The following is a 230,686-nucleotide window of genomic DNA, read 5'->3' as shown; positions in this document are numbered from 1 at the left end:
ATTACCAGCTAGCCTTACGAAGACCCGGAATCTCGCCTTTCATGCAAGCTTCACGAACCTTAATACGGCTTAGACCGAACTTACGTAGGTAACCGTGTGGACGACCAGTTTGGTTGCAACGGTTGCGCTGACGTGATGCACTTGAATCACGTGGAAGAGATTGCAGTGTAAGAACCGCGTTCCAACGATCTTCTTCAGATGCGTTTACATCGCTGATGATAGCTTTTAGCGCTGCACGCTTTTCAGCGAACTTAGCTACTAGCTTCGCACGTTTTGCTTCACGTGCTTTCATTGAATTTTTAGCCATAACAGTAACCCTTCACCTTACTTACGGAATGGGAAGTTAAAGGCAGCCAGCAGAGCACGGCCTTCCTCATCAGTACCAGCAGACGTCGTAATAGTGATGTCTAGACCGCGTACTCGATCAACTTTATCAAAGTCGATTTCCGGGAAGATGATTTGCTCGCGAACGCCCATGCTGTAGTTACCGCGACCGTCAAAAGACTTAGCGCTAACACCACGGAAGTCACGTACACGTGGAAGAGCGATGTTAATTAAACGCTCAAGAAAATCCCACATACGTTCGCCACGCAAGGTTACTTTACAACCGATAGGGTAGCCTTCACGGATTTTGAAACCTGCAACAGATTTGCGCGCTTTTGTGATAAGTGGCTTTTGACCAGAGATCGTTGCCATATCAGACGCTGCATTTTCTAGCAGTTTCTTATCGTTGATTGCTTCACCAACACCCATGTTTAGGGTGATTTTCTCGATTCTAGGGACTTGCATGACGCTTGTGTAACCGAACTGTTTGGTCAGTTCAGCGACTACAGACGACTTGTAGTAATCATGCAGTTTCGCCATAGTAGAACTCCAAATTACTTCTATTAGTTAGAAACGGTTTCGCCGTTAGACTTGAAGAAACGAACTTTTTTGCCGTCTTCAAAACGGAAACCGATACGGTCAGCTTTACCAGTAGCTGCGTTAAAGATAGCCACGTTAGAAACGTCGATAGCTGCTTCTTGCTCTACGATACCGCCTTGGATACCCATAGCTGGAACAGGTTTCTGATGTTTCTTAACTAGGTTGATACCTTCAACGATAACTTTACCAGTTGCTAGAACCTTAGTTACTTTACCTTTCTTGCCTTTGTCTTTACCAGCAAGAACGATTACTTCGTCATTACGACGGATTTTAGCTGCCATTTCTACGTGCTCCTTACAGAACTTCTGGAGCCAGTGAAACGATCTTCATGAACTTATCGCCACGAAGTTCGCGTGTCACAGGACCAAAGATACGTGTACCGATTGGTTGCTCAGTATTGTCGTTTAGCAATACGCAAGCATTTCGGTCGAAGCGAATGACAGAACCGTCAGGACGACGTACGCCTTTACGGGTGCGCACTACCACCGCCTTCAGAACATCACCTTTTTTAACTTTACCGCGAGGGATTGCTTCCTTCACAGTAACTTTGATGACGTCACCGATATGTGCATAACGGCGGTGAGAGCCACCCAGAACCTTAATACACATTACGCTGCGTGCGCCTGAGTTATCAGCTGCGTCCAGCATACTTTGCATTTGGATCATGTTAGTGCTCCGCTAAATATTAATAACTAGACCCATCACGGGTCGGGCTGCCTCTTTAAAAGGGACGCGAATTGTACCACCCTTTTTTGTGATTGGGTAGTCAAAAAATAAACGGCTCCAAAAATATTTTGGAGCCGCTTTAGTTTCATAGAATTAACGAGATTAAATCTTCGCCTTTTCTAGAACTTTTACCAAAGTCCAAGACTTAGTCTTAGACAGTGGACGACACTCTGCGATTTCAACTGTGTCGCCTAGGCCACACTCGTTGTTCTCGTCATGTGCGTGTACTTTAGTCGTACGTTTTACGTATTTACCGTAGATTGGGTGTTTTACGAAACGTTCGATAGCAACAGTGATAGACTTGTCCATCTTGTCGCTAACAACACGACCTTGTTGAGTACGTTTTACTTCGCTCATTATGCGCCTGCCTTCTCAGTCAAAACAGTTTTCACACGTGCGATATCACGGCGTACAGCTTTCAGAGTATGAGTTTGCTGTAGTTGACCAGTCGCAGCTTGCATGCGCAAGTTGAACTGTTCGCGTAGCAAATTCATTAGCTCAGCGTTAAGCTCTTCAACGCTTTTCTCGCGTAGATCTTGTGCTTTCATCACATCACCTGCTTAGTTACAAATGTAGTTTTGAAAGGCAGTTTACGTGCCGCAAGACGGAACGCTTCACGTGCCAATTCTTCAGGTACACCACCCATTTCGTACATAACCTTACCAGGTTGGATTTGGGCTACCCAGTACTCAACGTTACCTTTACCCTTACCTTGACGAACTTCAAGTGGTTTTTCTGTGATTGGTTTGTCTGGGAACACACGGATCCAGATTTTACCTTGACGCTTAACGTGACGTGTCATTGCACGACGTGCCGCTTCGATTTGACGAGCAGTTAGACGACCACGGCCAACAGCTTTAAGACCGAATTCGCCGAAGCTTACATCAGTACCTTTAGCTAGACCACGGTTACGACCAGTCTGAACCTTACGGAACTTAGTACGTTTAGGTTGTAGCATCTGTCGACTCCTTACTTACGGCCTTTACGCTGCTTCTTAGGCTTGTCGCCTTTAGGCTCTACAGCGTTAGCTGCTGGCATACCACCTAGGATTTCACCTTTGAAGATCCAAGTTTTAATGCCGATCACACCGTATTGAGTGTGAGCCGAAGAAGTTGCGTAATCAATGTCAGCACGTAGAGTGTGTAGAGGCACACGGCCTTCACGGTACCACTCTGAACGTGCGATTTCAGCGCCGCCTAGACGACCGCTTACTTCCACTTTGATACCTTTAGCGCCTAGGCGCATTGCGTTTTGTACTGCGCGCTTCATAGCACGACGGAACATAACACGACGCTCTAGCTGAGACGCGATGCTGTCACCAACAAGTTGCGCATCTAGTTCAGGCTTACGTACTTCAGCGATGTTAATTTGCGCTGGTACACCTGCAATTTTAGCTACAGCTGCGCGTAGCTTCTCAACGTCTTCACCTTTCTTACCGATAACAACGCCTGGACGAGCAGTGTGAATAGTCACACGGATGCTCTTAGCAGGACGCTCGATAACGATACGTGATAGAGACGCTTTTTTCAGTTCACTTGTAAGGAACTGACGTACCTTGAAGTCGCCGTCTAGGTTGTCAGCGAAATCTTTGGTGTTAGCAAACCATGTAGCATTCCAAGGCTTAACGATGCCTAGACGAATACCATTTGGATGTACTTTTTGACCCATTGCTTACTCTCCTAGTCTCTAGCGATCTGCTACAACAACAGTGATGTGGCTTGAACGCTTCAAGATACGATCCGCACGACCTTTAGCACGAGGCATAATACGCTTCATGGTTGGGCCTTCATCTACAAAGATTTTTGCGACATTCAGATCGTCAATATCTGCACCTTCGTTGTGCTCCGCGTTAGCGATAGCAGACTCTAGAACTTTCTTAACTAGTGCAGCAGCTTTTTTGTTGCTGAACGTTAGGATTTCTAGAGCTTGGTCAACAGATTTACCACGGATTAGATCCGCAACTAAGCGAGCTTTCTGAGGCGAAATGCGAGCAAAGTTATGTTTAGCAATTGCTTCCATTATCTACTCCTTAGCGCTTCTTAGCTTTCTTATCCGCAGCGTGACCGCGGTAAGTACGTGTTGGTGCGAATTCACCCAGTTTGTGACCGATCATTTCATCAGTTACAAATACTGGTACGTGCTGACGACCATTATGGACAGCGATGGTCAAACCGATCATCGTAGGGATGATCATTGAACGACGGGACCAAGTCTTAATAGGCTTTTTGTCTCCGCTTTCCACCGCTTTCTCTACCTTCTTCAGCAAGTGTAGGTCAATAAAAGGACCTTTCTTGAGAGAACGTGGCATGGCGATTCCTCTTTATATAGATTACTTGTTACGACGACGTACGATGTACTTGTCAGTGCGTTTGTTCTTACGAGTCTTGAAGCCTTTAGTAGGCATACCCCAAGGAGATACTGGGTGACGACCACCAGAAGTACGGCCTTCACCACCACCATGTGGGTGGTCAATCGGGTTCATTACAACACCACGAACCGTTGGACGGATACCGCGATGACGTGATGCACCTGCTTTACCAAGTTCACGTAGCATGTGCTCAGAGTTACCAACTTCACCGATTGTTGCACGGCCTTCAGAAAGAACTTTGCGCATCTCGCCAGAACGTAGACGGATAGTTACGTACGCACCGTCGCGAGCAACGATTTGAGCGTAAGCACCAGCCGAACGAGCTAGCTGACCACCTTTACCAGGCTTAAGTTCAACGTTATGTACTGTTGAACCTACTGGGATATTACGCATTGGTAGAGTGTTACCAGCTTTGATTGGTGCATCAACACCAGACTGAATAACATCACCAGCTACAACACCTTTAGGTGCTAGGATGTAGCGACGCTCACCGTCTTTGTAAAGAACTAGAGCAATGTTTGCGCTACGGTTTGGATCGTATTCAAGACGCTCAACTGTCGCTGGAATACCATCTTTAGTACGTTTGAAGTCAACTACACGGTAGTGATGCTTGTGACCACCGCCGATGTGACGTACTGTGATACGACCCTTGTTGTTACGACCACCGTTCTTAGAGTTTTTCTCTAGAAGAGGTGCGTATGGCTTGCCCTTGTGTAGGTCAGCGTTAACAACTTTAACAACGTGACGACGACCAGGGGAAGTCGGCTTACATTTAACAATAGCCATTTTTAACTACTCCTGTTATTCCGCGCCGCCAACGAAGTCAAGATCTTGACCTTCTTTCAAAGTAACGTACGCTTTCTTAACGTCGCTGCGGCGACCTTGGCGTAGACCTTGACGTTTGGTCTTACCCTTAGTGATAAGAGTATTTACAGACTTAACTTCAACTTCAAATAGCTTTTCTACAGCTGCTTTGATCTCTTTTTTAGTCGCATCTTTAGCTACTTTGAAAACGATAGTGTTCGCTTTCTCAGCTGCCATAGTTGCTTTTTCAGAGATGTGCGGTGCACGTAGAACTTTTAGGATACGCTCTTCAGTGATCATGCTAGCATTTCCTCTACTTGCTTAACTGCTTCTGCAGTCATTACAACTTTGTCAAACGCGATTAGAGATACTGGATCGATACCAGCAACATCACGTGCGTCAACTTTGTATAGGTTACGAGCAGCTAGGAATAGATTCTCATCTACTTCGCTAGTCACGATTAGAGCGTCAGTTAGCTCAAGCTCTTTAAGCTTAGCAACTAGCTCTTTAGTCTTTGGTGCTTCAACTGAGAAGTTATCAACAACGATTAGACGCTCTTGACGAACAAGCTCAGAAAGAATGCTCTTCATAGCACCACGGTACATTTTTTTGTTTACTTTTTGGCTGTGATCTTGTGGTTTCGCAGCAAAAGTAACACCACCTGTACGCCAGATTGGGCTACGGATTGTACCAGCACGCGCACGGCCAGTACCTTTTTGACGCCATGGCTTAGCGCCACCGCCAGAAACTTCTGAACGTGTTTTTTGAGCACGAGTACCTTGACGAGCACCTGCTGCGTACGCAACAACTACTTGGTGTACAAGAGCTTCGTTAAACTCACGTCCGAAAGTAGTTTCGGAAACAGTTAGTGCATCGGCACCTTTAACCATTAGTTCCATTACTTACTCCTGAGACGTTATGCTTTAACAGCTGGTTTAACGATCACGTTGCCGCCAGTTGCGCCTGGGACTGCACCTTTAATAAGAAGCAGGTTGCGCTCAGCGTCAACACGTACGATCTCTAGGTTTTGAGTCGTTACACGCTCAGCACCCATGTGACCTGCCATTTTCTTGCCTTTAAATACGCGACCTGGAGTCTGACATTGACCGATAGAACCAGGAGCACGGTGAGACAATGAGTTACCGTGAGTCATATCTTGAGTACGGAAGTTCCAACGCTTAACAGCGCCTTGGAAACCTTTACCCTTAGATGTACCAGTAACGTCTACTTTCTTAGTTTCGTTGAATAGTTCAACAGTTAGTTCTGAACCAACTTCGAACTCTTCGCCGTTTTCTAAACGGAATTCCCAAAGACCGCGACCAGCTTCAACGCCAGCTTTAGCAAAGTGACCTGCTTCAGCTTTGTTTACACGGTTAGCTTTCTTAGAACCAGCTGTAACCTGGATTGCTGCGTAGCCGTCAGTTTCAAGAGTTTTCACTTGAGAAACACGGTTAGCTTCAACCTCAACAACTGTTACTGGGATAGAAACGCCTTCTTCAGTAAATACGCGGGTCATGCCCACTTTACGACCGATTAGACCAATCATACTTCTAATCTCCCTTAACCTAGGCTAATTTGAACGTCAACGCCCGCAGCAAGGTCTAGACGCATTAGAGCATCAACAGTCTTGTCTGTTGGCTCAACGATGTCGATTAGACGCTTGTGAGTACGGATTTCGTACTGGTCACGTGCTTTCTTGTTAACGTGTGGAGAGATAAGAACTGTGAAACGCTCTTTACGAGTTGGCAGTGGGATTGGACCACGAACCTGTGCGCCAGTGCGCTTAGCTGTTTCAACGATTTCCGCTGTAGAAGCATCGATTAGTTTGTAATCGAAAGCTTTTAGGCGGATACGGATACGTTGGTTCTGCATGAGACAGAGCTCCAAATTTAATAAATTACACAAACAATATCGCCACTCAAACTCGTCAAGACGAGAGAATGCCGATTGATTTATGTGAAACCGTAGCATCCAAGATTAGGACGCATTGTCAGTTAATTTTCGATTAACTATCCCTATATGCCAAAGTCACCTTTGAGGATAGTTTTTCCGAAGAAAAGATAGCTAATTGTATTAACCGCGAACATAAGCTGAGTATACATTACCTCGCAAATCCTTAGATTTGCTCGCTCCTCACTGCTCATTGGTTCACAACTGGCTTAACCAGTGCGCTGCATTATACAGATCACACTTTAGGTTGCAAGCGCTGAGTGAAAAATAATCGGGAATATTCCAAACCCCATACATCCCTCTTCGCTTGGTAGCCATTAAACAAAAAGGACGCCGAAGCGTCCTTTTCTAAACTGTAATCGTAATAGCGGCTGCTATTATTTCTTACCGCTCGATAGTGCACCGAAACGCTTGTTGAAGCGATCAACACGGCCGCCTGTATCAACGATACGTTGCTTACCAGTGTAGAATGGGTGACACTTGTCACATACGTCTAGGTGGATAGACTCTTTACCTAGAGTAGAGTTGAACTCAAAAGAGTTGCCGCAAGAACAAGTCGCTTTTACTGCTTTGTATTCTGGGTGGATACCAGCTTTCATGGGATAACCTCAATAGTAGGCCGTGTCGCTATACGAATCTAAGCCGCACACCACACGCAATTAATAATAAAATGGGATACCGCATCAACTAATTGCCGAAGCCATATCTCAAGGCGCGATATAGTAAAGAATCACATTGCTCGGATCAACACATTTGGCAACTTTTTCGCCACTTTTTTAGCCAGACTAATCATAGAAGCACGATTCACTCTGAATCATATAGCTTTACTCGAATTTCCATACCGATTTTAATAGACTCTCATTTCCTTTCCCTCTTTTTAATAGCTAAGAATTTATGCGTCCAACCATTGCTAGAGTGGCATTACCCGTTCCGCTCGACAAACAATTTGATTACGCCATTCCGGGGCACCTGTTTCCGATCATTGGTGGACGCGTTTCCGTGCCTTTTGGACGCCAAACCTTAGTCGGCATCGTCACCGCAATGGTGAACCACTCGGACTTTCCCAAAGATCAACTCAAGCCAATCAAAGCAGTTCTTGATTCTCAGCCGGTATGGTCTGAAAAGCTTTATTCGTTGCTGACTTGGTGCAGCCAATTCTACCAGTACCCACTTGGAGATACGCTACACAATGCGATGCCGGCAGCTCTGCGTAAAGGAAAGCCTGCAGATTTTGCGACGACGCTACAAGAGTGGCAAATTACCGAATCCGGTAAAAACAAGCTGATGCAAGGGCTTGATCGTCGAGCGGTCAAACAACAGAAGGTCTTGCAAATGTTGGTTAACGGCGCTTTGCCTCACCAGGAGTTTGTCGACCAAGAGATAGCCTCAACTGTACTAAAGTCTTTAGAAGAGAAAGGCTGGATTGAACGTATCGAGAAGAAGCCTGTAATCACCAAATGGGGGCAGCACGTTGAATGCGACGTCGAGAAGCCAAAGCTCAACCACGAACAAGCACTGGCTATTGCGAGTGTAAATAGCCAAACAGGTTTTGCCTGCTATTTATTAGAAGGCGTCACGGGCTCAGGTAAGACAGAAGTTTACTTAAACCTAATCAAGCCGGTCTTAGAGAAAGGTAAACAAGCCTTGGTTTTAGTACCAGAGATTGGCTTAACACCACAAACCATCAACCGCTTTAAACGCCGTTTTAATGTGCCAGTTGACGTCATCCACTCCGGGTTAAACGAGACGGAGCGTCTGAATGCGTGGCTTTCTGCACGCGACAAAGCGGCCGGAATCATTATCGGCACACGCTCTGCCCTACTCGCGCCTTTTGCTGATCTCGGGATTATCATTGTGGACGAGGAACATGACACCTCTTACAAACAGCAAGATAGCTTGCGTTATCATGCTCGCGATGTTGCTGTAATGCGCGCTCATAAAGAACAAGTTCCGATTGTTCTGGGCTCAGCCACACCTGCACTGGAGACATTACACAATGCCTTGTCAGGCAAGTATCACCATTTAACACTAACCCAACGAGCTGGCTCTGCCGTACCAACCACCAATAAAGTGTTAGATGTAAAAGGTCAGTATTTAGAAAGTGGCTTATCTGCCCAACTGATTGCCGAAATGCGCAAGCATTTAAAAGCGGGCAATCAAGTAATGTTGTTTCTTAACCGTCGAGGCTTTTCGCCCGCTTTGATGTGCCATGAATGCGGTTGGATTGCAGAATGTAAACGCTGTGATGCGTACTATACGTTCCACTATTACAGCAACGAAATACGCTGCCATCACTGCGGCTCACAACAACCGGTGATTCATCAGTGTCAGGGGTGTGGTTCAACTCAATTGGTTACCGTCGGCGTAGGAACGGAACAACTCGAACAACAATTGGCTCAGTTATTTCCAGAATACAACGCCATTCGCATCGACAGAGACAGCACACGTCGCAAAGGTAGTTTGGAAGATGCCCTTGAATCGATTCGTAAAGGTGAACATCAAATTCTGATTGGCACCCAAATGCTGGCTAAGGGGCACCATTTTCCAAATGTAACGCTCGTTGCTCTTTTGGATGTTGATGGCTCTCTCTATAGTAGTGACTTCCGCGCTTCCGAGCGACTAGCGCAGTTGTTTATTCAGGTCGCAGGTCGTGCCGGCCGCGCAAGTAAACCTGGCGAGGTTATCCTACAAACCCACCATCCTGAGCACAGCTTGCTGCAGGCCCTGCTTCAAAAAGACTATCGCCACTTTGCTATGACTGCTCTGGAAGAACGCAAATTGGCTCAGCTTCCGCCTTATAGTTTCTTGACTCTGTTTAAAGCAGAGGCGAACCAAAGTGAGGTAGTTGAAGACTTCCTGCGTCAGGTTCGCTTTACGTTAGAGTCACACCCTCTGTTCGATGATTCCTGCATGGTGTTAGGCCCTACTCCTTCACCTTTGGCCAAGCGGGCTGGTAAATACCGTTGGCAACTATTACTGCAAACTCAGCATCGTTCATTGATGCAAAAGTTATTAACCAGTGCCAAACCTGCTATTGAGTTGTTGCCAAATGCTAAGAAAGTACGCTGGAATTTAGACATAGAACCACAAGATCTCAGCTAGCAAACGTTTAACTATGTAATGAATTACCATTTAATGTGACCAAAATCACACCAAGATTACAATTTTTGTTAAACAGACCGTAACTTTCACTTTAGAAATGAATAGACTATCCAAATTAGAACAGTCTAAAGTGACTTGTTTGCACAGGCTTAGATTAAAACAATGACTATTCCCACAAATTGATATCGCGGTGAAGAATCCATTTTCCCACTCGTTAACACGAACTGAGCGAAGAGCAAATACAGCTCTAACTCGGTTTGATTACTCTGATTTCAAACCGGAATAACGTCATCTTGGCAAAAAATAAATGAGAGGTTAAAAACTATGGCGACAATGAAGGATGTTGCCCAGCTTGCGGGAGTGTCTACGGCTACGGTATCTCGAGCCTTAATGAATCCAGAGAAAGTCTCTTCTTCTACAAGAAAGAGAGTAGAAGATGCCGTACTTGAAGCGGGTTATTCTCCAAACTCATTAGCGCGTAACTTACGTAGAAACGAATCAAAAACCATTGTTACTATCGTTCCCGACATCTGTGATCCTTATTTTTCTGAAATTATTCGCGGTATTGAAGATGCAGCCATGGAACATGGCTATCTAGTCCTGCTGGGCGATAGCGGACAACAGAAGAAACGCGAAAGCTCTTTCGTTAACCTCGTATTTACTAAGCAGGCAGATGGAATGCTACTGCTTGGTACAGATCTACCATTCGATGTCAGTAAGCCAGAGCAAAAGAACTTACCTCCGATGGTAATGGCGTGTGAATTTGCGCCTGAACTCGAGCTTCCGACAGTACATATTGATAACCTGACCTCTGCATTTGAAGCGGTGAATTACCTGACCCAATTAGGTCATAAACGCATTGCTCAAATCTCTGGACCAGATACAGCAATATTGTGTCAGTTCCGCCAGCAAGGCTACCAACAAGCCCTGCGCCGTGCCGGCATCAATAAAGATCCACAATATAGTGTCATTACTGAGTTCTCTTTTGATGGCGGAGCAAAAGCCGTTCGTAAACTGCTCGAATTGCCAGAACCACCAACGGCTATTTTCTGTCACTGTGACACAATGGCCATCGGCGCAATTCAAGAAGCGAAAAAGCTTGGCTTACGAGTACCGCAAGATCTCTCTGTTGTGGGCTTTGATGACATTAACTTCGCTCAGTACTGCGATCCACCGTTGACCACCATCTCTCAACCTCGCTATGAGATTGGTCGACAAGCGATGCTAATGATGCTCGAGATGTTAAAAGGCCACGACGTGCATTCAGGCTCGCGTCTGCTTGAAACTAATCTCGTCATTCGTGGAAGTGCAGCGCCACCACAGCGCCCTTAACCTAAAGATTAGGTATTCATCCCCAAAGCGGTGCTAAGGCGCCGCTTTTTTATTTACCCCTCCTGCTTTTTGTGTATCCCTGAATAAATGTAAGTGAGAACGGAAACACACTCCTACACTCGGGCGTTGTCGCGCTTTAGCTATCAAGATTCTATCAATAGGGTGTTTTCTCAACTCGTTCTGGATTAACATATTTGCAAGAATCCTTGATGACCAGAAATAACCGTGGCAAATAGAGATTATGTAAGACGGGGGCGAGGCGCCCCAAAAAAGTCGACAAAAAAACAGCCGCCGAGAAGAAAAAAACCTTGGCGCAGTGGCCTGCTCGCTATCTTGCTCGTGGGCGGTTTTGGCTATGGTCTTTACCTTTTGAGTAGCGACCCAGAACCTAAACAACCAGTCGTGAAGCAGCCAACAACCACTGTCAGCAAACCAAAGCCGAAAAAAGACTTGCCGCCACCACCAGAAGAAAAATGGGAATATGTTGAGTCACTACCGAAACGTGAAGTTGAAGTTGTGGCTAAAGAAATTGAAGTTTCTAAAATTCCTTACATCATGCAGTGTGGCGCGTACAAAACTCAGGCACAAGCGGAAGAGCGCAAGCTTGCAATCGCGTTCCAAGGGATGTCGAGCAAGATTCGTAAGAAAGAAGGCAGTTCATGGTATCGTGTGGTGCTAGGTCCGTATAAGTTCAAACGTGATGCAGAACGTGACCGTCATAAACTGCAACGCGCGAAAATCGAGCCGTGCGCGATTTGGAAAGAAAATCTTTAAACTCAGGCCCTAGGAGCTAAGATCCTAGGGCCTTTCTTTTTGCCCCCTTGAATCCCCATTTCTCCTCCCCCATATACTGAATTAAATCCAAAGAGAAATAATCAAGAGGTCGACTGTGACTACCATTGTATCTGTACGTCGAAATAATAAAGTCGTCATCGCGGGTGATGGCCAAGTATCTCTAGGCAATACCGTAATGAAAGGTAATGCGCGCAAAGTTCGCCGCCTATACAACAACCAAGTACTAGCGGGCTTTGCCGGCGGTACTGCGGATGCCTTCACCCTTTTTGAGCGCTTCGAAAGCAAACTGCAAATGCACCAAGGTCACCTAACCAAAGCGGCAGTTGAGCTAGCTAAAGACTGGCGTAGCGATCGTGCTTTGCGCAAGCTCGAAGCATTACTTGCCGTTGCCGACGAAACCGCATCGTTAATCATTACCGGTAATGGTGATGTCGTACAGCCAGAACACGACCTGATTGCGATTGGCTCTGGTGGTGCTTACGCACAAGCTGCCGCAACCGCCCTACTAGAAAACACAGATCTAGATGCTCGTGAGATCGCGGAAAAAGCTCTCAATATCGCGGGTGATATTTGTGTCTTCACTAACCATCACCACACGGTAGAAGAGCTAGACTCAACAATAGAGCCTGAAAAACCAACCGCGTAATCGTAACGAAGTAAGGAAAGAATATGTCTGAAATGACGCCTCGCGAAATCGTTCATGAATTGAACCGCCACATTATCGGTCAAGAAAAAGCCAAACGTTCGGTTGCGATTGCACTTCGTAACCGCTGGCGCCGCATGCAGCTTGAAGAAAGCTTGCGTGCCGAAGTGACGCCAAAAAACATCTTGATGATTGGCCCTACTGGTGTTGGTAAGACTGAAATCGCACGACGCCTCGCAAAACTGGCAAATGCCCCTTTCATCAAAGTTGAAGCGACAAAATTCACCGAAGTGGGTTACGTTGGTAAAGAAGTTGAAACCATCATCCGTGACCTAACCGATGTCGCTGTGAAAATGACGCATCAACAAGCGATGGAAAAAGTGAAATTCCGCGCAGAAGAACAAGCGGAAGAACGCATTCTTGATGCGCTACTGCCACCAGCACGTGATAGCTGGGGTCAAGCAGATCAAACGGAAGAGTCTTCTCACACTCGCCAGATCTTCCGTAAGAAACTGCGTGAAGGCCAACTAGACGATAAAGAAATTGAAATCGACGTAGCCGCACCGCAGATGGGCGTAGAGATCATGGCGCCTCCTGGTATGGAAGAGATGACTAACCAGCTGCAAGGCATGTTCCAAAACCTCGCTGGCGACACTAAGAAAAAACGTAAGCTGAAAATCAAAGACGCAATGAAAGCGTTAGCGGAAGAAGAAGCGGCGAAACTGGTTAACCAAGAAGAGCTGAAAGAAGCAGCGATTTTCAACGTTGAAAACAACGGCATCGTATTTATCGATGAGATCGACAAGATCTGTAAACGCGGCGAGAGCTCAGGCCCAGACGTTTCACGCGAAGGTGTTCAGCGCGACCTACTTCCATTGATTGAAGGCAGCACGGTATCAACCAAGCACGGCATGGTAAAAACAGACCACATTCTGTTTGTTGCATCTGGTGCATTCCAAGTGGCAAAACCATCTGACTTGATCCCAGAATTGCAAGGCCGTCTACCAATTCGTGTTGAGCTAGAAGCACTAAGCAGCAACGACTTCAAACGCATTCTGACAGAACCAAAAGCCTCTCTAACAGAGCAGTACGTTGCGTTGATGAAAACGGAAGATGTGGACATCGAATTCACAGAAGACGGCATCACGCAAATCGCGGAAGCGGCATGGACGGTCAACGAAAGCACCGAAAACATCGGTGCTCGTCGCTTACACACCGTAATGGAACGCTTGATGGATGAAATCTCTTACGACGCAGCGGAGCAATCTGGCGCTAAATTCGTTATTGATTCCGCTTACGTGAAAGCGCGCCTAGGCGACACAATTGAAGATGAAGATCTAAGCCGCTTTATTCTTTAAACGCAATCTATTTTACCAAAGCCCAGAACCTTGTTTCTGGGCTTTTTGTTTAGAATGGCGGTGACTTAGACAACATCTAAATCAAAGGATCTCGTCATTCTAGCGAGCTCAAGCGAGACTAAGAATCTAGTAACAGCAGACGCCTATTCTTTCTCTCTCACCGTAACACTTCACAATCGGATGATAGATTCTGAATCACACTCGTTCCTCGCTGTTCAGAATGACGGTGACTTAGACAACATCTAGATCAAAAGCTCTCGTCATTCTAGCGAGCTTAAGCGAGACTAAGAATCTGCTAACAGCAGACGCCTATTCTTTCCAACTCACCTTAACCACGGCACTATTGGGACGATAGATTCTGAATCACCTCGTTCCTCGTTGCTCAGAATGACGGTGACTTTGACAACATCTAAATCAAAAGACCTGGTCATTCTAGCGAGCTCAAGCGAGACTAAGAATCTGGTAACAACAGACGCCTATTTTTCCTCGCTCACCTTAATCACCGCACAATCGGATGATCGATTCTGAATCACCTCGTTCCTGGCTGTTCAGAATGACTTTGACAACACCTAAATCAAAAGATCTCGTCATTCTAGCGAGCTCAAGCGAGACTAAGAATCTGCTAACAGCAGACGCCTTTCTTTCCCACTCACCTTCACCACTGCACAACCGGATGATAGATTCTGAATCACCCTTTGACTTCTAGTTGAGTTGTTTTAGGTCAATAGCGTATCTGCCTCTTTGTGCTTATACTGGGCACATTGGTTACTAGCACGAAATTTCCATGAAACAATCTCTACAGATCTGGCTTGAAGCCGCTCGTCCAAAAACATTACCTCTGGCTTTGGTCTCTATCTTAACAGGTAGCGTGCTCGCCTACTCGGCGGGTCATTTCTCACTGACGATTGCCATCATGGCTTTCGTAACCGCGACATTGCTGCAAATTCTGTCCAACCTGGCAAACGACTATGGCGATGCCGTTCAAGGTACAGATAACGACAAACGCCTCGGCCCATTACGAGCGATGCAGTCAGGCGCGGTAAGTGCTAAACAGATGAAACAAGCGATTATCTTTAACATCGTTCTGACCGCTATTTCAGGCTTGGTGTTAGTTTTCTATTCACTAAGTTCACTGGAAAGCATTGTTACTTTTATCGGGCTGGGAATTTTGGCCATTCTCGCAGCCATTGCTTATACCATGGGTAGCAAACCATACGGTTACGTGGGGCTTGGCGATATATCAGTGTTCTTGTTTTTTGGTTTACTCGGCGTATCAGGTACCTACTTCTTGCATACCGGTCACGTAGACACCACGCTATTCTTACCTGCTTTAGGCTGCGGTTTACTCGCTGTTGCAGTACTCAACATCAACAATATGCGTGATATAGAGAACGACCGAGAGTGTGGTAAACGCACGGTGGCGGTACGCTTAGGTCAACGTAAAGCCAAGCAGTACCACTTTATCTTACTTGGCGGAGCTATCCTTGCCTTTGCGGCTTACTTGTTAATTCAAGACAAACCCGTTTGGATTAGCTTGCCATTTTTACTTAGTATTTATTTCGTGGCCGATCATGGTAAAGCAGTTTGGCATACACAAAAGCCCGCTCAGATAGCACCAATGATGCCAGTCATCGTGAAATGCTCTCTAGTCACCAACGTTTTGTTTGCAACAATTGTGGTAGCTCAAACTCTAGTAAGTTAAAAAAGGATTGTCATTGCATTGACTTAATGCCTAGATATACTCAAAGACAACCAATTTCTGTTTAGAAAGGTACGCTATGGAATACAATACCTCAGCACTCTGTGATATCTACCTCGATCAGGTAGATGTGGTTGAACCAATGTTCAGTAACTTTGGCGGTCGCGCTTCATTTGCCGGGCAAATCACCACCATCAAGTGTTTTGAAGATAATTCGTTGATCCGCGAGACATTAGAGCAAGATGGACTTGGTCGCGTTTTGTTAATTGACGGTGGCGGTTCCCTACGTAAAGCCCTTATCGATGCAGAAATCGCAACCATTGCGGAAGAAAACGAGTGGGAAGGCATTGTCGTTTACGGCTGTGTTCGTGAAGTAGATGAACTTGAAGATATGAACTTAGGCATTCAAGCCCTCGCCTCTATTCCTGTTGGAGCGACCAGCCAGGGTATTGGCGAATTGGATATACCAGTCAACTTTGGCGGCGTTAGCTTCCTTCCAGAAGATTACATTTACGCTGATAGCACCGGAATTATCCTGTCGCCAGAACCATTGAATATTGATTTAGAGTTGGATGAAGAAGCATAACGAGTCTTAGGCGCCTAAGTTATAGGGTCTTCTCTTGGCTCTTAGCTCTTAGCTCTTAGCTCTTAGCGCCTAGCCTTGTCTTAACATTTTCTACTTCCCTAAAACACAAACACCCGCTTAACGCGGGTGTTTTTAATTTGGAATGAAGAAGCCGAATTATTCCACTTCGTCCATTTTGCCAAGTAGTGCACGAATGCGCTCTTGCCATTGTGCGTGCTCTTGCTGTGCTTGTTGTGCTTTTTGCTCTAGCTCTTCACGTTGAGAGCGAAGCTCGTTCGCTTCTTCCGCAAGTTTAGCTTTATCTTCTTTCAGCTCTTCGACTTCCATCTGAAGAAGAGTGATTGTGTCAACTGCAGTTTGAATTTTAGATTCTAGTTGTTCTAGTACTTCAAAAGACATCTTGGCCTACCTATGTTATTCCGTTGGGACGATGTGCGAGATTGATGCACACCTAACCTATATAAGGTTCATTCTACTCAGCGTCGCGATGAGAAACACTCACTATATTCGATATTTTGCATCATTCGGTCAAAAAATCAGCGCAATCTCACTAAACGCTGACTTTTCTTGTCGCCGAAGCATTTTTGAGCAAGGATTTTGCGTCCCGCTACGCTGAAAATCGCCCTAAGTATTGATCAAATTCAAGTTAGATAAAGTAAAAGCCTCGCAAAAAGGCAAACGTTTACTCGACCTTGTGATAGAATCGCCGCGCAAATTCTTCTTCCCTCTTGCTTACTTGGAGACATCATGAAACGCGATTTAGCAATGGCATTTTCCCGTGTGACTGAAGGTGCAGCTCTGGCTGGTTACAAATGGCTTGGCCGTGGCGATAAAAACGCAGCCGATGGCGCAGCTGTTGAAGTTATGCGCACGCTACTGAACAAAACAGATATCAGTGGTGAAATTGTCATTGGTGAGGGTGAAATCGATGATGCGCCAATGCTGTACATTGGTGAGCAAGTGGGTATTGGTGGTGATGAAGTAGATATTGCAGTCGACCCGATTGAAGGAACGCGTATGACGGCAATGGGACAATCGAACGCACTAGCCGTACTTGCCGCAGGTGAGAAAGGCAGCTTTCTTAAAGCGCCAGATATGTACATGGAAAAACTGGTTGTTGGCCCTGGTGCAAAAGGCGTAATTGACTTAGAAAAGCCGTTAAAAGAAAACCTAGAGAACGTAGCAAAAGCCCTGAACAAGCCACTTGATACCCTAGTCGTTATTACCCTTGCGAAACCTCGCCACGATGACGTTATTGCAGAAATGCAAGCAATGGGCGTACGTGTTTTTGCGGTGCCTGATGGTGACGTCGCTGCCTCTATTCTAACTTGTATGCCAGACAGTGAAGTGGACATGATGTACTGTATTGGCGGTGCGCCAGAAGGGGTTGTATCAGCAGCGGTAATTCGAGCGCTAGACGGTGACATGCACGGTCGCTTACTTCCTCGTCACGAAGTAAAAGGCGATAGTGAAGAAAACCACATTTACGGCGCAGATGAACTAAAACGCTGCGATGAAATGGGCGTAAAAGCGAATGTTGTCCTTAAAATGGAAGACATGGCTCGTAGCGACAATGTGGTATTTTCAGCTACAGGCATCACTAAAGGTGACTTGCTGGAAGGTATCTCTCGTCAAGGCAATATAGCGACCACAGAAACGCTGCTCGTGCGCGGTCGATGCCGAACTATTCGCCGCATCAAATCGACTCATTACTTAGATCGTAAAGATCCAGAAGTACGCGATATTATTCTTTAAGCATTTCTCGAGGCTCTCGCTCAGTCTGAGTTTGAGCCTTTCTTTCCGCGTAATCGGACAATAGATTCTGAATCACCTCGTTTCTCACTGTTCAGAGTGTATATATTGGTTCGCATAAACATAGCACCTACAATCCACACTCAAATTAAGTCAACACTTTTCTTTACTAACCCTATCGAGCATAATATCTACTGACGTATAAATGGTGTGTATATGAAGACCGTAGATAGGATATTGCAAATCGTTAAGCGTGATGGTTCCGTCACTGCAAAACAACTCTCCTCTGAGCTAGGTATGACAACCATGGGGGCTCGTCAGCACCTGCAAAGTTTAGAAGATGATGGCATTCTTTCTATCCATGACGTAAAAGTAAAAGTTGGTCGCCCTGCTCGTCATTGGTCTCTCACTCAAAAAGGTCATGAGCAATTTGCTGACCGTCACGGAGAGTTGACCATTCAGTTTATAGAAGCTGTCGAACATATCTTTGGCAAAGATGGACTGGAAAAAGTCACATCAGAAAGGGAAAAACTCACGTTACAAAGTTATCGTCAGCATCTTGAGCAATGCGACTCTCTGCAAAGCAAACTAGAAACACTCGTCACGTTAAGAGAGCAAGAAGGCTATATGGCAGAGCTCGAGAAAGATGAGAACGGATTCATCTTGATCGAAAATCACTGTCCGATTTGTAAAGCCGCAACTCGCTGCCCAAGCTTGTGCCAGTCAGAATTAAGTGTCTTTCAGTCTTTACTTGGACGTGACACCAAAGTAGAGCGTACCGAACACATCATTAGCGGCCAAAGACGCTGCGTTTACCGCATCCAACAACTGCAGTAACCACCACAGCCAAACATCGACATGCCGCACTTATTCAATCTCAGGCTTGAAAGCTTCTCTTATAAGTGAGACGGCTGAAGAATTCATCCTCTCTCCTCTTTCTAGTGGTATAGGCTTTTAGTAACTAAAGGCAATTTCCATAAGGATTTGGAGAGCATCGATGTCTACTCTACGTCATACCTCATCCCAAACTCTTCCTCCATTCGATGAGATGGTTCGAATGGCAGAGCGAGATCCCGAAGCTTTTGAGCAATTTCGTCATGAGATGGCGAAAGAGATGATCGAGAACGCATCAGAAAATATGAAAGAAAGATTGTGGGCTCAACAAAGCCACATTGATAGAGTCATCAGCACGTGTAAAAACCCTCATCACACCAATGTGGTATTGATGAACGAGTTGCAAAAACAGGTCGTGAAGTTCAAAGCAGCACTAGAAGGGGAACCGGCACCGACTCAAAACGCGGATGTGATTAGCTTAAATACGTTTAAAGATAGGGATGATTTTTACTAAAAGGCAGGAATAAGACTCTAGAACCCTAGAGTCTTATTCCAAAACATAGAGCTATACTTATTCCGGCTCAGGGCCATATTGGTTTGGTCCTGATGTCCCCTTTAAGAAACCACATTCAATTAGAATCCATAAACCACAAATTAGAGAAATGGAAGCGACGAACATCTGTGGGGTCGACGGCTCTTGCGCGGCAGGGCTAGTCATTGGAGTGGCAATTCGTCCTATAATCAACGGAATATTCAGTGCTAGCCAATAGATCGATTTGTTGCGGTCATGCCAACGCTTGGTGGTGATCGCCAAATCAGGGATCAACAGGACCACCAAGAAAATAGGAAGAAGCACATAAGAGAGAGTAGGAAGCAGTTGGCTGATACCGGCACCAAAGCCTAGAATGGACACATAGTAAATTACGTTCCAAATCCAGTAGGTTTTACGGTCTATACGTCCTTGAAAAGAAAACAGTAACTCTTTAGTCGACATCAAATTTACCCCAAAGTAGAAAGGTTATAGATTAGCCGAGTCGATATAGTTTGGAAAGGACACCGATAACTTGGGTGCCCACAACGTCCTTATAACAAGCAGAGCCAGGCTGAGAATTCGTAACAATAACCCCTCGTTATTCTCGGGCAATTCAGCGCAACCTAGTTCACTACCTTTTGGAAGCTATCTATATCCATGTCTCGGATATTGACCGTTAAACTGTGTACGTGACTGGCTTGCTCTTGAAGTGTCGCCATCAAGGCTCGTGACAGTTCTCGCTTTTGTTCTTGGGAGCGGCCAGATAACAAATCAAAGTTGATATGGATAAAGTCGAGGCTATCTCCCTCCTCCCCTATTAACCAATTGTGGCACCGGAGCGTTCTAGATTTCACAGACGCGAGTTCAAAAAGGCCACTATCTAACGCAGCTTTATGTAAGTCTTCCAGCAAACCTTGTACATTGACTCGTTCTTCCACCGAGTTTGAATACTCTAAAACGAGATTTGGCATTTTGATTCCTTTCTACAACAATTAATTCCAGCGCGTAGTAATACCAATCTCAGCAGCAATTTCCGAGGAATGAACTATCATTCTGTCTACGCGATCACCAATCGGTTGCTTTTGACAAAAATAACAGGATCGATGCTTGGTCGAATCAACAAAGAAAGCCGGACAAGACATGACGCCAATCATGATCTGTTCACATTATTCTGTTATATTCCTACGTAGATTTTTTACATTAATTGACTATTTACATTAAAGATAAGGGAGATATTCCTATGCGTCGTCCTGTAGTGATGGGTAACTGGAAACTAAACGGCAGCAAAGCAATGGTAACTGAGCTGCTAACTGGTCTTAACGCTGAACTTGAAGGCGTTGAAGGTGTTGACGTAGCAGTCGCTCCACCAGCACTTTACATCGACCTAGCAGAGCGCGTAATCGCTGAAGGCGGTAACAAGATCATCCTAGGTGCTCAAAACACTGACCTAAACAACAGCGGTGCGTTCACTGGCGATATGTCTCCAGAAATGCTGAAAGATTTCGGTGCTACTCACATCATCATCGGTCACTCAGAGCGTCGTGAATACCACAACGAATCTGACGAGTTCATCGCTAAGAAATTCAACTTCCTAAAAGAAAACGGCCTAACACCTGTTTTCTGTATCGGTGAATCTGAAGCGCAAAATGAAGCTGGCGAAACTGAAGCTGTATGTGCACGTCAAATCAACGCAGTTATCGACACTTACGGTGTTGAAGCTCTAAACGGCGCAATCATCGCTTACGAACCAATCTGGGCTATCGGTACTGGTAAAGCAGCAACAGCTGAAGATGCACAACGCATCCACGCTTCTATCCGCGCACTAATCGCAGCGAAAGACGAAGCAGTTGCAGCACAAGTAATCATCCAATACGGCGGTTCTGTTAAGCCAGAAAACGCTGAAGCTTACTTCTCACAACCAGACATCGACGGCGCTCTCGTTGGCGGCGCTTCTCTAGACGCTAAGAGCTTCGCAGCAATCGCTAAAGCAGCGGCTAAAGCAAAAGCGTAATCTCGTTTTTACTGAGAGTAAAAATAACAAAGGGATGCATCATGCATCCCTTTTTGTTTGCTTACGATCTAATGAGTTTTGTCACTCCAAGGAGCTCAACGACATCAGGAATCTACTAACCGCATGTGTCAAACCCAAAGCTAAGTAACGAAAAACACCTTACATCAAAACAAAGAACCTAATCGCACTTCCAGTTATTCCCACTCAATTCCATCCAACCAGCGAACTCTATTCACTTACCCTGCACACTGGATTTATAGTTACTGATACTTGCTCAAGGAGGAGCAATCGACATGACAACACCAATATCAGACATCGCCAATGTGATTCACCATGGTGGGAAACATACGGTCACTGGCTCTTGTCATGAATTGAAACTGCCACACGGTAGCATCTTGATCGATTGCGGACTCTTCCAAGGCAAAGACATCCATTTTGGCAACCCAGGGCATCATTGGATATTGAGTTTCCGGTTAAACACATCAAAGCATTAGTCCTGACTCATGCTCATATCGACCATATTGGGCGCCTACCTTGGTTACTGGCTGCTGGATTTAAAGGTCCCATCTACTGCACCAAAGCAACAGCCGAACTGGTACCACTCATGTTAGAAGATGGATTAAAGCTGCAATTGGGTTTGAACTACCATCAGCGTCAACAAGTCCTCAATGTCATAAAAAAACAGCTAAAACCTCATGACTATCAACAATGGCTGCCACTTGGCAAACAATGTTACCTGCGCTTTCAACCAGCAGGGCACATTCTTGGTTCCGCTTACGTGGAATTCAAACTCCCAAATCATGAAATCATCGTGTTTTCCGGCGATATAGGTCCGTCTAATACCCCGCTCTTACCCGATCCAAAGCCACCAAAGCGTGCCGACTATTTGTTCATCGAGTCCACATACGGCAACAAAGAGCATGAAGACGCAGCCACTCGAACTGAGCGCTTGAACGCCATTATCGATCACGCACTGCGAGACGGTGGTGTAATTCTGATCCCAGCTTTCAGCGTAGGACGTACGCAGGAGCTGTTATTCGATATTGAGCAACTGATTCACCAACGCAACTTGTCGTCTTCTTTGCCAATCATCCTAGACTCACCGCTTGCGAAAGGAGTCACGAAGACCTACCGCCGTTTCAAAAAACTGTGGGGAAAAGAAGCAAAGCAAAAGCTCAACAATCATCGTCATCCCCTCGCTTTTGAACAATGCATTACCGTGGAAAACCATCGAGAACATCAAGCATTAGTAAATCGACTAGCCTCTACCGATGAGCCTGCGATTGTCGTCGCGGCATCCGGTATGTGCGAAGGTGGAAGAATCGTCAATTACTTAAAAGTACTCTTACCGGATGAACGAAATGATGTGTTGTTTGCGGGTTATCAGGCGCCAGGAACCTTAGGTCGAGAAATCCAATCAGGCAGCCACACGGTGGATATCGATAACCAACCGATCGAAGCCAACGCACAGATCCATACCATCTCTGGATATTCCGCACACGCAGACCAAAGCGATTTATTAAAGTTTGTTATTGGTATTCCAGTACAACCAAAAGCCGTGCATTTGATACATGGAGAGAAAGAAGCAAAAAAAGAGTTAGGAGAGGCGTTGGAAGCAGAGGGAATTGAGGTAGTTTATTAAACTAATATCAGCAGACATTAGAACCATACAACCTAGTTCTTACTTATTGTTAATGAGTTAAAACAGCATAAGAATTTGAATATCAACGTGCTTTAACTAAGCTTTGTACGTCAGAAAGCCATGTTAAAGCACGTTTGTAACGAGACGGAACAACTATGCAGGCTCAGCAACCTTTACGGTTGGGGTTTTAGCAAGCTCAGCACTAGACGCTTTTTTGTATAGGTTCTCGTAGCAGTAGTTAGTCGCCTCGATGTAACCTTCTACACTACCGCAGTCAAAACGCTGACCTTTGAATTTGTAAGCAATAACACAACCAGATTGAGCTTGCTGCATCAATGCGTCAGTAATTTGGATTTCTCCACCTTTGCCTGGCTCCGTATTTTCGATAAGATCAAAAATATCTGGCGTTAAGATATAGCGACCAATAATTGCTAAGTTACTTGGTGCAGTGCCTGGTTCTGGCTTTTCTACCATGTGGTCAATTCGGAAGATGTCATCTTTGATCATCTCTCCAGCAATCACACCATACTTATGCGTTTCTGATGCCGGAACTTCTTGTACCGCAACGATAGAGCAACGGAACTGCTTGTACAGCTCGACCATTTGCGCTAATACGCCCTGCTCTTCATTCACACAGAGGTCGTCTGCTAATACAACAGCAAATGGCTCATCACCCACCAACTCACGACCGGTCAAGACAGCATGACCAAGACCTTTCATCTCACGTTGACGGATGTATGTATAACTCGCTGAATCAATCAAAGAACGGATGTCGTCCAACAGTGCTTCTTTGCTTGTTCCTGAAATTTGATGTTCCAACTCATAGTTTTTATCGAAGTGGTCCATCAAAGAGTGTTTACCACGACCAGTGACAATACACATGCCATCCATGCCCGCTTCAATGGCTTCTTCAACACCATATTCAATCAATGGCTTGTTAACTACCGGCATCATTTCTTTCGGCATGGATTTTGTTGCAGGTAGGAAACGAGTACCGTAACCCGCTGCAGGGAAAAGACATTTTTTAATCATTTTAAATTCACCAACTGTAAAAAAGGCCCTCATGCATGAGAGCCATATATTATCGTTATACTAAAAATTTAATCACTACCAAACAAGTCACGCGTGTAAACTTTATCCGCAACGTCAGCTAACTCTTCCACCATGCGGTTGGAAACAATCACATCTGCACTTTGCTTGAATTCACTCAGATCTTTAATCACTCGAGAGTTGAAGAAATCTTCTTCTTTGAGTACAGGTTCATAAACTACGACCTCAACACCTTTCGCCTTGATTCGCTTCATGATGCCCTGAATAGAAGAAGCACGGAAGTTATCAGATCCAGCCTTCATAATGAGGCGGTAGATACCAACCACTTTTGGTTCACGCTTGAGGATTGACTCCGCCACAAAGTCTTTACGGGTGCGGTTTGCATCCACAATCGCGCCGATGATGTTGTTTGGTACATCTTGGTAATTGGCTAAAAGCTGTTTAGTGTCTTTTGGTAAGCAGTAACCACCGTAACCAAATGATGGATTGTTGTAATGATTACCAATGCGAGGATCTAAACCAACACCTTCAATGATCTGACGAGCGTCCAAGCCATGAGCTTCTGCGTAAGAATCTAGCTCATTAAAGTATGCCACACGCATTGCAAGGTAGGTATTTGAAAACAGTTTAACTGCCTCAGCTTCTGTAGAGTCAGTAAATAGAACTTGAATATCTTGTTTTACTGCACCTTCCACCAGCAAGCTAGCAAATACTTCCGCACGTTCACTGCGTTCACCCACAATGATACGGGATGGTTGAAGGTTATCGTAAAGCGCTTTGCCTTCTCGCAAGAACTCTGGGGAGAAGATGACATTCTCACACCCCAATACTTCCTTAATTCGAGCAGTGTAACCAACAGGAACAGTAGACTTAATCACCATTACTGCATCGGGGTTGATAGACATAACATCTTTAATCACCGCTTCAACGGAAGAAGTATTAAAGTAGTTGGTTTGCGGGTCATAATCTGTGGGAGTTGCGATAACAACGTAATCTGCGTTCTGGTAAGCTTTCTGCTTATCCGTTGTTGCAACAAAATTTAGCTCTTTGTGCGCCAAAAAGTGTTCAATCTCGGTATCAACAATCGGCGACTTACGTCGGTTCAGTAAATCAACCTTCTCAGAAATGATATCTAAAGCGACCACCTCGTGATTCTGGGCTAACAGCATAGCGTTAGAAAGCCCAACATAGCCGGTCCCAGCAACTGCGATTTTCATGGATTAATCCTTCATTTATTTTTGGATGAGGATACCAAAAATCAAAAAAATGAGCTAGCGAGGATCGTTAGCTCAAAGCCTCTGTATCAAAAAGGGCAAGAACAAACTAGAAAGTTCAATCTTTGCGAAACTCATTCGCACCAAAACAAAACCAGGCTATTTAGAGAAGACAACTGTCATTCAATTACTCACAAGCTGTATGGAATCCAAATAGTCAATCTCAGATTGGTTATGGTTCCAAACTAAGTCGCCAATACCATCTGTAGGATTAAAGCCTGTTGGAGCACTCAACAGTAATGTACGAATACTTTCGTGATCCATGCTATGGCAGGCAAAATCAAGTTCATTCAACAATAGGTCGTATTCTTCCAGAGGTAAATGTGCCTCATGAGCCGTCATGATTCGCTCGTGAGCAGTTTGTTTGACATTGTCTCCGATGAGCAATTCTTCATAAAGTTTCTCACCAGGTCGAAGTCCTGTGAATTGAATCTCAATATCACCATGTGGATTGCTCTCAGATTTTACCTCAAGGCCCGATAACTGAATAAGATTACTTGCTAAGTCTGTAATTTTTACTGATTCACCCATGTCCAAGACAAACACATCCCCACCTTTTCCCATTGCACCCGCCTGTATGACGAGTTGTGCTGCTTCTGGAATTGTCATGAAGAAACGAGTGATATCTGGGTGAGTGACGGTAACGGGACCACCTGATGCAATTTGCTTTTTAAATACGGGAATAACTGAGCCTGAAGATCCTAAGACATTGCCAAATCGTACCATACAAAATCGAGTGCCATTTGGTTTTGTATTTTCTTGTTCAGCAAGAGCTTGCAAACCTAATTCTGCCATTCGTTTAGTTGTGCCCATTACGTTAGTAGGGCGAACAGCTTTATCAGTAGAGATTAATACAAACGATTCAACACCGGCTTTAATCGCCGCACACGCGGTATAATAAGTCCCATAAATATTGTTGCGAACACCTTCTATTACATTGAACTCAACCAACGGAACGTGCTTATATGCAGCGGCGTGATATACCGTTTGGACTTTAAAAGAAGACATTGTCGTTTCTAGACGATGTTGACGCTGAACAGAACCCAACAAAGGAATAATGTCGCAAGTTAGCCCTTTTTCAACCTTAAGTTGATTTAGTTCACGATCAATCTGATATAGGCAAAATTCAGACAATTCAAATAAAATAATAGACTTAGGAGACTGTTCTACTATCTGGCGACACAATTCAGAGCCAATAGAACCACCAGCACCAGTGACCATAACCACTTTGTCTTTGATGTTAGCTTCCAGCAACACTTGCTGTGGAGCTACTGGGTCACGACCCAGCAAGTCCTCAATCGCGACATCCTTAAGTTCATCAATCTTGGCTTTGCCGGAAACAATATCTGTCATATCTGGGACCGTGAGGACTTCAACAGGTAACTTAGCTAATTCATCAAGAATTACTTTACGACGAGAACGTTTAGCGCTAGGTACAGCTAGTAAGACTTGAGAAACGTCATATTTATTGATGAGAGGCATCGCATCTTCAATAGCAATAACAGGCAACCCTAAGATCATCGTATTACAAAGAGTTGAGTCACCATCAATAAATGCTCTTACGCGATAGTCACCACTACTTCTTAATGCCATCGCCAACTGTCGACCGCCAGATCCTGCACCGTAAATAAGAACCTCTTTACTCTGCGTTGAATAACTCTGGGCAATCAAAGATCGGACAATAACGCGAGGACCACCACAAAAAAGAGCAAGAAATGCACCATAGATGATAGGAACCGTTCTTGGAAACGGATCACTCATGTAGAAACTAAGTGCTGCGACAATTGTTGCTGAAACCACAGCTCCAGCAGTCACTACAAACAAAGCCTGAAAGGTTAAGTATCGAAGAACCGCTCTATATAGACCCAATCGCGCAAAAACGGCGATTGTAACTATCGTCACCCCAATTTGAATCCCCCAAACTGCAGGAGAGCCAAAGTAGTAACTGTTTCCAGAACGGACTAAAATAGCCAAATGAAAAGCGGTGAAAATCAATAAAATATCAATTATAACACTGACAATTCTTTTGTTTGTCCGCGAAAGCTGCCATATAAATTGTAGACGTTGCATAAAAATTCTTGTGTAGTTATATTGTTAGTGACATATCATAGCTTAATATCGTTTCCAAAACTCTTTCTGAAAGAGCTTAGAAGGAAGCCTTTAGTCCATCCCCCTACCATAAAGCTAAAAGTGCGAGTCCTAGACTCGACTACTTTATAGCATCACCAGACCCACTACCTGTTGCTGTCATCATGATGTACTTAAAGTAATCTCTCAGCGTCAACGTATCTATCATTCGCCTGTCTGTTTCAGCCAACAACTCAGGTGTCGACATATCGATATTTTGAACTTGAGCTAGACCAGTAATACCCGGAAGAACTGAGTAAATCCCAAGAGAGTCTCTCGCAGCTATAAGCTCCGTTTGATTAAACAAGTTTGGTCTAGGGCCCACCAAACTCATCTCTCCCCTAAGCACATTAATGAGCTGTGGTAATTCGTCTAATTTTGTTTTACGAAGCACGTGCCCGAGTTTTGTGATAGAAGATGTACTTGCAAGGTGGCTAGCAACTGACTGCGTTTCCACAGACATGGTACGGAACTTAATCAGCTTAAAGGGTTTCTGGTTTTTTCCAACTCGAGTTTGTACAAAAATAGGAGACCCAGTGTCGAAGTAACCAATAATGGTAACAACAACCAATACTGGCCATAACAGCAGCAGCCCGGCAAGAGACGCTAAAAAATCACTTATTCGAATTAAAATACGGGACATAAATATAACTTCTCACTAGTTTATTTTTATACTATTTAGAGCATCTTTTGTTGACTCTAACGGTTGCCATCCAAGCACTTGCTTTGCATGGGTGTTATCAATAACCAAGTCAGACAGCAACTGAGTAGACATTGCCTTACGACCAACCAAGCACAGTATAGTGTGAAGCAGACCAGAAGGCACTGGCAACAACACCACTTTGTTATTACTAAGGTTAACCAGTAACTCTTTTGTTGAGGTTACATCATCATCCGCAACTAAAAACGTCTGATTTTTGGCATCGGAGTGTAGGCAACAAGTGGCGATAAAATCCACGAGGTTTGTGACCGACACATAACTTTTCTTATTGTTGACGGCCCCAAAAGGCAGCGGTAAACCAATTTGAAGAAGCTTCATAAGCTTTCCGAAGTTACCGGGAGCACCTTCACCATAGACCAGAGGAGGCCTAATGATAACCAATTCAAAACCCAACTCCTCAGACAAAGCTTTCAAACCTAGCTCAGCCTCCAGTTTTGACTTCCCGTAGTCAGTTTCTGGTCTTGGTGTTGAAGATTCATTAAAGACATCCCCTTTTTCTGTCTTCGCGCCATTAACACCAATAGAACTAATAAAAACAAAACGTTTCATACCTTGATAAAACATTTGTCTGGCAAGCTCTATCGAAACATCTCTATTAAATCGCAAAAACTCAGCTAAAGGATCGTCACTGGTCTCATTGAGTATGTGTGCTCTCGCAGCTAAGTGGACGACAGTTTCATACTTGCCAGGAATTTCTTTGCTGTCGAGTATATTCTCTAGGTCGAACTGAACCCAATTTACAGATTTGGAGCAAGGTTTCAAGCTTCTTGCCAAACCAGTCACTTTATCTTTAGCGAGACGAGAGATAAGTGCACGTCCAATAAAGCCAGTTGCTCCAGTTACCAAAATTGTCATTGTTAACCTGCCTATGCCTCTGAAGCTCTAAAAAGCCTATTCTTTGTTCGTTTAAATATTGCGCCTAGTAAATGGCTACTTATGTAGTAAAACGACTGGAAGAGAGACAACTTCTCAACACTTCGATAGAGGTCCCATGTATACAGCATAGTGTTAAATTTGGCTGACGAAATACTACCTTTTCTCAAACGATAGTGCGCTAGAGGAACTTGTAAACCATGCCCTGTTACGCCCATTTTAGTTATTTTTAACCAAAGACCAAAATCTTGACGCTTCAAAATATCCGGCATCAACACCTTACCCAATTTTTGAGTGTCGTAAACTGCAGTAAGGCAGGCAATAACGTTCCCCTTAAGCAGCTTAGAGTAAGTGATCTTCTTTGGTGCTTTAACCTCTGTTGTTATCTGCCCTTCCTCTGTAAGAAACCGATAAGAAGAAAAAGAGAAAGCAATATCGTTCGACTTCATAAAGCCAATCTGTGTTTCTAACTTGTTAGGTAGCCAAACATCGTCACTATCTAGAAAAGCAATAAACCGACCTTTTGCTTGGTTGATACCGTCGTTACGGGCTTTAGCTGCACCACCACTTTCAATACGATTGATAATTTTAAACCGACTATCTTTATCAGCGAAACGTTGTGCGATTGCCAAAGACCGATCTGTGGAGCAATCGTTAATAAGTAGCGCTTCCCAATTCTGGTAGCTTTGTTCACTTATCGATGTCAAAGTCTCCTCTAAGAAATCTTCAGCGTTGTATATTGGGGTAATTACTGTGGTTTCTATGTTCATCGGTTTTACATGCCCCTAAACTAATTTTAATTGAATTCGCCCCAAAGCTTACCCATCTCAATATCATGTGACCTATCACTAAATTTACCAAAACCACTGTCAGGAGTTAAAGTAATCTCTCCGAAATAGATTTTATCTTTATGTAGATATAGATCGACTCGCGAATACTTTCTTGAACCGTTAAGTTTAACGGCTACGTGAGCCATATCTTTGACAATCGCGGGGGCAGGCATGTCGAAAATACCATTTGCATAAATAACTCGGAGGTCTAATAAGTTAAGTTCACTGTCGTAGAAATTGCGCTTATGGTCAGTAAAGCGATCAAAGTCTACCTGAAGGACCCAAGTCACTTCACCTTCATTGTTAAAGACATGGAATTTGAAATCAGGTGGAGAATCTCCCTCAAAATCTAACTTTTGCTCGGCAATTATTCGACGCTCAATAGTGTCGTAATGTGTCTCACCAAAAAACCATCCTCTATAAGAATCATTAAGCGCAGATCTAAACTTTTCGACCACATCTGCAAAATTACATCTATCTGATAAGAAGTGAATATGCTTAACACCACTACCATGGGTAGTTTTTAACACCACATCGGAAGGTAACTTTTTTAGGTCATCCAGACTCAATTCATCATAGACACCAAGGAGAGGAATAAGAATATCGGGACCAACCGTTTTTTCTACATATTCCCTAACTTTAAACTTGTCTGCGAATATACCATCATTAGAATTTAAGATAAGCTTTCTACACTGAATCTTTTCACTCCACGTTTTAGGGGTTCTAAAGCTAACTGGATAACCATGTTTATAAAGAAAAAAAAGATAAATACGCGCTTTAAGAGGTAGTACTATAGATATTAATTTCAATAAGTAATTCATAAAAACAACCGTAAAAATAGAACTTTGCAATATGTTATGACTCTTTAATGATCTTCGCGGGTGTGCCCACATAAACACCAGAGAGTTCGAGTGGTTTAGTAACTACAGAGTTAGCGCCAATTAAAGTACTCGGTGGGACAGTGGCTCCGGCAACCAAAGTACAATTAGCTCCTATCCATGAGCCAAAGCCAACTTTAATAGCTTTCCTGGTTAACTGACCAAAGCGATAAGATCCCCGATCTATCGTATGGTTTCCGGAAATTAATACACTTCCAATACCAATCATCACTTCAGAGCTGAGCTTTATGCTACCGCCTGCATTTACAATAACATTAGCGGCAATGTAAACATCATTACCGACTGAGAGATTATCAATACTGTATAACCTTGCCGCACTAGATACTTGGAAGTTTCGTCCGGCCTCTTTCATCACCAAAGAATATAACCAACCTCGTAATCGCATAATCAAAGGCACATCTGGTAGAGCAAACGTAACAAGCCAAACTAACCATGTATAAACCAAACCTAATTTATGACGTAACATGCGCACTAATTACCTTTTTCTTGAGGAGATTGATCCAATATGATTGCAAAGACTTATTCGCCATGCCTCGAGCACCAATGCAAAGCTCTTGATAACAACTATCATCCCGACACGCCATCAAAGCTTGTTTCAACTCAGAGACATTACCTGGTCCTATAATAAGTCCATTCTCGTTGTTTTTTACAAATGCGTTAATTCCACCCACATTGGAAACAATGACTGGCTTATTGAAAGACCATGCCTCCATGATCACACGAGGGAAACCCTCATAATTATTGTTTGAAGGCACCACGACCAGGTCTGTAGAATAGAACAGCTCCGCTAGTGCACTATGCGGTAGTTGACCGGTAAATTGAATCGTATCGTCCAGTTTTTTCTGCGCTACTGTCTGCTTAGCTTTAGAAAAATCGGGGCCGTCACCAACAAAAGTGAGGGTGTAATTTTCTTTGAGTTCATCGAGAGCATCGATAAGGTCAAATATCCCTTTATCCTCGACCATTCTTCCGACAAAAAGAAGCTTTTTCCGATTATCCTTTCTTTTCGTTCGAGAGAAGTTAGAAGTGTCTACACTCTTAATCATTACATCAACGAACTGAAAAGTATTGCTAGAGTATTGTTTGCTAAAGCGCTCCAATACGTCTCCGGTACAAAAATTTATGGTTTTGGCATGACCGCAGATTTTTTTAAGTAAAACACGAAGGAAACGTGATGTGATAAAGGCTAATAGCTTACTCACGCCTTTATACTTGGCATCTTTCCAAGTGTTTGAGGCATCAGCACACATATGGTGTAGTAGGGTTTGCTCGTGCTTTAACACCCGCAAACCAAAAACGATACTGCCTATGGATGGCGTTCGAATCCAAAATAGGTCACCTTGGTGTTTAGCAATAATCTCATCAGATTTTTGGATATACGACTTTAAAAAGCCCTTACTAAGTAAGCTTCTAACTAAGAAACTTTTTGTCGAGTCATAAGAAGGAAAGGCATAAAACTTTTCACCTTGAACTTTAGTGCTATAACTAGTAGGCCTTTCTGATACATTTATTGCAGAGGATGCGGCATAGACATTACCTTCTCCAAAAGTATCTTGTAAAAAAGCAACAGAAGTTGGCTTAGTAAAGCATTGATTTTCATATTGCTGAAATGTTTCACCCACAAAAGCTACAACTTTCATATTAACCCTTTAATTTATATTTATTGCTTATCGAAATAGTAATATCTATTAGAACACAGGTAAAAATGGATAAAACGTGAGTTAGAGTCATTAAGGGGTGAGCCCCACCAGTGCCCAATAAAATAAATGTCAACAAAAATACGGTTGTAAAGAGCATTTTTTGACTTGACGTTATAGCTAATAATACATAACTGTATGCAGCTTTGATTATCAAACCTAAAACGCCAAAACTTCCTACAAACCAGCTCCACCACGGAAAAAGTACATTAGCTAAGTATGGTCTACCCGTCGTTGGACTTGTTCCTAAGTAATGCAAATCGCCAACATACGACGAGTCTATTGGATTCGGAGTACCAAAAAAAACGCGAAGCGGTGCTTCAGAGATATAACCAAAAAATGGATAGAGGTATTTATAAAATGAATTTGCAGTCTCTAAAGAAAGATCAGCTAAAAAGTATGAATATGCACGATATTGGAATGTTGATCTTGCCATATCCCAAACTGCTTCCACGCCATCAGATATTGGCCGATTTTGAAGAAATATAGTTGATAATATAGCTAAACTAACCATGATAGATACTACAATACATACACGAGCAATCTGGTTCTTTGAAGAAGCAAATAGCATTAACATTATATAAAAATTAATTACATATTTGAGTTCTGAGCGTGATGCTGTAATTGCACACACGAAGAGTAACCCCAACACCGACAAAATCTTGACCTTTTTACTTGCGCCAAAATAAAAGACTGCCGGTACTAGCATTTTAAAAAAGCCACTCGATATCATATATATTAAGCCACCACGTTCATACTCCTGTAGCAATTGATGCCTTGCTACACCTGACATGATTAGACCAATAGAAGAGTATGCTTCATATGCTGTAGCCAATACAAGAAATGCAATCAAGATGTAGTGATCGTCGAAGAATTTCGCATACTTAGCCTTGAATACTTCTTCTGAGTGCGAATAAAAACTAGGAAATCTCACGAGGATCAATGCAACAATTAAACAACTAAATAACACGTCTATTGTCGAGTAAACCATGACCTCAGGTGACATATTATTTTTGAAACCTAGCCCTCCACTCATTAACAAAGTAGAAAAATGCATCAACAGTACAAAAGCAAAGACCGAAGCTTTAGATAACATATTAAAATAAACATCTTAAGTATATGTAGAATTTTTTAACTAGTTTTAAAAAAATAATTTTAATAAAACTTATAAACAACCCATTTCCAATTGAATATTTCAAAGCATCAATAATATTACCATGAGCAATCATGGAACGAGTTACGACTAGTGATTTAAAACCCTTTTGCGCATTTTTAGTTAGTAGTTTTCCGTATTTAGTTAACCACTCTAAAGAAAAGGTATAGTCATTTAGTTTAGGCACTTGAATAAACTCATACGTCGGCTCCTCAACCATAAAAAAACGACAACCTTTCGCTTCAAGCCCGAGACAGAACTGATAGTCTTGGTGCCTTTTTAAATCATCAAACATGACTTGTTTTGCCATTTTCGTGGTCAGAAATATTCCACTTGTCTGTATGATCTGTTTGGCGCAGAAGAGGTAGTCGCCAACACGCTCATCGCGCCCAATAGGGCGTGTTGGACGGACGAGTTTGCGCTTACCATCTATAATTAAGCATCGAGAATAGATCACTGTTTTGTCAGCGTCCCCTGACTTATCTTTGCTCAGATGGTAGAGTTCGGATTGTTTCTCGAGCTTGTTAGGGTACCAAATGTCGTCATAATCAAGAAATGCAACGTATTCACCATTTGCATTTTCAATACCAGTATTTCTGGCAATAGCACCATTACTGTTCGTCTTGTGACGAATGATCCGCATTCTTTCATCTTGCAAATCTTTCAATTCGGATTCTGCTGACAACGGGGAACCGTCATCGACTACAATAACTTCAACGGGAACGGATTGATTCAAAACACTCTCAACGGCTTTGACAAGCCGGCCTGAAGTGTTTGAATAAAAGGGAATAACGACACTCACTGGAGAGTTATGCATTGTAATAAGACTCACGACAAAGTTTACGTTTAAGTAAAGGATTCAACAGTCTCCCCTCGGTTTAGATTATGTACCGAAGGTCACTATTTAACTGACAGTTATTGAACTTTTGTTCACAGGTCATTCGTGCTGAACGCCTAATCGACTCAATCTCTCCTTCAGACAATGAAGGTATTGCAGCAAGAGTGTGAGCAAGCGCTTCAATATCATGCTCTGGTACTAAGAAACCGGATACTTCATTTTCTATCAGCTCTGGGATACCCGAGTGCACTGTAGAAACAGCAATTAACCCTTTCGCCATCGCTTCCATTAGTGACACAGGAATACCTTCCATGTCACCACTCTCTGCTCTTACGCTTGGCAGAAGAAATACGTCTGATTCTTCGAGGTATTTCTTTACTTGGGATTGAGACTGCTGGCCAATGAGATGAATGAAACTTTCCGCATCAAGAGAACGGACAAGTTGCTTGGCTTGGTGATAAAGCTCTCCATCACCAATCACTGTAAAATCAATTTTGCTCGATTGTGACGCTAATGCAACAGCCTTGATAGAGTTAAGGATTGCTTTTTTTTCAGTCAATCTGCCAACTTGTAACACCCGAAGTGGGGATGCAAGTGACTTTGATACGTCGCGTAATTCAAAATCATCAACATCAATACCCATCCTATGCACCTTTATCTTGTTTCTATTACACCCCCAACTCTCTAACTTGCTAGCCCATAAATCACTAATAGGGAGCATCATATCCCCAACTTTAAAAAGCTCAAAATACTGGCCTTTAAAATCCCGAGTAACATTGTGATGACTGACTTCATAGCCATGAAACACTGTAGATACTGGTCCTGATATTAATCCTAACTCTCTCAACTTACATACATAGTAACCATTAACACCGAAGTGACAGATTATGTTGTCATACTTTCTTTCACTAGAGTTAATAGTCGTTATTGCAGATATCAGGTTCATCTTCTGAGACATTTTCAAGTGTTTATCAAATACAATTTTAGTCAATGAAGAAAGTTCGCCCTTAACAACCACTTTAATGCAATTGTAGAGTGTATCTTTTATACGACTAGTCTTATTTTTCCTTGTATCCAAACCGATTACAGTTAACTTTTCGTGTAGAGAGTAGTCCTCTACTGCTGAATGCATGACTGTATAGTCAGGGCTTTCATTGGTTATTATATCGACATCGACCCCCTCCTCAAGGAGACCTACTATCTGATTTATTACGAAAGTTTCAGAAATCAGTGGAAATTTACTTGCAAAAACAGCAATTTTCATCATTTACTCTGCTTGAATATTCTTCTTGGAAACTTAATTATTTCACTTTGTAAATAACACCCGCCAATATAATATATTATTATTGATGCAAGTATTGAAATAAAAGTAAAAGTAATACCCATACTAGATGGAAGCAAGTACTTTAAACAGTAGTAGCCAATACCTATAGAAGCAACTGATAAGCCTGTTGAAGACAAAATCGGTCTTATAAAACCTGAAAATTCAAAGCTAATAATTCTTTTATAAAAAACAAAATAAACTAGATTTAACAAAGCTAGTTGTAATATAGCCAACCCCCAGGAAACGTAAAGAGCTCCATAACTAGCAGTGAATAAACATACTGCGGTGAATGCAATTAAAACAAACAGGTTCCAATAGAAATCAACTTTAGTTTTTCCTAACCCTTGAGTAAGAGAACCGGCCAATGCCCCGCCAATTGACCGACAAGCCCAAAAAATTGACAACGGTGCTACATATGTTGCCACCTGCATATTATTCATACCATACATTATGAGGACAATGCTTTCACTCATGATGAAAAGTAATGAATACGGAAGCACCAAAAAAAATGCGACGTAAGCATGAGCCCTACCAAAAAGAGTTTTGAGCTCTTCCTTTTTGCTCTGCGAGGCTGCCAATAATGGTAGTGATATCTTATGAACGATTGGTAATATAAACGCCGCAGGTTTTTGAATTAGCTGCTTTGCCAAGCTATATGCACCAAGTTGATCGCTATTTATATAAAAGCCAAGAATTAGGGTGTCTAAATTTCCCCTAAACTGACTGATCAGTTGTGATCCAATTTGATACACACCATAATTCCAAGCGTTTTTTGCTTCAATTAATGAAAACTTAAAGCATGGAAGCCATGAACGCTCAGCTTTCAGCCAAAGCAGGGCACACTTTGCCATGCTAGAAACTAGGCTACCAATAATTATTGATACGGCTCCATACCCTTTCAGGGCTGTGATTACGGCGATAATCGTACCAGCCAGTTTAGAGAGAACCTCAAACTTAGCAACTAAATCTAACTTAAAATTACAGACATATCTTGCTTGGAGCTGAGAAGACAATGAGATAGGTATAAAACTTAGTGCAGCTATTGATAATAGTCTTTTTATCTCTGGCTCTTCGTAAGCACTCGCCACTTGTGGCGAGATAAGAATTAAACTAATAGCTAATACTAAACCAGATAAACTACATATCCAAAAAACAGTCGAGTTCAAAATTTCAGAAATCTTCTGTCGATATACTAAGTAGTTTGCCATTCCGAGATCTGACAGAACCTGAGTGATATTCACAACTAGCATAACGATGGCTACAAGCCCAAAGTCTGAAAGCTCTAGTAATCTAGATAATATCGCTACCTGTATCAGAGAGAGTGAAAAAGTGACCACACTGGACAGTGTTTGCCACTTTATTAAGTTTTTAATCATTATACATTTCTATACAGCCAAAAGTGATTACATCTTAAGGCTTTCGATTGTCATCCGAGCTGGTGTAGGCGGAATATATTTCGGAAGGCCAACAGCAAGTATCGCTACAGGCTCTATGTGGTCTTCAATTTTTAATTCCTTAGAAAAGTTACTATAAGCAATTTTATTGACTTCTCTAGACTCAATCAAATCTTTACCAAAGTGATTCCAGCAAGTCCCAAGACCCGCTTGATTGGCGCCAACAATCATATTCATAATTGCAGCACCAGCATCGACAAACAATGCTGTTTCATAATCTTTGTTAGATAGAGAGCCGTACACACGTCTATCCATGCCAATAAAAATTAGCAAGGGAGCACTTATACAGTGTTCTTCTTTAAGTTTCTCCAGCAACATTTTATCGTGATACTCGGTAATCACTTTAAACCGCCAAGGCTGCCTATTACCGGAGCATGGAGACCACCTTGCACAATCGATCATAGAATCTGCTACTGATAGCCATTCGGATTTATCTAGTTGTTTATCCGCCCAAACCCTAACACTACGCCTGTCTTTTATTTGACTTACAAACTCAGTTAGTTTCGATTGGTCAAAGCCTTTACTCTTTTTACTATTAGGAGCAATAAAGCTACTTTCTAAATCACTAAAAGCTTCACGAATTTCTTTTGCCCACAGAACAGTTGGCTCAGTTTCGTATAGGGCTCTAGACTCGAAAACATCAAATATGCAATCTAGCCTTTTAGCTTTTTCTAAATAATAACCATGTTTAGATTCAAAGATATCATTGTACATCGACTTTTCAATACGATGGGCTTCATGCCGCATAAGAGATAATAGCTCAGGTTCGCTCAATAACTCTAAAGGAGAGTATGGTGAAAAAGATGAGTATTTATGCGGCTGTTCCGTTGGCATTCGTTTGATTATACCACAATTAACAAGTAATGCCTTTACCTTAGATTTAATTAATCTCATTAACTCTTACTCAATTATAGATGTTTAGTTAGCTGATCAAAGTATTTCTCATTCCAGTTAGGAACATTAAAGTTTGATTCTTTAAGAACTTCTTCAATTGTCTCATTGACTGTTTCTGTTGAATCAGAAAACTTCACAAAGTTCACCTCATCAAACCAATCGAATGCTGATGTTAATTTGTGGTCTACTGTTTTCAATACAACAGTAGGTTTTTTACATAAAATGGAGAAAATCAAACCATGGAAACGATCGGTAACAATGTATTCATACTCTGAGAACATTTTCAGTACGTCATCAAGCTTCTGTTTTCTTACATCATTATTGATATTTTCTGGAATCGTTGTATCAAATACATCGTACTCTAGTTTGCTATTCTGGAGCATTTTTTCACGCTGATCTTTTGAGATATCAGACTCATCATCTTCACGCAGACAGAACAACACTTTGCCGTTTGTCGGTTGGTTTTCTAAATTGAGATGTTGTGTATTGTATGAGAGAACAAAGTCTGGAGCCTTATTCGTCGAACATTTGTCAAAATATTCATTTGCTAAACGGAAACTTTCATTATCGCGAGCCACAACCGTTAGTTGAGAGTGACTATTGTAAATCTTCTTTGAAATCGCTAGCTCTTTTTGACCTTTGTCAGTATTTCGGAAGTTGATAGTCTGAGGCAAGCTTAAGATTCTGTTATTTGGAAAGTTCGATATCATCGCTCTTCTTGATGTTTCTGACCAAAGGCCTCTATCACCTAAGTTACCACCACTATGCAGTACAATCAGGTCGTCTTTTCTTACTTCAGACTTGAAACCCGCAATACAATGAATTACTTCATCTTTATTTACTTCGATGATGCTATGTTCTGGGTAGTTTCTTTGTAGCCAATCATAAATGGCGACTACTTGTGCTTGGTCACCTAAATTACTTAGTTCTGGAGTTGGAGTTATTGCATAAATAATTCTCTGTCCAGTAACATTAAATCTGCTTTTAATTTCAGAAGACTTCTTTGCCCATTCAATATTATTTTTTATTTTTTTTAAAACCTTGTTGATTATTATTTTCATTTCACTCTCTAACAATACAATTAACTATTAAAACACATTGAAATAGTTATCACGACGAATAATTATTTCAAAAAAACCATTGATATAAATCACAAAATATTGAATATATCACCTTAAAAAGAAAATAAACAATTGGAATAATAGCTAGACTCCATAAAGTAACTTAACAAAAATAAATTTCTTCAGTTACTCTGTATTCAATGTCAGCTAACCCTTGTTATTTGCCAAAAACTAGTTAATCGGTTCTTGATTATCCGCATCTTCTTCTTTTTGAAACGCAAACTTTATGAGTACTATTACAAGACCCAACATACCACCTAGCACCGTGCCTAGCACGCAAATCAATGCTCGTTTCGGTCCATCTTTTAATTCGGGGACAACAGCGGGATCGACCACTTTAAAAATAAACTCTTCCTGTACCTCGGCCAGCATTAAACTTTTGGTCTGTTCTTCGATAAGCTTATAGAATGTACTCTGCATGTCAGTAACAGCAGTTTTCTGTAGCTGGGTGTTCAAATAAGCTAAGTTTTGTGAAGTTTCGGCAATAGTGCGCTCACGCATCACGTTGTTGATATCTTCAATCAACCAATTCACCCATTGCTGAGCTACGTATGGGGAGTAGTATTTTACTGAAACGGTGTATAAACCACTCTCTTTATCTTGGCTAATATTGAGCACTTCTTTATTGAATACTTCGAAAGCTTCTTGCGCAGATGGTGTTGAACTACGTAGACCATTGGGTTCACGCAACCACTCACCTGTGTTTGGATTATAAAGCTCTTCATCTAAGATGAGCTTGTTATTTGTTAAATCCCAATCTGTTGCTGCCATCAACGGAACGAGTAAATTATGCTTTTTGATGAACACTTCAATAAATTGACGCGATTTCATTACTTGCACAGCTAAATCCGTTTGAGAAGATTCACTTGTACCAAGGTTAACGCCAGCTAGTGCTGCTAATCCGCCAAGTTGGCCTGCCATTTTTGATAGACCTCCTCCATTTGAACTTTCTGCCGGCGCTAATAAAGCGTCGGCTTTGTAGATGTTTGGTAGACTTAGGGCGTAAAGCACTGCGCTAACTGCGAAGACAAATGTAGTCGCAATAACGATCCACTTTCCTTTCCATAATGCTTTGAAAAGCTCACGCAGATCGATTTCATCATCTGTGGATTGGGGTTGAGGTGGGTATGGAAGATAATTTGGATTGGGTTCTTTTTGTGGTTCCATTGGTTTTTAATCCTAAGCTCTGAGGTTCGTTATATTGGACTCAGAGATTGGTGAAATTTGATAGATTATTCTCCGACTTTCAAAACACAACCACGCTGTGACAAGATTCCTAGTCTCGCTTCGGCTCGCTGGAATGACGGTCTACGGCTTAACAATACCACTATTGGTGTTAAGAGTAGTATTTGCCGTTTTGATCAATAAAATTGAGCTTATGTAACTTCGATCGTTACATAGGCTCTTACTATTATTGTATTTCTAATCTTGTGCAAGCTGATCGGAATAACCTTGTCGTTTCTTACTTCAACGCGTTGATCGCTACACCTGTTTGGTAAAGGATCTGCGTGGCAGCAGTCCAAGTACTTAATGCATCGCGGTAGTCGGTATCAATTGGTACAACAATAGTATCGCCAGCTTTTAGCTCTTCATGATTGTTACCGAACCAGTAGCCTGATGTTGGTTTGTAAACCGACCCGTCTGCGCGTACAACGAAGATACGGTCTTCGTCTGCTTGTTTTTTCGCACCGCCTGCTTTGTTCAGGTAATCGCCCACATCTAGTTTGTTATCTAATAGATATGTGATAGGAACTTGAACTTCACCCATAATCGAAACTGTATTTCGGAAGGTCGGTACAAATAGGAAATCACCGTCTTCTAACATAAAGTCGGCAGAGCGCTCGTCTTTTAGGATGCGATTAAGCTGCACCACCATTCGACCAAGGGCTTTGCTACGGCTTGCTTCTTCGACGAATTTCAATGTTTTATCTGGGTCAGAGATCACTGAGCCCATGTTACTATCAGCACGGAAGGTTTTCTTCGCGGTTTCTGCTCGCATATCTGCGGCATATTGGTTTAATAGCTTTTGCTCTTTAAGGCGTAAAGCCTCACGAGTAAAGATAGCCCCTTGCGGATGTGCAAATTCGGTTAGACCACCAGCACGTTCAAGTAACTCGCCTAAGGTCTCTCCTTGACGGACAGTATAAGTACCAGGGAAACGAACTTCGCCTTGCAACGTTACTGTGCTTTGCAGTTTGACATTTGGCTTCTCAAGAATGTTTAGGCGATCACGACCAGCAATAACGACATCGTCAGCGGAACTACCCTTGATAGCTTGGCGTAAATCAATACGCTCAACATTAATAGAAGCGCGCTCATCTCTACTGTTTATTACTGTACGAGCTAACTCGGCGTTAATGGTGAATGCGTTATAAGTTAGACCACCAGCAGCTTCAATCAAGGTAGAAATCGTCATACGTGGGGTGATTGGATAACGCCCAGGGTGTTTTACCTCACCGAAGACTTCTGCAATCTGCGGAGCCAAACCCAAACGCGATTGCTGTTGAAGCTGTAGCAAAACAGGAGCAAGTAACGTGCGGCGCGTATTTTGTTTTAATGCTTCAAAATCTTCTTTAGTAATTTCTTTACCACGGAATATGATTTTCGGCTGTTCTGATGCTTCAGTTGAAGATTGCCCCTTCGACATATTGTCTGTCGCTGAAGATATTGCAACAGAAGAGCTCATAACTTCTTGCTCTTTTTGTTGATCCAGCTCGGCTTTAAATTGTGCTTGCTCAAGCGTTTTCGCTTTCGTAACCGTATCTTGATCTGCAAGGGTATCTAAATCTTCATTGTTGAAACGGTTAAATACCAGCACTCGGTCACGTGAGTTTAGCTTTAGGTTATCTTTGCTGCTCGGCGAAAGAATCGCGTTAGCAAGATTTACTTGATAAACCTCGATGTCACGTTGTGGGTTAACCTCACGAACAACAACGGCATAGTTTACATCTGCAGTAGAATTAAATGAGGTATCAACGGATTGGAATAAATCTGCGATTCGCAGACCGTTCTTCCACTCAATAAAGCCGGGATGACGAACATCACCTTCAATTTGTACGTAACGAGTCAATTCTTCACTCTTCTTCAGTACATTAACGGCGTCACCATCTTTGACTTTAGTTTGCTGGTCATGTGACTGGCTAAAGTTCAGTGTTAATACATCGCGAGCACCTTTCGCTGCGTAACGTTTGACTTCAATTTGGTCAATGTAAGCATTAGCAGTAAAACCGCCAGCCATTTGAATCGCTTGCTTATAGGTTTCACCTGGTTTGATTTCATAGATTGCGGGGCGGTTTACTTCACCATCAATCGAAATCGTGTTACCCAATGCGCCGATAAAGACCACATCACCTGGTAATAAGCGGATATCATTACGCGCATCACCTTTAAGTAACAGGTCGTACATATCCAGTTTACGAATTACCTGACCATTACGTTTAAGTTGCACGTTACGCAGGGCACCACTCTCATTAAAGCCACCACTGTAGTAAATCGCTTGAGAGATTGTGGTTAGTGCACTAACTGTGTAAGCACCTGGTTTGTATGCATCACCCATAACAAAAACTTGCATGGTACGCATTTCGCCTAACGAAATGTCACTGCGAACCCCGATCATTTGCTCTTTTACTCGCTGGTTTAGAGAATCACGCACATCAGAGAATGTCATGCCGGCCACTTGAACAGGACCAAGGGAAGGGAAGTTGATGATGCCTGCACGATTAACACGAAGACGATGCGTTGTGTTCTCTTTACCAAACAGTTGGATAACGATTTCATCACCAGCTCCTACCGTGTAGTCAGCAGGCACAGGTACATCACTGATTGGTGCAAACGTCGTCGGTGAACCTGCAAATAAATCTAGACCAAAACGCTTTAAACCTTGTTCACCTTTTTCTGAGTCTTCTGAGTCGTTAGCTTTTGCCTCAATAGCACTACTAGCAGCCGGGCGTTGCTCAATCACTTGAGGGTTCTGATAACTACTTGGCTGAGAAGAAGTGCCGGAAGGAATAGAGATACCATACTTACTCGCCAATGCTTGTTGCTGGTCTGCTGGCAAGTTCTGAAACATTTGAATTTGTTCTGGGGTTGGAGTCTGCGCATTAGTAAGCGGCGCAAATAGGCTTGCTAGAATGCAAGCACCTATCGAGAAATATCCTTTGAGCATGATAATTCGCTATTTAAAGTCAGGAGTTAAAAATCCTAGCCACAAAACTAGGCGCTAGGTCTTTAATTAAAATCGGTGTTGAAAGCCAAGAGTAAGTGCGTTCAAGCGTGCCTGGTCCTCAGATGTGCTATTAACAAACTCAAAGACAACTGCATTCTGCTTGTCCAAAGCATAATGCATACCCAAGCCAAAGCTAAAACCTTGATCTTTATTAGGGCCTACATTTTGTTGGTCGATCTGGACACTAGAATAACCGGCAAGTCCGTAAAGTGCTACACGCTCGGAGACAGGCATATTCAACTTAATAAAACCACTCGCAAGACTATCTACTGCCAGTCCGCTATCTCGTTGTACAGAAGTTCCGTAACGTGCTTCAAAAGCGAGGTAATCATTGAAGAAGTAACCAGCTTGCGCTTGAAGAAGGAAAGGGTTTCCCTCGGTTACTGGAGAAGAGGAATGATGAAATTCAGCGTTAGAGTAACTTACTAACGCACCAGCATAAAAATCTGCTGAGGCAGAAAATGAGCACAAGCCTAAGCTGATTGCACTCAACGCCCCTAGCCATGGTCGTTTATTAATCACGTAAGTGTTCCTTGGGTGTCGACTGACCGCTGCACATTATGAACGACGCGCGCAGTGAATGTCTGTTAACTTTTTTCAATTTCGCTTGTGCGTTTACACGCTACCGCCCGGCGGCATTACGCGTTAGCCACTGTTCGCTGATTCCCGATTCATTCGGTTTATTGATATAAATATTCTTTTTAAGCCTCACTTTTGCGACTAACCGTTCAAAAAACAATCTTTTATAAACGCAACACAAAAGCTGGCAAATTATGCATGTATTAGCGCAAAACGGCAAGGGGGCAAAGACGTCTCAGATTTCCGTTTATGGTTCGTAAATTCTCACAAATGAGAAAAACACAGGCTGTCAGCCGCTTAAAACAGAACACCACTACGGATGCATTGAATAGAAAATGTGAACGTTTGCGTAAATTCAGAGGTGACCGGAAATAACACAGTCGAAGACGCATTTTGATTCAGTACAACTATCAAACCTAAGCAGTTCTCAATTCTCAATTCTCAATTCTCAGTTTTGCAACAATTCTTCTTTAACGTTAGGTAAATTCACATAGGAAACTATTTACATGCTGATTGTTTTTTAACTAAAATGACTAGTGGTATGTTCTAAACAGACCAAACATCGATGTTTTAAAATCTGAAATACAAGGATTAATAATGAAGAACACAGCTCTAGCTATTCTTATGGCTTTAAGCGCATCAACTGCATTTGCAGCGACTGAAGCTGGTACTACTGGTACAGCAGCAGCATCTGCAACTGGTACAACTGCAGTAGCAGTAGGTGCAGCAGCAGCAGTAACTGTAGTAGCAGTTGCAGCGTCAGACAGCGATTCAACGTCTACTTCTACTTCTACCTCTACTTCAGTAACTAAATAATTTTTTAGTTTTGTAGATATTGAAACAATCGCCCTGATCTATTCAGGGCGATTTTATTTGTAATGAGGGAATGATGAACACTCTTCTATCGCAAAAATGGATGCGCTTACTTATTGTCCTACCATTACTGAGCTCAATCTTTGGCTGTACACAAAAATTCAATGACGTATCCGCTACCGTCCAAGAAGCCTATGGTAACTACATCGATGTTGAACTAACACCAGAAGAAATTGAAGCAGTTCCTTATGCCAGTGCTTACCTGAAAATAGGCAACCAAAAACAGGTTTTTGTAGTGTTAGCCTTCGCCGAGCCAAATCCATTAACCGGTAATACCCAACTAAAGTGGGTCAGTGCAGACAAAGCAATGGTAGTAACAGAGAACGGACATATTGTTAAAACCATTGGTTTACAAACAACCAATCTAGCGGGTATTTATGGCAACGTTCCTGCCTACTCAGCGCCCTCTGCACAATATTCTCTTTCTTACGATTGGGCTGACAAATACCGTTATGGGTTCCCGGCTAAAGTCCAACGTTCTCGTCAAGGTAAAGAAACCGTCATAACCCCTATTTCATCTACCTCTACTGATGTTTATACCGAGGTTGTAACGTTTACCAGCTTAGAAAAAAGTGTAGAGAACCAATACTGGGTAAACGGTAAAGGTGAAGTAGTGAAAACACGTCAACACTTAGGTCCAAACATGGTGCCTGTTGAATTGACGATTCTGAAAGGGTACAGCAAATCATGAATAAGCGACTGCTATCTTTATTAAGCCTAAGTTTAACGGCAACGATTCTGGCGACACCGACTACCGTTCAAGCTCAAAATCACACCTCACCACCGCTCAATATAGAACTTGTCGGAACGGGCAAAGCATTGCAATTCCAACACGCGGCACGTTTAGAGAGCGTACTTAAGCATGCGCAAAAACAACAAGTCGCCCTGCAATACCCTTTAGCTGTGACTCTATTTGATAACACCGAAACCGCAGTGCAAGAAAGTACTGCCTTAAAGAATTCTGTGTTAAACCAAATGATTCAACATAATTTAGTTGCGCACCCATTTTACAAGTTTATCCAACACAGCCAGTTTGCACCTCGCGTACTGTCGGCCATTGATGTTGATCACATCCGTCTGGATAAATTTGATAACCCTCTTTTACAAGGTCAACTTGCGTTAAGTGCACCAAAACGTGAAGAAAAAGTGTTGTACGTGGGTAACTTGGAAAAAGTCTACGCGGTAGAAAACCAAGCGGGTATCGCTCTGCATGAACAGATCGATAATCTACGTTCAAGCGATATTGATGAGCTTGCCTATCCGCCAATCCTAATTTATCCGGATGGCAAAATCGTTCATCCTCACCATGGCAGTTGGTTAACCACTCAATATTACTTGCCACCACTTACTTTGGTATACATCCCATTTGATGAGTTCGAAACATCACAAATGGATAAAGACATTGTCGCTCTGCTTGCACAGCGTAAACCAACCTCATCGAAGAACTAAACATGAACCTGATCAGAACTAGTTTATCCCTTTCTTTAATGGGTCCAGCGTTGGTGTGGGCTCAAGATATTCCTTTCGAAGTGCCGCCATTGCAACCATCACAAATGGACTTTGGTGGTGTCGGCTTAATGCAGATGCCAACTGGTCGTATGGCGCCTGAAGGCGAGTTTAACTTTGCTATTAACAACAGTAATGAATACACATTTTACAATGTTACTTTGCAAGTGATGCCATGGTTAGAAACTACTATTCGTTATACTACTGCAAAAGATATTCTTTACAGCGAAGACCCCAATTTTTCTGGCGACAACGAATACACTGATAAAGGCATCGATTTTAAAGTTCGACTTTTGCGAGAGTCAGAGTACTTGCCAGAGCTTTCTGTGGGTGTGCGTGACTTTGCAGGCACCGGTCTTTTTGATGGTGAGTTTGTTGCTGCGACAAAACGTTACTCTAACCCAAACCTTGGTACCTTTGATTTCACTTTAGGTATGGGCTGGGGTTACTTAGGCACGCGCGACAACATCAGTAACCCTGCATGTAAGCTATCCGATAGTTTTTGCCAAAGACCAAGCGATAGCGTTTCCACTGGCGGGACAACAAACGCAGACCGTTTCTTCAAAGGTCCTGCTGCACTCTTTGGTGGTGTCGAGTATCAAACTTTGCACGCACCACTGCGATTTAAGCTTGAATACGACAGCAACGATTACAGTGAAGATTTCCCTGTGGTACGTGGTGGTGTAGACATGACACCTCATACGCCATGGAACTTTGGTGTTTTGTATCGCTTAGGACATATGGCAGATTTGCGCTTGAGCTACGAGCGAGGCGATACGTTAGTTGCAGGCGTAAGCCTTTACACAAACTTCAATGATATGCCGTCTTTCTGGCGTGATACACCAACACCAGAAGTTGAAGACAAGCAACCAGAGCAACTGTCTGATGTAGATTGGGAACGTGTTACCGAGGAGCTGGATAAAATTGCTGGCTACCAAAATACCCAACTCTATGTTGAAGATAATACCATTTCGGTTGTCGGCGAGCAGAAAAAGTATCGTGATCGCAATGAAGCTCATGAAAAAGCGGCGGCAGTCCTTTATAACGAAATGCCAGACAACATTGATACCTTTACTATCAATGAACGCAGTCGTGGTCTGATCGGCGATCAAACGGTTATCTCCAAAGAGAAATACCGTGACTTTGCAGAAGTTAACTACATCAATCCAAATATCGAAGATGCAACATCGACCTCGAGCGATAAACCGCAAGGTAAACCTGCTTACGATGGTTTTGAGCGCTTTGATTGGGGCTTTTCACCAAAACTGGCTCAGACCTTAGGCAACCCAGAAGAGTTCTACCTGTTCAGTGTTGGTCTAAGTGGCAGCGCCTCTTACTGGCTGACAGATAACCTAGAAATTGGTGGCTCGCTATACTGGGATTGGTACAACAACTACGACAAGTTTAACTACGTAACCCCACCGGATGGCACTTCGATTCCTCGGGTACGTACCATGTTCCGTGCTTATCAAAATGAACATGCTGTAACCATGTCAAACTTACAATTGACTTGGTTCCAAGAGTATTCAGATACCATGGTTCAGCAATTCTACGCGGGCTATCTGGAGAGCATGTTTGCCGGAGTCGGCACCGAGTTTCTTTACCGACCACAAGGAGCTAACTGGGCGATTGGCGCTGACGTCAACTTAATTTCTCAACGTGATCCACAAAGTTACTTCGGTGTTTACGATGAGAAATGGCAAAATGTGCCAGAATATGGACGTCCGTTCCAAGTTGTAGATAAAGGCTTTACTGGTTTTGTGTCGGGTTATTACTACCCTCAATGGGATTTCCTACAAGATTTGATGATTCAAGTTGATGTTGGTCAGTTCCTAGCGGGTGATATCGGTACACAAGTGAATGTATCTAAACAGTTCAAGAGTGGTGTCATTGCAGGTGCATTCGCATCAATCAGTGATTTGTCGGCTGACGAATTCGGTGAAGGTAGCTTTACTAAAGGCTTCTACATTTCGATTCCATTCGACATCATGACAGTGAAACCAAGCAACAACCGTGCGTTCTTTAGCTGGCAACCATTGACTCGCGATGGCGGTCAGAAGCTAGGTCGTAAGTACAGCTTGATTGAGCTGACGGATGAGCGTAATCCTTGGTATCAACGCCCAAATACGTCAAACGCTAAATAACAGCCTACTTGAGGGGGCTTCGGCTCCCTTTTGTTTATTCCTCTCTCAAGTGCTCTATACCTTTCCTTTTCCTTCCAATAGCGCTAATTTCTGTTTCTTGCTAGAATTCCTGAGAAAATTTTAATCTATGGTGGAAGTTCTATGATCATCGTAACTGGTGGCGCTGGCATGATCGGCAGCAACATTGTTAAAGCACTAAACGAAGCTGGTATTAACGATATCCTGGTTGTCGACAACCTAAAAAATGGCAAAAAGTTTAAGAACTTAGTTGATCTGGACATCACAGATTACATGGATCGTGACGACTTTCTGACCCAAATTATGGCGGGCGATGATTTTGGTCCGATTGAGGCAATTTTCCACGAAGGTGCTTGCTCTGCAACGACTGAGTGGGATGGTAAGTACATGATGCTAAACAACTACGAGTACTCTAAAGAGCTGCTTCATTACTGTTTAGATCGCGAGATTCCATTCCTATACGCTTCTTCAGCAGCCACTTACGGCGATACAGATACTTTCGTTGAAGAACGCGAATACGAAGGTGCACTGAATGTATACGGTTACTCGAAACAGCAGTTTGATAACTACGTTCGTCGCCTATGGCAAGACGCTGAAGAACATGGAGAGACCCTTTCTCAAATCACCGGCTTTCGCTACTTCAACGTATATGGCCCACGTGAAGACCATAAAGGTAGCATGGCATCAGTTGCGTTCCACCTAAACAACCAACTTAACGCAGGTGAAAATCCTAAATTGTTCGCGGGCAGCGAATCATTCAAACGCGACTTCGTTTACGTTGGTGATGTCTGTAAAGTAAACCTGTGGTTCTTAGAAAACGGCGTATCAGGCATTTTTAACTGTGGTACTGGCCGTGCTGAATCTTTTGAAGAGGTAGCAAAAGCAGTTATCAAGCATCATGGCAAAGGCCAAATTGAAACCATCCCATTCCCTGAGCACCTAAAAGGCGCTTACCAAGAATTCACACAAGCGGATCTGACCAAACTGCGCACCGCAGGCTGTGATGTTGAATTCAAGACAGTTGCAGAAGGCGTTGCCGAATACTTGACTATCCAAAACAGTTAAGCACCACAAGGTGGTAGAACCATAACCTGCCACCTTTACTCAAATGCAATAGCCTGTATCATTCCTAACTATCTTTTTTCTCATTTAAACCACTTCGCCCGTACACGAATAGGTAACTAGACACGCCATGACCATAAAACGTGATGACTTCGACCCTAAAGCATATAACCCTGAGTTTAAGCGCCACTTTCTGTCGCCTAAGTACTGGGGCACGTGGTTAGGTGTTATCTTATTTTTACCTTTATCATTAATGCCACTGGGTTTACAAAAGTGGTTGGCGAAAACCATAGCCAAAAAACTGTCTAAATCCCACAAAGGTCCAGCTCATCGAGCGAGGGTTAACTTTGAGCTGTGTTTTCCGGAAAAATCATTCCAAGAACGTGAAGCTTTGATAGAAAAAACACTCTACACAGCAGCCATGTTCTTTTTTCGCTTCGGGTTACTAAGTTTACGCTCACCAAAATGGCTTCAGAACCGTTGCCAAATTCGCGGCCTAGACATTTTACGACAGCACATTGATAACAACGAAAATGTAATTTTAATGGTTCCCCACTCTTGGGCAATTGATGTGCCTGCTATCTTGCTCGCGTCAATGGGAATGCCAGTTTCTGCAATGGCGAAGAAACAAAAGAATGATGTTGCTGACTGGCTAATGCACAAGCAAAGAGTCCAATACGGTGGCCGTGTTTATGAACGCTCAGGTGGCATTAAGCCTTTTCTGAAGTCTATTCGAGATGGCTATGTAGGGTATTATCTACCCGACCAAGATCACGGCCCAGAGCATAGTGTGTTTGTAGATTTTTTTGCAACACGTAAAGCAACGCTACCTGGTTTAGGCAAAATTGCGAAACTATCACGCTCAAAAGTACTGCCTCTATTTGCGTCGATGAACACTGAAGATGGTACGTTTGACATTGAGATTTTACCAGCGTTTGAGCTGGATAAAGGCGAAGAGCAAGACGCTCGTACCTGTAATGAAGCCATTGAATATTTTGTCGGTGATAAACCCGAACAATATATGTGGGTACTACAGTTGCTGCACTCTCAAGAAGACGGCAATAACTATTACAATTTGTTTAAACCAAGATATAACAGCGACTGGAAAGTGCAGTGAAAGTATTTGTCGTAAGCTTGGCTCGATCGCTAGATCGCCGAGAACGTATTGAAGAAAAGTTAAAACAACAAGGCATTACGTTTGAATTTTTTGATGCAATAGATGGCTCTGTTGACCGTTTTCTTCATTCAGAAAAAAGTCGTCCTACCATTACTCTACGCCGCAAAGGGTATCAATTAAAAACCAGTGAAGTCGCCTGTTTTGCAAGCCATTACGAGTTGTGGGTTCGCTGTGTTGAGCTTGATGAACCGATCGTCATCTTAGAAGACAACGTCGACCCCGTCGAAGGGCTGAAGCAAGTACTCGAACATACCCTTCCATTGACTTCTAATTATGACTACATCAAGTTGTCTGCCACTCAGAAGCGTGTATTCACCCCAATCGTACCTATTGATGATAATCATATGCTAGGGGGATACTCAGCAGGCACTTGTGGTACCACCGCTTATATCGTCACACCTAAAGCAGCCTCAAAGTTTGTTATGCATGCTCAAGAGTTTATTGAACCAGTCGATGACTACATGGAAAAACCATGGAGACATGGTGTTCAAGTTTACAGCGTGTCTCCAGATCTCTTTACTAGAGCAGAGATTGCTTCGACGATTGGTGGTAAAAGAAAAGATAAATCCAAAATGACTCTTGCGAATAAAATATACGCTGAACTTTTTAGAACTTATGAGTCAATTTTGAAATTCCTATACTGGAAAAACAAAGCATGAAGATTTTAGTCATTGGCCCTGCATGGGTCGGCGATATGGTAATGTCGCAATCGTTATATATCGTATTAAAGCAACGCCATCCAGATAGCCAAATTGACGTTATCGCTCCAGGATGGTGTAAACCGATTCTTGAGCGTATGCCAGAAATCCATCAAGCGATTGAAATGCCTATCGGTCATGGTGAGTTTAACTTATTAGGCCGCAGGGAAATTGGCAAATCATTACGTGAAAAGCAATATGACCACGCCTATATCTTGCCTAAATCAGCGAAATCAGCACTGATCCCATGGTTTGCCAACATTCCTCTTCGTACTGGCTGGAAGGGAGAAATGCGCTATGGTTTATTGAACGACTTACGCCCTAACATGAAGTCTTTTCAGTACATGGTAGAGCGCTATGTAGCGTTAGCTTATCCAAAAGCAGAAATGGTGGACTCTAACTCTCTTGGCGGGCTTGAAACCTTACCTCGCCCTCGCCTTGCAATCAACGCGGCAGAGCAACAAGCCACGATCAAAAAGTTCAACTTAGCCCAAGACCAACCAATTATCGGACTGTGCCCAGGAGCAGAGTTTGGTCCCGCAAAAAAATGGCCCGAAACACACTACGCTGAAGTTGCGACACAAATGGCTCGATCTGGGCATCAAATCTGGTTGTTTGGTTCTCAAAAAGACTTAGAGACTTGTAACAATATTCGCGCACTTGTTCCGACGCAATTCCATGAGCACATTCATGTTCTGGCAGGCCAAACCAGCTTAATTGAAGCAGTCGACTTACTTGCTGCATGTAAGACTGTTGTCGCAAATGACTCAGGCTTAATGCATGTGGCAGCTGCGGTTGGTTGTAATGTTGTTGCCGTGTATGGCTCAACTTCACCGAAGTACACCCCCCCACTCGCAGAAAAAGTGGAGATTGTTCATACCGATATTGATTGTCGCCCTTGTTTCCAGCGTGAATGTCAATACAAACACCTTAAGTGCTTGACAGAACTTTCGCCTAAGCAAGTGCTAGATAGCATCCAAAAACTTGACGCCATTACGATAAGCTCATGTTAGTTCGTATTGTTTATACCTTACTACTCGCTCTAGCGTCACCGCTGCTTTTATTTGGTTTGTACAAGAGCAAACCAAATAAGCCTAAGTTCGGCTCTCGCTGGAAAGAGCACTTTGGTATCACTCCCAAGCTAAAAAGCAACGACAAACCTATTTGGATACATGCCGTATCTGTTGGTGAAAGCATAGCAGCAACACCTTTAATTAAAGCCCTTAAGGAACAAAACCCCGAACAATCTATTCTAGTTACAACAACAACAAGTACGGGAGCTGAACAGATTGCTAAGTTGGGTGATTTAATTGAACACCGCTATATGCCAATTGACTTTGGGTTCGCTATCAAAGGTTTTCTTAAAGCAGTGCAGCCAAAACAGATGTTGATCATTGAGACTGAGCTGTGGCCAAACACGCTTCACAATGTTCACAAAGCGGGTATCCCTATAACTGTCGTGAATGCGCGCCTATCTGAAAAATCGTGTCAGAACTACGCCAAAATACAGCGGCTTTTTAACCAGCTTCATCCATGCCTAACTCAAGTACTCTGCCAAACGGATTCAGATGCAGAGCGCTTCGAACGCTTAGGCGTTGAGAAAAAGAAACTATCCGTTACTGGCTCGATTAAGTTCGATATTCAAATATCAGAGCAAGTGAAACAGCAAGGACAGCAGCTTCGAGCCCAACTTGGAAACGATCGTCCGATTTGGATTGCAGCTAGCACCCACAAAGGCGAGGACGAACAGGTATTAGATGCACATAGACAAGTTTTAAAATCTCATCCAAATGCTTTACTCGTTTTGGTTCCTCGCCATCCAGAACGATTTGATGATGTATTCACGCTTTGCCAACAGCAAGGATTTAAAACTGTGCGTCGTACTTCAACGCATGCAGTAGAGACGAATACTCAAGTATATCTCGGCGATACAATGGGTGAGATGCTAACGTTGATTGGCGCAGCGGACATCTGCTTTATGGGTGGAAGCCTAATTGGAGATAAGGTTGGTGGGCACAATGTATTGGAGCCTGCTGCTTTGGGCGTCCCTATTATCAATGGTCCAAGCTTCTTTAACTTCAAAGAAATCGTACATGAAATGAAGCAGAACAACCTCATCAAAATTGTGAAAAATGAGGATGAACTGGCAAGAGCTATCGTGGCTCTAATTAAAGACGTCGCAGCTCATGAGCGCATCACGTCAGAGCTTGCTCATTTTATGTTAGCAAACTCAGGCTCCTTACAACGTACCACCACAGCCACCTCTTCTATCTAAAAAAGCCGAGTATTAACTCGGCTTTATTTTAAGCTTTAGTTTTAAACCAACGCTTTATTTTCTTTAGGTAATGTTTTTTCGATTTTTTCAGATATATACCTAAAAAGCATATCCAATACTTATAGCGATAGATCTTGTTCAAACCAAGAATACGGATTTTATATTGCTCAAACTCTCGGTCTTCTGCCGTTGGGTCTTTTGCTTGCTGGAGACTCCAAGAGCCCTCATGCATGCTACGATAAACCGACATTTTTTCAGGGAGGTACCAGGCGCCTTGCTCGATACTATTGATAATCTGCAACACAGAGTGCTCGCCATAAAGCTTGAAAAAGTCTTCATGTTGATAAATTAGGTCAAAAAACGGCCCTTTTCTAATAAACATCGATGCCATAGGCATAGTGTCTCCGCCCTTCTTAATGACATACTGATAAGGTATTTTCTTTTCTAAATCGCCTTGGTATCCGTATTTCTTGTCAACCAACTGGTCTTTTAGCAAAGTCAAAGAAGGATGAAAACAAGCATTAATATCCTTATGGTTTGCCAAAGCTTCAAGCTGTTTTTGAAGCTTGTTGTCATCAACCCAATAGTCATCACCTTCACAAAAAGCGATGAACTCCCCATCAACATGAGGCAACATGTTAAAAAGTACAGCTGATGACCCTTTAGAGTATATATTCTCCTCTGGATAAATTCTCTTTATTTGGCATTTCCCAGAATACTCATTAAAAACTCTATCGATAATTTTTCGACTATTGTCAGGAGAACAATCATCATGTATAAGCAACTCGTATTCAAAGTCTACTGTCTGATTAAGTATAGATAAAAGTGTCTGCTCAATATATTTTTCGTGATTATAGCAAGTACAAATAACCGAGACTTTGGTGGACATTTTATTCCTCTGTCTTCTATTTCTTTAATTAAGAAGAGTTATATCTTTTTAGCAGGATTACCTAGAACGGTGGTATTTGACCTCACTTTGGTAAATACGACAGCTCCCATGCCAACTGTCGCATCATCTGCTACTTTAACTTTAGGGTGGATAGTTGCTCCGGAGCCAATCAATACTCTCTCACCAATTTCTACATGACCATTGATGGTATTGCTTCCTAGTAAAGAGGTATAGCGACCAATTTTGACATCATGTCCAATAGCACAATTACAGTTGATGAGCGAAAAGTCACCAATAGCTGCACCAGGAGAGATGCTGCAGTTTGGGTTAATAATTACACCTTCACCTATTAAAGAGAATGGGCTCAACACAACACTAGGGTGAATAAATGAGATAGCATTACCGCCTTTATCTTTTAGCATTTCGGCAATACTAGCGCGAGCATAACCTTCCCCTCCAAATGCCAAAATAAAATCAAACTGTTCAAGATCATCTAGCATGGAGATTGATTTTACTTCGTGGCCATAAAATGTTGTTCCTGATACAAAATATTCGTCAGTCACACAAAAACACAAGAAACGTTCACGAATATCATTTACATCTTGTATCCAGCTGTACACTTCCGCAGCTAGACCACTAGCTCCAAATATAATAATTGGATTAGACATTATTTACCCCTGCTCAATCTCGATTTTTTCAACGTGTATTTTTAACAAGCCAAACTCATCATTTATCACGATGCTATTTTCGCTACTATTTACAGATTTATCGCTTGGTTCATCAATAAACTGATAAGCACGTACAGAGTATCTATCACCATCATTATCAATTAGAGCCTTAGGAAAAACTTTAAATGGTCCATAATCTAATGCTCTCAATATGCGATAGTTCTCAAGCGTTGATTGTTTTATATCTAGCCAGCCATTTCCGGGAATATCTTTGGACAGGTACAGATAGTCGTATCTCAATGGTTGTTTAGTCAAGCAAGGAGTACTGCCTGTTTGCAACAATTCATCAATTACGTTTGAAAAGGCTTCTAATCCGGCATGCATACATTTATGAGCGACCTGATATGCTTTGTCATGCTTATCAACTAATACGTCGGAAAAAGCAATAGCCTCACCAGTGTCTACACCTTCATCAACATAATGCCAAGTGACACCGGTTTTTTCTAATTGATGAAAAATAGCCCAACTAGGTGCGTTTCTTCCTCGTAAATTTGGTAAAAGTGCATTATGAAAATTGATAATAGTTACATTCTTTAAAGTCAGTAACTTCCCTTTAAAAAGGTAGTTATTATTCGCACTGATGATTAATGTATTACCAGACAGCCACCTGAGTAACGAAGACTCGATATCTTCTTTCGTATGCTTAAATTGATATGCGACGTCGTGTTTTTGAGCAAATGACTCAAGAGTAGAAAAAGGTTGCATCTCTGTCTGTAACAATTTCAGCGTCACATCATATTGAAGAAGCTTGGAAGCAACGTCTTGAGCTATCTTACCAAAACCGATCACGATTACGGTTTCAAACTTTAATTTAGACACTGCGCCCTCCATCAATCACAAGATCTAAACCAGTCACCCAGCGAGACGCTCTGCTACTCAAAAAATAACAGGCCTCTGCAACATCTTCAGGTTTGCCTAAACCTAAAGGATATAGGTTATGTAACTTTTCAAGTGCTGCTTCGCCCAAATCAACCGCTACATCTTTTGTGTGCTTGGTCTCAACCCATCCAGGCGAAACGGTATTTACTCTGATTTTACGCGGAGCTAATTCTCTAGCCATTGATTTACTTGCAGAAATCAAAGCCCCTTTTGCTGCAGAATAAGCAACTAATCCTGGCTCACCAACGAAATGGGCAATGCTAGAAATCAGTGTAATACTTCTATCCTGAGACTTATCTGAATATAAAGCGTTCGAAAAAAGCTGGCAAAGGATCAAGTGACTATTTACGTTCGTTTGCATAGTCAAAAGAAGCTCTTCATCCGATACTAACTTCAACGGCAAGATTTTATGGTAGCCCGCAGCACAGATAAGATCTGTAACTTTACCTTGCTCAGTAACGATCTTTTTCAGCAGCGGTTTTAATGATGAAGGAGACTTCAAATCCCAAACATAAGCGGCTGAGGAATCTTTTCCTAAAGATTCCTCAGCGGTTTTAAGGCTCTCTTCATTACGTCCAAGAAGGATCACAAAGTTTCCCTTTTGAACATGTTTGTGAGCAATACTCAAGCCAATGTCTGAAGTCGCTCCTGTGATAAGAACTTTTCTTTTCATCGAAATTACTGAGGAAGTAGCTCGAGCAATTGACCCACAGTTTTTCGTTCGATTAAATCACCGTGTCCAATTTCTACTTGATATTCATCTGCGAATAAAGTGATAAGAGATAATTGGGCTAAAGAGTCCCACTCTTCCGTTTCTTGATATTCAAAATCAGGAGTTAGCTCTTCTACTTCCAACTCTAGGATCTCAGCTAGCTCTTCCAAAAAAACAGTCATTTATACATCCAACTTAATTAGTTTACATAGTGTAAGTTCATTGACATCAATCAAGGTCGCCCCCCAACTCAGACCTATACCAAAGCCTGATAATAGTGCTTTTTTACCCTCAAAGCCCGAATTCTTCATCCAAGATGATAAAATCGACATTGGGACAGTTGCGGACGAAGAGTTACCATAAATAGTCACTACCTCTGAAGGTAACTGCTCTTCCGTTACCTTCAGTGCTGAACGGAAACGATCCAAGATAAACTTATTTGCTTGATGAAAGAAAAAGTAGTCAATCTCTTCTGGTTTTGTGTTCGTTTCAATAAACTCTTTAATAAAATTGATTACCGTTGTTTGAGTAAACGTAAAAACATCTCTACCTTGCATGACCAAATGCTCAGAACAACGCCAATTTCCTTCTTCGTCCTCAGCAAGAGCGGCAGTATCAGAGGTACAAGGGTTTACCATACCACCTGATGGGATCATTAAAGCTTTTGCTCCTTTACCATCATGTTTGATCTCAAGAGGGGCCTTCACATTTTCCGCTCTTCTTTCTATTAAAGTGATAGTAACTGCATCCCCAATAAGAGGGTATGAGTTACGATCTTTTAAAGAAACCTTACGGCTTAAAACATCACCAGCAATTAGCAACACTTTTTGCGCATCACTATTACGAACTAGGCTCGAAGCTTCAAACAAACCTCGAATATAGCCATTGCAACCATCGTTGATGTCCATGCAATAACAATCGGTTTTAAAGTCAAAAGCGCCATGTACTATCGAAGCCGTTGACGGAATTGGGTAATCAGGAGTTTGAGTTACCACCAAAATTCCATCCACATCCTGATAGTCGCACCCAAGAGTGGTTGACAGGTCCTCAAGCAAAGGAAAAATCATATCAGTGAGCGCCGTTTCTTTTGAAACAACATGATGTTGATTGTATCCCATCAGCTTCTTCAGCTTTTTAGAACTCTGCTCTGTGTGTGAGTAGTTTTTTATCTCATCATCAAAGTAAGAAATATGCTTTGGAACGGCTGCGACTATCCCTTTCAGCGAGATATTGCCAATATCACTTTTCATAAATTAACCTTGAATCGTTTTAAGATACTCACCAATAACATGCGGCGAAACAAAATTCTCAGGAACCAAACCTTCACCAGGAATTGAAATAGCTAGCTGAGCTTCGATCTCACTTACTAGGACTAACAAATCAAAAGAGTCCAACAGACCTGATTCAAAAAGTTCAGTATCTTTAGCAAACTCATGTTCTGGTTTCATTGTGGTTAAGATTGCTATAATTTTTTCACACATACTACTATTTAACCTTTACAAATTCTTGTAGTGCTTTCTCTGAAAAAGCTTTTCTATTTAACTTACCATTTGGCGTAAAAAGCATTTCTTGTACAAAGCCAATCTTGCTTGGAATCATGTACTTTGGTAAACGTTTCGTCAGTGCAACTTTAAGCTCAACTTCACTCATCGAACTACTGCATTGAACAAAAGAATAAAGCACTTTATCTTCTGATAAATAACCAACAACACACTGTTCGACAGCATCTAGCTCCATGATCTGAGACTCAATTTCACCAAGTTCTATACGATAGCCATTGTGCTTAATCTGGAAGTCTTTTCTACCAATATAATAAATTAAACCATCAACAAGTCTAACCAAGTCTCCGGTACGATAGATCATATCAATGTATTTATCTTGAAGTGGGTTTTGACAAAATACCTCTTCTGTTTTTTCTGAGTTAGCCCAATACCCAAGCGCTAAGCTAGAGCCTCGAACGCACAATTCACCTTCATCATTACGCTGGTCGTTTTCATCTAGGATTAGAATTCCTGAGTTATGACAAGGAACCCCTATAGGTAAGCTATCCCCATCCCAGTCTGACGGCACATCATAGTAGGTGCAATCAACGGTAATTTCTGTTGGTCCGTACAAGTTAGAGTAATGAGCATTAGGATGCTTATCTAACCAGTACTTAATCGTCTTCGCTGGCATTACTTCCCCAGCAAACAATACATTCTTCAAGCATGGCAATTGAAACTGATCAAGTAACTTAAGGTTCGCAATATTTACAAGCAATGAAGGAACCCAGAAGATCGTTGTTATTGCTTTTTCTTTCAGGTATTCAAGTGTTTTCTGAGGAAAAATAAACACGCTTTCAGGAATAACATGCAATTCTGCCGCATTAGACAACGCCAAATAGATGTCTAAAGTCGAATTATCAAAGAATAGTGGTGCTTGACTACCAATAATATCAGCCTTGCTCACTTGATAGGTTGAATTAGCCCAATCAATATAATCAATAACACTAGAATGGCAAATAGTGACACCTTTTGGTGTGCCTGTAGAGCCTGAAGTAAAAATTATATAACATGGATCTTTATCAATAACGGTTTGATTAAACTTTTCGATATCAGCCCAAATATCTTGCATAGGTAGCTTAGATGTTGGTATTTCATCGATATTAATAGTTGAAATTGGACTATCTAATTCTAATGAATTTAATAAATTTCGAGACGTTTCATCATAAAGAACAAGACAATCTTGAAGGTTAGATAAGATCTTTAATAGTCGTTCTTTAGGTGAGTTAATGTCTACGGGACAGTAAATCCCTCCAGCCATTGTCGCAGAAAAGATCATGGAGAGTGCATTTACAGATTTTTTCGCAAATACAACAATCGGCTTGTTTAAACTTCCCTGCTGTCTTAGTTGCAATGAGATAGCATATGACTTTGCTGTACTTTCTGCATAAGTCAAAGAGTGGTTCGAATCCGAAACACAAATATTTTCTGGATGTTTCATCGACGATGCTTGTAGATATTTCAGGATGCTGTTTCTCATCTTATACTCTCTTTTTGCAACCAATCATGATTTTTTAAGTATTTGTTTTATCTTGTTTACCATTGATTCACACAAATCAAAATATATAGGCAAGCATAAGATCCTTTTACTAATCGAGCGACTAACTTCACATGGAGTTCCTTCATGACCATAACTATCAACAAGATCTAAACTTGGATAAAAGTACCTTCTTGGAAAAATGTTATTCGCTTCCAAGTTAGCCTTAGCTCTAAGTAATGACTGCTCCGAGTCAAACACGATTGGTACGTACGCACCATTAGGTTTTGAGCTATCCGACCAATATTGCATTTGGAAAACATCAGAAAGGTGAGTTTGATAACTTTTCCATAAACCTCTTCGCTTGGTCATGATACTTTCTATATCATCTAGAACGCAGTGACCCATAGCGGCTTCAAACTCATTCATCTTGGCATTGGTTCCAACGCCTTCTATTGAATCCGGTCCTGTTATTCCAAAGTTAATCATAGAGCGTACTTTAGCTGCTAGCTCATCACATTGTGTAATCACAGCCCCACCCTCTATCGTGTGGAATAACTTTGTGGCATGGAAACTTAATGTACTTATATCACCGTACGTTAATACACTTTTTTTATTTAGGTCCACACCAAAAGCATGAGCGGCATCATAGATAACTTTTAGACCGTGCTTGTTTGCTATAGCTTGAATCTCATTTACTTTACATGGGTTACCAAACACGTGCACCGGTACTATTGCAGACGTTTTTTCTGTAATAAGATCTTCAATTAAATCAGGATTGATATTAAAGGTATCACTTTCAATATCACAAAAAACAGGGGTTAAATTTTCCCAATTAAGCGTGCTTGTGGTCGCGGCGAAAGAGAAAGGTGTTGTGACCACCTCTCCAGCTAGATTAAGTACTTTGTAAGCAACTTGAAGTGCCAATGAGCCATTTGCAACCAATATAACATGCTTAACACCAAGATACTCAGCTAGTCGAGATTCTAAATCCTTAACGAGAGGACCACTATTGGTCAACCAACCGCTCTCGTACACACGATCAACATATTGTTTATACTTATCTTTTGACGGTAGATATGGTTTTGTTACAGGAACAATTTCATTGCTCATCATTTAATATCTCATTGCAACTAACGAGTAGTGCTATTTTTGTTCGGTGACTAACTCGGAAAGGTAACGTCCGTAATCATTTTTTTGCATCGGTTTTGCAATGGATAGTATCTGGTCTCTTGTTAACCACCCATTGCGCCACGCAATCTCTTCTAAACAGGCAACTTTAAGACCTTGAACATTTTCAATGGTTTGAACAAACGAAGAGGCTTCATGCAGGCTTTCATGTGTTCCAGTATCTAACCAAGCAAAGCCGCGCCCTAGTAATTGAACATTCAGGTCACCTTGCTCAAGGTACATTTGGTTTAGCGTCGAAATCTCTAACTCACCACGAGATGAAGGTTTGACTTTTTTTGCCAATTCGACGACTCGGTTATCATAAAAATACAGCCCAGTGACAGCATAATTGGATTTAGGCTTTACTGGTTTTTCTTCAATCGAAATCGCCTGCATATTGGCATCAAATTCTACAACGCCAAATCGCTCTGGATCTTTAACCTGATAACCGAATACCGTCGCACCACGGCTCTTCATCGCAGCTTGCTGAAGAATAGGAGTGAACCCTTGCCCATAAAAGATGTTGTCACCCAGCACTAAACATACTGAATCATCGCCAATGAATTCTTCGCCAATGATGAACGCTTGAGCTAAGCCGTCTGGGCTTGGTTGAATCGCGTATTGCAACTCAATGCCAAACTCTGAGCCATCACCCAATAGGCGCTGAAATCCTTCCTGGTCTTCTGGCGTGGTGATGATCAAGATTTCACGAATACCAGCTAGCATGAGTACCGACAACGGGTAGTAAATCATTGGTTTGTCATAAACCGGCAGTAACTGCTTAGAGACACCGCGTGTAATAGGGTAAAGGCGAGTGCCCGAGCCACCTGCTAAAATAATGCCTTTCATTATTCGCCCGCTCCTAATCGCTCTAAACTGTATGAACCATCAAGCACGCGTTGCCACCATTGCGGATTATTGAGGTACCATTCCACGGTTTTGCGAATACCGCTTTCAAACGTTTCTTCTGGCGTCCAGCCAAGCTCTTGAGCAATCTTGGTGGCATCAATTGCGTAACGCACATCATGACCAGGGCGATCTTTGACATAAGTGATCAAAGATTCATAAGACTCTATCCCGGCAGGTTTGTCTGGTCGCAACTCTTCAAGTAATGCACAAATGGTTTTCACTACTTCGATGTTAGCTTTTTCGTTATGACCACCGATGTTGTAGGTTTCACCGACTTCACCTTCGTTGACCACTTTGTAAAGCGCGCGAGCATGATCTTCCACAAACAGCCAATCTCGGATTTGCATACCATCGCCATACACAGGCAACGGCTTGCCATCGAGGGCATTTAAAATCATCAGAGGGATCAACTTCTCTGGGAAGTGGTACGGGCCATAGTTGTTGGAGCAATTCGTGATAAGTGTTGGTAAACCATAAGTGCGTTGCCAAGCGCGAACCAGGTGATCGCTCGAAGCTTTAGATGCAGAATATGGGCTGCTCGGCGCGTATGAGGTGGTTTCGGTGAACAAATCATCCGTTCCCTCTAGATCGCCATACACTTCATCCGTAGAAATATGATGAAAACGGAATGCCGATTGGCGCGCTTCATCTAAGCCCGACCAATATTGACGAGCCGCTTCAAGCAAATGGTAAGTGCCCATCACGTTAGTCTCAATAAAAGCAGCAGGACCATCAATAGAGCGATCGACATGAGACTCGGCGGCCAAATGCATCACCCTATCGGGTTGATGCTCTGAAAACACGCGATCTAGTTCAGCTCGGTCACAGATATCTACTTGCTCAAAATAGTAACGTTCACTCTCTGAGACATCAACCAGTGATTCTAGATTCCCTGCGTAGGTCAGTTTATCTAAATTGATAACGGTATCTTGGGTGTCACGAATGATATGTCGGACAACAGCTGACCCAATGAAGCCTGCTCCACCGGTTACTAATATTTTCATTACAAATGTTACCTACGTTAATTTTTGTGCCATCAGATACACATGAATACTTTATGATTATTGTAGTTTATAGACTCACTCGAGCATCGTTAGACTCAAGAAGGCTTACTTAGAGCAATCAATATAAAATGATAAAAAACTCAATTAAGATTGAGAAGCATAACCGTCCTGAAAATGTTCAAAATCGGATTCTTGCCAAATAATCTGTCGCTTTAAACGCTCTTTATTAAATGAACGCAGAAGTCTATTTAGATTTTGATGCTTCCAGTCACCAGAAGTTTCAAAACGACACTTATCAAAATCGATAATCCATACCTTATCTTTGTCGTCGATCAAGATATTGTGGATATTCAAATCAGTATGGTTAACGCCAACCTGATGCATCTTGGCAATTTCTTGCCCTATTTTCTGATACATTTCTACCGATAAAGACTGTTCTTGCAAGATACTAACCAGATCTCTGGCGTTTGGGATTCGCTCACTTAATAAATCAGCTTGATAGAAGAGTCCTGACTTTACGGCTCTTGCTGCAATAGGACGAGGAACGTGCACCCCAGCCTCAATTAGCGCCAACAAAAGCTGAAACTCTTGCGCACAACGGGTGTTATCCCAGCCAGAGAACCAATAATGATCGTTAATTAACTTCCCAAACAAACCGCCACGACGGTAATGACGTAGTGCCGCTTGCATGTTCTCTAGTTGGATAAACCATGTCGTGCCTCGCCCCGTCGCACTGCCAACCACCTTGTCGGAGGACTGCCAGTATTCCGCATCAAATATCGGTTGGCTAGGGTCTGTAATGGTCTCGTCATCAAACCAGATCACTTGGTTGTTGTTTTTATACTGTTGAGTCATACGCTCACCCTCTAGCCTAAATACCGGCTGGCTAATATATACAACCAAGTAAATGCAGCAAACGCCAAAGCAACCATAACGGCAGCAGAGCCTATATCTTTAGCTCGACCACTGAGTTCATGCCGTTCAATACCGATACGATCCACTACCGCCTCAATCGCTGAGTTTACAAGCTCTACAATCAAGACTAATACCACGACCCCGATCATTAAGATACGCTCAACCATGCCGACATCCACTAGCCAAGCCAAAATCACAGCAATACTCAAAAGAGCCAACTCTTGTCGAATTGCAGCTTCATGCTTAAAAGCCGCTTTTAATCCTTGGATCGAATAACCCGTCGCTTTAACGATACGCTTTAGCCCGGTGTTACCCGGCTTGCCAGATTCTTGCGATTGATGTGGTGTTGTCTTTGACATTGCAGAACACTTATCAGTACTTAGCTATATTCGAGCCGTGTATTTTACATTTATTGGGGATGTCTGCATAATTTACCTGCCTCTATTCATCGAATCAGACAATAATTATGTTCACTTCTGCCCCATCGTCACTATGCGTCTTGCGTTTGTCCGCTATCGGAGACGTTTGCAATACTATCGCCAGCATTCAAGCTATTCAGAAACACTGGCCTTCGACCCAGATTACTTGGATAACGGGTAAACTTGAAGCCCAGTTATTAGCCGCCATCGATGGTGTAGAAGTGATTGTTTTTGATAAAAAAGCGGGACTTGATGGCTACAAATCACTTTGGCGACAGCTGAAAGGCAGAGAGTTTGATGCGCTATTGCATATGCAGTACGCGATTCGAGCGAGTGTCGCAACGTTGGGCATTAAAGCAAAATACAAACTTGGTTTCTCTTCTGATAGAAGCCAGGACTTTCAAACACTATTTACCAATGTCAAAGTGCCTTCCCCGCAATCTCTGCATGTCGCAGATGGCTTAATGGCCTTTGCCCATCAAATTGGGGTACCAAAGGCAGGACTAGACTGGGTACTTTCTTATTCAGACCACGATCAAGCTTGGGCAGAGTCTCATATTTCTCGTAGTAAACCTAACCTGCTGATTGTGCCTGGTGCGAGCAAAGCTTATAAAAACTGGAACGCGGAAGGTTATGTGGATGTGATTCATCACGCCAGAGCAAAAGGCTGGAACGTGATTCTGGCAGGCAGCCCTGCTCAGGTAGAATTGGATCTGGCAGAGGCCATTCAATCTCGCTTGGAAGAACCGTGTCTAAATTTAGTTGGACAAAGTTCAATTCTGCAAATGCTTGCGTTAATAGATAAGGTTGAAATGGTCATCGCCCCCGATACCGGACCAGCACACATGGCGAATGCAATGAAAACACCAATCATCGGGCTCTATGCACACCATAATCCGCTGCGAGTGGGACCTTACCGTTATCTAAAATACGTTGTCTCAGTGTATGAAGAAACGATCTTTGCGGAAACAGGTAAAAACAGTCACGAGTTAAGCTGGCGAACTCGCGCTAAAGATGAAACGGCAATGAACCGCATTACCAGCACTCAAGTAATGAGCATGTTCGATCAAGTCTTAGAAGATTTGTATCCTCAATACCAGTAAACTTACTGTCTTGATTTGTTAAGAAGGAAATGACCTTGTCCAAACCAACCTTAGCCGTTGCCTTAATTGTAAAAAATGAAGAGAAGCACTTACAAGCTTGTCTAGACACAGTAAAAGATTGGGTCGATGAGATTGTCCTTCTAGACTCGGGCAGCACTGATCGCACTGAAGAAATCGCCCGACAATACACAGATAAGTTTTACACCAACCTAGATTGGCCAGGATTCGGTAAACAGCGCCAACTGGCGCAGCAATACGTTACGGCAGACTACGTTTTGTGGCTTGATGCGGACGAACAAGTCACTCCAGAGCTAAAAGAAAGTATCTTACACGCGGTATCAGCCAATAAGCCGAACGTTTTATACAAACTTAATCGACTAAGCTCAGCGTTTGGTAAGTTCATCTACCATTCTGGTTGGTCTCCAGACTGGATTGTGCGCTTATATCGCACCGAATATACACAATATAATGATTCGCTCGTTCATGAAAAAGTTGATGAGAAAAACTATCAAACTGAAAAACTGGATGGTCGACTGCATCACTACACTTACGAGCACCTTCATCATTACATCAATAAAACCACTGGCTACCTCAAGGCCTGGACGGATGAACGTGAAGGTAAAAAGAAAGCGGGTTTAACGACCGCTATCGTTCACGCTCTTGCTAGCTTTTTGAAGATGTATGTTCTCAAACGAGGCTTCCTTGATGGCAAGCATGGCTTCATTCTAGCTTGGCTAAGCATGCACTCTACTTTTGTAAAATATATCGATCTCTACTTACGTGAACAGGCAAAAAAATCATGAAAACGACTTTAATTATCACCACTTACAACTGGAAAGAAGCATTAAAAGCGGTGTTAGAAAGCGTGAAACGTCAAACCGTTTTGCCTGACGAAGTAATTGTTGCAGATGATGGCTCTCGAGAAGACACCAAAGCAATGGTTGACCAACTGCGTGACGGCTTTCCAGTACCACTTATTCATAGCTGGCACGAAGATAATGGCTTTCAACTTTCAATGAGCCGCAACCGCGCGATCGCCAAAGCATCAGGTGACTACCTCATCATGATTGATGGCGACATGGTGCTGTCCCAAACGTTTATTGAATCACATAAGCAAGTCGCAAAACCAAATTGGTTTGTGCAGGGCGGACGTGTGTTAACGGATGAAAGCTGCAGCAAGGCCATCATGGAAAACGGCTTAGTGCCTTCTATCTTCAGCAAAGGCATTCGCAATCGTAAAAACTGCATCACCAACGCTTTGCTATCGAAATGGTTCTCTTACGAGCGCAATAACGATAAAGCCACTCGCGGTTGCAACATGGCGTTTTGGCGACAAGATGTCATCGAGGTGAATGGCTTCAACCAAGATTTTGTTGGATGGGGACGCGAAGACAGCGAGTTTGTTCATCGCATGTTGAATGCGGGTAAGTCACGTCTTTACCTAAAATTCGCAGGTGTAGGCTACCACTTGTACCACGTAGAAAACTCTCGCGCGTCACTCGGACAAAATGACGAGATTTTAGAAAACACCATTAAAAACAAGCTTAAACGCTGTGAGAATGGTGTTGATCAATTTCTAGAAGCTTAAGATTATAAAAAAGGGGCGTTTCGCCCCTTTTTTATTGTTGCTGAGATAAAGCGAAGTACTTATCGGCAACCATCAATGAGATCAAACGCTCTTTACGTTTATCTTTGAACTGCTCAACCCACTGGTGCGCATTTTCAATGATCGCTAATGCTTCTTGCTCATTCGCTAGGTAATAATCCATCTTTTCGGGCAAATCCGAATAGTCATCCTTCACTTCAACATAGTGGACGCCTGCCTCTAACTTACCTTCCATAAACCAAGTCTCATATTTTGGCTTTGACATAATAACCAAGGAGTTAGACGACATAGCCCACTTAAGGTTGGTGGCCACATCATTGCCTTCTATACAGAGCAAAAACTTATACTGCAGTTGCTCTTCAATACTCATAAAGCCCTTTTCCCATGGTTTCCCTTCTACCGGGCGGGTCTGGCCAATATTGCATTGCGGATGGTTGTAAAACGCATGAATCACCTTTTTACGATGCGGCTGAAAACCCACGCCGCGCCACGCTACCATGTCCTTTTTATCTTGATAGCGAACAGGATCGTCAATAAATTTAAAATGACGAACTTGATTAAGTTTCAACACCACTGAATTTTGGTTGTTACCAAAAATAGGGCGGCTTTTTATAAAGCTCGGTACATTGGGGATGTGTGTAACATCGCCGTTGATGTAGTTAAACGCAAAACTGGAAGGGAAATAGCGTACAACTTGGCGAAGATCGAAAAAATACGTCCAGCCTTTCGTTTTTTTGAATGTATCGATGGTCGAGTAACTTTGTTCTCGGCTATCGACTGAAAACGGCGTTTCACACTTATTGTAATAGTTCACCCGCTCAAGACAGCGTTGCAGCTCTGCCTCGGTCAGATTCGAAAGTAAACGCTTGGCTTGTGCTCGATATACAAAGCGAGGGATAAGTATCGAGAGAGCGTTTGAGAAATAATAAGGGAACTTACTGTCTTTCATTGAGTTTTTCCCCAATCGCGATGGCTACTGGCTTGGGAACGAATTGTTCGATACTTCCGCCATGAATCGCTACTTCTCTCACGATAGTCGACGATAAAAACGCAAACTCTTCTTCAGGAGTTAAAAATACGCTCTCGATTCCTGGTAATAGCTTTCGGTACATGTTGGTCAGTCCAAACTCGTATTCAAAGTCTACCGTTGTTCGTAAACCACGAATAAGAACCTTAGCTTTCTCATTTCTCGCGAAATCCACTAATAACCCGGAGAACCCCTTTACCGTCACACCAGGTAAATGCGCTACAACGTCCTGCATCAGTGCAACGCGCTCTTCCAATGAAAACATAGTGTTCTTCGATGGGCTTGCGGCTACGCCAATCACAACCTCATCAAACATTTCGTGAGTACGTTCAATTAGATTGAGGTGACCATTAGTCACTGGATCAAAAGTGCCCGGATAAATGACTTTCATATAATTTACTAAGTTATTCGAAACTGATTGAATTATTGAGGCTCGAACGCAAGATTACAACAACTTAAGCTCGATAATAGCTCGACTTACTTCTGACACTCACTACAAAAGAAGGTATTACGTTGGCCAATCTTTAGCTCTTGAAGTCGTTCGCCGCACTCTGGGCATGGCTCTCCTGCTTTTCCGTAAACCAATAACTCTTGTGCAAAGTAACCCGGCTTTCCATCGGCTTGCGCAAAATCTTTCAGAGTAGTCCCACCTTGCGTAATGGCAATCTCAAGTGTCATTTTGATATTTTCAACAAGTAACCTCCACTCTTGAGAAGTCAACTTACCTGCGGGCCTTGAAGGGTGAATTCGAGATTTAAACAACGACTCATTCGCGTAGATGTTCCCAACACCAACCACGACTTTGTTGTCCATGATGAACTGCTTGACGGCGACACGCTTATTTTTAGCTTTCTCCGCTACATATTCCGCATTGAACTCTTCAGTTAAAGGCTCAGGCCCCATGTTTGCTAGCACAGCATGTGACTCGCCAGGAGCACACCACAGCCATGCCCCAAAACGACGCGGATCGTTATAACGCAGTATTTTTCCACTGCTTAGTTTCAGATCCACATGATCGTGCTTTGCTGGCGGAAAGTCAGCATCTAGGACACGTAAAGACCCAGACATGCCCAAGTGAACAATGGCTGTACCTGTGTTTGTCTCGATCAGTAAGTATTTCGCACGACGGCTAATCGCACGGATCACCTGCCCTTCCAATTTTTTAAGCTCTGTAGGAATATCCCAGCGCAATTTAGGCGTTCGAAAAGTAAACGACTGGATCGTTTGTCCAACCATGTGGGGGCTAATCCCCATACGGCTCACTTCAACTTCTGGCAACTCAGGCATTAGATTCTCCAATTCACCGGCTAATAGTTCTCGCTGCTAGCATAATCGAAAAGAAAAACGATAAATAGGGAAGCTTATTAGGGGTATAGGCGCAAAAAGGCTCTACTCTGGCATAAGGTAGTTTTCATCGACGGAGATAGCGACCCATTTGTCTTGCCAGGTTTTAAATAGCCAAAAATCAGGTAAACGAAAGAAAGTCACCCGCTGCGGCTCTTCGAGATCCTGATACCAAACTTCTACCGTTTCAGGTACCGTCAGGTTAGGTTTTAAATGATCGTACTGTTCTGAGGTGAGCTCGGTCCCTTCCAATGATTGCCAGCGTGATACAAGTTCACTGATCGGTGCATCAACTTTGATGTTGGATTGCCATCGTCCATCATGCAGTTCAAACTCCCAGCCACTATAGTACAAAGACTCCACCGTATAGTCGGAGCGAAGTACATTTGGGTAAGAGTCTGCTTGGTCTGTTAATAGGTAAGTTTTGATCCACATCGGCGCATTTAAGATCACTATAAACGCGATAATGCCCAGAATAAGAATATTGTTCCATCGGCGGCGACGAGCCGGACTCACACGCATAACCATCTCTACTCTCTTATCGTTATGAGTAAACTACCAAAGAGTATTGAGCTTGACTAGAACAACGGTGTGCAAGTGTGTAGGGAAGTGGTAACTAAGCGGCAGAGAGCGATCAATCAAAAATTCGAGTATAGAGTCGGACCAGTAAAATAACTTCAGCAGTACTTTATAATCCGATGACGTACTGAACACTTTATCTTCAGCACTTTTATTCAGGTAATAAAAAACCCAACTCGAAAGTTGGGTTTTTCAATTCATCAAAGAGACTGAAACCAATTATTTGATTTTTGCTTCTTTGTACATAACGTGCTGGCGAACTACTGGATCAAACTTTTTGATCTCAAATTTGCCTGGCATGTTACGCTTGTTCTTATCAGTTGTGTAGAAGTGGCCTGTACCTGCAGAAGATACTAGACGGATTTTCTCACGAACGCCTTTCTTTGCCATTGCTTATTTCCTCTTAAACGTTTTCGCCACGTGCACGCATGTCTGCAAGAACAGTATCAATACCTTTCTTGTCGATGATGCGCATACCTTTAGCAGATAGACGTAGTTTAACAAAACGTTTTTCGCTCTCTACCCAGAAACGATGAGTTTGTAGGTTCGGCAGAAAACGACGCTTAGTAGCATTTCGTGCGTGTGAACGGTTGTTACCCGTTACTGGACGCTTACCAGTTACTTGGCATACTCGTGACATGAATGTCTTCTCCAAAATCGTTTCAGCTCGATATCAACCTTGGTGGCCGAACCTCTCTATCTCTCGAAAAGAAGTTAGAGGTTAAGAACCGCTATGGAAAATCCATACAAGGCTATCAAAGGTCGCGCATTATACTAACTTGATATGCATTGCTCAAGACCCGAACAGATCCTTTTTACAGGTTTTCGTGATCTTTTTTTAGACAGCAGATTTTTTTAGCAGTCCAAGCTGAATTCAGTTAAAAATTTAGTGGCGTGGATGATAGCAGATTTTTAGCAACTAACAACCTAAAAAACGCACAGTTATATCCAGCCTCTTTCAGCAAAAGAGACACTTTCCCCATCTCCGATGACGAAATGGTCCAAAATACGAATATCCACCAATGCTAATGCGTCGATGAGACGCCTTGTAATCCTTCTGTCAGCTTGGCTCGGCTCAGCGACGCCTGAAGGATGATTGTGCGCCAAAATCAAAGCCGCCGCGTTATGATGCAGAGCACGCTTGACGACTTCTCTCGGATACACCGACGCTGCATCCAACGTTCCTTCAAATAAAATTTCATCTTTTATCACTCGGTGCTGGTTATCGAGAAAAAGAATATAAAAAGCCTCTCTTTGCCGATCCCTTAAAATAGAAGACAGATATAACTTAGTTTGGTCGGGACTGGTTAAGGCATCACCACGCTTTAGCGTCTCCGCCAAGTAACGTTGTGTCATTTCTAGTACCGCTTGCAATTGAACATACTTGGCTTGCCCCAATCCTTTGTGACGACAAAACTCTTCTTCTGATGCTGAAAATAGTTGTCTTAGCGAACCAAAGTCTTGAATAAGGAAATCTGCAAGCTCAATCACGTTCATTCCGCGGGTGCCTGTGCGCAAGAAGATGGCCAGTAGCTCAGCATCGGTCAAAGCTTGCGGCCCTCGTTGCAGTAGCTTCTCTCTGGGCATGGACTCATTTGGCAAAGCTTTCAGTATCATCTGATGTCTCTTTATATGGAAAGTGTCCCTATTCCACAAAACAAAAAGCGAAAGTCGAGTATGACTTTCGCTTTCTTCGTACCATCAGTGCTTTCCATGCAACTTAACAGTTCATCAGAGTTTAAAGTTGCCAACCAAGCCGTGAATTTCCGTTCCAGACTGTGATAGCTGCGTGCTGATTGACTCGGCATGCTGCAACGTCTCATTAATTTTGTTCACGATCTGTTGAATAGCCACTAAGTTTTGGTTGATGTCTTCTGCAACCGCACTTTGTTCTTCGGCGGCAGACGCGGTTTGAATCCCCATATCTCGAATCGTACCGATAGAATTATGAACACCAGAAAGAGATTGCTGAATGAGCGCCGATTCTTCCGCCGTTTTGACACCTCTTTTTTGGCTCACCGACATCGTAATGACCGCTCTTGATACACCATTTTGTAGCTGCTTAAGCATGTCACCAATTTCATGAGTACTATTTTGTGTACGACTGGCTAACGAGCGCACTTCATCCGCAACGACGGCAAACCCTCGACCTTGCTCACCGGCTCTAGCCGCTTCAATCGCCGCATTTAGGGCCAACAAATTCGTTTGCTCGGCTATCTCGCCAATCACATCCAGCACTTTGGTTATTTTTTCAGTCTGTAAACTCAACTCAGAAATTGCATCTGACGTGCTGTCTATCTCCGTCACGAGTTCGGTAATGCCTTCTATTGCTTGCTCGACCTCATGCTGAGCAGCGGTGACTTGACTGTTGGCATCGTCAATTGCCTGCGCGGTCGCATTAGTATTGCTGGCTACTTCTTTGGCAGTCATGCTCATTTGCGTCACTGCCGTCACGACTTTGTCCGTCTCTAAACAGTGATCCTGCATTTGACCGCTCGCTTGGCTGGTCTGAGTGTTCAGGCTTTGGGAAACGGTCTGTACTGTCGTCGCAGAGCGATGAATGTCCTGCATCAGTGGGTGCAGCTTATCCATAAAATCATTAAACGCGGCCGCCACTTCACCGACTTCATCCTGACTTTCGACTTTTAAACGAGCCGTTAAGTCACCGCCGCCTGCGGCAACATCTTTTAATGAAGCCGCGACATGTTGTAATGGCTGAATACCTTTAGACACCACGATACTGGTGAGAACACTGGTAATGATCAATCCAATAGCGGAAATCAACACGGCAGATAACGTATGCTCTTTTAGCTCTTGAGTCTTTAACTCTCTGTGCATCGCAACTTGCTGGTCGATGTCATCAATATAAACGCCAGTACCTAAAACCCAGTCCCATTTCGATAGATATTCTGCATAGCCCAACTTAGGCGCTTGTGCGTCAATGGTCGGTTTGTGCCACGAGAAATAGAGGAACCCATCCCCTTTTTGAGAAGCGTCAATCAAGCCCGCAATAACTGCGACCCCATTTTCATCTTTTAAGTCGTAAAGGTTTTTACCCTCTAATGCAGGTTTGATGGCGTGCAACGTATTCACACCTTGAGAGTCGTAGGCAAAAAAGTAACCATCGCTTTCAAAGCGCATGGCTTTCAGAATTTCTTTTGCTGCCTCTTTATTACTTCCATTTACATCCGCGTCGTATAACGGTTTTATCGCCGTCACGCCCATCATCATATAGGCTTGTAACTCTTTCTTTTTCGTTTCGATGAGCTCTTGCCTGTCTCTTGCTAACTCCGCTTCCAAACTTTTACTGCTGTTGATGTAATACACCACTGAGATCAACGTAGTGATCAACAGCAGCGGAATTAGGGTTATCAGCAGCAATTTGTTTCGACTTTTCAACACCATGGTTTCCACTACCTCTTTTTCTTTTCAGACTTGCAAACTCCGCGCAACTTGTCTGTGAGGTAGGCGAGAATTTTCCCTTCCTCGGTCAGATTAATACTCTGGAGTTTGATGTGAATTATCTTCTCGTTATATATGCTCGGGCGGTCAGACTTTGAATTGTGTTAAAATCCGGTCATCAAATTGGAGATCTCACATGCAAACACTAGCAGGAAAGAAAATTCTACTCGGCATCAGTGGCGGTATTGCCGCGTATAAATGTGCGGAGCTAACCCGTCGCCTCATAGAGAGAGGAGCGCAAGTTCAAGTTGTAATGACGAAAGCCGCAAAAGAGTTCATTACCCCTTTAACCATGCAAGCCGTTTCGGGCCGTCCTGTCTCGGACAGTTTACTAGACCCAGCAGCGGAAGCCTCTATGGGCCATATTGAATTGGCCAAATGGGCAGATTTAGTGCTATTAGCGCCCGCGACCGCGGACTTAATCGCGCGCATGTCCGCAGGCATGGGGAACGATTTACTTACTACGCTCGTGCTCGCGACGGATTCCCCTGTTGCTGTTTCTCCTGCGATGAATCAACAGATGTATCGCAATATCGCAACCCAAGAGAACATCGCTACGTTAGCGCGTCGTGGTATGCACATCTGGGGCCCTGCGGCAGGAGAGCAAGCCTGTGGTGATGTAGGACCAGGTCGAATGCTGGAACCAATGCAGCTAGTACAGCTATGTGAACAGTTCTTTCAACCAAAATTGCTAGAAGGTAAGTCGATACTCATTACCGCCGGACCAACTCGCGAAGCGATTGATCCAGTGCGTTACATTACAAACCATAGCTCCGGGAAAATGGGCTATGCATTGGCGAGCGCCGCAGCGCAGATGGGAGCAAAAGTCACCCTCGTGAGCGGTCCTGTCAGTTTAAATACGCCCGTAGGTGTTGAGCGCATAAATGTTTCCAGTGCACAAGAGATGCACGAAGCCGTTATGACACATGCAAACCAGCATGATGCCTTTATTAGCTGCGCTGCCGTTGCCGACTACCGCCCACAAACGATCGCGTCTCAAAAGTTGAAAAAGACAGAAGACAACGACGAAATGGTCATTAATATGGTTAAAAATACTGATATTGTTGCATCTGTGGCAGCAATGACGGAGAAGCGTCCGTTTACCGTCGGTTTTGCGGCTGAAACCAATGATGTAGAGACCTATGCTCGAGGCAAGTTAACAAAGAAAAACCTCGATATGATCTGTGCAAACGACGTTTCGGTTGCAGGGCAAGGATTTAACAGCAACGACAACGCAATTACCCTTTACTGGCCTGAAGGTGAACTTGCGCTCGCTTTAGAATCAAAAGAAGCATTGAGCTTTAAAATTCTCGAAAAAATGCATCAATTGATGTAACTAACGTTTGAAAACCCTGCCAATTTTTTACAAAAGCTGGCATAAATTTGGTACAAAAATGACAACTAAGGGTGTTAAATCTCCCATTCCACCCTTAGTGGTCTAGTTTGAGGCGAAATAGCGTCTTATAATCCCCTCCGCTCAACTTTGTATTTTGAAAGGAAGTAACTAATGGCCGGCAGTAAAAAATCCAACCGTCGTGAAGAGATCTTACAAGCATTGGCAGAAATGCTTGAATCAACAGATGGCGCTTCACGCATTACTACGGCAAAACTGGCCAAGCAAGTCGGCGTTTCAGAAGCCGCGCTGTATCGTCATTTCCCAAGTAAAGCGCGCATGTTCGAAGGGTTGATTGAGTTCATTGAAGAAGCCTTGATGACACGTATCAACCGTATTCTAGACGACGAAAAAGATACACTAGAGCGTATTCGTATGGTGATGCACCTTATTTTGGCGTTCTCTGAACGTAACCCAGGTCTGACACGCATTTTGTCGGGTCATGCTCTAATGTTTGAAAATGAACGTCTACGTGAACGCATCAATCAACTCTTTGAGCGTATAGAAACACAATTGCGCCAAATCCTGCGTGAACGTAAGATTCGTGAAGGGAAGTCTTTCCCTGTCGAAGAGCGCATCCTAGCCGCGCAAATTCTGGGACAAGTTGAGGGGAGCCTAAACCGCTTTGTGCGTAGCGACTTTAAATACCAGCCGACTGCAAACTTTGACGAGTACTGGGCGCTTTTGAGTGCACAAATAAAGTAAAAGACTATGAGTAAAGACAAATACACGCAGCCCGAGTTTTCTCTTTCACTTCTTCACCCTCGTAACTGGGGCGTATGGCTTGGTTTTGGCCTGTTGGCCATCCTCGTCAATATTCTTCCTTATCGGCTGCTGCTTTCATTAGGTCGTTCACTCGGTAAACTTGGCATGCGCTACGGTAAAAAGCGTGTCCACGTTGCTCAGCGTAACTTAGAATTGGCCTTTCCAGACAAAACACCTGAAGAGATTCAACATATTGTTGAAGAGAACTTCAAAAATACCGGTATGGCACTGATAGAAACCGGAATCACTTGGTTCTGGCCGACTTGGCGCTTTAAAAACCTGATCGTCGAGAAAGATCTCGGCGCACTGCGTGAAAAAGCCAAAGAAGGTAAAGGCGTCCTACTTTGTTGTGTCCATGCTCTTAATCTAGAGATCACTGCGCGTGCTTTCGCCGTGTTAGGCGTGGCCGGGTACGGCGCGTTTCGTCCGCATAATAATCCTGCTTATAACTTTATCCAGTATTGGGGACGGACACATAACGGCAATAAACTGATTGATCGTAAAGATGTAAAAAAGATGATTCGTGTTTTACGCAGCGGTGAGCGTCTGTTCTATTTACCGGATCACGATTACGGTCGCAAAAAATCAGTATTTGTGCCCTTCTTTGCCGTAGACGATGCGTGTACGACAACAGGCACGAGCATTCTGGCGTATACCTCAAAATGTGCGATCATCCCAGGCTCAGGGTTTCGCAATGACGAAGGAAAATACGACATCATCGCCGATAAGTGCATTGAAGCCGATTATCCACAAAAAGACGAAGTCGCCGCTGCCGCTTATATGAACAAGTATGTGGAAGAAGTCATTCTACGCGCTCCAGAGCAATGGATGTGGCTCCATAAACGCTATAAAACCATGCAAGATGAGCATGTCGAGAAAGGCATTCGCTATAAGTAAGTGGTCACGGCGATAAATCCAAAAACAAAAAAGGGCAGATGAATATCCATCTGCCCTTTTTACTTTTTCAGAAAAAGTAACCAATTAAATGCCGTATTCTGCGCGGTATGCTTTGACTGCTTCTAGATGCTCTTTGTCTGTGCCTTTCTCTTCAAGGAAAGTCACAAGGTCAGTCAGGCTAACGATTGAGATGATTGCACAACCAAAGTCACGCTCCACTTCTTGGATCGCAGACAACTCACCTTTGCCTTTTTCTTGGCGGTCAATCGCAACCAACACACCAGCAAGGTCTGCGCCATTTGCTTGAATGATTTCCATCGATTCACGAATCGCAGTACCTGCTGTGATTACGTCATCTACTAGCATGATACGGCCTTTAAGCGCAGAGCCTACAAGGTTACCGCCTTCGCCGTGATCTTTCGCTTCTTTACGGTTGAAGCAGTAAGGCGTGTCGACGTCATGATGATCCGCCAGCGCGACTGCTGTTGTCGTCGCGATTGGGATACCTTTGTACGCCGGGCCAAACAGCACATCAAACTCAATGCCTGAATCAGCGAGCGCGGCTGCGTAAAAACGACCAAGACGCGCTAGGTCACGACCAGTATTGAAAAGACCAGCGTTAAAGAAGTACGGGCTTTTACGGCCAGATTTCAAAGTAAACTCACCAAACTTAAGAACTTCTTTCTCAAGTGCAAACTCAATAAATTCACGCTGGTATGCTTTCATTATTTTCTCTCTATGTCCTTGGTTTCTTGTGTCTCTTCTCGACAATCATTCATTTCTCTATTGTCGAGATAAAAAAATAGCCCCCATAATGGGAGCTATCTAAATCAATTGGCTAACGCCGCCTTCTGCGCTGCGACAATTTCCGTAATGCCGACTTTCGCCGACTCGAGCAATGCCATCAGCTGTTCGTGACTGAACGGTTCACCTTCTGCGGTGCCCTGAATTTCAATCATCTTGCCTTCTTCGGTCATTACGACGTTCATGTCTGTGTCTGCCGCTGAATCTTCAACGTATTCAAGATCACACAATACTTCATCGCCTAGCAAGCCGACAGAAACTGCCGCTACGTGGCCTTTCATTGGATTCGCTTTTAGCTTGCCGCTATCTACTAGGTGTTGGAATGCATCGGCCATTGCAACACTTGCGCCGCTGATGGATGCAGTACGCGTACCACCGTCAGCTTGGATAACGTCACAGTCAACGGTGATCATGAACTCACCCATGGCTTTTAGATCGACAACTGCACGTAGGCTTCGCGCGATAAGACGCTGAATTTCCATCGTACGGCCGCCTTGCTTTCCACTTGCCGCTTCACGACGAGTACGAGAATGTGTTGCTCGAGGTAGCATGCCGTATTCAGCTGTAACCCAGCCTTTACCTTGACCTTTTAGCCAACGTGGCACAGATTCTTCGACGGTCGCATTACACAACACTTTGGTGTTACCGAACTCAACTAACACTGACCCTTCAGCGTAAGCTGTGTAGTTACGAGTAATTTTGATAGGGCGAACTTGATCCGCCTTGCGATCGTTTGGACGCATGGGCATCTACCTTAAATATGAGGAGAAGACGATTTGGTTGGGCGAAGATTATAACGGAATCGATTCCGGATTCATAGGTTACGCATCTGGCACAACATAAACAATCCATACATGCCGCGCACCTATCGACGCAGCGTGATACACTCTTGAAGTAATTTTCAAAAAATGAAGACAGGAAAATTCGATGATTTACAGTATGACAGCGTATGCACGCAAAGAAGTAAAAGGCGATTGGGGTTCTGCGGTATGGGAAATCCGCAGCGTGAACCAGCGTTATTTAGAAACATACTTCCGCATGCCAGAACAATTTCGCGGATTAGAGCCCGTTTTACGTGAGCGCTTTCGTAAGCGCTTAGCGCGAGGCAAAGTAGAATGTAATCTGCGTTTTGAAGCAAACCCTGCCGCAAAAGGTGAGCTTAGCATCAATGAAGCGCTTGCTAGCCAGGTAATTAAAGCCGCTGAACAAGTCATGCACATGACTGGTGAACTGAGCCGAATCAATCCATTTCAAGTCATGCAATGGCCGGGGGTAATGGAAACGCCAGAGCAAGACATGGATGCGGTAAATAAAGTGCTACTAGAAGCGTTTGATGGCGCAATGGATGAATTTATTGAAGCGCGCGCTCGTGAAGGCGAGAACATGAAGGCGCTGATTGAGCAACGCCTAGAAGCGATCACATCAGAAGTTGTGAAAGTGCGCGCACGCATGCCAGAAATACTAGAGTGGCAACGTGAGCGTCTGTTCTCTAAATTTGAAGATGCGAAAGTAGAGCTAGACCCATCTCGCGTTGAGCAAGAGCTTATCCTTCTGGCACAGAAATCAGACGTAGCAGAAGAGCTAGACCGTCTTGATTCTCACGTAAAAGAAACCACAAACATTCTGAAAAAAGGTGGCGCAGTCGGTCGTCGTCTGGACTTCATGATGCAAGAGTTCAACCGTGAATCGAACACGCTAGCGTCGAAATCCATCAGCACCGACATCACCGCATCGGGCGTTGAACTGAAAGTTCTAATTGAACAGATGCGTGAGCAGATCCAGAATATCGAATAAACTCCACTCGCTTCAATACGATTATTTCTCACTTTAAACCAAAAATTCACACCAGACCTCTCCATTGAAAACCACTGTTAACCTCCACCTAATGGCGGTTAACAGTGTGCGTAAAATCAAAATCCACTGATTTGACCTATATGGGGCCATAGTGTTTCAGTTAACTGTTTAGAAAGTGTAAATATTGATTAAAAGAATGATTCGAACATTAGCGATGTGATGAAGAAACTTATCGATGAGCGATATGAACAACTTAAATTAAGTCTTACGTGAGAAAATACCAATATGATCTTCAGAGCACCTTAATTTTATGCCAACTTATCGGGCAAACTCTCACATATTGATAAATTTATATCAACAAACGCCTGCCAAGTATAAGTAGAAGCGTAATGCCTTCTATACTGTAGTTCTACTCGACAAATATCCGGTCTCGTATCATAGATACGGCATTGTTTGTTTTCCACATTGAGATGACGGCAAATGCCGTCACCTCGGTCCAAGTTCTTGGTCTCTGCGGATAAATCAACATTCGCACAACATTTACCGCATGAATAGCAAGGGAAAGGATTTAGGGTAACTTGGTTCATAAACTCATCAACCAAGCTCGAGTACTATCTAGGTTGTTGTCTTCAAAAGGTAACTCTATCTCTCTTCGACTTACTTCTTTCGACAACATCATACTTCTTTCGTATTCACAGCTAACAGATTCTAAGTTGTCGACAAGTCCAGCTAGTTCATCAGGTGAAAGATTAAACTCAACTTTGGAAAGCTCAATCAAGTATCGATCAAGTTCAGCATTTACCGTCTGGAAGTATTCCAAGGTTCTCTTTTCTACTGACTTAAACTGATCTAGGTAATCCCATACTTTTCGCATTAATTTACTGTGATCTAAAAAGTATGTGATACCAATAGTCATTATGCCCGTAACCACCGCGCTAACAAACGAGGCTAGTTCAATACCGAGAGGAAATGTCATCAGCGAGGCTAACTGTTGGTTAAGCATCACTCCCATTGCAACCGCAACACCAGTAGATAAAATACGTGTAACTTCTCGCACCAAAGCTCCAGGGCTAAGTCTCTGTGGATTAAAGAACAAGACTTTAGCAGCCGAAACTAGACTTGACCAAGTTTCACGGAGGAGTTTTCCAATCAACTTTTGAGTGGTGAAAAAGATGTTCATTATGGTCGAACTTAAGCTAGACAGGGCACCCGCTAAAGCCCCGTTTTTAAACTCTTCAAGAATATCTTTGAATCTAGTTTTGACCCTATCCCAAATTTTTAGTGCGGTAACCTTTAGCTTATTTAGGAACTTATCAAGTGTGAAGTTTTCTTCTTTATCTTTAAAGATCTGAGGAATTGCATCTTTTATTTCAAACCAAACTTCAGCAAAAACAAGCCCTAATGCCTGTCGAACCCCCATTGCGAAACCAGCTTTACTAGACGCCATCGCAGTACTCTTAAAAAACTTACTGCTAGTATAATAAGTGAAATTGATCTGCTTATCGTACTGCTGTCTTGCTCTCTTATCCGCCTCACGCATTTTGTCTTCATCAAGACTCTCAAGAACAGCAACCTGCTCACTTTGCTTAGTGATTTTATCTGCTAGTTTACGTTTTTCATGCTTTTGCTGTTTAGTTTCCGAGGGCATAGAAGCTAAACGCAGTTTATCTCTTTCAATATTGCTACGCTTGTTCTCAATTGTCCTTGGTACAACGGTTCCTAAGAAATCATCCATAGAATGATCTGACTTGAGGTTGTTGATGTAATTATGTGTCGATTGAAAGTTTGAGTTCTGATTGGCAAGTTCTACGCCGTCTAGCCCTGCAAGCACTCTTCCCGCATCATTATGGACTTCATGCGATGAAATGATGTGGTCTAGTTGGCGTTTTTCATCCTGAGACATAAACTGGTTACGATATTCGTCTGGTAAATTACCATCATGTTGCAGCTTTTTGTCTTCCTTTCCCTTCGCCTTATAATTCTGATGAGAGTGGTAGCGATCTTCTCTTTTGGGTTTGTTCTTTCTATCAGTTACGATACTTCCGTCAGCATGATGTTTAACTGGTTTGTAATCCCCTTTATTCGCATATTCTGCTTGAACACTCTTTGAGACATAGATTTCAGCATCACCTTTTTGGTGCTGGCGAACATTGTGAACGGTTGCAACATCGCCACCTTTTTTGTCTTCAAAAAGTAAAAAATCCAAACCGAACGTCGTTACTAGACTTTTAGTAACCGTCTTATTTAGCTCATCGACTAGCGCAAAATGTTGTGAATTGGTTTCTGACATACCATACAGCTCCATTGAAAAGGGAGAAAAACCTCCCTTTATATCTCTTCGAGAACAATACTTACTTGTGAGTATTACTCGACTTTGCAAGCGTAGCTTTTATTCCAGGCTCATTGATCACTTGCATTCCATCGCTATCAGTTTCAATTTGAACAATGTTTTCATCATTTAATACCACATTACCCTGTGCGTCTTTTTTAGGTTTAAACAGCGGTGTTGTAATGATATCAGTGAGAATAGCGGCAATTTGGTAGCCATTTTGAATTAGACGAATAACGTCATCTTCGAACTTGGAAATGTCAGATTTGTTCGATAGCAATTTCTCAAAAGCTTTTAGGCTATCAAAGTATTCTTTAAATACTGAATACAGGCGTTCTATCTCTTTGTAAATTCTATCGGCATATAGCTTAGTTTTGGCTAGTTGTTTGCGCCCCTTCTCCATCTTACCTACAGCTTCGTTAACTTCTGCTCGAGTTTTTCTTGCATCGCTTAATGCTTCCTCCGCATGAGAGGCAAAAGCCCACCCAGCAATCGCCATAATAGGAGCAGCAACAACACCACCAAGAACCATCGCACCTCCAGCCATACCAAAGCCACCAGCAGCAAGGGAACCTCCGCCAATAGCGGCCATAGTTGCGTTATATGCAGCAGCGCCAGATAGAGCGGCAATCGGTGTTCCTGTTGAAGCGGCAGCCATAGCCATAACGCCACCGTATACAGCATATGCAGCGGCAGCACCAGCAGCTCCAGCTCCAGCGACCTTACTCATGTAAGCTGTTGTAGATAACGCGAGACCATCTATCTCATCAAGCTTATGCTGAGGGAAGTCAATTTCTAGCTCCTTAGAGTTGGATTGATTCAATTTAACTAAAAGCTTTTCTGCAATTGTTCTGAACTCTTTAAAATCGTTACCAACTTGTAGTTGAAACTCACCGAGGCTGGTTAAACTTTTATTTGTCTGTTCATTCTGTTTGTCAAAGATAGTTCTCTCTTCATCGTACTTTCTCTTTGCAGACTCAATAATATCGTTTGCTTCAGACTTATCTTGATACCCGTCGTAGCCTTTTTTAGCTCCATAACTTGCTGCTGCAACAGCAGCACCTGCTAAAATAAATGGTAATGGCATGTTTATTTCTCCAAAAATTTTTCTGCTTCGAGCACAAGAGCCATCTGGCGCTGAACCCAATCCTTTAACTCTTCAATGATTGACAAGTCCACATTTAGGCTTTCTGCCACACTTTTTATGAAATTGTCTTCACTTTCTTCAATTACCTGATCCGCGTAAGCAACACCAATTAATTCAATTAGAAACGCCATTTTCTGCGCCTTTTCTGAAAAGATCGCAGAAAGCTTTTTAATATCAAACGTTTTATCTAAATTTGCACTGTTGTTACATTGAGCAGTGATTCCCTCCAAAAGTAGAGTTTCTCGCTCATCAACGTATCCATCAGCTGCAATTAACTCCTTAGAGAAGTAATATAATGCGGATTGTTGTTCATCATTAAGGTTCTGAATAAACATTGCTATTTCCTTTCTTTTTATAGATGTTACAGACGTCTGTTCCAAAGCTCTTAAGCCACTTATCAAGTAAGAATGAATCAATGACTGTGGCTGACACTCTATAGGCGCTTCCCAACTCTTCTATGATCTGGTCTTCCGATAGTGGTGTCTCAACAAGGTGGTATCCAGCCTGTTTATCTATATCAAACTGAACTCGACACAACTCTCCCTCGCCAAAACCAAATCTTCCGTCAGAATCGTATTTGGCCAACGAAAAGCTCTCCGGTCTCTTGAAGTTAAATGACGAAACTATCGCATCATTTATACGATGGACGGCTAAGCTTCTTTCATTGTTGAAACCGTCAAACCGGCACACTAGATAAAGTCGAACTCCTTGCTGTGCAAGGCCGAGCGGCATAACTGTAGATGTTCTAACTTGCTTATTGGCATTGTGATAGGTTACGGTCAATAAACGATCTTCATACAATGCCTTACTTATGTTTTCTAAAACTTTGTTATCAATTTTTGGCGCTAGAAGAGGTTGAGACTCTCGCACTACTTTGATTTTATCTTTCCAAACACGATCTTTATGGTTTTTAGGGTCAAACTCGAGGTTATACCTAGCCTCTGTAAAGTGAGGTCTTAGTGACTGCATTACATCTTTTGGTAGCAGTAACTTTAGGTGCTTCTCTGCTAAAGCCAAGAGTAAAGATTCATGAGCATTAAGTGAGCTCACTCCTAGTGCGTGACTATTTCTATCAAAACTGTACCCATAAGGCTTAGAGCGAGTATCCCTATCTATGGGAAAGTGTTCACTCAACATCTCTAGATTGCGTTGTATTGTTCTTATATCTCTCGAAATTCCTATTACTTCTAATTGCTCTCGTATTTCTAGAGCCGTTATCTTTCTGTGCTTAGGGATTCGTTTCAGTATTTCAAGCACAAGAACTAATGAGTCTTGTGTACTTTTTCTTTTCGACAAAGCCAAGTTATTCCGTTGTTTAAATCTATCGTGACATTCGTTCCATAAATGAGAACATCGATACTATACATGTGAAACTAATCCATCATGTGACTTAATGCACACAAATTATATTTGATTCCAGCGACAAGTTGTGTCGCACAAATATCAACCAGAAAAAGTTCAAAAAATAACGAATTTTACTTCGGTATACTGATCTCAGAGGTAAGTTAGCGACCGTCAGCTACAAAGTCAGCACGTTATAGGAGAATGAGATCGAAACATCGGAGGAGGGGGCTAAGTTGATGTCGTTATCCCTCCCATAACCTTGTGCTCATGAGAGGGTAGCGAAAAGTAATAATATTATCGCTCTAAATTATCTATAGCTCTAATCAAGCTTTGTGCTTTTCGGTCATTTTCAAAAGCTATTTTTTCTCTAAGATTAAGCAGGGCTTTTTTTGCTGCCTGATCTTTTGCAAATAGATTACCGTCTTGTAATGCAGCAATAGCAAGAGCCCTTTTTAAAGGCGAATTTTTGTCTTGCTGATTATTTCTATCATAGTAATCTCTGACGCGCTCACTTGGTGCTCGATTTACCTTTTCCCATTGTTCTAAGGTTTGAGTTAAAGCAGCATCATTCACTGCCTTAACTGCCGATTTTCCTGCACTAACCAATGAATCGAAAAATCCCATAATGACTCCTTACCAACTGTTAATTCAACGTTGTTTATTTTGTAGTTAAACAATCTATCAATACGACTAAAACAGATAACCTTTAAAAGCCATGCTTCTGAGATCATTGCACTCATAACTGAATACTCTTAATGATCGACTATAAAAGTTACTTTTGATCACCAATAGGCTACCAATAAAGATTATTAATTTTGCTTACACTTAGATAACTTACATAGATGAGTGAAATATAAATTAATAAAATCAACAATAAAACTCCACTACTAATGCTACTGTCTACGATTGAATGCGACACATCATGTCGCAGCCAAAATGTTTCCAGCAATAGATTCATTTAACCACCTACTACGACATAACTTGCCGCATAACAAAGTAACCTAATATCAATCAAGATATTGAAGGTAACGATATGTCAAAAAGTAAAGGCAACACTCATGCCCGTAGCATTTCTCTTATTGATGAACAAAACATGTCCCTCCCTAATAATATTGGACTTAAAAACATACTAAAAAAAATTTCAGACTTAGAGATTGAAAATCAAAAACTTACAAATAGAGTTTTACTCTTAGAGAAGCGTTTAAGTGTTGATTTTTTGACTGGTTTATCTTCTCGTGCTCAAGGCATTACACACATAGAGTCTCTAATTCAAGACAATGATATTGGAACTTTCTCACTGGTATTTATCGATTTAGATCAGTTGAAGAAAATTAACGACTCTGCTGGTCACGTTGTCGGAGATAGAATGATTGAAAGACTAGGTAATATCTTGAAAAAAATGCAACTACCAAAGCAGACGATAGCTAGGTTTGGAGGAGATGAATTCATTGCCATCCTCCCAAACTACGACCACCAAAAAACCACGAGTTGGTGTAACTGCTTACAAAAAAGAACTAAGCTTCAGGAGCCAATACGTATTGATGGACAGCATTTCTACCTTTCTGTTTCAGTTGGATCTTACGTGTACCATAAGGCAAGAGAGCCAGAACATTTAGATGCAAAGCAACTAATAGAGAGAGCAGACAAAGATATGTATAAAAACAAACAAAGTAAAAACGACTCACTCAAAAGTTATATCTATAAAGTACCAATCGGTGGGTAATGTGGTGGTTAAAAAATACAAAATAATGACTTAAATTAAATAAATTATTGATCTAAATGAATTTTAATAAATAAATCAACATTCAGATCCAAAACATTGAATGATCTAAAAGTCATCGAGTATTGAAACAAAAAAGCCCCGCTAATACGGGGCTTTCTTTTATTCGTCTTTTTCCAAGGTACTGTTATCAACGTAGGGCCAATAATGATGTCCAATTCTGATCAGCAAAGTAGCCGCAGCCAAAATAAACGCAGCCAGAGATAACCACACAACCAAAACTGCATCCAGCTCTTTCATTCCGAGAGTGATATAGCGGGCGATCGCCATCATCGCGATGTAGATAGGATAGCGTACCGGAATTTTACCGTTCATCACGAACTGCTGCACCATGGCGAGCACTTCCAGATAGATAAACATCAAAAGAATATCTGTGAGTAAGACACGCTTCTCTACAAATACGTGCACAAACTCTTGCATCATGGCGTACAACGTCGCCAAGGTAATAGAGACTAATAACACCGCCTCCAAAATATGGAAGATTTTCAGGAAAGGTCGACTAAAGGATTTCGGTAAATTCGACGGCATGGTCCATTATCCAAACAAAGAAAATAGGCCTTGAGTTTAGCATGCAACGATCTTCAATCAATCAGAATAAACATCAGTGCGAATCGACTCCAAGTCCTGGCATTTGCTTATAAAAATGCTCCGCTTATTTGGCGGAGCGCTTTTGTGTTATAGGACCTGTGGCATCACTTACGCCACTTGCTGCTTTTTTTCAGCTAAGCGCTTTTTCTTCCGATATTTAGGGTGAGTGATCGGAATCGCAGATAGGAGTTTTTTGGTGTATTCGTTTTGCGGGTTTGCATAAATTTCTTTAGCGCTGCCTGCTTCTACCACTTTACCAAAATACATCACGGCAACTTTGTCAGAGACATGTTTCACCACCGAGAGATCGTGAGAGATAAATATGATCGCCAAATTCATTTCTTGTTGCAGTTGTAGCAATAGGTTCAAGATTTGCGCCTGTACCGACACATCTAACGCAGATACCGATTCATCACAAATCAGTAGTTTAGGCTTCAATGCAATCGCGCGAGCAATACCGATACGCTGCCGTTGTCCGCCTGAAAATTCATGTGGATAACGGTTTACTGCCGTTTCTGGTAATCCCACTTTGATTAAAAGCTCTTTTACCCATTGTTTACGCTCTGTTGGCGTGCCAATTTTATGAATAACAAACGGTTCTTCCAGAATCATACCGATGGTATGACGCTGATTGAGTGACTCCATTGGGTCTTGAAAGACGATTTGCATGTCTTTACGCAGCGAGCGCATCTCTTTAACAGACAATTTAGTGATGTCTTTACCTTCAAAGAAAATCTTACCTTCCGTTGGCTCGTATAACTTTAAGATCGTGCGACCAAGGGTGCTTTTACCACAACCTGACTCACCAACTAGCCCCAGTGTTTCACCTTCAGAAACAGACAGTGAAACCCCGTCTACCGCTTTGATGGTGTAGCCTTTCTTGAACAGCCCTTTACCAGAAACAAAGTGCTGCTTAAGATTTTCAATTCTTAATACTTCTTTTGCCATAACATCCTCTTTTATGACTGGTTCACTTTGCTCAGTTAACTGGCAAACATACTGGCATCAATAGGCTTGATATCGATCATCTGCTTTGGCTCATTATCTAAGCTCGGCATCAACCCCATCAAACGCTCTGTGTATGGGTGCTGCGGGTTATCAAACAACTCAAAAATTTCTGCTTTTTCGACAATACGCCCACCATACATCACGGCAACATCATCACACACTTCTGCCACAACCCCGAGGTCGTGAGTGATGAAGATCATTGCCATGCCTGTTTCTTCCTGAAGCTCGTTCATCAGTTCAAGGATAGACGCCTGAACCGTAACATCCAACGCTGTAGTCGGTTCATCACAAATCAGAATATCCGGCTTACAGGCCAATGCCATCGCGATCATGACACGCTGGCGCATACCACCAGATAGGTTATGGGGATACTCATTCAATCGCTTCTCTGGCATTGGAATTTTTACTTTTGCCAGCATCTCAATCGAGTACGCCTCCCGCTCCTTTTTGTCGAGCTCAGGTCGATGGAGCTCAAGCACTTCACATATTTGACGACCAATGGTGTGCACTGGGTTGAGCGCCGTCATCGGGTCTTGGAAGATGATCGAAATACGATCGCCACGCATGGCGTACATCTCTTCCGCAGGCAAATCAACTAGGTTGGTGCCGCGATAATTCACTTCACCTTTAATGATGTTGCCATATGGCTTAGGTAATAGCCCCATGATCGACATTGAAGTTACGCTCTTGCCACTACCTGACTCTCCCACCAGGCCGAGTGTACGTCCAGCTCTCACATCAAAGTTCACACCATGCAGAACCTTCACTGGCCCATCATCGGTGGTAAATTCAACTTCGAGATCTTTAACACTTAGGATTACATCGTTTTCCATAACCAATCCTTACAGCTTATAAGTGTCATCTACGACAACAACAGGTTCAAAAGCTTTGCCTGATTTCATCGCTTGTTTCGTTTCTTTTTTGATATCACTATCAATCCAGTAAGTGCCATCGCCTATGATTGAACCACTGAACAGCGCCTCTGTCATGCGATTCATTGGCTTATCTGGAAACTTTAACCAGCGCCAGTGACCATAGCGGACGTAAGGAACCATGTAGCCTGGGACGATAACGTGAGCATCAATGATGTCACGCTGAATCTCATGACCTAGCTGGATCTTTTTATCCATATCCATGCCAAAACGATACTCGATGATCTTTTCATCCAGTTCTGGCGTGCTGTAGTTTGTGAAAGAGTTAGTTTGCGGCTTGTTCGCATTGACTGAATGGAAGTACTCCCAATACGTTGGGATCTCAGACGTACCCATATCTAAGAAAGCCAAATCGTGCTTTTTCTCACGTACGTATTTGAACATGGATGAGCCATCAACTAACTTGAGCTCAATATCCAGCCCTGCTAGCTTGGCTTGCTCACGCAAAAAGGCAATACGAGGAGTATGAACAGGTGTTCCGTAGGTCAGCTCGAAGCTTAAGCGCTCACCTTTATCATTGACACGAATACCATCAGAACCAATTTTGTTAAAGCCTGCGGCTTCGAATGCCTCGGCCGCTTTTGCGGGATCAAACTTCGGTGCCTTAGCATCTGGTAGGGTGTATTTACCATGACCATAACCGGTCGGGTTCGGTTTACGGGAGTAGTCGCCACGCATGACATTCTCTATCATGCCATCAAAGTCAATCGCGTAAGTAATGCCCTTGCGAATGTTTAAATCATCCAGCAAAGGCATCGCGGTGTTCATCCATACACCACCAGCCCCAACTGGGAATTGGTTGTAACCCCAGAACTTTTGAATGTATCCCTTTTGGTAAGGTTCCGTATTCGATTTATCATGCCACAAGCTTGGTAAAACAAGACCAAATGCGTCCAGCTTCCCTTTCTCAAAGTGCTTCATCGCGATATCACTGTCGCGAATCACTGTGATGCGGATTTTGTCGACATTATAGCGATGTTGATAATACTTATTGCTGTAACCCCACCAGTCTTCACCGACATGTTTGAAGGTCACACTTTTACCTTTTTTAATGTCATCTAGGTAGTATGCACTGGTCGTTGGTTCACTTTTAAAATTGTAGTAGCGGACAAAGTTGTCATGTATACCGTCACCATTTTCATCTTTTGAAGGGTTAGCATAAAAATGTGCGGGACGTGGGCGCAGAGCCCCCATTCGTAACAGCAATTCTTCCGGATTAAACTCTTTCGCCGCCTTAACAGCAAACGTATGAGTGTCGTACTTGATAACATCCGCAATCGTTTTGTTGTAGTAATCGTTGTACCAAGGTTCCAAGATGTCTTTGGAACGATAAAACTTCAGCATGAACACGAAATCGTCGGCAGTCACAGGTTTGCCGTCCGACCATTTGGCTTCAGGGTTGAGTTTGAAATAGACCGTTTTGTTGTCACCTGCTAACGCCCACTCGTTAGCAAGCTCAGGGATGAACTCTAAAGTATCTGGGTGGCGGACCACCAAGCCTGGTGTTTCATCTAAGATAAAAGAACGTAGCCCTGCATTAGCGTCTGGACCAACACTACGTAACGTCTGCGGGAAACTTGACATAAAGGTGCGATAAGTCCCTCCACGTTTCGCTTCTGGCGAACCATATTGAGGCTCATCCCAGTTTGTTTGCCAGTTTAAGTCGGTCGGAAGCGTTGCTGACATTGCACCAAAACTCAGGGCGCTCAGCGTGGACGCTAAAAATAATTTCTTCATAAAACTTCCCTTTTTTATGTTTTGCTCACAATGCTCGCTTAAACATAGCGTGTGAATTTTTTCGGGTCGAAAGCCGCTCGAATGGCTTCACCAATAAAGGTCACCATTACCAGAACCAGAACAATAGAAGTCACTACTGACGCAACAATCCATGGCGAATCTAAGTTTGACTTACCTTGTTGCAGTAGTTCACCCCAACTTGGCGTTGGTGGCATCAAGCCTAAGCCTAGGTAATCGAGAGCAGTCAGTGCTGTGATGTTAGCTGCAATAGTGAAAGGCGCTAGGGTTACAATCATCACCATCGTATTTGGCAAGATGTGATTAAACAAGATACGTCCAGTCGATGCCCCTAAAGCACGAGCCGCCATTACATATTCTCGTGCCGCTTCTTTATAGGTCATGGTCCGCATGTACCATGTCATACCCATCCAAGTGAAAAGCACGTTAATAGCGACAAAGAGAGCAAACGTCGGCTGAACGATTGAGACAAGAATCATAATGACGTACAAAAACGGGACCATTGACCAGATTTCGATAAGTCGCTGTACAAACAAGTCAAATTTACCGCCCCAAAAACCCATAGCACAACCGACTGCAGTACCGATCGCGTAGGAAATGGCCATCGTAAGCAACGCAAATCCCATCGCCGTTCTGAATCCGTAGACGAGTCGCGCCAAAATATCGCGACCTATCACATCTGTACCTAAATAATGCTTATTTTCGGCACTAGGTGCTGTTGGCGGGAAATCACCACTAAAATCTTGTTCATATGGGTTCCACGGCACAAGCGGCAAAATAACAAAGTTGTCGCCCCCTTCAGCCTCAAACGCTTTTTGCAGTACACGATAATCGGCTTCACTGGATGACTCTTGGCCGAATTCGCTACCTAAACGTACGTCACTGACAACAGGAAAATAGTAGCTACCATCGTACTTGACGACTAGCGCTTTACTGTTGATCAAAAGTTCGGCGAATAAAGAAAGGATCAACATGATAGAAAGAGCAACAAACGACCAATAGCCTCGTTTGATCTCTTTAAAGTGACGAATTTTCTTTTGAGTTAATGGACTAACTTTAATCATGTTACGCTCCAAACTTCACACGTGGGTCGACTAAAGCAACACAAATATCTGAAATGATGTTACCAATGAGCAGTAACAACGCATTAATGGCGACAATACCCATAACAACAGGGTAATCACGCTCCATGATTGATTCGTAACCTAATAAGCCAATGCCATCAATATTGAAGATAACTTCAATCAGGAAGGCACCGGTCATGAAGAACAACAAAGAGTTACCAAAGTGACTCGCGATTGGAATTAAGCTGTTACGCAACGCGTGCTTACGAACTGCTTTTTTGAAAGGTAATCCTTTCGCAATTGCGGTGCGGATGTAATCTGAGGAAAGGTTTTCCATCAGGTTATTTTTCATTGTCATCGTCAGCGTGGCAAAATCACCAATGAGGTAACAGATCAAAGGCAACACCGCATGCCACATAATGTCTTTAGCGCGTTCAAAGAAGGTTTCGTAATCGTCGAAGTCATCGCCGACAAAGCCTCCCATCGGAAACCATTCCAAGTGATAACTAAATAACGTGATCAGCAATACACCCACCACATAACCTGGTAGCGCGTAGCCTACGAAAATGAGTACTGAAGAAGCGGAATCAAACACAGAACCGTGCTTGAGTGCCTTATAGTAACCAAGAGGAATCGAGATAAAATAACTAATAAAGAAGGTCATGCCGCCATAAAACAACGACACTGGCAAACGCTCTGCGATCATGTCCGAGACAGGCTCGTAGTAACGCGTCGACTCGCCAAGATCTAGCATTACCAAACGACTTAACCACTCGACGTACGCTTCCGTTACAGGTTTATCCAGGCCATAAAACGCATTCAGCTCCGCGATTTGATCGTCAGAAAGGGCCGTATTACCACCCGCAGACGTCATTGATGCGGCGCCATCTCCCTGAGACTGCATTTGTGACAACATGCGTTCAACAGGTCCGCCAGGCACGAAACGAGTGATAGCAAAGATGAGAATAGTTATCCCGAGAAACGTTGGGATAACCAACGCCAAACGGCGTAAAAAGTACGACAGCATATACAACTTGCTCCTTGTCTACTGTCCAGTTCAAACGGAGTGAAAGAGGATATTTTCCGCCCAAAATGGTGCATATTTATCTCGTAGTAACTAAAACTGTTGAAGCACACTCCCTGCGCCTCAAGAGCTAGACTTTTCTACTACTGCAATAATTTCAGCGTCATATTTATCTTGAATCCACATCAGCTTCAAGTGTTTGAAACCAAAACATGACAAACTTCCTTCGATGTCGAAAAACAGAAATGTTTTTGTAAAAAATTATAAAAAACCACAAAAATAATTCATACAGAATATCAATCTAGGCTGTTTAGAGCCAAAACCCTACATAAAAATGCACCCTACACACATAAATAGACACATAATCCAAGGTTATATTTGACCTAAAAATACGAGTGAGCCCTTTAACAGCAATGGGTATCATATTTTGATACCACCTAATAAGTTCGAGCTAACAAAGTATGGATTCGATATAAAACTCATCTCAGAACAATTCACTGGAAAAATATCTTTTTCCAGATTCAATTACCCACTAAAAAACCATAGGCAAGATAAGTCATTAAAGTTTATAAGAAACACAAAATACGGTGTTTTATTGAAATTTAATCTCGATTCATAAACCTTATTCGGTTTTTTATTCCGCCTTTTAAATAAAGCCTGGTTATTTACATCTTTTTTACATTTAAGCATCCCCGTTTACCACTGGTTTGACTTCCTTTTTTCATCTCGGTTATACATTGGCCGAACGTTAACGAAATATTAACGTCACATTTGGCCGCTATGCGGCCAGACATAGGAAATAATAATAATCGGAGCAACAAGGATGTATAAAAACACAACCGCTTTATCTGTTGCGATAAGCCTTGCTTTGGGGACAGCAGCAGTTGCAGCCCCAGCAACAGCACTGGCAGAAGAGCAGCAAGTTGAAAAACTTCAAAAGATGAAAGTTACTGGTTCGCGTATCTCCACGACGGATATGGAAGGTCCTTCACCAGTTACTGTTATTAATAGTAAAGACATTGAGTCTAAAGGCTTTAACAGCGCGCAAGACGTATTGAACAGTTTGACCCAAAACACAGGTGGTGTAATGGCTCAAACAGACTCTTTCTCGTTTACACCAGCAGCGCAGTCAGTCAACTTACGTGGCCTTGGCGCGTCACGCACATTGATTCTTATTGATGGCCGTCGTCTTCCTCAATACCCGCTAGCACAAGATGGTACATCTAACTTCCAAGATATCGGCCAAATCCCTGTCGCCGCTATTGAGCGTGTTGAAGTAATGACCGACTCAGGTTCTGCTATCTACGGCTCCGACGCAATCGGTGGTGTCGTAAACTTCATTTTAAAGAAAGACTTTGATGGCGTTTCTGTAAAAGTACGCGCGGGTGACGCGACGGATGGTGGTTACCAAAATGGTCGTTTAGACGTTGTAGCTGGCAAAAACTTTGACGACAAACGTATTCTCTTCGTTGGCCAATTTGCGGGCAACGAAATGCTAAAGCAATCTGACCGAGATGATTGGGCTGGCGATGACGGTTCTAGCCGTTCTCAGCTAAGTGGCTACTCTAGCTACGGTGCAAACTTTGAAGGCGCCAACGGAACACTTCTAACACCAGCTGATGCTGGTTCTTCCTGTAAAGAAGTCGTTGGTGATGCCGCGATTGAACGAGCGGATGGAAAGTGTGGTGTTAACCGCTCTGCATACCGAACATTAAAACCAGAAAACAAACAAGTAGACCTACTTTTACGTGGTGAAATGGACATTAACGACAATGTCACTGCCATGGCAGAAGCCCGTTTTGGCTACAAGTCTACAGAATCTGAATTCGAACCTAACCCTTACAGCGTTGAAGTTGATGCCACTCACTTCCGCGGCGAAGGCGAATACACTCGCCGTATGGTCGAATTTGGACCACGCGAAAGTAACACTGAAGCCGATTCTTTTGGCTTAACCTTAGGCTTGAACGGCCTGCTTGCTGATACGTATGATTGGGACCTATCCGCTGGTTACTCTGAGCAAAGCGTTGAAACAAGCAACCCAGCAATCTTCCTAACTCTCGACCAAGCTGTACAAAATGGTGATGTCGATCTTCTAGGGCCTATCTCTCAAGACGTTGTAGACAAATACAGCGGCACTTCAAGCAAAGAAGCTTACTCAAAGCTTTACTCTGTTAACGGCTCACTGGCTGGTGATTTGGTTGAACTTCCTGCAGGTATGTCTGGCTTTGCTGTTTATGGTGAATGGAACCGTACTGACTACAATGAGACGATTGATGCGACAACAGCAGCTGGTGGTTTCTCTGGTCTAGGTGGAACATCAGGCGGCGGTGACCGCGATCAGATTGGTCTTGGTGTTGAAGCTCTTATTCCTATCATTGAAGATTTAGAAATGACTGTCGCTGGTCGTTACGACCACTACTTCGACGACTCGGCAACTGGCGGCGCATTCACTCCTAAAGTAGCCCTAGCATACCGTCCTACTGACACCCTATTGCTACGTGGTAGCTACGGTCTAGGCTTCCGAGCTCCAGACTTGAAGCGACTATTTGGTGATCAAACTCGAGGCTTTGGTTCTGGTTTTGACCCTGTGCTTTGTGCCAACGCTGGTGGTAGCGGCCCACAAGATAAAGACAAGTACCCAGAGTGTGATACTCAGTACTTCGATACGCTTAATGGCCCTAACTCTGAGCTGAAAGAAGAAACAAGTACAAACATTAACTTGGGCCTAGCGTGGGAGCCTGTGGATGATCTTGGTGTAACTGTTGACTGGTACCACATCAAGATGGAAGACGTCGTAACAGCACCAACTTACCAAGACGTAATTAACGATCCAGGTAAATACCCAGGTACTGAAGTCGTTCGTAACCCAGATGGCACCATCAAGTCGGTATCCTATGGTCCAGTGAACCAGTCGTATGAAGAGCGTTCTGGTATTGACCTAGCGATCAAATACGCATACGACACTAATGAGTTCGGTTCATTTAACACGCGTGTTGCTGTAACGAAGATCTTGATTGCTGAATATCAAGAAAACGACAGCGAGCCTGTAACGGATGAAAGAGATTTCATGCCTGAATACACCGCAACGTTAAATCTTGGCTGGGCATATGAAGATGTCGCTATCAACCTATTTGGTAAATACCGCGACCGTATGTGTTCAAGCTACGCAAACCGTTACTACTTTGATGACTGTGATTCTGCTAAAAAAGCGGGTTACAAAGCAGAAATCGCTAGTATGACAACGTGGAACCTAACGGCTTCTTACCAATTCAACGAGAGTGGTCGTGTAACTCTTGGTGCTATCAACATGTTTGACAAAGTACCGCCTGCAGATCCTCTAAGCGATACCTCTCCATTCTATGCAACTGGGTATGACGATCCAATCGGACGTCAGCTATACGTCGAGGCATCATACGACTTCTAAAAAATATTTGGCGCGGGTTTTCCGCGCCCTTTTCGACTGACTAAAACACTGACAAGGATGCAACCATGAAATTCAAGGAATTTGGTCTCAGTGCCATAGCTGCAGCATTGCTTACTATCAGTAGTAGCTCTATAGCGGCCAACTCTGGTGCTGTCGTTTCCACACAAGCAAAAGCAAATCAATCTTCAGAAGCTTCGCAACAAAAAATCGACAATTATGCCGAAAGTACTGAAGGCATGTTGGCAGAATACAAAGGCTTACTACGTCAAATCGACAGCATGAAAGTCTACAACGAGCAAATTAATCGTATGGTTCAATCACAGCAAGGTGAATTGGACTCATTAAATAACCAAATTGCTCAGATCGATCAAACGGCAACAGAAGTAGTGCCACTAACACTTAAAATGATCGATGCACTCGATGAGTTTGTGACTCTCGATCTGCCTTTCCAGAAAAAAGAACGTAATAAACGTGTCCAAGAACTGCGTCGTCTCATGGATCGCGCCGACGTAACGACTTCTGAGAAATTCCGTAAAGTGATGGAAGCCTACCAAATTGAAGAAGGCTTCTCTCGCTCAATTGAATCTTACAAAGCTAGCCTAGATAGAAATGGGGAAACCGTGACTTACGATTTCCTACGTATTGGTCGCACGGCGCTTTTATTCCAATCTCCAGACGGTGGTGAGACAGGTATGTGGAACCAACAAACACGTCAATGGGAAACATTACCGGAAAGCTACCGCATAGCGGTACAGCAAGGCCTTCGTATCGCGAAGAAGCAAGCGCCACCAGCGCTAATCAAATTGCCTGTATATGCTGGGGAGGAATAAGAGATGAAAGGATTCAAAACTCTAGCCGCTGGTCTACTAGCGAGCTTATTTATGGCTTCAGGCGTACAAGCAGAAACGCCTAAAAACCTATCTGAACTACTCAAAAACGTAAAATCAGAAAGCATCGTTGAGTCAAAAGAGAATAAAGCCCGTGAAGCTGAGTTCAAGAACAACCGAGATAAGCAAGCGGCATTATTGCAACAGGCTCGTGAAGAGCTAGCTTCACAGCAAGCACTGGGCGATCAACTTAAAGCGACATTTGATGAAAACGATAAGCAGCTGACTGAACTAACAGAAACCTTACGTGTTCGCTCTGGTACTTTGGGCGAAATGTTTGGTGTGGTCCGCCAATATGCGGGCGAGTTTAAAGGCTTATTTGCAGCCTCTCAAAACGCAGTTCAGTTCCCAGAGCGTGACGCGCTACTAACGAAACTGGCTGAAAGCAAAGAACTGCCATCAACACAAGAGCTAGAAGCATTCTGGCATACCATTCTTCAACAAGTGGTTGCCTCAGGCGAGACAGCAACAACCCAAGCCACGGTTGTTTATGGCGAAGGTAAAGAAGCGGTTCGCGATGTTACTCTTGTCGGTGAATTTAACGCGATTGCCGATGGTAAGTACGTTACTTATGTACCTCAAACAGGTAAGTTCGAAGAACTCTCTCGACAGCCTCGCACCAATATTACGCGTCATGTTGCAGGCTTTGAGTCAGCGTCAAACAGCTATGAGCCACTGTTTATTGACCCATCCCGTGGTGTAATTCTGTCTCTACTTGTACAAAGCCCTACCGTTCAAGAACGTATTGATCAAGGTGGCATTGTAGGTTACGTCATCCTTGGTATGGGTGCAGTTGGCGCTATCATTGCTCTAGTTTGCTTCCTACGCCTTCAAGTGATTGGCGGTAAAATGCGTAAGCAAGCGAAATCAGAAACCGTGATTCCTGGTAACCCTCTGGGTGAAGTTATCCAAGCTTACCAAGAGCACAAAGGTGACAACCTTGAAGATCTGGAAGCGAAACTGGACGAAATCATCCTACGTAACGCACCGAGCATTGAACGCTTTATCAGCTCAATCAAACTGTTCGCTTCTGTAGCACCACTTCTAGGTCTACTGGGTACGGTTATGGGTATGATCGGTACGTTCCAAGCAATCACACTATTTGGTACAGGTGATCCTAAGCTAATGGCTGGCGGTATCTCTGAAGCACTTGTTACTACGATGCTTGGTCTGGTTGTCGCAATTCCTCTACTGTTCCTGTACACCATCGTACACAGTAAAGGTCGTCGTTTGGTTCAAACTCTTGAAGAACAGAGTGCAGGCTTCATCGCTCGCTATCAGGAAAAACTACATAAAGCCGAAAGCTAAGGAGGCGTTATGTGGTGGTTAGTTGGAGAACTTGAATCAATTAGGCGCTTCTTGGGAATGGGTGGCGATGTACTCGTCGCCATCTTCATCCTCAGCTTTATGCTTTGGGCAGTATTGTTAGAACGTTGGTTCTATTTTGCTGCCGTCGCTCCAAAAGCCATGAAAAAAGCCGTTGGCTCATGGCAGGGGCGATCAGAGCACCAGAGCTGGAACGCTAAGATGATCCGACAAGAAATTGTTTCTCGTCAGGACATTGAGAATAAAAAGGGCCTGCCAATCGTGAAAGTGTTGATTGCGCTTTGTCCCTTACTGGGTTTGCTCGGCACCGTTGTTGGCATGATCCAAGTATTCGACATCTTAGCGGTAACAGGAACAGGAAGCCCTCGAGCAATGGCCTCGGGGATCTCAAAGGCAACAATCCCAACGTTAGCCGGGATGGTGGCTTCTCTATCAGGACTGTTCTTTAGTTCACGTCTTGATCATTTAGCCAAAGTCACAACGCAAAAGCTGGAAGATAAGCTAAAGCATATTGCCTGAGTAAATGGAATTAGAGGTATAGGTCATGAAAAGACGCTATAGCAGTGATAGCAGTGATGAAACCGCTATCGATATGACACCGATGCTCGACATCGTATTCATCATGTTGATCTTCTTTATCGTAACAACATCGTTCGTAAAAGAAGCTGGTCTAGAAGTAAACCGCCCGACGGCAAGCTCTGCGCAAACCGTGAAAAAAGGTAACATCATGGTCGCAGTTGGTGCGGCGGGTGATGTTTGGGTTGATAAACGCCGCATCGAAGTGGACGCGGTTCGCGCGAATATTGAACGTCTTCGTGCAGAAAGCCCTGATGGCGCAGTTGTTATCCAAGCCGACACAGAAGCAAATGCTGGCGTAGTCGTGAAGGTTATGGACCAGATCAAAATGGCAGGTGTAGAAAGCATCTCCATTGCCGCAACCAATAAGGATTAAGCTTATGCGGTATCTGGCCTCAATTGCACTGGCGCTCATTGTCTCCCTCGGGTTGTTCTGGGGGATGGACAAGCTAGTAAACAAAGAGCGCCACGAGTTAGTGTCGAATGATGACCTGCGTATGGTCGAGTTTATTCGCATTAAACCAGACGAAAAAATACAGGAGAAAAAACGCGAACTTCCAAAGCCACCACCGCCTAAGCGTCCGCCGCCGCCGCCAGAAATGAAAGTGACAGCGACAGTAAAACCGGTGATGGAGCAGACCCCAATGGATATGCCAAAGCTTGACCTACCCGTAAATGTTACAGGTGGTTCGGTGCTTGGACATTATAGCCAGGGTGGAGGTGCGCAACTCGCGGGTAGCGGAGGTCCAACACCTCTAGCGACATTCCAACCTCAAATGCCTAGGAAAGCTGCGAAAGCAGGAATAGAAAAAGGGGTCGTCTTATTAGAGTTTACTGTCAACGCACGTGGTGCCGTAGAGGACATCAAAGTTCTTAAAGAGCAACCACGACGCTTAGGCCTCGGTCGAGCGGCAAGAAAAACAGTCTCTAAATGGACATTTAAACCAAAATTGGTTGACGGGAAACCTGTTAGCTCGCGCCTATCGCAAGAAATAGAGTTCTCAACCAATTAAGGAGTCACGATGAAAAGTTTATGGAAAAGCAAAGTGGCTTCTTTAATTCTCTTCGTAGGAGTGGCAATGGCCGCTCCTACGATGGCAAAAGAAGCTCCTCAGTTATCAGATCGGACATTTCGAACCGTTAACAAAGTGCAAGAGTTGATCGCAACTGAAAAATATTCAGCAGCGAAAGAAAAACTAGCAAGCGCTTTAGAAAGCACAAGTTCGAAAAAATACGACCGAGCAGTTTTACTTCAGCAGACTGGCTTTTTGTATTCGCTACAAGACAATTATGTGCAAGCAGCAAAATACTTTGCCGAAGCATTACAGCTCGACGCACTTCCCGTTCCTGTTGCTCAACAAGTTCGCTACAGCTTGGCTCAGCTTTACCTAGCTGAAGAAAAGTATACGTTGTCTGTAAAAACGATGAAGGAATGGTTCAAGGTTGCAGAAACAACCAAAGAGAAGCCTCAAGCTCATGCTTATATCACGTTAGCGAGCGCTTATGTTCAGTTGGAAGATTACAAAAATGCAATCCCGCCAACCAAAAAAGCCATCGCGATGAGCAAGAGCCCAAGTGAGTCTTGGTACTTAATTCTCGTTGCATCTCACTACGAGTTAGGCCAGCTGAAAAGCGTTGCCAGTGTACTCAAAACTCTGACTTCAAAGTACCCTCAGAAAAAGCGTTACTGGATGCAACTTTCTGGTGTCTACATGGAGCTAGGTCAAGAACGCAACTCTCTAGCCACCCTAGAAATGGTTTACAAAATGGGGAAACTAGAAGGAGAGAAGGAATATTTACGCTTTGTAAACTTCTTGGCTTATCAAGGTATTCCATATAAAGCAGCCAAAACTCTTGACAAGGAAATGGCAGCTGGAAACATTGAAAAGACGAAGGAAAACTATGACCGCCTAGCCAGTTTCTGGCAGCAAGCTAAAGAGCTAGATAAATCAATTCTCGCTTATAAAAAGTCATATAACCTCGCTCCTTCTGCTAAAACGCAAATTCAGATTGCTCGCTTAATGATACAAGACAAGCAGTATTCTGAAGCAACTCGTTTTGTAGAAAGCGCGGCATCCAGTGCCTCTAAAGAGCAAAAGGCAGAACTTGAATACATTCGCGGGATGGCCTATTTCGAGCTTAAGCAACCACAAAAGGCCTTGCAGGCGATGAAAGGCGCTGCTCAATCGCCAAAATTCAGGTCAACCGTTAGCCCTTGGATAAATTTCCTAGAGTCTCAAGGATAATTCGAAGATTAAGTGTGAGTCAGTCGCACGTCTGGGGAAGTGAAAGCTTCCCCTTTTTTCCGTTTTATCTTTATTAACCCCTATTTTTAACCAGAGTCACTCACGCAAGCCAAATCGGGACTCTAAACCTAAAATCAGCACACTAAACGGTTGTAGAAATGGTTTTAATAACAGAGTGCGCGGATGGTAAGTCCTGTATCACGCTCCTTCTTCGCTGTTTAGGAACACTCTGGCGTAAGTAACTATTTCATCTGAGACGATCACAGACAGAAAGATCAACTGGTAACAAAATAGAGATCATGATACTCTTCGCCTCCATTTTTCTGGCGGGATTATCACCAATATCCACCCCTTTGGTGGTTGATTTCTCAATGCCAGTGCTATCGTTATAAGAATGTCGAACTTTCCTTCGGCACTCAATCAATCCAATCAAAAGTGGAACAGTACAATGGGCAAAGGTACTCTCTATATCGTATCTGCACCTAGCGGCGCAGGTAAATCTAGCTTGATCTCAGCGATGTTGGAACGCAACCCAACCTACGCAATGAAAGTGTCTGTGTCTCACACCACGCGCAACATGCGACCTGGTGAAGAAAATGGTGTCCACTACCATTTTGTAGCGAAAGATGAGTTTGAAGCCCTGATCGCTAAAGGTGACTTCCTAGAATACGCAGAAGTGTTTGGTAATTATTACGGCACATCTCGTGTATGGATTGAAGAAACACTAAATAAAGGTATCGACGTTTTTCTAGATATCGACTGGCAAGGCGCACGCCAAATCCGTGAACAAATGCCAGAAGCCAAAAGCATCTTCATCCTGCCACCATCAAACGGTGAGTTAGAGCGTCGCTTGAACACTCGTGGTCAAGATAGCGATGAAGTGATCGCAAAGCGTATGGCTGAAGCCAAGTCGGAAATCTCTCATTACAACGAGTACGACTACGTGATCGTAAACGACGATTTTGATACCGCTTTGATGGATTTTAAAGCTATCTTGCGTGCTGAAAGATTGAAGGAAGAAAAGCAAGCTGCTAAATATAAAGGTATGCTTGACGCGTTGTTAGCAGAGTAACTTCAAAAAAGTCACGCTGTAAAACATAAAGAATTTCCCGTTTTTTGCCCAGTGCGAAAAACACAATAAACTACCTGAGAAAGTCCACAAACGGTGGCTTGTCTAATTGCTAGTAAATAAAGTAGTTAGGTTGTATACTTTCTCGTCATTCTAAAATTTTAGTTAACTATTTGGAGTCCTCATGGCACGCGTAACTGTTCAAGACGCTGTTGAAAAAGTTGGCAACCGTTTCGACCTAGTACTGATTGCGGCTCGCCGCGCTCGTCAAATGCAAACTGGCGGTAAAGATGCACTAGTGCCAGAAGAGAACGATAAGCCAACGGTTATCGCTCTACGCGAAATCGAAGAAGGTTTAATTACTAAAGAAGTTCTAGACGCTCGTGAACGTCAAGAACAGCAAGAGCAAGAAGCGGCAGAGCTAGCGGCAGTAAGCAGCATCGCTCACAACCGTTAATTCTGACTTTAGAATTCAACAACCTCCCGGGCCTATAATTTGTATCTATTCGATAGCCTCAAAGACGTTGCCCAAGAATACCTAACAGAGCCTCAGATTGAGGCTCTGCGTCAATCTTATGTGGTAGCGAGAGATGCCCATGAAGGGCAAACCCGCTCTAGCGGTGAACCATACATCATCCACCCTGTCGCTGTGGCTCGTATCTTGGCCGAAATGCGCCTTGATATCGAAACCCTCCAAGCTGCTTTGCTGCATGACGTCATTGAAGACTGTGATGTAACTAAAGAAGATCTCGAAGAGAAATTCGGCAACACTGTCGCAGAATTGGTTGATGGTGTATCTAAACTGGACAAACTCAAATTCCGCGATAGGAAAGAGGCTCAGGCTGAGAACTTTCGTAAGATGGTTCTGGCCATGGTGCAAGATATCCGCGTCATTCTGATCAAACTGGCTGACCGCACGCACAACATGCGTACGCTTGGCGCGCTTCGACCAGATAAAAAGCGTCGTATTGCTCGTGAAACGTTAGAAATTTACGCGCCCCTCGCTCATCGTCTTGGTATTCACAATATCAAAACCGAACTCGAAGAGTTGGGCTTTGAGGCGCTATATCCCAACCGCTACCGCGTACTGAAAGAAGTGGTTAAAGCCGCACGTGGTAATCGTAAAGAGATGATCCAACGCATTCACAGCGAAATAGAAGGCCGTCTGCAAGATTTTGGCTTGAATGCTCGCGTCGTTGGTCGTGAGAAAAACCTGTTCTCTATCTACAACAAGATGAAAACCAAAGAACAGCGCTTTCACACCATCATGGATATCTATGCGTTCCGAGTCGTTGTTGATACCGCTGATACTTGTTATCGCGTTTTAGGCCAAGTACACAGCTTGTATAAGCCACGTCCTGGTCGCATGAAAGATTACATCGCGGTACCAAAGGCGAACGGCTATCAATCGCTACACACTTCCATGGTTGGCCCACACGGCGTACCTGTTGAAGTTCAGATCCGTACTGAAGATATGGATCAAATGGCGGACAAAGGTGTCGCGGCACACTGGTCTTACAAAGACAAAGGCGACAAGTCTGGTACCACTGCGCAAGTGAAAGCTCAGCGTTGGATGCAAAGCCTGTTAGAGCTACAACAAAGCGCGGGTAACTCATTCGAATTCATTGAAAACGTAAAATCCGATCTTTTCCCAGATGAGATTTACGTCTTCACACCAAAAGGTCGTATCGTTGAATTGCCTTTAGGCGCAACGGCTGTCGACTTTGCCTATGCCGTACATACCGATGTAGGCAACTCTTGTGTTGGTGCTCGTGTTGACCGTAACCCTTACCCATTGAGTAAGGCATTGAAAAACGGTCAGACGGTGGAAATTATCAGTGCCCCTGGTGCGCGTCCGAATGCGGCATGGCTAAACTATGTCGTGACTTCTCGTGCCCGCACTAAGATTCGACAAGTACTGAAAACGATGCGTCGTGAAGAGTCGATTACTTTAGGTCGTCGCCTACTTAATCACGCACTTGGCCGTCACTCGATTGATTCAATTTATCCAGAAAATATCCAAGAAGTCTTGAATGATCTTCGCCTAGAAAGCATCGATGATTTATTGGCTGCTATTGGATTGGGTGAGTTGATGAGCATTGTGATCGCACGTCGTCTCCTTGGTGACACCGAAGAGCTCACGACAACAAGTTCAATCCCAACGGACTCGAAGAAGAAGCTTCCGATTCGTGGCGCAGAAGGCTTATTGCTGACGTTTGCAAATTGTTGTCATCCTATCCCAGATGATCACATTATTGCTCACGTATCGCCTGGTCGTGGTTTGGTTGTTCACCGAGAAACATGTCCGAACGTTCGTGGTTATCAGAAAGAGCCAGACCGTTATATGGCTGTCGCTTGGTCTGAAGACTACGATAAAGAGTTCATTGCTGAACTTAAAGTCGACATGCTTAACAACCAAGGTGCTCTTGCAGAACTGACCAACGTGATCTCGAAAACAGGATCAAACATTCATGGCCTTTCAACGGAAGAACGTGATGGTCGTCTATACACTGTGACTGTGCTGTTGACGACGAAAGATCGTGTCCACCTTGCTGGTATCATGCGTAAGATTAAGGCAATGCCTCAAGCAACCCGAGTCAGACGCAGAAAGAACTAACCTCTATCGCCACCTACTCTGTTAGGTGGCGATTTTTTATACCTCAATAAATATGAACCTAGAACGTTACAACCGTATTCACCAAGTCCTAAAAACTCGCCAAACTGATCTGACACTTTGTCTCGAAGAAGTACATAAGCCAAACAACGTCTCTGCTGTGATCCGCACCGCTGACGCGACAGGCTTACACAAAGTTCACGCAATTTGGCCAGACAAAATGCGTACGCTGAGCCATACCTCAGCTGGCGCGCGTAACTGGGTTGAAGTGGATACTCACGATTCGATTGAAACTGCGATTACCGAACTCAAAGCGCAAGGTATGCAGGTTTTGGTGACCAATCTTTCGGACACCGCCGTCGATTTTCGCGAGATCGACTACACCAGACCAACGGCAATCATTTTAGGCAGTGAAAAAGTTGGCGCTTCGGAGCAAGCCAAACAGCTTGCCGATCAAGACATTATTATCCCAATGGTGGGCATGGTGCAGTCACTAAACGTATCGGTTGCCAGTGCCGTAATTTTGTATGAAGCGCAACGTCAACGTGAAGCCGCAGGCATGTACGACCGAGAAGAAAGCGCTCTGCCTAAAGAGACAATCAACCGTATTCTCTTTGAACGTGGTCACCCAGTGCTGGCAAAGGTCGCGAAACGAAAAGGGCTCGTTTACCCACCACTCGATGAAGAAGGTCAAATCATCGCCGATGACGCGTGGTGGCAAGAGATGCAAAGCAAGTAACAGACTTTCGTCATCCTGAACGGCGGCGAAGGAGCGTGGTTCAGGATCTAATTCTCAAATATACAGATGCTGATTGTGTTAACTTCAGCGACATACTTGTTGGAAATAGAATCCTGATGTCGCTAAAGCTCCTCGGAATGATAGGTTATCAGTCAAATCATGACACTAACTAAAGCATGACTATTTTTTCCTGTACAAAAACACAGCTCCATGGTTAACATACTGCTATGTTAACCATTTTCTTGAGCCCTCTATGTCCGCCCAAATGTTATCTGCCGTCCCATTAACCTCCCTTTCTGGAGTTGGCGCGAAAGTCGCAGAAAAACTCGCCAAAGTTGGCTTACATAGCGTTCAAGATTTGCTGTTTCACCTTCCGTTACGCTACGAAGATCGTACTCGTATTTACCCTATTGCCAAACTGCATGCTGGCCTTTGGGCGGCCGTGCAAGGTAAGGTCATGGCAGTCGACACCATCTTCGGTAAGCGCAAAATGCTAACGGTAAAAATCAGCGACGGTAATGGCACTATCACGCTGCGCTTTTTCAACTTTACCGCAGCCATGAAGAACAATTTCACGCAAGGTAAGTTAGTACATGCTTACGGTGAAATTAAGCGCGGTGGCATGGGTTTGGAAATTGTTCATCCTGACTACAAGTTTTACGTTAGCGAGCAAAAGCCCGATGTAGAACAGAGCTTAACTCCTGTTTATCCCACTACAGATGGTTTACGCCAAATCACATTGCGCAACCTTACCGAACAAGCTTTAGCCCTGCTTGATAAAACCGCAGTGCAGGAATTACTTCCAGCTGGGTTGTATGACCATCAAATCACGATGTCGCAAGCGCTGCACACCATTCATCGCCCACCACCAACCATTAATTTAGATGAGTTTGACGAAGGCAAACATCCTGCCCAAATCCGCTTAATTATGGAAGAATTGCTAGCACAAAACTTATCGATGCTGGCGGTGCGTAGCAAAGGTCAGAAGGATTCAGCGCTACCTCTCGGTCCTTGTAATAAACTAAAAACGCAGCTTTTAGCCCAACTGCCTTTCTCTCCTACAAACGCTCAAACCCGAGTAGTACAAGAGATTGAAGCCGATCTAGAAAAACCGCACCCAATGATGCGATTAGTGCAAGGCGATGTTGGTTCGGGGAAAACGTTGGTTGCCGCTTTGGCCGCTGTTAGAGCCATTGAGCATGGCCATCAGGTGGCACTCATGGCGCCAACCGAACTATTGGCCGAGCAACACGCTATCAACTTCGCAAACTGGTTTGAAACCATGGGCATTCAAGTCGGTTGGTTAGCGGGTAAACTCAAAGGTAAGGCAAAGGAAGCCGAGCTGGCTCGTATTGCCAGTGGTGAAGCACAAATGGTAGTGGGTACTCACGCGCTATTCCAAGAGCACGTTGAATTTCATCACCTTGCTTTGGTCATCATTGATGAACAGCACCGCTTCGGTGTCCATCAGCGATTAGAATTGCGTGAAAAAGGCGCAAAACAAGGCGCCTACCCACATCAGTTGATCATGACGGCGACGCCTATTCCTCGCACCTTAGCTATGACCGCTTACGCCGATCTGGAAACTTCCGTGATTGACGAGCTACCACCGGGTCGAACGCCGATTCAAACCGTTGCCATTCCAGATACAAAACGTGACGACATCGTCGAGCGTGTCCGAAATGCCTGCTTAAACGAAGGCAAGCAGGCATATTGGGTGTGTACTCTGATTGATGAGTCGGAAGTATTAGAAGCGCAAGCCGCGGCAGATACCGCTGAAGAGCTTCAACGTAAGCTACCGGACGTAAAAATTGGTCTAGTACACGGACGAATGAAGCCGGCAGAGAAACAAGCGGTGATGCAAGATTTCAAAGACAATAAACTGCATTTGCTGGTCGCAACGACAGTGATTGAAGTTGGTGTGGATGTGCCAAACTCTAGCTTGATGATCATAGAAAACCCTGAACGTCTTGGTTTGGCACAATTACACCAGTTAAGAGGTCGCGTGGGCCGAGGTTCCGTTGCTAGCCATTGTGTGCTGCTGTACCACTCTCCGCTGTCAAAAACCGCGCAAAAACGTCTCGGAGTACTACGTGAAAGTAACGATGGCTTCGTCATTGCGCAGAAAGACCTAGAAATTCGTGGCCCTGGAGAACTATTGGGTACAAAGCAGACAGGTCTTGCTGATTTCAAAATCGCAGACTTAGTTCGAGATCAACGCCTGATTCCCGAAGTTCAGCGTATTGCGCGTCATATTCATGACAATTACCCGACTAACGCAACAGCGATTATCGATCGCTGGTTGGGTGAGCGGGATATTTACTCCAAAGCGTAATGATTGAAAGCGAGCCAAATGGCTCGTTTTTTAATGCGCCAAAAACAAAGCAAACGTTTGCTTTTTGAGTAAATCTCTCTATAATCGCGCACAAATTTTTAAGTGTGTTAGATCACACTCCACCAACCTGAGTTGACTCTGATTAACAGCAATCACAGGTAACGACGTCAACTCCACCCTGCTCTCCCATTCAGCGAGAACTAGGGAAATATTGCGACTAGCGAGACAAACAATGACAACTTCAAACCGATCTTCGGAACTGGTCTATCAACTCAACGATCGACCACCTTTGCCTCAAACCATTTTTGCCGCACTTCAGCACTTATTGGCGATGTTCGTCGCGGTTATCACTCCCTCACTGATCATCTGTCAGTCTTTGGGTGTACCAGCAGACCAAACGAATACCATCATCAGCATGTCTTTGTTTGCGTCAGGCGTGTCTTCGTTTATTCAAATTCGCACCGTTGGCCCAATTGGCTCTGGTTTGCTCTCTGTTCAAGGCACCAGCTTTAACTTTTTAGGTCCTATTATTGGAGCAGGCCTATCGCTGAAAGCCGGTGGAGCAGACATCAGCACCATGATGGCTGCCATTTTTGGTACGATTTTAGTCGCATCATTTGCAGAAATTTTCCTATCTCGCGTATTGGATCATGCCCGCCGAATCATCACTCCGCTCGTTTCAGGCATCGTCGTCACTCTTATCGGTCTCACACTGATTCAAGTCGGCTTAGTATCAATGGGCGGTGGCTACGCAGCATTAAATGAAGGAACCTTCGGCAGCTTAGACAAACTTGCTCTGGCTGGGACGGTACTTGGATTAATTGTGATTTTAAACCGCTCGAAAAACCCATACATCCGTGTGGCTTCAATCGTGATTGCGATGCTAGTGGGCTACATCATGGCGTATTTTATGGGGATGGTAGATACTTCTCAGCTAGGCGCAACTGAGATCGTAGCACTGCCCGTACCAATGCAATATGGCTTATCGTTTGACTGGTCTCTGTTCATTCCGCTGGTACTGATTTTCTTTATTACCGCACTAGAGGCCATCGGTGATATTACCGCAACATCTGAAGTGTCTGGTGAGCCAGTAAAAGGCCCAGTGTACATGAAACGCATTAAGGGCGGTGTGTTAGCAGACGGCTTAAACTCTGCAATCGCAGCCGTTTTCAACAGCTTCCCGAACTCAACGTTTAGCCAGAATAACGGCATCATCATGCTAACAGGAGTCGCGAGCCGCTACGTGGGTTACTTTATTTCAGGCATGTTAGTGATTCTTGGCTTGTTTCCTGGCGTCGCTAGCTTTGTTCAGTTGATTCCTGAGCCAGTACTTGGCGGCGCAACGATTGTCATGTTTGGTACGATTGCTGCCGCTGGTGTGCGTATTATCTCTCGTGTTGAGCTCGATCGCCGCGCAATTCTGATCATGGCCTTATCCTTCTCAATGGGACTTGGTATCGCACAAAAACCAGAGATCCTGCAATTTATGCCAGAATTTATTAAGAGTATTTTCTCAACTGGTGTTGCAGCAGGTGGCATCACAGCGATCATTTTAAATCTACTTCTGCCAGAGAAACTGGAAGACGAAGATGAACTTCCTCAGGAAGTGAAAGAGTCTTAAGATTATTGAGAATAAGAAAAGCCCAACCTATTTAGGTTGGGCTTTTTGTTTGAAAGGGTGCGGGCCATCGACTTACTTGGTAGGAAAGCTGATTTGAGCGATTAAACCGCCTTCACTGCGATTACGCATCACTACAGAGCCTGAATGCTGGCTGATTATACGCTTCACAATCGCCAACCCTAGCCCAGTGCCTTCACTACCGCGAGCGGTGTCACCACGCGTAAAGGGTTCAAATAACCTCGCGATTTGAGAATGCTCGATACCCGGTCCGTTGTCCTCTACTGAAATCCACACTAGCTGCTTATCTGCTGTCACACCAGTGCTGATTTTGACCCAGCCATTACCATAACGTAGCGCATTCACAACTAAGTTACTGATCGCCCTCTTAATCGCAATCGCGCTTCCTTTGGCTGGCGGCAAGTTAAGATTAAGATCTGTTTCAATTTCAACCTCATAACCACCTTCAGAACTGGCGACGTCACTGGCAATCGTACTGATATCAACCGCTTCAAACGATTCTTGGTTCACCGGTTTGAGATAATCCATAAACTGACTGATGATCTCATTGCATTCTTCCGTATCGCTAATGATCCCCTCCGCAAGATAGCTGTCCTCAGGAGACATCATTTCTGTCGCTAGGCGAATACGCGTCAGAGGCGTTCGTAAGTCATGGCTAATCCCCGCCATTAATAAGGCTCGGTCTTCTTCTAGCTCTTGAATACCTTTCGACATTTGATTAAAGGCTCGAGTTACAGAGCGAATCTCCGATGCGCCTTTCTCTGCTAAGGGGGGCGGGATTTCGCCTCGACCGACGTCTTTCGCGGCTCTCTCTAAAGCCAAAAGTGGACGGTTTTGCAAACGAATAAACAACCAACCACCAGCAATGATCAGCAGCGCCATAATCAAACTGTTACGAAACAGCGGTGCAAAATCTTCTTCTTGCAGCTCAGATAACGGAATACGAATGATGGAGTTCGGCAACTTTTCGATGTGCATCCACAAAATGTAACTTTCATCGCCAAGCAATAAGCGTACTTCGGTGGGCGAACCTAGCTCTTGGCTCATTTCTTCAGACATCAAATCAATCGACATTGCGTGATGAAATTCAATCGCCTTATCGCTGTCAAGGCTGTGAACCGTCACCCCTAATCTTTCTAATAATTGACGCCTTAACGGTGCATCAGACTTTAAAGGTCCTTCATCATCAAGCACCAAATTGAGCTCATGGGCGAGAATTTTATTGAACTGCTGCAAACTCGGCATCAACGCGTAGTTAAAAACGGCGTAGTAAGAGAAAACTTGGCTCGCGAGAAGCAAAGAGATGAACAGCAGAATAGATTGTGTCAGTGAACTTCGGATGCGCATGGAACGTTCCTAGTGGTCCTAATCGCGAAATTTCAGCCTTCAAAGGGAAGGTAATGAAGGCTGAAGTTGCTATAGCCAAGTGCTGGCTATGGAGTGAAGAGGTTACACCTCTTTGCCGTCTGGGACGAAAACATAACCTAGGCCCCATACGGTTTGAATGTAGCGCGGCTTGCTCGGATCGTCTTCTAACATGCGACGTAAACGTGAGATTTGTACGTCAATAGAACGTTCCATTGCAGAATATTCACGGCCACGCGCCATGTTCATCAATTTGTCTCGTGACATTGGCTCACGTGCATTCATCACGAGCGCCTTTAGAACAGCAAACTCTCCAGAGGTGAGTGGCATTGCCTCGTCACCGCGGAACATCTCGCGAGTGCCTAGATTGAGTCGGAACTCCCCGAACTCCACCACTTTTTCTTCCGTGCTTGGTGCACCCGGCAACTCTACAGTTTGGCGGCGTAATACGGCCTTGATGCGAGCCAATAATTCGCGTGGGTTAAACGGTTTTGGCAAATAATCATCCGCCCCTACCTCAAGACCTACGATGCGGTCCACTTCATCACCTTTCGCGGTGAGCATTAAGATTGGCAACATATTGTTCGCGTGGCGTAGACGACGACAAATTGACAAACCGTCTTCACCTGGCAACATTAGGTCCAGCACCATTAAGTGAAAGTTTTCGCGCGTTAGTAGGCGATCCATCTGTTCGCCATTGGCGACACTTCGTACCTGAAAACCTTGCTCAGAAAGGTAACGCTCCAATAGAGCACGTAAACGAGCATCGTCATCAACCACTAAAATTTTATGATTTTCTTGCATTGAAACATCCTTTCAGAAGCGTCTATTGTCGAAAATGTATCACTGTTTTTCCTAACGTGCTCAAGCAAATTGTTACTCTTTTTATCTTAAGCGCTTTATTCTCTCTCTAGCAGGTATTTTCAGCACCTACTATTGACCATAATTCCATTCCAGTTCACGTTTGGCCTCAAGCAGCTCTTGCTGTGCCTCAGCCAGCTTGTGACGTTTTTTCTCAATTTTGTCTGCTTTCCCTGAATGCTGAGCTTCGACTAATTCTTCCTCTCGCTCCTCAACTTCTTTAGTCTTTTCTTCCACTTCTGTTTGCAGCTCTTGGCGCAGCTCACCTTCCGAGCATTCATTCTGGATAGCGGAAAGTGCTTGCTCCAAGCCTTTAATTCGATGTTCATTACCTTGCGCTTTTGCATACTCGAGCTGCTGCTCTACCGCTAACTCTTTAGCGTCACAGCCTTTCACTTCATCTTGAGCAAAAACTGAAAGTGAGAAACCTATTGTTAGTGCAGCACTACACATGACTGCTTTGTTCATTTTACTTCTCCGAGAAAGGCACCATGCCTTTATACCAAATATTCTGACGTTGAGACCCAAGTCACTCCTAGTGAACTTCATGAGACTTGAATCGGTGATAAAGCCTCAGTCTTCCGAGGCCGGTTGAATATATTCAATTGAGTTGATGAACCACTCTTTTTCACCTTCTGGGGTGCGTACCGTGAACTCTTCATCCACTTGTTTTTTCAACATCGCTCGCGCCATAGGTGAATCGATAGAGATGTAGTCTTTCGCATCGCCATAAATCTCTTCAGGCCCGACAATACGAAACTTTTTCACTTCTCCTGCCTCATTTTCTATTTCCACCCATGCACCAAAAAAGACTTTGCCTTCTTGTTGCGGAGAATAGTCAACGATCGTGACTTCTGGCAGGAATTTACGAAGGAAGCGGACACGACGGTCGATCTGACGGAGTAAACGTTTATTGAAGGTGTAATCCGCATTTTCTGAGCGATCGCCCAGGCTCGCCGCCCAAGTGACGATCTTGGTGATTTCCGGGCGCTTTTCATTCCAAAGGTAATCATGCTCTTGTTTGAGTTTGTTGTAACCTTCTCGTGTAATCAGCTTAGTTTTCAAATTAACTCCTATCTCAACTAAAAAATGCTGCTCTTTGGCAGCATTAAGGAGATGATATACCCAAAGATCCAATGTTGTTCAGGCTTTGGGTATCAAGGTGATAAGGCGGCCAGAGTGTTACTTTTCGTAATCCGGTTTTTGCGTCACGATGTAATTCGTATCACTCGAAACAACCGCGCCATGTTTTAGGAAGTTTTTACCTAAAATCATGCTGTAATGGAAGCGACCTCGGTCCTGTAAGTTGACTCGGATCTTCTTCTCTAATTCGCCAAGCTTAACATGCATTTCAACCACAGGGCGTACGTTCGCTTTCTCGCCTTTCTTCGCTTTAATACGCATGACATCAACAACAGGCTTGGTAAACGCCTGTTTCATGCCAAGATCGTTCTCATAGGTAAAGCTCACCATGTCTTTGCCGTCTTTCTTAAACTGCTTGATGTTCTTAGCATTGATTGAGCTTACATCTGCACCCGTGTCTAACTTCACAGGGAAAGACATCCCCTCAACTTCAGCCACTTCGATATGGCCAGCTTTGAAAAGTGGCCTTGCATCTAGTAGATGGTCTGCGCGAGTGTTCAGTAACACACCACCCTTGGCTATGTCATGACCAAAGACGAAAAAGGGTTGAGTGTCACCCTCATCAAGCACATCGAGCGCAAACTTCATTGATGTGTCTTTTCTACCGAGAAGAAAGTCTCCTTCGACAACAGGGCGAACCGCGCTGCCAACCTTGAGCTTTTTCAACACTGGTTTGGTGATTTTTTCTTCTTTCCCCTCATCGTTCATTAAATAAAACGTGACGGATTCATCCTTACCTTTTTCTGTTACTTCAAACCCATTTACACGCAGTAATGGCGTTTTCACAGTAAAAGTGGGGTAAGCAGGGACGGTATAACCATCAATGGTGACCTGTTCTTCTGGTGAAACGACAAGAGGTTTTGATTTGAGTGCGCTTTTGAACGTTTTTTCTACGCCACCCAGTAGATTTTCTCTGTCCGTATCAATAACAAAGTGCTGACTCGCGACGTCCCGACCTAAGCGAATTTGCGAACTGAACTTACTGCGATCACGCAGATACACCAACCAACGTTGAGTTTCATTTTCGCCGACTTTGACGGGTAAATAGACTAAAGGGCGCTCGCTTTTGGTCGTTTTCAGCATTCGTACCAAGGGTAATGTCATTGGATGACGCTTGCCATTCTCGCCCTCTAACATAAAAGAGACTTCGTTATGCTTTTTGTCTACCTTGATGTCCAGTGCATGGACGTTGGTATAACGGCTAGAAGTTGAGATGCTGATCTTATATGGCACACCTTCGACTTCAACCGTCTCTTTTTTGCCAATCATTTTTGCGCGTGGCTGTTCTTGAAGGTAATCGTAACCAGCGAAGACCCATGCGTTATCATCGAGATAGGTTTTACCAATCAAGATAGGAGAAGAGAATTGCGTACGCTTGGTCAGGTTCACTTCCGTATCAACGGTGTGACCAGCGATTGTCATCGGCATTTTTATTGTCGGGCGTAGGATGGGCTTTTTGCTTGTTCGACTGCGAATCGCGCTCACTCTTTCCAGATCATCGGTAATCTGTATTTCCTTCCCTGTATAAGGGTGAGGAACCGTAAAGCTAACCTTTACTTGATATGGCTTAAAGCTGTCGGCGTCCCACTTTGCCTTCGTACCACCTAAGTCATCGACAATCGCCCAAAGTAACTCGTTATCTTTCAAATCTTGGTAATCTGGGTGTGAGCTACTGACATGGATATTCTCCGCATGCATCGATGTCGTATCTGCACCAGTATCAATCTTGCCAATAAATGGCACCGCTTTTAGTTCCGGAATGTCACTGTAGTAGACGCTCTCCACACGCCCTAGTACCAATTTGTTATCGAGCTGATAAACGGGAGCTTGTGTGGTTCCTGAGATAGACTGCGCCCAACTAAGCGGGGCGACAAGTAAGGCACTCGTAAGCGCTAACGCCAAAGACATTTTTTTCATCATGATTATCCGTATAAGCCGAGGTACATTTAGTGATATCAACAACCGTGGAATTAGGTTAGTCGATAACTGCGGATATAAGTTCTCAATTTAATTACAGTTTTGACATAAATCTGACTGATGTCCACCAGCGCCCGGTAAATTTTTGCCTCGTTAATTTAAAACATTGCAAATTCTTCGAACGACCCCAATGTTCTATACAACCAAAACTGAATTAAAAGAGAAAACACGGATGAGCCAAGCTATCTGTCGCATGATTGCTCAAGAACTGAATGTTCGCCCAGAGCAAGTCAACGCCGCTGTCACCCTAATTGATGATGGCAACACTGTCCCTTTTATTGCACGTTACCGCAAAGAGGTGACGGGGGGCCTTGATGATACCCAGCTGCGTACTTTGGACAGCCGTCTGTCTTACCTTCGTGAAATGGATGATCGCCGCCAAACCATCCTCAAATCAATCCAAGAGCAAGGCAAACTGACGCCAGAGCTAGAACAAGAGATCGCGCAGGCAGACAGCAAAACTCGTCTTGAAGACTTATACCTACCTTACAAACCCAAGCGTCGTACGAAAGGTCAGATCGCGATTGAGGCTGGTCTTGAGCCGCTCGCAGATCAGCTTTGGAATCATCCACAAACCGAGCCAGAAAGCGAAGCAAGCAAATACCTTGATGCAGACAAAGGCATCGCAGACACCAAAGCTGCATTGGATGGCGCTCGCGCGATCATCATGGAGCGCATCGCAGAAGACGCAAACTTACTGGAAAAAATTCGCAACCACTTAAATCGCAATGCGGAACTGGTCTCACGAGTCGTTGAAGGCAAAGAGCAAGAAGGCGAGAAGTTTAAAGATTACTTCAACCACAACGAGCCCCTAAGCAAAGTGCCATCGCACCGCGCACTGGCGATGTTGCGTGGCCGTAACGAAGGCTTCCTGACATTGGCAATGAATGCTGATCCAGAACAGGAAGAAGGCGCTCGTCAGTCTTACTGCGAAACGATTATCGCAGACCATTATGGCGTGACGCTAAGCAGCGCACCGGCGGATACCTGGCGTAAGCAAGTGATCAGCTGGGCATGGCGCATCAAAGTATCGATGCACATGGAAACCGAGCTAATGGGCGCAATGAAAGAGCGCGCTGAAATCGAAGCGATTGAAGTATTCGCCACTAACCTCAAAGACTTGTTGATGGCAGCACCGGCTGGCCCTCGTGCAACACTTGGTCTAGATCCGGGTCTGCGTACAGGTTCAAAAATCGCGGTTGTCGACTCAACAGGTAAAGTGCTTGCAACCGAAACCATCTACCCTCACCCACCACAAAAACAATACGACAAGTCAGCACAAATCGTTGAGCAGTTGGTGCGTAAGTACAACGTGGATTTGATTGCGATTGGTAACGGTACGGCTTCACGTGAAACCGACAGCTTTGTCGCAGACGTCATCAAACGTGGCAACCTGAAAGTTCAGAAGATCATCGTAAGTGAAGCAGGGGCTTCGGTTTACTCAGCGTCTGAGCTTGCAGCAAAAGAGTTCCCGAATATGGACGTATCACTGCGTGGTGCAGTGTCGATTGCACGTCGTTTGCAAGATCCATTGGCTGAACTCGTGAAAATTGATCCGAAATCTATTGGTGTGGGTCAATACCAGCACGATGTAAGCCAATCTATGTTGGCAAAACGCCTAGATGCGATTGTGGAAGACTGTGTAAACGCGGTTGGTGTTGATGTGAACACTGCTTCTGCGGCGCTACTGACGCGCGTAGCAGGCTTATCAAGCACCATCGCGCAGAACATTGTCGACTTCCGCGATGAGAACGGCCGCTTCGAAGCACGTACAACCTTGAAGAAAGTACCTCGTTTAGGTCCTAAGGCGTTCGAGCAGTGTGCGGGCTTCCTGCGTATTATGGATGGTAAGAACCCACTTGATGCGTCTGCGGTTCACCCAGAAGCGTACCCAGTGGTCAAAGCGATTTCTGAGAAGAACAACAAAGATATCAAAGCACTGATTGGTGATTCAAGCTTCCTTAAAGGTCTGCATGCGGTCGATTACACCGACGATAACTTCGGCGTTCCAACCATTACAGACATCATCAAAGAGTTAGACAAGCCGGGTCGTGACCCACGTCCAGAATTCAAAACGGCGACCTTTGCAGAAGGTGTAAACTCGGTATCTGACTTGGAACCGGGCATGATTCTAGAAGGCGTGGTGTCTAACGTAGCCAACTTCGGTGCCTTCGTTGATATCGGCGTTCACCAAGATGGTCTTGTGCATATTTCTGCACTGACAGAGCGTTATGTGTCTGACCCACGTGAAGTGGTGAAAGCAGGCGACATCGTCAAAGTGAAAGTGATGGAAGTGGACGTGCAGCGTAAGCGCATTGGTCTATCGATGCGTATGAACGACGAACCGGGTCAAGACAACCGCAGCCAACGCTCATCAGCAGCGCCACGTCGTAATGACCAACCGCAGCGTCGTCAGCCTCGCCGTGATGATTCGTCATCGAACAGCGCGATGGGCGGTGCGTTTGCTGCAGCGTTTGCTAAAGCGAAAAAGTAACCTTACCTAGGCTTCACCGCTAACGAGCTTTCATAACTAAAAAGAAAACGCTCCAATCAGTCAACCTGCTTGGAGCGTTTTTGTTTGAGTAGGATATTGAGTCGTCATAATACTGCTATCACTTCTGACGGGGTATGGGGAGCGACTGCATGACCATAATGAAACTTGATCACCTTCCTGCGCTTTTCCATTAATCCTTCATTGATCGCAGCATCCAAAATGCGCTTTGGTAAGCGAAAGCGGATCGCGTAGCCTTTCCCCTGGTCTTCACTATACGATTTGAGCGCAAGCAAACTAAAAAGCCGTTCTAGTGTATCTTCCGGCTCTTCTTGATAACGCGTGTCGACTTCCGTTTCCATATCATAATCAGGATGCTCTGAAGGATCCCAAGAAGACTGACGTCGGCGCTTGTCGTCACCTTTTACTTTTCGCTCTGCATTGGTTTTGGCCAATGCGACCGTTGGCGTTACAGGCTCTCGGACTTTATTGTCGCGAGCTGCTTGTTCCGTCTGCACATTCACGGATGGGGCGATCAGTGGCACACTTACGTTGGTCGGTGACACAATCATTGCGAACCCTCCTCAGAGTCGCCCAACTCGTCAATATGGCTTAGCTTTATTGGCTAATAAAACCTCACCAGCCTTTATATCGACCACTTTTTAAACAACTTGAGGTATTTCCGCTCGTACTTGCTCAATCGTGAGCAAACTCTCGGATTTGAACACAAAATTCGTCATGTTCGGTGATAAAAGGCGCATGAGAGGACTGATTAAAAACAAACTGCTGGGTATGAGGCAACTGTTCACTTAAATCGTTAGCTACTTTAATTGGCACCAACCCATCTAAACGGCCATAAAGACGCAACATTGGAACAGAAAGAGACGTCAACGCATCGCGCAGATCCACATCAGCAAGGATGTTTAGCCCAACCAACAGCGATTCAGGGTTTGGCTGAGGGCGCGATAGTACCGCTTGCTTGAGCTGTTTAACGTCTTTACGCGCTGATGGGCTGCCCATCGCTTGCAACGCCATAAAGCGCTCAATGGTCAGTGAGAAATCTTCTAGCAACTGAGAGGTGAACGCACTCAGTACATTCGGTTGAATGCCACGCCACGGTTTTTCTGCGGCAAATTTAGGTGAGCTGGCAACCGTAATCAACTTAGCCACGCGCTCGGGCATATTTAATGCCACATGCGTCGCCACTAAACCTCCGAGGGACCAACCAAGCCAAATCGCTTTCTTTGGCGCACCTTGCACCACCAAGTTAGCAATATGGTCTAAATCTTCAGCATGAGATTCGGCGCTATGTCCGTACCCCGGAAGGTCAACCACATGAACTCGGAAATAAGGTTGAAGAGACTCGACTGTCTGCTGCCATACCGCACCATTCATGCCCCACCCATGAAGTAACACCAAATCTGGTCCCTGACCAAATGACTGCCAGTGTAATTTCGTGCTCATGCTCTCAATCTCTCCCACTTATTTTATTCCCTACGGCTTCAGCCAAGCGTTAGGCTGAGTAAAATATCATCATGAATAAACGCTATGTTATCTCATCACTGGCAAAACATCATGCATCGTGTATTGAGCAGTCAATGCGGCCTGTGTCGGTTCCCTATTCAAACACCAAGCCACACAAATACTCTGCGCTGGTGCGAGCACTGTTTAAAATACCTAACTCCGGTAAAACGATGTCAACGCTGCGGTTTATCATTACAGAAAGAAGAAATGAGTACGGATAGTATTTGTGGTGAATGTCTTTCAGAGCCACCGCCATGGCAAAGGCTATACACGTTAGGCGATTACGACTTTCCCCTTTCACGGGAAGTACAACGCTTTAAAGATCACGGAGAGTCTTGGCATGTAAAAGCATTAACCGAGCAACTGGCACAGCGCATCACCACGCCAGCTCCAATCATTACCAGTGTGCCATTGCACTGGCAGCGTTACCTGCGCCGGGGTTTTAATCAAAGTGATGTTTTAGCCCGACACCTCGCCAAGCAATTGCAGACTAATTTTGATGCGAAGGTCTTTCGTCGAGTAAAGCTCGCCCAATCACAGCGTGGTAATACCAAAACAAGCCGTGAACAAAACTTAAAAGGCGCGTTTATTCTCAATAAGCGCCCTCACTCTTCCCATGTTGCCATCGTCGATGATGTAGTCACCACAGGCAGTACCGTCCGACAATTATGTCATTTACTACTTGAAGTTGGCGTAGAAAGCATCGATATTTACTGCATCTGCAGAACACCTGCTCCTCGTTCTCTCTAGATCGCTTCGCCATGCCTTAGCATCAAAAAGACTAGACCCATACGTCAACAAGAGTAGAATAGCAGCAGTAACCTACAAATTTACTCGGGTATTCGTCGTGTCAAATATTACTATTACAGAAACTGCGCAAACGCATTTCGCTAACCTTTTAGGTCAACAACCTGAAGGCACTAACATTCGTATTTTCGTTGTGAACCCAGGTACACAAAACGCTGAGTGTGGCGTGTCTTACTGCCCACCAGAAGCAGTAGAATCGACCGACACTGAACTCTCTTACAGCGGTTTTTCAGCTTACGTGGATGAGCTAAGCCTGCCATTCCTTGAAGACGCTGAAATCGATTTTGTTACCGATAAAATGGGCTCTCAGCTAACGCTAAAAGCACCTAACGCTAAAATGCGTAAAGTTGCGGACGACGCACCACTGGTTGAGCGCGTTGAGTACGTTATCCAAACTCAAGTCAACCCACAACTTGCTGGCCACGGTGGTCACGTAAACTTGGTTGAGATCACTGAAGACGGTGTTGCGATTGTTGCATTTGGTGGCGGTTGTAATGGCTGTTCTATGGTTGACGTAACACTAAAAGAAGGCATCGAGAAAGAGCTGCTAAACCAGTTCATTGGTGAACTAACCGCAGTTCGTGATGCTACAGAACATGACCGTGGTGATCACTCTTACTACTAAGAGTAAACACTGTCAGAAAATGGGAGGCTTCGGTCTCCCATTTTTGTATCGATACTGAGGTGATGCTGAGATGCTTAGCTCGACTCGTAAAATCCGCTAGAAACTCAGGCGGAGTTCTCATATATTAAGAATCTTACGCATCTCGTAAACGCCAACGACACCAAGGAGCCAGCGTCATGCCGAAACGAACCCCACCAGAGATACTCTCATGCCAGACGGTTGCAAAATCCAAACTGTTTGCTGTGGAAGCGCTCGACCTTCGTTTTTCCAATGGTGAGCATCGTACTTATGAGCGTATGAAGCCAAGTGGACGAGATGCTGTAATGGTGGTTCCTGTAACAGAACAAGGCGATTTATTACTGGTGCGTGAATACGCCGCTGGAACTGAACGTTACGAGCTAGGTTTCCCAAAAGGGCTGATTGACCCAGGAGAAACACCACACCAAGCAGCGGATCGTGAGTTAAAAGAAGAAATCGGCTTTGGCTGTAATCAGTTAACCCCGTTGAAACAAGTTATCCTCGCGCCATCTTACTTTTCGAGCAAAATGACTCTATTTTTAGGACAGGCGCTTTATCCAGAGAAGCAAGAAGGCGATGAGCCTGAACCACTGGAAATTGTGCGTTGGCCACTTGCGCAAGCCGAAGAGTTATTAACTCACATGGATTTCTGTGAAGCACGAAGCATCACAGCGCTAATGTTGGCACTGAAACACTTACCAAACACCACTCACAAGCATAACCAATAACGGTCATTAGAACCGAATAACACTGTGAGTAAGGACTATCACTTATGCCAATGACAAAAGATCTATCTCACCTACTTCCTCAAGTCATCGAGATTGCCCGCAGTGCTGGGCAAATGATCCTCGAAATATATGAAAAGAAGCAATACGAGGCCTACACCAAAAGTGACGAAACTCCCGTAACAAGTGCAGATATTGCAGCTCACAAGTTCATCACTGAACGCTTGAGTGATCTGACGCCTGACATTCCCGTGTTGTCAGAAGAAGACGCAGACATAAGCTTAGAGCAACGCGCTCAGTGGGAACGTTATTGGTTAGTCGACCCTCTTGATGGTACTCAAGAATTCATCGCTCGCAGTGGTGACTTTGCCACTATTATCGCGTTGGTCGACAACAATCGACCAACCATGGGCGTCGTTTACGGTCCTGTATCTGGCGTGACTTACTACGCTTATAATGGCAAAGGCGCCTGGAAAATTCCCGACATGTCGGACAGCGTCAAAATCCATACACACAAACACGAACAGCCAGAGCAAAGCATCGCAATTGCTATTAGTCGTCGCCAAGACATCAATCGTATTACTAACCGTATGAGCAGCGCCTGGAATTACGACTTAATACCGCTCGGTTCTGCGGCATTGAAAGCATGCCTCGTCGCGGAAGGGGCTGTGGATTGTTACTTACGTCTGGGGCCAACTGGCGAGTGGGACACCGCTGCAACACAATGCATTGTTGAAGAAGCTGGCGGACGTATTCTCAGCACGCAATTAGAACCGCTGTCATATAACGAGCGGGAAACACTAGAAAACCCGAACTTTATTGTTCTTGGTGATGCGGATTTACCTTGGAATGAGATTTTACAACGCAAAGATTAAGCGCCCTATCGGTAAAATTTAGAGCACAAAATTCTAGCAATAGAAAGGCCACGAATATCTTCGTGGCCTTTTCTTTTTGACCTTCTGTACAGCACTTGGAGTATTTGGCCTACTATGTTCCAATTACTTGCAAAGCTGAACAAAAGAAACAAATCGATTAAAAATCATGGCTTTAAACTTTCACTCATTCCCAATCAAGATCGAATGTACAGCGAATAGAGGTTTTAGCTTACGATGATCCAAAAGCAAAAAGAGCTGCACAATAGCAGCTCTTTTAAGATATTGGATTTTGTCACGATAGGTTAGAAGCGCCCTTGGTAATTAAACTCATATTGACCTTGAGCATTCGGCTTACCCAACCATTTCAGTTGCTCCCCCATGCTGGATGGGAACTCTGCACCAGGTTTGAACCACGCTTTGGTTGAGTATCGTTGATTAGGCATCAGCTCTGCTGAGAACGCCGCAGAGACTTGTTCGCTGCTCTGCTCACCAGTTGCCGTCAATACACTATCCTGACAGTTTATATCGGCAATCACAGGACCGAGATCTAAGCTGCCAACGGGGCTTTGAATACCACTGGCATTCCATACTAAAGTGCCTTCACCGTTCTTACACCAAGGCGCAGCATAAGTCGCATGACGAATATTCAGCTCAAGCTGCCCATCAACACCAACAGGCACAGGGAGGCGCGCTTGCTCAACAACTTTTACCGCCGGAATCGAGGCAACTAAGTTTTTGGCATAAGGGCCATCACTTAAGCTATAGCCGACAAAACCGCGCCCACGAACGTCCATTTCACTACCACGACCAAAGCGCACAGCAAACTCCGCTTTACCTGTCAGTAGACTCGACCATTGGAAATCCCAATTAACTTCTCCAAGGTTCTGGCGCTGCCAACGAATACTAGAAGCTTGACCTTGCCATACCGAACCGTTGGCTCCTTGAATGTCCAGGCCTCTCACTGTTGGTGCTTGTTGTAACACCCAAGAGACTGGTAATCCCATTAAAAGACTGACTGAAAAAAAGACGATAAAGATAACAACGTAAAGTACTGCTCGCTTCACCTTAACCTCGCTTAAACTGAAGGCGGTTTACATCGATCATGCCCGCTTGCTCTGTTCGGTCGATATCTAAAAATTCGACTTCAATACCCTGTTGCTCTTTCAAGTAACGTAACCAATCCACTAGTTGATTAAACGCGAGTGGTTTGATCCACACTTGAACGCTCTCATTACGAGGTTGTACTCTAATCAACTCAACTTTATAACGACGAGCTGAAGAAGAAACCAACTGATTCAACGGTTGACTAGAGTAGCTCACACCGCTGCTTTTTCGCAGTGCAGTGATGCCATCCGCTTTATCTTGTACCCAAGCTAGCAACTGTTTTTCGCTTTGAATACGTGACTGAGCTAGCTCCGCACGTTGGCTCATTGGCTGTAATAAACCCCAATAAATAATACCGATGACGGCAATAGCGCCACATCCCATGACCAAACGCTGCTCACGCTGCGAGATGCTGCTCCACCAAACCTGAGCTTGAGAAATTAAATTTTTCATCATCACCTCACAAACGCTTCAAAACAAAGCTGCCAACCACAACGTTATCGCTACGGTTCAACTGACCTTGCTCAACATTAAACTTCTCTGCCAATTTCACACGAGCCTGCTCAAAAGGTTGGAAGTCTGAACTACGAGCCTGAATACGTACTTCGCCACGTTGTCCGTCGTATTTAAAGCTAGTGATCTCCAAGTCGCTGACCTGACCAAGCGTCGCGGGTAATGCCGCCAACCATGACAACATTGCCTGCTGACCACTTCCACCAGATAAGCGGCGCTCTTCATCATCCATTTGTCGTTTGAGGTAACTAACGGTAGGAATGCGTCGTTTATTTGGGAACACCTGGCGGAAAATACGCTCACTCTCCTCACGATACGCTTGAGCTTGTGCTTCGTACTTATGGACCACGAGCAACTGCTGCGCAACCATAACGACGATAAGCACCCCCGCAGCAATGGTGGCTTTTTGCCAGAGCTTCCAGTATTTACCCCAAGAAGATTTCGGCTTGAAGCTCCCAGTCAGCAAATTGACTTTGCTTTCTGTCACCCCCTTCGCCAGTAAAGCCATCGTCATTTCTTCTGGTTGCGGATCCCATATTTCAGGTAACGCAGATTCCGGGACCGAGCTAAAGCAATCGAGCTTCCAACCTTCATGATTTTGTAGATAAGAAGAGAGGTAAAGGTCTAACCAAGAAGCGTCGACAACCGCGCCCTCTGTCGCAGAGTGACGAATTAGCCATTGCTCGCCAATCATTGCAGCACTGCTGTGATCTCCACGAACCGGTAACGCAAGCACATCGGGTAAAATGCGTTTAATGGCGATACCTTGGCTTGAGAAACGTTGCAGTACAGTCTGAATCCAAGCACGTTCAACTGCGCAAATCTGCGCTTTATCCGCTTGTTTACCCAACACGCTAAAGTGCAGGCCATCAACGTCCTGAGCAACTTCGTCTTCCACTAAGTACGGTAACATCGCCTCGAATTGGCGTGTTGCACCAGGTGGTATATCCACTTGCGTCAGGACCACATCATTACTCGCCAACAGCGCCACAACTTGGCGCTGACCAGCATATGAGACCAATTCATCTAAGTGTTCCCACCCGGCGATTTCACCGCTAGCAATCACTTCCTGTTGATCTGTCGACCACACCACCCAAGGAATGGTACTTTGTTGTTCGCTACTCAGCCGAACGGTCAGAAACTCGCTCACTGATCCCTCCAAAACGACGGCGAACTACGGTCACCGTTTCTCTATTTGTACTTTGCAAAAGGCTTCGGATACGTACACGTGATTCATCCACCAACACTTGTGCATCCAATTCAAAAAAGGCGCTATCTACACCCAAATAGCCTTTGGCGTTTTTCTTTACATCTTCACTTAAGCCAGCCATTTCTGACTCTGCTAAAAATTCATCAATGCTATCCCACCCATCAAATGGGCGTTTTTCAATTAGCTGAATCGCATCACTACTGCTTAAGTTTGGTGAGAACATTGCCACCAAAATCGGAGCTTGCTCAACATCAATCGTATTCACGTTTAAACGCCAGTCATCACTTGGCAATGCACAGACCAACGGCTCCAATTTTTGGAAAATTTCACCACTCACCTGATAGACAGCCCGTAACTCGGAAGCATCTGCCATCCAACCATTTGATGCCAAATAGGAAGGTTTCATCGCTTCATATGTGCTGTCTTCAACCCCAGTAGTCGAACGGACAGAGTCATCAGCATCAATGTATTCCCAAGTAGAGTCTGCAATGATTTCTGCTTGATATGGCTCGACATCCAACTCTTCTAATAGGCGCTGCAATACATTCACTAAATATGGTCTTGTAATTTGCTGACCCGTTGGTTGCACACGACTCAATACATTTAGATTAAAGCACGCTTGCTTGTCTCTAATTCGTCCCGCCGCTTGACCATAATCTAACGGATAGACTTGCTCTTTTATCGCCCACGGTTGACTCATATTAATCGTGTCGGTGTCTTTATAACTTTGCTCGATACCCACTTTTGCTAGCGCCTCGACGCCAAGGCTGTACCAGTACGCTTGCTGGTAATTGATTTGATTAGCGCCTCGCTGAAACTGCAAGAACAAACGTTCCGACATGCTGGCGGCAACCGTCGCCATAATCGCCAGCAACATCAACACTATAATCAAAGCAACACCGCGCTGACGGTTAACCATTATTGCTGTCTCCTGAACTTTCCTCTTTCTGACTCAATGTGCCATCAGGAGTGAGATAAGTGCGGGCAATTTCTCCATAGTCTTTGAGAGTGAGAACAACAGAAACCGCTTTCGGCAGCGCTTTTTCTTCAGCCCACTCTTTTTTCCATTGCTTACCATCATAAAAACGCATATCAAATGACTCGACCTGCGTTAGCAATGGAGTAACAGTGCCTTGTTGCCCAACCGGCGTATCAGGATAGTGCCACCATACTCGCTGCAGTGTTTCTTCTTTTAAGCGATAGCCAACCTTGGTTACTTCTCCACGAGGGAACTGCTGCTGAGGGTTGTGCCAACCTAAACGGGCAAACATCAGTCCTTTGGTATCGGAGTCCAACAGGTAATCGGACCAAAAAATTAGCCGGCTAGAAGGCTCTTCACCATTAGTACGCGTTTGACGCATCGCCATTTGACGAAAATCGTTATCCATCATAACCATGGCACGCTGAATTTCGTTTAAGCGTTGGGTTCGTTCTTGTGATAGCGCATTGCTACGCTGTACTTGCGATACCACTTGGTACGCTGCGACACTTAAACTGGCAAAGATGGCAATCGATACCAACACTTCAATAAGTGTAAAACCTTTTACCCTTTGGCGCGTGTTTGCGCGGGGATGATTATTGCGCCACATAGCTTCGTACCGTTAATACAGGGCTCGCGCTTTTCCCTACCGAGACGCTCACATCAAATGCTTTCAGCAATGGCTGCGTCGTGGCGACTGGCGTGACTTTCCAGAACCAAGTGCGTCCTGCCAGCTCTTCTGTGCCGTTTTTCGCTTTGAGTTCTCCGGTATTCAACATCACATTTGCCATCTGATTATCCACAACCATGGCTGCAAACATTTTTTCTTCTAGATAACTGATTGTATTAATATGCTGGCTCACAGAGCGAATGACACTGATGGCAGCGGTAGCGAAAATTGCCAGTGCGACCAATACTTCCAGTAAGGTCATGCCTCTCGTCCGGCGATGACTCAAATTTGGGCGAGCTTGCTTAAAATTGCGCATTCTCATCCTCTTTCACTTCTTCGCCCGGAGCTAATAACAAAATTTGTCCACTTTCTTTGCCAATGACTCGCCAACCGTCATTAAAGGCATCACCATTTTGCGGAAAAAAAGACAGGGTAAATGGCGTGACTTCGGCGCTGGAAAATATAAACACTTGCGGTGGCTCAATTTTCTTTTCGTCCTCTTCTTCTGCGAACATGTCTTCATCAAAAAGAGAACCTGGTTTGAATAAGCGCTCATCATTATCCCAAGCACCACCTCCGAGCTCGAGTTGTAGCGTAATATCTTCTTCTAGCTTGGTTTTGCTCGGAATCTGCTTTAATTTCAGAGGCTGCCAACCTTCTGAGGTTAAACTCAGTAGAGCGTAGGTCGATTTGGCATCATCCACTCGAACGCCAAAATCTTTACCGCTCAGCACCGCTTCTTCATTGAGCAGCTGTAAACGCTGAAAAAAGCTTTGAGCATACTGTTTGGAAAGATCTTTTTGGCTAGTCGGTAATGTCGAGATCACGGCCACAGCCGTAAGAGATAGCAAAACCAGCACCAATAGAATTTCTATCAATGTAAAACCGTTATGTTTTCGCATTTGTTTCATTAGTGCTGGCTTAGGCTCAATTATTGGAAGTCTTGCATGTTCCAGTTGCCAATATCTGCAGCTGGACCTTCTCCACCCTCTTGGCCATCTGCGCCTAGAGTGAAGATATCGATTGTACCGTTATCACCTGGGCTTAAGTATTGGTACTGGTTGCCCCAAGGGTCATTAGGAAGACGTTTGATGTAACCACCATCACGGTAGTTGCGTGGCTCTGGGTTAGATGGCTTGCTAACCAATGCTTCTAGACCTTGGTCCGTTGTTGGGTAAACGCTGTTATCCAACTTGTACATATCTAGGGCATTTTCCAGCGCGACAATGTCCGTAATCGCTTTTTGTTGGTCAGCCTTCTCTTTGTTACCCAATAGGTTTGGAACAACAAAACTTGCCAAAATACCCAGGATAACCACAACAACCATCACTTCTAAAAGTGTAAAACCCTGTTGTTTACTACGCTTAAACTTCATTTTTTTCTCCGAAAGTTAGATTAAAGCCATGCCGTTAGTAGACACGTCTTAATTCGAAATTATCCGCTCATCAAGTTATTCATTTCTAACATTGGCATCAAGGTCGCCATCACAATGAACAACACTAATCCAGCCATTAATGCAATCAGCGCAGGAGTAAACACACCCAGAGCAATATTGACTGTTGATTCAAAGTTTTGATCTTGGTTATCGGCTGCCCGCGTCAACATGCTCTCTAATTCACCACTTTGCTCACCACTGGCGATCATGTGTAGCATCATTGGTGGAAACAAGCGAGTTTGGTCCAACGCCTTACGCAAACTAGCGCCCTCTCGGACGTTATCCGCTGCAAGCAAGACTTGCTGCTTCACATAACGGTTAGACATAACATCTACCGCAACGCGCATACCCTCTAGAATTGGAATCGCACTGGAAGTACAGATCGAAAGCGTTCGTGCGAATCGTGCGGTATTCAAACCTCGAGAGATCTTACCTATTAGCGGTAAGCTCAAGATTTTTCTGTCCCAAGCTAAGCGAAAGTCTGGCTTTTGCAACGCCAGTTTGAGGCCATAGAAAAGCACCACCAGCACAACGAAAATAATCAGCCCCCAATCTTGCACAAACTCACTGGCTGCCAGTAAAAATTGCGTCGATTGAGGTAACTCTTGGCCCATCTGAATGATGGGTTCAATGATTTTAGGAACCACTGTCGCCAATAAGAACGAAACGATGACAACCGCGAATACCACCAAAACTACAGGATAAATCATGGCTTGAAGCAATTTAGATCGCATCTTTTGGCGGTTTTCGACATAGTCTGCCAAACGCTCTAATACGGTATCGAGGTGACCTGATTTTTCGCCCGCCGCAACCATGGAGCGGTACAGTTCATCAAACACGTGTGGGTAATCGGCAAAACTGTCGGCGAGCGGATAACCCTCGGTTACTTTCGAGCGAACCGCAGCCAACATAGAACGAATCCTCGGCTTTTCAGCCTGCTCAGAGACCGCACGCAAACACTCTTCCAAAGGCATTCCTGATTGGACTAGCGTAGACAATTGCCGTGTGATGAGTGCCAGCTCAGATGTCGAGATGCCGCGCTTAAAGCTGACTGAACCTGAAGACTTAGCCGATTTAGCTTTCGTCTCGACCACTTCAATCGGGATCATCCCTTGCTCTTTGAGTCGCTGGCGCACTTGTCGGGCGTTGTCCCCTTCTATCGTGCCTTTTTTATGCTTGCCTTTTGCATCTAGCGCTTTGTACTCAAATGCCGCCATTAGGTTTCCTTCGTCACTCGCATCACTTCTTCAAGTGACGTAATGCCACGACGCACTTTGCTTAAACCATCGCTGCGAATACTTGGCGTATGGGCGCGAACGGCTCTCTCAATTTCTTGCTCACCAGACTCTCGGTGAATCAACTCTTGTACTTGCTCATCAACCATAATGAGCTCGTGGATACCTGTTCGACCTCGGTAGCCTTTTTGGTTACACGCTTCACAGCCTTTTGCTCGGTGCAGTTCTAACGGTTCATGCGCTTCCATACCAAACAGTTTTTTCTGTTCCGCATCGGCTTCATACGGCTCTTTACAGCTTGGACAAAGCGTTCGAACTAAGCGCTGCGCTAGCACCCCTAATAACGAAGAAGAAATAAGGAATGGCTCAATACCCATATCACGTAGACGCGTAATCGCACCCACTGCGGTGTTGGTGTGGAGAGTCGACATTACCAAGTGACCCGTTAAGGACGCTTGCACTGCAATTTGTGCGGTTTCTAAGTCACGGATCTCACCGACCATCACCACATCCGGGTCCTGACGCAGAATGGCACGCAAGCCGCGCGCAAACGTCATGTCGACCTTTGGGTTCACCTGAGTTTGACCGATGCCATCAATATCAAATTCGATCGGGTCTTCAACCGTTAGAATGTTGCGTTCGTTGCTATTGATCTCTTGCAAGCCAGCGTACAAGGTGGTGGATTTACCAGAACCTGTCGGGCCCGTCACCAAGATGATACCGTGAGGGCGGCCAATCAAGTGACGGAAGTTGTCATGCACTGAAGGGGTCATGCCCAAACTATGTAAATCAAGACGAGTCGCGTTTTTATCCAACAGACGCATTACCACGCGCTCCCCATGAGAGGACGGCATCGTAGATACACGCACGTCCACCGCACGACCACCGATACGCAACGAAATACGGCCATCTTGAGGCACACGCTTTTCTGCGATATCTAGTTTAGCCATAACCTTCACACGAGAAACTAGCAAAGGCGCTAGCTTACGGCTTGGAGTCAGGACTTCACGCAATACGCCATCGACACGGAAACGAATCGAAAGGGTTTTCTCGAACGTCTCAATATGAATATCCGAAGCACCTTCTTTGATCGCTTCGCCCAACATGGCGTTGATCAATTTGATGATTGGCGCATCGTCTTCCGATTCTAATAAGTCTTCATCGTGCGGCAGTTCTTCAGCCAAAGAGAAGAAATCATCGCTATCAGCACCAATATCTTCCATCAACTGACGCGCTTCAGACGAGTCACGTTGATATGCTTCGGTCAGCTTTTTATCAAAGGCTTCTTTATCGATAGGTTGTGGTACGAAGCTTTTCTTTAATACACGACGGACTTCAACCAGAGCCGCAGGGTTAAGCGGCTCGACATAGTAAAGAATAGGTGGACGCTCAGGATGCTCTGTCTCCAGCACCAGTTTAAAGCGGTTGGCAAAACTGAATGGCAGACGACGCATACTTGGCGCTGTGTCTAACATATCAACCATTAGTTGTTTTCCATTTGATCAATAAACGCTTGAATCTCTGTTGGGTGCTGACGCTCCTGGCCAAAGGCAGGCATAACCGGGATCTTCTCGTCAGCCATCAACTTCAACCCTTGATCCGCTTTGTAAAGCTGTTCTGCGCGAATAAAGTTGTATTTACGCTGCGTAATACCGTCGGCCGTCACACCATCGCGAATAATCGTCGGCTTGATGAACACCATCAAGTTACGTTTTTCTGTTTGCGTGCTAGTTGACTTGAACAGATGGCCAAGTACCGGAATGTCACCCAATAGCGGCACTTTGGACTCACTTTCAAGTGCGCGTTCATCGACCAAACCACCAAGAACCAACATCTGACCATCTTGGATCATGACAGAGGTGTTTAACTGTCGTTTAGCAAAGCGAACGTCAACCGCACCGTTTGCGCCTAATACGTTGGAAACTTCTTGTTCAATGTTTAACTGTACAGAGTCACCTTCGTTAATTTGTGGCACTACTTTGAGTTTGATACCGACTTCTTTACGGTCAACCGTTTGGAATGGATTGTCGTTGTTTGAGCCAGCCGTAGAGCCCGTAATAACCGGAACCTCTTCACCCACAATAAATGATGCTTCGCCATTATCCATTACGGTAATACTCGGCGAAGATAGAATGTTTGAGTTGGAGTCAGAAGCAACAGCACTAATTAGCGCTGTCCAGTCACCCATGACAATACTCATTGCCGCACCATTTACTCCGCTAAGTGCTGACGCTAGCGTAGAGTAGTCACCTGATTCAGTAACATCATATGGCGTTCGTTCGCCATTAGAGTTGGTATAGTATTCAGTTCGGGTTTGATCTTTTGCTTCTTCTAGACCAACCATCACCTGACCAATCGGGGCTCCTGAGTTACCGTACTGAATTACAGCACCCGTTTCTAATGAACCCCACTGAACACCTAGGTTAATACCATCACCTTCAGACATTTCGACAATTAACGCTTCAATAAGAACCTGAGCACGACGAATATCGAGTTGAGAAATGACGTCTTGTAATGCCATCATAATATCTGGTGGCGCTGTTAAAACTAACGAGTTAGTTGCAGCGTGAGCAGCAATGACGACCTCACCACGCGATGCACCTGATGTTTTCTGACCGGCTTGCTTTTCAGCTTGCAGGTTATCGGAAACACCTTTCAATACATCCACCAAGTCTTCAGCTTTCGCATTTTTCAGGTACACGACTCGGTTGTTACCTTTTGTCGCCATTTCAACATCAAGTTGACGAATTAAACGTTTCAAGCGGGCTCTTACTTTTGGATCACCAGAAATTAAAATCGCGTTAGTACGTTCATCGGCCACAATTTTAGGTTCAAGGAACTCTGGCGTGCTTTTCTGATTCGCACTTTTATTCAGTGCTTCGACAATGCGTACCATTTCAGCAGCAGATGCATTACGCAGCTCCACCAATTCAATTTCTTTATCACCGGCTTGGTCAACACGCTTGATGATCTCTGCTAAGCGATTCACTACTGCCGCACGACCAGTGATCAAGATAATATTCGCTGGATCATAATGAACCACGTTACCGGCACCGGCGTTATCAATCAGCTGACGAAGTAGAGGAGACAACTCTCGAACCGACACATTACGCACCGCGACAACTCGAGTGATAACACTATCGCCTTGCGCGCTGCCATCACCTAACACAGGGATTGCTGAGGTTTTTGAGTCTTTTGCTTTGATAACCTTAAGTACCCCATTGTCCATTTCTACGACTGCGTAACCGTATACTTCAAGGACATTAAGGAAAAAGCTGTAGTATTGCTCTTCGTTAAGAACGTCATAGCTGCGGACATCGATTTTACCGCGTACTGAAGGATCAACAATGATGGTCTTTTCGAGGTTACGACCCACTATGTTGATGAATTCTTGAATATCAGTGCCTTTAAAGCTCGCACTAAATTCGTTTGCCATTGCACCTGGTACGCAGAGTAAACTTCCTGCTAGTAGCCAAGCACTTTTGCTGAACCAATGTTTCACGTATGTCTCCCTGAACTTACGCCGGTTGCCTAAGTCTTACAATTGGATATAGATATCGTACTGTTGGCCGTCTCGCTCAACAGTTAAATTTAATTCTTGCGGATCGCTCATCACTTGCATCAGTTGTACTGAAGAAGACGGGTCACTTAAATCGATCCCGTTCAGTTGAACCGCAATATCGCCAGGTTGTAGCCCTACATCATTAAATAATGCGGCATCACGACCAGGTGATACTCGATAACCAACAATGTCTCCGTCTTTTTTGACGGGTGAAATGGTGATGTATTTAAAAACGCTTTGTGGATCTTTCGCAATTTCCTCGCGGATTTGCTCTAATTTCTCTCCAACGTCAGACGTCGCTGCTTCTGCTCGCTGAGCTTGCGCCCTAGCTACCTGCGGCGATTCAGATAGCTTCTTATATTCTATACCTTCCATCATTAAGGTCTCGTCTCGACCTTGGTTATCAATGATGACGCGATCCACCAATACCGCTTTTAGTGTCGCACGTGTCCCTTCGATTTCTTCACCCAAACCGTACGTAGCTTGCTTACCTCGGTTAGCAATAACAGCAAGGCTGGTGTTGGCATCACTACTTGCAACCGCACCGACCAGCGTAAGGTTAAGGCGCGTCTTAGGGGCGTCTTTAACAATAGGCTGTTCTACAACCGCCGCTTTTTGCTCAGTGTATTTACCGAATAGGTTGGCATTCTGAAGGGCATTAAAATCTATCGCGTCGCCTTTATTGCTCGCAGCAACGCTACTCGCCGATGGACGCCATTGCGGCACTTCCGACGATTGAGGTATGGCTAACCACACAATTTTGCCAAGTATCCATCCGGTTATCGCAATAAACAGACAGGTAAGCAACAAGCTAAGTTTGGCTTGAATGGTATAATGATTGGACTTGATCTGAGCCAGTAGCGGTCTGCTTGATAATCCTGCACTTAGCTCTAAACGTTTCACTGAATGGATTCCTTTATTCTAACGTCCGTCATTTAAGCTATAACGATAGCTATCGACTTTAAATTGCTAAATTTGCAATAAAATTATTACTCAACAAAGAGCAGTGAACTATATCACAAGTTGTCTTTCATACCTTTTTCTTATGCAGTTTTTGCCAACTCCCTTGAAAAAAATACGCCTTGACTCCATCTGTAGGTGAATAATCCATCACTCATTGCCGTATTCGGGCAGTGATTAGATAGCGTAGTGTTCTATGAGTTCCCTAAATGAAGCCGTTAGGCTAGATAAATGGCTATGGGCCGCAAGATTTTACAAAACCCGCTCCATCGCACGTAACATGGTCGATGGCGGTAAAGTCCACTATAATGGCCAACGAAGCAAGCCGAGTAAAATCGTTGAAGTGGGCGCTGAAGTCAGACTTCGTCAAGGCAACGAAGAAAAAATCGTGATCATCGAACAAATCTCAGATCAACGCCGAGGCGCTCCCATCGCACAAACCTTATATCGCGAAACCAATGAGAGTATCGCGAAACGTGAGGAACACGCGACTCAACGTAAGCTTAATGCCCACAACCCAAGTCCGGAACGCCGCCCAGATAAAAAGCAGCGCCGAGACATCATTAAGTTCAAACACCAATAAAAGCCGGAATTACCAACGAGGAAAGCACTCCATGGCAAATAATGTTTTAAACCGCTACCTATTCGAAGATCTTTCAGTACGTGGCGAGTTGGTACAATTGGATGAAGCGTACCAACGTGTTATCTCCAGCAAGGAATATCCGGCAGCAATAGAGAAACTGCTGGGTGAGCTACTCGTTTCAACTACTCTTTTAACTGCCACTCTTAAGTTCGAAGGTTCGATCACCATCCAGCTACAAGGCGACGGTCCTGTGTCTCTTGCCGTTATCAACGGTGACCATAACCAACGTGTTCGTGGCGTAGCTCGCTGGGAAGGCGATGTTGCCGATGACGCAAACATTCACGATCTAATGGGTAAGGGCTACCTTGTGATCACCATCGAACCGAAAAACGGCGAGCGTTACCAAGGCGTCGTTGGACTAGAAGGTGACACTTTAGCAGAAGTGCTAGAAGGCTACTTTGCAAACTCAGAGCAGTTAAAAACGCGCCTATGGATCCGCACTGGTGAGCATGAAGGCAAAGCACACGCAGCAGGTATGTTGATTCAAGTGATCCCTGACGGCACTGGCTCTCCAGATGATTTCGAACATCTAGAGCAGCTCACTGACACAGTAAAAGATGAAGAATTGTTTGGTTTAGAAGCGAACGAGTTATTGTATCGACTATATAACCAAGACAAAGTACGTCTGTACGAGCCGCAACCTGTCGAGTTCCATTGTGGCTGTTCTCGTGAGCGTAGCGGTGCCGCAATCATCACCGTTGAGAAAGCTGAAATTTATGACATTTTGGCAGAAGTTGGATCAGTTTCTTTACATTGTGATTACTGTGGCACAACTTATACGTTCGACGAATCTGAAGTCACTGAACTGTATGCACAAGCTTCTACGGACAAGAAAACCCTGCATTAATTTACATAGCTTATCAAGCACGTAATTTACCCTACAAAAGGCCAGCTTAATGCTGGCCTTTTTGTGATCAACCCCTCGTAATAACTAGCCTCAAGCGTAATAAAACAACTGCTTAATTTTAAACAATTAATAATGATTTTGCCCTAGCGCAAAGGATTGCGTGCACGATAGACTATTCCCACCAATATGTGACGGGTTACCTAAAACCTTATTGAAATCATGGGTAAATTTTGAGCTATCTCCCTGTTTTCTCCCCGCCCCGTTGCTAGCATGGTGAGCAGATTAAAATTAAAACATTCTTACAAAATCCCTACAAAATCCTTATAAGGAGCACCTATGACCGTTATGGAACATACTAAGGCTGCAACACTTGATCTAACCAAGCACGGACTGCATAACGTAAAAGAGGTTATTCGCAACCCAAGCTACGAAATGTTGTTTGAGGAAGAAACGCGTGAAGACCTAACCGGTTATGAGCGCGGCGTGGTTACTGAACTAGGTGCGGTTGCCGTTGACACTGGCATCTTTACTGGTCGCTCACCAAAAGATAAATACATCGTCAAAGACGCTACGACAGAAGAACATATGTGGTGGACGTCTGATCAAGTGAAAAATGATAACAAGCCAATCACTCCTGAAGTGTGGGACGAGCTAAAAGAACTGGTCACAAACCAGCTTTCTAACAAACGCTTGTTTGTTGTTGACGGTTACTGTGGTGCAAACCCAGATACACGTTTGAGCATTCGTGTTATCACAGAAGTCGCATGGCAAGCGCACTTCGTTAAAAACATGTTTATTCGCCCGACAGAAGAAGAGTTAGCGACATTTGAACCAGACTTCGTAGTAATGAATGGCGCAAAATGCACTAATCCAAAATGGGAAGAGCAAGGCCTGAACTCAGAAAACTTCACCGTATTTAACCTAACCGAGCGCATGCAACTTATCGGTGGTACTTGGTACGGCGGTGAAATGAAGAAAGGTATGTTCGCCATGATGAACTACTTCCTTCCACTAAAAGACATCGCATCAATGCACTGTAGCGCTAACATGGGCAAAGATGGCGATGTAGCGGTATTCTTCGGTCTATCTGGTACGGGTAAAACGACCCTGTCGACTGATCCTAAACGTGCGCTAATTGGTGATGATGAGCACGGCTGGGATGATGACGGTGTCTTCAACTTCGAAGGTGGTTGTTACGCAAAAACCATCAAACTTTCGAAAGAAGCGGAGCCGGACATCTACAACGCAATTCGTCGTGATGCACTGCTAGAAAACGTAACAGTACGTGGCGATGGCTCTATCGACTTTGATGATGGTTCGAAAACAGAAAACACACGTGTTTCTTACCCTATCTACCATATCGATAATATCGTTAAGCCAGTATCAAAAGGCGGTCACGCGAATAAAGTGATCTTCCTATCAGCCGATGCATTTGGCGTACTGCCTCCAGTATCTAAATTGACACCTGAGCAAACTAAGTACCACTTCCTGTCTGGCTTTACCGCCAAACTAGCGGGAACAGAGCGCGGTATTACTGAGCCAACACCAACTTTCTCTGCTTGTTTCGGCGCGGCGTTCCTAACGCTTCACCCAACTAAATACGCAGAAGTACTGGTTAAACGCATGGAAGCAGCAGGCGCTGAGGCTTACCTAGTGAACACAGGTTGGAACGGCACTGGCAAACGTATCTCTATTCAAGATACACGCGGAATTATTGATGCCATTCTTGATGGTTCGATTGAAGAAGCACCAACTAAGCACATTCCAATCTTCAACCTTGAAGTACCAACGTCACTACCAGGTGTGGATCCTAGCATTCTAGACCCTCGCGACACGTACGTTGACCCACTTCAGTGGGAAAGCAAAGCGAAAGATTTAGCAGCGCGCTTTATCAATAACTTTGATAAGTACACAGACAACGCTGAAGGTAAATCCCTGGTTGCGGCTGGTCCTCAGATTGATTAAATCGAGTAACAGCGACGTCGCGTAAACGCAGTGAAAAGTTGGCATTAACTTATCACCTTTACGTAGGCCAAGTTACAAAAATTGCTTCAAGCCCCTCTTTTGAGGGGCTTTTTATTGAATACCACAGAATATTGATACAAGCTAAAGCCTATCTAGTTTTATTTCATAACACACGTAGGTTCTAGCAAAGATGAAAACAGCGCGTCGAGTTCTACTTCTGTTACTGGTTATCTTAGTTGCCATTCCAGCCGCTACGATTGCGCTGCTAACAACATCTTACGCGGACGCAACCTGGCGCTTGCTGTCAAACACCTTTTCTCTTCCCTTCCGGGCCGGAAGCGTGCGTTATGGCTTTCCCTATCACCTAACTTTACAACGCGTGAACACCAGCGGAGACGATGCGTCTTACATCGAGCAAGTCGATTTATGGATGAATCCCGATGTTTATCGCGATGGTAAATGGATCGTTGATAGTTTATTGATTGATGGTATGAGCTTGCAGTATGGCGCACCAAAGCTCCCACCTTTAGACAACGTTTTATTCCATCAAATCGCGCTCAAAAATATTGATTACGCCGACGAGCAGTTCTCTGCCAATGGCATTGACCTTCAAATTCAATCACCACAATGGAATGGTCATTTAATACCATATGGCGAAGTTCAACTTGCAGCTGACCAACTCTATTGGAATGGCGAAGCCTTTAATCAAGTCTTAGTCGATATAGACTACAAACCGCAAGACAGTACGCTTTATGGCACCTCTTTTAACTGGCGTAACAGTCAAATATCTGGGCAAGGGGAGCAGTATCCTCAAGGCTGGTCTTTAGTAAATGTGACCATCAACAAGCTGAAACTGAGTAATACGCAGCGCCAATCACTGCTTGCAAAACCTTGGCACGATCTACCATTTAGCATTAATCATATTAATAGCTTAGATTTGCTTAACGCCGATATTGAATGGGGCGACTGGCACTGGCAGAACTTGGATCTTTCTGTGGAAAACGCCACGCTGCCACTGTCTCTCTGGAAGACAAAAGCTCAAGTGTCATTGCAGGCGGATAGCGTTCGATTCCAGCAGCAAACCGCAATAGAGCCACGTTTGAGTGCCGCTATCGAGCCAGGAGTAATCCAGCTCAACGAGCTCAGCTTAGATTGGCAGCAAGGTCGAGTGCAAGTTTCTGGATTGTTCACGCCAACACAATGGAAGCTCAAAGAAGCCTCTATTCAAGGCCTCAAGTGGGCAACACAGCCAGAAGACAACCTAAATTGGTGGCACGCCGCCACCAGCGAGTTAGAGCATGTTGCAATCGAACGACTCGACATTGAGCGCAGCCAAATTATCCAGCTATCTCACGAACCTTATTGGCAACTTTCCGGTTTAAATATCGAAGGGCAACAGCTTGATATTAAACAGTCTGCTCAACGTTGGGGCCTTTGGCAAGGCGAATTGGAAGTCAGCGTTGTCAACGCCAGCTATGACCAAATACTCACATCTCACGCAGCACTTGCCATGCAAAGCAAAGATGGCTTTTGGCAATTGACTCGCCTTTTTGCGCCACTCGAGCAAGGCTACGTAGAAGGCATCGGACAAATAGATTTGAGTACCCCGAGCCAACCTTGGGCGCTCAACGTCAATGCTGATGGTATTCCCTTATCGCTCTTCCACGATTATTTTTTACCCGACACACTGGCTATTGATGGTTTTTCCGATCTCAGCCTCGATCTACAAGGGTTATCAGGTGATCGCAACATGCTGGCCTACAGCTTATCGGGTGAAGTGGAAGCCAATCTCCGAGATACCCGCTTGAAGTCCCAAGCGGATCATTCGCTCAAAGCCATTACCTTAAGTCCACTGCGTTTAAGCGCGCAACGAGGGGAAGTTGCCATAACGCCGGTCACCATCTCAGGAAAAGCCATAAGTGGTAAGGTTTGGGGAACATTTGATATGGCCAACAACCCGCTAAGTGGCATTACTTATCAATTGGAAGAGTCGTGCGGAAACATTGAAGGCGATCTACTAAGTGGCGAAACCCACCGTAATGAGTGCGTGAACGCATCAAAACTGGCCGAGCCTACTGATATTGAGACTCCACAGAAAAATGAACCTTCCATCGAGCAGCCAATCGTAATTGATAACATCAATTTGGAGACTCAAGAGGAAGAGCTTTACGAAGAAGTTATCGAAGAAGATGAAGTACCCGACACGAATTCCGCAGCAGAACAAACCCTCTCACCGACAGAGCAAGAAGGTGAAACAGATAAGCGCCCAGCAGATCAGTCGGCGCTTACCCCATCAGCAACTGAGTAACTGCGAGTAGTTCGGTATCAGCATATAGGTACCGACAAAATCCACAGCTGGCGTGTCACCACTATAAATCACTACGTGAATAACGATGCGTGCTTTGCGTCCCGACTCCAATCGGTCTAGGTCACCACTGATCCCATCCAACGAAGTACTCGCCACGGGGTTTTGTTCGACTGGTTGACGATAACGAATAGAGCTGTCGGCCAACACAATATCACCGTGCAACCCACGCTCTTTAAGCAGCAGCCACGTCATCCCCCACCCTGTCAAGGTTGCTAAGGTAAAAGCTGACCCGGCGAACATGGTGTTATGCGGATTAAGGTTAGGATTAAGCTGCGCACAGCATTCAAACTGGTAACCCGTGTACTGATTAATTTTGATCCCCATTTTGTCGCTAATTGGGATTTGTTGCTCCCAGCGCTGTTGAAGCTCAGTACACCATTCAGGGCGACGTAACACATTGGCCATCGGATCCAGTTGCTTCACCATTTGCTGATGGCGCACAGGGCCACGCTCATCGGTTAGCTCGCCTCGACGCTCAAAGCCATTTTTTTCATAAAAGGCGATGGCATCTTCACGGGCATTACACACCAAGCGTTTCGCTCCTTCTTGGCGCGCTAACGACTCTAGTGCAACCAAAACCAGCGAACCCATTCCTTTGCTACGGCGATTATTTTTAACCGCCATGTAGCGGATCTGGCCATCATTATCCGGTGTAATGTATAAACGGCCAATCGCCATAGGACGACCTCGTCCATCAACAATCATGCGGTGATGGCTCATTTCGTCGTATTCATCGCGCTCTGAGCCGATCGGCATACGCCATGGCTCACGAAGCAGTTGCCAGCGAAACTGATAATACTTGTTTATCTGATTATCGGTTTTGGGAGTAATGAGTTTGAACATATCAATCCTTTGAAAGCACAACACTAATCAGTGTCGGAAAAATTACTCCAAGCCAATTCCATGATCTTGGAGTTAAAGCTTAGACTATGGCGCCTGTGTTACCAGATTAGACCTGCAACCAAAACGTCACTGGACCGTCATTCACCAAAGACACTTTCATATCGGCAGCGAAGCGGCCACGCTGTGTGGGTAAGACTTCTTCACACAAGTCAGAAAAGTAATCATACAAGCGCTCTGCATCAACAGGATGCGCACCGCGAGAAAAGCCAGCTCGCGTGCCTTTTTTTGTATCCGCAGGCAGCGTAAATTGAGAAACCACCAGCACTTTACCTTCCACCTGTTTAACGTTTAGGTTCATCTTGCCTTCGTCATCTTCGAACACACGGTAGGTTGTAACACGCTCCATTAAACGCTTTGCTTTAGCTTCATCGTCGTCCTTCTCTACGCCCAATAAGACCAGCAGACCACGATCAATTTCTCCTACGACTTCACCATCCACACGGACGGCTGCTTCACTGACTCGTTGAATTAGCGCTATCACTACTCTCGCTTCCTTCATCTGTTAACTGAGATTCAGCGGTCGAGTGTATCATGTCTAAATCTTCACTCCAGTGCTCTCGCTCACCAAGCGCAGCCGTAACTTCCGCCCCCAATAACACGATCATCCAGCATAAATACACCCAAACAAATAAGATAGGAATCGCCGCTAACGCGCCGTAGATGAGCTGATAAGACGGAAACTGAGTGATGTAGAGTGCAAAGCCTTTTTTACTCAACTCGAACAGTATCGCGGCGACTGCTGCCCCCATGGCACCATGAGCGAGGTGTACTTTTTTATTCGGCACTAGAATATACAAGCCAAGAAAAGCAAAAAAGGACAGCAACAACGGTAGCCAACGCAGAAATAAATTAAACGCACCAGATAATGTCTCGTTCTCTAAAATTTGCAGCGAAGTCACGTACGACGTCGCCGCAATACTCGCACCGACCATGATCGGCCCTAACGTGAGTACCATCCAATACATAGAGAATGAAAAGACTAAACGGCGCTTGTCTTTAACTCGCCAAATGTAGTTTAAGTTCTTATCAATGTTGGAAATCAGCATGACTGCGGCAATGAATAAAAACCCACCGCCAACCGCGCTCATTTTGCCCGTATTCGCCACAAATTCCTGTAATGCCGTATGTACAGCTTCTCCAGAAGCCGGCACAAAATTCTCAATAATGTAGCCTTGCAGCACCTCACCAACGTTCGCAAAAACGGGAAATTTCGACAATATTGATAACAATACCGTCAGCATTGGCACAATAGACAACAAGGTAATGTAGGCAAGATAGCCCGCGTTCACATTCACACGGTCATGCGTTAATCGCTTAAGAAGGTACGTAAAAAACGCGACGCAACTTGGCAGTAGATTGATTAATCTCGCCTTGTAACTCTCTGATAACTGGTTCATAGTTCATCCCATAATTAGCGCCGAGGACATAAGAATGCCTTATTTATTAGCAATTGTACTATCAATTTTCACTTTAACAGGGTGTCAATCTGCTTATTACTCAGCAATGGAGCAGGTTGGGTATCATAAACGAGATATTATGGTCGACCGCGTCGAAGATGCCAAAGAATCTCAACAAGATGCACAAGAAGAATTCACCAGTGCACTTGAAGCCTTATCTGCGATCACCAACTTTGATGGTGGTGAGCTAGAAAATGTCTACAACAACATCAATGACAAATACGAAGATAGCGAAAAAGCGGCTCAAGACGTACGTGACCGTATTGCTGCGATTGAAGACGTATCCGGCGCACTGTTTGATGAGTGGCAAGATGAGCTAGAGCTGTACTCGAGTGCGAAACTGCGTCGTTCAAGCGAGCAAAAACTACGTGAAACCAAAGCCTCGTACAAAACCATGCTTAGCGCTATGAAGCGTGCAGAGAAAAAGATGACACCGGTACTGGATACGCTACGTGACAACACGTTGTACTTAAAACACAACCTTAACGCCAGTGCGATTGGTTCTTTGCAAGGTGAGTTCTCTAGCTTAGAGAAAGACATTCAGTTTGCGATCAAACAAATGAACGAAGCGATTGCAGAGTCCGATAAATTCCTACAAAAGCTCAATCAAAAGTAAATGATTTAGACCTCCTCCAAGTGAGGAGGTTTTAGTCGGCGACCTCACCGAGTAAACCGATGACACTTCGAACAAAGCCTACCCTCTCTGGTACAGTTCCCCATGGCACTTCTACCACTTCATAACCCAACTCAGTATAGACACTCACTAACGACTGATGAATCTCCAATGCTTCTTCAAAGCTGTGCGGACGCACTTCATCTTGTACGTAAATGGATGCTTCAGGTCGACAAGTAAACACCTGACTATGGTACCCAGCGCTTTCGGTTAAGAAAGCTTGGTCAACCTTACAGCCGCCCACTTGTAGGTATGCAATGATGTCGGGGATGGCGCGATCAACAAACGCAACATCATGACAACGCGCATCACTCTTTTGTTTGTCCATCAACCCAAGGCATAACTTGGCAAACCCAGGTAAATTCGTCCACGGCAAAATACCATTTTCTAACTGGCTTTGCTGCTCAATCAAGTCGCGAGACCCTTCAGGAAACGTGGCGTAACCACACGCGTCTAGCGCATTCAGCAATGTTGTTTTTCCCGCACCAGGCCCACCGGTGATAATAATCGGGTTCATATTCAACTCCAGAAAACAAAAAGCCCCGAGCATAACTCGAGGCTTCTTCTTAATTGAATCGCTTAACGAAAATTATTTCGCGCCACGAGAAGCACGCTTACGGTCGCTTTCCGTTAGGAACTTCTTACGGATACGGATGCTTTCAGGCGTTACTTCTACTAGCTCGTCGTCATCGATGAATTCTAGTGCTTGCTCAAGAGTCATCTTGATTGGCGGAGTAAGAACCTGTGCGTCATCGGTACCAGATGCACGAACGTTGGTTAGCTGCTTACCTTTCAGTGCGTTTACCGTTAGGTCGTTGTCACGGCTGTGAATACCGATAACCATACCTTCGTAAACTTCAACACCGTGACCGATAAATAGACGACCACGCTCTTGAAGGTTGAACAGTGCGTTAGTTAGCGCTTTACCCATCGCGTTCGCGATTAGTACACCGTTTACACGTTGACCGATGTTACCGCCTTTGTGAGGGCCGTAGTGATCAAACGTATGGTAAAGAAGACCTGAACCTGAAGTCAGTGTCATGAATTCCGTTTGAAAACCGATCAGACCACGTGATGGCATAACGAAGTCCATACGCACACGACCTTTACCGTCTGGAGACATGTCTTTCAGCTCACCTTTACGTAGGCCGATGTTCTCCATGATGCCGCCTTGATGCTCTTCCATTACGTCGATCGTTACAGTCTCGAACGGTTCCATCAACTGACCATCTTCTTCTTTGATGATTACTTCTGGACGAGATACTGCTAGCTCAAAGCCTTCACGACGCATGTTTTCGATCAGGATAGAAAGGTGAAGTTCACCACGACCTGATACGCGGAATTTATCTGGATCGTCTGTTTGCTCAACGCGTAGTGCAACGTTGTGTACCAATTCCTTCTCAAGACGCTCAAGGATGTTACGTGACGTTACGAACTTACCTTCTTTACCCGCGAATGGAGACGTGTTTACTTGGAACGTCATCGTTACTGTTGGTTCATCAACAGACAATGGTGGTAATGCTTCTACTGCGTTTTGTGCACAGATAGTGTCAGAAATTTTCAGCTCGCCAAGACCAGTGATTGCGATGATATCACCCGCGTTAGCTTGTTCCACTTCGTGACGCTCTAGGCCAAGGTAGCCCATTACTGTACCCACTTTACCGTTGCGAGTTTTACCGTCAGCACCAATAATGGTTACCTGCTGGTTTGGTTTAACGCTACCACGAGTTACGCGAGCCACGCCGATAACACCAACGTAAGAGCTGTAGTCTAGCTGAGAAACTTGCATCTGTAGTGGACCATCAAGGTCAACATTTGGCGCGTCAACAACATCAACGATAGTTTGGAATAGTGGTTCCATGTTCTCGCCAGTTTCGCCTTCTTCTAGAGAAGCCCAACCGTTAAGTGCAGATGCGTAAACTACTTTAAAGTCTAGCTGGTCATCAGTTGCACCTAAGTTGTCGAACAGGTCGAACACTTGGTCCATAACCCAATCAGGACGTGCACCAGGGCGGTCAATCTTGTTGATTACAACGATTGGTTTTAAACCGTGAGCAAACGCTTTTTGTGTTACGAAACGCGTTTGAGGCATTGGACCATCAACTGCGTCAACGATAAGTAGTACAGAGTCTACCATCGACATGATACGCTCAACTTCACCACCGAAGTCCGCGTGTCCCGGAGTATCTACGATGTTGATACGGTAATCGTTCCAGTCGATTGCTGTGTTTTTAGCAAGAATGGTAATACCGCGCTCTTTCTCGATGTCGTTCGAGTCCATGACTCGCTCTTCAGCTTCACCGCGAGACTCAAGCGTGCCTGATTGTTGTAGCAGCTTGTCAACCAACGTGGTTTTACCGTGGTCAACGTGCGCGATGATCGCGATATTTCTTAATTTATCAATCTGTGGAGTAGCCATGGATATTGATTCACTTAGATAGATGAAATGCCCCCACGCTGAGAACGGGTGCTCTCTGGCGACATTTGCTGATTAAAAAAACGGCCATAATGTACCAGATTTTAGCAAAAAGCCTAGAAATATGTGATCTACTCCCGAGCATTTCTGCGATTTTTACGCTTAATGCCCATTTTCTTCCTCAGAACGAATTGATTAAACGCAACTTTATTCTAATCGATGCATAATTCAAATTGACTCTTGCTCAAAAACTGGGCTGAATACGCAATGTACCTGTCACATTATGGTGCAACAATGATTTTTAGCACCATAATAGTGCAAGCAAAGATCATTTTGGTGCAAGCAAGTGCACCAAACTAGCATTCAAAAACACAATTGCTTGAAATTAATGGAATATTTTTTTTGGCACGGTTTTGGCTTTAGTTAAAACAGCATCGATTAATGAAAAGTCAAATTGATTAATCAATGCCAGGTTTCATGAATAATTCATAAATCGAGCTTTTACCGCTTATTAACACTGGAGGTTATCCAAGATGTCAGTAGAAAACGTTCTATCGCTGATCCAAGAAAACGAAGTTAAGTTTGTTGACCTACGCTTCACTGATACAAAAGGTAAAGAGCAGCACATTTCGATCCCTGCTCACCAAATCGACGCAGACTTCTTCGAAGAAGGTAAAATGTTCGATGGTTCATCAGTTGCTGGCTGGAAAGGTATCAACGAATCAGACATGGTAATGATGCCTGACGCATCTTCTGCTGTGCTTGACCCATTCACGGAAGACGCAACACTAAATATCCGTTGTGACATCTTAGAGCCTGCAACAATGCAAGGCTACGACCGTGACCCACGCTCTATCGCAAAACGCGCTGAAGACTTCATGCGTTCTACAGGTGTTGCAGATACTGTACTTATCGGTCCTGAACCAGAATTCTTCCTATTTGATGACGTGAAGTTCTCGACAGACATGTCAGGCTCTTTCTTCAAAATCGACGACGTAGAAGCGGCATGGAACACAGGTTCTGACTACGAAGAAGGTAACAAAGGTCACCGTCCAGGCGTTAAAGGTGGTTACTTCCCAGTAGCTCCAGTAGATTCATCTCAAGACATCCGTTCTGCTATGTGTCTAGTAATGGAAGAAATGGGTCTTGTTGTTGAAGCGCACCACCACGAAGTGGCAACGGCGGGTCAAAACGAAATCGCAACTCGTTTCAACACGCTAACAACCAAAGCTGACGAAATCCAAATCTACAAGTACGTTGTACACAACGTTGCTCACGCGTTTGGTAAAACAGCGACGTTTATGCCTAAACCACTTGTTGGCGACAACGGCAGCGGTATGCACGTTCACCAGTCTCTAGCAAAAGATGGCGTAAACCTATTTGCTGGTGACAAGTACGGCGGTCTATCTGAAATGGCGCTTTACTACATCGGTGGTATCATCAAACACGCTCGTGCAATCAACGCATTCGCTAACCCATCAACAAACTCGTACAAACGTCTTGTACCAGGCTTCGAAGCACCAGTAATGCTAGCTTACTCAGCGCGTAACCGCTCTGCTTCAATCCGTATCCCAGTGGTACCAAGCCCGAAAGCACGTCGTATCGAAGTTCGTTTCGGTGACCCAGCGGCGAACCCATACCTATGTTTCGCAGCAATGCTTATGGCTGGTCTTGACGGTATCAAGAATAAGATCCACCCAGGCGAAGCGATGGATAAAGACCTTTACGATCTTCCAGCTGAAGAAGCAGCAGAAATCCCAACTGTTGCATACTCACTAAAAGACGCACTAGCAGAGCTAGATGCTGATCGTGAGTTCTTAACAGCGGGCGGCGTATTCTCTGACGACTTCATCGATTCATACATCGACCTTAAGTCTCAGGACGTAGAGCGTGTGAACATGACAACTCACCCTGTTGAGTTCGAACTTTACTACTCTGTGTAAGGTCGACACTGTGTAAAATGTAAACACAGCAATAAAATATTAGGCTCGCCTCGCAGGCGGGCCTTTTTTGTATTCGCCAGTCAAGCTTCGACGTTTAACATAAGAGGATAATAAAAATACGCTTAGAATTTTTCCTTACAGGTCAAAGAGCTAAGCCATTGAAACGTGAAATCATCGAACAAGAGAAGGTGAGCAATGAAAGTTCAGCTTATTCCATCACTGTGTGCACTCAGCGGATTGTTAATCGCCTCTATCGCCTTCGCGCAGGTCGCGTATACGTGGGTAGATGAAAATGGCGTGGTTCACTTTAGTGATACGCCAAACAAAGGAGCAAAAGCGATCGCACTGCCAAACCTTGAAGCCAGCGCACCAGCTCCTGAGGTAGAAAGTACTGAATCGCTCGCACCTCAGACTACGCCATCTACTGCATCACAAAACAAGCCAGAGAAAACAACCGAGAAGCCTCTTCTATTACAACTCTCGATGCTGACTCCCAAGCACAACGAGACCATCCGCAGCAATCGAGGCATCATCAATATTCAATTAGAAACCAATCGCAAGCTTGGTATCGGTGAGCAATTGCAATTGTTACTCGATGGAAAACCTTATGGTGCACCACAAAACCATATAGTGTGGCAGTTAAACAATATTGACCGAGGCACTCACACACTTGCTGTGCACGCGAAAAGAAGCGGCAAGCTTATTGCATCTACTAGCCCTATAACGGTGCATTTACATAGAGCAAGTGTTAAGCCGACCGTAAAAGGGGCAAAATAGAATATCTGGTGAAAAAAATTACATCACAGCGATGCTTTTCACTTTTTCTTCTAAGATTTATTCGCCATACTTAACGTTCAATTGCACCATTATTGTGCATCGCACAATCTTAAAGCAAAACAAGGACGTAATGTGGATACCAGTCTTCCTAGTGCCATTCTCAACAATATGGTGACAGCAACGCTGATTCTTGATGATGGATTGGCCATCCGTTATGCCAATCCGGCTGCCGAATTGCTGTTTTCTCAAAGCGCCAAACGAATTATTGAACAATCACTTTCTCAATTGATTCAGCATGCGTCGCTGGATCTCGCGCTGCTCACTCAACCGTTGCAAAGTGGCCAAAGCATCACCGACAGTGACGTCACTTTCGTTGTTGATGGCCGCCCTTTAATGCTAGAGGTGACGGTTAGCCCTATCACTTGGCAAAAGCAGTTGATGCTTCTGGTCGAGATGCGCAAAATTGATCAGCAGCGCCGACTCTCTCAAGAACTGAACCAACACGCCCAACAACAAGCAGCGAAGCTGTTAGTCCGAGGGCTTGCACATGAGATTAAAAATCCGCTTGGCGGCTTACGCGGTGCGGCGCAATTGCTAGAAAAAATGCTGCCAGAGCCCTCTCTCACCGAATATACACACATCATCATTGAGCAAGCAGACCGTTTAAGGGCGCTCGTGGATCGATTACTAGGACCGCAAAAGCCAGGTAAGAAGACACAAGAGAATCTGCACCAAATTCTTGAAAAGGTTCGCCAACTGGTTGAATTAGAGTCACAACGCTCAATCATCATTGAACGAGATTATGACCCAAGCTTGCCAGAGATTTTGATGGATACAGACCAAATCGAGCAGGCAATGCTTAATATCGTCAGCAACGCCGCACAAATTCTTAGCCATCAAGAGCACGGGAAAATAACCATTCGCACCAGAACGGTGCATCAAGCCAATATTCACGGCAAACGCTGTAAACTCGCTGCTCGTGTCGAAATCACAGACAACGGCCCAGGTATTCCACCGGAACTACAAGACACGCTGTTCTATCCCATGGTCAGTGGCCGCGAGGGAGGAACTGGATTAGGGCTATCTATTTCGCAAAATTTGATCGACCAGCACAATGGAAAAATAGACGTAGAAAGCTGGCCTGGTCACACAACATTTACTATTTATCTGCCGATCTGAGTGCGCTAATGGACTTCAAGTCGCGTCAGTTTTTCGGTTTGCTGCAAGGATTACTACATGAGTAAAGGATATGTTTGGGTCGTTGATGACGACAGTTCAATTCGCTGGGTAATGGAGAAAACACTCTCCTCTGCCAACATCAAATGTGAAACCTATGCCGATGGAGAAAGCGTGTTAATGGCGCTCGAACGCGAAGTGCCGGATGTTCTAGTATCAGACATTCGCATGCCAGGTATTGATGGGTTGGAGCTACTAAAGCAAGTACAGCGCGATTACCCAGACCTTCCCGTGATTATCATGACCGCGCATTCAGATTTAGATGCGGCAGTGAATGCGTACCAAAAAGGTGCTTTTGAATATTTACCAAAACCTTTTGATATTGATGAAACTTTAACTCTGGTTGAACGAGCCATTGCACACAGCCACGAAAACAAACGCGAGCAGCTCTCTCCAGAAGACATTCCAGCAGAAACGCCTGAAATTATCGGTGAAGCACCAGCGATGCAAGAGGTGTTTCGCGCCATTGGTCGTCTTTCTCGCTCCTCTATTTCAGTCTTGATTAACGGTGAATCGGGCACGGGTAAAGAACTCGTTGCTCATGCACTGCACCGTCACAGTCCACGTGCTAACAAACCTTTCATTGCGCTCAATATGGCGGCAATTCCCAAAGACTTGATTGAATCAGAACTGTTTGGCCACGAAAAAGGCGCGTTTACGGGGGCAAACAATGTTCGTCAAGGACGATTCGAACAAGCCAATGGCGGCACTCTATTTTTAGACGAAATCGGCGACATGCCATTGGACATTCAAACTCGTTTGCTACGCGTTCTAGCTGACGGGCAGTTTTATCGAGTGGGCGGTCACTCTCCGATCAGTGTCGATGTACGAATTGTCGCGGCAACACACCAGAACTTAGAAAAGCTGGTGCAAGAAGGTGACTTCCGTGAGGACCTCTTTCATCGCTTAAACGTGATTCGCGTGCAGATCCCGGCACTGCGTGAGCGTAAGCAAGACATTGAAAAGCTTACACAGCATTTTCTTATCCGTGCGGCTGATGAGCTTGGTGTGGAAACAAAAACTCTCCACCCATCGACCGTGGAGATTCTTAACCGCCTTGATTGGCCTGGCAACGTTCGTCAATTAGAGAATATTTGCCGTTGGTTAACCGTTATGGCCAGTGGTAGCGAAGTGTTACCAAATGACTTGCCAAGCGAACTACTCGAAGAGAAAAAATCCATTTCAGACTCTGCACATGGTAGTTGGCAAGAACAATTGGCGGATTGGGCACGGCATTCACTCGCAGCAGGAGATAAAGAACTACTTTCTTACGCTTTACCAGAATTTGAACGCATTTTATTAGAAGCAGCCTTAGAGCACACTAAAGGTCATAAGCAAGATGCCGCTAAAGTATTAGGCTGGGGGCGAAATACACTCACCAGAAAATTAAAAGAATTGTACTGACAATCACTTACGTGGTGCGTTAACAACGAGCGTCGTTTGTCACTCGATATTAATAAAAACATCAGTACAATTGTGGCGCACCACCATCTATGTGATTAGGCGATGTCTACTGCTACGACTCAAATTACACTGCGTACTGCTGTTCTGATTCCATTTGTCATGATCTTCTTACTGGCGATCGGTGTCATTGTCTACGTCCAAAAACAAAGTTACGAAGAAGTGGTCACGGATATCAGTGACAAGCAACTTTCCGTGTTAACCGAAAGTGTCCACGACCACCTCAATAGCTATCTACGTAAGCCTTTTACTGCGGTTATGGCTCTCGCGCACAACGTCAGCTATCACAACCTTTATCGCCCTCACGATACCTCAGACATTCAAAACTACCTGCTAAGTGCATTCAAAAATCTTTACCAATCGATACCGCAGTTGGATGTAATCGCATTTGGTTCAGAAAACGGCGACTTTGCAGGCTTTCGCCGCGAACTTTCCGACGATTACACCTTAATGGTGCAAGATCGCCACACCGATGGTGATCTGGTTATTTATGGAACCAACCATGTGAGTAACAACATTCGAACGGTTATCTCCCAATACGATCCTCGCACTCGCCCATGGTATAAGCCCGTTGCAGAGAGCCAAAACGCCACTTGGTCTGAAATTTATACCAACGCTGATGAACGCCAGGATATTACGCTATCAGCCATGACGCCGGTGTACAAACACGACCAATTTGCTGGTGTTTTGGTGACAGACATTCGTATCAATACATTCAACGAATTCCTGCGCGAGTTAAAATACAACACTAAAGCGTCGGTCTACATCATGGACCCAGATCATCGTTTAATCGCTCACTCAGGCCCGGGAAGCGTCATCTCATGGGGCACAAAATTTTCGGATAAAGGGCAGCGTTTGCTTGCCGCTGAAAACGCAGACCCGATCATCAAAATCAGTGCGAGCCGCGTCCGGTCTTTCGATCTCAACAACACCAAGCAACCTTATACTTTTTCATTTGAACATGATGGACAACGTATTTTCAGTCGGCTAACCCCGTATCGAGACCAAGATGGCTTAACATGGTTTATTGGCACCTCCATTTCGGAGTCCGAGCTTCTCGGCCTGTTACCAAAAAGCCAGCAAGAGAGTTGGCTCGTTGGCATTATTGTAAGCCTATTTGGGATCGCCATCAGTTGGATCATTTTCAACCGAGTTACCAGACCAATTAACGCGACGGCCGCCGCCGCTCAGCACCTGGCAAATGGGGATTGGGATAGCGGCATGCCAAAGCCTGGTTATGTGTATGAGACAACCGTACTGGTTCATGCTTTTAATGAAATGGCGAACAATCTAAGAGCTTCATTCAAAGCATTGCGTGAACAGTTAGTTTATGACTCTCTAACACGCTTATATAGCCGTCAGGGTTTGGTCGAAATCTGTGAAAATCAGTCTCATCTTTGTCACGGCAGTTTATTTTTACTTGGTATCAACAAATTTAGAGATATCAACGACAGTGTGGGTCATCACAACGGCGACCAGTTGTTGGTCAGCATCGCTGAAAGGCTAAAACAGCAGTTTCGTGACAACGCATTATTGGCTCGGATTGGTGGTGATGAGTTCGCGGTGTTTCTCTCAAATGTCGACACTGAAACCAAAATTAAACAAACCGAGCGTCGATTACAGCAACTCTTTTCCACCCCATTTATGGTGGAAGGCGAGAATGTAGTGATGAAGATTTCACTTGGTATTGTACAAACCCAGCCAAACGAAACCATGCCTTTATGGTTACGCAACGCCAGCATCGCATTAAGTTACGCTAAACAAGACTCACTGACTGGTGTTTGTCACTACAGCCCAGAACTAGCGAGCGCTTCAAAGTTTCGTACGCAAATGCTGACCAAGATCCAAACTGGCATTGAAAACCGAGAGTTTATTCCTCATTACCAACCGATTGTGGATCTCGTCAGTGGCACAGTGTGTGGCGCCGAAGCACTTGCGCGTTGGCATAGCGACTCAGGTATGGTGTCACCATTAGATTTTATCCCAATCGCGGAAGAAAGCGGCATGATCAAAGCCATCGGCCAACAGATTCTGTTACAAGCTTGTCGCGACACTTACCAAGCGATCGAAAGCAAACAGTGGCCGTCGGACTTCCAACTGCATGTGAATATCTCCGTTAATCAACTATCTTGCCCAAGTTTTGTTGATACGGTGATAAGCGTATTGGATATCACGAAATTACCAGCAAGTAACCTCACACTAGAGATCACAGAATCACGTATCATTGATAGCGCACCGACCACACTAGAAAATATGACTAAACTGCGTGAAATGGGTATTGGTATCGCGATAGATGACTTTGGCACCGGCTACTCATCACTGGGTTACCTCCACTCTCTGCCGTTTACCTGCTTGAAGATTGATCGCACCTTCATCAATCAACTCACACAAGAAAACTTAAACAGTTCAGTCGTCGCTGCCGTCATCAATATCACAGCAGGTCTCAAAACTAATGTCGTCGCGGAAGGTGTCGAGGATAGCAATCAAGCACAATTACTGCGCTCTTTAGGCTGTAATCAGGTGCAAGGCTTCTACTACAGCCGCCCTATGCCACTAGAAGAATGGCCAACACATTTGGTGAACATGAAGTAGAAAAGAGCGAGAATCGTTGATTTCCTAGTCATCCTCTACTGACAATCTACCCAACTGTTATTTATACTTAACTGCAAATCTTACCCATGTATTGTCACAGATGATGTTTGGGCCCTGTTCCAGTTCATAACTATCGGATCGACAAAATGATAACGAAGAACCTTCCTCTTACTGATTTGCACCGTCACCTCGACGGTAACATTCGTACTAAAACGATTCTTGAGCTAGGCCAAAAGTTTGGCATTGCCCTACCAGCGTACGATATTGAGTCTCTCACTCCTCACGTTCAAATTGTCGAAGCGGAACCCTCTCTTGTTGCTTTCCTTTCTAAGCTCGACTGGGGTGTTGCTGTACTGGGCGATCTAGATGCGTGTCGTCGTGTCGCGTACGAAAACGTAGAAGACGCGCTAAACGCACAAATCGATTACGCAGAGCTGCGTTTCTCTCCTTACTACATGGCGATGAAACACAAACTACCAGTAGCGGGGGTTGTTGAAGCCGTCGTGGACGGTGTGCAAGCGGGTATGCGCGATTTTGGCGTGAAAGCCAACCTGATCGGTATCATGAGTCGTACATTTGGTACTGACGCATGTCAACAAGAACTGGACGGCATTCTGAGCCAGAAAGATCACATCGTTGCCGTTGACCTTGCGGGTGACGAGCTAGGCCAACCGGGTGATCGCTTTGTGTCTCACTTCAAGCAAGTACGCGATGCTGGCCTTGGGGTAACGGTCCATGCTGGTGAAGCAGCAGGTGCAGAGAGCATGTGGCAAGCAATCAATGAGCTGGGCGCAACTCGTATCGGTCACGGCGTAAAAGCGATTCACGATCCAAAACTGATGGATTACCTAGCAGAAAACCGCATTGGTATTGAATCTTGCCTGACGTCAAACTACCAAACAAGTACGGTAGAAACGCTAGAAAACCACCCTCTCAAGCAGTTCCTAGAGCATGGCGTTCTTGCGTGTTTGAACACTGACGATCCAGCGGTTGAAGGCATCGAACTGCCATACGAATACGAAGTAGCGGCACCAGCCGCTGGCCTGAGCCAAGACCAGATTCGCCAAGCGCAAATCAATGGCCTTGAGATTGCGTTCCTTTCAGAAGCAGAAAAATCGGAACTGAGAGAAAAAGTAAAAGATCGCGCTTAAATCCAGCGAAAACATAAAAAAATGCCAGCATCTGCTGGCATTTTTTATATCTTGAATCTGTATCTCTGATTAAATAACACGAGAGAACTGTTGCTGACGTGCCTTTGCTCGTAGGTATTTATCGAAGCTCATACAAATATTACGGATCAACAAACGACCTCGCAGCGTCACACGAATTTCATTATCATCCACTTCCACCAGCTCATCGTTAATAAAGGTCTGAAGTAGCTGCAAATCTTCTTTAAAGTACTGTTCAAACCTCACTTTAAACTCAGACTCAATGGCTTTCTTGTCTAACTTGAAGTTACAAATCAGCTGCTTAATCACTTCGCGACGGAGCAAATCATCAGAGTCCAGCGAGACCCCTTTCCATAGAGCGTGACGAAGTTCGTTGACTTGAGCGTAGTATTTCTTCAGCTCTTTCTGGTTTTGCGCGTACGCATCGCCGATCATCGAGATTGCAGAAACACCAAAGCCAACCAAGTCACATTCACCTTGTGTGGTGTAGCCTTGGAAATTGCGATGCAAAATACCTTCGCGCTGGGCAACAGCAAGTTCATCGTCCGGCAAAGCAAAGTGGTCCATACCGATAAATTGGTAGCCAGCACCAGTCAGTGTCGCGATGGTGTCTTGCAGAATCGCCATCTTCTCCTCTGCTTTTGGCAGGTCTTCGTCTTTAATCTTACGCTGCGCTGCAAATAGCTGTGGCATGTGCGCGTAGTTAAACACGGATAGACGGCCCGGCTGCATCTCTAGCACTTGTTCTAGAGTCTTGGCAAAAGATTCTTTGGTCTGCTTCGGTAAACCGTAAATCAAATCTAGGTTCGTCGAACGAAAGCCTAACTCTTTTGCGCGCGCAACCATCGCAACGATGAACTCTTCATCTTGCTCACGATTCACCAGTTTTTGCACTTCTTTGTTGAAGTCCTGCACACCGATGCTCAAGCGATTGAAGCCTTCACTACGCAGATGATCCAGCATGGTCAGCTCGATTTCACGCGGGTCAACCTCGATACTGATTTCAGCATCGCTACTAAAAGTAAACTCTTGGCGTAGCAGGCTCATTACACGCGTGATTTGCTTTTCAGAGAGAAACGTCGGTGTACCACCACCAAAATGCAATTGCGTCACGGTGCGACCCACAAGTAATGCAGCACGTTGACGAATTTCGTGTTCAAGCACGTCGAGGTATTCATCCGCTTTGTGCGAGTGGCGCGTAATGACTTTATTACATCCACAGTAGTAACAAAGCTTGTGACAGAACGGAATGTGTACGTACAGCGATAATGGGCGTTCTGGGTATTGAGTGCATGCCATATCATAATCAGAAATGGTGAACGCTTCATGAAACTCCAGCGCCGTTGGGTACGACGTATAACGAGGCCCGGAATAGTTGTACTTATCCAATACCGCTTGATCCCAGACGATTTGCTGTTTCGATTCAGTGTGTTGATTCGACATGGTGGTACTTTCCGTTAAATGCTAGGGCAACGAAAGCCGTCACCCGATATTCAGAGCCGCTATTTTGCCATACGACGATGACAAGCGTGGCAACGCCGACTGGCTTTTTAAGTATAAAACTAAAGAAGTGCTAGCGTGATCACGATACCCCCATTAGCCATAAGGAGACTATTGGAGGTCGCGCTTAAATCATCTGAATATTGATTTGATTATTCAGTGGCTGGACGTTTTTCTGCAACACTTTGAGCTCCTCAATAATCGCATCAGTGAGGCGGCTTTCCGCTTTATGACGCGTCAAGTTCTGTTGCATACGCTCTTTCTTGGCAAGTTTTTGGCGTTCTTCGCCACGCGCCATATCTTTCACGATGTGGTAAAGCTCAGAAATCGCAGGGTACGTTTTATCGAAATCAACGCGGTCTTCACCTTGTACATAATCCATGATGTTATACACACGGATACTGATTTCAGATAAATCGCACTGGCCTTGAATGCCCGCCTGACACAAGGTATGCACATTCTCAAAAATGTTGGCGTTACGTTTGTCTATCGCCAATTTTTGATGCTTCAGCTGCAATTCCTTTTGCTTTTTCAATTGAAGCAGAAGGTAACCTGCATAAGAAGCGAGTGCGATGATAATCACAACACCAGCAATAGCTAATAAGGTTACATTCATAGCTTAATTATCCTTTATAGTCGTCGAAATTAATGTCGTCGAAATCTGCCAGCAAGTCATCATCGTTGCGCGTGCTTTTCTCAGCAGGTGCAGTGAAGTCTTCCTCTTCTTCAGGTTCCAACAAACCTAGTTGGTCCATTAGCTTCTCAATGCGATCGAGTTTCTCATCGACGAATTTCTGTAGACCTGTGCCCAGGTTTTCACCCGCTTCAATACGGTCTAGCAACACGTTCAATTGCGCGTCATTTTCTAGCATCTCTAGTTCTTGCTCTGCCGACAAACGACGCTCTTGCTTCGTCATTTTCTTCGCAGGTTCAACAATCAGAGGTATTTTCTTTTTGCTGCCTAAGCGCGGGTCGCGATTTTGTGCAGCAGCTTGCTTTTTCTGCTCGTTAACTTCTGAGTTACGGTTACCCGTTTTCAGACCTTTACGCTTTTTAGCACGCTTGCGTAAGCGGCCTTCCACATCAGATTCTGTACGGTTACGAGTTACAACAAACTCAGGTGCACCAGCGGCACCCGGTTTTCTAGATTTTTTACTACGGCTCATTACTGGGGTTTCCTCAGTAAAATTACATCATTACCAATAAATTCGAGTTCGAGCTTATCCCGCTCTGCTAGGAACTGGAACGTGTCACGACTAAAGAACACTACGTGAGTGAGATCGTTCTTATAATGCCATGATTTGAAAGCCTCCACGTCGATGACCATTTTCGTCATCAGGCCTATCCAGCCCCCTGGCTTAACTAAATTCAACCATTGCTTCCACACCAAATCTGGGTGGTAGAGGTGCTCTATCACCTCTGTTGCTGTCATGAAGTCGTACGTTTTTTCTAAAACCGACGTATCAGGGTGGTAGTAGAGATCGTACAACGCCATGTTGTGCCCCGCCTCTTCCAGCATCAAGGAGAGCGTTGGGCCAGGACCACAACCAAAGTCGATACCATTTGATTGTGGAGAAATTCGCTCTGTGATCGGGTCAGCAATACGCGACAAAAAGCGTCGGTAACCCAAATCATCGGGGTTGTTCTCATGCAAATCATAGTGAGCTTTTTCGCTTTCCGCATCCAAACGTTGGTCTGGATTTACGAATACCAAGCTGCACTGCTCACATTGAAGATATTCACGACGCTTATCTTCAAAATAATGGTGAGTGCGCTGATTTTGGCATAAAGGACAGGTATGCATGCTGACTTCCTCAAACAGGGATGCGAAACATACCAGAAAGTGAACTCGGATTGGAGTGTTGTTGAGTATTTTTTCAGCAATTTTTGTTAAAAAACTTTGTTTACAACCTATAAAGCTAAAGTAAGTGCTGTAATCTCAATTCAAGTTACGACTGAGCAAGTCAACGGATATAAAAAAAGCGACAGTCAGACTGTCGCTTTCTAAGTGCCATCAATTGGCGAAACTGTGTTGCACACATTTGGTGCACCAATGATCCCTTTGTTTTTAGAGCTTTCCCTGCCAAAAAGAGTTGTTTTTCATCTTCCTGATGAGTTTTGGCTATCCGTTTACTTCCTGTCTACTGAGCAACTTCCTGTGCCTGATCCGTTTCACTGTCTTAACCGTCAGACGAGATGACCATCCTTATCGGATAGGCTCCCTACCTATCTAAATCCCTTTCTAAATCACCAAGCATCCGAGCTACATCCTTGGAGACCTAAACCGTGGTCTTAAATCCTTACATTCACTCCCTGTGAACGACTTCTACTTTACGCCATCCCGTTATGCTCACAAGTAATGGGTTGAAAAAATAATCCGCCTATTTTTCTAAAAAATCAAAATTATCATTTAATCAAAAACTTAAAAACACTAACAAGAAAAAGCCAACATCAAGTATGGCAAATGTCTCACAAACTGCCGAGCCAACTATCGCTTTCGCATCCAAACTCGACTGTGATATCTGTCACGAACAAAAATGCCCTAGTGGATTCACTAGGGCATTTTTGTACAAGTTGCTCGAACGATGTAGGGACATCTACCCAACCAGCTCAAGATGCAGGATCTTGAGCGATTTAGGTATATTAGTGCAGACCGCCAACGTATTTAGACAGCACTTCGATATCTTCGTCTGTCATTTTCTTCGCGATGTCGCGCATCATGGCATTCATATCATTACCACGGTCGCCATCACGGAATTTTTCTAGCTGAGCTTTGATGTAGTCAGCATGCTGACCAGAAATTTTCGGGAAACCTGAAAGCTCAGTACCATTGCCACGAGGACCATGACATGCAATACATGCGGTTAGGCCACGCTCGGCATCACCAGCGGTATAAAGCGTTTTGCCTTTTGCTACTACATCTTCAGGTGTTGAGTTTTCTGAAACTGGTAGCGAAGCGTAGTAAGCAGATAGGTCTGCGATATCTTCATCGCTCAGTGGCATTGCCATACCACTCATTACAGGATCGTAACGACCTTGTTTACCACCACTTGTCATGCCTAGCTTAAGTTCTTTTAACTGCTTCTCAAGATACTTAGCGTGTTGGCCTGCGAGTTTCGGGTACGTTGTTATTGCACTGTTGCCATCTGCTCCGTGACAGGCGACACAGGTTTGTGATTTTGCTTTACCAGCCTCAATATTACCTTGGGCCCATACTGAGCAACTGGCTAAAAGACTCAAAATTAGCGCTAATTTCTTCATGACATTCCATTATAATTATCAAGCTTCCAGTACCACGGAATGTGAACATACCGCGTACACTCATGGTACAATAGGCGACCTTATGCCGAGCACGGTTATTTTACACATTTTCACAAAAAAGTAATCAATCGACTACACAAAGTCGAGATGGAGTTAACAGTGAGCGTAAAAATTCATTACCAAAATACGCATTTCATCACCAGCGCACCCGATATTCGTCACCTGCCGGAAGACGAAGGTGTCGAAATTGCGTTTGCAGGACGCTCAAACGCTGGTAAATCGAGTGCACTTAACCGTCTAACTAATCAAAAAAGCTTAGCCAAGACATCAAAGACACCTGGTCGTACGCAATTAATCAACCTTTTCAAAGTAGAAGAAGGTTGTCACATTGTCGATCTACCTGGATACGGTTTTGCTCAAGTACCGGTAGAGATGAAAAACAAATGGCAGAAATCTTTGGGTGAATACCTACAGAAACGCGAGTGCCTAAAAGGCTTAGTGGTTCTAATGGACATTCGTCATCCAATGAAAGATCTCGACCAACAAATGATTTTCTGGGCCATCGATAGCCACATTCCTGTGCAAGTTTTGCTAACCAAAGCAGATAAACTAAAAAGTGGTGCACGCAAACAAACTCTACTGAAAGTTCGTAAGCAAGTAGAAACTTTCGGTGGTGACGTTTCTGTTGATGTGTTCTCTTCACTGAAAGGATTAGGTGTCGATCAGCTACGTGCAAAACTGGATACCTGGTTTGCACCAGCACTAGCACACCTGATAGAAGAAGACGAACAAGAGATACCAGCGAGCGATGAAGAATAATTAACAATATTTGTTAAATTTCTTCGACACGGCCCTGCCATTTGGTGGGGCTTTTGTTTATCTGAACTAAATAACAGGCAATAAAAATCCCCGCCTTCCTGGCAGGGATAACGGGAGAGAAAAATTGGTAATTATTGTTATGTGACGAAGCATTGCTGAACTGAGATTCGATTTCAATAGGTTAAAAAGCGCTCTTGTTTCCTGTGTATCACCAAACATTCACTCCAAAAACACCCAATAGCGTTACAATTCAGACAGTTAAGCCAAGCAAATCTTCAAAAAGATGTAACTTAGTTTCTTTCAAGAAAAAATAATAGTGTGACTGGCGTAAATTTACAGGATGAATAACGCAATAAATTTGAAGGAAAAATCGAGATTTTGCAGTGACTTAGAAAGGTCAAAAAAGAAGGTTTTTAAAGGCTTACTTTAAGCTACTGATCTAAAAGAATAATTTTCTTTCGCCCAATAAAAAACGCCCCAGTCAAAAACTGACTGGGGCGGCTGAATCAGCCTAATCCAATAACGTGAAACAAAAGGTCTGAAAGATAGAACATCTTACCTCTGTACCCTACGAGTATTAATGTACAACAATTGGTCAGAATTGCAAAGAATTTTTGTAGTTTTTTTTCATGAAATTTTTATTAAGCAACATCAAAGTTAACTTTGCGCTAGCTTTTTTAATCTCAAAAAAAAGCCAGCGTTTGTGCGCTGGCTCATAATTAATTGGTTATTTTGGTCTAAAAGTGACTAATGAGCTTGATCCCAGTTATCACCGTGACCTGCTTCTGCAACCAACGGTACTTTTAGCTCTGCTGCAGATTCCATCAATTTCTGTACTTTACTTTCAATTTCGGACAATGATGACTCTTCAACTTCAAAGACCAATTCATCGTGTACTTGCATTAATAACTTCACACGACCATTGCCTTCTTCCTGAATCCACTGATCAACCAACAGCATCGCTTTCTTAATGATGTCCGCTGCCGTACCTTGCATTGGTGCGTTGATTGCCGCACGTTCAGCAGCTTTACGACGCATCCCGTTGCGCGATTTGATTTCTGGCAAATGCAAACGTCGACCAAAAATCGTTTCAACATACCCTTTATCTGCTGCTGTGCTGCGTGTGTCTTCCATGTACTGCATCACGCCTGGGTAACGTTCAAAGTATGTATCCATGTACGCTTGAGCCTCACCACGAGGAATGCCTAATTGCTTCGCCAAACCAAACGCACTCATGCCGTAAATAAGACCGAAATTAACCGCTTTCGCACGACGACGTTGCTCACTTGAAACGTCTTCAATAGAAACACCCATGATTTCTGCTGCGGTTGCCGCGTGGATATCTTTGCCATCACGGAATGCATCCAATAACGCTTGGTCACCAGAAAGGTGCGCCATGATGCGAAGTTCGATTTGCGAGTAGTCGACCGCTAAGATTTTATGCCCTGATGGCGCGACAAACGCTTGACGAATACGACGGCCAGCTTCGTTACGAATTGGAATGTTCTGTAAGTTCGGATCAGTAGAAGATAGACGACCCGTTGCGGTCACTGCTTGGTGGTAAGAAGTATGCACGCGACCCGTTGATGGGTTGATCATCTTCGGCAGTTTGTCGGTGTAAGTTGATTTTAGCTTCGCCAGACCACGGTATTCCAAAATCAGTTTTGGTAGTGGGTAGTCTAGTGCGAGTTCTTGCAGAACTTCTTCATTCGTCGATGGTGTGCCTGATGGCGTTTTCTTCACAACCGGTAAACCCATTTTTTCAAATAGGATGGCTTGTAATTGCTTTGGCGAGTTCATGTTAAACTCTTGCTCTGCAATTTCGTACGCTTTCTTTTCAAGCTCATCAAGGCGAGCGGTAATCTCGACCGACTGCGCACTCAGCTTCATTTCATCGATAAAGACCCCAGTGCGTTCAATGCGCGAAAGAACTGGCACCAACGGCATTTCAATCTCTTCGTAAACTGTCTTCAGGCTTTCATCCTGCTCGATATTAGCAAACAAGCGATTGTGCAGACGAAGGGTCACATCCGCATCTTCTGCCGCGTATGGCGATGCTTGTTCCAGTTCGATTTGGTTAAACGTAAGCTGATTTTTGCCTTTACCTGCAATTTGCTCAAAAGAAATGCAGCTGTGCTGTAGGAAGCGAAGCGCCAAGCTGTCCATATCGTGTTTACCGCCGACACTGTTGTAGATATACGATTCCAACATCGTGTCGTGCTTGATACCTTTTAGCTCAATGTCGTAACGAGCGAGTACAGACGCATCATACTTTAAGTTTTGACCGACTTTTGCTTTCGCTGCATCTTCAAGAATTGGCTTCAGCTGTTCTAGTACCCAATCACGATCAAGCTGTTCAGGCGCATCTAAATAGTCATGTGCAACTGGCACATAAGCCGCAATACCTTCATCGACAGCGAATGACAAACCAACTAGATTCGCTAGCATGTAATCTAGGTTATCGGTCTCCGTATCAAATGCAAACAGCTCAGCCGTTTGAAGTTTATCTAGCCAAGCATTGAAGGTTTCTTTATCCAGAATTGTTTCATATTGGCTGCGATCGATTGTTACCGCAGAAGTTTCCATCTCGGCTTGAGAAGAAGAAGCTTGTGAAGATCCTGCAAGCTCTACAGCCTCCACAGATCCAGAACCGCCTTCAAGTAGTTCATTCAACCAAGATTTAAACGTCAGTTGGCCATACAGCTTCACTAATTCGTCTTTATTTGGTTCCGCTTTCAGCAATGATTCTGGCGTTTCCTCAAGCTCAACATCCAATTTGATGGTCGCGAGCTCATACGAAAGCATGGCATTTTCTTTGTTGTCGATGAGCTTTTTCGCCATGGTTTTAGAACCACGGAAACCAAGCCCTGCAATATCATCGAGGTTTTCATACAACTTCGTCAGACCACCAATACCTTGCAGTAGTGCGGTCGCGGTTTTATCACCGACACCCGGTACACCAGGAATGTTATCTACTTTATCGCCCATCAGTGCTAAGTAGTCGATGATCAACTCAGGTGGAATGCCAAACTTTTCAACCACACCTTCACGATCCATTACGACGTTCGTCATGGTGTTGATCAAGGTAATGTTATCATCCACTAGCTGCGCCATGTCTTTATCACCAGTACTGATCAATACAGGCATGCCCTTTTGTGATGCTTGGTATGCTAACGTACCGATGACGTCATCCGCCTCGACGCCAGGAACACAGATCAGCGGCAAACCCATTGCACGAATAACATTGTGTAATGGTTCAATTTGACAACGCAGGTCATCCGGCATTGGCGGACGATTCGCTTTGTATTCTGCATACATATCATCACGAAAGGTTTTTCCCTTTGCATCGAAAACCACCGCGATGCGCTCAGACGCAAACTGACGCATCATGCTGCGTAACATGTTCACGACGCCGTAAACGGCATTAGTTGGAATTTCACCATTGCTCATGGTGCCCGGGTAGGCGTGAAAAGCGCGATATAGGTAAGAAGAGCCGTCGATAAGGATCAACGGATTTTCAGGAATACTTGCCATAATTGTCTGTATCCAATTCAGTACTTGAGAGATCTGCCTAGGATGCCATGACTGCTGATCCGAATCTATCTTGTTCGCTCGATCTAGGTCGCGTAAATTTTTCCGACTTTATTCACGAAAACACCACCTCCTGTGGATAACTCTGTTTATAGAAATTATCCACTGGTTATCCAATAACAAAAAACACAAGAAAACACCAACTCAAATCATTGATTTATAATAATAAATTCGCATAACGGCGAGAAGATCAACGATCCTAAAATGATCATCGCATGTGGAAAAGATATTAATAGTGACGTCAAATAGAAATCGTAGAAAAGAAAAAAGCGACCCGAATGGGGTCGCCTAGCAGAAGTGGTAAAGCAAATTCTGTAAATAGAGCAGCTTAACCAAGAAGCTATAAATTACACTGGAAGCAATGTGAGCAATGTCGTGTCAAAAAGAATTCGTGCAAGTTCTCGGAAAAATGTTTCATCACTTCTCAACTTTCAGTTAATTAACTTCTGTTAATAAGTCACTCAACGTCCTTGTGAACTTTCCTCATTCCCTAAGACAGGTTTAATAATAATGATTCTCATTTCGTAGTCAACAGTTAAATGAGAAAAAATCTCATTTATTTTCACATTGCTTTAATGAAATGCACTCGAGATTCTCGAAGATTTACTTTTTCTTCAAACTTTTCAATGATATAGCCATTTCTCAATAACAAGCGAAGCATAGCCGGAAACTGGTTTCGAGATTTCACTTTTAATGTGTTGTAGCCTTGTTCTGCCACCCAATCCTCTTGAGCTTCCAAAAGCAGCTGTGCCACGCCTTCATTTCGAGCTTCAGGGACAACACCACCTAACCAGCTATAGAAAACACCATCCTCTAATTCGTAACCTATTTTGAAGCCGACAATCGTGCCATTTTTTTCTGCAACGAGGATTAAACTGTTTTTCTCTTCTAAACGTTGAGTCATGGAGTCTACCGTTTCTCCTTTCGAAAACTCGGTAACACGCGCCACAACTTGAAGTGCTTCTTCCAATGTGCCTTCACGAATCAGCATTGTCATTGTTCTCTTCTCCAAAATAAAAATACCCAAGCACCTTGGATTGTTACTGTTGTAATCCGCCTGAGGTTACTTGGGTATATACAGACGAACAACTCTTGTTGGTCTGGTATTTCTCACTGAGCGATAATTACTCTTCTGTCGCTTCCGGAGTACGATTTAGGTGTTGAGCAGTTTGTGCATTCTCTTCTGCCAACCACTCAGCAACGTCTTTCGCAAAGTACGTTAAGATGCCATCTGCACCTGCACGTTTGAAGCACAATAGTGATTCCATCACAATTTCACGCTCTTTGAGCCAGCCATTCATGATCGCCGCTTTATGCATCGCGTACTCGCCAGAGACTTGATAAGCAAATGTCGGTACTTGAAGTTCAGTTTTTACTCGGCGAACTACATCTAAGTATGGCATACCAGGTTTAACCATCACCATGTCCGCACCTTCGTTGATGTCTAGCGCCACTTCGTGAATCGCTTCATCAATGTTTGCTGGGTCCATTTGGTAGTTTTTCTTGTTGCCGCCTTTTAGATTTGAAGAAGAGCCAACCGCATCACGGAATGGTCCGTAGTAGTTCGATGCGTACTTAGCCGAGTAAGCCATGATTTGAGTATGAATGTAGCCCGCGTTTTCTAATGCTTCGCGGATCTTACCAATTCGGCCATCCATCATGTCTGAAGGCGCGACTACGTCAGCACCCGCTTCTGCATGAGACAAAGCCTGCTTAACCAATACTTCTGTGGTTTCATCATTCATTACGTAGCCATCTTCATCGATGATGCCGTCTTGGCCATGTGTCGTGAATGGGTCGAGTGCCACGTCTGTGATTACACCAATTTGAGGAATGTGTTCTTTAAGCGCTCGTACTGCTCGCTGAACCAAACCTTCTGGGTTGTAGGCTTCAGTAGCACATAAGCTTTTAGCGTCTTGGTTTACGACAGGGAAAAGCGCGATTGCTGGAACGCCTAGATTTGCAAGGTATTGTGCTTCTTCTAGCATTAAATCAATCGACAAACGCTCTACACCCGGCATGGACTCCACGCTCTCACGACGATCTTTACCCATAAGAATGAACATTGGGTAAATCAGATCATTAACAGAAAGTTGGTTCTCAGCCATCAAACGACGACTAAAATCGTGCTTACGTAAACGACGCATACGGCGTGCAGGGAATGGACCTTGAATTGATACAGACACCATTTTCTCCTTGTCTGGACGGTTATGATGATCAAATCATCTGGTGAACAAAATCATATCACTCTTGATGCATGTTGCGAGTGACAATCTGGAAAAAGGTAATGAAAAAAACTGAAAATGACCCAGCACTCACACTCAAGTATACTTCGAATACGAAACCAACTATGAAGCACAGAGAGTAACGATGATCGATACCCACGCGCACATCTATGCCAGCGAATTTGATAACGACCGCGATGAAGTAGTACAACGCGCCTTAACGCAAGGCATTAATAAAATCCTGTTGCCAAACATCGATCTGGACTCTATTGAGCCCATGCTACAAACCGAAGCGGCATATCCTGACGTGTGCCACTCAATGATGGGACTCCACCCTTGTTATGTGGACAGCAATGTTGAACAAACGTTGGAGATCATCCGCGGTTGGTTTGAGAAACACAAGTTTATTGCGGTGGGCGAAATCGGTATCGACCTGTATTGGGATAAAACCTATCGTGCTGAGCAAGAAATGGCGTTCGTAGCTCAACTTAACTGGGCAAAAGAGATGGACTTACCAGTCGTTATCCACACTCGTGATTCGATTGAAGAAACACTCACTTTGCTAAGACAAGAGCAAGATGGTCGTCTGCGTGGTGTATTCCACTGTTTTGGAGGCAGCTTAGAAGAAGCGCAAGCAATCAATGAGCTAGGCTTCCACTTAGGCTTGGGTGGCGTATCGACCTTTAAGAATGGCGGGATGGATAAAGTCATTCCACATTTGGATATGCAGTGGGTCATTTTAGAAACCGACTGTCCATATTTAGCGCCTGTGCCACACCGTGGTAAACGTAATGAACCAGCCTACACTTCTCTCGTTGCACAACGTGTTGCCGACTTGCGTGATGTCGACATCGCAACCATCGATGCCATAACGACTGAGAATGCCAAAAAGCTGTTTAATATTTAATTCACGAGAATTGAAAAAAGCGACGAAATCAACGTCGCTTTTTTATCACCTAAACTATTGAATGAACGATTCAACCCGTTGAAATAGTAGAACAATCCATACAAAATTATTGATAAACATAATAATTAACTAGCAACTCTACTTACTTCTCATATCGTCACTTTACTTCGTCCGCTTTGCAAAACTGTCGACAACTCGACACATTATTTTTCTATACTGATTTACGCCCATTAATTAGCACAAATGTAAAACAGCATGAATATGGAAGTTGAAGTGTGTACACATGGTGCTTACTTACAACGCGTACCGCGCAGTTTTTTTCAAAAGCTGCTGGGCATCAAGGAAGTATACGTATGCACAAAATGTGGTTACGTCATGAAAGTTAAGTAATTAGCCCAAGAAAAAACCAACCGCAAAAAAAGCGGCTCAATTGAGCCGCTTTTCACATCTAGATTAGCCTTATTCTTCGGTTTCCGCTTCTACTTCTTCGCTTCGACGAGTATAAAAACGCGCGAAGAACAAACCGACTTCAAACAGTAAACACATCGGAATAGCGAGTAAGGTTTGCGAGATCATGTCTGGTGGCGTTAACACCATACCTACGACAAACGCAGCCACTATAATATAAGGACGTTTCTGTCTTAAATCTTCTGGTGTAGTGGCCCCAGTCCAACACAACAAAATAATCGCAACAGGCACCTCAAATGCGATACCAAACGCCATAAATAGCGCCAGCACAAAGTCGAGATAACTCGAGATATCAGTTGCAAACTCTACTCCACCAAGAGAGATGGCGGTAAAGAAGCCAAACACCAATGGAAATACCACGAAGTAGGCAAATGCCACTCCACAGTAGAACAATAGCGAACTAGAGAACAGCAGTGGCATGATCAATCGACGTTCATGCTTGTACAAACCTGGCGCTACAAAGGCCCAAACTTGATACAAAATAAACGGCACCGCAATAAATACCGAAGCAATTAACGTCAGCTTAAGTGGCGTAAAAAAAGGTGACGCTACATCCGTAGCAATCATGGTCGCGCCTTCAGGTAGACGTTCTACTAAAGGTGCGGAAACAAACTCGTAAATGTGGTTAGAGAAATAAATTAGTCCGACAAACACGACCAACACTGCGAGGATTGAGCGCAGTAGTCGGTTGCGAAGCTCCAACAAATGACTAATTAAAGGTTGTGTCTGCTCGACGGTAGACATGGCAAACCTCTTATTAAAAACCAGATCAAAAAGGAGCTACCAATCACTAGTAGCTCCTCCTAATGAGACTATTCGGCTTTCTTATCTGCCGCTGTAACCTTGCTCTCTTGCGCTTTCTCTACCTTTTCTGCTGCTGGCTCTGTTTTTACAGGCTCAGCCTCTGAATCGGTGTTCTTTGCGTAAGGACGATTTACAGATTGCGCTGCCTTCTTCAACTCTTCAACTGAAGATTTCAACTCAGGGGACAAATCATCCATCCCCATTTGTTCTGCTTTGCGCAAGTTTTCTTGCAGCTCTTGGACTTTCAGCTCGTGTGACAATTCGTCTTTGACGCTATTTGCCATACTCTTAGCGGCACCGATAAAGCGAGACACGCTGCGAATAGCATGAGGCAAACGCTCCGGCCCAAGAACGACCAGACCAACAACAGATATTAATACCAGTTCCCAAAAACCGATATCAAACACGTTTTACGCCTGCTCTTTGTCTTTTTTCGTTTCAGGAGCAGCTTCTTTTTTCTGCTGCTCTTCTAGACTTTTTGGTTCGAAGTCTGCGTCTTTGTCATTTTTCGCAGGTTCATCTTCGCTCATCGCTTTTTTGAAGCCCTTAACGGCACCACCCAGATCGCCACCGATACCGCGTAGTTTCTTTGTTCCGAATAGCAATACAACAATTACAGCAATGATTAGAAGTTGCCAAACACTGATACCACCCATTCTCTTTACCTCGGGTCTTTAAACAAACAAAAATATTTCAAGAGTTTAACGTCTATTGACGATAAGCTCGCCAACTAAGCAGCCAAAATGTGACACCTGCGATACCGCAGGCCAACGAAAGCTGCTCAAAAGCATCGTTCACCAATATTGCCGAGCATACGACTAAAGTCGCGCCAACGCCAAACAAAAACTTTCCTGTCGCCTGCTGGCGCTTGCTCTGGCGATACCCTTGATAAAGCTGATCCATACGTTGATTCATCGCTTTACCTTGTTTCAGGCTATCGTAAAGTAGCTCTGGCAGTTCAGGTAATTTCTCTGCCCAAAATGGTGCGCGGTCTTTAATCGCATTCACTAGAGCTTGCGGCCCAACTTGATTCATCATCCATTCCTCCAGGAATGGTTTTGCGGTCTCCCACAAATCGAGTTGAGGATATAGCTGCCTACCAAGCCCTTCCACGTACAATAGCGTTTTTTGCAACAGTACAAGCTGTGGCTGAACCTCCATATTGAATCGACGTGCCGTGTTGAACAAATTCAACAACACATGACCAAAGGAGATTTCGCACAATGGCTTAGCAAAAATAGGCTCACACACAATGCGAATCGCGAACTCAAACTCATCGACATTGGTATCCGCAGGCACCCACCCTGAATCCACATGTAACTCCGCCACTCGGCGGTAGTCACGATTGAAAAACGCCAGGAAGTTTTCCGCCAGATAACGCTTGTCTTCGCTATTAAGTGTACCAACGATTCCGCAATCTAGCCCTATCCACATTGGGTTCTCTGGATGTTCGGGTTTGACGAACACATTACCCGGATGCATATCGGCATGGAAAAAGCTGTCTCGGAACACCTGAGTGAAGAACACACTCACACCGCGTTCCGCGAGCAATTTCATATTGGTGCCATTTGCTTTCAAGCCTTCAATATCAGAGACTTGAATGCCATATATTCGCTCAGAAACCATGACAGTTTCATTACTGAAGTCGGGAAAAACTTCAGGAACATACAATTCTTCGCTGCCCTCAAAGTTGCGGCGCAACTGAATGGCATTCGCCGCCTCACGTCGCAAGTCGAGTTCATCAAGCAGGGTTTTCTCGTACTCACGCACGACTTCAACTGGTTTTAAACGACGTGCTTCAGGCATCGCTCCGGCGACTATACGCGCCATTCGGTGCATCAGTTTTAGATCTGAATCAATGACTGGGCGAATATCTGGGCGGATAACCTTTAATACCACTTCTTGGTTAGTGTCTTTTATGCGCGCAGTATGTACCTGAGCAATCGACGCAGACGCCAGTGGTTTGATATCAAACTCGGTAAACCATTTTTCTAACGGACCACCTAATGCTTGCTCCATCTGCTTTTTTGCCAACTCGCCATCAAAAGGAGCGACTTGGTCTTGAAGTAAAGCTAGGGGATCAGCGATATGCGGAGGAAATAAGTCACGGCGCGTCGACATCATCTGACCGAACTTAATCCAAACCGGCCCCAGCTCTTGCAGTGCTAAACGCAGACGTTCACCGAGTGGTTTTTCTGGGTGCTTGTTCTTAATCCAAAACAAGCTTTTGCGCAGTAAAAGCGGAGCTTTGGTCAGTTGGTGATCGGGAAACAGCTCATCTAAGCCGTATTCCAGTTGTACTTTGGCGATGTGGTATAAGCGCTTTAGTTCTGCTGGCGTCATGGTTTCTCCAATGCAGGCTTATCTGCATCCAGCTTATTCAGCAAAGCCGTTAAACGAGCTTCAATGCGAGAAGCCTGGCTGCGAACCTCATCAACTTGGTCGCAGAAATAGGCCACTTCTAACGGAGCGGGAGCCAGTTTCCATTCTTCAGTCACTACTTGCGCAAGATGACGCTGGTGTTTTTCTGCTTGAGACGCAAGAAAGTTGCCGATGTTTTTTGAACCTTGCACAAAGGTATGTGCGGCGACATCGCCAGTCACGCGAGACAACCACTCTTCAACATCTGGTTTGCAATCCACCATCAACTGAGAGAATTTCTGCGCCAATTGAATATCGCCTTCGAGTTCAAGTTTATCTTGTTTAATAAGACGAGTGATGTTGGCCTGATCGCGCAGCTCTGGTAACACACTCAAGTTGAGCGATAGATAGCAGTTAGGCTGCCCTTCGTAATGACCAAGCACATCAATTTGCTGACTAAAAACGAATGTCAGTGTTTTATTGATCTCTTTCAGGTGAACTTGAATAACTTGACCTTTTAGACGCGCTAAACGACGGCCCAATGCTGGGTCGTCTTTGATCAGTGTATTCAGTGACGTTTCAATCACAGCGGTGATAAGTGGTTCAAATGGCATGCCGTTAACCCTTAGAATTTATAACCGCGATGCAAAGCCACAATACCACCAGTTAAGTTGTAGTATTTGGTGTTTTCAAAACCTGCGTCTTGCATCATGCCTTCCAGCGTTTCTTGGTCTGGATGCATACGGATTGACTCCGCTAGGTAGCGGTAACTCTCTGAGTCATTCGCAACTAGCTCACCGATTCTCGGCAACAAGTGGAATGAATATGCGTCGTATACTTTCGATAACGGCTCTAGCACTGGTTTTGAAAATTCCAACACCAATAGACGGCCGCCTGGCTTCAGTACGCGGAACATTGAACGAAGCGCTTTGTCTTTGTCAGTCACATTACGCAAACAAAAACTGATGGTGATGACATCAAAATAATCATCTGGGAACGGCAGTTCTTCTGCGTTGGCTTGAACGTAGTGCACGTTACCCACAATACCGTTATCACGCAGTTTATCGCGACCAACGTTAAGCATTGAGTTATTGATATCGGCAAGGATGACATGGCCTTCATCGCCAACAATGCGCGAGAATTTCGCCGTCAAATCACCCGTACCACCACCTAGGTCAAGAATACGTTGGCCAGGGCGAGCACCACTACAATCGATAGTGAAGCGCTTCCAAAGGCGGTGAATACCACCAGACATCAGGTCATTCATGATGTCGTATTTTGTTGCCACGGAGTGGAATACTTCGGCAACCTTAGTCACTTTTTCGTCTTTTGCCACTGTAGAGAAACCAAAGTGAGTGGTTTCATTCTCTAACGCTGTATTGGATTGCAAACTTGTGTCCGTCATTCTAATTCCTCTTAGGCAGCGCTTTCCTCTACGGGGCGTTTGTTGACAAATAAAATCGCCCACTGCACTGCGGGCGATTAGTTTACTTTATCCTCAGCCGGATGTCTTTCTACTAACGGGTCATTTTCTGAAAATGCATCACTCTGCGCTAACTGCGCGAGGTCGGAAGAAATCGGTCGTTTAATTTCAACTCCCAAGTGTTTAAAGCTTTCGGCTTGGCGAATCACATTTCCGCGCCCTGTGGCAAGCTTGTTCATCGCACCTTGATAGCTTTGATTCGCCTTATCCAGCGCACCGCCGAGCCCCTCCATGTCGTCTACAAACAATCGTAATTTGTCGTAGAGTTTTGTCGCACGCTGCGCAATCATTTTGGCGTTTTCATTTTGGCGTTCATTGCGCCATAGATTATCAATGGTGCGCAATGCCACCAGCAACGTTGTTGGGCTCACCAAAATGATGTTTTGCTCCATCGCGTCTTTAATCAAGCTCGGATCGGCTTGAATCGCGACTTGGAACGCCGGCTCAACCGGGATAAACATCAGAACATAGTCCAAACTCTGAATACCTTTGAGTTTGTGGTAGTCCTTCATGCTTAACCCTTTGATATGTGCACGTAGAGCAGCTAAGTGCGCATTCAAAGCCTGATCGCGCTCAGCATCAGTTTCGGCGTTGAAGTAGCGCTCATAGGCAACCAGCGCCATTTTAGAATCCACAACCACTTGTTTGTTTTGTGGGAGATGCACAATGACATCAGGTTGGTAACGCTTGCCTGCTTCATTTTGTAAGTTCACCTGAGTCTGATATTCGTGCCCTTCACGCAAGCCAGATTCGGCAAGTACCCTAGCGAGCACCACTTCGCCCCAGTTACCTTGCTGTTTGTTGTCCCCTTTCAACGCTTGGGTCAAATTAACCGCTTCGCGCGTCATTTGCTCGTTCAAACGTTGCAGGTTTTTCAGCTCATGCACTAAGGTATGGCGCTCTTTAGCTTCTTGGCTAAAGCTGTCATTAACGTGCTTTTTGAACCCTTCTAACTGTTCTCTAAGCGGTGACAACAAGCCTTCTAAACTCTGACGGTTTTGCAAATCGACCTTCGCGGTTTTTTCTTCAAACAATTGGTTGGCCAAGTGCTCAAATTGTTGTTTCAAGCGTGCTTCCGCTTGTTCTAAAATTTGCAGTTTTTCGGCATTAGCTTGGTTAATTTGCTCATGGCGAGCTTGCTGTTCACGCAGCTGCGTTTCTAGACGTGATTTGTGTTCACGCATTTGACCAAGCTCATCAAAGTATTGCTGGCGCTCTTGCTTTACAGCCTCGAAGTAACGCAGTTTTTCCATAGCTGCCATCAGCTTTCCGTGCGTTTGACGCACTTCAAACGCGGCTTTATCGCGCTCATCATCTAACTCATCCAACTCTTGCTGAGCATCGGCAAGGCTTTGCTTGACCTGTTCAAGTTGCTGTTGATGAAGCTGTTTTTCTGAAACAAGTTGTTGCTCGAGAAGCTGAGTTTGGGTGATAAAACGCTGTTTCACCCACCAACCGGCAGCGACACCACTAAGCGTGGCAGCACAAAGAGAAGAGAGAATGAGAGATTGGTACTCAAGAATCCATTGCATAATAGCGAGTTAGCCTATGTTTTGTATCTATAACAATGGTATTTAGACACTGGATAAATGTCCAGTTTGTTGGATGAAAAATCCTCGCATACACTAGGCCTTCCTATAATATTCTTTCTTCCGCTCAAATTATCCAAACCGAGCGGCACATCATCACGCAGAGGCATCATGAACGAGCGTCGCGCCCTAGGATTTGGGCTCTCAGCAGTATTACTTTGGTCTACCGTTGCAACCGCATTTAAACTCACGCTGGCAGAATTTACGCCGATTCAAATGCTATGCATTGCCAGCATCGTCTCTGCGATTGCACTAACAGTAATCTGTGGTGTGCAAGGTAAACTGGGCCAGTTAAGCGCTACATTTTTCTCAAACCCTTGGTATTACCTACTGCTTGGGTTGATTAACCCTTTGGCGTATTACGTTATTCTGTTCAAAGCATATGACTTGCTGCCCGCATCTCAGGCTCAAGCGATCAACTACAGCTGGGCCATTACCTTGACGCTAATGGCTGCTGTTTTCTTAGGGCAGAAGATCCGAGCTAAAGATTGGCTCGCTTGCGGTTTTAGCTATGTAGGCGTGATTGTGATTGCCACACAAGGCAATCTTTTAGGCATGGAATTTGAGAGCCCGTTGGGTGTTGGTCTTGCGCTGCTATCAACGCTGCTGTGGGCCGGTTACTGGATTTTAAATACCAAAAATAAGGCCGACCCTGTGGTTGGCGTTCTGCTCGGCTTTTTGGTCGCTATTCCATTCGCCATTGGTTTAAGTCTTTATGAAGGTGCTGACTGGCAGATGATCTCAGCTAAAGGCTGGGCAGCGGTGACGTATGTCGGACTGTTTGAAATGGGGATCACTTTCGTTTTGTGGCTGAGCGCACTCAAATCAACGCAAAACACCGCGCGTATCAGTAATCTGATCTTTGCTTCTCCATTTATCTCACTCATGTTGTTAGCTACCATCATCGGCGAAGAAATTCACCCTTCAACCTTGATTGGCCTGGTATTGATCATCAGTGGCTTAGTCATTCAGCAAGTCTCATGGGGCAAGAAAACCAAAGCGGTAAACGCTTCTTAATCACCTATCCAAAGCCCTAAAAAACGATGCAATAAGTTGGATAAAAAAGAGATATAGATAACATTTTAATGATAGAAAGCACTTTACGCTGCTAGGATTTAGCTACGCGTTGGATACGATACTCACAAAGCCCAATAGCTTACGCTAGATTCTAATATAATTACTTTTGGGCGATTTAGGACTCGTTATTAATTATGTTTCGCTTCGCTATTCCTTCGCCTTTGATGGCAGACTGGCAACACGTTCTGCGACAATGCTGTAATGTAACTCAAGCTCAGGGACAGCTTTATACTCTGAGCGATACTCAGCAGTGGCTATCGACTGAGGTGTCCACCTCAACCCAAAATCATCGTGCTATCGTCGATGTGATAACGCAAGTTGTCGATCACTTTACGCCGACAGATTTTACAGTTAGCCATACCCCTTTTGAAGAGCAAACCTTGAGCATAGGACCGATTTGGCTACCTAATGGCGAATTGCTTGCCGTACTGACACTGACTCACCCTAATGATCAATCAACGGTTGTTTCGGCATGGCTAAGCGCAATGGCGGGGCGGATCAGCTTTGATATCAACTTGCACTGTCAGCAAGAACAAACGCGACATCAAAGCGCGGAAATAAAGCCAACACCAACACTACAAGAGTTTATCGACTGCCTTGAAGACCACGTATGGATAAAAGGCATGGATGGTCTTTATTCGATGACCAACCGAAGCGTAGAAAATGCGTGGCAAAAAACCAACAGTGAAATCATTGGAAAAGACGATTTTGCTCTGTTTAGCCATGAACGTGCGGAAAAATTCATTGATGCCGATAAATTGGTGGTAGCCACGGGCACGCAAAATATTGTTGAAGAATGCCGTCAAATTGATGAAAACAATAACCCCACTTGGCTAGAAACCATTAAGTCTCCTGTCCGTGATCATGCGGGAAACTTAATCGGCATTCTGGGGATGACACGTAACATCACCCGCCGAAAAATGGTAGAAACGCAGCTCTCCTTAGCGTCCCAAATTTTCAACAATTCGCAAGAAGGCATGGTCATTACAGACCGCAATGCCAACATCATTGATGTAAACACGGCTTTTACCCAAATTACAGGTTACCGCTCTGAAGAGGTGATAGGAAAAAACCCACGAATTCTGCGTTCAGGCCATCATGATCAAGGTTTCTATCAACAGTTGTGGCATCAACTCGAAAACAAAGGCCAATGGAAAGGCGAATTCATCAACAGAAAGAAAGATGGCAGCATTTATCCGCAATTAGCGACCATTAGCGCCGTAATGGACGATAAAAACCACCTTATTAACTACATTTGTGTGTTTGAAGATATCTCTGTGCGTAAGGCACACGAAGAAAAGCTGCAGCGCATGGCTTTTTACGATCCATTAACCAATCTACCTAATCGCACCCATTTACTCAGCTTACTCGAACAACACATCGAAACCGGACACAAAAGCCAGCAGACGTTTGCCACCCTATTCTTAGATATCGACCATTTCAAACACATCAACGATAGTATGGGCCACTTCTGTGGTGACCAATTGCTGTCTAAGTTAGCGATTCGTCTGCAAGATGTGCTTCACCTCAATGCGCATGTGGCTCGTATTGGCGGCGATGAATTTGTGATTATTTTGCCAGACATCCATAGTGATGTTGCCTTACTGGAAACCGTCGGCGATATTCTAAGCGTATTCCAGCAACCATTCGACTTGGCAAACCACGACTCACTTCGTGTCTCGACCAGTATTGGTATTGCCTTGTACCCAAGAGACGGTCAAGACAGTGAAACCTTACTGAAAAACGCAGACACTGCGATGTACTTAGCGAAGAAAAATGGACGCAACGGCTACGCGTTTTACTCACCGGATTTGACCGATAAATCCGTATCCCATGTACGCATTCAATCCGCTTTGCATCAAGCAATAGAAAAACAACAACTCCGGTTAGAATTCCAACCGCAATACAACTTGGAACAAAATACGATTGTCGGCGTGGAAGCTTTATTACGCTGGCAGCATCCAGAGTTTGGCCTTGTACCACCAGCAGACTTTATTCCAATTGCAGAAAAAACAGGGCTGATTCAAAGCATTGGTGAGTGGGTGTTACAACAAGCTTGTTTGCAAGGTAATGCTTGGCTAGACCAGGGCATCGAGTTTGGCAAAATCGCCGTCAATGTTTCTGCGTTGCAGCTTCAGCAGTCAAATTTCATTCAGCGATTAAGTACTATCCTCGATAACACCGGATACCCTGCCCAACGGTTAGATTTGGAGATCACAGAGAGCTTTTTACTGATCGACCCTCAACAAGCCATTGCATCGTTAAATCAATTACGAGAGCTGGGTATTGAGATTTCTCTGGATGACTTTGGAACTGGCTATTCGTCTTTGTCTTACTTGAAAGGTTTGCCAATCAACAAACTGAAAATTGACCGCTCATTTGTCAGTGATGTCCCAAGTAATAGCGACAGCAACGCGATTGTGAATGCCATTATTGCCATGGGAAAAACGCTGTCGTTGAAAGTCGTCGCGGAAGGGATAGAAACTCGGGAACAAGCCGATTATTTATTCGAAAAAGGCTGTATTTATGGTCAGGGATATTTGTTTAGTCAGCCAGTGAGCGCTGAAAAACTGTTTCGTTGAACCAGCTTGATCCTCAAGTCACTCTCGCGGTGCCACGTCCGCGGAGGTGATTTGTTTTGCTTGATTTTGGGTTGATTGGCATAGCTCTAGACGATCAACCAAAATATTGATACAAACCAGCAACGGCACACCGATCAATAGTCCCATTCCGCCCCAAAGCCAGCCCCAAAAAACAAGCCAAACAAAAATCACTAACGGGTTTAAGTTAAACCTTTTCCCCAATAGTGTTGGTGTAACAAACTGACTTTCAATCAAATTGAGCAGTAAATAGATAGACACCAACGTCAGCATAAAACTGACCGACTCCAACTGAAGATAAGCAACAAAGCCAAAGCTCACCATGGATATGACAGGGCCGAGGTACGGCGCAAAATTCATCACGCCTGCAAATGCGCCCCATAGAAATGGATCTTCAAGGCCTAGAACAAAAAACACGGCCCCAACACTCAACCCCAGCCCCGCATTCACTAAAGTGATGGTGCCAATGTATCGAGATAGGTCTTTCTGTAGCGCTTTGACCAACTCAATCGCTTGGCGCTGTTTGGCGAACCCATGTAGGTAAGACACTGACTTTCGAAATAAGCTTCGTCCATGATTGAGCATAAAGTAAACCATAAACAGCACGATCATCGCTTGTGTCAAAATCGTCGGCGTAGTGGTCGCGAGCGTTTTTACCAAAGAAAATACGGTGTTGTTCCCGACCTCATCCATACTCATATCGTTGGCGATATTCAATGGAGTATTAAGGTGATCAGCCGAAACTTTAGTAACTTCGCTTACTTCTTGCGACACATTTTTCACGATACTGGGCAGCTCAGACCACCATTGCTTGGCGGGCTCCGACATGGCGGCAAGACCAATAATTGAAGCGCCAACGAGGAATGACAGCGTCAACACGACGGTAATAGCACGTGGTAAGCCTTTGTCTTCAAGATAATTAATGAAAGGGCTGCACAGCAGAGAAATAAAGGTGCTAAGCACAATAGGTAACAATATTGGCTTGGCAAAATACAGCCCTGGGACGAGTAACAGGACGAGAAGCGTTGCACCAATCGCAGTGTTGGCAGGAATGTTCAATTTCGCTGTCATAATAAGCTCAGAATCGGTAAGAAAATTTTGCGGTGAAATCCGCTATTAGAGTGGTTCGCCCTCTGTCGTCGCAGCGTTGCTTACTTGTGTTGCTGCATTTCCATTTTGCTCCGCATCTGACTCATCCAGAGAAGCTGCCGCGACCGGCTTTGTGAGCGAATCGGTAATATCAGACACGCTGCTAACCAATAGCCCCATTGACGAAATAGAAGAAGTCAGTCGAGACAATCGACCTGCTTTTGCAGCGGTAACGGCAACGACAGCACTAATGCCTAATGTCGTCCAAGGGTTTTCTCTCACAAACTTCTTGGTGGTAAACGTGAACATTTCCATCGACAAACAGCATTGCTCTAGAGACGCTTTACCTTCCATCCGCTTGATCCGCATGGCTCGATTGAGCTTTTGTAGCGAGCGCATCCCACCCCTCCTGTAATTGTTCTGTCGTATTTTTGAATCCAAGAAATCCAACTAAACGCTTCTGCCACCAGGCTAAAGCAAATAATGCCAAGCCTAATGATGTGATAAATACACCCACGGCAACATACACGTTGGCAGTTAACTGATAAGCCACCACCCCAGAGGCTAGGCACAAACTGAATACGAACAATACCGACAATAGAGTAAAAACAACGGTACACAGCAAAATCTGACGCACTGCGGACACGTTAACTTTCATCTCCAAGAGGAACAAATCCAACGTTGAACCTGACCATACTTTTAGCGATTTCGTCAGTTGGTCCAATTGCGCAAGAATGCTGCTCAAACCATTAATGGTTTGTTGGATATCCTGTTCTTCTGCCCCATCAGGGGCTCGGCCGCTGTCTGAAGCCGCCGAGCCTGATTGCTGATTGGTAACTTGCCCTGAGTTATTCATGTGAAGCCTCGCCTTTCTGTTGTGTGGCTTAATCCTTGGTGACCACTATTATTTGATCAGCTTCTATTTGATCAGCTTCGAAACCGCCCAACCAGCAAGGAAGGCACAGCCTATGCTCAGCAATGGGCGCTCCTTGATTACATTTTCTGCCGACTTGGTCGCCTGCTGAACTTGCTGTGCACCGACATCCAGCTTCTCTTTGGCTTGGTCTTTCATCGCGCCAACAGCTTCCGTCGTGGCTTGCTCCGCTAAGTGATATGCTTCTTCTAACTGCTCTTGAGGTTTTACTGTGCTTTCTTTTGTAGTAGCCATAACTAGCCTCCATTAATGAGTTGAGTAGTGAATCAAGTGAAACAATGTTTGACCTCACTTACTCCCTACAAAGCCATATCCATGCCAGAATTTTAAGGTATTGTTTTTTATTGGTTTTATTTTTGTTTCGATAAAAAGCCGTATCTGTACGTGTAATTCTTTCCAGGCTTTCCCCGCCATTCTTGTAATTTTTTCTTAGCGCCTTACCGACTGTTAGCAAGTTATTGCAAAACAAGATATTAAGCCACTGATTAATAAGACTTAAAGTTCATTGGCATACAACCTGCAACTGAAGACGAAACATCGTGTTTGTATTCCATACGCTCAAACACCCCTATCACCAGTAAATAAGGAGTGGCATATGAAAAATGAAAACATCGCCTCAATCATTGAGCTTATCGAAAGCGGAAATGAAATTTACAACAAGGCCATCGAGAACATCGACAACACTTCTTTGAATAATGTGTTGGTAGAACTGCTCAGAGTACGTGAGCGTGCAGTCATTGAGCTCACTCCCTACTCTCTAGCAAGTAACAATGAAGAATCTGCCGACGACACTCCGGTTTCCTACACCATCAAGGCGCGTGAGGTTTACAGCGACGTGATGAAGGAAGTGTCCTCTGACAAAGAGTCAATGTATTTAGAACAGCTTGAAGGTGTCGAAAGCAAGGTACTCAAAGAGATTGAGAATTTGATTACTTCCCACCCAGAGCAGGCGGATAACTCGGTTCTGCTGAAAGTTCGTAGCGATATAAAAAGCTGCAAAGAAAAACTTAGCAGCATCAGCCTTATTAGCTAAAACCTGGTGGTCGCCTTTGCAACAAAGCTCGGTATTGAGCAAAGAAATGGCCAACTTGCTTTGGCCATTTCTGACAAGCCCACAGGCGCATTAACATAACCATCACGAGAAATGTCCCACGACAATAGTCATAAATAAAGAGGTCACTATGACATTGGATAACAATCGAGTAAGGGAGCTACTCGTAAAAATGACACACCATCGCCAAACGTGTTTGCCTCTCGTTAACCCGCAATCACATATGACACTCGCAAGAGCGGCATATCGATTCGTGAAAATAGAAAAAGTGATGATCAAAAAGATGGCGAAGCTGTTCTTCGATCAAGACGGTGAACAATTCATTGCAGAAAATGCCACCGAATACGGCGTTGCCGAGCTAGGTAATTACAAAGAAATGCATTTTATGAATAAATTACTGTTAGATGATTTAAAAGCCCTGCTTAGAGCCATTGACGACACCAACTTAACCGCACTTGTTTCTTATTGGTTAGCTGCTTTACAAGTTGAAAACGATGAAATTGAAAAGCACTTACCTCAGGGTGAGTAATTATACTCGCCCTTCTTTCTTCACTTTGTTTAAACCACATCCCCAATCAACCTAGTAAAAGGTGCAGATAGAAAAAAAGCCGCTGCATCTACTACGCAGCGACCTTGATAGCCTTTTTACGACGCACACCAAATCATCAAACAACACAGAAAAAGCGCCATGTAGAATACGAAGCAAATGGCGCGTTATCCGCGGATTACAGTGTTAAAGCGAAGATGATTTACGTCTCTGGCCTGGAACAAATACGTTCAATGACTTTGGACGCAGCTTGATTGCCAGTTGCTCATCAGAATACAGTTCACCATCAATCACATACTCAATCGGCTTATTCGCAGAAATAGTGACACTCTGAGCCGTCGCGTATTGAAAATGTGTCGATTCTTCCTGTGCGCCTACGCTCGTTAATGTCAGATCCGACAAGGCGATAAGACGTCCGCCTAAAGACTCGGTGTTATCTAAATATGTGATATGCAGCTTGCCATCATCAGGCTGCGGCGCATCACCACCTTGGGCAAGCAACGTACTAAATGGAGCGATATTCGCAACGACAAAACTATGGACTTCAAGCGTTTGTGTATTCTTGTCGTGGTTTCCATCTTCAGTTGGAGCGTCTAACGATACGGTTAAAGCTTGCGTTTCTTCCGCCACTACAGCATTAAAAAAGCCGGTGAGGTAAGCGAGTTGTCCAAAAACATTTTTCTCTTCTCGCTGAGCGTGCTCGATCATTTTCTGTTCTAGCCCAATGCCTAAGACCAACAAAATAAGCCGCTGATTACATTCCGCAGTATCAATACGTTGGCAGTGTCCGCCAAGCAACGCTTCACACGCTTTTTCGACCGGTGAGAATTTGGCGCCAACGCCATAGAGCACATGACATAACGCATTGGCAGTTCCGAGCGGAACAATACCGAGTTTTAGGTCGGTATCCACCAATTGGCTAGCCACCTCTGTTACTGTGCCATCGCCACCAGCTACGATGATTTGCTTAGCTCCACTTTCTTTTGCCTGTTGTGTTAGCTGCTCGGCGCTGAGGTTTGTGGTGGTTTGATGAATACTCAAGCGATATTTTTTGGTTAGCTCACGAATCAAGTGCTGTTCGTTTTCCTCCCATTTGCCGCCACCTGCAACAGGGTTAACCACCATCCAAGTGGATTGATCCAGCCCCAGTACGCCTTTTTCACTGATCGCTCGTAACGTCCTAATCTGTAATTTATTCAATCTCGCGGTACTACGTACGTCATTGATTTTTTTCATCACGGATTCAACCGTCAGTGACGGGTCTTTGCTCAGTAAATACGCCGCCACAACAAACACTGAACGACCACGCCCTAACGCACAATGCACAACCACGGCCCGCGAGCACGAGATTTGAGTATCAATCCAGTTAATCGCATGGCGAAGACGCTCTAGCGTCGGGGCTTTGTGGTCGAGTACCGGAATCGAAAGGTAATGAAACTGCTTGTCGGTCATCGCACTTTCAAGACCTGCAAATTCTGCGGTGACATCGACAATACAAGAGATCTCATTGGATTCGAGAAAATCTAAGTCACTCTGAAACAAACGGCGAGATAGGTATAAATTGTCGCTGACTTTTTGGATTGGAGGCACTGTATCACGCCGTCTTTCCCAGGCGTTATATGCTTTAGCCCCCAATAAAAATGGGATGAATGCCCAGCGAATCCATCTGACAATCTTGCCATCTTGGTTTTTTCTAAAAATAGAGGGAATGTCGAATACGTAGGCTACGCTGACCAACGCTAAAGAAAGAGATATCCACAAGAACAGCAGACTAACGATAATTTGAGGCGTATAGATAGCGGCCAATAAACTGATCAGAGCGCCAAGAATATAATATTTGATGATAAACATTCGCTCTCCTTGCCTTCAGCGAGTGCACTTTTTAGTGGAAGTTAGAATACGCGGGGGATTGAGCTTGGATACATGAACTTGAGTAAACGCCTTGATTGAGTGCCTTCCCGTGCCGAAATGGCACGAAAAGGTCCAACACTCTACCTAGCTTGCCATCTCTTCAACATAACCATCCGCTAGTTTCATTTTCTGCTTATCGGTCATTACCTTACCGGCTAACTGGAAGAAACGCTGCTCTTCTTCCTCAAGATGGTGCAACACTTTGTGACGCAAGGTTTTCATTAGGTTGAGCCACGCTGGCGAGCTCATATCGGTTGCATCAAGCTGTGCAATCACTTTATCAATTTCATGATGCTCTGCGATGCCATGGCGAGTGAGATCAATGGTCTTATCGCTATCTATTAAAGGCGCGTAGAAAAATCGCTCTTCTGCCGCTGCGTGCTGTTCGAGTTCCTCTTTAAGGTTGTGGTAAAACTCTTCACGAGCGGGGGAATCTCCAGACGTTTCCATCAGAGCATCGAGTAAAAGGCGCTGCTTTTCATGACTCTCTTTCAGTACATCAAATATGTTTTTCATCTTTGACTCCTTATCTGATTGTAAACAATTGGGACAAAAGGAAGGGCGGTGATTGACCGCCCCTCTCTTACATAGCTATGCGTAAAAAACCTAACCTGATTCGGCTAACAGTCTTGGTCTTCAGCGTTTAGATTTTCTTTAATGTTTTCACATTCATCTTCAATCGCATTTTGGGTTTCTTTGGCGGCTTCATCTATCTTTTTGCCGGCCTGTTCCATTGGCCCTTCTTCACTACAAGCTGCCAACGCAAACACCAAACCGAATACTGCGGCGATACGGTAAATAAATGACGTAAGTCGCATGAAATCTCCTATCTATTTACGTTTTTTCTTCCCAGCAGAACAATCACTATTGATACAATTAATGACAATAGGAATAGGTAAAATATCACTTGCGCGATAGAGGCAGCAGCTCCTGCAATACCGGTAAAGCCTAATAGTGCAGAAATTAGTGCCAGTGCCAGAAAAATAAACATCCAACGAACCATAGTGTTACCTCCTAATAAAAGTGGGTTAAATCACTCGGCTCGCTATTATTGAACCACTTCTAGCTTATCAATCACCTTATTTACGTCATTGGTGTTATTTGCAATTGAAATTGCAAGATCATGCTCCGCATCTGAATTAACTTTACCTGCCAACGTTACCGTTTTGCGTTCCGTCGTTACATCAATATCCGTACCACTCACATTGGTATCCATTAGTAGGCGCGTTTTAACTATAGTCGTGATTTTAGAATCGGTCAGTGTAGCTAAAGCTTCTGAATCAGTTTCTTTCTTGCCTTCATTCACTACTGACAATTCGTTGTTTACTTTTTTCACACCATCAAGACCAGTCACAAGCTCTTCGGCAAGTGATTTTTCAAGATCATTGTTTACCGAACCAGAAAGGGTAACGACCTGATTCTCAACATCGGTATTGATATCAAAAGAGTTGAGATTACTGTTTAGCAGTAGTGTGGTTTCAGCTTTACCATCTAGCCAAGCGTCCATGGATTCTTTTTCCCATTTATCACTCGCTAAGACTGCTGTAGATGAAGTAGCAAGAACTGACGTAAGTACAATTTTAGCTGCGATGTTATTCATGGTAATTCTCCTTTATTGACGTTGCACTTCCCTAGAAGCAAACCATGTGCCAACTTTATAACTCATTGTTTTTAAGTGACTAATAAAGGAAAGAGGTAAAAATGAGATGAGCAATAAAGTATAAGCATGAATTATTTACACGTAATAAATGTAATTTTTAATCGGTGATAAAGCCTCCGTCACTTGTGCCTAAATAACCTGATAAAACAGAAAGGCTATTTCTCCAGAATCAATTAATAGCAAAATTATTATTTTAAATAAAAAAATCAGAACAAAAGGAAATATCTACTGATGGCTCTCACCGATATATATCAAAAAGGGGCTAACAACATAAAAATATCGAACAAATCCTTAAATCTATGCTGACAATATTTTGTCTTGTGAAGTGAGAATAATCCACGTACATTGTTTCTGTCATAGTAAAGAGGACATTTCTATGTCGATGCCAAGCCTGTTTCTAAGAATACAAGATCCATCACTTAAAAATGCCATCGCTTCTTGCCAGGAACTGAACAAATTTCGTCTGCATGACATCGATGCCGCAGACCAATGGATTGAAGATTTCCTACAACTCAAACCGGAAGTTGCGATTGTTGAAGTCGCCCACTTTACTAGTGCAGATTATCAACGTCTTTCTAATATCGAAGACATCTACGATATGGACTTGATCATCATTAGCTCAGGCGCTCCAAACGAGAACTTGGATAAGCTGATGAACTTGGGTGCTATTTTTCACTACAGAAAGCCCGTTGATATTGCCATTCTGACGGACACCCTGAGCGAAGTCAGCCAATACTATCAACACAAACAAGATCAAGGGCGTAAAGTGTCCACTAGCGATCTTGACCAATTTGGTCTTTTGGTCGGCTCTTCCTCTCCGATGCATCAGCTCTATCGTATGATCAGGCGCGTTGCTAAAACAGAAGCCAACGTCCTTATTGTCGGTGAAAGTGGATCAGGCAAAGAACTGGTGGCGCAGACCATCCACTTAGCGAGTGAGCGTAAACAACAGCCCTTTATAGCGATTAACTGTGGTGCCATTAGCCCTGAATTGGTTGATAGTGAACTGTTTGGCCATGAGAAAGGCGCTTTTACCGGAGCAAATAAAACTCACCAAGGTGTATTTAAGCAGGCAGAGGGCGGCACCCTATTTTTAGATGAAATCACCGAGATGCCTATCGAGCATCAAGTGAAGCTATTGCGGGTGCTAGAAACCGGAGAGTATCGCCCAGTTGGCAGTAATACAGTTCATATCGCTAATACTCGCATCATTGCTGCTACAAACCGTGATCCTAAAATCGCCATTGAGGAGCAGTTCCTGCGTGAAGATCTGTTTTTCCGCTTATCGCATTTCCCATTAACGATACCGCCACTGCGAGAACGAGGCGGTGATATCGTAGGTCTGGCCAAGCACTTTATTGCGCACCGCAACGCCAATGAGGCAAAAACCAAAACGATTCTTGACTCTGCGATCCAAAAAATCGCTGCACACGACTGGCCAGGTAATGTCCGTGAGCTCAAACACACGATCGAGCGTGCATTTATTTTGGCTGATGACACCATCCGAGATGAACACCTTATCTTCGACACACCACCATTGGAAACAGGCACCAGCATCGAAGACCTTGTTCCGGCGGGCGTTTCGCTAGAAGAGCTAGAAAAAGCCGCCATTCTCAATACCCTTGAAGAGAATCAAGGCAATAAAACGGAATCAGCGCAGGAGTTAGGCATTAGCGTGAAAACGCTCTATAACAAACTCGAAAAGTATCAAGACGAGTAACTCGCTATGGGAATACAAAAAGAGCACTGACTTTTATTCAGTGCTCTTTTTGTATCTTATCTTTTATGCAGTTAGGCTGCGTTTGGTGTTTGATTAAACCCACTGCCCCGCAACAAAGCCGCTCGACCAACACCACTGAAAATTGTAGCCCCCTAGCCAACCAGTCACATCCATCACTTCACCAATAAAATAAAGCCCTTTAATGTCTTTGCATTCCATGGTTTTCGAGGATAAGTGATCAGTATCGACACCGCCGAGTGTCACTTCCGCAGTTCGGTAGCCTTCAGTGCCATTCGGGGCGATATCCCAATGCTCTAGACGCTCCACAATCGCCGCAAGCTCCTTTTGATTGAACTGTTTTAGCGGTTTATCGACTAGCTCTTTACGTTCAATTAAGACTTCAACCAGACGCTTAGGCAGCACTTTGGCAAGCGTATTCTTGAGTGACTGATTTGGATGCTTCTCACGACTGCGTTCTAATAACTCAGCAACATCATCGTTTGGCACAAGATTGATCAACACCTTTTGTCCGGCCCGCCAGAATGAAGAAATCTGTAACACTGCTGGACCAGATAACCCACGATGTGTGAACAACAGGGCTTCTTTGAACATGGTGCCATCTTCAGCCGTAATTTCCGCAGGTACCGCGATACCAGATAACTCAGCAAAGTCTTCTTTGTCTTCTTTATGCAGAGTAAATGGTACAAGCCCTGCCGTGGTTGTGATAACTCGAAGACCAAATTGTTCCGCGACTTTATAACCAAATGGTGTCGCTCCCAGTTTTGGCATCGACAAGCCACCTGTTGCGATAACTAAAGACTCACATTCGACAATCTCAGTACCAGCATGCAAACGAAAGCCTTCATCAATTTTTTCAATCGAATGAACATCGCATTGGTAACGCTGCTCGATGTTCGGCATGTCACACTCAGCTAACAACATCTTCACGATATCTTTGGCCGTAAATGCATCGACACAAAACAACTGGCCGTGATCACGCTCTTCGAACTCAATGCCATGTTTACACACCATCGAGATGAAATCCCAGTTAGTGTATTGGGAGAGCGCCGACTTAACAAAGTGCGGGTTTTGACACAAATAGTGATTAGCTGAAACGTCGTAGTTAGTGAAGTTACAACGACCACCGCCCGAGATAAGGATTTTACGTCCTGGCTTTTTAGCATGATCGAGCACCAAAACACGGCGGCCTCGCTTGCCTGCTTCTGCAGCACACATTAAACCTGCTGCGCCTGCGCCAATTACAACAACATCAAATTTCTTACTCATCGGTAGCTCTTAGACTGATTGGTATCGAATCAAAATAAAAAAGGATGTGCACATTGCACATCCTTGCTTTCTAGGCGCGACATTCTACCGACAAATACCGAAAGGGAAAAGCGCTTAAACTCTAAGCGCTCTGTATGTCCGCAAAATCTCAGACAGAACAACTTCTGGATTATTGACTCTTAGAGAATGAAGGCCGCAAGTAGCGTCACGCCGAGCAACGCGGTCGATAGAACAAACAATTCACGCACTCTTTCACACTTACCAGTAAAAATTTCATCGTGGTGATGATGATATTCTTTACTTTTAATGTAGTGATACAACCTCACCTGCTTGGTGACATTTCCATGAGTGGTAAAAAAACCATTACCATCAACTTGCTGATATAACAGCGGATGCGCTTCACGCATGATATAAATTAGAGAACGAAGAGCGGTGAGATACCGGACCATATTAACTCCAGTTACCACCATTAGCGCAAATAAGATTGTGTCTCCACTGATCATCTTTTCCTCCCTACATCTTCAACAATGCTCAAGAGAAAAAGACGATCAACACTTCGTCTTTACCCGCTACTTACAACGTCCCAAAACGCGTTTACGCAGCTGGAGCATCCATGATTGAAGATGAACCTTCTTTCGCCATTTGTGCTAGATCTTTGTCAATGAAGAACAACGCTTTACCGTCTTCACCTACCAGTTCGATCTTATCTAAAATCCCTTTAAACAACTTCTCTTCTTCGTGCTGTTCTGACACGTACCACTGTAGGAAGTTAAACGTTGAGTAGTCTTGGCTAGTAAATGCAACGTGCGCCAGTTTGTTGATTTTTTCCGTGATCATTTGCTCATGTTCAAATGTCTCGCGGAAAACGTCACCTAGGCTCGCAAAGTCATGCTTTGGCGCATCAATAGCGCCTAAGATTGGCATTGAGCCAGTTTCACTCACGTAAGTGAATAGGCGTTGCATGTGCTCCATTTCTTCTACGGCGTGAGCGCGTAAAAATTCAGCCGCACCTTCAAAACCTTTGTCTTCACACCAAGCACTCATTTGTAAGTATAGATTGGATGAGAAAAATTCTAGGTTAATTTGCTCATTCAATTGTTCGACCATAGTTTGAGACAGCATGTTAACTCCTATTATTGTGCATGCAATATACCCAAGTAACCTCGAAATAAGTGACGCTGCGAGAATAGCTTGGTCCGGCAGACACGGCGAAGTTTCACTTCAACTCTAGTCAGTAACACTACGCTTATTTCAGCATATCAAAGTCACTTGGGTATAACGCCACTATAACATGATTACTGAGACAAGACTTTGTACCTACGGCACCGATATGAGATCACTTCAGCAAATTTTTTTTGGGGTTGGTGCTAATCTAAAACTATGACCTTACAAGGAGATAGCAATATGAGTTACAAACACATACTTGTGGCAGTCGACCTTTCAGACGACAGTAAAGTGTTGATTAAGAAAGCCGTATCACTGGCTAAACCTCTGGATGCGAAAGTCTCTTTTATTCACATCGACGTGAACTACGCAGAACTCTACACCGGGCTTATCGATATCAATATGGCAGAAGCGCAACATCAAGCAATGGAAGCATCGCGCACACAATTGGCAAACTTCGCTGAATATGCGCAATACCCAATTGCCCATACTTTAGTCGGTAGTGGCGATTTGAGTAATGAGCTGTGCGATACCATTCAAGACTACAGTATCGATTTGGTGGTTTGTGGTCATCACCAAGATTTCTGGAGCAAGATTCTATCTTCGACTCGACAGCTGATTAACTGCTCACCAGTCGATATGCTGGTCGTACCGCTAAAAGACTGATTGGCGCAACGATAAAACTTGGTTAGACTGCGGGCACATTTGTTGTTGATAAAGATTCTCATCCATGGCTTATCTATCCGCAGTTACCCTACTTTGGGCATTCTCATTTAGCCTGATCGGCGTTTACCTCGCCGGTCAGGTTGATTCTTGGTTCTCGGTGTTCATGCGCGTGGCACTGGCGAGCCTGGTTTTCATTCCCTTTTTGAAATTCCGTGGCGTTAGCAAATCCCTAATCGCGAAACTGATGACTGTCGGTGGCTTCCAGCTCGGTTTGATGTATTGCTTCTACTACCAATCTTTTTTGCTCCTTTCCGTGCCAGAAGTATTGCTGTTCACTGTATTCACACCCATTTACGTCACGCTAATCTATGACTTCTTGAAAGGTCGCTTTTCACCTTGGTACTTAGTTACCGCTGCAATAGCCGTATTTGGTGCCGCCTGGATTAAATTTGCAGGCATTAATGAAGATTTCCTACTGGGCTTTTTGGTCGTACAAGGAGCAAACCTCTGCTTTGCCATCGGTCAGGTGGGCTACAAATATATCATGGAGAGTGAGCCCGTCGATTTGCCACAACACACCGTGTTTGGCTACTTCTACTTAGGTGCACTTTGTGTAGCAACCGTGGCTTTCGCGCTCATGGGTAACCTCGACAAACTACCAACCACTACAACGCAATGGGGCATTCTGACATACCTTGGGTTGATTGCTTCTGGTTTTGGTTACTTTGCTTGGAACAAAGGCGCGACTATGGTGAACGCAGGGGCACTGGCAGTAATGAACAATGCATTGGTTCCGGCGGGCTTGATTGTAAACATTGTGATTTGGAACCGCGATGTTGATGTCATGCGACTCGCCATTGGCGGTGCGATCATCATGCTATCCCTATGGATTAACGAAACCTGGGTGAAAAAGCGCGTAGAGATGAGTTACGCCAATAAGTAACGCAGCTAATCCTATAAACATTTCGACAATAAAAAACGCTCTCCGACTGGAGAGCGTTTTTTGTTTGATTAATGCACTTTGGCTTGTGAGATTGCGTTCATCAAAGCATTAGGTGGAGTTGGCAGCAACACTTCTAGTTTCGCATTGCGCGCTTCAAGCTTGCGCTGACGCTTAAGTAACTTTTGTTGTTTTTTCGCCACTTTTAGCAACTTCTTTTGCTGCTTATAGTGCTTTTTCAGTGTTTTTTTCGCTTTCTTGAGCGATTTTTTATCCGCTAAATCAAACCATACTGGTGCGTCGGCTCTTACTGGCTCCGGAGATTTTTCGGCTTGTTTTTTCTCTTTCACACGCTCAACAACACGCCTCACAATCGCGGCTTTTTCGTTGCTTTGTTTAGTGGTCACTGGAATCGCTTGTGCTGGCAGAGCTTCAACCAATAAGCCACATGCTTGTTGCTCACTCAATGGCTTGTCTTGGCATTTTTGTGGAGGAATTGCGGCTGGCTTACAAAGGGTATCTTTGGCCGATGAAGAGCGTGCGCAAGAACGACAAACGAATTTTGGTGCGACAACTAAACGATGGATATCACCAAGTTCTGCCGCGATCTGTTTGCGACTCATTTTACATAAACGTTTAGCCATTCTACTACTCCAGCTTCCCAGTTATCGACCGCATCACAACAAGTGAAATAATAATAATTCTTAGTTAGATATACAGTCAGGGAAGGGAATTAGCAAGAGAAAACTATCAATAGTGTTCAGGAAAGAATGGCAGCGTCACAGCACTTGGTTCAATGCTGTGACGAGAAGTTTTTGCGAGTCAGGAGGTTATGCCATCGAGGCTTTGACGTAGACGTCGAAACGATTCTTTTTGGTTTCAATCGCCATGCTTGGCTTTTGCTCGTTCAGCCAATTCGCGTAGTCCGGGCGCTTAACTACTACACGCTTTGTGGCTAACGCCATGGCTGGTCCTAGTAGGCCATCGGCGTCCAAATCAGCGCCAACCAACGATTGGAAAACGCGCATTTCTTTTTTCACGAGCGCCGACTTCTTTTTATTTTCTGGGTGCGGATACATCGGGTCAAGATACACCACATCTGGCTGGACAAAGTCTTTATCTTGCGCCAATTGTTCCAGCGCATCATGGCTAGAAGCATGGATTAGCGACATGCGCTCAGATACCCAGGTGCCGATTTCTGGGTCTTGTTTCGCTCGATCCAAGCCATCATCTAACAAAGCCGCTACGACTGGATGACGCTCGACCATCTGCACTTTACAACCTAGCGAGGCGAGCACAAACGCATCACGACCAAGACCTGCCGTGCCGTCTAACACGGTTGGCGTTGCCCCTTTGTTCAACCCCGCAGCTTTCGCAATTGCCTGGCCTTTACCACCACCGAACTTGCGACGATGACCGACCGCACCACCAATCAAATCCACAAAGATTGCACCCAGCTTTGGCTCATCCACTTTACGTAGCTCCAAACGCTCGGTGGTTAGCACCAAAGCAAAATCGCTATCGTCAGTGTGTGAGAGCTGCCAACGCGCAGCGAGTTCATCAAGATGAGATTGTTGAGACGGGTTTTCACAGATCAATTGCAGTTGCAAAAGGAGGCTCCAATAAAAATCGAGGTAACTGGCGCTGAGTGTATACCTAAGTTACCTATTAATGCTAGGTTGAGCTTGCTACGCAGAGGTTATACAGCCATCAGTTGCTCCACTAGCTCAGAAAGCGGCTTAGGATGGCCAATACCGTAGCCTTGGCCGTAGTCCACACCGAGGTCTATCAAATGCTGCATGACCTGGTCATTTTCGACAAACTCCGCCACCGTCACTTTGCCTAGTTGCTTCGCCAAGTCATTGATTGAACGAACCATCACGCGGTCCATTTCATTTACGTTGATATCTTGCACGAAAAGACCATCAATTTTCACGATATCGACAGGAAGTTTCTTTAAGTAACCAAATGAAGACAATCCAGATCCGAAATCATCCAATGCAATCATGCAACCCAAAGACTTTAGCTTGGTAAACAACTCAATGGCTTGATCCAGATTGCTCATCGCCGCTGTCTCGGTGATTTCTAAGCAGATTTTTTCACACGGCAGAGTCGAACTTTCCAATCGCTCCAATAAGAAGTCAATAAACTCTTGATTCCCCATAGATTGACCTGAAAGGTTTATCGAACAGCGACCAAGCTGTTCAACCACCTCAGGACGCTGTTCAAACCACTCTAGTGTTTGAGTAATAACCTGCTTATCAATCCAATGGGCAATGTTGTAGCGCTCGGAAGCAGGGATAAACAGCGCAGGAGAAACATAATCACCGTACCCATTGCGAATACGCACCAAAATCTCAAAATACATTTGAGTCTCGTGCTTTTGTAAGCTTTTTATCGGTTGAGCAAACAGTTCTAAACGTTGATTCGACAATGCCTCATGCACCAAATTGACGCTCTGCATTTCCATCTGACGACGCTGCAACTCTTCGTTATCTAAGCTGAATAGATTATAGCGGTTACGGCCTTGCTCTTTAGCGGCGTGACAAGCAGAGTCTGCTTGAGCGTGCACCATTTGTGGCGTATCAGCGGTATGATCGATGATACGGATACCAATTGAGCAACTGATGAACAGGCGTGTGTCTTCCCAAATAAAGAGGTGTTCGCTTAGTGTCGAGATGATCAGTTTGGCAATATTGATGGCGCCATATTCGTCACAGTCTTTGAGTAACACCGCAAACTCATCGCCTCCCATTCGAGCCAAGATGGAATTGTACGGCAGAACGCCTTCCAGCATACTTGCGCAGAATTGAATCGCCGCATCACCTGCATCATGCCCAACCGTATCATTGAGGACTTTTAGTTGATCTAAGTCGAGGTACAACATGGCGTGGACTCGACGATGGCTGTCCACTTCGCACAGTGCGGTCTTAAGCTCTAGTTCAAAATGGTTTCTGTTGTAAGTCCCCGTCAGTAAGTCATAGCGAGCTTGGTATTCCAATTTCTCGGAGAGCAGTTTGGTTTCGGTAATATCTTCGCCCACAATCAGCAGTTGCTCAGATTCACTCAGCGGACGAATATTCTCGCGCACCCAAACACGATGACCATTTGCATGACGATACTCGACTTCACGTCGCCAAACACCATGCACTTGCTGGTTGGGTTGCAATAACACTTGGCGAGGGAACAGCACTTTGTCATCAAAATAGAACTCCCTCAGGCGATGTCCGAGCATGTCCATCGGTTTGTAGCCAAGAAGTAGTTGAGCAAATCGATTCACTTCTTGAATTCGGTTATTACTATCAAGCGTCACCATCATCACGGGCTGCTGCTCATAATAGTTGCGTAGGGTTGACTCACGTTGGTAGAGCTTGTCCTCCATCAATTTACGACTGGTAATATCGCGCGCTTCAAACAAGTATTGCTTATGATTCCCTACTTGCTGAGAAAAAGGCTTGAGCGAAACTTCTAACACCAAGGCGCCGTGTTCTTTACTCCAAATTTCAGCTTCAAACGTCGACACTTGATGGTGAGGCGCATGGAAATACTCCTCTAGCAGCGCTTGGGCTTTCTCACTCCAGTTGGGATGAAACCAAAGTGGTCGGTCTAAACGCAGTCCTTGGTGATAAAGTAAGGATTGAAGGTGATCGTTGCCCGATTTAAGCACACCGTTGGCATCCAAAATGCCCATATACTGCATGCTCTGATCGAAAATCGATTCTAGAATAGCCTGGCTTTCTCGCGCAGCGCTCTCACTGCGACGCATCCGCTGTAAATAATAACCCATCAGCAAAATGACCACCGACATCACCACAAACAGACTACCAAACAGGCGAATTTCCTTGGCAAAACGTTCAGAAAGCTTCATTGGCTTATTAAAAAATACCGCAGAAACCTCTTGTTCAGCCCCCAATCCCCAACGCGCTACCGCTTGGTAATCGAGCTTTATTTCAGAATCACTTTTTTTCACGGCAGGCAGAGGCTGATCAGGGTTATCCAAAACGAATTCAAGCATCTCTGCACTCTCAATACCATGCCGATAACCACTTTGAATAACCCCTCCAACTGCGCCATGACCCAAACCAATGTCATGCACCATAAACAGCGGCGCGTTTGAGACTTTGTTGACACCAACCCAGTCACGCTCGCTGCCAACCATACCTTGTTTATCTCGGTAATAGGTCCAGAACAAGACGACTTTATCGGAACTCAGTTTTGCGACTTGTTGTTTTAGATCGATGATGCTGTCTGGGACAAGTTGTACGATTTTGTCTCGATATTGCGGGAACTTGAGGACAAAATTGTCGATTTGATAACGCAACACCTCACCGGTCACCGAGTGGTCACTGACGATGAGAACTTGTGTGTAGTTCGGATGTAAGCGCTCAATAAGAGCGAGATTCGCTTCCAAATCGACATCTTCCATGACTCCGGTTGCATTCAGAGAACGATGTAAAGAAGGATGGTAGTTATTAATGCCGTTAAATATAACTGGGGTGTCTTTGATGATTGGGGCTAAACGCTGCATGAGTTCAAGCGCATTGTTATCGCTCACTAAAATGGCATCGAATCGCTCTTTGCGTAATTTCGTAAGATATAAGGATTTTAGTTGTGCAAAAAACTGCTCACTCTGGTTACGTTTCGAGTCTAGATAGAGCACACGCATGTCCAGCGCTCGATCGCCCAGCTGTTGCTCGATGCCTCGCTGTATGGAGTCCGTCCAGAAAAAACCCTGATGATAGGAGTGCACGACCAACACCTTCGGATCTGAGGCCGTAGCAAACGCGCTCCAACATAGCGCGGCAATAACCAGAAAACGCTGCACATTATCTCCATAGCTCGGAGTTAACCCGCAGTTACTCCTGCCAAACCTTGTGAATCCTATCCGCTATGAGTATAAAAGGGAGGTAAAACTCTATCCCTAACGGAAATCATAGTATGAATGCGAGCCTGCCGAAACTCGACGACCTTGACCGCGCAATATTAAAAACACTAATGGCTGACGCCAGAACGCCCTACGCAGAAATGGCAAAGCAGTTCGATGTCAGCCCTGCCACTATCCATGTGCGTATCGAGAAGATGAAGTCGGCTGACATCATCGAAGGAACGGAGGTGATCATCAATACTAAAAAGCTTGGCTACGATGTGTGCTGCTTTATTGGTATTAACCTCAATGCAGCTCGTGATTACCACTCCGCGTTAGAAAAACTCAACGCGCTCGACGAAGTCGTTGAAGCTTACTACACCACGGGCGCGTATAACATATTCGTCAAATTGATGTGCAAATCGATTGAAGAGCTGCAATTTGTACTGATCGACAAGCTGCAAGCCATTGATGAGGTTCAGTCCACGGAGACATTGATATCGTTGCAGAACCCGATCAACCGAAACGTAAATCCGTAAAATTTTTTATAAAAACTGTACAAAAAAGGCCAACCGAACGGTTGGCCTTGATGTTTTTTGCTCAATTTACGCCGCAATACCCGAATGGCGCAACAGTGCATCGATTTGTGGCTCGCGGCCACGGAAGCGCTTAAACAGCTCCATTGGCTCTTCACTGCCCCCCATTTCTAGGATGTTGTTCAGGAAGCTTAGACCCGTCTCTTTGTTGAAGATGCCTTCTTCTTCAAAGCGAGAATACGCGTCTGACGACAGCACTTCAGCCCACAGGTAGCTGTAGTAACCCGCACTGTAGCCACCAGCAAAAATATGGCCGAAGCTGTGTGAGAAACGCGCCCACTCAACCGCAGGAACTACCGCGACTTTCTCTTTCACTTTCGCCAGAGTTTCCAGTACACGCGCACCCACTTCAGGGTCATATTCGGTGTGAAGCGTGAAGTCGAACAAGCCGAATTCTAGCTGACGCAAAATACCCATCGCAGATTGGAAGTTTTTCGCTGCGAGCATTTTGTCTAGCATCGCTTTAGGTAGCGGCTCACCTGTCTCATAGTGACCAGAAATGAACGCCAGCGCATCCTCTTCCCAACACCAGTTTTCTAGGAACTGACTTGGTAGCTCAACCGCATCCCAAGGCACGCCATTAATACCTGAAACAGCACCTGTATCAACTTGCGTCAACATGTGGTGGATTCCATGACCAAACTCATGGAATAGCGTCACGACTTCATCGTGCGTGAACAGTGCTGGTTTGTCGCCCACTGGACGGTTGAAGTTACACGTTAGATACGCAACCGGCGTTTGCAGCTCGCCAGATAGCGTAACGCGACGACCACGACAATCATCCATCCACGCGCCGCCACGTTTGTGTTCACGAGCGTAGAGATCTAGGTAGAAACTGCCACGGAGTGTGCCTTCAGCATCAAAGATATCGAAAAAGCGCACGGACTCATGCCAAGTGTCTACGCCTTCGCGCTCAGTAACGGTCATGCCAAACACGCGGTTTAGCACTTCAAACAGACCGCTCACGACTTTTGACTCTGGGAAGTATGGGCGCAGTTCTTCATCCGAAATTTGGAACAGGTGCTGCTTTTGTTTCTCGCTGTAGTAAGCGATATCCCAAACGTTCAGCTCTTCAACACCAAACTCACTTTTCGCAAACTGACGTAACTCTTCGACTTCACGTTCACCTTGCGGTTTCGCTCGTGTCGCTAGGTCATTCAGGAAGCCCAGCACTTGATCCGGCGTTTCAGCCATCTTTGTTGCTAACGACTTTTCACTGTAAGTATTGAAACCTAGCATACGTGAAATTTCATGGCGCAGTTTTAGCTGCTCAGTAATGATTTCTGAGTTATCCCATTTGCCTGCGTTTGGACCTCGATCAGAAGCGCGCGTCACGTACGCTTCGTACACTTCTTTACGCAACTCTTGGTTATCGCAGTACGTCATGACAGGTAGGTAAGATGGGATATCTAGCGTAATGAGGTAACCATCTAACTCTTTTGCTTCTGCGGCAGCTTTCGCTGCTGCCAGCGCCGATTCTGGCATACCTGCTAGGTCTTTCTCGTCTGTGATGTGCTTGGTCCAACCCATGGTGGCATCCAGCACATTGTTAGAGAATTTAGAGCTCAGCTCAGACATACGTTTGCTGATCTCGCCGTAACGGTGCTGCTCATCGGATGGCAAACCAATGCCTGATAACTCGAAATCACGCAGTGCATCAGTGATGGTTTTCTGCTGGGCACGAGTTAACGTTGCAAATTCTTCGCTCGCTTTGATGGTTTTGTACGCTTCGTACAACCCTTTATGCTGACCAACCCAAGTGCCGTACTCTGACAAAATTGGTAGGCAACTTTCGTAAGCTTCACGTAGCTCTTCGCTGTTCACTACCGAGTTCATGTGACCCACTGGCGACCAGATGCGGCTTAAGCGATCATCCGCTTCTTCAATTGGCGCAATCACACTGTCCCAAGTTGGGTGAGCGTTGTCTTGTAGAACTTCATCGATTTTTGCTCGGCAGTCAGCAATCGCTTGCTCAACGGCAGGCTTGATGTGTTCTGGTTTAATTTGAGAAAACGGAGGTAGGTCCGTAAACGTCAGAAGAGGATTAGACATGAATAATTCCTTTTGTGTTTTGACTCTGTGATTGCCTGTCTATTTTGTGTAGATAGGCCAACTCAATGTACAGACGAGCCAGCAACATGGATTGGGGGAGCTCCGTTCCCTTTCTCTATGCCGCGATGACCATCTTATAGTCAACCAGCGCTACTCTGTCCTTGAGTCTTGTTATACCTAAATGAGATTTCACACCCTTTTGAGTGCGAGAAACTTACCTAGTTCAATTCGATTACCAATAGTAAGTGTGGGTGACTCAAAGAAATTTCAATAGCGTCCCCTTATCAGAGGAACAGATTTGATTGGAAGTTCTACATCTTTAAGTTACTTGAGTATAATACCGCCATAGAGTGAAAATCACAGACCACACTCAGCCAAAGAGTGTTTCGAGAGTTTAATTTGTTAAGTTACCGCCACAGCTTCCACGCTGGCAACCATGCCGACGTGGTCAAACACATCGTTCAAAGCCTCATTCTTGATGCGCTGAAACAAAAAGATAAGCCATTCGTTTATCACGATACCCACTCGGGTGTAGGCCGTTACGATCTGACTCACGAATGGTCTGAAAAAACGGGCGAATACAAACAAGGCATCGCACGTATTTGGGATAACCCAAGCATTCCTGAAGACATCAAAAGCTACATCGATGCCATTAAAGTGCTCAACAACGGCGAGAAGCTGCGTTACTACCCAGGCTCACCACGTGTGGCGCGCGCGCAAATCCGCCCACAAGATCGCATGGTGCTGACCGAGTTGCACCCGGCCGATCACCCATTGTTAGAGCAAGAATTCCATCGTGATCGCCAAGTGAGCATCTTCAAAGAGGACGGGTTCCAACGCCTCAAAGCAAGCTTACCGCCACAAGAACGTCGTGGTTTGGTGCTGATTGACCCACCATACGAACTCGCGAAAGAGTACCGCGATGTGGTGCGAGCGATTCATCAGAGCCATAAACGTTGGGCAACCGGTATCTACGCGATTTGGTACCCAGTGGTAAACCGTCACGACATCGAAGATATGATCGAAGGTTTGGAAGCACTCGGTATTCGTAAAATTCTGCAAATCGAGTTAGGTGTTGCACCAGATACCAACGAGCGCGGCATGACGGCATCCGGCATGATTGTGATTAACCCGCCATGGAAACTGGAAAGCCAGATGAAAGAGATTCTGCCATTCCTGCAAGACGCGATCGCACCAGCAACTGGCCACTGGAAAGTGGACTGGATTGTGCCAGAGTAAGCACTTCAGTACCGATATCTTCAAGCGCAACGATATTCTCGTTGCGCTTTTTTATGCTCTCACCTTCTCCCTCCAGTCGTGCTTATTCTTCTTTTTGTGCCTCTCATCGCTATTTGTCATAAGTATTGTCGCTTTTTCCCATTTAGGAATTAGTCGAATTCGATTTATGATAGTGGGATAACGGTGGCATTGAGTTCGGGCAAGGTCATCCCAATCTATCTATGTACCAGATAAAATTTATAAGCTCTTGGAGAAAGTAATGGCGACTCATTTTGACTATATCTGTATCGGTGGCGGCAGTGGCGGCATCGCATCTGCAAACCGTGCGGCGATGTACGGCGCGAAAGTTGCGCTAATCGAAGCTCAAGACCTTGGCGGTACCTGTGTCAACGTAGGTTGTGTACCGAAAAAAGTAATGTGGCATGGCGCGCAAATCGCAGAAGCAATGAACCTGTACGCAGAAGATTACGGTTTTGATATCGACGTGAAAGGTTTCGACTGGAGCAAGCTGGTTGAGAGCCGTCAGGCGTACATTGGTCGTATTCACCAATCTTACGATCGCGTTCTTGGCAACAATAAAGTAAACGTGATTAAAGGCTTTGCTAAGTTTGTTGACGAAAAAACTGTCGAAGTAAACGGTGAACACTACACAGCAGATCACATCCTGATCGCGGTGGGTGGTCGTCCTACTATTCCAAACATTCCAGGCGCTGAATACGGCATCGATTCAAACGGCTTCTTCGACCTAGCAGAGCAACCAAAACGCGTTGCGGTTGTGGGCGCAGGCTACATCGCAGTTGAAATTGCTGGCGTACTGCACGCGCTAGGTACAGAAACGCACCTGTTCGTACGTAAAGAGTCACCACTACGTAGCTTCGATCCAATGATCATCGATACGTTGGTTGAAGTGATGGACGCAGAAGGTCCAAAACTGCACACCCACTCTGTACCAAAAGAAGTGGTAAAAGAAGCCGATGGCAGCCTAACTCTGCACCTAGAAAACGGTGAAAGCCAAAACGTTGACCAACTGATTTGGGCAATCGGTCGTCACCCAGCGACAGACGCAATCAACCTAGCGTCAACCGGCGTGGCAACGAACGAAAAAGGCTACATTAAGGTAGACGAATACCAAGAAACCAACGTGAAAGGCATCTACTGTGTGGGTGACATCATGGAAGGCGGTATCGAGCTAACGCCAGTAGCAGTTAAAGCGGGTCGTCAACTTTCTGAGCGTTTGTTCAACAACAAACCAAACGCGAAGATGGACTACGATTTGGTACCAACTGTGGTATTTAGCCACCCACCAATCGGCACTATCGGTCTTACAACGCAAGAAGCAGAAGAGAAGTACGGCAAAGACAACATCAAAGTTTACACGTCTGGCTTTACGGCGATGTACACCGCTGTTACTAAGCACCGTCAACCATGTAAGATGAAGCTTGTATGTGCGGGCGAAGAAGAAACGGTTGTTGGTCTGCACGGCATCGGTTTCACGGTAGATGAAATGATCCAAGGCTTCGGCGTAGCAATGAAGATGGGCGCAACCAAAGCAGACTTCGACTCTGTTGTGGCTATCCACCCGACGGGCTCAGAAGAGTTCGTAACGATGCGTTAATTGCGCTGAAATCGCATTGCTGATTTCAGCGAATCATTTGAAAAGGTCACCTTAGGGTGACCTTTTTTTGTTAGCCCATGCTTAACTCGCATTCTCCAATAACGTGCGAATAAACTCGGCTTTGATAGCACTCTCCTGCTTACCGTCATGAATCAGGCATAAGTCTGCACGCAGTGATTCTTTCAGCTTGATAAAACGAATCCCATGCCAATGATGCTGAGAAAACGTCGACGGCACCAACGTCACGGTATTGCTGTTTGCTACATACGCCAGCAAGGTGCTTGGCTCCACCACTTGTTTGCCAATATGGGGTGAAAAGCCTTCTTGCAGACAGGCATTGATGATGAAGTTTGCCGAGGCTGAATTCGCCAAACTCATAAACGCAAACTCACACGTCTTTAAATCTTGGAGCCGCAGCAAAGATTTGCTGGCTAACTCATGTTGCTCCGACACCGCCACCACAAACACATCTTTGCCCAAAGATACCGACTGATACGGATAAATGTTGAGTGCATCAGCAAAACGCACAATGCCCACATCGATTTTCTTCTCGCTCAGGTGCTTCTTTTGCGTCTCTGGGTTGAGGTCAAAAATGTCGGCGTGATAAGTGTCATGCTCAGCATGGAAGCGCTGTAACAGACGATCAAATCCGCCCCAAAATGCGCTACTTACCACACCAACTCGCAAAATGTTTCTCTGGTTCAAGCCCACTTGCTGCACTTGATTGAGCGAGACATCCAAGGTCTGAAAAATCAGTTGGCATTTGGACTCCAACAATCGTCCGGCCTCCGTCAGCATGACGTTTCTTGAATCACGCTCAAACAGTTTGACGTTAAGCACCTCTTCCAACTCTTTGATGCGATTGCTCAACGGCGAATTGGTGATATTGAGATTCTCAGCCGCCTTAGTGAAATGCTTGGTTTGTGCGACCTCGTAAAAGTAACGCAGCATCTTCAGCGTCACGCGCTCAAATGGTTCTGACTTCATGCATTGAGTCCTAGCGAATTTCATCATCCTCTTTTTAAGGATGATAGTAACGAATAAAGCAAAGATAACCAGCGCAGAAAGTCACACAATGGAATCAACACACAACCAGAAGGTGACTAACATGAATCACGATCCAGTAATCGGCGCACTACAAACCATTCGCGAACGCAAACCAAACTTCCAACCTAAAGCGGCGTTTATTTTAGGCTCTGGCTTAGGCGTATTGGCAGACGAACTACAAGACAAAGTGGTCATTCCATACGAAGAGCTCGAAGGCTTTCCGGTTAGCACCGTGCAAGGCCACTCTGGTGAGTTGGTACTTGGTACCATGGGCGGCGTAGACGTAGTGTGCATGAAAGGTCGCGGTCACTACTACGAACACGGCTCAATGAAGGTCATGACCACGCCCGTGCGCACCTTTAAAAAGCTGGGCTGTGAGTTTTTGCTCGTCACCAACGCAGCAGGCTCACTTCGCCCTGAACGCATTGATGTCGGTTCTCTGGTGGTATTTCATGATCACATTAATACCATGCCTGAATCGCCAATGATCGGTCCGAATGATGAAGAGTACGGCCCGAGGTTCTTCAGCCTCGCCAATGCGTACGACAAAGACCTACGTGCAGAAGCGTTTGAAGTCGGCAAAGCCAATGGTATTCACCTGAATGAAGGTGTGTTTGTCTCTTACACAGGCCCCAACTTTGAGACCGCAGCCGAAATCCGCATGATGCAAATCATCGGTGGTGATGTCGTGGGCATGTCGGTCGTGCCAGAAGTGATTTCTGCGGCGCATTGCGGCTTACCCGTATTGGCAGTATGTGCGATCACCAACATGGCAGAAGGCTTGGGAGATGTAGAATTGTCTCACGCCCAAACATTGAAGTGCGCGAAGCTAGCCGAAGCCGATTTCATTCGCTTTATTAAGCGCTTTATGAAGCATCACTTCTAAAGCCGTTTCATCCCAAAAAGAAAAAGGGTCATCAAGTTACTTGATGACCCTTTTTCGTATCACGTTTCCCAACGTTCGGGGGCATTTCGGAGCCGTTTGTGCGTTTTACTTAACTGCGCGAACCAATTCAGCAATGCCTTCCCAATCGCCGTTGTCCATCATTGCGGTTGGCACCATCCACGTACCGCCACAAGCTACAACCGATTTCAGCGCTAGGTAATCTTCCACGTTGGATGGGCTTACGCCACCTGTTGGCATGAATTCAACTGGGTAAACCGCCGTCAGTGCTTTCAGCATGTTTACGCCGCCTGATGGCTCAGCAGGGAAGAACTTCAACGTACGCAGACCCATTTCCATCGCTTGCTCAACCAAGCTTGGGTTGTTTACACCCGGTACGATAGTCACACCACGTTGCTGACAGTATTTCACTGTGGTTGGGTTGAAGCCTGGGCTAACGATAAAGTCCACGCCCGCTTCGATTGCGATATCCACTTGTTCTGTGGTCAGAACGGTGCCCGCGCCAATCAACAGTTCTGGGTACGCTTCACGCATGATGCGAATCGACTCCGCCGCCGCTTCGGTGCGGAATGTCACTTCCGCACATGGTAAACCGTTTTCTACCAACACTTTTGCCAGTGGCAGAGCGTGTGCTACGTCGTTGATTGCGATAACTGGGACGATTTTGATTTCTCTTAATCGTTGTTCAAGTGTTGTCATGGGGAACCTCTAAAGAATAAAGCTTAATGTTGCGACGATAATAAACGCGATACCGCCAAGTAACGTTTCCATTACCGTCCAAGTTTTTAATGTGGTTTTCTCATCCATCTCAAGCAGACGAGATACCAACCAGAAACCAGAGTCATTGAAGTGAGACAGTACCGTTGCACCACCCGCAATCGCGATTACGATAAAGCAAAGGTCGAGTTCACTCAAACCTGTTGATGCTGCCACTACTGGCGCGATAAGAGCCGCCGTAGTGGTTAGCGCTACGGTTGCCGAGCCTTGAGCAACACGCAGACAAGTTGAAATCACAAACGCCGCCACAATCACAGGCATACCTGTGTCTGTAAGAACGTCAGCCAGTGCATCACCAATACCGCTTGAGCGCAGTACGCCGCCAAACATGCCACCTGCACCCGTTACTAGGATAACACCACAGATAGGAGCCAATGACTCACCACATAATTTTTCTAGTTTTGCCATGCCGTAGTCTTTGGCAAACACAGCCAGACAGACAATCAAAGTGATCAGCAACGCAACTGGGGTTTTACCTAGCATACGTAGGAACTCAACCAGTGCCGTTTTACCATCAATCACACCCGCAACCGCCAGTGTGTTCAATACCGTATCCAAACAGATTAGCAGGACTGGCAGCACAAGGATGGTCATAACCGTGCCAAATTTTGGTGCGTTGCGCTCATCCACCATCGCTTCGCCATTAAAGAAGGCTTTAGATAGTGGGATATCGAATTTTTTGCCCGCGTACAAACCAAATAGGTAAGCGCCAAGGTACCAAGTTGGAATAGCTACCAGAATACCCACCACCAATAACAGACCGATGTTTGCGCCAAGGAATTCGGCCGCTGCAACCGGACCTGGATGTGGTGGAACAAACGCGTGCATAACCGCAAAAGCACCAGCTGCAGGCAACGCGTATTTAATTGGTGAGCCACCAAAACGAGCCGCCACACTGAGGATGATTGGCATCATCACTACAAGGCCAGCATCGAAGAAGATTGGGAAGCCAAACAGTAATGAAGCGACGCCCAAAGCAAATGGTGCGCGCTCTTTACCAAAGCGACCAATCAAAGTGTCTGCCAGCACTTTCGCACCGCCAGTCACTTCAAGAATTTTACCGATCATCGCACCAAGACCAACCAGCAATGCTACGGAAGCCAGTGTGCCGCCGAAGCCGCCCATCATGGTCGATACGACTTTCTCAGAAGGAACGCCAGTGGCGATTGCTGTGCCTAAACTCACCATAGTAAGGGAAGCAAAAGCATGGACTTTCAGTTTAATGATCAGAACGAGTAACGCTGCAATGGCAAGGCCTGCAATCGTCAGTAGGAACGTAGGATCTGGGGCTTGGGTTAATTGCTCCATAGGTTCACCTTTAAGAATTATTGTTTGTGTTATGGTTCACATTTATTTCAGTTACCGGTAACATGTTACCGATAACATTAATAAGATAAACCCATATTTTAAAGTGAATTCAAAAATTGAGATCACGCGCAAATTTGGTTATGAGGATAAGTTATGGCTGGTAGTAGTGTCATCGTTATGGGCGTTTGTGCTAGTGGTAAAAGCACAATTGGTGAGCATCTAGCGAAAAAGCTAGGGCGTAAATTCATTGATGGTGATGATCTTCATCCACGAGCGAACATTCAGAAAATGGCATCGGGCCAGCCTCTGAACGATGATGATCGCAAGCCATGGCTAGAACGCATTCGTGATGCGGCGTACAGCCTAGAAAGCAAAAACGAACACGGCATTATTGTCTGTTCAGCACTGAAAAAGATTTACCGCGATCAGATCCGCGAAGGCAACGACAACGTGACCTTCCTGTTCCTTGATGGCGATAGGGAGTTGATCCTTAATCGCATGCGTATGCGCAAAGGCCACTTCATGAAAGAAAACATGGTGAAGAGCCAATTCGAGACACTAGAGCGCCCAGACAACGAGCCTCAAACTCTGATCGTCAGTATCGACGGAGACATCAGCGACGTGGTGGAACGCTCTGCTACTGAGCTAATCAAAATGCAAGCGATCGAGGTGGCGTAATGACTCACTCTGTTGTTATTGAGGTCACACAACGCTTGACCGAGCGCAGCCGCGAAGCGCGCGCTGCCTTTCTTGCTCGCACCGAAGTGCAAGCCGAAGCTGGCAAAGGCCGTGTTGGTTTATCTTGTGGTAACTTAGCCCATGCAGTCGCCGCTTCTTGCTCTTCTGAAAAGAAAAATATTCTCGATTTTACTCATGCCAATCTCGCGCTGATCAGCGCCTACAACGACATGTTGAGCGCCCACCAGCCGTACCAAGACTATCCAGCGCAAATCAAACAAGTACTGGCGGACTACGGCCATACAGCGCAAGTCGCAGGTTGTGTGCCAGCGATGTGCGATGGGGTGACTCAAGGTCAAGCAGGCATGGATATGTCGCTGTTTTCGCGTGACTTAATTGCGCAATCAACGGCGTTGTCTTTGAGCCACAATGTCTTTGATGCCACATTACTGCTTGGCATCTGTGACAAAATCGCCCCGGGGCAACTGATGGGCGCGCTGTCTTACGCGCACCTACCGACTGCGTTTGTACCAGCGGGTCTGATGGCAACAGGCATCAGCAACGAAGAGAAAGTCGACGTGCGCCAAAAATACGCAGCGGGTGAAGTCGGCAAAGACGCTCTGCTGGATATGGAGTGTCGCGCTTACCACTCTGCGGGGACGTGTACGTTTTACGGCACAGCCAACACCAACCAGTTGGTGTTCGAAGCCATGGGCTTGATGCTGCCAGGTTCGGCATTCATCCATCCCCATACCCAACTGCGTAAAGCGTTAACCGATCACGCGGCTCTGAAAATCGCCTCAATGACGGCGGGTTCTGCACACTTCCGTCCGTTGGCAGAAGTGGTCACAGAAAAGAGCTTGGTCAACGGCATCATCGCTCTACTCGCATCTGGCGGCAGTACCAATCACACCATTCATATGATCGCCGTGGCGCGTGCTGCTGGCATCTTGCTCACGTGGCAAGACATCAGCGATCTGTCGGATGTGGTTCCTTTGTTAGCTCGCGTTTACCCGAACGGCCCAGCCGATATGAACGCGTTCCAAGACGCGGGGGGCGTGCCCGCGTTATTGCACCGCTTGAACCAATCCGAGCTTTTGCATCGCGATGTGAAACCCGTGTTTGGTGAATTTGAAGACCAAATGACGCTGCCGAGCCTTGTCGATGGCCAACTGACTTGGACACCGTGCCAAGGCAGCCAAGACGGTGACGTGATCGCCAAACCAGACGCCACTTTCCAAAACACCGGCGGCACTCGCGTACTTCACGGTAACTTGGGCAAAGCCGTGGTGAAAGTGTCTGCGGTGAAAGAAGAGCAACGCGTGATTGTGGCACCTGCGATCGTATTCCAATGCCAACACGAAGTGGAGGCCGCGTACAAACGTGGCGAGCTGAACAAAGACTGCATCGTTGTGGTCACACACAACGGCCCAGCGGCAAATGGCATGCCTGAACTGCACAAGCTGATGCCAATTTTAGGGAACGTGCAAAAAGCGGGCTTTAAAGTCGCGCTAGTGACGGACGGTCGTTTATCTGGTGCATCCGGTAAAATTCCGTCTGCGATTCACGTTTCTCCAGAAGCCATTCGTGGTGGCGCGATTGGTTTGGTGCGCAACGGTGATTTGATTCGCCTTGATTGCCAAACGGGCGAACTGAACAACTTAAGCGACACCACTGGTCGCGAGTTGATTCATTTCGATACCGAATCGACCCAACAAACTTGGGGACGAGGCTTGTTTAGCGTGATCCGCCAAAACGTATCGAGTGCAGAAGAAGGCGCAAGCTTTATTGTTTAAGGCGAGAAGAAAGACCTCGTCATTCCGACGAGCCTAGGCGAGATCAGGAATCTACTATCAACGTGTTGTGAAGCTAGAGAAAACTCCTCTGCCACTGCACTTTTTGTTGGTAGATTCTGAATCACGCTCGTCCCTCGCTGTTCAGAATGACGAGCTTTGGGATTAGCCTCAGTTCTTTCTAAAAAACGAATGAATCCGTCATTCCGACGAGCCTAGGCGAGATCAGGAATCCACTATCAACGTGCTGTGAAGCCAGAAAAAACACTTCTGCCACAGCACTGTTTGTTGGTAGATTCTGAATCACGCTCATCCCTCGCTTTTCAAAATGGCAAGCTTTGGGATTGGCCTCAGTTCTTTCTAAAAAACGAATGAATCCGTCATTCCGACGAGCCTCAGCAGGATCAGGAATCTAATATCGACATGCTATGAAGTCAGAGAAAACACCTCTGCCACAGCACTTTTTGTTGGTAGATTCTGAATCACATTCGTCCCTCGCTGTTCAGAATGACGAGCTTTGAGATTGGCCACCGCTCTTTCTAAAAACGAATGAATCCGTCATTCCGACGAGCCTAGGCGAGATCAGGAATCTAATATCAACGTGCTGTGAAGCCAGAGAAAATCCCCTCTGCTACAGCACTTTTTGTTGGTAGATTCTGAATCTTGCTCGTCCTTCGCTGTTCAGAATGACAAGCTTTAGGATTGGTCACTGCTCTTTCTAAAAAAATGAATCCGTCGTTCCGACGAGCCTAGGCGAGATCAGGAATCTAATAGCAAAATGCTGTGAAGCCAGAGAACCCCCCTCTACCACAGCACTTTTTGTTGGTAGATTCTGAATCACGAGCTTTAGGATTGGTCACTGCTCTTTCTAAAAAAATGAATCCGTCATTCCGACGAGCCTAGGCGAGATCAGGAATCTACTATCAAGGTGCTGTGAATCCAGAGAAAACACCTCTGCCGAAACACTTTTGTGTTGGTAGATTCTGAATCACACTCGTCTCTTGCTGCTCAGAATGACGATATCTAGCATTCAGTAAATTACATCAAGCGGTCTTCATCACTACGACCGCAGCAATCACCACAAAGATACCAAACCAGCCGATTGGTTTGAGTTTCTGCTTAAACAGCAAGGCTCCACCTACTGCGGTACCCAAGATACCGATCGCACCCCAAGAGGCATAAGCAATGGCTAAGTCGATCTCTTTCACCGCTTGTGCCAACAGCGTGAATGCTGTCAGTACCAACACAATCGCCGCAATGCCCCAGCCTTTATATTTAAAACCTTTTGAGCGTGTCAGCGCCATATTGGCCATGATATCGACCAAGGCAGCCATCACGACAAATCCAAATGACATCGTAAAAAATTGACTCATGATTCGCACCTTGTACTAGTAGAAAATGAACGTTCTTTTGCCGGTTTATCGGCATTTTTCTTGGCGTTAGGTTGACCATGTGATTCCCCTAAGGTCACACACACAATGCCAACAACGGCTAACATCAAACCAAACAATTCTTGATGGTTTAAGTTGGCATCAAAGGCGATGATCGACACCACGGTGATCAACGAGATACCTAACCCTTCCCAAACAGCGTATGCCACACCTATCGATATTTTCTTCGCGGCAAACGCGAGAAAGTAGTAAGAGATTGCGATCAGCACATACATTACGATGTAGCCCCACCACCCGTGCCCTTGTCCGATAAGAGACATAGTGCTGGTGCCAGCCACTTCGGCAACGATGGCGAGCAATAAAAATAGACGTGCAACTAGCATGATTAATCCTCCATCAGAAATTAAAAAAATGCATAACGGAGAATGGTGAATGCCGCGTACCTGTATCGACATTCAAAAAGTTAAAAAGATAAAAATGAGCCACTTCTCCTGACTATTTGAGATAAGGTTAGCGCTGGGTAGGAAAAAGAGACAGGTAATTGAGATATTCATTTTTGAATATCTTAAGAAGTAAGTTGTCTATGTAATCACACAATATTGATAAGGTTAAAGCATCTACTCTCATTCAGCCGATGCCATAAAGTGACATCACTGCGTAAAAATCAGAGGCGTGTTGAGGGTTTGTCGCACCACTTTATGTAGGTGTCTGTGCAAAGGATGGTTGCGGTTGGTTTGAAGGAAACCGCCAGAGACAACAAACTGGCTAAACTCACGATTAACGGGTGGCATTGCGTAAGAGGCGAGTTCTGGCATCAACAATGCCGAGCTTTGACTGGCATACATAATCGCGTCGGTTTCTTGCAACATTTGGCAAGCCAAACGCAAATTATAGGACTTCAGTAACACTACTGGCTCATAACCCATGCGTCGATACTCGGACTCCACGGTACAAAGCGGTTTATATGACGCTGGCGCAGGCAAAGAGACGAGTGGTAGTTTGGACACCGTGTCCCAATCATTGCTGACTTTCGACAACGTTGGGTGATTTTTGCGCGCCAAAATCACCCGTTTTTCAACGAATAACGGGCGCATGTAAATGTCTTTCGACAGCTCGGTCTCTTGGTCAAGAATGCAGTAATCGTGCTCGCCTTCTAACATTTCATCGTGCGAGTAAGTATTCCAGCTGGAAAAAGCAAAGTGCGCTTTGGGAAAGGCTCGATGACAACCAGTGAGCAGTCGCTGCCCTTGTTCATCCATCAAATAAGGATCAGTTACAATCGCAATCTGCCCTTGGTATTGCAGTGGGTCGAACACTTCAAATTCTTGCACCACTTTTTCCAGTGGCGCAACCATATTGTCGAACTCGGCGGCGAGACGAATCGCCATGGGTGATGGCTCTACCCCATGTGCTTTACGCACAAAAAGCGGGTCATCAAACACTTGCTTCAACTTCATCACACCGCGGCTGGCGCTCGGTTGAGAAATGCCAAGCTGCATTGCGGCCAGCTTGATGCTGCGGTTTTCCACCACGGCTTTTAATAAACGCATTAAGTTGAGATCCAATGCATCCAGCTGATGTGCCATACCCTAACCTACCAATACCATTGATGAGCGAATACAAAGAGCAGTTAACAATTAGTTAAACACTCTCTCCCGACGTGATCTGATACCCCATATCGAAGACTTTTTCTTCTTGCGTTTCGCCTTTCAGGCGCGCAATTAATAGCTCTGCGCTCTTTACACCAATTTGGAAACGCGGCGTATCAACGCTGGTCAGTTTCGGGCTGATGGTTTGACCGATATCCAGCGCGTTATAGCCCGCCACTGCCAATTTCTGTGGAACTTGAATGCCACGTTGCTGCGCACTCAGCATGGTGCCAATTGCGATGTCATCGTTGGTACAGAACACCCCATCGAGCGTTGGGTGCGTTTCCAGTGCGCGTTCGAGCAAATCATGCGCTAAAGAAAAACTAGAATGATCACCAGTTAATACATGTTTGGGTTCTAGCCCTGCTTCTGTCATCGCGCGATCGTAACCTTGCATCCGCAATTTGGTTCGCGTATCCAGACGCGCGCCAAAATAGACGATTGTACGCTTCCCCGTATCTAGCATCTGCTTAACCACGGCGTACGACGCATCTTCATGATCGAGTCCAACCGCCATATCAATCGGCTCCGATGGCAGTTCCATGGTTTCGACCACCGGAATGCCCGCATTTTTGATCATCTGTAATGTACGCGGCGTGTGATGGCTTTCAGTTAGAATAAGTCCATCGACTTGATAAGAGAGTAATGACGCGATCTTACGCTCTTCTTCAAGCTCATCGTAGCTAAAATGCGCTAAAAGCGTCTCATAGCCATTGGCTTTGGTCACCATCTCTATGCCCTGAACAAAGGAAGCAAAAATTTGGTTGGACAAAGACGGCAGTAAAATACCAATGGCTTTACTGGAGGACTTTGACAACATCGCCGGTGCACGGTTTTCGATGTAACCCATCTCTTCAATCGCAGTCGCAATCTTAGCACGAGTCTTTTCTGCCACCGATTCAGGGTTACGCATATAGCGTGAAACGGTCATCTTCGTGACGCCAACCTGGTCTGCGACATCCTGCAATGTCGTACGAGTTTTCTTATTCTGTTGAGCCATAAATATGTGATTTATCAGTAATGTTACAAGTAACATTACTGATAAATAGACTCTCTGTCGACAAGTTCAGTGAAAATAATTCGCAAAATGAGATGAATATCAGTGGTAGAGCGTATTAGCAAACGCATCACAAAGAAACGCCACTCAAATAGCGATAATATTTGAGACCGCAAAAAAGCCCCGAACTCGGGGCTTTCTTCTATATTTTGACCACAATATCTGAGTCGTTATTTCACGCACACCACGTTCAATAATGAGGTCCCGGTGAGCTGATTGGGCTCACGATCGGCGAACAAACCTTTCTTATCTTTGCCCCAATACGGCAGTTGCAGTGGCCATTGATTTTTTTCCATCACCCCAGACGCCCTCAGCGCTTTAAACTCTGCAGGGTTAGCTAAGCTCATACCCAGTTGCTGACATACTTTGTGCGAGTTTTCGTAGTTGAGGCGGTTCCACGGCTTACCATGTTCCATGTAAAACTGATTATGGTGATCGAGTAAATATGGGACCACGTACGTTTTGCCCTGTACTGAAGTTCTCAACCGAACTTCAATGTCATCATTTCCAGTGACAATTGGCTTCGCTTTGGTCTTAGCAACAGGCGTAGACGAAGAGCTATCACGTGAACTTTTTGCCTTGGTATCTGGCTTCTCTGCCCGCGCTTTAAAGGCGTCGGTATCAGCTCGCACAGCAGGAACTGGCGCGGGTTTCGGGGTCACCGTCGGTGTTGGCTTAACCGAAGATGCGGCTGATTTCGACGATACAGTAGATTTAGGTGTAGGTGGTGTTACTGGTTGTTTCGTCCCTTTCCCAACCACTCGGATGAACGCCTCTTTGTAATTCGACAAGGTTTTGACTCCTCGTAAGTCATCCCTCGCATCAGACAATGCCTTGTAAGGTCCAATCAAACAGCGATAGCCTTTGGATTCAGGCTTCATCCATACGTCGGTCGTGATTTTACTATAGAGAGGCTTAGCTTTCGCGAGAGACATAGGCTTGGGTAGCAATCCGCATTGAATCCAGTAAAGGTAGTTGCCCCCCTGCGGCACTTTCTTTCCCCATACTCCGTTACCAATTGGGCACGTTTTCTCAAGCATCGGTAATTCTTTCTCGCTGGCTTGAGTGGCTTGGCAAAGGAACTCCTCCGCCGATACTGGGCTAGAAAACTGGGCGCATACCAGCAACAAGCCGAAAGCTAGGCTTGCTTGGAAGATACGAGATGGGTGTTGTGCCTTCTTCATTTCCATACACTTCACTCTAAATTAGTGGGTAAGGTCATCATGGCGGAAAAGCGCCAAAAAAATGTGAACAAAGAATAACTAGCAAAAAAAGAGCCGGAATTTGCATCCGGCTCTCAGTTTAGGAAGGAATTAAGCGAATTTACAACGCTTGGTGGGAAAATTCTTATCCTTTGTACAGTTTCGGGTTGAATACATCACGTAGCCAGTCGCCCAACAGGTTGATAACCAAAACCAATGTTACGAGCACGATGCCAGGGAAAGCAGTAATCCACCATGCACCAGAGAAGATGTAGTTAAAGCCGATGCTGATTAGCGCACCCAGAGAAGGCTGATCGACTGGCAGACCTAAGCCTAGGAATGACAGCGCCGCTTCCGACATGATCGCGTTCGCTACCTGTACCGTCGAGATAACCAAGATTGGCGATAGACAGTTCGGCAGAATGTGACGGAACATGATTCGCGGCGCTTTAAAGCCCATCACACGCGCCGCTTCGACGTATTCTTTCTTCTTCTCTGCCAATACCGAGGCACGAATAGTCCGTGCGTATTGCGGCCATTCTGCCACACCGATGATCACCACCAGCATGACCACCGCATATTGGCTGTAAAAATCACTGCCAAAGCTGGCTTTAAAGATTGCAGAGACGATGATCGCGACCATCATGGTCGAGAACGATAGTTGAACATCCGCAAAGCGCATCAAGAAGCTATCGATACGACCACCGAAGTAACCCGCCGACAAACCAATGATGATACCCAGAATCAACTGAAGACCGACGGCTAAAAAGCCGATCGTCAAAGACAAACGAGAACCGTAAAGAATGGTCGATAAAATATCGCGACCTTGCTCGTCAGTACCCAACACAAAGCGCTCATCGCCATCTTCCATCCACGAAGGTGGCAACTCAGAATCCATGATGTCGATAGACGTCAGATCGTACGGGTCTGTTGGCGCAAGAATCGGTGCAGCCAATGCCAATACTAAGAACATCATAAAGACGGTAAAACTCGCCATCGCCACTTTGTCGCGTTTGAAGTAATACAGAAAATCTGACTCTTTGAAACGCTGCCACGCTGATGGAGCAGGAGCTGGTGTTAAATTTGATTGGCTCATGATTAAGCTCCTTTTCCAGTTAGGTTCACAGTTGGGTTGATGATGCCGTACAGCAAGTCAACGATGGTATTGGTTACCACGAAGATCAGACCAACAAAGATAACGTAGGCAGTGATCAGCGGTGTATCTACACGGTTGATTGCCTCTAGGAAAAGGAAGCCAGTGCCCGGCCATTGGAACACGGTTTCAGTAAGAATGGTGTAGGCCACCATGGTACCAATCTGCACGCCACCTACCGTCAATACTGGTAGCATGGTGTTCTTAAGTGCATGTTGGTAATAAATCTTTTGTAAGTTCAAACCTTTTGCTTTGGCGAACTTAATGTATTCCGAACTCAGTACTTCCAGCATTTCTGAACGTACCAAACGGATGAACAACGGCAGCATGATAGACGCTAGCGCAATACAAGGTAGGATGAGGTGCTTGATACCATCAATGGTAAAGAAGCCAGATTCCCAACCGAGTACGTTAGCGGTTTCACCTCGCCCATAGGAAGGCAGCCAGCCGAGTTCGATGGAGAAGACGTACATCAGCATGATTGCGGTTAGGAACACCGGAATCGAGATGCCGACACTACTCATCGCCATAACAAATTTGGTAAAGACACTCTTCGGGTGAATCGCGGAATACACCCCGAGTGGTATAGAGAAAACGATAATGATGAGCGTCGCGCCAAACACGAGCTCTAATGTTGCCACCAGCTTATCGAGGATCACCTCAACCGCAGGTCGCTTGAAAAAATATGAGGTACCCAAATCACCTTGCAGTGCATTACCCACAAAGCGCGTGTACTTTGTGATAAAGGGATCGTTCAGGCCCAAGTCGTCGCGTAGCGCTTGACGCTCCGATTCCGAAACCGACTGACCTACAAGCTCACGCAGCGGATCACCCAGGTTGTCCTGAATGGCAAACGCCACCAAACTGATCACAAACATCACTATCAGTGCCTGAAACAGGCGCTTGACCAGAAACGAAAACATTCCTTGCCCCTTAACTATCCATAGATCTCTAAATTAGAGAGAAAATTCAGTCTAAATAACCCACTCAATCCGACTGAAACAAAACTGAGTCGAGTGCTTTAAGTTGAGGAGGGAAATCCATCCCTCCTCAAAGTCGACTAACCGTGATTATTCAACCACTAGGTCACCGAAGTAAGGCATTACCATTGGGTTAACGATGTCTGCCGCTTTCACGTTAGACTTCGCACCCCACGCTTCACTTTGCCAGTGTAGCGGTACGAATGCTGCGTCGTTGTATAGTGTTGCTTCTACACCTTTCAGCATTTCTGCACGTTTCGCAGGATCCGTTTCTACGTTCGCAGCTTCAACCACTTTGTCCATTTCTGGGTTTGAGTAGTAACCACAGTTGTACTGACCACGACCGGTTTCTTCGTTACGAGTCATCGTTAGGAACTCGTTGAAGTTCGCTGAGTCTTCTGTATCTGAGTGCCAACCGATCATCAGCATGTCTGCCGCACACTTGTCGAACTCTGGCCAGTATTGCGCTTTTGGCATGGTCTTCAGATCAACCTTGATACCGATCTTAGACAACATTGCCGCTGCCGCTTGTGCTACTTTCGCATCATTCACGTAACGGTTGTTTGGTGCGATCATCGTTAGCGTCAGGCCGTTTTCGTAACCCGCTTCTTTCATCAGTTCTTTCGCTTTCTTCAAATCGTAGCGAGGAACCAGTTTGTCATCGTGACCTACGTAACCTGCCGGGCTTTGCTGACCAGCGGCCGTTGCGAAGCCTTTCATGATTTTCTTCACGATACCTTCGTTATTGATTGCGTGAACAATCGCTTGGCGAACGCGAACGTCTTTCAATGCTTCGTTGCTGTTTTGGTTTAGTTGGAACGTGATGATACGAGTACCAGGTAGCGTAACTAGGTCGATGCCGTCAGCATCTTCAACGCGTTTGTGGTCGTTTGGCGCTACAGGGTGAATCATGTCAACACCGCCAGAAAGCAGCGCTGCTACACGAGTTGCGTCTTCTTTGATTGGCACAAGCGTTAGCTTATCAACGTTACCTTTCGACTCTTTGTCCCAGTAATCTTTAAAGCGTTCAAATTCCACTTTTACGCCCTGTTCACGTGAAGTCACAATGAATGGACCCGTGCCAGATACGTTAGTCGATGCAAATGAGTTACCGTGCTTCACTAGCTCAGACTTGTCTTTGCCGTCCGCAGTTTTGCCAGTGTAGAACTTGCTGTCCATTGGGAAAATGTACGTTGCGGTTTGCAGCACTAGTGGGTAAGGACCTTTAGTTACAAGATCGAACGTGTTGTCGTCCACTTTGACGATTTTCTCGTACGGGTCGAAGATGTTTTTAAAGTCAGGAGAGCTTTGTAAACGCTGGAACGTCCACACGACGTCGTCAGCAGTTAGAGTATTGCCAGAATGGAATTTCACACCTTCACGCAGTTTGAAACGAACAGTCGTATCGTTAATACGTTCCCAACTTTCCGCTAGGCGAGGCTCGAAATCCATTTTTTGAGTAAAGCGAACCAACGGATCAAATACCATGTGTGACATTTGCAGTGTGCCACCTGATAGCTGCTCATGTGGGTCAAGCGATACTGGGTCAGCTGCATAGCCAACTTTGATATCTGCTGCCATTGCGTTAAAGCTTAGGCCCGCAGCCATTAGCGCCACTGCTAATTTGCTTTTCATGGTTTTCATTTGCATAACTCCTTCATGCGGGGATACGGATCCCTTGTTGTTGTGTTTGCGTCTTTGTTATGACTAAAGGTTAGCCAAGCGAATTGCTTGGTTTATGCCGTTTCGATCTCTTCTCGCAAGCCAGTAAACTCCGGCATCAGAGAAATCAATTTTTTGCTGTATTCGTGTTGAGGTGCCGTGAATAACTGTTCTGTTGGTGCCACTTCTAAAAGTGTACCCATTTGCATCACACCTACTCGGTCACACATCTGACGAATAACAGGTAAATCGTGGCTGATAAACAACATAGTCAAGTTCAGCTCACTTTGCAGATCTTTCAGCAAGTTTAGAATTTGTGCCTGTACCGATACGTCCAGTGCTGAGGTCGGTTCATCACAAATCAAAAGTCGAGGACGAGTCGCCAACGCACGCGCAATAGAAATACGCTGACGCTGACCACCGGAGAATTCATGAGGGTACTTAAGCCCAGCCATTCGACCCAAACCAACATGATCCAATAGGTCATTCACGATTTGGCGAGTTTCCGACTCGTTTTTCGTCAATTTATGGAAACGGATTGGCTCAGCAATAATATCGAATACCTTCATACGAGGGTTCATTGAAGTATATGGGTTTTGGAACACCATCTGCATTTGACGACGCATCGGGCGGCGCTCTTTCTCAGAGGTTAAAGCGGTCAGGTCAATGCCCTCGAATTTCACCTGACCAGAGTTAGGTTGGTATAAACCAGCAATCACACGTGCAATGGTCGATTTACCTGAACCAGACTCGCCCACCAAACCAAAGGTTTCGCCTTCGTGCACTTCAAAGCTCACATTATTAGATGCTTGCACGTATTCTCGGCGGCTCTCGAACAAAGAGTCTTTGGTAACAAAGCGAAGATTGACGTTCTTCACGTCCAAAAGCGGGCCAGTGTACTCACGCTCATCTTGGCTTTGTCCTAACCAGTGGTTCTTGATATCGAGTGGCTCCATTTCCGCCGCTTCTTCGATATAGCTTACTAACGGGAAACGATCTAGCTTTCTGTCTGAACGTGGTACCGCTGAAATTAGACTGCGAGTATAAGAGTGATCAGGATCGCCCAATACTTTGGCTGTTGGTCCAAACTCCACCAAGTCACCACGATACATTACCGCCACGCGATCGGTGACGTTGGAGACGACACCCATATCGTGAGTAACCAACATACAGCCGACATTGTTCTTGATACACAGCTCGCGGATCAAGTTGAGGATTTGATCTTGGATAGAAACGTCTAACGCCGTAGTTGGTTCGTCCGCAATGATGAGATCAGGCTCACCAGCCAAAGCAATGGCAATGACAACACGCTGACGCATACCACCAGAGAATTGGTGCGGGTACTGTTTTAAGCGGTTTTCTGGTTGCGGAATACCAACCTGCTGCATAAGAGAAAGCGCGCGCTGATACGCCTCTTCATCAGAGACCTTCATGTTGGCGTGGATCGTCTCTTTCAGCTGTTGCTCAACAGTAAAAAGTGGATTGAGCGAGGTCATCGGATCTTGGAAAATAAAACCTATTTTCGAGCCGCGAACCTTACGCATCGCTTCTGGTGATAGGCCAGAAATTTTTTCTCCATCCAGGAATACATCACCGCTAGCAACGCGACCTGGAGGGCTAAGCAAATCAATAACGGCGTTACCAACGGTGGATTTACCCGCACCTGATTCGCCAACAACACCCACGATTTCACCACGTTCAATATGAAAAGAAAGTGATTTCACGGCAGCGTGAACGCCGTGTCGGGATGGGTATTCAATACGAAGGTTTTTCACTTCTAATAGTGACATTTCAGACCTCTACTGCCTTGTCTGTGGTATCGAATCGCGCCAAAGGCACCATTCATCACCTGAATGAATCCGTTCAAATTCAGAATAATACTCTGAAATCTTAATGCGGAAATAATTTGGCAAAAATCACACAAAAAAGCAACAATTAAAGTATATTCCGCCGAAAAAACATTAAATAAACGCACAATTAGCGAATAAAAATGCATTAACAAGTATTTAACCATTTTCATATCACACTATTTTTGTGCGTCATGCACCAATAAAACTAGAAAAATGCTCTAAAAGTAAACATGAGCTAAACAAGATCATTAACCATATTATTCATGTGCATTTATTAACATTTAACAAACAATATCATATGCAAAAAGTGTTTTTTCAACATAAAAAACTATTAATAAAATAGTCGGCAAATACAAAAAGCCAAACTTAGGAAGATAAAGGATAGGTCAAAACGTGAACAAAACAGCAAAACCACACAAATCCTGCTCCAACGCAGATTATGCGCCACTTAAGCGGTTTATTGACTAAACCGCTATCCTCATTCGTACGTCATAAGAAAACTCGCCTGTTTTAACCCTTTACGACACAATTGAGAGTGGGATAATAGATAAACAGTGTCAAAGCCAAGCCGTAAATAAAAGGAGCCCCTGTGCTTAAAGCGATTTTTTTTGATATGGACGAGACTTTATGTGCAACGTCACAAGCCGATAAAGTTGCAGGACAAGCGTTTACAACTTGGATTCATAAGACCTACCCACAAGTTACCGAGCCAAAAGCGTTTTTGCAGCGCTACTTACAGGGTGTATACAAAAAGCTGAATGCTGAGTTCCCTCACCTTGTGGCTCTGCTACCCGATGAAAATGCCTTCCGTTGTGGCCTGATCCAAAACATCTTGGCGGAGCAAGGCGTCAGCATCACTGCAAAAGAGGCTCAACAAGCTCAAGACTACTTTGACTCTGCACGTATGGGCGCGTTCACCTTCTTCCCTGGTGTAAAAGAAATGCTCAGCGACCTTCGTCAACATTACAAACTCGTCGTGATCACTAACGGCCCGATTTTTTCTCAACACCCTAAATTAAACGCGACACAAATGAGCAACTGGGTGGACCATATTATTGTGGGAGGAGAAGAGCCAGAAGAGAAACCTGCTACAAGTATTTTCCAAAAAGCGCTCGACTTGGTCGAAGTAAAACCAGAAGAGGCTCTACACGTGGGCGACTCTTTACCTGCCGACATTGCTGGCGCTAACAATATGGGCATTTTGAGTGTGTGGGTGAATGCGACAGGCGCAAGTAACTCAACGGATATAACGCCAAGTTTTGAAATCCAAAAAACGGTAGAAGTAAAAGAAATCCTTAAAACACTCGCCCAATAAAAGCAGCGGATTAGAAAACTACAAACCCCAGACACTGCTCTGGGGTTTATTTTGTCAGCTCGAAAAGCATTTAGATCATAGGTGGTCAAAAGCCCCTAGAGCTGTACACTTTTGGGGAAAATTGAAATGGAATGCCGATTCTTTTCAGGAGAGATGCAAAAAAGCCCCAGTCTTTCGACTGAGGCTCTAAATAGCGGTCGGTGAAGAGCCGAATTCTAACTTCAGGCGAACCCCACTTGGGTTCAAATCCATTCATACATTACCGACTAATACAGTCCAAGCGAGATCATAAACTCTAAAACGACGAAAGCCTGCTAAAAAGCAAGCTTTCTAATAGTGGTCGGTAAAGAGGATTCGACGCGGCAGGGCTCCCTGCGGACTGACGTTACACCGGGCTGGTGCTCTAGCCCACGCCCCTCAGGTCCCTACACTCTAAATTTTAAATGTAAAAAAGCCCCAGTCTTTCGACTGAGGCTTTAAATAGTGGTCGGTGAAGAGGGATTCGAACCCCCGACCCTCTGGTCCCAAACCAGATGCGCTACCAAGCTGCGCTATTCACCGAACTGTATTTTCTGATTTTCTCAAATCAGACAGGACACTTCAACTAAGAAGTCACCTTAATTAATGGGGTGGCTAACGAGATTCGAACTCGCGACCACCGGAATCACAATCCAGGGCTCTACCAACTGAGCTATAGCCACCATCAATTTTTGCTGTTTACCGCTCTATTCGAGCCATAAACTAAATAGTGGTCGGTGAAGAGGGATTCGAACCCCCGACCCTCTGGTCCCAAACCAGATGCGCTACCAAGCTGCGCTATTCACCGACGATGTTTTATCTTGATTGAATCAAGATTGGGAGCAATGCTACCGCATTCAATCTAAAAAAGAAAGAATGGGGTGGCTAACGAGACTTGAACTCGCGACAACCGGAATCACAATCCGGGGCTCTACCAACTGAGCTATAGCCACCACTGATTTTTACCGATGTATCCTCCGAGGCAATGGTACGCCCGAAAGGATTCGAACCTTCGACCTTTGGCTCCGGAGGCCAACGCTCTATCCAACTGAGCTACGGGCGCATGCCCTATCGGCGGAGTGGAATAATACGGATATCACACTATGCCGTCTAGTACTTTTTTTACTTTTTTTATCGTTTGGTCTCTTTTTCGACAGTTATCTTCCGTTAAAGTGGATTTTTGATGTGATTCACGCCCTGTCATGGATAACTTGTTGTTTATTGCAACAAGTTATCGGGATATAATCACCCATTATTTACATTGATTTAACAGCTGCAACCAAGTTGTCTAATCATTCTATGCCATTCAGTGGAATTTAATGATTTCTCTGCTCGGCATTAATACTCTAACTATATAAATAGGTAAGTCACTTACCTCGGGAATGTGAAGTGGGTTTAATGGATATGTCTCGACAAATGATTAGCGTTTTGTTCGCTGCCTTAACGTTTTCTACGGCAGCTTTAGCTTCTGACATCAGCCAAACTGAATACGATGCGATCGCAGAACGCATCCAACCTGTCGGTGATGTTTATCTAGCAGGTTCTGAGCCAGTGAAAGAAGAACCAACCGGTCCACGTGATGGCGCCACAGTTTATGGTACTTTTTGTATTGCTTGTCACGCATCTGGTGTAAACGGCGCACCTAAAACAGGTAATGCCGATGATTGGGCACCGCGTATTGCACAAGGCAAAGATACGTTAGTGAAGCACGCATTAGAAGGCTTCAATGCGATGCCAGCCAAAGGAACCTGTATGGACTGTTCTGACGATGAAATCATCGCAGCAATTGACCACATGATTGAAGGTCTATAAGTAAAGACATCAACGAAAAAGGCTTGCCAGTTGGCAAGCCTTTTTGTTTTTAATCAGTGAGAACAAGGTTACTTTACTTCTTAAACATTGCTCGAATATTGGCAATGTGTGCTTGACCTTTCGCCATACGTTCTTCCGCTGATACTGGCTTTTTGTTTACTTCCCATTCAACGTCATCAAATGGTAACTCATCCAAAAAGCGGCTTTGAGTCGGTTTGATCAACTCGCCGAACTGTCGACGCTCTTTGCACATAGTGAAAGTCAGTTCACGTTGCGCGCGAGTAATACCAACGTACATCAGGCGACGCTCTTCTTCCACGTTATCTTCATCAATACTGGTTTGGTGCGGTAAAATACCTTCTTCGGACCCAATTAAGTATACATATGGGAACTCAAGGCCTTTTGATGCGTGCAAGGTCATCAGTTGTACTGCATCACTGTCTTCATCTTCTTCACCGCGCTCCATCATGTCACGCAAGGTCAAACGTTGAACGACTTCTTTTAACGTTTTCTCTTCTTGATCGTAGTTGTCACCCTCTAGGTCCGCCACTATCCATGAATAAAGATCAGAAACGTTCTTCATTCTCATTTCAGCGGCTTTCGGACTTGCTGAAGTTTCGTATAGCCAATCTTCATAATGGATATCACGAACTAGCGAACGAACCGCTTCGACGGTATCACCACGCTCAGCTTGATCAGCAATCGCTACTAGCCATTGGGTGAAACGACGCAGGTTTTCTAGGCCACGTCCCGTTAGGTGCTGTTCGAGCCCCATTTCAAAGCTCGACTCAAACAGGCTCTTCCCTCGCATATTGGCATAACTGCCTAACTTCTCTAACGTCACTGGGCCAATTTCACGTCGTGGAGTGTTCACAATGCGCAAAAATGCATTGTCGTCATCCGGATTAACCAAAACGCGCAAATACGCCATGATGTCTTTAATCTCTGCGCGCGCAAAAAACGAGGTGCCGCCAGAAATTTTATACGGTACACGGTTTTGCATCAGAGACTTTTCAATCAAACGTGATTGGTGGTTACCACGATATAGAATCGCATAATCTTTATATTCGGTACGGTTTAGGAACTTATGCGCAATTAGTTCACCCGTTACGCGCTCTGCTTCATGCTCTTCATTTTTAGCCAACAACACTTTGAGTTTTTCACCGTCAGGAATTTCAGAGAACAGGGACTTCTCATAGACGTGAGGGTTGTTAGCTATCAAAATGTTGGCCGCACGCAGGATTCGACTCGTTGAACGGTAGTTTTGCTCTAGCTTTATCAAACGCAAATTCGGATAATCTTCACCCAGCAACACGAGGTTCTGAGGTTTCGCACCACGCCATGAATAAATAGACTGATCGTCATCCCCTACGACCGTCAATCGCCCACGTTCACCGACAATTAATTTGACCAGCTCATACTGACTCGTGTTGGTATCTTGATACTCGTCAACCAGTAGGTAACGGATACGATTCTGCCAACGCTGACGAACGTCTTCATGATTACGTAAGAGTAAAACGGGCATCAAAATTAGGTCATCAAAATCGAGCGCGTTATAGGCTTTCATTTGCTTTTGGTACATATCAAAACAGAACGCAAACAATTGTTGCTGTTCACCTTGCGCACGCGCTTTGGCTTGCTCTGGCGTCAACATGTCGTTTTTCCAGTTGGAAATACAACTCAGAAGCTGACGTAGCAGATCTTTATCACCATCAAGCTGCTTTTCGGTAAGTTCTTTGAGCAGCGCTAGCTGGTCTTGGTCATCAAACAGTGAGAAGCCCGCTTTCAACCCTAAATGCTTGTACTCACGCTTGATGATGTTCAATCCTAAAGTGTGGAATGTTGATACCATCAAACCTTTAGACTCACCTTTCCCTAACGTTTGACCTACACGCTCCTTCATTTCACGTGCTGCTTTGTTGGTAAACGTCACCGCCGCAATGTTACGCGCTTTGTAACCACATTGCTGAACCAGATAAGCGATTTTATTGGTAATAACACGAGTTTTGCCCGAGCCAGCACCAGCTAGCACTAGGCATGGACCAGACACGTATTTCACGGCTTCATCTTGACTAGGGTTCAGCTTCATAGAAATTCTCTGCGGGTGATGAATGTGGCGCCTATGATAAAGGGGTGGCCTCGTGAAAGCTATGCTGATTTCTTGTAATTTTTACACCTATTAAGTGCAATATTCTGTTGCATAAATGGCGGGTATTTAAGCTATAATGAATGAACGTTCATTCACTAAAGGGTGACATTATGAAGGATAACCCTGCTGTAGATAAACGAGAACAAATCTTAGTCGCTGCTGAACAACTCATTGCTGAATCTGGCTTTCAAGGGCTTTCCATGCAAAAGCTCGCCAATGAGGCAGGTGTCGCAGCAGGGACGATTTACCGTTATTTCTCAGATAAAGAACATCTTTTAGAGGAACTACGCCTTAACGTTGCTAAGCGTGTTGCTACTGCGGTGCAACTAGGTGTTAGTGAAGAGATGCCTTTAAAACAGCGTTATCGAACCATGTGGCTCAATATTTGGAATCTAGCGAGCTCGAACTTAAGTGCGATCAGCAACCGAGTCCAATATGAATCTTTACCCTATTCAAATAGTAGCAAAGCTCGGGAACTTGAGAGACAAATGTTTGCCCAAGTAGATCTTCTTTTTAATCAGGGTAAAGACGAGGGAGTATTCAAGCTTCTCGATAACGAAGTACTTTCTGGATTAAGTTTTGAGGCAAGTGTTGCACTTGCTCGGAAACACGCTTTGGGATTTTATCAACTGGATAAGACGGCATTAGAGGCCGCTATTGAAGCCAGTTGGGATGCAATTATTAAACACTAACTTGGAGTTCTTAATAGAATGAAAAAGTGGATTTTGATGCTATCAATTGTTTTATTACTTTTTGGTAGCGTTGTTACATACAGACTAATTGATATCAAAGACAAAATGGAGCAGTTTGCCAATCGCCCTGAACCAGCATTCCCAGTAACCGTAACTGAAGTGCAAGCGGTGGATTGGGTACCAGTCATCGAGGCAATTGGTTTTATCGAGCCAAATCAAGGCGTGACGGTAGCGAACGAAACGAGCGGTGTTATCGATAAAATCGCATTTGATTCCGGTACTCAAGTCAAAGCAGGTCAGCCACTAGTACTGCTTGACTCTGACGTTGAGAAAGCGAATTTAAAGAGCTCGCAAGCCAAGTTGCCAGCAGCAGAAGCGAAATACAAACGCTACCAAGGGCTATTTAAAAAAGGCTCTATTTCTAAAGAAGCGTATGACGAAGCAGAAGCGAACTACTTCTCCTTAAAAGCGGACATTGAAAGCTTGAAAGCGACCATCGACCGACGCGAAATCAAAGCGCCATTTGATGGTGTAGTAGGTATTCGTAACGTGTACCTAGGTCAGTACCTACAAGCGGGTACCGATATTGTTCGCCTGGAAGACACCAGCGTGATGCGTTTACGCTTTACCGTGCCGCAAACCGATATTTCACGTATCAATATCGACCAAGAAGTGGATATCTTTGTTGACGCTTATCCAGACCAACCTTTCAAAGGGTCTATTTCTGCGATTGAACCAGCTGTAAACGTACAAAGTGGTTTGATTCAAGTTCAAGCGGATATCCCTAACAGTGACGGCAAACTGCGTAGTGGTATGTTCGCGCGTGCAAACATCATTCTGCCTAAGTTAGAAAATCAGGTCACTCTACCTCAAACCGCGATCACATTTACGCTATATGGCGACAATGTTTACATCGTAACAGAAGAAGATGGCGAAAAACGCGTTAAGCAGCATGTGGTAAAAGTTGGCGAACGCTCTAAAGATATCGCACACATTCTAGAAGGCGTGAAGCCAGGTGATGTGGTAGTGACATCGGGTCAAGTCCGTTTGAGTAACCATGCGAAAGTAAGCATTGTCGAAAGCGATGCAACTACCCCACCTGCTGAAACACCAATGCTTTAAGTTGGAGGCATCATGCGCTTTACAGATGTTTTTATAAAACGTCCAGTTTTAGCGGTATCGATCAGCTTTTTGATTGCATTGCTTGGTTTGCAAGCGGTGTTCAAAATGCAAGTTCGTGAGTACCCTGAAATGACGAATACGGTGGTCACCGTGACCACCAGTTACTACGGTGCAAGTGCCAACTTGATCCAAGGCTTTATTACTCAGCCATTGGAGCAAGCGGTGGCGCAAGCCGATAATATTGATTACATGACTTCGCAATCGGTACTAGGTAAATCAACCATTACTGTCAACATGAAGTTGAATACTGACCCGAATGCAGCATTGGCTGATATCTTAGCGAAAACGAACTCAGTACGTTCTCAGCTTCCAAAAGAAGCCGAAGATCCAACCGTAACCATGTCGACAGGTTCGACAACGGCGGTACTGTACATCGGCTTTACGAGTGACGAGTTATCTTCAAGCCAGATCACTGACTACCTTGAGCGTGTAATCAACCCGCAGTTGTTCACTGTAAACGGTGTATCCAAAGTTGACCTGTATGGTGGTATGAAGTACGCACTGCGCGTATGGCTAGATCCTGCCAAAATGGGCGCTTTGAAGTTGACCGCTACGGATGTGATGAGCGTTCTTAACGCCAACAACTACCAATCTGCAACCGGTCAAGCGACGGGTGAGTTCGTACTTTATAACGGTAGCGCAGATACTCAGGTATCAAACGTTGCTGAACTTGAAGCATTGGTCGTGAAAACTGGTGAAGGGGATGTCATCCGCCTAGGTGATATCGCTAAAGTAACGCTAGAGAAGAGTCACGACGTTTATCGCGCAAGTGCAAACGGTCAAGAGGCTGTGGTTGCAGCGATCAATGCAGCGCCAAGTGCTAACCCAATCAACATTGCAGCAGACGTACTTGAACTGTTGCCTCAGCTTGAGCGCAACCTACCAAGTAACATCAAAATGAACGTAATGTACGACTCAACTATCGCCATCAACGAATCGATTCACGAAGTAGTGAAAACGATTCTTGAAGCAGCAGTAATCGTACTTGTGGTTATCACACTGTTCCTGGGCTCATTCCGCGCGGTAATCATTCCTATCGTGACCATTCCACTTTCATTGATTGGTGTGGCAATGGTGATGCAGGCAATGGGTTTCTCTTGGAACTTGATGACGCTACTGGCGATGGTGCTTGCCATCGGTCTGGTGGTGGATGACGCGATCGTTGTACTAGAAAACGTTGACCGTCACATCAAAGAAGGGGAATCGCCATTCCGAGCTGCAATTATTGGTACGCGTGAAATTGCGGTTCCAGTTATCGCGATGACATTGACGCTAGGTGCAGTGTACGCGCCGATCGCGTTGATGGGTGGTATCACCGGCTCATTGTTCAAAGAGTTCGCTTTGACACTGGCAGGTTCAGTATTCGTATCCGGCATCATCGCTTTGACACTATCACCAATGATGTGTTCGAAGATGCTGAAGGCGAACGAGAAGCCAAGCAAGTTTGAGCAAAAAGTTCACCATGTACTTGATGGCATGACTAATCGCTACGCAAGCATGTTAAAAGCAATAATGGCTAGCCGACCAGTGGTGATCGTGTTTGCGATAATTGTATTCGCAAGTTTACCAGTCCTATTCAAGTTTATTCCTAGCGAGCTAGCTCCATCTGAAGATAAAGGTGTTGTAGTACTCATAGGGACCGCACCATCAAATTCGAATTTGGACTACATCCAAAACACCATGGATGATGTGAATAAGATTCTCTCTGATCAACCAGAAGTGGAATACGCTCAGGTATTTAACGGTGTACCGGATTCTAACCAAGCGTTTGGTTTAGCTACACTCAAACCATGGGGCGAACGAGAAGCGAGCCAAGCAGAAATCAAACAGCGTGTTGGCGGGCTTGTTTCGAGCATTCCGGGAATGTCTATTGCTGCCTACGAAATGCCGGAGCTACCAGGTGCTGGTTCAGGCCTTCCTGTACAGTTCGTAATTACAACGCCAAACAACTTTGAAAGTTTGTTTACCGTTGCAAATGACATTCTGTCGGAAGTAGCAAGCAGTCCAATGTTTGTCTATTCCGATCTGGATCTGAAATATGATTCTGCAACGATGAAGATCAAGATCGATAAAGACAAAGCAGGTGCCTACGGTGTGACTATGCAAGACATTGGTATCACCCTCAGCACCATGATGGCAGATGGTTATGTAAACCGTATCGACCTAAATGGCCGCTCTTATGAGGTAATTCCTCAGGTTGAGCGTAAATGGCGTCTAAACCCAGAATCGATGAAGAACTACTATGTACGCTCTGTGGATGGTAAAGCGGTTCCATTAGGTAGTCTGATTACCATTGATGTGGTGGCAGAGCCTCGCTCTTTGCCACACTTCAACCAGCTAAACTCAGCAACTGTGGGTGCTGTTACAGGCCCTGGTGTTTCGATGGGGGATGCAGTTAATTGGTTTGAAAATATTGCACAAACCAAACTGCCTGCAGGGTATAACCATGATTACATGGGCGAATCTCGTCAGTTTGTAACGGAAGGTAGTGCCTTGTATGCAACCTTTGGTCTTGCACTTGCGATCATCTTCCTCGTTCTGGCGATTCAATTTGAATCACTCCGCGATCCTATTGTCATCATGGTATCTGTACCTCTGGCAATCTGTGGTGCCTTGATCGCATTGGCCTGGGGTACAGCCTCGATGAACATCTACTCGCAGGTTGGTTTGATCACGCTGGTCGGCCTAATAACCAAGCACGGTATCTTGATCTGTGAAGTCGCCAAAGAAGAGCAGTTACATAATAAACGGTCTCGTATTGATGCGGTGATGGAAGCTGCGAAAGTGCGTCTTCGCCCTATCCTAATGACCACTGCAGCGATGATCGCAGGTCTGATCCCACTGATGTACGCAACAGGTGCAGGTGCCGCGCAACGTTTCAGTATCGGTATCGTCATCGTTGCTGGCCTTGCAATCGGTACACTGTTCACACTATTCGTGCTACCTGTGATTTACAGCTACCTAGCTGAAAAACACAAACCTCTGCCAGTATTTGTTGAAGACAAAGACTTGGAGAAGTTAGCGCGAGTTGACGAAGCGAAAGCAGCTCATCGTGAATTAGCGGATAACAGATAAGCTATTAAGGCATTCAAAAAGGTCACTTCGGTGGCCTTTTTTATTGCCGCTCTCTTTTTTGCCATCTAAGTGGCGACTTTCACGTATCATTTACTTAAAATGAGGACAAATCAAAAGGAGTTTTAGCCACTATGTTTGACCCAAAGAAATTAGAGCAAATTGCTAAACAGATTCACGACTCAATGCCTCAACCTGTAAAAGAATTGGGCTCTGATGTCGATCAGAAAGTTCGTCAAGTAATCCAAGGCCAGCTAAACAAGCTAGATGTTGTAAGTCGCGAAGAGTTTGATGTTCAAACTCAAGTTTTACTACGTACACGTCAAAAGCTAACAGAAATGGAACAGAAGTTGGCGCAACTTGAAGAAAAGCTTGCTGAAAAATAAGTATCAAAGCGCTCCTCACAAAGGAGCGTTTTTCTTATCGGCGCGCAGATAAATCGGCTAAAAACAAAAAGGCTTGGTCAACGGCGACCAAGCCTTTTGATTAGATGTTGTGTTTTATTTTGTATTTATCACTCCAGTCTGCCTGGAGTTTATCTACTGCGTTACTTGAGACTAAGTAAATTACGCTGTATTAAGGTTTCATTTCTAGGAGAAGGCGCGGACTTTACGATAGTAAACGAGCACCTTCGACACCGAAATGGAGTCATTTAGCCGCCCACCGCGATACGCTTCATATCAGTCATGTAACCACGTAGCTCTTCACCGATGTACTCTACAGGGTGGTTACGGATTGTTTCATTCACAGCGATAAGAGTCGCGTTATCCACTTGGTTAGACGTTTCACCTAAACCTTTACCAATTACGTCAGTATTTACGGCTGGCATAAACTTCTCACGTAGAAGCGGCGTTGCTACGTTAGCGAACAGGTAGTTACCGTATTCCGCAGTGTCTGAGATAACCACGTTCATCTCGTATAAACGCTTACGTGCGATAGTGTTTGCGATAAGTGGCAGCTCGTGTAGAGACTCGTAGTAAGCAGACTCATCGATGATGCCAGATGCCGTCATCGCTTCGAATGCTAGCTCAACACCCGCACGAACCATAGCAACCATCAAGATACCGTTATCGAAGTACTCTTGCTCAGAGATTTCTACGTCAGTTTCTGGGTAGTTTTCGAAAGCAGTTTCACCTGTTTCTGCACGCCAGCCTAGTAGATTTGCATCGTCGTTTGCCCAGTCAGCCATCATAGTGCTAGAGAAGTGACCGGTGATGATGTCATCCATGTGCTTGTTGTATAGCGGACGCATCAGTTCTTTTAGCTCTTCAGAAAGCTCAAATGCTTTCACTTTTGCAGGGTTAGTTAGGCGATCCATCATGTGAGTGATACCACCAAACTTCAGTGCTTCAGTGATGGTTTCCCAACCGTATTGAAGAAGCTTACCAGCGTAGCCAGGATCGATACCATCAGCAATCATCTTCTCGTAACATACGATAGAGCCAGCCTGTAGCATGCCACAAAGGATAGTTTGCTCACCCATTAGGTCAGATTTCACCTCAGCAACAAAAGAAGACTCTAGACAGCCTGCACGGTGACCACCTGTTGCTGCAGCCCAAGCTTTCGCGATATCCCAACCTTCACCTTTTGGGTCGTTCTCTGGGTGAACAGCGATAAGAGTCGGTACACCGAAACCGCGCTTGTATTCTTCGCGAACTTCCGTACCTGGACATTTAGGTGCAACCATTACTACCGTTAGGTCTTTACGGATTTGCATGCCTTCTTCAACAACGTTGAAACCGTGAGAGTAACCTAGTGCTGCGCCTTCTTTCATTAACGGCATTACCGTCTCAACAACGTTTGTGTGCTGCTTATCTGGAGTAAGGTTTACTACTAGATCAGCTTGTGGAATTAGCGTTTCGTAGCTACCTACCTCAAAACCGTTGTCTTTTGCGTTTTTGAATGACTGGCGTTGCTCATCAATCGCGGCTTGGCGAAGCGCATAAGCAACGTCTAGACCAGAGTCGCGCATGTTCAGACCTTGGTTAAGACCTTGAGCACCACAACCTACAATGACTACTTTCTTACCTTTCAGATAATCCGCTTCTGAAGCGAACTCACTGCGGTCCATAAAACGACAACGACCTAATTGGTCCAACTGCTCGCGCAAGTTTAGGGTATTGAAATAATTAGCCATCTGGGTGCTCCTTTGAGATTCTTCCATTGAGGTCAGTAATTGCCTTACCGAATAACTTCATACTAAAACAGACATGAGATTGCTTAAAGTGATATATTCACAATTAGTTATTGCAATTTATGCAACATGGAAATGAAAATTTAATGAATATCAAAAGCCTGCAACTTTTCATTCATCTCTGTGAGAGTAAAAGTTTCGCCAAGACCGCAGCGGCAATGCATATTAGCCCTTCAGCCTTAAGCCGACAGATACAAAAATTAGAGGAGGAAACCAGCCAACAATTGTTTTTACGCGACAACCGTAGCGTTGATTTAACTATCCAAGGTAAAAAGCTAGTCCCAGTTGCCTTAAAGATTCTTGGCGAATGGCAGCAGTATCAGAGTCACCTGAAAGGAACCGAGGATGAATTGAAAGGAGAAATCCGTCTCTTTTGTTCTGTTACTGCAAGCTACAGCCATCTTCCGGAGCTAATCTCTGACTTTCGTATTCAGAACCCTTTCATTGAGTTCAAACTATCAACCGGCGATCCAGCTCAAGCGATCGACAAAATACTAGCAGATGAAGCCGATATTGCCATATCAGCCAAGTCAGAACAGATGCCAAATAAAATCGCATTTGAAACGATCAGTGAAATCCCACTTTCTGTCATCGTACCTGTTGGGGTTAGTGCGTTTGCTGAAGAGCTACAAAAAGAAAAACCAGACTGGTCGGTCATTCCATTCATACTCCCAGAAGCAGGAACGGCAAGGGACAGGGCCAATACTTGGCTCAAACAAATGAAAATAAAGCCAAAGATCTACGCACAAACCTCCGGACATGAAGCCATCGTAAGTATGGTTGCATTGGGGTGTGGAGTAGGTATCGCACCTGATGTTGTAATCAACAACAGTCCGGTAAGAGAAAAGATAAATCGTTTAAAAGTCTTACCAATTAAACCTTTTAAACTTGGTGTTTGCTGCAACAAAACTCAGCTGGAGAATCCGCTTGTTAAAGCCTTTTGGAAGGTTGCAGAGAGCAAGTATATCGCACCTTAGATGAACACTTTTTAGGTATAAAGTGAGCTAATTTTAAAACTCTATAGATGCAAAAAAGCCCGCTCTTTCGAGCGGGCTTCTTAAATTTAAAGCCTGGCGATGTCCTACTCTCACATGGGGAAGCCCCACACTACCATCGGCGCTATTTCGTTTCACTTCTGA

The 230,686-nt window shown here is 44.8% G+C and carries 220 protein-coding genes, 5 tRNA genes and 1 pseudogene; 80 read left to right on the top strand and 146 right to left on the bottom strand.

The window, feature by feature from the left end; all coding sequences use genetic code 11:
- Position 1: 1 nt before the first annotated feature.
- The 16 genes from rpsN to rpmE form a co-directional block, all read right to left on the bottom strand.
- On the bottom strand, positions 2-307 hold the full coding sequence (rpsN, locus tag R7044_RS07450) for a 30S ribosomal protein S14 (RefSeq protein WP_004410442.1): 306 nt from the start codon (positions 305-307) through the stop codon (positions 2-4).
- 17 nt (positions 308-324) lie between these two features.
- Positions 325-864, bottom strand: a complete 540-nt coding sequence (gene rplE, locus R7044_RS07445; protein WP_005379573.1) for a 50S ribosomal protein L5 — start codon at positions 862-864, stop codon at positions 325-327.
- A gap of 23 nt (positions 865-887) precedes the next feature.
- Positions 888-1,205 (bottom strand): 50S ribosomal protein L24, encoded by a 318-nt coding sequence (gene rplX / locus R7044_RS07440; protein ID WP_005379574.1) that lies wholly within the window; start codon positions 1,203-1,205, stop codon positions 888-890.
- A 13-nt stretch (positions 1,206-1,218) separates the two neighbouring features.
- Positions 1,219-1,590 carry a 50S ribosomal protein L14 gene (rplN, locus tag R7044_RS07435; RefSeq protein WP_004410450.1) on the bottom strand — a complete coding sequence of 124 codons (372 nt, stop codon included), beginning with the start codon at positions 1,588-1,590 and terminating at the stop codon, positions 1,219-1,221.
- A gap of 162 nt (positions 1,591-1,752) precedes the next feature.
- Positions 1,753-2,007 carry a 30S ribosomal protein S17 gene (gene rpsQ, locus R7044_RS07430; protein WP_005379575.1) on the bottom strand — a complete coding sequence of 85 codons (255 nt, stop codon included), beginning with the start codon at positions 2,005-2,007 and terminating at the stop codon, positions 1,753-1,755.
- The gene (rpmC, locus tag R7044_RS07425; protein ID WP_005379576.1) at positions 2,007-2,198 is read right to left on the bottom strand and encodes a 50S ribosomal protein L29; all 192 of its coding nucleotides are present in this window, start codon (positions 2,196-2,198) and stop codon (positions 2,007-2,009) included. Before rpmC ends, rpsQ begins: the two co-directional genes overlap by 1 nt.
- Positions 2,198-2,608 carry a 50S ribosomal protein L16 gene (gene rplP / locus R7044_RS07420; protein WP_005379577.1) on the bottom strand — a complete coding sequence of 137 codons (411 nt, stop codon included), beginning with the start codon at positions 2,606-2,608 and terminating at the stop codon, positions 2,198-2,200. The genes rpmC and rplP overlap by 1 nt, the downstream gene beginning before the upstream one ends.
- An 11-nt stretch (positions 2,609-2,619) precedes the next feature.
- Positions 2,620-3,318, bottom strand: coding sequence for a 30S ribosomal protein S3 (gene rpsC / locus R7044_RS07415; RefSeq protein ID WP_005383161.1), 699 nt, complete (start codon positions 3,316-3,318; stop codon positions 2,620-2,622).
- An 18-nt stretch (positions 3,319-3,336) separates the two neighbouring features.
- Positions 3,337-3,669, bottom strand: coding sequence for a 50S ribosomal protein L22 (gene rplV, locus R7044_RS07410; RefSeq protein ID WP_005383164.1), 333 nt, complete (start codon positions 3,667-3,669; stop codon positions 3,337-3,339).
- Positions 3,670-3,679: 10 nt separating this feature from the next.
- Positions 3,680-3,958 carry a 30S ribosomal protein S19 gene (gene rpsS, locus R7044_RS07405; RefSeq protein WP_004394525.1) on the bottom strand — a complete coding sequence of 93 codons (279 nt, stop codon included), beginning with the start codon at positions 3,956-3,958 and terminating at the stop codon, positions 3,680-3,682.
- A 21-nt stretch (positions 3,959-3,979) separates the two neighbouring features.
- Entirely contained in the window at positions 3,980-4,804 is an 825-nt protein-coding gene (gene rplB / locus R7044_RS07400) for a 50S ribosomal protein L2 (RefSeq protein ID WP_005383168.1), read from the bottom strand.
- A gap of 15 nt (positions 4,805-4,819) precedes the next feature.
- Positions 4,820-5,122 carry a 50S ribosomal protein L23 gene (gene rplW / locus R7044_RS07395; protein WP_004398471.1) on the bottom strand — a complete coding sequence of 101 codons (303 nt, stop codon included), beginning with the start codon at positions 5,120-5,122 and terminating at the stop codon, positions 4,820-4,822.
- The gene (rplD, locus tag R7044_RS07390) at positions 5,119-5,721 is read right to left on the bottom strand and encodes a 50S ribosomal protein L4 (protein ID WP_005379556.1); all 603 of its coding nucleotides are present in this window, start codon (positions 5,719-5,721) and stop codon (positions 5,119-5,121) included. Before rplD ends, rplW begins: the two co-directional genes overlap by 4 nt.
- A 17-nt stretch (positions 5,722-5,738) precedes the next feature.
- Entirely contained in the window at positions 5,739-6,368 is a 630-nt protein-coding gene (gene rplC / locus R7044_RS07385) for a 50S ribosomal protein L3 (RefSeq protein ID WP_005379555.1), read from the bottom strand.
- Between the two features lie 14 nt (positions 6,369-6,382).
- Positions 6,383-6,694, bottom strand: coding sequence for a 30S ribosomal protein S10 (gene rpsJ / locus R7044_RS07380; RefSeq protein WP_004410492.1), 312 nt, complete (start codon positions 6,692-6,694; stop codon positions 6,383-6,385).
- A gap of 455 nt (positions 6,695-7,149) precedes the next feature.
- Positions 7,150-7,371 (bottom strand): 50S ribosomal protein L31, encoded by a 222-nt coding sequence (gene rpmE, locus R7044_RS07375; RefSeq protein WP_005379546.1) that lies wholly within the window; start codon positions 7,369-7,371, stop codon positions 7,150-7,152.
- Between the two features lie 295 nt (positions 7,372-7,666).
- On the opposite strand from rpmE, the gene priA reads away from it, so the two are divergent.
- The 7 genes from priA to rraA all read left to right on the top strand — a co-directional run bounded on the left by priA (position 7,667) and on the right by rraA (position 16,287).
- Positions 7,667-9,874 carry a primosomal protein N' gene (gene priA, locus R7044_RS07370; RefSeq protein ID WP_033906001.1) on the top strand — a complete coding sequence of 736 codons (2,208 nt, stop codon included), beginning with the start codon at positions 7,667-7,669 and terminating at the stop codon, positions 9,872-9,874.
- A 303-nt stretch (positions 9,875-10,177) separates the two neighbouring features.
- Positions 10,178-11,206, top strand: coding sequence for a DNA-binding transcriptional regulator CytR (gene cytR / locus R7044_RS07365; RefSeq protein ID WP_254901949.1), 1,029 nt, complete (start codon positions 10,178-10,180; stop codon positions 11,204-11,206).
- Positions 11,207-11,431: 225 nt separating this feature from the next.
- Positions 11,432-11,980, top strand: coding sequence for a cell division protein FtsN (gene ftsN, locus R7044_RS07360; RefSeq protein WP_017820300.1), 549 nt, complete (start codon positions 11,432-11,434; stop codon positions 11,978-11,980).
- Positions 11,981-12,095: 115 nt separating this feature from the next.
- The gene (gene hslV / locus R7044_RS07355) at positions 12,096-12,647 is read left to right on the top strand and encodes an ATP-dependent protease subunit HslV (protein WP_033905999.1); all 552 of its coding nucleotides are present in this window, start codon (positions 12,096-12,098) and stop codon (positions 12,645-12,647) included.
- A 23-nt stretch (positions 12,648-12,670) separates the two neighbouring features.
- Positions 12,671-14,002 (top strand): HslU--HslV peptidase ATPase subunit, encoded by a 1,332-nt coding sequence (hslU, locus tag R7044_RS07350; protein WP_033905998.1) that lies wholly within the window; start codon positions 12,671-12,673, stop codon positions 14,000-14,002.
- A 784-nt stretch (positions 14,003-14,786) separates the two neighbouring features.
- Positions 14,787-15,704, top strand: coding sequence for a 1,4-dihydroxy-2-naphthoate polyprenyltransferase (locus R7044_RS07345; protein WP_005383178.1), 918 nt, complete (start codon positions 14,787-14,789; stop codon positions 15,702-15,704).
- 76 nt (positions 15,705-15,780) lie between these two features.
- Positions 15,781-16,287: a ribonuclease E activity regulator RraA gene (gene rraA / locus R7044_RS07340; RefSeq protein ID WP_033905997.1), complete on the top strand. Its 507-nt coding sequence runs from the start codon at positions 15,781-15,783 to the stop codon at positions 16,285-16,287.
- 156 nt (positions 16,288-16,443) lie between these two features.
- On the opposite strand, the gene zapB is transcribed toward rraA, so the two are convergent.
- Positions 16,444-16,686, bottom strand: a complete 243-nt coding sequence (gene zapB / locus R7044_RS07335; RefSeq protein ID WP_005379536.1) for a cell division protein ZapB — start codon at positions 16,684-16,686, stop codon at positions 16,444-16,446.
- Between the two features lie 348 nt (positions 16,687-17,034).
- Here zapB and glpX point away from each other — a divergent pair, with 348 nt between their 5' ends.
- The 3 genes from glpX (at position 17,035) to R7044_RS07320 (ending at position 19,387) form a co-directional block, all read left to right on the top strand.
- Positions 17,035-18,042 (top strand): class II fructose-bisphosphatase, encoded by a 1,008-nt coding sequence (gene glpX, locus R7044_RS07330; RefSeq protein WP_225455455.1) that lies wholly within the window; start codon positions 17,035-17,037, stop codon positions 18,040-18,042.
- A gap of 213 nt (positions 18,043-18,255) precedes the next feature.
- On the top strand, positions 18,256-18,876 hold the full coding sequence (locus R7044_RS07325) for a helix-turn-helix transcriptional regulator (protein ID WP_005379532.1): 621 nt from the start codon (positions 18,256-18,258) through the stop codon (positions 18,874-18,876).
- 160 nt (positions 18,877-19,036) lie between these two features.
- Positions 19,037-19,387 carry a DUF3135 domain-containing protein gene (locus tag R7044_RS07320; protein WP_225455454.1) on the top strand — a complete coding sequence of 117 codons (351 nt, stop codon included), beginning with the start codon at positions 19,037-19,039 and terminating at the stop codon, positions 19,385-19,387.
- A gap of 57 nt (positions 19,388-19,444) precedes the next feature.
- Here R7044_RS07320 and R7044_RS07315 read toward each other — a convergent pair whose 3' ends face one another.
- Positions 19,445-19,867, bottom strand: coding sequence for a DUF805 domain-containing protein (locus tag R7044_RS07315; protein ID WP_033905993.1), 423 nt, complete (start codon positions 19,865-19,867; stop codon positions 19,445-19,447).
- A gap of 161 nt (positions 19,868-20,028) precedes the next feature.
- Positions 20,029-20,376 (bottom strand): 5-carboxymethyl-2-hydroxymuconate Delta-isomerase, encoded by a 348-nt coding sequence (locus tag R7044_RS07310; RefSeq protein WP_017635986.1) that lies wholly within the window; start codon positions 20,374-20,376, stop codon positions 20,029-20,031.
- Positions 20,377-20,645: 269 nt separating this feature from the next.
- Here R7044_RS07310 and tpiA point away from each other — a divergent pair, with 269 nt between their 5' ends.
- Positions 20,646-21,416, top strand: a complete 771-nt coding sequence (tpiA, locus tag R7044_RS07305) for a triose-phosphate isomerase (protein WP_005384863.1) — start codon at positions 20,646-20,648, stop codon at positions 21,414-21,416.
- Positions 21,417-21,709: 293 nt separating this feature from the next.
- Positions 21,710-23,058 (top strand): annotated as a pseudogene (locus R7044_RS07300) (MBL fold metallo-hydrolase RNA specificity domain-containing protein).
- Between the two features lie 153 nt (positions 23,059-23,211).
- Here the strand turns inward: R7044_RS07300 and galU are convergent.
- From galU to R7044_RS07210, 18 genes are all read right to left on the bottom strand, one after another.
- On the bottom strand, positions 23,212-24,090 hold the full coding sequence (gene galU, locus R7044_RS07295) for a UTP--glucose-1-phosphate uridylyltransferase GalU (RefSeq protein WP_225455453.1): 879 nt from the start codon (positions 24,088-24,090) through the stop codon (positions 23,212-23,214).
- A 68-nt stretch (positions 24,091-24,158) separates the two neighbouring features.
- A complete protein-coding gene (locus R7044_RS07290; RefSeq protein ID WP_225455452.1) occupies positions 24,159-25,325 on the bottom strand; it encodes a nucleotide sugar dehydrogenase in 1,167 nt (388 codons plus the stop codon).
- Positions 25,326-25,505: 180 nt separating this feature from the next.
- Positions 25,506-27,452 carry a polysaccharide biosynthesis protein gene (locus R7044_RS07285; RefSeq protein WP_225455451.1) on the bottom strand — a complete coding sequence of 649 codons (1,947 nt, stop codon included), beginning with the start codon at positions 27,450-27,452 and terminating at the stop codon, positions 25,506-25,508.
- A gap of 139 nt (positions 27,453-27,591) precedes the next feature.
- The gene (locus R7044_RS07280; protein WP_225455450.1) at positions 27,592-28,152 is read right to left on the bottom strand and encodes a sugar transferase; all 561 of its coding nucleotides are present in this window, start codon (positions 28,150-28,152) and stop codon (positions 27,592-27,594) included.
- Between the two features lie 15 nt (positions 28,153-28,167).
- The gene (locus R7044_RS07275) at positions 28,168-29,085 is read right to left on the bottom strand and encodes an NAD-dependent epimerase/dehydratase family protein (protein WP_225455449.1); all 918 of its coding nucleotides are present in this window, start codon (positions 29,083-29,085) and stop codon (positions 28,168-28,170) included.
- 11 nt (positions 29,086-29,096) lie between these two features.
- Complete coding sequence (locus R7044_RS07270) at positions 29,097-29,873, bottom strand: glycosyltransferase family 2 protein (protein ID WP_225455448.1); 777 nt, start codon at positions 29,871-29,873, stop codon at positions 29,097-29,099.
- A 26-nt stretch (positions 29,874-29,899) separates the two neighbouring features.
- On the bottom strand, positions 29,900-30,754 hold the full coding sequence (locus tag R7044_RS07265) for an ATP-grasp fold amidoligase family protein (protein WP_225455447.1): 855 nt from the start codon (positions 30,752-30,754) through the stop codon (positions 29,900-29,902).
- A 34-nt stretch (positions 30,755-30,788) separates the two neighbouring features.
- Positions 30,789-31,298, bottom strand: a complete 510-nt coding sequence (locus R7044_RS07260) for an acyltransferase (RefSeq protein ID WP_225455446.1) — start codon at positions 31,296-31,298, stop codon at positions 30,789-30,791.
- Positions 31,285-32,472: a glycosyltransferase family 4 protein gene (locus R7044_RS07255; protein ID WP_225455445.1), complete on the bottom strand. Its 1,188-nt coding sequence runs from the start codon at positions 32,470-32,472 to the stop codon at positions 31,285-31,287. The genes R7044_RS07260 and R7044_RS07255 overlap by 14 nt, the downstream gene beginning before the upstream one ends.
- A gap of 1 nt (position 32,473) precedes the next feature.
- Positions 32,474-33,625 (bottom strand): hypothetical protein, encoded by a 1,152-nt coding sequence (locus tag R7044_RS07250; RefSeq protein ID WP_225455444.1) that lies wholly within the window; start codon positions 33,623-33,625, stop codon positions 32,474-32,476.
- A 1-nt stretch (position 33,626) separates the two neighbouring features.
- Complete coding sequence (locus R7044_RS07245; RefSeq protein WP_225455443.1) at positions 33,627-34,499, bottom strand: glycosyltransferase family 2 protein; 873 nt, start codon at positions 34,497-34,499, stop codon at positions 33,627-33,629.
- 61 nt (positions 34,500-34,560) lie between these two features.
- Positions 34,561-35,787 carry a glycosyltransferase gene (locus tag R7044_RS07240; protein ID WP_225455442.1) on the bottom strand — a complete coding sequence of 409 codons (1,227 nt, stop codon included), beginning with the start codon at positions 35,785-35,787 and terminating at the stop codon, positions 34,561-34,563.
- A complete protein-coding gene (locus R7044_RS07235) occupies positions 35,784-37,220 on the bottom strand; it encodes a lipopolysaccharide biosynthesis protein (protein WP_225455441.1) in 1,437 nt (478 codons plus the stop codon). Before R7044_RS07235 ends, R7044_RS07240 begins: the two co-directional genes overlap by 4 nt.
- Positions 37,221-37,247: 27 nt before the next feature.
- Positions 37,248-38,192 (bottom strand): nitroreductase family protein, encoded by a 945-nt coding sequence (locus R7044_RS07230; protein WP_225455440.1) that lies wholly within the window; start codon positions 38,190-38,192, stop codon positions 37,248-37,250.
- A 14-nt stretch (positions 38,193-38,206) separates the two neighbouring features.
- Positions 38,207-39,253 (bottom strand): polysaccharide pyruvyl transferase family protein, encoded by a 1,047-nt coding sequence (locus tag R7044_RS07225; RefSeq protein WP_225455439.1) that lies wholly within the window; start codon positions 39,251-39,253, stop codon positions 38,207-38,209.
- Between the two features lie 231 nt (positions 39,254-39,484).
- Complete coding sequence (locus tag R7044_RS07220; protein WP_225455438.1) at positions 39,485-40,480, bottom strand: Wzz/FepE/Etk N-terminal domain-containing protein; 996 nt, start codon at positions 40,478-40,480, stop codon at positions 39,485-39,487.
- A gap of 295 nt (positions 40,481-40,775) precedes the next feature.
- Positions 40,776-43,478 carry an SLBB domain-containing protein gene (locus R7044_RS07215; protein WP_225455437.1) on the bottom strand — a complete coding sequence of 901 codons (2,703 nt, stop codon included), beginning with the start codon at positions 43,476-43,478 and terminating at the stop codon, positions 40,776-40,778.
- A gap of 66 nt (positions 43,479-43,544) precedes the next feature.
- A complete protein-coding gene (locus R7044_RS07210; RefSeq protein WP_225455436.1) occupies positions 43,545-44,060 on the bottom strand; it encodes a porin family protein in 516 nt (171 codons plus the stop codon).
- 654 nt (positions 44,061-44,714) lie between these two features.
- On the opposite strand from R7044_RS07210, the gene R7044_RS07205 reads away from it, so the two are divergent.
- The 9 genes from R7044_RS07205 to waaA all read left to right on the top strand — a co-directional run bounded on the left by R7044_RS07205 (position 44,715) and on the right by waaA (position 53,870).
- The gene (locus R7044_RS07205; protein WP_017449110.1) at positions 44,715-44,933 is read left to right on the top strand and encodes a hypothetical protein; all 219 of its coding nucleotides are present in this window, start codon (positions 44,715-44,717) and stop codon (positions 44,931-44,933) included.
- A 73-nt stretch (positions 44,934-45,006) separates the two neighbouring features.
- On the top strand, positions 45,007-45,681 hold the full coding sequence (locus R7044_RS07200) for a YjbF family lipoprotein (protein WP_225455474.1): 675 nt from the start codon (positions 45,007-45,009) through the stop codon (positions 45,679-45,681).
- On the top strand, positions 45,678-46,439 hold the full coding sequence (locus tag R7044_RS07195; RefSeq protein ID WP_225455435.1) for a capsule biosynthesis GfcC family protein: 762 nt from the start codon (positions 45,678-45,680) through the stop codon (positions 46,437-46,439). Before R7044_RS07200 ends, R7044_RS07195 begins: the two co-directional genes overlap by 4 nt.
- A 2-nt stretch (positions 46,440-46,441) precedes the next feature.
- The gene (locus R7044_RS07190) at positions 46,442-48,640 is read left to right on the top strand and encodes a YjbH domain-containing protein (protein WP_225455434.1); all 2,199 of its coding nucleotides are present in this window, start codon (positions 46,442-46,444) and stop codon (positions 48,638-48,640) included.
- Between the two features lie 141 nt (positions 48,641-48,781).
- On the top strand, positions 48,782-49,723 hold the full coding sequence (gene rfaD / locus R7044_RS07185) for an ADP-glyceromanno-heptose 6-epimerase (RefSeq protein WP_017634969.1): 942 nt from the start codon (positions 48,782-48,784) through the stop codon (positions 49,721-49,723).
- A gap of 127 nt (positions 49,724-49,850) precedes the next feature.
- Positions 49,851-50,837, top strand: a complete 987-nt coding sequence (gene lpxM, locus R7044_RS07180; RefSeq protein ID WP_017634970.1) for a lauroyl-Kdo(2)-lipid IV(A) myristoyltransferase — start codon at positions 49,851-49,853, stop codon at positions 50,835-50,837.
- Positions 50,834-51,556: a glycosyltransferase family 25 protein gene (locus tag R7044_RS07175; protein WP_053307407.1), complete on the top strand. Its 723-nt coding sequence runs from the start codon at positions 50,834-50,836 to the stop codon at positions 51,554-51,556. The genes lpxM and R7044_RS07175 overlap by 4 nt, the downstream gene beginning before the upstream one ends.
- On the top strand, positions 51,553-52,608 hold the full coding sequence (gene waaF, locus R7044_RS07170; RefSeq protein WP_025768326.1) for a lipopolysaccharide heptosyltransferase II: 1,056 nt from the start codon (positions 51,553-51,555) through the stop codon (positions 52,606-52,608). The genes R7044_RS07175 and waaF overlap by 4 nt, the downstream gene beginning before the upstream one ends.
- Entirely contained in the window at positions 52,602-53,870 is a 1,269-nt protein-coding gene (gene waaA / locus R7044_RS07165) for a lipid IV(A) 3-deoxy-D-manno-octulosonic acid transferase (RefSeq protein ID WP_171345970.1), read from the top strand. Before waaF ends, waaA begins: the two co-directional genes overlap by 7 nt.
- A gap of 28 nt (positions 53,871-53,898) precedes the next feature.
- Here waaA and R7044_RS07160 read toward each other — a convergent pair whose 3' ends face one another.
- The 13 genes from R7044_RS07160 to R7044_RS07100 form a co-directional block, all read right to left on the bottom strand.
- Positions 53,899-54,759, bottom strand: a complete 861-nt coding sequence (locus tag R7044_RS07160) for a glycosyltransferase family 2 protein (protein WP_171345969.1) — start codon at positions 54,757-54,759, stop codon at positions 53,899-53,901.
- A gap of 38 nt (positions 54,760-54,797) precedes the next feature.
- Entirely contained in the window at positions 54,798-55,427 is a 630-nt protein-coding gene (locus R7044_RS07155) for a NeuD/PglB/VioB family sugar acetyltransferase (protein ID WP_033905966.1), read from the bottom strand.
- 3 nt (positions 55,428-55,430) lie between these two features.
- Positions 55,431-56,306 carry a formyltransferase family protein gene (locus R7044_RS07150; RefSeq protein ID WP_033905965.1) on the bottom strand — a complete coding sequence of 292 codons (876 nt, stop codon included), beginning with the start codon at positions 56,304-56,306 and terminating at the stop codon, positions 55,431-55,433.
- Entirely contained in the window at positions 56,299-57,039 is a 741-nt protein-coding gene (locus tag R7044_RS07145; protein ID WP_033905964.1) for an SDR family NAD(P)-dependent oxidoreductase, read from the bottom strand. The genes R7044_RS07150 and R7044_RS07145 overlap by 8 nt, the downstream gene beginning before the upstream one ends.
- Positions 57,040-57,044: 5 nt before the next feature.
- On the bottom strand, positions 57,045-57,260 hold the full coding sequence (locus R7044_RS07140) for a phosphopantetheine-binding protein (RefSeq protein ID WP_021453150.1): 216 nt from the start codon (positions 57,258-57,260) through the stop codon (positions 57,045-57,047).
- The gene (locus tag R7044_RS07135; protein WP_033905963.1) at positions 57,261-58,328 is read right to left on the bottom strand and encodes a ketoacyl-ACP synthase III; all 1,068 of its coding nucleotides are present in this window, start codon (positions 58,326-58,328) and stop codon (positions 57,261-57,263) included.
- A gap of 3 nt (positions 58,329-58,331) precedes the next feature.
- A complete protein-coding gene (locus R7044_RS07130) occupies positions 58,332-58,559 on the bottom strand; it encodes a phosphopantetheine-binding protein (RefSeq protein WP_031827230.1) in 228 nt (75 codons plus the stop codon).
- A 4-nt stretch (positions 58,560-58,563) separates the two neighbouring features.
- Entirely contained in the window at positions 58,564-60,060 is a 1,497-nt protein-coding gene (locus tag R7044_RS07125; RefSeq protein ID WP_225455433.1) for an amino acid adenylation domain-containing protein, read from the bottom strand.
- Between the two features lie 63 nt (positions 60,061-60,123).
- Entirely contained in the window at positions 60,124-61,212 is a 1,089-nt protein-coding gene (locus R7044_RS07120) for a DegT/DnrJ/EryC1/StrS family aminotransferase (RefSeq protein WP_213895435.1), read from the bottom strand.
- A gap of 30 nt (positions 61,213-61,242) precedes the next feature.
- Positions 61,243-62,115, bottom strand: coding sequence for a glucose-1-phosphate thymidylyltransferase RfbA (gene rfbA, locus R7044_RS07115; protein WP_104979953.1), 873 nt, complete (start codon positions 62,113-62,115; stop codon positions 61,243-61,245).
- A complete protein-coding gene (rfbB, locus tag R7044_RS07110; RefSeq protein ID WP_225455432.1) occupies positions 62,115-63,179 on the bottom strand; it encodes a dTDP-glucose 4,6-dehydratase in 1,065 nt (354 codons plus the stop codon). The genes rfbA and rfbB overlap by 1 nt, the downstream gene beginning before the upstream one ends.
- Positions 63,180-63,323: 144 nt before the next feature.
- Complete coding sequence (locus R7044_RS07105; RefSeq protein WP_017820713.1) at positions 63,324-64,034, bottom strand: 3-deoxy-D-manno-octulosonic acid kinase; 711 nt, start codon at positions 64,032-64,034, stop codon at positions 63,324-63,326.
- Positions 64,035-64,045: 11 nt separating this feature from the next.
- On the bottom strand, positions 64,046-64,453 hold the full coding sequence (locus R7044_RS07100) for a diacylglycerol kinase (protein WP_005395798.1): 408 nt from the start codon (positions 64,451-64,453) through the stop codon (positions 64,046-64,048).
- A gap of 107 nt (positions 64,454-64,560) precedes the next feature.
- Between R7044_RS07100 and R7044_RS07095 the strand changes: the two genes are divergently transcribed.
- From R7044_RS07095 to R7044_RS07085, 3 genes are read left to right on the top strand one after another with little or no spacing between them, the layout of a single operon-like run.
- The gene (locus tag R7044_RS07095; RefSeq protein ID WP_017820712.1) at positions 64,561-65,616 is read left to right on the top strand and encodes a glycosyltransferase family 9 protein; all 1,056 of its coding nucleotides are present in this window, start codon (positions 64,561-64,563) and stop codon (positions 65,614-65,616) included.
- Positions 65,617-65,651: 35 nt separating this feature from the next.
- Entirely contained in the window at positions 65,652-66,419 is a 768-nt protein-coding gene (locus tag R7044_RS07090) for a glycosyltransferase family 2 protein (RefSeq protein WP_005395793.1), read from the top strand.
- Entirely contained in the window at positions 66,416-67,204 is a 789-nt protein-coding gene (locus R7044_RS07085) for a glycosyltransferase family 2 protein (protein WP_017820711.1), read from the top strand. Before R7044_RS07090 ends, R7044_RS07085 begins: the two co-directional genes overlap by 4 nt.
- A gap of 31 nt (positions 67,205-67,235) precedes the next feature.
- On the opposite strand, the gene R7044_RS07080 is transcribed toward R7044_RS07085, so the two are convergent.
- The 8 genes from R7044_RS07080 to R7044_RS07045 all read right to left on the bottom strand — a co-directional run bounded on the left by R7044_RS07080 (position 67,236) and on the right by R7044_RS07045 (position 73,577).
- Complete coding sequence (locus tag R7044_RS07080) at positions 67,236-68,171, bottom strand: glycosyl transferase family 90 (RefSeq protein ID WP_017820710.1); 936 nt, start codon at positions 68,169-68,171, stop codon at positions 67,236-67,238.
- Positions 68,158-68,640 carry a pantetheine-phosphate adenylyltransferase gene (gene coaD / locus R7044_RS07075; protein ID WP_017820709.1) on the bottom strand — a complete coding sequence of 161 codons (483 nt, stop codon included), beginning with the start codon at positions 68,638-68,640 and terminating at the stop codon, positions 68,158-68,160. Before coaD ends, R7044_RS07080 begins: the two co-directional genes overlap by 14 nt.
- Positions 68,641-68,726: 86 nt before the next feature.
- Positions 68,727-69,536, bottom strand: a complete 810-nt coding sequence (gene mutM, locus R7044_RS07070; protein WP_182015995.1) for a bifunctional DNA-formamidopyrimidine glycosylase/DNA-(apurinic or apyrimidinic site) lyase — start codon at positions 69,534-69,536, stop codon at positions 68,727-68,729.
- Positions 69,537-69,638: 102 nt separating this feature from the next.
- On the bottom strand, positions 69,639-70,115 hold the full coding sequence (locus tag R7044_RS07065) for a hypothetical protein (protein ID WP_225455431.1): 477 nt from the start codon (positions 70,113-70,115) through the stop codon (positions 69,639-69,641).
- Between the two features lie 276 nt (positions 70,116-70,391).
- Positions 70,392-70,562 carry a 50S ribosomal protein L33 gene (gene rpmG, locus R7044_RS07060; RefSeq protein WP_004410866.1) on the bottom strand — a complete coding sequence of 57 codons (171 nt, stop codon included), beginning with the start codon at positions 70,560-70,562 and terminating at the stop codon, positions 70,392-70,394.
- Between the two features lie 13 nt (positions 70,563-70,575).
- Positions 70,576-70,812 (bottom strand): 50S ribosomal protein L28, encoded by a 237-nt coding sequence (rpmB, locus tag R7044_RS07055; protein ID WP_005384783.1) that lies wholly within the window; start codon positions 70,810-70,812, stop codon positions 70,576-70,578.
- Between the two features lie 302 nt (positions 70,813-71,114).
- Positions 71,115-71,789 (bottom strand): RadC family protein, encoded by a 675-nt coding sequence (radC, locus tag R7044_RS07050; protein ID WP_017820707.1) that lies wholly within the window; start codon positions 71,787-71,789, stop codon positions 71,115-71,117.
- A 114-nt stretch (positions 71,790-71,903) separates the two neighbouring features.
- Entirely contained in the window at positions 71,904-73,577 is a 1,674-nt protein-coding gene (locus R7044_RS07045) for a methyl-accepting chemotaxis protein (protein ID WP_225455430.1), read from the bottom strand.
- Positions 73,578-73,770: 193 nt separating this feature from the next.
- Between R7044_RS07045 and coaBC the strand changes: the two genes are divergently transcribed.
- From coaBC to R7044_RS07030, 3 genes are all read left to right on the top strand, one after another.
- Positions 73,771-74,970: a bifunctional phosphopantothenoylcysteine decarboxylase/phosphopantothenate--cysteine ligase CoaBC gene (gene coaBC / locus R7044_RS07040; protein WP_225455429.1), complete on the top strand. Its 1,200-nt coding sequence runs from the start codon at positions 73,771-73,773 to the stop codon at positions 74,968-74,970.
- Between the two features lie 171 nt (positions 74,971-75,141).
- Positions 75,142-75,732, top strand: coding sequence for a nucleoid occlusion factor SlmA (slmA, locus tag R7044_RS07035; protein ID WP_005379386.1), 591 nt, complete (start codon positions 75,142-75,144; stop codon positions 75,730-75,732).
- A gap of 6 nt (positions 75,733-75,738) precedes the next feature.
- A complete protein-coding gene (locus R7044_RS07030) occupies positions 75,739-76,689 on the top strand; it encodes a Kdo(2)-lipid IV(A) acyltransferase (RefSeq protein ID WP_033905948.1) in 951 nt (316 codons plus the stop codon).
- An 84-nt stretch (positions 76,690-76,773) separates the two neighbouring features.
- Here the strand turns inward: R7044_RS07030 and pyrE are convergent, their stop codons facing one another.
- Both pyrE and rph read right to left on the bottom strand, forming a co-directional pair.
- The gene (gene pyrE, locus R7044_RS07025) at positions 76,774-77,415 is read right to left on the bottom strand and encodes an orotate phosphoribosyltransferase (protein ID WP_033905947.1); all 642 of its coding nucleotides are present in this window, start codon (positions 77,413-77,415) and stop codon (positions 76,774-76,776) included.
- 104 nt (positions 77,416-77,519) lie between these two features.
- Positions 77,520-78,236 carry a ribonuclease PH gene (rph, locus tag R7044_RS07020; protein ID WP_031780917.1) on the bottom strand — a complete coding sequence of 239 codons (717 nt, stop codon included), beginning with the start codon at positions 78,234-78,236 and terminating at the stop codon, positions 77,520-77,522.
- A gap of 184 nt (positions 78,237-78,420) precedes the next feature.
- Here rph and R7044_RS07015 point away from each other — a divergent pair, with 184 nt between their 5' ends.
- Entirely contained in the window at positions 78,421-79,287 is an 867-nt protein-coding gene (locus R7044_RS07015) for a YicC/YloC family endoribonuclease (RefSeq protein ID WP_005384776.1), read from the top strand.
- Between the two features lie 308 nt (positions 79,288-79,595).
- On the opposite strand, the gene R7044_RS28610 is transcribed toward R7044_RS07015, so the two are convergent.
- From R7044_RS28610 to R7044_RS06990, 6 genes are all read right to left on the bottom strand, one after another.
- A complete protein-coding gene (locus tag R7044_RS28610; protein ID WP_137281647.1) occupies positions 79,596-79,874 on the bottom strand; it encodes a YkgJ family cysteine cluster protein in 279 nt (92 codons plus the stop codon).
- Complete coding sequence (locus R7044_RS07010) at positions 79,871-81,577, bottom strand: ATPase (protein ID WP_213872501.1); 1,707 nt, start codon at positions 81,575-81,577, stop codon at positions 79,871-79,873. Before R7044_RS07010 ends, R7044_RS28610 begins: the two co-directional genes overlap by 4 nt.
- A 61-nt stretch (positions 81,578-81,638) precedes the next feature.
- Positions 81,639-82,703 carry a chemotaxis protein gene (locus R7044_RS07005; RefSeq protein ID WP_213872500.1) on the bottom strand — a complete coding sequence of 355 codons (1,065 nt, stop codon included), beginning with the start codon at positions 82,701-82,703 and terminating at the stop codon, positions 81,639-81,641.
- A 2-nt stretch (positions 82,704-82,705) separates the two neighbouring features.
- Positions 82,706-83,098, bottom strand: a complete 393-nt coding sequence (locus R7044_RS07000) for a TerB family tellurite resistance protein (protein WP_213872499.1) — start codon at positions 83,096-83,098, stop codon at positions 82,706-82,708.
- A complete protein-coding gene (locus R7044_RS06995; protein WP_213872498.1) occupies positions 83,079-84,065 on the bottom strand; it encodes a helix-turn-helix transcriptional regulator in 987 nt (328 codons plus the stop codon). The genes R7044_RS07000 and R7044_RS06995 overlap by 20 nt, the downstream gene beginning before the upstream one ends.
- Positions 84,066-84,401: 336 nt before the next feature.
- Positions 84,402-84,731 carry a hypothetical protein gene (locus R7044_RS06990; protein ID WP_033905924.1) on the bottom strand — a complete coding sequence of 110 codons (330 nt, stop codon included), beginning with the start codon at positions 84,729-84,731 and terminating at the stop codon, positions 84,402-84,404.
- Positions 84,732-85,140: 409 nt separating this feature from the next.
- Here R7044_RS06990 and R7044_RS06985 point away from each other — a divergent pair, with 409 nt between their 5' ends.
- Positions 85,141-85,830, top strand: coding sequence for a GGDEF domain-containing protein (locus tag R7044_RS06985; protein ID WP_213872497.1), 690 nt, complete (start codon positions 85,141-85,143; stop codon positions 85,828-85,830).
- A 159-nt stretch (positions 85,831-85,989) separates the two neighbouring features.
- Here the strand turns inward: R7044_RS06985 and R7044_RS06980 are convergent, their stop codons facing one another.
- The 6 genes from R7044_RS06980 to R7044_RS06955 form a co-directional block, all read right to left on the bottom strand.
- Complete coding sequence (locus R7044_RS06980; protein WP_025768316.1) at positions 85,990-86,415, bottom strand: phosphate-starvation-inducible protein PsiE; 426 nt, start codon at positions 86,413-86,415, stop codon at positions 85,990-85,992.
- A gap of 168 nt (positions 86,416-86,583) precedes the next feature.
- Positions 86,584-87,423: an ABC transporter ATP-binding protein gene (locus tag R7044_RS06975; RefSeq protein WP_225455428.1), complete on the bottom strand. Its 840-nt coding sequence runs from the start codon at positions 87,421-87,423 to the stop codon at positions 86,584-86,586.
- Positions 87,424-87,458: 35 nt separating this feature from the next.
- A complete protein-coding gene (locus R7044_RS06970) occupies positions 87,459-88,316 on the bottom strand; it encodes an ABC transporter ATP-binding protein (protein WP_005379371.1) in 858 nt (285 codons plus the stop codon).
- A gap of 9 nt (positions 88,317-88,325) precedes the next feature.
- Complete coding sequence (locus R7044_RS06965) at positions 88,326-90,152, bottom strand: extracellular solute-binding protein (RefSeq protein ID WP_005384774.1); 1,827 nt, start codon at positions 90,150-90,152, stop codon at positions 88,326-88,328.
- A gap of 38 nt (positions 90,153-90,190) precedes the next feature.
- The gene (locus R7044_RS06960) at positions 90,191-91,234 is read right to left on the bottom strand and encodes an ABC transporter permease (RefSeq protein WP_005379369.1); all 1,044 of its coding nucleotides are present in this window, start codon (positions 91,232-91,234) and stop codon (positions 90,191-90,193) included.
- A 1-nt stretch (position 91,235) separates the two neighbouring features.
- Positions 91,236-92,261 carry an ABC transporter permease subunit gene (locus tag R7044_RS06955; protein WP_005384771.1) on the bottom strand — a complete coding sequence of 342 codons (1,026 nt, stop codon included), beginning with the start codon at positions 92,259-92,261 and terminating at the stop codon, positions 91,236-91,238.
- Between the two features lie 820 nt (positions 92,262-93,081).
- Here R7044_RS06955 and R7044_RS06950 point away from each other — a divergent pair.
- The 13 genes from R7044_RS06950 to R7044_RS06890 all read left to right on the top strand — a co-directional run bounded on the left by R7044_RS06950 (position 93,082) and on the right by R7044_RS06890 (position 109,095).
- Positions 93,082-95,682, top strand: a complete 2,601-nt coding sequence (locus R7044_RS06950) for a TonB-dependent receptor plug domain-containing protein (protein WP_017634998.1) — start codon at positions 93,082-93,084, stop codon at positions 95,680-95,682.
- A 65-nt stretch (positions 95,683-95,747) separates the two neighbouring features.
- Positions 95,748-96,512, top strand: coding sequence for a DUF3450 domain-containing protein (locus R7044_RS06945; protein ID WP_005379365.1), 765 nt, complete (start codon positions 95,748-95,750; stop codon positions 96,510-96,512).
- A 3-nt stretch (positions 96,513-96,515) separates the two neighbouring features.
- Entirely contained in the window at positions 96,516-97,877 is a 1,362-nt protein-coding gene (locus tag R7044_RS06940) for a MotA/TolQ/ExbB proton channel family protein (protein WP_017634999.1), read from the top strand.
- A gap of 9 nt (positions 97,878-97,886) precedes the next feature.
- A complete protein-coding gene (locus R7044_RS06935) occupies positions 97,887-98,414 on the top strand; it encodes a MotA/TolQ/ExbB proton channel family protein (protein WP_005379363.1) in 528 nt (175 codons plus the stop codon).
- Positions 98,415-98,439: 25 nt separating this feature from the next.
- Positions 98,440-98,847, top strand: a complete 408-nt coding sequence (locus R7044_RS06930; protein ID WP_005379359.1) for an ExbD/TolR family protein — start codon at positions 98,440-98,442, stop codon at positions 98,845-98,847.
- A 4-nt stretch (positions 98,848-98,851) separates the two neighbouring features.
- Positions 98,852-99,484 (top strand): energy transducer TonB, encoded by a 633-nt coding sequence (locus R7044_RS06925; RefSeq protein ID WP_005379353.1) that lies wholly within the window; start codon positions 98,852-98,854, stop codon positions 99,482-99,484.
- Positions 99,485-99,493: 9 nt separating this feature from the next.
- Positions 99,494-100,717: a tetratricopeptide repeat protein gene (locus R7044_RS06920; protein WP_064376868.1), complete on the top strand. Its 1,224-nt coding sequence runs from the start codon at positions 99,494-99,496 to the stop codon at positions 100,715-100,717.
- A 448-nt stretch (positions 100,718-101,165) separates the two neighbouring features.
- A complete protein-coding gene (gmk, locus tag R7044_RS06915; protein WP_005379347.1) occupies positions 101,166-101,789 on the top strand; it encodes a guanylate kinase in 624 nt (207 codons plus the stop codon).
- A 181-nt stretch (positions 101,790-101,970) separates the two neighbouring features.
- Positions 101,971-102,243, top strand: a complete 273-nt coding sequence (rpoZ, locus tag R7044_RS06910) for a DNA-directed RNA polymerase subunit omega (RefSeq protein ID WP_005379346.1) — start codon at positions 101,971-101,973, stop codon at positions 102,241-102,243.
- Between the two features lie 39 nt (positions 102,244-102,282).
- Positions 102,283-104,403 (top strand): bifunctional GTP diphosphokinase/guanosine-3',5'-bis pyrophosphate 3'-pyrophosphohydrolase, encoded by a 2,121-nt coding sequence (gene spoT, locus R7044_RS06905; RefSeq protein ID WP_005379340.1) that lies wholly within the window; start codon positions 102,283-102,285, stop codon positions 104,401-104,403.
- A gap of 52 nt (positions 104,404-104,455) precedes the next feature.
- Positions 104,456-105,139 carry a tRNA (guanosine(18)-2'-O)-methyltransferase TrmH gene (gene trmH, locus R7044_RS06900; RefSeq protein WP_017635001.1) on the top strand — a complete coding sequence of 228 codons (684 nt, stop codon included), beginning with the start codon at positions 104,456-104,458 and terminating at the stop codon, positions 105,137-105,139.
- 253 nt (positions 105,140-105,392) lie between these two features.
- Positions 105,393-107,474: an ATP-dependent DNA helicase RecG gene (recG, locus tag R7044_RS06895; RefSeq protein ID WP_205391079.1), complete on the top strand. Its 2,082-nt coding sequence runs from the start codon at positions 105,393-105,395 to the stop codon at positions 107,472-107,474.
- A gap of 232 nt (positions 107,475-107,706) precedes the next feature.
- Positions 107,707-109,095 (top strand): uracil-xanthine permease family protein, encoded by a 1,389-nt coding sequence (locus R7044_RS06890; protein WP_165401604.1) that lies wholly within the window; start codon positions 107,707-107,709, stop codon positions 109,093-109,095.
- 72 nt (positions 109,096-109,167) lie between these two features.
- On the opposite strand, the gene envZ is transcribed toward R7044_RS06890, so the two are convergent.
- The 5 genes from envZ to R7044_RS06865 form a co-directional block, all read right to left on the bottom strand.
- Positions 109,168-110,460 carry a two-component system sensor histidine kinase EnvZ gene (gene envZ / locus R7044_RS06885; RefSeq protein ID WP_017820700.1) on the bottom strand — a complete coding sequence of 431 codons (1,293 nt, stop codon included), beginning with the start codon at positions 110,458-110,460 and terminating at the stop codon, positions 109,168-109,170.
- A gap of 102 nt (positions 110,461-110,562) precedes the next feature.
- The gene (gene ompR / locus R7044_RS06880) at positions 110,563-111,282 is read right to left on the bottom strand and encodes a two-component system response regulator OmpR (protein WP_005379333.1); all 720 of its coding nucleotides are present in this window, start codon (positions 111,280-111,282) and stop codon (positions 110,563-110,565) included.
- A 129-nt stretch (positions 111,283-111,411) separates the two neighbouring features.
- Positions 111,412-111,807, bottom strand: coding sequence for a DUF1090 domain-containing protein (locus tag R7044_RS06875; RefSeq protein WP_005379332.1), 396 nt, complete (start codon positions 111,805-111,807; stop codon positions 111,412-111,414).
- 105 nt (positions 111,808-111,912) lie between these two features.
- Entirely contained in the window at positions 111,913-112,404 is a 492-nt protein-coding gene (gene greB / locus R7044_RS06870; RefSeq protein WP_053307281.1) for a transcription elongation factor GreB, read from the bottom strand.
- A gap of 117 nt (positions 112,405-112,521) precedes the next feature.
- Positions 112,522-114,402 (bottom strand): ATP-dependent zinc protease, encoded by a 1,881-nt coding sequence (locus R7044_RS06865; protein WP_086013892.1) that lies wholly within the window; start codon positions 114,400-114,402, stop codon positions 112,522-112,524.
- Positions 114,403-114,631: 229 nt separating this feature from the next.
- Between R7044_RS06865 and R7044_RS06860 the strand changes: the two genes are divergently transcribed.
- Complete coding sequence (locus R7044_RS06860) at positions 114,632-116,953, top strand: Tex family protein (protein ID WP_225455427.1); 2,322 nt, start codon at positions 114,632-114,634, stop codon at positions 116,951-116,953.
- A gap of 104 nt (positions 116,954-117,057) precedes the next feature.
- On the opposite strand, the gene R7044_RS06855 is transcribed toward R7044_RS06860, so the two are convergent.
- Both R7044_RS06855 and bioH read right to left on the bottom strand, forming a co-directional pair.
- Positions 117,058-117,522 carry a hypothetical protein gene (locus R7044_RS06855; protein WP_005379316.1) on the bottom strand — a complete coding sequence of 155 codons (465 nt, stop codon included), beginning with the start codon at positions 117,520-117,522 and terminating at the stop codon, positions 117,058-117,060.
- A 124-nt stretch (positions 117,523-117,646) separates the two neighbouring features.
- On the bottom strand, positions 117,647-118,414 hold the full coding sequence (gene bioH, locus R7044_RS06850; protein ID WP_225455426.1) for a pimeloyl-ACP methyl ester esterase BioH: 768 nt from the start codon (positions 118,412-118,414) through the stop codon (positions 117,647-117,649).
- Positions 118,415-118,498: 84 nt separating this feature from the next.
- Between bioH and R7044_RS06845 the strand changes: the two genes are divergently transcribed.
- From R7044_RS06845 to cysQ, 4 genes are all read left to right on the top strand, one after another.
- Positions 118,499-119,224, top strand: a complete 726-nt coding sequence (locus R7044_RS06845) for a ComF family protein (RefSeq protein ID WP_213964338.1) — start codon at positions 118,499-118,501, stop codon at positions 119,222-119,224.
- A 97-nt stretch (positions 119,225-119,321) separates the two neighbouring features.
- A complete protein-coding gene (gene nfuA, locus R7044_RS06840) occupies positions 119,322-119,906 on the top strand; it encodes a Fe-S biogenesis protein NfuA (RefSeq protein ID WP_005379313.1) in 585 nt (194 codons plus the stop codon).
- Positions 119,907-120,082: 176 nt separating this feature from the next.
- The gene (nudE, locus tag R7044_RS06835) at positions 120,083-120,652 is read left to right on the top strand and encodes an ADP compounds hydrolase NudE (RefSeq protein ID WP_005379309.1); all 570 of its coding nucleotides are present in this window, start codon (positions 120,083-120,085) and stop codon (positions 120,650-120,652) included.
- A 44-nt stretch (positions 120,653-120,696) separates the two neighbouring features.
- Positions 120,697-121,524, top strand: a complete 828-nt coding sequence (cysQ, locus tag R7044_RS06830; protein WP_005379308.1) for a 3'(2'),5'-bisphosphate nucleotidase CysQ — start codon at positions 120,697-120,699, stop codon at positions 121,522-121,524.
- A 302-nt stretch (positions 121,525-121,826) separates the two neighbouring features.
- Here cysQ and R7044_RS06825 read toward each other — a convergent pair whose 3' ends face one another.
- From R7044_RS06825 to gspC, 12 genes are read right to left on the bottom strand one after another with little or no spacing between them, the layout of a single operon-like run.
- Positions 121,827-122,588: a type II secretion system protein N gene (locus R7044_RS06825; RefSeq protein ID WP_137281636.1), complete on the bottom strand. Its 762-nt coding sequence runs from the start codon at positions 122,586-122,588 to the stop codon at positions 121,827-121,829.
- A 1-nt stretch (position 122,589) separates the two neighbouring features.
- Complete coding sequence (locus R7044_RS06820) at positions 122,590-123,081, bottom strand: type II secretion system protein M (protein ID WP_005383002.1); 492 nt, start codon at positions 123,079-123,081, stop codon at positions 122,590-122,592.
- A 7-nt stretch (positions 123,082-123,088) separates the two neighbouring features.
- Positions 123,089-124,291, bottom strand: coding sequence for a type II secretion system protein GspL (gene gspL / locus R7044_RS06815; RefSeq protein ID WP_033905912.1), 1,203 nt, complete (start codon positions 124,289-124,291; stop codon positions 123,089-123,091).
- Positions 124,260-125,270, bottom strand: coding sequence for a type II secretion system minor pseudopilin GspK (gene gspK / locus R7044_RS06810; RefSeq protein WP_005379302.1), 1,011 nt, complete (start codon positions 125,268-125,270; stop codon positions 124,260-124,262). Before gspK ends, gspL begins: the two co-directional genes overlap by 32 nt.
- Complete coding sequence (gene gspJ, locus R7044_RS06805) at positions 125,263-125,940, bottom strand: type II secretion system minor pseudopilin GspJ (RefSeq protein ID WP_005379301.1); 678 nt, start codon at positions 125,938-125,940, stop codon at positions 125,263-125,265. Before gspJ ends, gspK begins: the two co-directional genes overlap by 8 nt.
- A complete protein-coding gene (gene gspI / locus R7044_RS06800; RefSeq protein WP_225455425.1) occupies positions 125,927-126,316 on the bottom strand; it encodes a type II secretion system minor pseudopilin GspI in 390 nt (129 codons plus the stop codon). The genes gspJ and gspI overlap by 14 nt, the downstream gene beginning before the upstream one ends.
- Complete coding sequence (locus R7044_RS06795; protein WP_017635010.1) at positions 126,303-126,902, bottom strand: prepilin-type N-terminal cleavage/methylation domain-containing protein; 600 nt, start codon at positions 126,900-126,902, stop codon at positions 126,303-126,305. Before R7044_RS06795 ends, gspI begins: the two co-directional genes overlap by 14 nt.
- 29 nt (positions 126,903-126,931) lie before the next feature.
- Positions 126,932-127,375 (bottom strand): type II secretion system major pseudopilin GspG, encoded by a 444-nt coding sequence (gspG, locus tag R7044_RS06790; RefSeq protein ID WP_005379298.1) that lies wholly within the window; start codon positions 127,373-127,375, stop codon positions 126,932-126,934.
- 59 nt (positions 127,376-127,434) lie between these two features.
- A complete protein-coding gene (gene gspF, locus R7044_RS06785) occupies positions 127,435-128,652 on the bottom strand; it encodes a type II secretion system inner membrane protein GspF (RefSeq protein WP_033905910.1) in 1,218 nt (405 codons plus the stop codon).
- Entirely contained in the window at positions 128,652-130,154 is a 1,503-nt protein-coding gene (gene gspE, locus R7044_RS06780; RefSeq protein ID WP_005379296.1) for a type II secretion system ATPase GspE, read from the bottom strand. The genes gspF and gspE overlap by 1 nt, the downstream gene beginning before the upstream one ends.
- Complete coding sequence (gspD, locus tag R7044_RS06775; protein ID WP_005379295.1) at positions 130,154-132,172, bottom strand: type II secretion system secretin GspD; 2,019 nt, start codon at positions 132,170-132,172, stop codon at positions 130,154-130,156. The genes gspE and gspD overlap by 1 nt, the downstream gene beginning before the upstream one ends.
- Positions 132,173-132,208: 36 nt before the next feature.
- Positions 132,209-133,135, bottom strand: coding sequence for a type II secretion system protein GspC (gspC, locus tag R7044_RS06770; RefSeq protein WP_005379294.1), 927 nt, complete (start codon positions 133,133-133,135; stop codon positions 132,209-132,211).
- A gap of 253 nt (positions 133,136-133,388) precedes the next feature.
- On the opposite strand from gspC, the gene hslR reads away from it, so the two are divergent.
- The 4 genes from hslR (at position 133,389) to R7044_RS06750 (ending at position 138,955) form a co-directional block, all read left to right on the top strand.
- Positions 133,389-133,775, top strand: a complete 387-nt coding sequence (gene hslR, locus R7044_RS06765; protein WP_005379292.1) for a ribosome-associated heat shock protein Hsp15 — start codon at positions 133,389-133,391, stop codon at positions 133,773-133,775.
- Between the two features lie 31 nt (positions 133,776-133,806).
- On the top strand, positions 133,807-134,682 hold the full coding sequence (hslO, locus tag R7044_RS06760; protein WP_005379290.1) for an Hsp33 family molecular chaperone HslO: 876 nt from the start codon (positions 133,807-133,809) through the stop codon (positions 134,680-134,682).
- A 336-nt stretch (positions 134,683-135,018) separates the two neighbouring features.
- The gene (gene pckA / locus R7044_RS06755) at positions 135,019-136,647 is read left to right on the top strand and encodes a phosphoenolpyruvate carboxykinase (ATP) (RefSeq protein ID WP_005379288.1); all 1,629 of its coding nucleotides are present in this window, start codon (positions 135,019-135,021) and stop codon (positions 136,645-136,647) included.
- 190 nt (positions 136,648-136,837) lie between these two features.
- Positions 136,838-138,955 carry an AsmA family protein gene (locus R7044_RS06750; protein WP_005379285.1) on the top strand — a complete coding sequence of 706 codons (2,118 nt, stop codon included), beginning with the start codon at positions 136,838-136,840 and terminating at the stop codon, positions 138,953-138,955.
- Here the strand turns inward: R7044_RS06750 and R7044_RS06745 are convergent.
- From R7044_RS06745 to R7044_RS06735, 3 genes are all read right to left on the bottom strand, one after another.
- Complete coding sequence (locus tag R7044_RS06745; protein WP_005379283.1) at positions 138,941-139,858, bottom strand: bifunctional GNAT family N-acetyltransferase/hotdog fold thioesterase; 918 nt, start codon at positions 139,856-139,858, stop codon at positions 138,941-138,943. The genes R7044_RS06750 and R7044_RS06745 overlap by 15 nt on opposite strands.
- A gap of 106 nt (positions 139,859-139,964) precedes the next feature.
- Complete coding sequence (gene dtd, locus R7044_RS06740) at positions 139,965-140,399, bottom strand: D-aminoacyl-tRNA deacylase (RefSeq protein WP_005379282.1); 435 nt, start codon at positions 140,397-140,399, stop codon at positions 139,965-139,967.
- Entirely contained in the window at positions 140,371-141,315 is a 945-nt protein-coding gene (locus R7044_RS06735) for a virulence factor BrkB family protein (protein WP_033905908.1), read from the bottom strand. The genes dtd and R7044_RS06735 overlap by 29 nt, the downstream gene beginning before the upstream one ends.
- 34 nt (positions 141,316-141,349) lie before the next feature.
- On the opposite strand from R7044_RS06735, the gene R7044_RS06730 reads away from it, so the two are divergent.
- A complete protein-coding gene (locus R7044_RS06730; protein WP_005382972.1) occupies positions 141,350-141,991 on the top strand; it encodes a DUF2959 domain-containing protein in 642 nt (213 codons plus the stop codon).
- Between the two features lie 31 nt (positions 141,992-142,022).
- Here R7044_RS06730 and R7044_RS06725 read toward each other — a convergent pair whose 3' ends face one another.
- Together R7044_RS06725 and typA are read right to left on the bottom strand one after the other, a co-directional pair.
- The gene (locus R7044_RS06725) at positions 142,023-142,565 is read right to left on the bottom strand and encodes an AAA family ATPase (RefSeq protein WP_033905906.1); all 543 of its coding nucleotides are present in this window, start codon (positions 142,563-142,565) and stop codon (positions 142,023-142,025) included.
- Between the two features lie 72 nt (positions 142,566-142,637).
- Positions 142,638-144,467 (bottom strand): translational GTPase TypA, encoded by a 1,830-nt coding sequence (gene typA / locus R7044_RS06720; RefSeq protein WP_005379276.1) that lies wholly within the window; start codon positions 144,465-144,467, stop codon positions 142,638-142,640.
- A gap of 530 nt (positions 144,468-144,997) precedes the next feature.
- Here typA and glnA point away from each other — a divergent pair.
- The 6 genes from glnA (at position 144,998) to add (ending at position 153,624) form a co-directional block, all read left to right on the top strand.
- A complete protein-coding gene (gene glnA / locus R7044_RS06715; RefSeq protein ID WP_005379275.1) occupies positions 144,998-146,407 on the top strand; it encodes a glutamate--ammonia ligase in 1,410 nt (469 codons plus the stop codon).
- Between the two features lie 195 nt (positions 146,408-146,602).
- Positions 146,603-147,184, top strand: a complete 582-nt coding sequence (locus R7044_RS06710; protein ID WP_225455424.1) for a DUF4124 domain-containing protein — start codon at positions 146,603-146,605, stop codon at positions 147,182-147,184.
- A 132-nt stretch (positions 147,185-147,316) separates the two neighbouring features.
- The gene (glnL, locus tag R7044_RS06705; RefSeq protein WP_017821940.1) at positions 147,317-148,363 is read left to right on the top strand and encodes a nitrogen regulation protein NR(II); all 1,047 of its coding nucleotides are present in this window, start codon (positions 147,317-147,319) and stop codon (positions 148,361-148,363) included.
- A 57-nt stretch (positions 148,364-148,420) separates the two neighbouring features.
- Positions 148,421-149,824 carry a nitrogen regulation protein NR(I) gene (glnG, locus tag R7044_RS06700; protein ID WP_017821941.1) on the top strand — a complete coding sequence of 468 codons (1,404 nt, stop codon included), beginning with the start codon at positions 148,421-148,423 and terminating at the stop codon, positions 149,822-149,824.
- A 102-nt stretch (positions 149,825-149,926) separates the two neighbouring features.
- Positions 149,927-152,473, top strand: coding sequence for an EAL domain-containing protein (locus tag R7044_RS06695; protein ID WP_054579550.1), 2,547 nt, complete (start codon positions 149,927-149,929; stop codon positions 152,471-152,473).
- Between the two features lie 146 nt (positions 152,474-152,619).
- Positions 152,620-153,624 (top strand): adenosine deaminase, encoded by a 1,005-nt coding sequence (gene add / locus R7044_RS06690; RefSeq protein ID WP_005382965.1) that lies wholly within the window; start codon positions 152,620-152,622, stop codon positions 153,622-153,624.
- 69 nt (positions 153,625-153,693) lie between these two features.
- On the opposite strand, the gene hemN is transcribed toward add, so the two are convergent.
- The 5 genes from hemN to R7044_RS06665 form a co-directional block, all read right to left on the bottom strand.
- Entirely contained in the window at positions 153,694-155,085 is a 1,392-nt protein-coding gene (gene hemN, locus R7044_RS06685; RefSeq protein ID WP_025768296.1) for an oxygen-independent coproporphyrinogen III oxidase, read from the bottom strand.
- 184 nt (positions 155,086-155,269) lie between these two features.
- Positions 155,270-155,758, bottom strand: a complete 489-nt coding sequence (locus R7044_RS06680; protein WP_054579549.1) for a DUF2489 domain-containing protein — start codon at positions 155,756-155,758, stop codon at positions 155,270-155,272.
- A 7-nt stretch (positions 155,759-155,765) separates the two neighbouring features.
- On the bottom strand, positions 155,766-156,308 hold the full coding sequence (gene yihI, locus R7044_RS06675; protein ID WP_005379252.1) for a Der GTPase-activating protein YihI: 543 nt from the start codon (positions 156,306-156,308) through the stop codon (positions 155,766-155,768).
- Entirely contained in the window at positions 156,308-156,946 is a 639-nt protein-coding gene (locus R7044_RS06670) for a class I SAM-dependent methyltransferase (RefSeq protein WP_005379250.1), read from the bottom strand. Before R7044_RS06670 ends, yihI begins: the two co-directional genes overlap by 1 nt.
- A gap of 839 nt (positions 156,947-157,785) precedes the next feature.
- The gene (locus R7044_RS06665) at positions 157,786-158,403 is read right to left on the bottom strand and encodes a c-type cytochrome (protein WP_005379248.1); all 618 of its coding nucleotides are present in this window, start codon (positions 158,401-158,403) and stop codon (positions 157,786-157,788) included.
- A 159-nt stretch (positions 158,404-158,562) separates the two neighbouring features.
- Here R7044_RS06665 and yihA point away from each other — a divergent pair, with 159 nt between their 5' ends.
- A complete protein-coding gene (gene yihA / locus R7044_RS06660) occupies positions 158,563-159,222 on the top strand; it encodes a ribosome biogenesis GTP-binding protein YihA/YsxC (RefSeq protein WP_017635019.1) in 660 nt (219 codons plus the stop codon).
- Positions 159,223-159,969: 747 nt separating this feature from the next.
- On the opposite strand, the gene polA is transcribed toward yihA, so the two are convergent.
- The 3 genes from polA to hemB all read right to left on the bottom strand — a co-directional run bounded on the left by polA (position 159,970) and on the right by hemB (position 164,999).
- Entirely contained in the window at positions 159,970-162,756 is a 2,787-nt protein-coding gene (polA, locus tag R7044_RS06655; RefSeq protein WP_005379246.1) for a DNA polymerase I, read from the bottom strand.
- Between the two features lie 619 nt (positions 162,757-163,375).
- Positions 163,376-163,810: a GNAT family N-acetyltransferase gene (locus R7044_RS06650; RefSeq protein WP_005379245.1), complete on the bottom strand. Its 435-nt coding sequence runs from the start codon at positions 163,808-163,810 to the stop codon at positions 163,376-163,378.
- A 127-nt stretch (positions 163,811-163,937) separates the two neighbouring features.
- Positions 163,938-164,999, bottom strand: a complete 1,062-nt coding sequence (gene hemB / locus R7044_RS06645) for a porphobilinogen synthase (RefSeq protein ID WP_031777176.1) — start codon at positions 164,997-164,999, stop codon at positions 163,938-163,940.
- Positions 165,000-165,183: 184 nt separating this feature from the next.
- On the opposite strand from hemB, the gene R7044_RS06640 reads away from it, so the two are divergent.
- Positions 165,184-165,945: a TatD family hydrolase gene (locus tag R7044_RS06640; RefSeq protein WP_017821949.1), complete on the top strand. Its 762-nt coding sequence runs from the start codon at positions 165,184-165,186 to the stop codon at positions 165,943-165,945.
- A gap of 459 nt (positions 165,946-166,404) precedes the next feature.
- Here R7044_RS06640 and tatC read toward each other — a convergent pair whose 3' ends face one another.
- The 7 genes from tatC to rmuC all read right to left on the bottom strand — a co-directional run bounded on the left by tatC (position 166,405) and on the right by rmuC (position 172,593).
- Positions 166,405-167,157, bottom strand: a complete 753-nt coding sequence (tatC, locus tag R7044_RS06635; protein ID WP_005379234.1) for a twin-arginine translocase subunit TatC — start codon at positions 167,155-167,157, stop codon at positions 166,405-166,407.
- Positions 167,158-167,225: 68 nt separating this feature from the next.
- A complete protein-coding gene (gene tatB / locus R7044_RS06630) occupies positions 167,226-167,624 on the bottom strand; it encodes a Sec-independent protein translocase protein TatB (protein ID WP_033905892.1) in 399 nt (132 codons plus the stop codon).
- A gap of 3 nt (positions 167,625-167,627) precedes the next feature.
- Positions 167,628-167,873: a Sec-independent protein translocase subunit TatA gene (gene tatA / locus R7044_RS06625; RefSeq protein ID WP_005382958.1), complete on the bottom strand. Its 246-nt coding sequence runs from the start codon at positions 167,871-167,873 to the stop codon at positions 167,628-167,630.
- 52 nt (positions 167,874-167,925) lie between these two features.
- A complete protein-coding gene (ubiB, locus tag R7044_RS06620; RefSeq protein WP_225455423.1) occupies positions 167,926-169,560 on the bottom strand; it encodes a ubiquinone biosynthesis regulatory protein kinase UbiB in 1,635 nt (544 codons plus the stop codon).
- On the bottom strand, positions 169,557-170,192 hold the full coding sequence (locus R7044_RS06615) for an SCP2 domain-containing protein (protein ID WP_005379213.1): 636 nt from the start codon (positions 170,190-170,192) through the stop codon (positions 169,557-169,559). Before R7044_RS06615 ends, ubiB begins: the two co-directional genes overlap by 4 nt.
- Before the next feature lie 11 nt (positions 170,193-170,203).
- The gene (gene ubiE / locus R7044_RS06610) at positions 170,204-170,983 is read right to left on the bottom strand and encodes a bifunctional demethylmenaquinone methyltransferase/2-methoxy-6-polyprenyl-1,4-benzoquinol methylase UbiE (protein WP_005379210.1); all 780 of its coding nucleotides are present in this window, start codon (positions 170,981-170,983) and stop codon (positions 170,204-170,206) included.
- A gap of 77 nt (positions 170,984-171,060) precedes the next feature.
- Positions 171,061-172,593, bottom strand: a complete 1,533-nt coding sequence (gene rmuC / locus R7044_RS06605) for a DNA recombination protein RmuC (RefSeq protein WP_005379209.1) — start codon at positions 172,591-172,593, stop codon at positions 171,061-171,063.
- A 168-nt stretch (positions 172,594-172,761) separates the two neighbouring features.
- Here rmuC and R7044_RS06600 point away from each other — a divergent pair, with 168 nt between their 5' ends.
- Both R7044_RS06600 and R7044_RS06595 read left to right on the top strand, forming a co-directional pair.
- Complete coding sequence (locus R7044_RS06600) at positions 172,762-173,667, top strand: DMT family transporter (protein ID WP_054579547.1); 906 nt, start codon at positions 172,762-172,764, stop codon at positions 173,665-173,667.
- 194 nt (positions 173,668-173,861) lie between these two features.
- Positions 173,862-176,309 (top strand): EAL domain-containing protein, encoded by a 2,448-nt coding sequence (locus R7044_RS06595; RefSeq protein ID WP_054579546.1) that lies wholly within the window; start codon positions 173,862-173,864, stop codon positions 176,307-176,309.
- An 18-nt stretch (positions 176,310-176,327) separates the two neighbouring features.
- Here R7044_RS06595 and R7044_RS06590 read toward each other — a convergent pair whose 3' ends face one another.
- From R7044_RS06590 to R7044_RS06575, 4 genes are all read right to left on the bottom strand, one after another.
- Positions 176,328-177,398 (bottom strand): AI-2E family transporter, encoded by a 1,071-nt coding sequence (locus tag R7044_RS06590; RefSeq protein ID WP_054579545.1) that lies wholly within the window; start codon positions 177,396-177,398, stop codon positions 176,328-176,330.
- Between the two features lie 45 nt (positions 177,399-177,443).
- Positions 177,444-177,770 carry a hypothetical protein gene (locus tag R7044_RS06585; RefSeq protein ID WP_005379200.1) on the bottom strand — a complete coding sequence of 109 codons (327 nt, stop codon included), beginning with the start codon at positions 177,768-177,770 and terminating at the stop codon, positions 177,444-177,446.
- The gene (locus tag R7044_RS06580; RefSeq protein ID WP_033905884.1) at positions 177,760-178,272 is read right to left on the bottom strand and encodes a hypothetical protein; all 513 of its coding nucleotides are present in this window, start codon (positions 178,270-178,272) and stop codon (positions 177,760-177,762) included. The genes R7044_RS06585 and R7044_RS06580 overlap by 11 nt, the downstream gene beginning before the upstream one ends.
- A 63-nt stretch (positions 178,273-178,335) precedes the next feature.
- Positions 178,336-178,584, bottom strand: coding sequence for a hypothetical protein (locus R7044_RS06575; protein ID WP_005379196.1), 249 nt, complete (start codon positions 178,582-178,584; stop codon positions 178,336-178,338).
- 361 nt (positions 178,585-178,945) lie between these two features.
- On the opposite strand from R7044_RS06575, the gene R7044_RS06570 reads away from it, so the two are divergent.
- Positions 178,946-179,383: a DUF2383 domain-containing protein gene (locus R7044_RS06570; protein ID WP_005379194.1), complete on the top strand. Its 438-nt coding sequence runs from the start codon at positions 178,946-178,948 to the stop codon at positions 179,381-179,383.
- 148 nt (positions 179,384-179,531) lie between these two features.
- Positions 179,532-179,930, top strand: a complete 399-nt coding sequence (locus tag R7044_RS06565; RefSeq protein WP_005379193.1) for a hypothetical protein — start codon at positions 179,532-179,534, stop codon at positions 179,928-179,930.
- Between the two features lie 204 nt (positions 179,931-180,134).
- Here the strand turns inward: R7044_RS06565 and R7044_RS06560 are convergent, their stop codons facing one another.
- The 5 genes from R7044_RS06560 to R7044_RS06540 all read right to left on the bottom strand — a co-directional run bounded on the left by R7044_RS06560 (position 180,135) and on the right by R7044_RS06540 (position 183,459).
- Positions 180,135-181,799 carry a diacylglycerol kinase family protein gene (locus tag R7044_RS06560; protein WP_054579544.1) on the bottom strand — a complete coding sequence of 555 codons (1,665 nt, stop codon included), beginning with the start codon at positions 181,797-181,799 and terminating at the stop codon, positions 180,135-180,137.
- Positions 181,800-181,943: 144 nt separating this feature from the next.
- On the bottom strand, positions 181,944-182,375 hold the full coding sequence (locus R7044_RS06555) for a hemerythrin domain-containing protein (RefSeq protein WP_005379185.1): 432 nt from the start codon (positions 182,373-182,375) through the stop codon (positions 181,944-181,946).
- Between the two features lie 104 nt (positions 182,376-182,479).
- The gene (locus R7044_RS06550; protein WP_054579543.1) at positions 182,480-182,677 is read right to left on the bottom strand and encodes a hypothetical protein; all 198 of its coding nucleotides are present in this window, start codon (positions 182,675-182,677) and stop codon (positions 182,480-182,482) included.
- Positions 182,678-182,685: 8 nt separating this feature from the next.
- Positions 182,686-182,862 (bottom strand): DUF1328 family protein, encoded by a 177-nt coding sequence (locus tag R7044_RS06545; RefSeq protein WP_005379177.1) that lies wholly within the window; start codon positions 182,860-182,862, stop codon positions 182,686-182,688.
- Positions 182,863-182,907: 45 nt separating this feature from the next.
- Positions 182,908-183,459 carry a BON domain-containing protein gene (locus R7044_RS06540; RefSeq protein ID WP_005379174.1) on the bottom strand — a complete coding sequence of 184 codons (552 nt, stop codon included), beginning with the start codon at positions 183,457-183,459 and terminating at the stop codon, positions 182,908-182,910.
- Positions 183,460-183,895: 436 nt separating this feature from the next.
- Between R7044_RS06540 and R7044_RS06535 the strand changes: the two genes are divergently transcribed.
- Positions 183,896-185,239, top strand: a complete 1,344-nt coding sequence (locus R7044_RS06535) for a sigma-54 interaction domain-containing protein (RefSeq protein WP_005382945.1) — start codon at positions 183,896-183,898, stop codon at positions 185,237-185,239.
- A 93-nt stretch (positions 185,240-185,332) separates the two neighbouring features.
- On the opposite strand, the gene R7044_RS06530 is transcribed toward R7044_RS06535, so the two are convergent.
- The 3 genes from R7044_RS06530 to ftnA form a co-directional block, all read right to left on the bottom strand.
- On the bottom strand, positions 185,333-186,526 hold the full coding sequence (locus R7044_RS06530; protein WP_054579541.1) for an NAD(P)/FAD-dependent oxidoreductase: 1,194 nt from the start codon (positions 186,524-186,526) through the stop codon (positions 185,333-185,335).
- Between the two features lie 179 nt (positions 186,527-186,705).
- Positions 186,706-187,029: a universal stress protein UspB gene (uspB, locus tag R7044_RS06525; RefSeq protein WP_005379169.1), complete on the bottom strand. Its 324-nt coding sequence runs from the start codon at positions 187,027-187,029 to the stop codon at positions 186,706-186,708.
- A gap of 91 nt (positions 187,030-187,120) precedes the next feature.
- Positions 187,121-187,648 (bottom strand): non-heme ferritin, encoded by a 528-nt coding sequence (ftnA, locus tag R7044_RS06520; protein WP_005379167.1) that lies wholly within the window; start codon positions 187,646-187,648, stop codon positions 187,121-187,123.
- 282 nt (positions 187,649-187,930) lie between these two features.
- On the opposite strand from ftnA, the gene uspA reads away from it, so the two are divergent.
- Positions 187,931-188,356 carry a universal stress protein UspA gene (gene uspA / locus R7044_RS06515; RefSeq protein WP_005379165.1) on the top strand — a complete coding sequence of 142 codons (426 nt, stop codon included), beginning with the start codon at positions 187,931-187,933 and terminating at the stop codon, positions 188,354-188,356.
- Between the two features lie 64 nt (positions 188,357-188,420).
- Positions 188,421-189,299: a carboxylate/amino acid/amine transporter gene (locus R7044_RS06510; protein ID WP_025768287.1), complete on the top strand. Its 879-nt coding sequence runs from the start codon at positions 188,421-188,423 to the stop codon at positions 189,297-189,299.
- A 68-nt stretch (positions 189,300-189,367) separates the two neighbouring features.
- On the opposite strand, the gene R7044_RS06505 is transcribed toward R7044_RS06510, so the two are convergent.
- The 3 genes from R7044_RS06505 to R7044_RS06495 all read right to left on the bottom strand — a co-directional run bounded on the left by R7044_RS06505 (position 189,368) and on the right by R7044_RS06495 (position 194,121).
- Positions 189,368-189,940, bottom strand: coding sequence for a hypothetical protein (locus R7044_RS06505; protein ID WP_104975734.1), 573 nt, complete (start codon positions 189,938-189,940; stop codon positions 189,368-189,370).
- Between the two features lie 186 nt (positions 189,941-190,126).
- Entirely contained in the window at positions 190,127-190,906 is a 780-nt protein-coding gene (locus R7044_RS06500) for a class I SAM-dependent methyltransferase (protein ID WP_017635032.1), read from the bottom strand.
- An 89-nt stretch (positions 190,907-190,995) separates the two neighbouring features.
- Complete coding sequence (locus tag R7044_RS06495) at positions 190,996-194,121, bottom strand: EAL domain-containing protein (protein ID WP_104975733.1); 3,126 nt, start codon at positions 194,119-194,121, stop codon at positions 190,996-190,998.
- 113 nt (positions 194,122-194,234) lie between these two features.
- Here R7044_RS06495 and asnC point away from each other — a divergent pair, with 113 nt between their 5' ends.
- Positions 194,235-194,699, top strand: a complete 465-nt coding sequence (gene asnC, locus R7044_RS06490) for a transcriptional regulator AsnC (RefSeq protein WP_005389595.1) — start codon at positions 194,235-194,237, stop codon at positions 194,697-194,699.
- A 66-nt stretch (positions 194,700-194,765) separates the two neighbouring features.
- On the opposite strand, the gene prlC is transcribed toward asnC, so the two are convergent.
- A complete protein-coding gene (prlC, locus tag R7044_RS06485) occupies positions 194,766-196,808 on the bottom strand; it encodes an oligopeptidase A (protein WP_017635033.1) in 2,043 nt (680 codons plus the stop codon).
- Positions 196,809-197,207: 399 nt separating this feature from the next.
- On the opposite strand from prlC, the gene R7044_RS06480 reads away from it, so the two are divergent.
- A complete protein-coding gene (locus R7044_RS06480) occupies positions 197,208-198,047 on the top strand; it encodes a 23S rRNA (adenine(2030)-N(6))-methyltransferase RlmJ (protein WP_005379158.1) in 840 nt (279 codons plus the stop codon).
- Positions 198,048-198,306: 259 nt separating this feature from the next.
- Positions 198,307-199,662: a glutathione-disulfide reductase gene (gene gorA / locus R7044_RS06475; RefSeq protein ID WP_054576810.1), complete on the top strand. Its 1,356-nt coding sequence runs from the start codon at positions 198,307-198,309 to the stop codon at positions 199,660-199,662.
- 81 nt (positions 199,663-199,743) lie between these two features.
- On the opposite strand, the gene R7044_RS06470 is transcribed toward gorA, so the two are convergent.
- Entirely contained in the window at positions 199,744-200,649 is a 906-nt protein-coding gene (locus R7044_RS06470; RefSeq protein WP_054576809.1) for a LysR family transcriptional regulator, read from the bottom strand.
- A gap of 121 nt (positions 200,650-200,770) precedes the next feature.
- Here R7044_RS06470 and xapA point away from each other — a divergent pair, with 121 nt between their 5' ends.
- Positions 200,771-201,595 carry a xanthosine phosphorylase gene (gene xapA / locus R7044_RS06465; protein WP_005379149.1) on the top strand — a complete coding sequence of 275 codons (825 nt, stop codon included), beginning with the start codon at positions 200,771-200,773 and terminating at the stop codon, positions 201,593-201,595.
- A 105-nt stretch (positions 201,596-201,700) separates the two neighbouring features.
- On the opposite strand, the gene R7044_RS06460 is transcribed toward xapA, so the two are convergent.
- Together R7044_RS06460 and R7044_RS06455 are read right to left on the bottom strand one after the other, a co-directional pair.
- Positions 201,701-202,312: a bifunctional 4-hydroxy-2-oxoglutarate aldolase/2-dehydro-3-deoxy-phosphogluconate aldolase gene (locus tag R7044_RS06460; RefSeq protein ID WP_005394384.1), complete on the bottom strand. Its 612-nt coding sequence runs from the start codon at positions 202,310-202,312 to the stop codon at positions 201,701-201,703.
- Between the two features lie 9 nt (positions 202,313-202,321).
- Positions 202,322-203,698, bottom strand: a complete 1,377-nt coding sequence (locus R7044_RS06455; protein ID WP_012841240.1) for a GntP family permease — start codon at positions 203,696-203,698, stop codon at positions 202,322-202,324.
- Positions 203,699-203,851: 153 nt separating this feature from the next.
- Between R7044_RS06455 and R7044_RS06450 the strand changes: the two genes are divergently transcribed.
- A complete protein-coding gene (locus R7044_RS06450; protein ID WP_033905875.1) occupies positions 203,852-204,376 on the top strand; it encodes a gluconokinase in 525 nt (174 codons plus the stop codon).
- Positions 204,376-206,172 (top strand): phosphogluconate dehydratase, encoded by a 1,797-nt coding sequence (gene edd / locus R7044_RS06445; protein WP_033905870.1) that lies wholly within the window; start codon positions 204,376-204,378, stop codon positions 206,170-206,172. Before R7044_RS06450 ends, edd begins: the two co-directional genes overlap by 1 nt.
- Before the next feature lie 1,040 nt (positions 206,173-207,212).
- Here the strand turns inward: edd and R7044_RS06440 are convergent.
- The 9 genes from R7044_RS06440 to R7044_RS06400 form a co-directional block, all read right to left on the bottom strand.
- Positions 207,213-207,542, bottom strand: coding sequence for an SMR family transporter (locus tag R7044_RS06440; RefSeq protein ID WP_005478614.1), 330 nt, complete (start codon positions 207,540-207,542; stop codon positions 207,213-207,215).
- On the bottom strand, positions 207,539-207,943 hold the full coding sequence (locus tag R7044_RS06435) for an SMR family transporter (protein ID WP_005379135.1): 405 nt from the start codon (positions 207,941-207,943) through the stop codon (positions 207,539-207,541). The genes R7044_RS06440 and R7044_RS06435 overlap by 4 nt, the downstream gene beginning before the upstream one ends.
- A gap of 267 nt (positions 207,944-208,210) precedes the next feature.
- Positions 208,211-209,146, bottom strand: a complete 936-nt coding sequence (locus tag R7044_RS06430; protein WP_005379132.1) for a LysR family transcriptional regulator — start codon at positions 209,144-209,146, stop codon at positions 208,211-208,213.
- 55 nt (positions 209,147-209,201) lie between these two features.
- Positions 209,202-210,209, bottom strand: coding sequence for a substrate-binding domain-containing protein (locus R7044_RS06425; RefSeq protein ID WP_033907406.1), 1,008 nt, complete (start codon positions 210,207-210,209; stop codon positions 209,202-209,204).
- A 227-nt stretch (positions 210,210-210,436) separates the two neighbouring features.
- Positions 210,437-211,456, bottom strand: a complete 1,020-nt coding sequence (locus tag R7044_RS06420; protein ID WP_104976033.1) for an SPOR domain-containing protein — start codon at positions 211,454-211,456, stop codon at positions 210,437-210,439.
- Positions 211,457-211,613: 157 nt separating this feature from the next.
- On the bottom strand, positions 211,614-212,564 hold the full coding sequence (locus R7044_RS06415) for an ABC transporter permease (RefSeq protein ID WP_005384239.1): 951 nt from the start codon (positions 212,562-212,564) through the stop codon (positions 211,614-211,616).
- A gap of 2 nt (positions 212,565-212,566) precedes the next feature.
- Positions 212,567-213,544 carry an ABC transporter permease gene (locus R7044_RS06410; RefSeq protein WP_005379110.1) on the bottom strand — a complete coding sequence of 326 codons (978 nt, stop codon included), beginning with the start codon at positions 213,542-213,544 and terminating at the stop codon, positions 212,567-212,569.
- A gap of 147 nt (positions 213,545-213,691) precedes the next feature.
- On the bottom strand, positions 213,692-215,245 hold the full coding sequence (locus R7044_RS06405; RefSeq protein ID WP_005379109.1) for an ABC transporter substrate-binding protein: 1,554 nt from the start codon (positions 215,243-215,245) through the stop codon (positions 213,692-213,694).
- A gap of 92 nt (positions 215,246-215,337) precedes the next feature.
- Positions 215,338-217,053, bottom strand: coding sequence for a dipeptide ABC transporter ATP-binding protein (locus tag R7044_RS06400; protein WP_005379108.1), 1,716 nt, complete (start codon positions 217,051-217,053; stop codon positions 215,338-215,340).
- Positions 217,054-217,702: 649 nt separating this feature from the next.
- Here R7044_RS06400 and R7044_RS06395 point away from each other — a divergent pair.
- Entirely contained in the window at positions 217,703-218,428 is a 726-nt protein-coding gene (locus R7044_RS06395) for an HAD family hydrolase (protein WP_033907401.1), read from the top strand.
- A 484-nt stretch (positions 218,429-218,912) separates the two neighbouring features.
- On the opposite strand, the gene R7044_RS06390 is transcribed toward R7044_RS06395, so the two are convergent.
- The 5 genes from R7044_RS06390 to R7044_RS06370 form a co-directional block, all read right to left on the bottom strand.
- Positions 218,913-218,989 (bottom strand) — tRNA-Pro (locus R7044_RS06390).
- A gap of 64 nt (positions 218,990-219,053) precedes the next feature.
- Positions 219,054-219,129 (bottom strand) — tRNA-His (locus tag R7044_RS06385).
- Between the two features lie 48 nt (positions 219,130-219,177).
- Positions 219,178-219,254, bottom strand: a tRNA-Pro gene (locus tag R7044_RS06380).
- Between the two features lie 69 nt (positions 219,255-219,323).
- Positions 219,324-219,399 (bottom strand) — tRNA-His (locus tag R7044_RS06375).
- A gap of 33 nt (positions 219,400-219,432) precedes the next feature.
- Positions 219,433-219,509, bottom strand: a tRNA-Arg gene (locus tag R7044_RS06370).
- A 335-nt stretch (positions 219,510-219,844) separates the two neighbouring features.
- Between R7044_RS06370 and R7044_RS06365 the strand changes: the two genes are divergently transcribed.
- Positions 219,845-220,258, top strand: coding sequence for a c-type cytochrome (locus tag R7044_RS06365; protein WP_005384252.1), 414 nt, complete (start codon positions 219,845-219,847; stop codon positions 220,256-220,258).
- A 73-nt stretch (positions 220,259-220,331) separates the two neighbouring features.
- Here the strand turns inward: R7044_RS06365 and rep are convergent, their stop codons facing one another.
- Complete coding sequence (gene rep, locus R7044_RS06360) at positions 220,332-222,347, bottom strand: DNA helicase Rep (protein ID WP_005379104.1); 2,016 nt, start codon at positions 222,345-222,347, stop codon at positions 220,332-220,334.
- A gap of 170 nt (positions 222,348-222,517) precedes the next feature.
- On the opposite strand from rep, the gene R7044_RS06355 reads away from it, so the two are divergent.
- The 4 genes from R7044_RS06355 to ubiK all read left to right on the top strand — a co-directional run bounded on the left by R7044_RS06355 (position 222,518) and on the right by ubiK (position 227,739).
- The gene (locus R7044_RS06355; protein ID WP_104975728.1) at positions 222,518-223,099 is read left to right on the top strand and encodes a TetR/AcrR family transcriptional regulator; all 582 of its coding nucleotides are present in this window, start codon (positions 222,518-222,520) and stop codon (positions 223,097-223,099) included.
- 18 nt (positions 223,100-223,117) lie between these two features.
- On the top strand, positions 223,118-224,221 hold the full coding sequence (locus tag R7044_RS06350) for an efflux RND transporter periplasmic adaptor subunit (RefSeq protein ID WP_053349778.1): 1,104 nt from the start codon (positions 223,118-223,120) through the stop codon (positions 224,219-224,221).
- 12 nt (positions 224,222-224,233) lie between these two features.
- On the top strand, positions 224,234-227,356 hold the full coding sequence (gene vmeD / locus R7044_RS06345) for a multidrug efflux RND transporter permease subunit VmeD (protein WP_104975727.1): 3,123 nt from the start codon (positions 224,234-224,236) through the stop codon (positions 227,354-227,356).
- A gap of 131 nt (positions 227,357-227,487) precedes the next feature.
- Complete coding sequence (ubiK, locus tag R7044_RS06340; protein WP_005379099.1) at positions 227,488-227,739, top strand: ubiquinone biosynthesis accessory factor UbiK; 252 nt, start codon at positions 227,488-227,490, stop codon at positions 227,737-227,739.
- Positions 227,740-228,005: 266 nt separating this feature from the next.
- On the opposite strand, the gene ilvC is transcribed toward ubiK, so the two are convergent.
- A complete protein-coding gene (ilvC, locus tag R7044_RS06335; RefSeq protein ID WP_005379098.1) occupies positions 228,006-229,490 on the bottom strand; it encodes a ketol-acid reductoisomerase in 1,485 nt (494 codons plus the stop codon).
- A 143-nt stretch (positions 229,491-229,633) separates the two neighbouring features.
- Between ilvC and ilvY the strand changes: the two genes are divergently transcribed.
- Positions 229,634-230,524 (top strand): HTH-type transcriptional activator IlvY, encoded by an 891-nt coding sequence (gene ilvY / locus R7044_RS06330; protein ID WP_005379097.1) that lies wholly within the window; start codon positions 229,634-229,636, stop codon positions 230,522-230,524.
- Positions 230,525-230,686: the final 162 nt, after the last annotated feature.

This window comes from Vibrio sp. 1402, from assembly GCF_033340275.1.
This window is presented reverse-complemented; position numbering and strand designations above follow the sequence as displayed.

Bases quoted from the DNA above. Each gene is read 5' to 3' on its own strand.
- R7044_RS06425 (WP_033907406.1), bottom strand. From the start codon at position 210,209: ATGGCTCAACAGAATAAGAAAACTCGTACGACATTGCAGGATGTCGCA.
- hslU (WP_033905998.1), top strand. From the start codon at position 12,671: ATGTCTGAAATGACGCCTCGCGAAATCGTTCATGAATTGAACCGCCAC.
- pyrE (WP_033905947.1), bottom strand. From the start codon at position 77,415: ATGAAAGCATACCAGCGTGAATTTATTGAGTTTGCACTTGAGAAAGAA.
- rpmE (WP_005379546.1), bottom strand. From the start codon at position 7,371: ATGAAAGCTGGTATCCACCCAGAATACAAAGCAGTAAAAGCGACTTGT.
- galU (WP_225455453.1), bottom strand. From the start codon at position 24,090: ATGATTAAAAAATGTCTTTTCCCTGCAGCGGGTTACGGTACTCGTTTC.
- R7044_RS06460 (WP_005394384.1), bottom strand. From the start codon at position 202,312: ATGACAACACTTGAACAACGATTAAGAGAAATCAAAATCGTCCCAGTT.
- rplC (WP_005379555.1), bottom strand. From the start codon at position 6,368: ATGATTGGTCTAATCGGTCGTAAAGTGGGCATGACCCGCGTATTTACT.
- ompR (WP_005379333.1), bottom strand. From the start codon at position 111,282: ATGCAAGAAAATCATAAAATTTTAGTGGTTGATGACGATGCTCGTTTA.
- rplE (WP_005379573.1), bottom strand. From the start codon at position 864: ATGGCGAAACTGCATGATTACTACAAGTCGTCTGTAGTCGCTGAACTG.
- R7044_RS07265 (WP_225455447.1), bottom strand. From the start codon at position 30,754: ATGAATTACTTATTGAAATTAATATCTATAGTACTACCTCTTAAAGCG.
- R7044_RS06440 (WP_005478614.1), bottom strand. From the start codon at position 207,542: ATGAGTCAATTTTTTACGATGTCATTTGGATTTGTCGTGATGGCTGCC.
- coaBC (WP_225455429.1), top strand. From the start codon at position 73,771: ATGCAAACACTAGCAGGAAAGAAAATTCTACTCGGCATCAGTGGCGGT.
- R7044_RS07200 (WP_225455474.1), top strand. From the start codon at position 45,007: ATGAACACTCTTCTATCGCAAAAATGGATGCGCTTACTTATTGTCCTA.
- cysQ (WP_005379308.1), top strand. From the start codon at position 120,697: ATGCCAATGACAAAAGATCTATCTCACCTACTTCCTCAAGTCATCGAG.
- ftnA (WP_005379167.1), bottom strand. From the start codon at position 187,648: ATGCTGTCTCAAACTATGGTCGAACAATTGAATGAGCAAATTAACCTA.
- slmA (WP_005379386.1), top strand. From the start codon at position 75,142: ATGGCCGGCAGTAAAAAATCCAACCGTCGTGAAGAGATCTTACAAGCA.
- R7044_RS06990 (WP_033905924.1), bottom strand. From the start codon at position 84,731: ATGGGATTTTTCGATTCATTGGTTAGTGCAGGAAAATCGGCAGTTAAG.
- R7044_RS06930 (WP_005379359.1), top strand. From the start codon at position 98,440: ATGAAAAGACGCTATAGCAGTGATAGCAGTGATGAAACCGCTATCGAT.
- trmH (WP_017635001.1), top strand. From the start codon at position 104,456: ATGAACCTAGAACGTTACAACCGTATTCACCAAGTCCTAAAAACTCGC.
- R7044_RS06600 (WP_054579547.1), top strand. From the start codon at position 172,762: ATGAACGAGCGTCGCGCCCTAGGATTTGGGCTCTCAGCAGTATTACTT.
- R7044_RS07260 (WP_225455446.1), bottom strand. From the start codon at position 31,298: ATGTTACGTCATAAATTAGGTTTGGTTTATACATGGTTAGTTTGGCTT.
- R7044_RS06750 (WP_005379285.1), top strand. From the start codon at position 136,838: ATGAAAACAGCGCGTCGAGTTCTACTTCTGTTACTGGTTATCTTAGTT.
- R7044_RS06820 (WP_005383002.1), bottom strand. From the start codon at position 123,081: ATGAAAAATTTAATTTCTCAAGCTCAGGTTTGGTGGAGCAGCATCTCG.
- R7044_RS06450 (WP_033905875.1), top strand. From the start codon at position 203,852: ATGGCTGGTAGTAGTGTCATCGTTATGGGCGTTTGTGCTAGTGGTAAA.
- R7044_RS07160 (WP_171345969.1), bottom strand. From the start codon at position 54,759: ATGTCCACCAAAGTCTCGGTTATTTGTACTTGCTATAATCACGAAAAA.
- R7044_RS06845 (WP_213964338.1), top strand. From the start codon at position 118,499: ATGTTATCTCATCACTGGCAAAACATCATGCATCGTGTATTGAGCAGT.
- rpsJ (WP_004410492.1), bottom strand. From the start codon at position 6,694: ATGCAGAACCAACGTATCCGTATCCGCCTAAAAGCTTTCGATTACAAA.
- R7044_RS06710 (WP_225455424.1), top strand. From the start codon at position 146,603: ATGAAAGTTCAGCTTATTCCATCACTGTGTGCACTCAGCGGATTGTTA.
- waaF (WP_025768326.1), top strand. From the start codon at position 51,553: ATGAAGATTTTAGTCATTGGCCCTGCATGGGTCGGCGATATGGTAATG.
- R7044_RS06540 (WP_005379174.1), bottom strand. From the start codon at position 183,459: ATGAATAACATCGCAGCTAAAATTGTACTTACGTCAGTTCTTGCTACT.
- lpxM (WP_017634970.1), top strand. From the start codon at position 49,851: ATGACCATAAAACGTGATGACTTCGACCCTAAAGCATATAACCCTGAG.
- R7044_RS07030 (WP_033905948.1), top strand. From the start codon at position 75,739: ATGAGTAAAGACAAATACACGCAGCCCGAGTTTTCTCTTTCACTTCTT.
- R7044_RS06950 (WP_017634998.1), top strand. From the start codon at position 93,082: ATGTATAAAAACACAACCGCTTTATCTGTTGCGATAAGCCTTGCTTTG.
- mutM (WP_182015995.1), bottom strand. From the start codon at position 69,536: ATGCCTGAGTTGCCAGAAGTTGAAGTGAGCCGTATGGGGATTAGCCCC.
- vmeD (WP_104975727.1), top strand. From the start codon at position 224,234: ATGCGCTTTACAGATGTTTTTATAAAACGTCCAGTTTTAGCGGTATCG.
- R7044_RS06965 (WP_005384774.1), bottom strand. From the start codon at position 90,152: ATGAAGAAATTATTTTTAGCGTCCACGCTGAGCGCCCTGAGTTTTGGT.
- xapA (WP_005379149.1), top strand. From the start codon at position 200,771: ATGAATCACGATCCAGTAATCGGCGCACTACAAACCATTCGCGAACGC.
- envZ (WP_017820700.1), bottom strand. From the start codon at position 110,460: ATGCGCATCCGAAGTTCACTGACACAATCTATTCTGCTGTTCATCTCT.
- coaD (WP_017820709.1), bottom strand. From the start codon at position 68,640: ATGAAAGTCATTTATCCGGGCACTTTTGATCCAGTGACTAATGGTCAC.
- R7044_RS07135 (WP_033905963.1), bottom strand. From the start codon at position 58,328: ATGAAAAGTGATATTGGCAATATCTCGCTGAAAGGGATAGTCGCAGCC.
- R7044_RS06510 (WP_025768287.1), top strand. From the start codon at position 188,421: ATGGCTTATCTATCCGCAGTTACCCTACTTTGGGCATTCTCATTTAGC.
- R7044_RS07005 (WP_213872500.1), bottom strand. From the start codon at position 82,703: ATGCCATTACCATTTATTTTAGCAGGTGCTGCTGTTGCAGCAGCAAGT.
- gorA (WP_054576810.1), top strand. From the start codon at position 198,307: ATGGCGACTCATTTTGACTATATCTGTATCGGTGGCGGCAGTGGCGGC.
- hemN (WP_025768296.1), bottom strand. From the start codon at position 155,085: ATGTCGAATCAACACACTGAATCGAAACAGCAAATCGTCTGGGATCAA.
- R7044_RS06795 (WP_017635010.1), bottom strand. From the start codon at position 126,902: ATGCGAAAACATAACGGTTTTACATTGATAGAAATTCTATTGGTGCTG.
- rpmG (WP_004410866.1), bottom strand. From the start codon at position 70,562: ATGGCAAAGAAAGGCGTTCGTGAGAAAATCCGTCTAGTATCTTCTGCA.
- R7044_RS06355 (WP_104975728.1), top strand. From the start codon at position 222,518: ATGAAGGATAACCCTGCTGTAGATAAACGAGAACAAATCTTAGTCGCT.
- rfaD (WP_017634969.1), top strand. From the start codon at position 48,782: ATGATCATCGTAACTGGTGGCGCTGGCATGATCGGCAGCAACATTGTT.
- R7044_RS06970 (WP_005379371.1), bottom strand. From the start codon at position 88,316: ATGGAAAACGATGTAATCCTAAGTGTTAAAGATCTCGAAGTTGAATTT.
- nudE (WP_005379309.1), top strand. From the start codon at position 120,083: ATGCCGAAACGAACCCCACCAGAGATACTCTCATGCCAGACGGTTGCA.
- rpsS (WP_004394525.1), bottom strand. From the start codon at position 3,958: ATGCCACGTTCTCTCAAGAAAGGTCCTTTTATTGACCTACACTTGCTG.
- R7044_RS06955 (WP_005384771.1), bottom strand. From the start codon at position 92,261: ATGCTGTCGTACTTTTTACGCCGTTTGGCGTTGGTTATCCCAACGTTT.
- R7044_RS06855 (WP_005379316.1), bottom strand. From the start codon at position 117,522: ATGATTGTGTCACCGACCAACGTAAGTGTGCCACTGATCGCCCCATCC.
- R7044_RS06615 (WP_005379213.1), bottom strand. From the start codon at position 170,192: ATGCCATTTGAACCACTTATCACCGCTGTGATTGAAACGTCACTGAAT.
- tatC (WP_005379234.1), bottom strand. From the start codon at position 167,157: ATGTCTACCGTCGAGCAGACACAACCTTTAATTAGTCATTTGTTGGAG.
- R7044_RS06730 (WP_005382972.1), top strand. From the start codon at position 141,350: ATGCCTTATTTATTAGCAATTGTACTATCAATTTTCACTTTAACAGGG.
- R7044_RS06945 (WP_005379365.1), top strand. From the start codon at position 95,748: ATGAAATTCAAGGAATTTGGTCTCAGTGCCATAGCTGCAGCATTGCTT.
- R7044_RS06735 (WP_033905908.1), bottom strand. From the start codon at position 141,315: ATGAACCAGTTATCAGAGAGTTACAAGGCGAGATTAATCAATCTACTG.
- typA (WP_005379276.1), bottom strand. From the start codon at position 144,467: ATGGCTACTCCACAGATTGATAAATTAAGAAATATCGCGATCATCGCG.
- R7044_RS07015 (WP_005384776.1), top strand. From the start codon at position 78,421: ATGATTTACAGTATGACAGCGTATGCACGCAAAGAAGTAAAAGGCGAT.
- rpoZ (WP_005379346.1), top strand. From the start codon at position 101,971: ATGGCACGCGTAACTGTTCAAGACGCTGTTGAAAAAGTTGGCAACCGT.
- R7044_RS06430 (WP_005379132.1), bottom strand. From the start codon at position 209,146: ATGGCACATCAGCTGGATGCATTGGATCTCAACTTAATGCGTTTATTA.
- R7044_RS07325 (WP_005379532.1), top strand. From the start codon at position 18,256: ATGAAGACCGTAGATAGGATATTGCAAATCGTTAAGCGTGATGGTTCC.
- rpsQ (WP_005379575.1), bottom strand. From the start codon at position 2,007: ATGAGCGAAGTAAAACGTACTCAACAAGGTCGTGTTGTTAGCGACAAG.
- R7044_RS28610 (WP_137281647.1), bottom strand. From the start codon at position 79,874: ATGAACCAAGTTACCCTAAATCCTTTCCCTTGCTATTCATGCGGTAAA.
- polA (WP_005379246.1), bottom strand. From the start codon at position 162,756: ATGGCAAGTATTCCTGAAAATCCGTTGATCCTTATCGACGGCTCTTCT.
- rpsC (WP_005383161.1), bottom strand. From the start codon at position 3,318: ATGGGTCAAAAAGTACATCCAAATGGTATTCGTCTAGGCATCGTTAAG.
- R7044_RS06545 (WP_005379177.1), bottom strand. From the start codon at position 182,862: ATGGTTCGTTGGATGTTTATTTTTCTGGCACTGGCACTAATTTCTGCA.
- R7044_RS06455 (WP_012841240.1), bottom strand. From the start codon at position 203,698: ATGGAGCAATTAACCCAAGCCCCAGATCCTACGTTCCTACTGACGATT.
- R7044_RS06595 (WP_054579546.1), top strand. From the start codon at position 173,862: ATGTTTCGCTTCGCTATTCCTTCGCCTTTGATGGCAGACTGGCAACAC.
- R7044_RS06505 (WP_104975734.1), bottom strand. From the start codon at position 189,940: ATGGCTAAACGTTTATGTAAAATGAGTCGCAAACAGATCGCGGCAGAA.
- R7044_RS06935 (WP_005379363.1), top strand. From the start codon at position 97,887: ATGTGGTGGTTAGTTGGAGAACTTGAATCAATTAGGCGCTTCTTGGGA.
- R7044_RS07045 (WP_225455430.1), bottom strand. From the start codon at position 73,577: ATGGTGTTGAAAAGTCGAAACAAATTGCTGCTGATAACCCTAATTCCG.
- R7044_RS07285 (WP_225455451.1), bottom strand. From the start codon at position 27,452: ATGCAACGTCTACAATTTATATGGCAGCTTTCGCGGACAAACAAAAGA.
- R7044_RS07235 (WP_225455441.1), bottom strand. From the start codon at position 37,220: ATGATTAAAAACTTAATAAAGTGGCAAACACTGTCCAGTGTGGTCACT.
- gspI (WP_225455425.1), bottom strand. From the start codon at position 126,316: ATGCGCAATTTTAAGCAAGCTCGCCCAAATTTGAGTCATCGCCGGACG.
- R7044_RS07240 (WP_225455442.1), bottom strand. From the start codon at position 35,787: ATGATGAAAATTGCTGTTTTTGCAAGTAAATTTCCACTGATTTCTGAA.
- gspF (WP_033905910.1), bottom strand. From the start codon at position 128,652: ATGGCGGCATTTGAGTACAAAGCGCTAGATGCAAAAGGCAAGCATAAA.
- rplX (WP_005379574.1), bottom strand. From the start codon at position 1,205: ATGGCAGCTAAAATCCGTCGTAATGACGAAGTAATCGTTCTTGCTGGT.
- R7044_RS06975 (WP_225455428.1), bottom strand. From the start codon at position 87,423: ATGGCAAAAGAAGTATTAAGAATTGAAAATCTTAAGCAGCACTTTGTT.
- R7044_RS06670 (WP_005379250.1), bottom strand. From the start codon at position 156,946: ATGCATACCTGTCCTTTATGCCAAAATCAGCGCACTCACCATTATTTT.
- R7044_RS06560 (WP_054579544.1), bottom strand. From the start codon at position 181,799: ATGTTTATCATCAAATATTATATTCTTGGCGCTCTGATCAGTTTATTG.
- R7044_RS06405 (WP_005379109.1), bottom strand. From the start codon at position 215,245: ATGAAAACCATGAAAAGCAAATTAGCAGTGGCGCTAATGGCTGCGGGC.
- R7044_RS06565 (WP_005379193.1), top strand. From the start codon at position 179,532: ATGACATTGGATAACAATCGAGTAAGGGAGCTACTCGTAAAAATGACA.
- R7044_RS07345 (WP_005383178.1), top strand. From the start codon at position 14,787: ATGAAACAATCTCTACAGATCTGGCTTGAAGCCGCTCGTCCAAAAACA.
- R7044_RS07290 (WP_225455452.1), bottom strand. From the start codon at position 25,325: ATGAAAATCGCAGTTGCTGGGACCGGCTATGTTGGGCTTTCTAACGCT.
- R7044_RS06925 (WP_005379353.1), top strand. From the start codon at position 98,852: ATGCGGTATCTGGCCTCAATTGCACTGGCGCTCATTGTCTCCCTCGGG.
- R7044_RS06420 (WP_104976033.1), bottom strand. From the start codon at position 211,456: ATGGAAATGAAGAAGGCACAACACCCATCTCGTATCTTCCAAGCAAGC.
- rplB (WP_005383168.1), bottom strand. From the start codon at position 4,804: ATGGCTATTGTTAAATGTAAGCCGACTTCCCCTGGTCGTCGTCACGTT.
- ubiB (WP_225455423.1), bottom strand. From the start codon at position 169,560: ATGACGCCAGCAGAACTAAAGCGCTTATACCACATCGCCAAAGTACAA.
- recG (WP_205391079.1), top strand. From the start codon at position 105,393: ATGTCCGCCCAAATGTTATCTGCCGTCCCATTAACCTCCCTTTCTGGA.
- R7044_RS07190 (WP_225455434.1), top strand. From the start codon at position 46,442: ATGAACCTGATCAGAACTAGTTTATCCCTTTCTTTAATGGGTCCAGCG.
- rplW (WP_004398471.1), bottom strand. From the start codon at position 5,122: ATGATCACTGAAGAGCGTATCCTAAAAGTTCTACGTGCACCGCACATC.
- R7044_RS06350 (WP_053349778.1), top strand. From the start codon at position 223,118: ATGAAAAAGTGGATTTTGATGCTATCAATTGTTTTATTACTTTTTGGT.
- R7044_RS06890 (WP_165401604.1), top strand. From the start codon at position 107,707: ATGACAACTTCAAACCGATCTTCGGAACTGGTCTATCAACTCAACGAT.
- waaA (WP_171345970.1), top strand. From the start codon at position 52,602: ATGTTAGTTCGTATTGTTTATACCTTACTACTCGCTCTAGCGTCACCG.
- R7044_RS07245 (WP_225455443.1), bottom strand. From the start codon at position 34,499: ATGCATAACTCTCCAGTGAGTGTCGTTATTCCCTTTTATTCAAACACT.
- R7044_RS07085 (WP_017820711.1), top strand. From the start codon at position 66,416: ATGAAAACGACTTTAATTATCACCACTTACAACTGGAAAGAAGCATTA.
- rplN (WP_004410450.1), bottom strand. From the start codon at position 1,590: ATGATCCAAATGCAAAGTATGCTGGACGCAGCTGATAACTCAGGCGCA.
- uspA (WP_005379165.1), top strand. From the start codon at position 187,931: ATGAGTTACAAACACATACTTGTGGCAGTCGACCTTTCAGACGACAGT.
- R7044_RS07315 (WP_033905993.1), bottom strand. From the start codon at position 19,867: ATGTCGACTAAAGAGTTACTGTTTTCTTTTCAAGGACGTATAGACCGT.
- R7044_RS07310 (WP_017635986.1), bottom strand. From the start codon at position 20,376: ATGCCAAATCTCGTTTTAGAGTATTCAAACTCGGTGGAAGAACGAGTC.
- R7044_RS06940 (WP_017634999.1), top strand. From the start codon at position 96,516: ATGAAAGGATTCAAAACTCTAGCCGCTGGTCTACTAGCGAGCTTATTT.
- rplD (WP_005379556.1), bottom strand. From the start codon at position 5,721: ATGGAACTAATGGTTAAAGGTGCCGATGCACTAACTGTTTCCGAAACT.
- tpiA (WP_005384863.1), top strand. From the start codon at position 20,646: ATGCGTCGTCCTGTAGTGATGGGTAACTGGAAACTAAACGGCAGCAAA.
- rplV (WP_005383164.1), bottom strand. From the start codon at position 3,669: ATGGAAGCAATTGCTAAACATAACTTTGCTCGCATTTCGCCTCAGAAA.
- ilvY (WP_005379097.1), top strand. From the start codon at position 229,634: ATGAATATCAAAAGCCTGCAACTTTTCATTCATCTCTGTGAGAGTAAA.
- R7044_RS07140 (WP_021453150.1), bottom strand. From the start codon at position 57,260: ATGACTGTTTTTTTGGAAGAGCTAGCTGAGATCCTAGAGTTGGAAGTA.
- R7044_RS06640 (WP_017821949.1), top strand. From the start codon at position 165,184: ATGATCGATACCCACGCGCACATCTATGCCAGCGAATTTGATAACGAC.
- rfbB (WP_225455432.1), bottom strand. From the start codon at position 63,179: ATGAAAATATTAGTAACCGGTGGAGCAGGCTTCATTGGGTCAGCTGTT.
- uspB (WP_005379169.1), bottom strand. From the start codon at position 187,029: ATGATCAGTGGAGACACAATCTTATTTGCGCTAATGGTGGTAACTGGA.
- R7044_RS07230 (WP_225455440.1), bottom strand. From the start codon at position 38,192: ATGAGATTAATTAAATCTAAGGTAAAGGCATTACTTGTTAATTGTGGT.
- R7044_RS06725 (WP_033905906.1), bottom strand. From the start codon at position 142,565: ATGAACCCGATTATTATCACCGGTGGGCCTGGTGCGGGAAAAACAACA.
- R7044_RS07270 (WP_225455448.1), bottom strand. From the start codon at position 29,873: ATGAACATAGAAACCACAGTAATTACCCCAATATACAACGCTGAAGAT.
- rph (WP_031780917.1), bottom strand. From the start codon at position 78,236: ATGCGTCCAAACGATCGCAAGGCGGATCAAGTTCGCCCTATCAAAATT.
- add (WP_005382965.1), top strand. From the start codon at position 152,620: ATGATAACGAAGAACCTTCCTCTTACTGATTTGCACCGTCACCTCGAC.
- R7044_RS07320 (WP_225455454.1), top strand. From the start codon at position 19,037: ATGTCTACTCTACGTCATACCTCATCCCAAACTCTTCCTCCATTCGAT.
- R7044_RS06650 (WP_005379245.1), bottom strand. From the start codon at position 163,810: ATGACAATGCTGATTCGTGAAGGCACATTGGAAGAAGCACTTCAAGTT.
- R7044_RS07215 (WP_225455437.1), bottom strand. From the start codon at position 43,478: ATGCTCAAAGGATATTTCTCGATAGGTGCTTGCATTCTAGCAAGCCTA.
- R7044_RS07095 (WP_017820712.1), top strand. From the start codon at position 64,561: ATGTTCACTTCTGCCCCATCGTCACTATGCGTCTTGCGTTTGTCCGCT.
- radC (WP_017820707.1), bottom strand. From the start codon at position 71,789: ATGATACTGAAAGCTTTGCCAAATGAGTCCATGCCCAGAGAGAAGCTA.
- ubiK (WP_005379099.1), top strand. From the start codon at position 227,488: ATGTTTGACCCAAAGAAATTAGAGCAAATTGCTAAACAGATTCACGAC.
- R7044_RS06745 (WP_005379283.1), bottom strand. From the start codon at position 139,858: ATGTTCAAACTCATTACTCCCAAAACCGATAATCAGATAAACAAGTAT.
- R7044_RS06415 (WP_005384239.1), bottom strand. From the start codon at position 212,564: ATGAGCCAATCAAATTTAACACCAGCTCCTGCTCCATCAGCGTGGCAG.
- rmuC (WP_005379209.1), bottom strand. From the start codon at position 172,593: ATGCAATGGATTCTTGAGTACCAATCTCTCATTCTCTCTTCTCTTTGT.
- R7044_RS06410 (WP_005379110.1), bottom strand. From the start codon at position 213,544: ATGTTTTCGTTTCTGGTCAAGCGCCTGTTTCAGGCACTGATAGTGATG.
- R7044_RS06875 (WP_005379332.1), bottom strand. From the start codon at position 111,807: ATGAACAAAGCAGTCATGTGTAGTGCTGCACTAACAATAGGTTTCTCA.
- R7044_RS06980 (WP_025768316.1), bottom strand. From the start codon at position 86,415: ATGCCGTCGAATTTACCGAAATCCTTTAGTCGACCTTTCCTGAAAATC.
- rpsN (WP_004410442.1), bottom strand. From the start codon at position 307: ATGGCTAAAAATTCAATGAAAGCACGTGAAGCAAAACGTGCGAAGCTA.
- R7044_RS07250 (WP_225455444.1), bottom strand. From the start codon at position 33,625: ATGTTATCTAAAGCTTCGGTCTTTGCTTTTGTACTGTTGATGCATTTT.
- R7044_RS06590 (WP_054579545.1), bottom strand. From the start codon at position 177,398: ATGACAGCGAAATTGAACATTCCTGCCAACACTGCGATTGGTGCAACG.
- hslO (WP_005379290.1), top strand. From the start codon at position 133,807: ATGGCAAATAATGTTTTAAACCGCTACCTATTCGAAGATCTTTCAGTA.
- R7044_RS06555 (WP_005379185.1), bottom strand. From the start codon at position 182,375: ATGAAAAACATATTTGATGTACTGAAAGAGAGTCATGAAAAGCAGCGC.
- R7044_RS07120 (WP_213895435.1), bottom strand. From the start codon at position 61,212: ATGATGAGCAATGAAATTGTTCCTGTAACAAAACCATATCTACCGTCA.
- R7044_RS06470 (WP_054576809.1), bottom strand. From the start codon at position 200,649: ATGAAGTCAGAACCATTTGAGCGCGTGACGCTGAAGATGCTGCGTTAC.
- R7044_RS07130 (WP_031827230.1), bottom strand. From the start codon at position 58,559: ATGTGTGAAAAAATTATAGCAATCTTAACCACAATGAAACCAGAACAT.
- R7044_RS06435 (WP_005379135.1), bottom strand. From the start codon at position 207,943: ATGCTAGTTGCACGTCTATTTTTATTGCTCGCCATCGTTGCCGAAGTG.
- R7044_RS06575 (WP_005379196.1), bottom strand. From the start codon at position 178,584: ATGGCTACTACAAAAGAAAGCACAGTAAAACCTCAAGAGCAGTTAGAA.
- R7044_RS06860 (WP_225455427.1), top strand. From the start codon at position 114,632: ATGAGCCAAGCTATCTGTCGCATGATTGCTCAAGAACTGAATGTTCGC.
- R7044_RS07225 (WP_225455439.1), bottom strand. From the start codon at position 39,253: ATGAAAATAATAATCAACAAGGTTTTAAAAAAAATAAAAAATAATATT.
- R7044_RS07000 (WP_213872499.1), bottom strand. From the start codon at position 83,098: ATGTTTATTCAGAACCTTAATGATGAACAACAATCCGCATTATATTAC.
- R7044_RS07065 (WP_225455431.1), bottom strand. From the start codon at position 70,115: ATGCGTGTGAGTCCGGCTCGTCGCCGCCGATGGAACAATATTCTTATT.
- tatA (WP_005382958.1), bottom strand. From the start codon at position 167,873: ATGGGTGGTATCAGTGTTTGGCAACTTCTAATCATTGCTGTAATTGTT.
- R7044_RS07080 (WP_017820710.1), bottom strand. From the start codon at position 68,171: ATGAAAGACAGTAAGTTCCCTTATTATTTCTCAAACGCTCTCTCGATA.
- prlC (WP_017635033.1), bottom strand. From the start codon at position 196,808: ATGTCTAATCCTCTTCTGACGTTTACGGACCTACCTCCGTTTTCTCAA.
- R7044_RS06680 (WP_054579549.1), bottom strand. From the start codon at position 155,758: ATGAATGTAACCTTATTAGCTATTGCTGGTGTTGTGATTATCATCGCA.
- R7044_RS06985 (WP_213872497.1), top strand. From the start codon at position 85,141: ATGTCAAAAAGTAAAGGCAACACTCATGCCCGTAGCATTTCTCTTATT.
- R7044_RS06535 (WP_005382945.1), top strand. From the start codon at position 183,896: ATGTCGATGCCAAGCCTGTTTCTAAGAATACAAGATCCATCACTTAAA.
- R7044_RS07205 (WP_017449110.1), top strand. From the start codon at position 44,715: ATGAAGAACACAGCTCTAGCTATTCTTATGGCTTTAAGCGCATCAACT.
- R7044_RS06865 (WP_086013892.1), bottom strand. From the start codon at position 114,402: ATGATGAAAAAAATGTCTTTGGCGTTAGCGCTTACGAGTGCCTTACTT.
- asnC (WP_005389595.1), top strand. From the start codon at position 194,235: ATGAATGCGAGCCTGCCGAAACTCGACGACCTTGACCGCGCAATATTA.
- rpmB (WP_005384783.1), bottom strand. From the start codon at position 70,812: ATGTCACGAGTATGCCAAGTAACTGGTAAGCGTCCAGTAACGGGTAAC.
- ilvC (WP_005379098.1), bottom strand. From the start codon at position 229,490: ATGGCTAATTATTTCAATACCCTAAACTTGCGCGAGCAGTTGGACCAA.
- R7044_RS07280 (WP_225455450.1), bottom strand. From the start codon at position 28,152: ATGTCCCGTATTTTAATTCGAATAAGTGATTTTTTAGCGTCTCTTGCC.
- R7044_RS06695 (WP_054579550.1), top strand. From the start codon at position 149,927: ATGTCTACTGCTACGACTCAAATTACACTGCGTACTGCTGTTCTGATT.
- glnG (WP_017821941.1), top strand. From the start codon at position 148,421: ATGAGTAAAGGATATGTTTGGGTCGTTGATGACGACAGTTCAATTCGC.
- hslR (WP_005379292.1), top strand. From the start codon at position 133,389: ATGAGTTCCCTAAATGAAGCCGTTAGGCTAGATAAATGGCTATGGGCC.
- R7044_RS06920 (WP_064376868.1), top strand. From the start codon at position 99,494: ATGAAAAGTTTATGGAAAAGCAAAGTGGCTTCTTTAATTCTCTTCGTA.
- R7044_RS07145 (WP_033905964.1), bottom strand. From the start codon at position 57,039: ATGAAAAGAAAAGTTCTTATCACAGGAGCGACTTCAGACATTGGCTTG.
- R7044_RS06665 (WP_005379248.1), bottom strand. From the start codon at position 158,403: ATGAAGAAATTAGCGCTAATTTTGAGTCTTTTAGCCAGTTGCTCAGTA.
- R7044_RS07100 (WP_005395798.1), bottom strand. From the start codon at position 64,453: ATGTCAAAGACAACACCACATCAATCGCAAGAATCTGGCAAGCCGGGT.
- R7044_RS06365 (WP_005384252.1), top strand. From the start codon at position 219,845: ATGGATATGTCTCGACAAATGATTAGCGTTTTGTTCGCTGCCTTAACG.
- R7044_RS06580 (WP_033905884.1), bottom strand. From the start codon at position 178,272: ATGAATAACTCAGGGCAAGTTACCAATCAGCAATCAGGCTCGGCGGCT.
- yihI (WP_005379252.1), bottom strand. From the start codon at position 156,308: ATGAGCCGTAGTAAAAAATCTAGAAAACCGGGTGCCGCTGGTGCACCT.
- R7044_RS06585 (WP_005379200.1), bottom strand. From the start codon at position 177,770: ATGGAAGGTAAAGCGTCTCTAGAGCAATGCTGTTTGTCGATGGAAATG.
- edd (WP_033905870.1), top strand. From the start codon at position 204,376: ATGACTCACTCTGTTGTTATTGAGGTCACACAACGCTTGACCGAGCGC.
- R7044_RS06530 (WP_054579541.1), bottom strand. From the start codon at position 186,526: ATGAGTAAGAAATTTGATGTTGTTGTAATTGGCGCAGGCGCAGCAGGT.
- R7044_RS06550 (WP_054579543.1), bottom strand. From the start codon at position 182,677: ATGCGACTTACGTCATTTATTTACCGTATCGCCGCAGTATTCGGTTTG.
- gspG (WP_005379298.1), bottom strand. From the start codon at position 127,375: ATGAAGTTTAAGCGTAGTAAACAACAGGGTTTTACACTTTTAGAAGTG.
- R7044_RS06400 (WP_005379108.1), bottom strand. From the start codon at position 217,053: ATGTCACTATTAGAAGTGAAAAACCTTCGTATTGAATACCCATCCCGA.
- gspK (WP_005379302.1), bottom strand. From the start codon at position 125,270: ATGGTTAACCGTCAGCGCGGTGTTGCTTTGATTATAGTGTTGATGTTG.
- priA (WP_033906001.1), top strand. From the start codon at position 7,667: ATGCGTCCAACCATTGCTAGAGTGGCATTACCCGTTCCGCTCGACAAA.
- R7044_RS06960 (WP_005379369.1), bottom strand. From the start codon at position 91,234: ATGATTAAAGTTAGTCCATTAACTCAAAAGAAAATTCGTCACTTTAAA.
- R7044_RS07125 (WP_225455433.1), bottom strand. From the start codon at position 60,060: ATGAAACATCCAGAAAATATTTGTGTTTCGGATTCGAACCACTCTTTG.
- ubiE (WP_005379210.1), bottom strand. From the start codon at position 170,983: ATGACGGACACAAGTTTGCAATCCAATACAGCGTTAGAGAATGAAACC.
- gmk (WP_005379347.1), top strand. From the start codon at position 101,166: ATGGGCAAAGGTACTCTCTATATCGTATCTGCACCTAGCGGCGCAGGT.
- pckA (WP_005379288.1), top strand. From the start codon at position 135,019: ATGACCGTTATGGAACATACTAAGGCTGCAACACTTGATCTAACCAAG.
- R7044_RS06570 (WP_005379194.1), top strand. From the start codon at position 178,946: ATGAAAAATGAAAACATCGCCTCAATCATTGAGCTTATCGAAAGCGGA.
- R7044_RS07220 (WP_225455438.1), bottom strand. From the start codon at position 40,480: ATGGAACCACAAAAAGAACCCAATCCAAATTATCTTCCATACCCACCT.
- rplP (WP_005379577.1), bottom strand. From the start codon at position 2,608: ATGCTACAACCTAAACGTACTAAGTTCCGTAAGGTTCAGACTGGTCGT.
- gspE (WP_005379296.1), bottom strand. From the start codon at position 130,154: ATGGTTGATATGTTAGACACAGCGCCAAGTATGCGTCGTCTGCCATTC.
- R7044_RS07010 (WP_213872501.1), bottom strand. From the start codon at position 81,577: ATGTCAGAAACCAATTCACAACATTTTGCGCTAGTCGATGAGCTAAAT.
- R7044_RS07155 (WP_033905966.1), bottom strand. From the start codon at position 55,427: ATGTCTAATCCAATTATTATATTTGGAGCTAGTGGTCTAGCTGCGGAA.
- R7044_RS07105 (WP_017820713.1), bottom strand. From the start codon at position 64,034: ATGACTCAACAGTATAAAAACAACAACCAAGTGATCTGGTTTGATGAC.
- rfbA (WP_104979953.1), bottom strand. From the start codon at position 62,115: ATGAAAGGCATTATTTTAGCAGGTGGCTCGGGCACTCGCCTTTACCCT.
- R7044_RS07255 (WP_225455445.1), bottom strand. From the start codon at position 32,472: ATGAAAGTTGTAGCTTTTGTGGGTGAAACATTTCAGCAATATGAAAAT.
- rraA (WP_033905997.1), top strand. From the start codon at position 15,781: ATGGAATACAATACCTCAGCACTCTGTGATATCTACCTCGATCAGGTA.
- rpmC (WP_005379576.1), bottom strand. From the start codon at position 2,198: ATGAAAGCACAAGATCTACGCGAGAAAAGCGTTGAAGAGCTTAACGCT.
- rep (WP_005379104.1), bottom strand. From the start codon at position 222,347: ATGAAGCTGAACCCTAGTCAAGATGAAGCCGTGAAATACGTGTCTGGT.
- zapB (WP_005379536.1), bottom strand. From the start codon at position 16,686: ATGTCTTTTGAAGTACTAGAACAACTAGAATCTAAAATTCAAACTGCA.
- gspJ (WP_005379301.1), bottom strand. From the start codon at position 125,940: ATGTGGCGCAATAATCATCCCCGCGCAAACACGCGCCAAAGGGTAAAA.
- bioH (WP_225455426.1), bottom strand. From the start codon at position 118,414: ATGAGCACGAAATTACACTGGCAGTCATTTGGTCAGGGACCAGATTTG.
- R7044_RS07195 (WP_225455435.1), top strand. From the start codon at position 45,678: ATGAATAAGCGACTGCTATCTTTATTAAGCCTAAGTTTAACGGCAACG.
- glpX (WP_225455455.1), top strand. From the start codon at position 17,035: ATGAAACGCGATTTAGCAATGGCATTTTCCCGTGTGACTGAAGGTGCA.
- glnA (WP_005379275.1), top strand. From the start codon at position 144,998: ATGTCAGTAGAAAACGTTCTATCGCTGATCCAAGAAAACGAAGTTAAG.
- R7044_RS07275 (WP_225455449.1), bottom strand. From the start codon at position 29,085: ATGACAATTTTGGTAACTGGAGCAACTGGCTTTATTGGACGTGCACTT.